General features: G+C 70.7%; 205 protein-coding genes, 2 tRNA genes and 2 pseudogenes (1 of these 209 only partly in view). 98 read left to right on the forward strand and 111 right to left on the reverse strand.

The window, feature by feature from the left end; translation table 11 throughout:
- The first annotated feature begins 75 nt into the window (after window positions 1–75).
- Window positions 76–726, forward strand: coding sequence for an O-methyltransferase (locus OG587_RS00520; protein ID WP_329085770.1), 651 nt, complete (start codon window positions 76–78; stop codon window positions 724–726).
- Window positions 727–901: 175 nt separating this feature from the next.
- Window positions 902–1,126, forward strand: coding sequence for a hypothetical protein (locus tag OG587_RS00525; protein ID WP_329085772.1), 225 nt, complete (start codon window positions 902–904; stop codon window positions 1,124–1,126).
- A gap of 76 nt (window positions 1,127–1,202) precedes the next feature.
- Here OG587_RS00525 and OG587_RS00530 read toward each other — a convergent pair whose 3' ends face one another.
- Entirely contained in the window at window positions 1,203–2,702 is a 1,500-nt protein-coding gene (locus OG587_RS00530) for a leucyl aminopeptidase family protein (protein ID WP_329085775.1), read from the reverse strand.
- Between the two features lie 193 nt (window positions 2,703–2,895).
- Window positions 2,896–3,063, reverse strand: a complete 168-nt coding sequence (locus OG587_RS00535; protein WP_084195322.1) for a DUF3117 domain-containing protein — start codon at window positions 3,061–3,063, stop codon at window positions 2,896–2,898.
- Window positions 3,064–3,252: 189 nt separating this feature from the next.
- On the opposite strand from OG587_RS00535, the gene OG587_RS00540 reads away from it, so the two are divergent.
- Window positions 3,253–4,035: a PaaX family transcriptional regulator gene (locus OG587_RS00540; RefSeq protein WP_329085778.1), complete on the forward strand. Its 783-nt coding sequence runs from the start codon at window positions 3,253–3,255 to the stop codon at window positions 4,033–4,035.
- A gap of 222 nt (window positions 4,036–4,257) precedes the next feature.
- Window positions 4,258–4,973: pseudogene (locus tag OG587_RS00545) on the forward strand (enoyl-CoA hydratase-related protein).
- A 148-nt stretch (window positions 4,974–5,121) separates the two neighbouring features.
- Here the strand turns inward: OG587_RS00545 and OG587_RS00550 are convergent.
- Both OG587_RS00550 and OG587_RS00555 read right to left on the reverse strand, forming a co-directional pair.
- On the reverse strand, window positions 5,122–5,670 hold the full coding sequence (locus OG587_RS00550; RefSeq protein WP_329085780.1) for a DNA-3-methyladenine glycosylase I: 549 nt from the start codon (window positions 5,668–5,670) through the stop codon (window positions 5,122–5,124).
- Window positions 5,671–5,732: 62 nt separating this feature from the next.
- Window positions 5,733–6,614 carry a hypothetical protein gene (locus tag OG587_RS00555; protein WP_329085782.1) on the reverse strand — a complete coding sequence of 294 codons (882 nt, stop codon included), beginning with the start codon at window positions 6,612–6,614 and terminating at the stop codon, window positions 5,733–5,735.
- Between the two features lie 290 nt (window positions 6,615–6,904).
- Between OG587_RS00555 and OG587_RS00560 the strand changes: the two genes are divergently transcribed.
- The gene (locus OG587_RS00560) at window positions 6,905–7,321 is read left to right on the forward strand and encodes a hypothetical protein (RefSeq protein WP_329085783.1); all 417 of its coding nucleotides are present in this window, start codon (window positions 6,905–6,907) and stop codon (window positions 7,319–7,321) included.
- Here OG587_RS00560 and OG587_RS00565 read toward each other — a convergent pair.
- The 4 genes from OG587_RS00565 to OG587_RS00580 all read right to left on the reverse strand — a co-directional run bounded on the left by OG587_RS00565 (window position 7,298) and on the right by OG587_RS00580 (window position 11,059).
- A complete protein-coding gene (locus OG587_RS00565) occupies window positions 7,298–7,885 on the reverse strand; it encodes a TIGR00730 family Rossman fold protein (RefSeq protein WP_329085784.1) in 588 nt (195 codons plus the stop codon). The genes OG587_RS00560 and OG587_RS00565 overlap by 24 nt on opposite strands.
- A gap of 9 nt (window positions 7,886–7,894) precedes the next feature.
- Window positions 7,895–8,689, reverse strand: a complete 795-nt coding sequence (locus OG587_RS00570) for a TIGR00730 family Rossman fold protein (RefSeq protein WP_329085785.1) — start codon at window positions 8,687–8,689, stop codon at window positions 7,895–7,897.
- Between the two features lie 246 nt (window positions 8,690–8,935).
- Window positions 8,936–9,997, reverse strand: a complete 1,062-nt coding sequence (gene dapE, locus OG587_RS00575) for a succinyl-diaminopimelate desuccinylase (RefSeq protein ID WP_329085786.1) — start codon at window positions 9,995–9,997, stop codon at window positions 8,936–8,938.
- Between the two features lie 207 nt (window positions 9,998–10,204).
- Window positions 10,205–11,059 (reverse strand): 2,3,4,5-tetrahydropyridine-2,6-dicarboxylate N-succinyltransferase, encoded by an 855-nt coding sequence (locus OG587_RS00580; RefSeq protein ID WP_329085788.1) that lies wholly within the window; start codon window positions 11,057–11,059, stop codon window positions 10,205–10,207.
- A 114-nt stretch (window positions 11,060–11,173) separates the two neighbouring features.
- Here OG587_RS00580 and OG587_RS00585 point away from each other — a divergent pair, with 114 nt between their 5' ends.
- The gene (locus OG587_RS00585) at window positions 11,174–11,953 is read left to right on the forward strand and encodes a hypothetical protein (protein ID WP_329085789.1); all 780 of its coding nucleotides are present in this window, start codon (window positions 11,174–11,176) and stop codon (window positions 11,951–11,953) included.
- Here the strand turns inward: OG587_RS00585 and OG587_RS00590 are convergent.
- The 3 genes from OG587_RS00590 to fdxA form a co-directional block, all read right to left on the reverse strand.
- Entirely contained in the window at window positions 11,950–12,627 is a 678-nt protein-coding gene (locus OG587_RS00590) for a DUF4178 domain-containing protein (RefSeq protein ID WP_329085790.1), read from the reverse strand. The two genes, OG587_RS00585 and OG587_RS00590, sit on opposite strands and share 4 nt — an antisense overlap.
- An 11-nt stretch (window positions 12,628–12,638) precedes the next feature.
- On the reverse strand, window positions 12,639–13,718 hold the full coding sequence (gene dapC / locus OG587_RS00595) for a succinyldiaminopimelate transaminase (protein WP_329085791.1): 1,080 nt from the start codon (window positions 13,716–13,718) through the stop codon (window positions 12,639–12,641).
- 143 nt (window positions 13,719–13,861) lie between these two features.
- Window positions 13,862–14,188 carry a ferredoxin gene (fdxA, locus tag OG587_RS00600; protein ID WP_329085792.1) on the reverse strand — a complete coding sequence of 109 codons (327 nt, stop codon included), beginning with the start codon at window positions 14,186–14,188 and terminating at the stop codon, window positions 13,862–13,864.
- 160 nt (window positions 14,189–14,348) lie between these two features.
- Here fdxA and OG587_RS00605 point away from each other — a divergent pair, with 160 nt between their 5' ends.
- From OG587_RS00605 to OG587_RS00660, 12 genes are all read left to right on the forward strand, one after another.
- Window positions 14,349–14,534, forward strand: a complete 186-nt coding sequence (locus OG587_RS00605; protein ID WP_329085793.1) for a putative acetyltransferase — start codon at window positions 14,349–14,351, stop codon at window positions 14,532–14,534.
- Between the two features lie 152 nt (window positions 14,535–14,686).
- The gene (locus tag OG587_RS00610; protein ID WP_329085794.1) at window positions 14,687–15,748 is read left to right on the forward strand and encodes an ABC transporter substrate-binding protein; all 1,062 of its coding nucleotides are present in this window, start codon (window positions 14,687–14,689) and stop codon (window positions 15,746–15,748) included.
- Between the two features lie 128 nt (window positions 15,749–15,876).
- Window positions 15,877–16,629, forward strand: a complete 753-nt coding sequence (locus OG587_RS00615; protein ID WP_329085795.1) for a class I SAM-dependent methyltransferase — start codon at window positions 15,877–15,879, stop codon at window positions 16,627–16,629.
- Window positions 16,630–16,740: 111 nt separating this feature from the next.
- Entirely contained in the window at window positions 16,741–19,302 is a 2,562-nt protein-coding gene (locus OG587_RS00620) for a hypothetical protein (RefSeq protein WP_329085796.1), read from the forward strand.
- 3 nt (window positions 19,303–19,305) lie between these two features.
- Window positions 19,306–21,363 (forward strand): UvrD-helicase domain-containing protein, encoded by a 2,058-nt coding sequence (locus OG587_RS00625; RefSeq protein ID WP_329085797.1) that lies wholly within the window; start codon window positions 19,306–19,308, stop codon window positions 21,361–21,363.
- A 49-nt stretch (window positions 21,364–21,412) separates the two neighbouring features.
- Window positions 21,413–23,254, forward strand: a complete 1,842-nt coding sequence (locus OG587_RS00630) for a sigma factor-like helix-turn-helix DNA-binding protein (RefSeq protein ID WP_329085798.1) — start codon at window positions 21,413–21,415, stop codon at window positions 23,252–23,254.
- A 212-nt stretch (window positions 23,255–23,466) separates the two neighbouring features.
- A complete protein-coding gene (gene cysS / locus OG587_RS00635; RefSeq protein ID WP_329085800.1) occupies window positions 23,467–24,855 on the forward strand; it encodes a cysteine--tRNA ligase in 1,389 nt (462 codons plus the stop codon).
- A gap of 326 nt (window positions 24,856–25,181) precedes the next feature.
- Complete coding sequence (locus OG587_RS00640; RefSeq protein WP_329085803.1) at window positions 25,182–26,339, forward strand: glycosyltransferase 87 family protein; 1,158 nt, start codon at window positions 25,182–25,184, stop codon at window positions 26,337–26,339.
- A gap of 215 nt (window positions 26,340–26,554) precedes the next feature.
- The gene (locus OG587_RS00645; RefSeq protein WP_329085805.1) at window positions 26,555–27,031 is read left to right on the forward strand and encodes a GNAT family N-acetyltransferase; all 477 of its coding nucleotides are present in this window, start codon (window positions 26,555–26,557) and stop codon (window positions 27,029–27,031) included.
- A 94-nt stretch (window positions 27,032–27,125) separates the two neighbouring features.
- Window positions 27,126–27,710, forward strand: coding sequence for a GNAT family N-acetyltransferase (locus OG587_RS00650; RefSeq protein WP_329085807.1), 585 nt, complete (start codon window positions 27,126–27,128; stop codon window positions 27,708–27,710).
- Between the two features lie 1,036 nt (window positions 27,711–28,746).
- Window positions 28,747–29,298 carry an RNA polymerase sigma factor gene (locus OG587_RS00655; RefSeq protein WP_329085808.1) on the forward strand — a complete coding sequence of 184 codons (552 nt, stop codon included), beginning with the start codon at window positions 28,747–28,749 and terminating at the stop codon, window positions 29,296–29,298.
- On the forward strand, window positions 29,295–29,906 hold the full coding sequence (locus OG587_RS00660; protein WP_329085809.1) for a hypothetical protein: 612 nt from the start codon (window positions 29,295–29,297) through the stop codon (window positions 29,904–29,906). Before OG587_RS00655 ends, OG587_RS00660 begins: the two co-directional genes overlap by 4 nt.
- A gap of 527 nt (window positions 29,907–30,433) precedes the next feature.
- Here OG587_RS00660 and OG587_RS00665 read toward each other — a convergent pair.
- The 5 genes from OG587_RS00665 to OG587_RS00685 all read right to left on the reverse strand — a co-directional run bounded on the left by OG587_RS00665 (window position 30,434) and on the right by OG587_RS00685 (window position 33,973).
- On the reverse strand, window positions 30,434–31,024 hold the full coding sequence (locus OG587_RS00665; RefSeq protein WP_329085811.1) for a M48 family metalloprotease: 591 nt from the start codon (window positions 31,022–31,024) through the stop codon (window positions 30,434–30,436).
- Window positions 31,025–31,210: 186 nt separating this feature from the next.
- Window positions 31,211–31,666 carry a hypothetical protein gene (locus tag OG587_RS00670; RefSeq protein ID WP_329085813.1) on the reverse strand — a complete coding sequence of 152 codons (456 nt, stop codon included), beginning with the start codon at window positions 31,664–31,666 and terminating at the stop codon, window positions 31,211–31,213.
- Window positions 31,667–32,068: 402 nt separating this feature from the next.
- Window positions 32,069–32,266, reverse strand: a complete 198-nt coding sequence (locus tag OG587_RS00675) for a hypothetical protein (protein ID WP_329085815.1) — start codon at window positions 32,264–32,266, stop codon at window positions 32,069–32,071.
- On the reverse strand, window positions 32,263–32,670 hold the full coding sequence (locus OG587_RS00680; protein ID WP_329085817.1) for a hypothetical protein: 408 nt from the start codon (window positions 32,668–32,670) through the stop codon (window positions 32,263–32,265). Before OG587_RS00680 ends, OG587_RS00675 begins: the two co-directional genes overlap by 4 nt.
- Window positions 32,671–32,770: 100 nt before the next feature.
- Window positions 32,771–33,973, reverse strand: coding sequence for a helix-turn-helix domain-containing protein (locus tag OG587_RS00685; protein ID WP_329085819.1), 1,203 nt, complete (start codon window positions 33,971–33,973; stop codon window positions 32,771–32,773).
- Between the two features lie 110 nt (window positions 33,974–34,083).
- Between OG587_RS00685 and OG587_RS00690 the strand changes: the two genes are divergently transcribed.
- From OG587_RS00690 to OG587_RS00700, 3 genes are all read left to right on the forward strand, one after another.
- Entirely contained in the window at window positions 34,084–34,257 is a 174-nt protein-coding gene (locus OG587_RS00690; RefSeq protein WP_329085820.1) for a hypothetical protein, read from the forward strand.
- Between the two features lie 223 nt (window positions 34,258–34,480).
- Window positions 34,481–35,407: an aldose 1-epimerase family protein gene (locus OG587_RS00695; RefSeq protein WP_329085822.1), complete on the forward strand. Its 927-nt coding sequence runs from the start codon at window positions 34,481–34,483 to the stop codon at window positions 35,405–35,407.
- 155 nt (window positions 35,408–35,562) lie between these two features.
- Window positions 35,563–38,163 carry a penicillin acylase family protein gene (locus tag OG587_RS00700; RefSeq protein WP_329093684.1) on the forward strand — a complete coding sequence of 867 codons (2,601 nt, stop codon included), beginning with the start codon at window positions 35,563–35,565 and terminating at the stop codon, window positions 38,161–38,163.
- Between the two features lie 145 nt (window positions 38,164–38,308).
- Here the strand turns inward: OG587_RS00700 and OG587_RS00705 are convergent, their stop codons facing one another.
- From OG587_RS00705 to mshB, 4 genes are all read right to left on the reverse strand, one after another.
- Window positions 38,309–39,589 carry an MBL fold metallo-hydrolase gene (locus OG587_RS00705; protein ID WP_329085824.1) on the reverse strand — a complete coding sequence of 427 codons (1,281 nt, stop codon included), beginning with the start codon at window positions 39,587–39,589 and terminating at the stop codon, window positions 38,309–38,311.
- Window positions 39,590–39,647: 58 nt separating this feature from the next.
- Window positions 39,648–40,082 carry a hypothetical protein gene (locus OG587_RS00710; RefSeq protein WP_329085826.1) on the reverse strand — a complete coding sequence of 145 codons (435 nt, stop codon included), beginning with the start codon at window positions 40,080–40,082 and terminating at the stop codon, window positions 39,648–39,650.
- A 63-nt stretch (window positions 40,083–40,145) separates the two neighbouring features.
- Window positions 40,146–40,814, reverse strand: coding sequence for a DUF6113 family protein (locus OG587_RS00715; protein ID WP_329085828.1), 669 nt, complete (start codon window positions 40,812–40,814; stop codon window positions 40,146–40,148).
- A 32-nt stretch (window positions 40,815–40,846) separates the two neighbouring features.
- Window positions 40,847–41,914: an N-acetyl-1-D-myo-inositol-2-amino-2-deoxy-alpha-D-glucopyranoside deacetylase gene (gene mshB / locus OG587_RS00720; RefSeq protein ID WP_329085830.1), complete on the reverse strand. Its 1,068-nt coding sequence runs from the start codon at window positions 41,912–41,914 to the stop codon at window positions 40,847–40,849.
- A 106-nt stretch (window positions 41,915–42,020) separates the two neighbouring features.
- Between mshB and OG587_RS00725 the strand changes: the two genes are divergently transcribed.
- On the forward strand, window positions 42,021–44,081 hold the full coding sequence (locus tag OG587_RS00725; protein ID WP_329085831.1) for a S9 family peptidase: 2,061 nt from the start codon (window positions 42,021–42,023) through the stop codon (window positions 44,079–44,081).
- Window positions 44,082–44,586: 505 nt separating this feature from the next.
- A complete protein-coding gene (locus OG587_RS00730) occupies window positions 44,587–45,525 on the forward strand; it encodes an SGNH/GDSL hydrolase family protein (RefSeq protein ID WP_329085832.1) in 939 nt (312 codons plus the stop codon).
- Window positions 45,526–45,651: 126 nt separating this feature from the next.
- Here OG587_RS00730 and OG587_RS00735 read toward each other — a convergent pair whose 3' ends face one another.
- Window positions 45,652–46,254, reverse strand: a complete 603-nt coding sequence (locus OG587_RS00735) for a TetR/AcrR family transcriptional regulator (protein WP_329085834.1) — start codon at window positions 46,252–46,254, stop codon at window positions 45,652–45,654.
- Between the two features lie 134 nt (window positions 46,255–46,388).
- Between OG587_RS00735 and abc-f the strand changes: the two genes are divergently transcribed.
- The gene (gene abc-f / locus OG587_RS00740; RefSeq protein ID WP_443075606.1) at window positions 46,389–48,002 is read left to right on the forward strand and encodes a ribosomal protection-like ABC-F family protein; all 1,614 of its coding nucleotides are present in this window, start codon (window positions 46,389–46,391) and stop codon (window positions 48,000–48,002) included.
- 212 nt (window positions 48,003–48,214) lie between these two features.
- Window positions 48,215–49,123, forward strand: coding sequence for a Vgb family protein (locus tag OG587_RS00745; protein ID WP_329085836.1), 909 nt, complete (start codon window positions 48,215–48,217; stop codon window positions 49,121–49,123).
- A 153-nt stretch (window positions 49,124–49,276) separates the two neighbouring features.
- Here the strand turns inward: OG587_RS00745 and OG587_RS00750 are convergent, their stop codons facing one another.
- From OG587_RS00750 to OG587_RS00770, 5 genes are all read right to left on the reverse strand, one after another.
- A complete protein-coding gene (locus OG587_RS00750; RefSeq protein WP_329085837.1) occupies window positions 49,277–49,900 on the reverse strand; it encodes a hypothetical protein in 624 nt (207 codons plus the stop codon).
- 248 nt (window positions 49,901–50,148) lie between these two features.
- Window positions 50,149–50,703: a hypothetical protein gene (locus OG587_RS00755; RefSeq protein ID WP_329085840.1), complete on the reverse strand. Its 555-nt coding sequence runs from the start codon at window positions 50,701–50,703 to the stop codon at window positions 50,149–50,151.
- A gap of 71 nt (window positions 50,704–50,774) precedes the next feature.
- Entirely contained in the window at window positions 50,775–51,386 is a 612-nt protein-coding gene (locus OG587_RS00760; RefSeq protein WP_329085841.1) for an RNA polymerase sigma factor, read from the reverse strand.
- A 568-nt stretch (window positions 51,387–51,954) separates the two neighbouring features.
- The gene (locus OG587_RS00765; RefSeq protein WP_329085843.1) at window positions 51,955–53,700 is read right to left on the reverse strand and encodes an ABC transporter ATP-binding protein; all 1,746 of its coding nucleotides are present in this window, start codon (window positions 53,698–53,700) and stop codon (window positions 51,955–51,957) included.
- On the reverse strand, window positions 53,697–55,388 hold the full coding sequence (locus OG587_RS00770; RefSeq protein WP_329085844.1) for an ABC transporter ATP-binding protein: 1,692 nt from the start codon (window positions 55,386–55,388) through the stop codon (window positions 53,697–53,699). Before OG587_RS00770 ends, OG587_RS00765 begins: the two co-directional genes overlap by 4 nt.
- A 113-nt stretch (window positions 55,389–55,501) precedes the next feature.
- On the opposite strand from OG587_RS00770, the gene OG587_RS00775 reads away from it, so the two are divergent.
- Together OG587_RS00775 and OG587_RS00780 are read left to right on the forward strand one after the other, a co-directional pair.
- A complete protein-coding gene (locus tag OG587_RS00775) occupies window positions 55,502–55,735 on the forward strand; it encodes an RNA polymerase subunit sigma-70 (protein ID WP_329085846.1) in 234 nt (77 codons plus the stop codon).
- Window positions 55,736–55,737: 2 nt separating this feature from the next.
- Entirely contained in the window at window positions 55,738–56,298 is a 561-nt protein-coding gene (locus OG587_RS00780) for a Clp protease N-terminal domain-containing protein (RefSeq protein ID WP_329085848.1), read from the forward strand.
- A 115-nt stretch (window positions 56,299–56,413) separates the two neighbouring features.
- Here the strand turns inward: OG587_RS00780 and OG587_RS00785 are convergent, their stop codons facing one another.
- The 5 genes from OG587_RS00785 to OG587_RS00805 form a co-directional block, all read right to left on the reverse strand.
- Window positions 56,414–57,115 (reverse strand): formylglycine-generating enzyme family protein, encoded by a 702-nt coding sequence (locus OG587_RS00785; protein WP_329085849.1) that lies wholly within the window; start codon window positions 57,113–57,115, stop codon window positions 56,414–56,416.
- Window positions 57,116–57,443: 328 nt separating this feature from the next.
- The gene (locus OG587_RS00790; protein WP_329085851.1) at window positions 57,444–58,181 is read right to left on the reverse strand and encodes a succinate dehydrogenase/fumarate reductase iron-sulfur subunit; all 738 of its coding nucleotides are present in this window, start codon (window positions 58,179–58,181) and stop codon (window positions 57,444–57,446) included.
- Window positions 58,178–60,106 carry a fumarate reductase/succinate dehydrogenase flavoprotein subunit gene (locus OG587_RS00795; RefSeq protein WP_329085852.1) on the reverse strand — a complete coding sequence of 643 codons (1,929 nt, stop codon included), beginning with the start codon at window positions 60,104–60,106 and terminating at the stop codon, window positions 58,178–58,180. The genes OG587_RS00790 and OG587_RS00795 overlap by 4 nt, the downstream gene beginning before the upstream one ends.
- Window positions 60,107–60,113: 7 nt before the next feature.
- Window positions 60,114–60,281: a hypothetical protein gene (locus OG587_RS00800; RefSeq protein ID WP_329085853.1), complete on the reverse strand. Its 168-nt coding sequence runs from the start codon at window positions 60,279–60,281 to the stop codon at window positions 60,114–60,116.
- Between the two features lie 12 nt (window positions 60,282–60,293).
- The gene (locus OG587_RS00805) at window positions 60,294–61,055 is read right to left on the reverse strand and encodes a succinate dehydrogenase cytochrome b subunit (protein ID WP_329085854.1); all 762 of its coding nucleotides are present in this window, start codon (window positions 61,053–61,055) and stop codon (window positions 60,294–60,296) included.
- 410 nt (window positions 61,056–61,465) lie between these two features.
- Between OG587_RS00805 and OG587_RS00810 the strand changes: the two genes are divergently transcribed.
- The 7 genes from OG587_RS00810 (at window position 61,466) to OG587_RS00840 (ending at window position 69,753) form a co-directional block, all read left to right on the forward strand.
- Entirely contained in the window at window positions 61,466–62,398 is a 933-nt protein-coding gene (locus tag OG587_RS00810) for a LysR family transcriptional regulator (RefSeq protein WP_329085855.1), read from the forward strand.
- 262 nt (window positions 62,399–62,660) lie between these two features.
- Window positions 62,661–63,815, forward strand: coding sequence for a PP2C family protein-serine/threonine phosphatase (locus tag OG587_RS00815; protein WP_329085856.1), 1,155 nt, complete (start codon window positions 62,661–62,663; stop codon window positions 63,813–63,815).
- Window positions 63,816–63,889: 74 nt separating this feature from the next.
- A complete protein-coding gene (locus OG587_RS00820; protein ID WP_329085858.1) occupies window positions 63,890–65,509 on the forward strand; it encodes a sensor histidine kinase in 1,620 nt (539 codons plus the stop codon).
- Window positions 65,506–65,955: a response regulator gene (locus OG587_RS00825; RefSeq protein ID WP_329085859.1), complete on the forward strand. Its 450-nt coding sequence runs from the start codon at window positions 65,506–65,508 to the stop codon at window positions 65,953–65,955. The genes OG587_RS00820 and OG587_RS00825 overlap by 4 nt, the downstream gene beginning before the upstream one ends.
- A gap of 331 nt (window positions 65,956–66,286) precedes the next feature.
- Window positions 66,287–67,072, forward strand: a complete 786-nt coding sequence (locus tag OG587_RS00830) for a hypothetical protein (protein WP_329085862.1) — start codon at window positions 66,287–66,289, stop codon at window positions 67,070–67,072.
- A 9-nt stretch (window positions 67,073–67,081) separates the two neighbouring features.
- Window positions 67,082–68,989, forward strand: a complete 1,908-nt coding sequence (locus tag OG587_RS00835; protein ID WP_329085864.1) for a fumarate reductase/succinate dehydrogenase flavoprotein subunit — start codon at window positions 67,082–67,084, stop codon at window positions 68,987–68,989.
- A gap of 2 nt (window positions 68,990–68,991) precedes the next feature.
- The gene (locus OG587_RS00840) at window positions 68,992–69,753 is read left to right on the forward strand and encodes a succinate dehydrogenase/fumarate reductase iron-sulfur subunit (protein ID WP_329085866.1); all 762 of its coding nucleotides are present in this window, start codon (window positions 68,992–68,994) and stop codon (window positions 69,751–69,753) included.
- A gap of 329 nt (window positions 69,754–70,082) precedes the next feature.
- On the opposite strand, the gene OG587_RS00845 is transcribed toward OG587_RS00840, so the two are convergent.
- The 14 genes from OG587_RS00845 to ychF form a co-directional block, all read right to left on the reverse strand.
- The gene (locus OG587_RS00845; protein WP_329085868.1) at window positions 70,083–70,523 is read right to left on the reverse strand and encodes a MarR family transcriptional regulator; all 441 of its coding nucleotides are present in this window, start codon (window positions 70,521–70,523) and stop codon (window positions 70,083–70,085) included.
- A 353-nt stretch (window positions 70,524–70,876) separates the two neighbouring features.
- Complete coding sequence (locus OG587_RS00850; RefSeq protein WP_329085869.1) at window positions 70,877–72,349, reverse strand: hypothetical protein; 1,473 nt, start codon at window positions 72,347–72,349, stop codon at window positions 70,877–70,879.
- Window positions 72,350–72,467: 118 nt separating this feature from the next.
- Window positions 72,468–74,318 (reverse strand): hypothetical protein, encoded by a 1,851-nt coding sequence (locus tag OG587_RS00855; RefSeq protein WP_329085871.1) that lies wholly within the window; start codon window positions 74,316–74,318, stop codon window positions 72,468–72,470.
- Window positions 74,319–74,425: 107 nt separating this feature from the next.
- The gene (locus OG587_RS00860) at window positions 74,426–74,839 is read right to left on the reverse strand and encodes a (deoxy)nucleoside triphosphate pyrophosphohydrolase (protein ID WP_329085873.1); all 414 of its coding nucleotides are present in this window, start codon (window positions 74,837–74,839) and stop codon (window positions 74,426–74,428) included.
- A gap of 14 nt (window positions 74,840–74,853) precedes the next feature.
- Window positions 74,854–75,951: a C40 family peptidase gene (locus tag OG587_RS00865; RefSeq protein WP_329085875.1), complete on the reverse strand. Its 1,098-nt coding sequence runs from the start codon at window positions 75,949–75,951 to the stop codon at window positions 74,854–74,856.
- Between the two features lie 154 nt (window positions 75,952–76,105).
- A complete protein-coding gene (locus OG587_RS00870; RefSeq protein WP_329085877.1) occupies window positions 76,106–76,792 on the reverse strand; it encodes a hypothetical protein in 687 nt (228 codons plus the stop codon).
- A gap of 2 nt (window positions 76,793–76,794) precedes the next feature.
- Complete coding sequence (locus OG587_RS00875; protein ID WP_329085879.1) at window positions 76,795–79,278, reverse strand: type IV secretion system protein; 2,484 nt, start codon at window positions 79,276–79,278, stop codon at window positions 76,795–76,797.
- Window positions 79,275–81,767: an ATP-binding protein gene (locus OG587_RS00880; protein ID WP_329085880.1), complete on the reverse strand. Its 2,493-nt coding sequence runs from the start codon at window positions 81,765–81,767 to the stop codon at window positions 79,275–79,277. Before OG587_RS00880 ends, OG587_RS00875 begins: the two co-directional genes overlap by 4 nt.
- A complete protein-coding gene (locus tag OG587_RS00885; protein WP_329085881.1) occupies window positions 81,764–82,066 on the reverse strand; it encodes a hypothetical protein in 303 nt (100 codons plus the stop codon). Before OG587_RS00885 ends, OG587_RS00880 begins: the two co-directional genes overlap by 4 nt.
- Before the next feature lie 23 nt (window positions 82,067–82,089).
- On the reverse strand, window positions 82,090–84,759 hold the full coding sequence (locus OG587_RS00890; RefSeq protein ID WP_329085882.1) for a TcpE family conjugal transfer membrane protein: 2,670 nt from the start codon (window positions 84,757–84,759) through the stop codon (window positions 82,090–82,092).
- A 47-nt stretch (window positions 84,760–84,806) separates the two neighbouring features.
- Window positions 84,807–85,082, reverse strand: a complete 276-nt coding sequence (locus OG587_RS00895) for a hypothetical protein (protein WP_329093688.1) — start codon at window positions 85,080–85,082, stop codon at window positions 84,807–84,809.
- A gap of 151 nt (window positions 85,083–85,233) precedes the next feature.
- Window positions 85,234–86,262: a conjugal transfer protein gene (locus OG587_RS00900; RefSeq protein ID WP_329085883.1), complete on the reverse strand. Its 1,029-nt coding sequence runs from the start codon at window positions 86,260–86,262 to the stop codon at window positions 85,234–85,236.
- Window positions 86,263–86,732: 470 nt separating this feature from the next.
- Window positions 86,733–87,731 carry an ABC transporter substrate-binding protein gene (locus OG587_RS00905; protein WP_329085885.1) on the reverse strand — a complete coding sequence of 333 codons (999 nt, stop codon included), beginning with the start codon at window positions 87,729–87,731 and terminating at the stop codon, window positions 86,733–86,735.
- Window positions 87,732–88,170: 439 nt separating this feature from the next.
- The gene (ychF, locus tag OG587_RS00910) at window positions 88,171–89,259 is read right to left on the reverse strand and encodes a redox-regulated ATPase YchF (RefSeq protein WP_329085887.1); all 1,089 of its coding nucleotides are present in this window, start codon (window positions 89,257–89,259) and stop codon (window positions 88,171–88,173) included.
- Between the two features lie 151 nt (window positions 89,260–89,410).
- Here ychF and OG587_RS00915 point away from each other — a divergent pair, with 151 nt between their 5' ends.
- Both OG587_RS00915 and OG587_RS00920 read left to right on the forward strand, forming a co-directional pair.
- On the forward strand, window positions 89,411–90,715 hold the full coding sequence (locus tag OG587_RS00915) for a DNA recombination protein RmuC (protein WP_329093689.1): 1,305 nt from the start codon (window positions 89,411–89,413) through the stop codon (window positions 90,713–90,715).
- A gap of 148 nt (window positions 90,716–90,863) precedes the next feature.
- On the forward strand, window positions 90,864–91,391 hold the full coding sequence (locus OG587_RS00920; RefSeq protein ID WP_329085888.1) for a DUF6542 domain-containing protein: 528 nt from the start codon (window positions 90,864–90,866) through the stop codon (window positions 91,389–91,391).
- Between the two features lie 222 nt (window positions 91,392–91,613).
- On the opposite strand, the gene OG587_RS00925 is transcribed toward OG587_RS00920, so the two are convergent.
- Window positions 91,614–92,582 carry a 4-hydroxy-3-methylbut-2-enyl diphosphate reductase gene (locus tag OG587_RS00925; RefSeq protein WP_329085890.1) on the reverse strand — a complete coding sequence of 323 codons (969 nt, stop codon included), beginning with the start codon at window positions 92,580–92,582 and terminating at the stop codon, window positions 91,614–91,616.
- 112 nt (window positions 92,583–92,694) lie between these two features.
- Between OG587_RS00925 and OG587_RS00930 the strand changes: the two genes are divergently transcribed.
- Together OG587_RS00930 and xseA are read left to right on the forward strand one after the other, a co-directional pair.
- A complete protein-coding gene (locus tag OG587_RS00930; protein WP_329085892.1) occupies window positions 92,695–94,482 on the forward strand; it encodes a hypothetical protein in 1,788 nt (595 codons plus the stop codon).
- 27 nt (window positions 94,483–94,509) lie between these two features.
- On the forward strand, window positions 94,510–95,718 hold the full coding sequence (xseA, locus tag OG587_RS00935; protein ID WP_329085893.1) for an exodeoxyribonuclease VII large subunit: 1,209 nt from the start codon (window positions 94,510–94,512) through the stop codon (window positions 95,716–95,718).
- Here the strand turns inward: xseA and OG587_RS00940 are convergent.
- Window positions 95,696–96,166, reverse strand: coding sequence for a GNAT family N-acetyltransferase (locus OG587_RS00940; protein WP_329085894.1), 471 nt, complete (start codon window positions 96,164–96,166; stop codon window positions 95,696–95,698). The two genes, xseA and OG587_RS00940, sit on opposite strands and share 23 nt — an antisense overlap.
- 392 nt (window positions 96,167–96,558) lie before the next feature.
- Between OG587_RS00940 and OG587_RS00945 the strand changes: the two genes are divergently transcribed.
- Window positions 96,559–96,789: an exodeoxyribonuclease VII small subunit gene (locus OG587_RS00945; protein WP_329085896.1), complete on the forward strand. Its 231-nt coding sequence runs from the start codon at window positions 96,559–96,561 to the stop codon at window positions 96,787–96,789.
- Window positions 96,790–97,125: 336 nt separating this feature from the next.
- Here the strand turns inward: OG587_RS00945 and OG587_RS00950 are convergent, their stop codons facing one another.
- Window positions 97,126–97,659 carry a DUF4245 domain-containing protein gene (locus OG587_RS00950; protein WP_329085899.1) on the reverse strand — a complete coding sequence of 178 codons (534 nt, stop codon included), beginning with the start codon at window positions 97,657–97,659 and terminating at the stop codon, window positions 97,126–97,128.
- A gap of 38 nt (window positions 97,660–97,697) precedes the next feature.
- Window positions 97,698–98,303 (reverse strand): TetR/AcrR family transcriptional regulator, encoded by a 606-nt coding sequence (locus OG587_RS00955; protein ID WP_329085901.1) that lies wholly within the window; start codon window positions 98,301–98,303, stop codon window positions 97,698–97,700.
- An 82-nt stretch (window positions 98,304–98,385) separates the two neighbouring features.
- On the opposite strand from OG587_RS00955, the gene glpX reads away from it, so the two are divergent.
- Window positions 98,386–99,420, forward strand: a complete 1,035-nt coding sequence (glpX, locus tag OG587_RS00960; RefSeq protein ID WP_329085902.1) for a class II fructose-bisphosphatase — start codon at window positions 98,386–98,388, stop codon at window positions 99,418–99,420.
- Between the two features lie 229 nt (window positions 99,421–99,649).
- On the opposite strand, the gene OG587_RS00965 is transcribed toward glpX, so the two are convergent.
- Window positions 99,650–100,252 (reverse strand): DUF1707 SHOCT-like domain-containing protein, encoded by a 603-nt coding sequence (locus OG587_RS00965; protein ID WP_329085903.1) that lies wholly within the window; start codon window positions 100,250–100,252, stop codon window positions 99,650–99,652.
- Between the two features lie 313 nt (window positions 100,253–100,565).
- On the opposite strand from OG587_RS00965, the gene OG587_RS00970 reads away from it, so the two are divergent.
- The 4 genes from OG587_RS00970 (at window position 100,566) to OG587_RS00985 (ending at window position 103,696) form a co-directional block, all read left to right on the forward strand.
- Window positions 100,566–100,928, forward strand: a complete 363-nt coding sequence (locus OG587_RS00970; RefSeq protein WP_329085904.1) for a YbaB/EbfC family nucleoid-associated protein — start codon at window positions 100,566–100,568, stop codon at window positions 100,926–100,928.
- A gap of 85 nt (window positions 100,929–101,013) precedes the next feature.
- Entirely contained in the window at window positions 101,014–101,886 is an 873-nt protein-coding gene (locus OG587_RS00975; RefSeq protein WP_329085907.1) for a WXG100-like domain-containing protein, read from the forward strand.
- A gap of 22 nt (window positions 101,887–101,908) precedes the next feature.
- Window positions 101,909–102,376, forward strand: coding sequence for a hypothetical protein (locus tag OG587_RS00980; RefSeq protein ID WP_329085908.1), 468 nt, complete (start codon window positions 101,909–101,911; stop codon window positions 102,374–102,376).
- Window positions 102,377–102,529: 153 nt separating this feature from the next.
- Complete coding sequence (locus tag OG587_RS00985; RefSeq protein WP_329085910.1) at window positions 102,530–103,696, forward strand: MFS transporter; 1,167 nt, start codon at window positions 102,530–102,532, stop codon at window positions 103,694–103,696.
- 13 nt (window positions 103,697–103,709) lie between these two features.
- Here the strand turns inward: OG587_RS00985 and iolD are convergent, their stop codons facing one another.
- The 8 genes from iolD to pdxR all read right to left on the reverse strand — a co-directional run bounded on the left by iolD (window position 103,710) and on the right by pdxR (window position 112,008).
- Window positions 103,710–105,554: a 3D-(3,5/4)-trihydroxycyclohexane-1,2-dione acylhydrolase (decyclizing) gene (gene iolD / locus OG587_RS00990; protein WP_329085912.1), complete on the reverse strand. Its 1,845-nt coding sequence runs from the start codon at window positions 105,552–105,554 to the stop codon at window positions 103,710–103,712.
- A 1-nt stretch (window position 105,555) separates the two neighbouring features.
- Window positions 105,556–106,395, reverse strand: a complete 840-nt coding sequence (iolB, locus tag OG587_RS00995; RefSeq protein ID WP_329085913.1) for a 5-deoxy-glucuronate isomerase — start codon at window positions 106,393–106,395, stop codon at window positions 105,556–105,558.
- The gene (locus tag OG587_RS01000) at window positions 106,392–106,517 is read right to left on the reverse strand and encodes a hypothetical protein (protein ID WP_329085914.1); all 126 of its coding nucleotides are present in this window, start codon (window positions 106,515–106,517) and stop codon (window positions 106,392–106,394) included. The genes iolB and OG587_RS01000 overlap by 4 nt, the downstream gene beginning before the upstream one ends.
- Complete coding sequence (locus tag OG587_RS01005; protein WP_329085915.1) at window positions 106,514–107,395, reverse strand: Cgl0159 family (beta/alpha)8-fold protein; 882 nt, start codon at window positions 107,393–107,395, stop codon at window positions 106,514–106,516. The genes OG587_RS01000 and OG587_RS01005 overlap by 4 nt, the downstream gene beginning before the upstream one ends.
- A complete protein-coding gene (iolC, locus tag OG587_RS01010) occupies window positions 107,392–108,357 on the reverse strand; it encodes a 5-dehydro-2-deoxygluconokinase (RefSeq protein ID WP_329085917.1) in 966 nt (321 codons plus the stop codon). The genes OG587_RS01005 and iolC overlap by 4 nt, the downstream gene beginning before the upstream one ends.
- Window positions 108,354–109,343, reverse strand: a complete 990-nt coding sequence (locus tag OG587_RS01015) for a TIM barrel protein (RefSeq protein WP_329085919.1) — start codon at window positions 109,341–109,343, stop codon at window positions 108,354–108,356. The genes iolC and OG587_RS01015 overlap by 4 nt, the downstream gene beginning before the upstream one ends.
- 14 nt (window positions 109,344–109,357) lie before the next feature.
- The gene (locus OG587_RS01020; RefSeq protein ID WP_329085920.1) at window positions 109,358–110,335 is read right to left on the reverse strand and encodes a Gfo/Idh/MocA family protein; all 978 of its coding nucleotides are present in this window, start codon (window positions 110,333–110,335) and stop codon (window positions 109,358–109,360) included.
- A 155-nt stretch (window positions 110,336–110,490) separates the two neighbouring features.
- Window positions 110,491–112,008 (reverse strand): MocR-like pyridoxine biosynthesis transcription factor PdxR, encoded by a 1,518-nt coding sequence (gene pdxR / locus OG587_RS01025; protein WP_329085922.1) that lies wholly within the window; start codon window positions 112,006–112,008, stop codon window positions 110,491–110,493.
- Between the two features lie 67 nt (window positions 112,009–112,075).
- On the opposite strand from pdxR, the gene OG587_RS01030 reads away from it, so the two are divergent.
- A complete protein-coding gene (locus OG587_RS01030; RefSeq protein ID WP_329085924.1) occupies window positions 112,076–113,050 on the forward strand; it encodes a DMT family transporter in 975 nt (324 codons plus the stop codon).
- Here the strand turns inward: OG587_RS01030 and OG587_RS01035 are convergent.
- Window positions 112,956–113,321: a hypothetical protein gene (locus OG587_RS01035; protein ID WP_329085926.1), complete on the reverse strand. Its 366-nt coding sequence runs from the start codon at window positions 113,319–113,321 to the stop codon at window positions 112,956–112,958. The genes OG587_RS01030 and OG587_RS01035 overlap by 95 nt on opposite strands.
- A 229-nt stretch (window positions 113,322–113,550) precedes the next feature.
- Here OG587_RS01035 and OG587_RS01040 point away from each other — a divergent pair, with 229 nt between their 5' ends.
- Window positions 113,551–115,224, forward strand: a complete 1,674-nt coding sequence (locus OG587_RS01040) for a fumarate hydratase (RefSeq protein ID WP_329085928.1) — start codon at window positions 113,551–113,553, stop codon at window positions 115,222–115,224.
- Window positions 115,225–115,454: 230 nt separating this feature from the next.
- Here OG587_RS01040 and OG587_RS01045 read toward each other — a convergent pair whose 3' ends face one another.
- Window positions 115,455–115,706, reverse strand: a complete 252-nt coding sequence (locus OG587_RS01045; protein WP_329085930.1) for a hypothetical protein — start codon at window positions 115,704–115,706, stop codon at window positions 115,455–115,457.
- 172 nt (window positions 115,707–115,878) lie between these two features.
- A complete protein-coding gene (locus OG587_RS01050; protein ID WP_329085932.1) occupies window positions 115,879–116,412 on the reverse strand; it encodes a GNAT family N-acetyltransferase in 534 nt (177 codons plus the stop codon).
- Window positions 116,413–116,562: 150 nt separating this feature from the next.
- Here OG587_RS01050 and OG587_RS01055 point away from each other — a divergent pair, with 150 nt between their 5' ends.
- The 10 genes from OG587_RS01055 to OG587_RS01100 all read left to right on the forward strand — a co-directional run bounded on the left by OG587_RS01055 (window position 116,563) and on the right by OG587_RS01100 (window position 129,204).
- Entirely contained in the window at window positions 116,563–117,171 is a 609-nt protein-coding gene (locus tag OG587_RS01055; RefSeq protein ID WP_329085934.1) for a superoxide dismutase, read from the forward strand.
- A gap of 138 nt (window positions 117,172–117,309) precedes the next feature.
- Window positions 117,310–118,425 carry a serine/threonine-protein kinase gene (locus OG587_RS01060; protein WP_386263077.1) on the forward strand — a complete coding sequence of 372 codons (1,116 nt, stop codon included), beginning with the start codon at window positions 117,310–117,312 and terminating at the stop codon, window positions 118,423–118,425.
- A gap of 35 nt (window positions 118,426–118,460) precedes the next feature.
- On the forward strand, window positions 118,461–120,224 hold the full coding sequence (locus OG587_RS01065; protein ID WP_329085937.1) for a protein kinase domain-containing protein: 1,764 nt from the start codon (window positions 118,461–118,463) through the stop codon (window positions 120,222–120,224).
- A 65-nt stretch (window positions 120,225–120,289) separates the two neighbouring features.
- A complete protein-coding gene (locus OG587_RS01070) occupies window positions 120,290–121,681 on the forward strand; it encodes a class II fumarate hydratase (protein WP_329085939.1) in 1,392 nt (463 codons plus the stop codon).
- A gap of 124 nt (window positions 121,682–121,805) precedes the next feature.
- Window positions 121,806–122,192 carry a tautomerase family protein gene (locus OG587_RS01075; RefSeq protein ID WP_329085941.1) on the forward strand — a complete coding sequence of 129 codons (387 nt, stop codon included), beginning with the start codon at window positions 121,806–121,808 and terminating at the stop codon, window positions 122,190–122,192.
- Between the two features lie 220 nt (window positions 122,193–122,412).
- A complete protein-coding gene (locus OG587_RS01080) occupies window positions 122,413–123,159 on the forward strand; it encodes a 3-hydroxybutyrate dehydrogenase (protein ID WP_329085943.1) in 747 nt (248 codons plus the stop codon).
- A gap of 37 nt (window positions 123,160–123,196) precedes the next feature.
- Window positions 123,197–125,233 (forward strand): helix-turn-helix domain-containing protein, encoded by a 2,037-nt coding sequence (locus OG587_RS01085; RefSeq protein ID WP_329085945.1) that lies wholly within the window; start codon window positions 123,197–123,199, stop codon window positions 125,231–125,233.
- A 151-nt stretch (window positions 125,234–125,384) separates the two neighbouring features.
- Window positions 125,385–126,704 (forward strand): MFS transporter, encoded by a 1,320-nt coding sequence (locus OG587_RS01090; RefSeq protein ID WP_329085947.1) that lies wholly within the window; start codon window positions 125,385–125,387, stop codon window positions 126,702–126,704.
- 20 nt (window positions 126,705–126,724) lie between these two features.
- Window positions 126,725–127,750, forward strand: coding sequence for an alpha/beta fold hydrolase (locus tag OG587_RS01095; protein ID WP_329085949.1), 1,026 nt, complete (start codon window positions 126,725–126,727; stop codon window positions 127,748–127,750).
- 2 nt (window positions 127,751–127,752) lie between these two features.
- A complete protein-coding gene (locus OG587_RS01100) occupies window positions 127,753–129,204 on the forward strand; it encodes a tannase/feruloyl esterase family alpha/beta hydrolase (RefSeq protein ID WP_329085950.1) in 1,452 nt (483 codons plus the stop codon).
- A gap of 99 nt (window positions 129,205–129,303) precedes the next feature.
- Here OG587_RS01100 and OG587_RS01105 read toward each other — a convergent pair whose 3' ends face one another.
- Window positions 129,304–131,280 (reverse strand): glycosyltransferase family 2 protein, encoded by a 1,977-nt coding sequence (locus OG587_RS01105; protein WP_329085952.1) that lies wholly within the window; start codon window positions 131,278–131,280, stop codon window positions 129,304–129,306.
- A 60-nt stretch (window positions 131,281–131,340) separates the two neighbouring features.
- A complete protein-coding gene (locus OG587_RS01110; protein WP_329085954.1) occupies window positions 131,341–132,084 on the reverse strand; it encodes a lytic transglycosylase domain-containing protein in 744 nt (247 codons plus the stop codon).
- Window positions 132,085–132,387: 303 nt separating this feature from the next.
- Here OG587_RS01110 and OG587_RS01115 point away from each other — a divergent pair, with 303 nt between their 5' ends.
- The 3 genes from OG587_RS01115 to OG587_RS01125 are packed head-to-tail and all read left to right on the forward strand — an operon-like array spanning window position 132,388 to window position 135,214.
- On the forward strand, window positions 132,388–133,062 hold the full coding sequence (locus tag OG587_RS01115) for a response regulator transcription factor (RefSeq protein ID WP_329085956.1): 675 nt from the start codon (window positions 132,388–132,390) through the stop codon (window positions 133,060–133,062).
- A 29-nt stretch (window positions 133,063–133,091) separates the two neighbouring features.
- Window positions 133,092–134,489 (forward strand): HAMP domain-containing sensor histidine kinase, encoded by a 1,398-nt coding sequence (locus OG587_RS01120; RefSeq protein WP_329085957.1) that lies wholly within the window; start codon window positions 133,092–133,094, stop codon window positions 134,487–134,489.
- Window positions 134,486–135,214: a hypothetical protein gene (locus OG587_RS01125; protein WP_329085959.1), complete on the forward strand. Its 729-nt coding sequence runs from the start codon at window positions 134,486–134,488 to the stop codon at window positions 135,212–135,214. The genes OG587_RS01120 and OG587_RS01125 overlap by 4 nt, the downstream gene beginning before the upstream one ends.
- A gap of 270 nt (window positions 135,215–135,484) precedes the next feature.
- On the opposite strand, the gene OG587_RS01130 is transcribed toward OG587_RS01125, so the two are convergent.
- The 4 genes from OG587_RS01130 to OG587_RS01145 form a co-directional block, all read right to left on the reverse strand.
- Window positions 135,485–136,828 carry a PhoH family protein gene (locus tag OG587_RS01130; RefSeq protein WP_329085961.1) on the reverse strand — a complete coding sequence of 448 codons (1,344 nt, stop codon included), beginning with the start codon at window positions 136,826–136,828 and terminating at the stop codon, window positions 135,485–135,487.
- 221 nt (window positions 136,829–137,049) lie between these two features.
- On the reverse strand, window positions 137,050–137,817 hold the full coding sequence (locus tag OG587_RS01135) for an isoprenyl transferase (protein WP_329085962.1): 768 nt from the start codon (window positions 137,815–137,817) through the stop codon (window positions 137,050–137,052).
- Between the two features lie 79 nt (window positions 137,818–137,896).
- Window positions 137,897–138,373 (reverse strand): hypothetical protein, encoded by a 477-nt coding sequence (locus tag OG587_RS01140; RefSeq protein WP_329085963.1) that lies wholly within the window; start codon window positions 138,371–138,373, stop codon window positions 137,897–137,899.
- A 174-nt stretch (window positions 138,374–138,547) separates the two neighbouring features.
- Entirely contained in the window at window positions 138,548–139,324 is a 777-nt protein-coding gene (locus OG587_RS01145) for a TIGR04222 domain-containing membrane protein (RefSeq protein WP_329085965.1), read from the reverse strand.
- Window positions 139,325–139,337: 13 nt separating this feature from the next.
- Between OG587_RS01145 and OG587_RS47020 the strand changes: the two are divergent.
- Window positions 139,338–139,562 (forward strand): annotated as a pseudogene (locus OG587_RS47020) (hypothetical protein); the annotation flags it as partial.
- Between the two features lie 20 nt (window positions 139,563–139,582).
- Here OG587_RS47020 and OG587_RS01150 read toward each other — a convergent pair.
- The 5 genes from OG587_RS01150 to OG587_RS01170 form a co-directional block, all read right to left on the reverse strand.
- A complete protein-coding gene (locus tag OG587_RS01150) occupies window positions 139,583–139,966 on the reverse strand; it encodes a hypothetical protein (protein WP_329085967.1) in 384 nt (127 codons plus the stop codon).
- Window positions 139,959–140,774, reverse strand: a complete 816-nt coding sequence (locus tag OG587_RS01155) for a DUF692 domain-containing protein (protein ID WP_329085969.1) — start codon at window positions 140,772–140,774, stop codon at window positions 139,959–139,961. The genes OG587_RS01150 and OG587_RS01155 overlap by 8 nt, the downstream gene beginning before the upstream one ends.
- Before the next feature lie 128 nt (window positions 140,775–140,902).
- On the reverse strand, window positions 140,903–141,874 hold the full coding sequence (locus OG587_RS01160) for a TIGR04222 domain-containing membrane protein (protein WP_329085970.1): 972 nt from the start codon (window positions 141,872–141,874) through the stop codon (window positions 140,903–140,905).
- 373 nt (window positions 141,875–142,247) lie between these two features.
- Entirely contained in the window at window positions 142,248–144,047 is a 1,800-nt protein-coding gene (locus tag OG587_RS01165; protein ID WP_329085972.1) for a phosphoenolpyruvate carboxykinase (GTP), read from the reverse strand.
- A gap of 291 nt (window positions 144,048–144,338) precedes the next feature.
- Window positions 144,339–144,866 (reverse strand): hypothetical protein, encoded by a 528-nt coding sequence (locus OG587_RS01170; RefSeq protein ID WP_329085973.1) that lies wholly within the window; start codon window positions 144,864–144,866, stop codon window positions 144,339–144,341.
- Window positions 144,867–145,089: 223 nt separating this feature from the next.
- Between OG587_RS01170 and OG587_RS01175 the strand changes: the two genes are divergently transcribed.
- Window positions 145,090–145,758: an acyl-CoA-like ligand-binding transcription factor gene (locus OG587_RS01175; protein ID WP_329085975.1), complete on the forward strand. Its 669-nt coding sequence runs from the start codon at window positions 145,090–145,092 to the stop codon at window positions 145,756–145,758.
- A 189-nt stretch (window positions 145,759–145,947) separates the two neighbouring features.
- On the opposite strand, the gene OG587_RS01180 is transcribed toward OG587_RS01175, so the two are convergent.
- The 3 genes from OG587_RS01180 to OG587_RS01190 form a co-directional block, all read right to left on the reverse strand.
- Entirely contained in the window at window positions 145,948–147,246 is a 1,299-nt protein-coding gene (locus OG587_RS01180; protein ID WP_329085977.1) for a C40 family peptidase, read from the reverse strand.
- Between the two features lie 198 nt (window positions 147,247–147,444).
- Window positions 147,445–147,945: a transcription elongation factor GreA gene (greA, locus tag OG587_RS01185; protein WP_329085979.1), complete on the reverse strand. Its 501-nt coding sequence runs from the start codon at window positions 147,943–147,945 to the stop codon at window positions 147,445–147,447.
- Between the two features lie 107 nt (window positions 147,946–148,052).
- Window positions 148,053–148,481, reverse strand: coding sequence for a DUF4307 domain-containing protein (locus OG587_RS01190; RefSeq protein WP_329085982.1), 429 nt, complete (start codon window positions 148,479–148,481; stop codon window positions 148,053–148,055).
- A 223-nt stretch (window positions 148,482–148,704) separates the two neighbouring features.
- Between OG587_RS01190 and mca the strand changes: the two genes are divergently transcribed.
- The 3 genes from mca to OG587_RS01205 all read left to right on the forward strand — a co-directional run bounded on the left by mca (window position 148,705) and on the right by OG587_RS01205 (window position 150,298).
- On the forward strand, window positions 148,705–149,601 hold the full coding sequence (mca, locus tag OG587_RS01195) for a mycothiol conjugate amidase Mca (protein ID WP_329085984.1): 897 nt from the start codon (window positions 148,705–148,707) through the stop codon (window positions 149,599–149,601).
- 34 nt (window positions 149,602–149,635) lie between these two features.
- Complete coding sequence (locus OG587_RS01200) at window positions 149,636–149,836, forward strand: hypothetical protein (RefSeq protein ID WP_329085986.1); 201 nt, start codon at window positions 149,636–149,638, stop codon at window positions 149,834–149,836.
- A gap of 78 nt (window positions 149,837–149,914) precedes the next feature.
- Entirely contained in the window at window positions 149,915–150,298 is a 384-nt protein-coding gene (locus tag OG587_RS01205) for a GNAT family N-acetyltransferase (RefSeq protein ID WP_329093690.1), read from the forward strand.
- Window positions 150,299–150,377: 79 nt separating this feature from the next.
- Here the strand turns inward: OG587_RS01205 and OG587_RS01210 are convergent, their stop codons facing one another.
- Complete coding sequence (locus tag OG587_RS01210) at window positions 150,378–151,538, reverse strand: hypothetical protein (RefSeq protein ID WP_329085988.1); 1,161 nt, start codon at window positions 151,536–151,538, stop codon at window positions 150,378–150,380.
- 290 nt (window positions 151,539–151,828) lie between these two features.
- Between OG587_RS01210 and OG587_RS01215 the strand changes: the two genes are divergently transcribed.
- Window positions 151,829–153,910, forward strand: a complete 2,082-nt coding sequence (locus OG587_RS01215; RefSeq protein WP_329085991.1) for a thioredoxin domain-containing protein — start codon at window positions 151,829–151,831, stop codon at window positions 153,908–153,910.
- A 56-nt stretch (window positions 153,911–153,966) separates the two neighbouring features.
- On the opposite strand, the gene OG587_RS01220 is transcribed toward OG587_RS01215, so the two are convergent.
- Window positions 153,967–156,150, reverse strand: coding sequence for a transglycosylase domain-containing protein (locus OG587_RS01220; RefSeq protein ID WP_329085992.1), 2,184 nt, complete (start codon window positions 156,148–156,150; stop codon window positions 153,967–153,969).
- Window positions 156,151–156,252: 102 nt separating this feature from the next.
- On the reverse strand, window positions 156,253–156,732 hold the full coding sequence (locus tag OG587_RS01225) for an Lrp/AsnC family transcriptional regulator (protein ID WP_329093692.1): 480 nt from the start codon (window positions 156,730–156,732) through the stop codon (window positions 156,253–156,255).
- Between the two features lie 102 nt (window positions 156,733–156,834).
- On the opposite strand from OG587_RS01225, the gene hppD reads away from it, so the two are divergent.
- The 3 genes from hppD to OG587_RS01240 all read left to right on the forward strand — a co-directional run bounded on the left by hppD (window position 156,835) and on the right by OG587_RS01240 (window position 160,316).
- On the forward strand, window positions 156,835–157,944 hold the full coding sequence (hppD, locus tag OG587_RS01230) for a 4-hydroxyphenylpyruvate dioxygenase (RefSeq protein ID WP_329085994.1): 1,110 nt from the start codon (window positions 156,835–156,837) through the stop codon (window positions 157,942–157,944).
- A gap of 74 nt (window positions 157,945–158,018) precedes the next feature.
- Entirely contained in the window at window positions 158,019–158,744 is a 726-nt protein-coding gene (locus OG587_RS01235; protein WP_329085996.1) for an RDD family protein, read from the forward strand.
- Between the two features lie 72 nt (window positions 158,745–158,816).
- Entirely contained in the window at window positions 158,817–160,316 is a 1,500-nt protein-coding gene (locus OG587_RS01240) for a M1 family metallopeptidase (protein ID WP_329085998.1), read from the forward strand.
- Window positions 160,317–160,484: 168 nt separating this feature from the next.
- On the opposite strand, the gene ilvA is transcribed toward OG587_RS01240, so the two are convergent.
- A complete protein-coding gene (gene ilvA, locus OG587_RS01245) occupies window positions 160,485–161,693 on the reverse strand; it encodes a threonine ammonia-lyase (protein WP_329086000.1) in 1,209 nt (402 codons plus the stop codon).
- Window positions 161,694–161,815: 122 nt separating this feature from the next.
- On the opposite strand from ilvA, the gene OG587_RS01250 reads away from it, so the two are divergent.
- The 6 genes from OG587_RS01250 (at window position 161,816) to OG587_RS01275 (ending at window position 165,827) form a co-directional block, all read left to right on the forward strand.
- The gene (locus OG587_RS01250) at window positions 161,816–162,157 is read left to right on the forward strand and encodes a PadR family transcriptional regulator (RefSeq protein ID WP_329086002.1); all 342 of its coding nucleotides are present in this window, start codon (window positions 161,816–161,818) and stop codon (window positions 162,155–162,157) included.
- Complete coding sequence (locus OG587_RS01255) at window positions 162,154–163,077, forward strand: hypothetical protein (RefSeq protein WP_329086004.1); 924 nt, start codon at window positions 162,154–162,156, stop codon at window positions 163,075–163,077. Before OG587_RS01250 ends, OG587_RS01255 begins: the two co-directional genes overlap by 4 nt.
- A gap of 131 nt (window positions 163,078–163,208) precedes the next feature.
- Window positions 163,209–164,099: a hypothetical protein gene (locus tag OG587_RS01260; RefSeq protein WP_329086006.1), complete on the forward strand. Its 891-nt coding sequence runs from the start codon at window positions 163,209–163,211 to the stop codon at window positions 164,097–164,099.
- A gap of 53 nt (window positions 164,100–164,152) precedes the next feature.
- Window positions 164,153–165,037, forward strand: a complete 885-nt coding sequence (locus tag OG587_RS01265; protein WP_329086007.1) for a hypothetical protein — start codon at window positions 164,153–164,155, stop codon at window positions 165,035–165,037.
- Window positions 165,038–165,263: 226 nt separating this feature from the next.
- Window positions 165,264–165,542, forward strand: coding sequence for a hypothetical protein (locus tag OG587_RS01270; protein WP_329086009.1), 279 nt, complete (start codon window positions 165,264–165,266; stop codon window positions 165,540–165,542).
- Window positions 165,543–165,629: 87 nt separating this feature from the next.
- Window positions 165,630–165,827, forward strand: a complete 198-nt coding sequence (locus OG587_RS01275) for a hypothetical protein (protein ID WP_329086010.1) — start codon at window positions 165,630–165,632, stop codon at window positions 165,825–165,827.
- Between the two features lie 22 nt (window positions 165,828–165,849).
- On the opposite strand, the gene OG587_RS01280 is transcribed toward OG587_RS01275, so the two are convergent.
- Entirely contained in the window at window positions 165,850–167,031 is a 1,182-nt protein-coding gene (locus tag OG587_RS01280) for an FIST signal transduction protein (RefSeq protein ID WP_329093694.1), read from the reverse strand.
- Between the two features lie 349 nt (window positions 167,032–167,380).
- Between OG587_RS01280 and OG587_RS01285 the strand changes: the two genes are divergently transcribed.
- Window positions 167,381–168,778 (forward strand): sigma 54-interacting transcriptional regulator, encoded by a 1,398-nt coding sequence (locus OG587_RS01285; protein WP_329086013.1) that lies wholly within the window; start codon window positions 167,381–167,383, stop codon window positions 168,776–168,778.
- A 9-nt stretch (window positions 168,779–168,787) separates the two neighbouring features.
- The gene (locus tag OG587_RS01290) at window positions 168,788–170,734 is read left to right on the forward strand and encodes a vWA domain-containing protein (RefSeq protein ID WP_329086015.1); all 1,947 of its coding nucleotides are present in this window, start codon (window positions 168,788–168,790) and stop codon (window positions 170,732–170,734) included.
- 20 nt (window positions 170,735–170,754) lie between these two features.
- Here the strand turns inward: OG587_RS01290 and OG587_RS01295 are convergent, their stop codons facing one another.
- Window positions 170,755–171,177, reverse strand: a complete 423-nt coding sequence (locus OG587_RS01295; RefSeq protein WP_329086017.1) for a DUF6292 family protein — start codon at window positions 171,175–171,177, stop codon at window positions 170,755–170,757.
- Window positions 171,178–171,577: 400 nt separating this feature from the next.
- Between OG587_RS01295 and OG587_RS01300 the strand changes: the two genes are divergently transcribed.
- Window positions 171,578–171,901: a hypothetical protein gene (locus tag OG587_RS01300; protein ID WP_329086019.1), complete on the forward strand. Its 324-nt coding sequence runs from the start codon at window positions 171,578–171,580 to the stop codon at window positions 171,899–171,901.
- Between the two features lie 51 nt (window positions 171,902–171,952).
- A complete protein-coding gene (locus OG587_RS01305) occupies window positions 171,953–172,378 on the forward strand; it encodes a hypothetical protein (RefSeq protein ID WP_329086021.1) in 426 nt (141 codons plus the stop codon).
- 163 nt (window positions 172,379–172,541) lie between these two features.
- Here the strand turns inward: OG587_RS01305 and OG587_RS01310 are convergent, their stop codons facing one another.
- Window positions 172,542–173,681 carry a cystathionine gamma-synthase gene (locus OG587_RS01310; RefSeq protein ID WP_329086022.1) on the reverse strand — a complete coding sequence of 380 codons (1,140 nt, stop codon included), beginning with the start codon at window positions 173,679–173,681 and terminating at the stop codon, window positions 172,542–172,544.
- A 461-nt stretch (window positions 173,682–174,142) separates the two neighbouring features.
- On the opposite strand from OG587_RS01310, the gene OG587_RS01315 reads away from it, so the two are divergent.
- Window positions 174,143–175,432, forward strand: a complete 1,290-nt coding sequence (locus tag OG587_RS01315) for a sensor histidine kinase (protein ID WP_329086024.1) — start codon at window positions 174,143–174,145, stop codon at window positions 175,430–175,432.
- Window positions 175,433–175,625: 193 nt separating this feature from the next.
- On the opposite strand, the gene OG587_RS01320 is transcribed toward OG587_RS01315, so the two are convergent.
- Window positions 175,626–176,996 (reverse strand): cystathionine beta-synthase, encoded by a 1,371-nt coding sequence (locus OG587_RS01320; protein ID WP_329086026.1) that lies wholly within the window; start codon window positions 176,994–176,996, stop codon window positions 175,626–175,628.
- Window positions 176,997–177,130: 134 nt separating this feature from the next.
- Here OG587_RS01320 and OG587_RS01325 point away from each other — a divergent pair, with 134 nt between their 5' ends.
- From OG587_RS01325 to OG587_RS01335, 3 genes are all read left to right on the forward strand, one after another.
- Entirely contained in the window at window positions 177,131–178,105 is a 975-nt protein-coding gene (locus tag OG587_RS01325; protein ID WP_329086028.1) for an SGNH/GDSL hydrolase family protein, read from the forward strand.
- 59 nt (window positions 178,106–178,164) lie between these two features.
- Window positions 178,165–179,508, forward strand: coding sequence for an outer membrane protein assembly factor BamB family protein (locus OG587_RS01330; protein ID WP_329086030.1), 1,344 nt, complete (start codon window positions 178,165–178,167; stop codon window positions 179,506–179,508).
- Between the two features lie 145 nt (window positions 179,509–179,653).
- A complete protein-coding gene (locus OG587_RS01335; RefSeq protein ID WP_329086032.1) occupies window positions 179,654–180,874 on the forward strand; it encodes an acetyl-CoA C-acetyltransferase in 1,221 nt (406 codons plus the stop codon).
- A gap of 60 nt (window positions 180,875–180,934) precedes the next feature.
- On the opposite strand, the gene OG587_RS01340 is transcribed toward OG587_RS01335, so the two are convergent.
- The 15 genes from OG587_RS01340 to mfd all read right to left on the reverse strand — a co-directional run bounded on the left by OG587_RS01340 (window position 180,935) and on the right by mfd (window position 196,946).
- The gene (locus tag OG587_RS01340; protein ID WP_329086034.1) at window positions 180,935–181,345 is read right to left on the reverse strand and encodes a PPOX class F420-dependent oxidoreductase; all 411 of its coding nucleotides are present in this window, start codon (window positions 181,343–181,345) and stop codon (window positions 180,935–180,937) included.
- Between the two features lie 71 nt (window positions 181,346–181,416).
- A complete protein-coding gene (locus OG587_RS01345) occupies window positions 181,417–181,644 on the reverse strand; it encodes a DUF4287 domain-containing protein (protein ID WP_329093696.1) in 228 nt (75 codons plus the stop codon).
- A 186-nt stretch (window positions 181,645–181,830) separates the two neighbouring features.
- Window positions 181,831–182,616, reverse strand: coding sequence for a Bax inhibitor-1/YccA family protein (locus OG587_RS01350; RefSeq protein WP_329086036.1), 786 nt, complete (start codon window positions 182,614–182,616; stop codon window positions 181,831–181,833).
- 147 nt (window positions 182,617–182,763) lie between these two features.
- Window positions 182,764–183,147: a winged helix-turn-helix transcriptional regulator gene (locus OG587_RS01355; RefSeq protein ID WP_329086038.1), complete on the reverse strand. Its 384-nt coding sequence runs from the start codon at window positions 183,145–183,147 to the stop codon at window positions 182,764–182,766.
- Between the two features lie 537 nt (window positions 183,148–183,684).
- Window positions 183,685–183,757: transfer RNA gene (locus OG587_RS01360), tRNA-Leu, on the reverse strand.
- Between the two features lie 202 nt (window positions 183,758–183,959).
- Window positions 183,960–185,276 carry an NAD(P)/FAD-dependent oxidoreductase gene (locus tag OG587_RS01365; RefSeq protein WP_329086040.1) on the reverse strand — a complete coding sequence of 439 codons (1,317 nt, stop codon included), beginning with the start codon at window positions 185,274–185,276 and terminating at the stop codon, window positions 183,960–183,962.
- A 170-nt stretch (window positions 185,277–185,446) separates the two neighbouring features.
- Complete coding sequence (locus OG587_RS01370; protein WP_329086043.1) at window positions 185,447–186,247, reverse strand: uracil-DNA glycosylase; 801 nt, start codon at window positions 186,245–186,247, stop codon at window positions 185,447–185,449.
- 329 nt (window positions 186,248–186,576) lie between these two features.
- Window positions 186,577–187,752 carry a hypothetical protein gene (locus tag OG587_RS01375; RefSeq protein ID WP_329086045.1) on the reverse strand — a complete coding sequence of 392 codons (1,176 nt, stop codon included), beginning with the start codon at window positions 187,750–187,752 and terminating at the stop codon, window positions 186,577–186,579.
- Between the two features lie 168 nt (window positions 187,753–187,920).
- Complete coding sequence (locus tag OG587_RS01380) at window positions 187,921–188,880, reverse strand: Ppx/GppA phosphatase family protein (protein WP_329086047.1); 960 nt, start codon at window positions 188,878–188,880, stop codon at window positions 187,921–187,923.
- On the reverse strand, window positions 188,877–189,425 hold the full coding sequence (locus tag OG587_RS01385) for a DUF501 domain-containing protein (protein WP_329086049.1): 549 nt from the start codon (window positions 189,423–189,425) through the stop codon (window positions 188,877–188,879). Before OG587_RS01385 ends, OG587_RS01380 begins: the two co-directional genes overlap by 4 nt.
- 40 nt (window positions 189,426–189,465) lie before the next feature.
- Window positions 189,466–189,876: an FtsB family cell division protein gene (locus OG587_RS01390; protein WP_329086051.1), complete on the reverse strand. Its 411-nt coding sequence runs from the start codon at window positions 189,874–189,876 to the stop codon at window positions 189,466–189,468.
- A gap of 253 nt (window positions 189,877–190,129) precedes the next feature.
- Window positions 190,130–191,407, reverse strand: a complete 1,278-nt coding sequence (gene eno / locus OG587_RS01395) for a phosphopyruvate hydratase (protein WP_329086053.1) — start codon at window positions 191,405–191,407, stop codon at window positions 190,130–190,132.
- Between the two features lie 343 nt (window positions 191,408–191,750).
- On the reverse strand, window positions 191,751–192,695 hold the full coding sequence (locus OG587_RS01400) for a MazG family protein (RefSeq protein ID WP_329086055.1): 945 nt from the start codon (window positions 192,693–192,695) through the stop codon (window positions 191,751–191,753).
- Between the two features lie 9 nt (window positions 192,696–192,704).
- Window positions 192,705–193,349, reverse strand: coding sequence for a SurA N-terminal domain-containing protein (locus OG587_RS01405; RefSeq protein ID WP_329086056.1), 645 nt, complete (start codon window positions 193,347–193,349; stop codon window positions 192,705–192,707).
- Window positions 193,350–193,376: 27 nt separating this feature from the next.
- Window positions 193,377–196,946, reverse strand: a complete 3,570-nt coding sequence (mfd, locus tag OG587_RS01410) for a transcription-repair coupling factor (RefSeq protein WP_329086057.1) — start codon at window positions 196,944–196,946, stop codon at window positions 193,377–193,379.
- A gap of 153 nt (window positions 196,947–197,099) precedes the next feature.
- Between mfd and OG587_RS01415 the strand changes: the two genes are divergently transcribed.
- Both OG587_RS01415 and cysC read left to right on the forward strand, forming a co-directional pair.
- The gene (locus tag OG587_RS01415; RefSeq protein ID WP_329086058.1) at window positions 197,100–197,828 is read left to right on the forward strand and encodes a class I SAM-dependent methyltransferase; all 729 of its coding nucleotides are present in this window, start codon (window positions 197,100–197,102) and stop codon (window positions 197,826–197,828) included.
- Between the two features lie 120 nt (window positions 197,829–197,948).
- A complete protein-coding gene (gene cysC, locus OG587_RS01420) occupies window positions 197,949–199,178 on the forward strand; it encodes an adenylyl-sulfate kinase (protein WP_329086059.1) in 1,230 nt (409 codons plus the stop codon).
- Between the two features lie 245 nt (window positions 199,179–199,423).
- Here the strand turns inward: cysC and OG587_RS01425 are convergent, their stop codons facing one another.
- A complete protein-coding gene (locus OG587_RS01425; protein WP_329086061.1) occupies window positions 199,424–200,584 on the reverse strand; it encodes a glycoside hydrolase family 26 protein in 1,161 nt (386 codons plus the stop codon).
- 319 nt (window positions 200,585–200,903) lie between these two features.
- Between OG587_RS01425 and OG587_RS01430 the strand changes: the two genes are divergently transcribed.
- The 6 genes from OG587_RS01430 to OG587_RS01455 all read left to right on the forward strand — a co-directional run bounded on the left by OG587_RS01430 (window position 200,904) and on the right by OG587_RS01455 (window position 208,217).
- Window positions 200,904–202,484: a YveK family protein gene (locus OG587_RS01430; protein ID WP_329086063.1), complete on the forward strand. Its 1,581-nt coding sequence runs from the start codon at window positions 200,904–200,906 to the stop codon at window positions 202,482–202,484.
- Window positions 202,481–203,773, forward strand: coding sequence for a hypothetical protein (locus OG587_RS01435; protein ID WP_329086066.1), 1,293 nt, complete (start codon window positions 202,481–202,483; stop codon window positions 203,771–203,773). Before OG587_RS01430 ends, OG587_RS01435 begins: the two co-directional genes overlap by 4 nt.
- On the forward strand, window positions 203,770–204,888 hold the full coding sequence (locus tag OG587_RS01440) for a hypothetical protein (RefSeq protein WP_329086068.1): 1,119 nt from the start codon (window positions 203,770–203,772) through the stop codon (window positions 204,886–204,888). Before OG587_RS01435 ends, OG587_RS01440 begins: the two co-directional genes overlap by 4 nt.
- Before the next feature lie 5 nt (window positions 204,889–204,893).
- The gene (locus OG587_RS01445) at window positions 204,894–205,751 is read left to right on the forward strand and encodes a sulfotransferase family protein (RefSeq protein ID WP_329093698.1); all 858 of its coding nucleotides are present in this window, start codon (window positions 204,894–204,896) and stop codon (window positions 205,749–205,751) included.
- Window positions 205,739–207,037, forward strand: coding sequence for a lipopolysaccharide biosynthesis protein (locus OG587_RS01450; RefSeq protein ID WP_329086069.1), 1,299 nt, complete (start codon window positions 205,739–205,741; stop codon window positions 207,035–207,037). Before OG587_RS01445 ends, OG587_RS01450 begins: the two co-directional genes overlap by 13 nt.
- A gap of 220 nt (window positions 207,038–207,257) precedes the next feature.
- Window positions 207,258–208,217, forward strand: coding sequence for a sulfotransferase (locus OG587_RS01455; protein WP_329086070.1), 960 nt, complete (start codon window positions 207,258–207,260; stop codon window positions 208,215–208,217).
- Between the two features lie 58 nt (window positions 208,218–208,275).
- Here the strand turns inward: OG587_RS01455 and OG587_RS01460 are convergent, their stop codons facing one another.
- The 7 genes from OG587_RS01460 to OG587_RS01490 form a co-directional block, all read right to left on the reverse strand.
- Window positions 208,276–209,637, reverse strand: coding sequence for a WecB/TagA/CpsF family glycosyltransferase (locus OG587_RS01460; RefSeq protein WP_329086072.1), 1,362 nt, complete (start codon window positions 209,635–209,637; stop codon window positions 208,276–208,278).
- On the reverse strand, window positions 209,637–210,578 hold the full coding sequence (locus OG587_RS01465; protein WP_329086073.1) for a glycosyltransferase family 2 protein: 942 nt from the start codon (window positions 210,576–210,578) through the stop codon (window positions 209,637–209,639). Before OG587_RS01465 ends, OG587_RS01460 begins: the two co-directional genes overlap by 1 nt.
- Window positions 210,575–211,507, reverse strand: coding sequence for a sulfotransferase (locus OG587_RS01470; protein ID WP_329086076.1), 933 nt, complete (start codon window positions 211,505–211,507; stop codon window positions 210,575–210,577). The genes OG587_RS01465 and OG587_RS01470 overlap by 4 nt, the downstream gene beginning before the upstream one ends.
- Window positions 211,508–211,973: 466 nt before the next feature.
- Window positions 211,974–213,236, reverse strand: coding sequence for a sulfate adenylyltransferase subunit CysN (cysN, locus tag OG587_RS01475; protein ID WP_329086078.1), 1,263 nt, complete (start codon window positions 213,234–213,236; stop codon window positions 211,974–211,976).
- Window positions 213,237–213,339: 103 nt separating this feature from the next.
- Entirely contained in the window at window positions 213,340–214,254 is a 915-nt protein-coding gene (gene cysD, locus OG587_RS01480) for a sulfate adenylyltransferase subunit CysD (RefSeq protein WP_329086080.1), read from the reverse strand.
- 19 nt (window positions 214,255–214,273) lie between these two features.
- Complete coding sequence (locus tag OG587_RS01485; protein WP_329086082.1) at window positions 214,274–215,041, reverse strand: 3'(2'),5'-bisphosphate nucleotidase CysQ; 768 nt, start codon at window positions 215,039–215,041, stop codon at window positions 214,274–214,276.
- A complete protein-coding gene (locus OG587_RS01490; protein ID WP_443075607.1) occupies window positions 215,041–216,426 on the reverse strand; it encodes a sugar transferase in 1,386 nt (461 codons plus the stop codon). Before OG587_RS01490 ends, OG587_RS01485 begins: the two co-directional genes overlap by 1 nt.
- A 240-nt stretch (window positions 216,427–216,666) precedes the next feature.
- On the opposite strand from OG587_RS01490, the gene OG587_RS01495 reads away from it, so the two are divergent.
- Complete coding sequence (locus OG587_RS01495) at window positions 216,667–217,143, forward strand: exonuclease (RefSeq protein ID WP_329086084.1); 477 nt, start codon at window positions 216,667–216,669, stop codon at window positions 217,141–217,143.
- 66 nt (window positions 217,144–217,209) lie between these two features.
- On the opposite strand, the gene pth is transcribed toward OG587_RS01495, so the two are convergent.
- The 5 genes from pth to OG587_RS01520 all read right to left on the reverse strand — a co-directional run bounded on the left by pth (window position 217,210) and on the right by OG587_RS01520 (window position 221,506).
- Complete coding sequence (gene pth, locus OG587_RS01500; RefSeq protein WP_329086086.1) at window positions 217,210–217,815, reverse strand: aminoacyl-tRNA hydrolase; 606 nt, start codon at window positions 217,813–217,815, stop codon at window positions 217,210–217,212.
- Between the two features lie 61 nt (window positions 217,816–217,876).
- Window positions 217,877–218,470: a 50S ribosomal protein L25/general stress protein Ctc gene (locus OG587_RS01505; protein ID WP_329086087.1), complete on the reverse strand. Its 594-nt coding sequence runs from the start codon at window positions 218,468–218,470 to the stop codon at window positions 217,877–217,879.
- A gap of 292 nt (window positions 218,471–218,762) precedes the next feature.
- Entirely contained in the window at window positions 218,763–219,740 is a 978-nt protein-coding gene (locus OG587_RS01510) for a ribose-phosphate diphosphokinase (RefSeq protein WP_329086089.1), read from the reverse strand.
- 76 nt (window positions 219,741–219,816) lie between these two features.
- Window positions 219,817–221,268 (reverse strand): bifunctional UDP-N-acetylglucosamine diphosphorylase/glucosamine-1-phosphate N-acetyltransferase GlmU, encoded by a 1,452-nt coding sequence (glmU, locus tag OG587_RS01515; RefSeq protein ID WP_329086091.1) that lies wholly within the window; start codon window positions 221,266–221,268, stop codon window positions 219,817–219,819.
- 163 nt (window positions 221,269–221,431) lie between these two features.
- Window positions 221,432–221,506 (reverse strand) — tRNA-Gln (locus OG587_RS01520).
- A gap of 336 nt (window positions 221,507–221,842) precedes the next feature.
- Between OG587_RS01520 and OG587_RS01525 the strand changes: the two genes are divergently transcribed.
- From OG587_RS01525 to OG587_RS01555, 7 genes are all read left to right on the forward strand, one after another.
- Window positions 221,843–222,784 carry an acyl-CoA desaturase gene (locus OG587_RS01525; protein ID WP_329086093.1) on the forward strand — a complete coding sequence of 314 codons (942 nt, stop codon included), beginning with the start codon at window positions 221,843–221,845 and terminating at the stop codon, window positions 222,782–222,784.
- A gap of 50 nt (window positions 222,785–222,834) precedes the next feature.
- Window positions 222,835–223,983, forward strand: coding sequence for a TetR/AcrR family transcriptional regulator (locus OG587_RS01530; protein ID WP_329086094.1), 1,149 nt, complete (start codon window positions 222,835–222,837; stop codon window positions 223,981–223,983).
- Between the two features lie 62 nt (window positions 223,984–224,045).
- Complete coding sequence (locus OG587_RS01535; protein ID WP_329086097.1) at window positions 224,046–226,109, forward strand: RNA degradosome polyphosphate kinase; 2,064 nt, start codon at window positions 224,046–224,048, stop codon at window positions 226,107–226,109.
- Window positions 226,102–226,980, forward strand: a complete 879-nt coding sequence (locus tag OG587_RS01540) for an NUDIX hydrolase (RefSeq protein WP_329086099.1) — start codon at window positions 226,102–226,104, stop codon at window positions 226,978–226,980. Before OG587_RS01535 ends, OG587_RS01540 begins: the two co-directional genes overlap by 8 nt.
- Before the next feature lie 1,055 nt (window positions 226,981–228,035).
- Window positions 228,036–228,263 carry a hypothetical protein gene (locus tag OG587_RS01545; RefSeq protein WP_329086100.1) on the forward strand — a complete coding sequence of 76 codons (228 nt, stop codon included), beginning with the start codon at window positions 228,036–228,038 and terminating at the stop codon, window positions 228,261–228,263.
- Window positions 228,264–228,399: 136 nt separating this feature from the next.
- Window positions 228,400–229,152 (forward strand): HalD/BesD family halogenase, encoded by a 753-nt coding sequence (locus tag OG587_RS01550; RefSeq protein ID WP_329086101.1) that lies wholly within the window; start codon window positions 228,400–228,402, stop codon window positions 229,150–229,152.
- Window positions 229,153–229,222: 70 nt separating this feature from the next.
- Window positions 229,223–229,496, forward strand: the 5' portion of a protein-coding gene (locus OG587_RS01555) for a hypothetical protein (protein WP_329086103.1). Its footprint extends 167 nt past the window's final position; only the first 274 of its 441 coding nucleotides appear in the window; the start codon lies at window positions 229,223–229,225; its stop codon lies beyond the right edge, outside the window.

Raw genomic sequence — 229,496 nt, forward strand, 5'->3', positions numbered from 1 at the left:
GATCGGGCCTGCCTCCCTTAGGCTGCGACCCAGCGCCTATATGACTGTGTACGGAGAAAGCGGGAGGAGAGGCCGATGGCAGAGACGCCGACAAGTCCGTTGGAGGCCACTCTGGCCTATGCCGACGAGTTCCACCGGGAGGACGACATCCTGCGGGCCGCGCGCATGCGCGGCGCGGAGGTGGGGGCGCCCCCGATCCTGCCCGGCGGCGGCGCCGCTCTCTGCTTCCTCGCCACCGCCATCAACGCCCGCGCCGTCGTGGAGATCGGCACCGGCTGCGGCGTGTCGGGGCTGTGGCTGCTCCGCGGCATGCGCCAGGACGGCACGCTCACCAGCGTGGACGTGGAACCCGAGCACCAGCGGCTGGCCAGGCAGAGCTTCGCCCAGGCCGGATTCTCCGGCGGCCGGATCCGCCTGATCACCGGCCGTGCCCTCGACGTGCTCCCCCGCCTCTCCGACGGCGGCTACGACCTGGTCTTCTGTGACGGCGCCATGCACGAGTACGCCGACTACCTGGACGAGTCCGTCCGGCTGCTGCGGGTCGGCGGCATCGTCGTCTTCGACAACGCCCTCTGGGGCAACAGGGTGGCCGACCCCGTGCAGCGGGACCCCGACACGGTCGCCATCAGGGAGCTGGGCAAGCTGGTCCGCTCCGACGAGCGGCTCCGCCCGCTGATGATGCCCCTGGGGGACGGCATCCTGGCGGCCGTCAAGCTCGCCGACTGACACCGCCCGCGACACGCCCCAGGATTGGGCAATGCCGTTCACACGGGTCCGGAAAGCGATCACCAGGATCCCGAAAGACGCGGGTCAACCCCCTGCGGGCCGGAAACGATGCCGGTAAGGCCATAGCGCTACAACGCGGGCCTTTTCCATGATCATCGATATACAGGGGTGCACCATGACGGTTGCCGCCAAGCTGGACAAACTGCTCGACAAGGACTACGAGGGAGTCGACCTCCACGCGCTTCCCAACGCGCCGGTCAGCGCGCTCTCCGGGGTCAGCGAGAGCGACGCCCAGGATCTGGCCAAGGCGTTCGGTATCAAGACCATCGGCGACCTCGGCCGCAACAAGCACTTCCGGGCTGCGGAGGCCATCGTCAGCCTCTCCGAGGCGAGCAGGTAGGAAGCGCCGGGCGGCGGCGCCCGCGCACCGGGCAGGCGCCAGGCTCGCGAGCCTGGCGCCGGTCAGCGCCTTCTGGTCACCGTCTCTTGGTCACCCCGTCGTTGAGCCCCGACAGCCATTCGAGCAGCAGGCGCACGCCGTACCCGGTGGCCCCCTTGCTGAGGATGCCCTCGTCGGCACCGCTGCGGCCGACACCCGCGATGTCCAGGTGCGCCCACGGCCGTCCGCCGGTGAACTCGCGCAGGAACAGCGCCGCGATGACGGAACCGGCGCCGTAGGTCGATCCGGCCTCGATGTTGGTCAGGTCGGCCACGGACGATTCGAGCGCGGGAACGTAGTCGTCGATCAGCGGCATCCGCCAGAGCCGCTCCCCGCTGGTCGCCCCCGCTCCGACCAGCTCGCCGGCCAGCTCGTCGTCGGAGGCGAAGACCCCGCCGAGATCCTTGCCCAGGGCGATGCCGATCGCCCCGGTCAGCGTGGCGATGTCGACCATGACGTCCGGGTCCAGCTCCGCGTCGGCGTAGGCCAGCGCGTCGGCCAGGACCAGACGGCCCTCGGCGTCGGTGTTGAGCACCTCCACCGTCCGGCCGCCGTACTGCGTGATCACGTCGGAGGGGCGCTGGGCCGTGCCGGAGAAGGAGTTCTCGGCGGCGGCGACGAGGCCGGTGACCCGCACCCGCACGCCGAGCGCGGCCAGCGCGCCCAGGACCGCGATGACGACGGCTCCGCCGGCCATGTCGGTCTTCATGAACACCATGTTGCTCGTCGGCTTGAGCGACAGGCCGCCGGTGTCGTACATGATGCCCTTGCCGACCAGGACCACGTGGCCGGTCGCGTCCTCGGGCTCGTAGGAGAGCTGGATCAGCCGGGGCGGGCTCACCGACCCCTGGCCGACGGCGAGGATGCCGCCGAAGCCGCCGGACCGCAGCTCCCGCTCGTCCCACACCCTCACCGCGACGCCCCGCTCGGCGGCGCGCTCGGCGAGCCAGGCGGGGGACTTCACCGAGGAGGGGGTGTTGGTCAGGTCCCTGGCGAGCGCCACGGCCCCGGCGATCACCTCGGCCCCGGCGACCTCCGCCTCGACCCCGTCGCCGACGAACTCGAGCGTCACCGGGGAGGACTTCGCCTCGCCGGCCCTGAAGGTGTACGTGGCCAGCAGGGCACCCTCCACGAACGCGGCCACCGGCCCGTCCGGGAGCACGATCCTGATGGCGTCCCTGCCCTTGCCGCGCCGCGCCACCGCCGCGCCCGCCTTGCGCAGGGCGGCCGCCGAGCCGTCGCCGACCCCGTAGAGGAGCACCCGGCCGACGGCGTCGCCGTTCGCGACGGGAACCTCGACGATCTCGCCCGCCTCGCCCTTGGCCTTGTGGTGGGCGAGCAGCGCCGCCGCGGGCACCGGCAGCTCGATCTCGGGCGCGAGGTCCGCCGCGAAGGGGACGGCCAGCAACTCGGCGTCACCGGGGAGCGCGGTCCCGGCCCCCTCCCCGGTGGCGGGCTCCGCACCCCCGGGGGACGCGGCGGACAGCCCCCGCGCGTAGGGAACGCGAGGCAGGAGCAGATGGGGGGAGATGGGCATAGGGGTAACTCCTAGTCATCAGGCGTGGAGAAGAACACCGGGGAGAACACCGCGGCCCTGGCGCGAGCCGCCGTGAGGCGGTCCGACGGCCAGGGCCGTGTTCATCGTCGGTCTCGCGGGCCGTCGCAGGTGTCATGCTCCCCGAGCAAGCTCAAATAGGGCCCGGCTCCACCACTTCTGGTTTAGATCGGGATCAACCGACGATTTTCTTCAGTTCCTCACCGAGGGCGCTTGCCTCGTCCGCCGAGAGCTCGACGACAAGGCGGCCGCCACCCTCCAGGGGAACCCGCATGACGATCCCCCTGCCTTCCTTGACGACCTCCAGCGGACCATCACCGGTCCTCGGCTTCATAGCCGCCATGCGTGTATCCCTTCCTGCTTCGGGCTCCGGATCTCCGACTGACCCGAGGGTGGCCGACGCATTCACGTCTTCTGTGATGTCCTATTATCCCGCCTCCGCACGGAGAATGGGAACGATCAGTCTTAGCGTCGGCTCATCCGGCGATCAAGACCGTTGTCCGAGACCCCTCAGACGGCCAAACTTGTCCTCGTGAACGCCCGCGCCGCTCTCTTCGATCTGTACGGGGACCACCTCAGGTCCCGAGGCGGTCGCGCGTCCGTGGCCGCCCTCGTCCGTCTCCTCGCCCCGCTGGACATCGCGGCCCCCGCCGTGCGCACCGCCGTATCGCGGATGGTGCGGCAGGGCTGGCTCGCGCCCGCCCGGCTGCCCAGGGGCCCCGGCTACGAGGTCACCCCCAAGTGCGTGCACCGCCTCGACGAGGCCGCACTGAGAATTTACCGAGTCGGGACGATCACATGGAACGGCCGGTGGCACATCCTCGTGGTGGAACCCGTGCGCGAGCGCTCCAGGCGGGAGCGCCTGCGCTCCGATCTGGCCTTCATCGGGTACGCGCCCCTGTCGGAGACGACCTGGATCGGGCCGCGGCCCTCCCCCGAGCTGGACGCGATCTTCGACGGCGAGGGCCTCGCCGCCGACCGGTTCGACGCGGTGCTCGACGGTGACCCCGCCGCGCTGGTCGCCAGGACCTGGGATCTGGACGGCATCGGGGCCGCCTACGAGGAGTGGATGGCCCAGGCGATGGACCTGGTCGGCGCGCTGCCCGACAACGCGAGCGGCGACCAGGTGTTCGCCACCCGGAGCAGGCTGCTGCACGGCTGGCGCAACTTCCTGTTCCGCGATCCCGGGCTCCCCGCGGAGCTCCTGCCGCGGGGCTGGCCGGGGGAGAAGGCCAGGATCTACTTCGAGCGCGAGGCCGGACGGCTGCTCCCGGCCGCCGCCGCCTTCGTCGACCGCCACCTTGGCGAGGCGTAGCGGAAGCCGCCGTCCGTGAGAGCCGCCACGAAGGTCACCGTGAAGATCGGCGCAGAAGCCGCCGTGAAAGTCGCGGTGAAGGTCACCGTGAACAGAACGAGGCCCCGGAGCCGTTGGCGGAGCCGTGCGGGCAGGGGCTTCCGGAAGGAGCACCCGTTGAACGACGTCCTCTACTCCGTCGACGATGCCGTCGCCACCATCGTCCTCAACCGGCCGGAGGCGATGAACTCGCTGACGGTCCGGGCGAAGACCGCCCTGCTGGAGGCGCTGACCTCGGCGGCGCAGGCGTCCTCCGTGCGGGCGGTGCTCCTTCCGGGTCGGGGAGGGCGTTCTGCGCCGGCCAGGACCTGACAGAGCACGCCGCGAACCTGGAGGCGGGCCGGGGGCTGGACGAGACCGTACGCGCGCACTACAACCCGATCGTCCGGACGATCACCGAGATGGGCAAGCCTGTCGTCGCGGCGGTGAACGGCGCCGCCGCGGGCGCGGGCGCCTCCCTGGCCTTCGCGTGCGACCTGCGGATCGCCGCGGAGAGGGCCAGATTCGCGATGGCCTTCTCGGGGATCGCCCTGGCCCCCGACTCGGGCGCCTCCTGGACCCTCCAGCGTCTGGTCGGCACGGCCCGCGCGGCCGAGCTCCTGCTGCTCGGCGAGCCCTTCGGCGCGGATCGCGCCCTCGAACTCGGGATCGTCTCCCAGGTCGTCCCCGCCGACGAGCTGGACACCGCCGCCCGCGCCCTGGCCGTACGGCTGGCGCGGGGTCCCACGAGCGCCTACGCGGCGACCAAGCGCGCCCTGCGGTTCGCCGCGACCAGTTCCCTGGCCGAGGCGCTGGAGCTGGAAGCCGACCTCCAGAACGCCTGCGCCAAGACCGGCGATCATCTGAACGCGACCCGCGCCTTCCTCGCCAAGGAGCGCCCCGTCTTCGAGGGCCGCTGACTTCGAGGGCCGCGGATTTCCAGAGCCACCGACTTCGAGGGCCTCCGACTTCGAGGATCACGGGACGCGGGGACCGTGGAACGCGGGAATCACCCGCTTCCGGGGCCGCCGGCGGCTTCGGGAGGCCGCTCGCGGAAGGGGAGGGACGTCAGGCCCCGCGTGCCCAGCAGTCGGCCAGGTGATCGTTGACCAGGCCGATGGCCTGCATCAGCGCGTAGGCGGTGGTCGGGCCGATGAAACGGAAGCCATGCGCCTTGAGTTCCTTGGCCAGGGCTTTGGAACCGGCGGTCTGGGCGGGCACGTCCGCCAGGGTCTTCGGGACGGGCGCGCCGGGGTCCGCGTGCTTCCAGACGAGGTCGGACAGGCCGACGCCGAGCGCGGCCCGTGCGTTGGCGATCGTCGCCTCGATCTTGGCCCGGTTGCGGACGATGCCCGCGTCGCCGAGCAGGCGGGCGACGTCCTCGTCGCCGAACGCGGCCACGGCCGGGATGGAGAACCCCGCGAAGGCAGCGCGGAAGTTCTCCCGCTTGCGCAGGATGGTGATCCACGACAGGCCGGACTGGAACGACTCCAGCGCGATCCGCTCGAACACCCGGTCGTCACCGGTGACCGGACGGCCCCACTCCTCGTCGTGGTAGGCGACGTAGTCGGGGGCCGAGGTCGCCCAGCCGCAGCGCACGAGCTCCACGGATTCCACGGGCTCTGTGGGCTCCACGGGCTCTGTGGGTTCCGTGGGGGCCACGGCCCGCGAGGTCTCGGTCACCGGGGGTCCTCGGTCTCCCGCCGCTCCCCCGTACGGAGGCCGACGGAACCGGGAGACGACTCCTTCGAGTCCGAAGCCCCGGACGAGGAGGGCTGGGAGGACGAATCCGGCACCTGGGACGGCTCGGACGGCCTGGCGAACCGCGACACGCCGGGCGGCTCGGACGCCTCAGCGGCCTGGGTAAGCTCCTCCGGCTCGGAGGACTCGGCGGAGGCGGAGGACTCGGCGGAGGCGGAGGACTCGGCGGAGGCGGAGGACTCGGCGGAGGAGTCTGCAGGCTCGGCGGAGGCGGAGGACTTGGCAGGCTCGGCAGGCTCGGAGGAGTCGGCGGGCTTGGCGAACTCAGAGAAGTCGGCGGGCTTGGCGGGCTCGGCCTGCGACCCGCTGGAGAGCTCCTCGCGCGCCCCCGACCCGTCCTCGCCGGAGGACCCGGGCGGCGTCTCGCGCCCGGTGCGTGAAACGACCGACGACCCGCCGGACAGCTCCTCGGACGCCCCGAACCCGTCCCCGCCGGGAAGCTCGTACGGTGCCTCGGGCCCGCGCGTAGGGGTGCCGGGGTTGAGCTCGTGGCGGGCCTGGAGCCTGCCGGCGAGCAGCTCCGACACCCGCTGCTCCAGCACGGCGATCCTGGTGTCGCGCTCGCTCAGGGCCCCGGCGACCCGGTTCAGCGTCTCGTCCACGCTCTGCGTGTTGTATCCGACGAGGCTCACCGGGAGCTGAAGGGCCATGAAGTCGACCGCGCCGAGCTGACCCGCCTGGGGCAGGTTCAGCGGGGGCACGTCGGGGGCGAACTCACTCAGCTCACCTCCCCGGCCCATGGCGACCACCGTGACACCGGCGATAACGGCTACGGCAGCGAGAGCTAATACGACCAGCACATACGAATCGTGCCACATCTGTGCTGACCTAGGATCGGATCATGACGTCCTCCCCGGCCTGAAGGCCGGGAATCCCAGCGCCCGGCCTCAGGCCGGGTCCGTCGGATCGCGGTTCATCGGCCGGGTAGCCTCGAAGCCTCCCCGCGCGGACACCGCGCACCCCGCCGCGTTCGGAGAAACATGTCCCATCTGGTCATCGCGGAACACCCCGCCCCCACCGGGCCGGCCTCACGCGCCGGGAGACGTCTTTCTCCCGCTCCGGAGGATTGGGCGTCCGCCCTGGATGTCCGGTGACGGCCTTCGTCGTGCTCCGCCCCGGTGATCGGGGCGAACCCGGATGGGTCGAGGCCCGTTCGGTCGGGGAGGTCGAGGAACTCGTCCGTGCCGGGCACACCGTGGTCGTCACCCCCGCCCGGCTGGCCGCCGTCACCTCCCCCGTCCCGCTCACCGCGCCGGCCGGGGAGGCCGAAAACCCCGAAAACCCCGGGGACACCGGGGACACCGGGGACACCGGGGACACCGGGGACACCGCCGCGAGAGAGCGGGACGCCGAGGCCGCGGAGCTCACCGCGGCCTCGATCTGCGCCTGGGCCGGTGCCCGCGTCTTCCGTACGGACCGCACCGAACAGGTGCGGCTCGCGGTCGAGATGACGGACTCCCTCGCCGGGCGGCGCCCGCCCGCGCTAACCCGCCGTGGCCTCGCCTAGTTCCTCCGCGCTCGGCTCCAGGTGCCTGGTCGACTTCTCCAGCAGCCGGAACGCCTCGTCGACCGTGGTGGTCCAGGAGATGGCGTCGAAGACGTTCGGACGGGTGAAGCCCGCCTCGTCCATGCCCTCGACCAGTTCCCGCAGCGGCGCGTAGATCCCCCAGGGGTCGAGGACCACCAGCGGCTTGTCGTGCAGGCCCAGCGTGCGGGACGTCCAGATCTCGAACAGCTCCTCCAGCGTCCCGATGCCGCCGGGCAGCACCAGGAAGGCGTCGGAGCGGGCGTCCATCACGCCCTTGCGCTCGCGCATGTCGGTGGTGACCACCAGCTCGTCGGCCTCTTCGTCCGCGAGCTCGATGTCCACCAGCGACTGGGGGATCACCCCGATGGTGCGGGCGCCGCCCGCGCGGGCCGCGCGGGCCACGGCTCCCATGCAGGAGACCCTGGCCCCACCGCTCACCAGGCCGTGCCCGCGCCTGGCGAGCTCGGTGCCGACCTGCTCCGCCAGTTCCGGATACTTCTTGTCGATCTTCTGACTCGATGCGAGGAATACACAAATGAACACGCACTGACCCTATTCGGCATCGCCGACCGTGGTCATGACCGCCTTCCGCTCGCCTTCCAGTTGACCGCCCCTCTTGTTGTCGGCCTCCGTGATGATCCGGACCGCCTCGTCCACGTCGTCGGTGACGTGAATGAGATCCACATCCGCCGGAGAGATCTTGCCCGTCCCCACGAGGGTGTTCTTGATCCAGTCGATCAGGCCGCCCCAGAACTCCGTCCCCATCAGCACCACGGGGAAAGAGGTGACCTTCTGGGTCTGGACCAGGGTGAGCGCCTCGAAGAGCTCGTCCATGGTGCCGAAACCGCCGGGCAGCGTGACGAATCCGCAGGAGTACTTCACGAACATGGTCTTGCGGACGAAGAAGTAGCGGAACTCGATGCCGAGGTCGACGTACTCGTTCATGCTCTGCTCGAAGGGCAGCTCGATGCCCAGGCCCACCGAGATGCCGTCCGCCTCCACGGCCCCTTTGTTGGCGGCCTCCATGCAGCCGGGGCCGCCACCGGTGATCACGGCGTAGCCCGCCTCGGACAGCTTCCGGCCCAGCTGGATCCCCATCTCGTACTCGGGGCTGTCCACGGGGGTGCGCGCGGATCCGAAGACGGTCACCGCCTGGGGCAGTTCGGCGAGCTGGCCGAAGCCCTCCACGAACTCGGCCTGGATGCGCAGCACCCGCCACGGATCCATGTGCAGCCAGTCGGCCGGACCCCTTCGATCAAGAAGCCGCTGGTCGTGGGTGGAGTCGGAGACGAGATCGCCGCGAACCACGGCGGCTCCCTGGCGACGTTCCGGACGTGTTTTCTTCATGCGGGTCACCGTAGCGCCGTCCCATAAAAATCTTGAAAAATCTCTACGAAAACATGGAACCGGACTTTGAACAGTGCGCGTCTAACTGCCGAGGGTGCTGCTCGGGACTGAAAGTGGCTTTCCCCGCCAAATGGCCGGCGAGGAAAGCCACTTTCATTTGTGCCCCGCCCCTCCCGCCCCTCCCGCCCCTCCCGGCTCTCGCGCGTCGAGGCCCGCGCCCGCCGCGAACAGGCACACCGGCCTCTTTCAGGACAGCCAGCCGAGCATTCCGCGCTCGCAGTCGGCGATCTTCTTCAACGAGACGAACTCGTCCTTCTGGTGCGCCAGATTCGGATCGCCGGGACCGTAGTTGACCGCGGGCACGCCCAGGCCGGAGAAGAGCGAGACGTCGGTCCAGCCGAGCTTGGCCCGCGGCGTGCCGCCGACGGCGTGGACGAAGGCCAGCGCCGTCGGATGGGTCAGGCCGGGCCGCGCGGCGGGGGCGGCGTCGGTGAAGCGGACCTCGTACCCCTCGAACACCTCGCTCACATGGGCGCGCGCGTCGTCCAGCGACAGGTCGGGGGCGAAGCGGTAGTTCACGGTCACCACGCACTCGTCCGGGATCACGTTGCCCGCGACGCCGCCGCCGATGCCCACCGCGTTCAGGCCCTCGTGGTACTCCAGCCCGTCCACGACGGGAAGCCTGGCCTCGTAGGCGTTCAGGATCGCGAGCACCGGCTGGGCGGCGTGGATGGCGTTGACCCCGAACCAGGACCTGGCACTGTGCGACCGCTTGCCCCGGATGACGACCTGGGCCCGGAGCGTGCCCTGACAGCCGCCCTCGATCACGCCGTCGGTGGGCTCCATGAGCACCGCGAAGTCCCCGGCGAGCCAGTCGGGATGCCTGCGGCTGAGCCGGAGCAGGCCGTTGCGCTCGGACTCGATCTCCTCGCAGTCGTAGAAGACGTAGGTCACGTCCCTGCTGGGCTCGGAAAGAGCGGCCGCCAGTTTCAGGGCGACCGCGACACCGGCCTTCATGTCCGAGGTGCCGCAGCCGTACAGCCGATCGCCCTCGACCCGGCTGGGCAGGTTGCCGACGACGGGGACGGTGTCGAGGTGTCCGGCGATCACCACCCGCTCGCCGCGGCCCAGGCGGGTGCGGGCCACGATCGACTCGCCGTCGCGCTCGACGGCCAGGTGCCGGAGCGGACGCAGTGCCTCCTCCACGGCGTCGGCCAGGGCCTTCTCGCCGCCGCTGACCGACTCGACGTCCACGATCCGGGCGGTGAGCTCCCCGACATCCTGTGTGAGGTCCAGACGCGTACTCATGCCCGCGACCCTAGTGCCCGCACGGGATCCGGCCGAGTCCGGCCTCGCGAGAAACCCGCCCGTTATGTGCTTAATTCGACCGATCTAGACCCGTCCATCCTCAGGAGAATCCAACGATCCCGGCCCTGCCGTACCTTCGCCGAGTCCGACCGGCCCCGGCCCCGGCCGCACACTCGCGGGATTCGATCGGTCCGGCCACCGACGCCCCTATCCGTGCAGGATCCGGTCGAGTTCGGCCCTGCCGGGCCTGTGGCCCTCCGCCAGGCGCTCGAGCACCAGGACGCAGCTCAGGCCGAAGGCGCCGCCGGGAAACTCGCGCCGGTGGGTGCCTCCGGTCGCCACGCACCAGCCGGGGACGCGCCCGCGGTCCAGTTCCTCGCCCGTCCGCGCGTCGACGACCGGGGTCGAGGCCGACAGGATCGTCCCGGCGGCGATCACGGCGCCCCGGCCCACGCGGGCCCCGTCGGTGATCACGGCCCGGCCGCCGATCAGCGCGCCGTCCTCGACGATCGCGGGCACCGCCCGGGGCGGCTCCCCAATGGCGCGGGAGTCCTCCGCGCCGTCCCGGCCGCCGGTCTCCCCGACGCCCGCTCCCCCGGACAGGTGGACGTTCCTGCCGATCTGGGCGCACGAGCCGATCGAGGCCCACGTGCCCACCGTGCTGCCCTCGTCCACGTGGGCTCCGATGTCGACGAACGAGGGCATCAACACGACGCCCGGCGCCAGGTAGGAGCCCCAGCGGGCGATCGCCCCCGGCACGACGCGTACCCCCTCGACGGAGGTCTTCAGCGGGACCCGGTCGTGATGGTGGAAGTCGCCCACCTGGGACCTGGCCGCGCCGAGCACCCGGAACGCGAGCATGACGGCCCGCCGGGCGCGCTCGTCCACGACCACCTCGCCGGTACGGGAGACCTCGGCCACCCGGGCCTTGCCGCTGTCGAGCATGTCCACCGCGCTCACGACGACGGCGCGCGCCTCGGTGTCGGCGGGACTCAACTCGGCCCTGCGCCACCACAGCTCGTCGACGGCCGCGGGCAGCGGGCTGGCATCGCTCTGGATCATGGCCCGGAGCCTACGTTCACGACGTTCCGCCAACCCGCGCAATCGCTGGGGACCTGTAGGTTCTTGACCGTGCCAGGGCGCTTCTCAAAAGGGGTTATCGCGATCATCGCGATCGTGACCGTGCTCGCGGTGGCCATCACCGTGGGTCTCTTCAGCTTGCTCAGGAGGGTGGCACCGCTGGTCGACCTCGGCGAGGGATGCAAGATCACGACACCGGAGGGCTCGCTGGACCTGGACATCGAACAGGCGAAGGTGGCGGCGGTCATCGCGGCCGTGGCGGCCCGCAGGAAACTGCCCGAGCGGGCCGTGGTGATCGCCTACGCCACCGGCATCCAGGAGTCCAAGCTGGAGAACCTGAGGGGCGGCGACCGCGACTCGGTCGGCGTGTTCCAGCAGCGCCCCTCCCAGGGGTGGGGCAGGCCCGAGCAGCTCATCGACCCCGTCTACGCCTCGGGGAAGTTCTTCACCGCGCTGGTGAAGGTGAAGAACTACCGGAAACTGCCGCTCCACGAGGCGGCCCAGGAGGTGCAGCGCTCGGCCGACGGGACGGCGTACGCCCAGCACGAGGACGACGGGAAGATCCTCGCCGCGGCGTTCACCGGGCGCGTGCCCAAGGCGGTGCACTGCTGGTTTCCCGCCCCGACAGGCAAGACCCCTCTCCCCGACGCGCGCGGGGCGGAGCGCAGGCTCGCCAGGGCGCTCGGACCGGGCGACACCTTCGAGGCACCCTCGCGCAGGCGCGGCTGGCTGGTGGCGGCCTGGTCGATCGCCCACGCCAAGACGTTCGGGCTCGCCAGGATCCGCTACGACGGCCAGTCGTGGGTGGCCGCGAAAAGTCACGACGGCTGGAAGGCCGACCCGAAATCCTCCGTCAAGAAGGTCGAGTTGTCCTAGCCGCCCTTCTTCTTCTCGATCCTGATCGTCCCGGGGGCCAGGGACTGGGCGTGGGAGGCGCTCCAGCGCTTGCCCTGGAGGCGTTCGAAGCTGAGCAGGCGGCCGTCGGCGGCCCGGTAGTCGGCGAAGTCGAGCAGGCCCCGCTCGGGCATCGAGGTGACGCCCTCCCCGCGGAAGGCCGCGGTGCCCCGGTCGACGGGGAAGAAGTCGACCCCCTCGACGCTCAGCGTGGCCTTGGCGGGGATCATGCCCTCCGTGGGCACCGGCGTCCACAGCAGCACCTCCAGGTGCGGCGGATCACCGGCGGCCAGGCCGGCGCGCATCTGGATCGACAGCCACTGGTAGCGGCGGGTGCCGTCGTCGAGGAGGTATTCGGTCCACTGGCTGCCCTGCCACGACAGGTACAGGGCGCCGAGGACCCTGCTGCGGACCCCCCGGCACTCGATCGTGTCGCCGACCTTGATCGTGCGAGGGTCGGGGTAGTCGATGCCGACATGGCCCGTGGACGGTTGGGCCGGCGGCTGCGCGGCCTCAACCGAGGGGAGGGGGGTCTCGCCGGAACGCTCGGACTCGCCGGCCTCCGTGTCCTGACGCGTCGTCGCGAAGAACGCGACGAACAGCAGGACGAGCGTGGCCACACTCAGTCCGAGTATCACGGCGACCTCGGGGGTCATGCCGCGCGATCCTACTGGAGGCGGCGCACCGCCGCACCGACGCGTTCGTCGCCGGCCGTCATGGCGATCCTGATGTGCCGGTCGCCCGCGGTCCCGTAGAAGTCACCGGGCGCCACCAGGATTCCCCTGTCGGCCAGCGCGCGGACCTGGTCCCAGCAGCCCGCCCCGTTGGACGCCCACAGGTACAGGCCCGCGGTGGAGTGCTCGATCTTCCAGCCGGCCGCCTCCAGGGCGGGACGGAGCGCCGCGCGGCGGGCGGCGTAGCGGGCCCGCTGCTCGTCGGCGTGCTCGTCGTCGTCCAGGGCGACGGCCATCGCCGCCTGGACCGGCGCGGGCATGATCATGCCGGCGTGCTTGCGTATCTCCAGCAGCCGCTTGACCAGCACGGGGTCGCCCGCGACGAATCCAGCACGGTAACCGGCCAGGTTGGAGCGCTTGGACAGCGAGTGCACCGCGAGCAGGCCCTCGTGCGAGCCGCCGCAGACGTCCGGGTGCAGGATCGAGACCGGCCGCTCCTCCCAGCCCAGCTCGATGTAGCACTCGTCGGAGGCCACGACCGCGCCGTGCTCGCGCGCCCACGAGACGACCTTGCGCAGGTGCTCGGCGGGCAGCACCCTACCGGTCGGGTTGGACGGGGAGTTCACCCAGACCAGCGGCACCCGCTCGGGCCCGAGCCCGAGCAGCCCGTCGGTGGCGTACGGCTCGGCGCCCGCGATGCGCGCTCCCACGTCGTAGGTGGGGTAGGCCAGCTCGGGGAGGATCACCCGCTGCCCGGGGCCGACGCCGAGCAGCGTCGGCAGCCAGGCCACGAACTCCTTGGAACCGATCAGCGGCAGCACGTTCGCCTGGTCGAGGATCACGCCGTGCCTGCGCCGCAGCCACCCGGCGGCGGCCGAGCGGAGGCGCTCGGTGCCGTACGTCAGCGGGTATCCGGGACTGTCCGAGGCGTCCGCGAGAGCCTGCCGCACGACGGCGGGCACCGGGTCGACGGGCGTGCCCACCGAAAGGTCGACGATCCCGTCGGGGTGCGACGCCGCGAGCTCCTTCAGCGGCGTGAGCCGGTCCCACGGGAAGTCCGGCAGACCGTTCATCGGGGCCTCACCGAAACACTCGGGGCCTGCGACCGGTCGGAAATGGCGTTCATGGTGATCAGCCGTCGTCCTTCACTGGAACGGGTCTGCCGATGACGATGCGAGGGGACGGCCGTCGTGACCGTCCCCTCCGGCACCGGCTCCTAGTGGCTCTCGGCCTGCGGGGGCAGGACCGCGACGACCGGGTGGTCCTTCTCGATCTTGCCGACCTTGGAGGCGCCGCCGGGCGATCCCAGGTCCTCGAAGAAGTCCACGTTCGCCTTGTAGAAGTCCTTCCACTGCTCGGGAAGGTCGTCCTCGTAGAAGATGGCCTCTACCGGACAGACCGGTTCGCACGCGCCGCAGTCGACGCATTCGTCGGGGTGGATGTAGAGCATCCGCTCACCCTCGTAGATGCAATCGACGGGGCACTCCTCGATGCACGCCTTGTCCAGGACGTCCACGCAAGGCTGCGCGATGACGTAGGTCACCTCGGGCTCCTTCTTCTTTACGCACCTAGGCACGACTTCGACCGCGAGTTGCTAAGCCCTAGTATTGCCGTGCCCGCCATGTGTCTGAAACGGGAGGGGGCAAAAGCCGGTGGTCTTTGGTTTCAGCGCTCGCCTGAACATCACCATAACCCCTTCCGACGTGGGCAAAAGAGTCACCACTCGGAGAAGGGTTCCCGAGGGATTCCGCGACGCGGTGGGTGAGCTGGAGTTCTGGCGGGACGGCGTGCTCGGTGTGCGCAGGCGAAACGGCACCCTGGTCGAGATCGACGAGGAGACGCTCGCCGCGGCGAAGGTCGTCCCGGAGTCCCCGCGCCCGCGCGCGTGAATCCGTTAAGAGCCCCGCACCCGCGTGGACGACCCCTGAACGGGCTTTGGGCGCCCGCCGGGTAAGCGACTCGCCAAGACACGTGTAAGCCGTTCGTTAAGAAGGGTCGCGCCTGCTCGACCAGACGAATCGCAGCGGAGAGTATTCCGTTCGTGACCGTACGTACCAGCGCCGCAGCCGCCGTGATCCTCACGGCCACGATCGCCGGATGTGGCGCCCCGGCTCCTCAGAACGTCCAATTTCCGCCCCTCAACCCGCAGGCGGCCTCCCTGAAGGAGGGCTTCTCGACGATGGAGCGCCTCGTCGAGGCCGCCAGGAAGGAGGGGGCACTCACGGTGATCGCGCTACCGCGCGACTGGGTGAACTACGGCGAGATCATCGACACCTTCTCCGAGGAATACGGGATCAAGGTCCACCAGCTGGAGCCCGACGCCAGCAGCGCCAGGGAGATCGCGGCCGCGGCCGCGCTCAAACCGGACGTGTTCGACCTGAGCATGGACGTCGCCGCCGCCAAGGCCACCCTCTTCGCCCCGTACAGGGTCCAGGGCTGGCAGGACATCCCCGACCGCCTGAAGGACCACAGGGGCTTCTGGTACGCCGGATACGGCGGCTACATGTCCATCGGCTACGACCCGAGCAAGGTCACGGCCCCCGTGTCCTTCTCCGACCTGCTCAAGCCGCGCCACAGCGTCTCGCTGCCCGGCGATCCCCGAGAGGTGTCCGCGGCCTTCAACGGGGTGATGGCCGTCTCCCTCAGGGGCGGCGAGGCGAGGGCCGAGCGGGGCGTGGAGTTCTTCCACCGCCTCAAGAACGCCGGCAACCTCGCGGCCACCCCCAAGGCGGCCTCGGTCCTCGTCGACTGGGACTACCACAACGCCGAGCGGGCCGCCGTGGACAAGACGTGGAAGGTCACGATTCCCGGCGACGCGGTGCTCGGCGCCTACTACGTCCAGGCCATCAACAGGCAGGCCCCGCACCCGGCCGCGGCCCGGCTCTGGCAGGAGTTCCTGTTCTCCGACAAGGGACAGAACCTGTTCCTGAAGGGATATGCCCGGCCCGTCAGGATGGAGGCCCTCCAGATGCGCGGCACCCTCGACCACGAGCTGGCCGCGAAGCTCCCCGCCACCAGCGCGAGGCCCGTGATCCTCTCCATCCCGGAGATCGACAGGGCCAGGGCCTACCTCCAGCGGGAGTGGGCCAAGAAGGTGAGATGAGCCTGAGGCTGCCGAGACTGATATGTCGCGACTTCCCAGAGGCTCTAAAGTGTCTGGAGAGTACCGATAAGAGGCCTCGCGTCTCAGAATGTGAGCTGATCGTCTTGCGATACGACACCCCGAGCTTGATGAGGTGGAACGCTCGCGCCTATGACAGCAGCTTTGGGTACGTTTCAGCACACGGCGCCCCCCTGGTCGAGCTTCTCGACCCGCAGCCGGGGGAGCGCATCGTGGATCTCGGCTGTGGCACCGGGGTGCTGACGGCCGAGATCACCTCCCGGGGCGCCCGCGTCCTGGGGATCGACGGATCGCAGGCGATGATCGAGAAGGCCCTGGCGCAGCATCCGGGGCTGGACTTCATCGTCGGCGACGGCCGCAACTTCACGGTCGCCCAGCCGTGCGACGCGGTCTTCTCCAACGCCGCCCTGCACTGGATGGGCCAGGAGCCGGACGCGGTGATCACCAGCGTCCGCGAGGCCCTCACGCCGGGCGGGCGGTTCGTGGCCGAGATGGGCGGCGCGGGCAACTGCGCCGCTCTGACGGCGGCACTGTCCACCGCCTGGCGGGAGTACGGGCTGCCCGAGCCCGGCCTGCCCTGGTACTTTCCCACCCCCGCCGAATACGCCACGCGGCTGGAGAAGGGCGGCTTCACCGTCCGCCTGCTGGAATACTTCGACCGGCCGACCCCGCTCGACGAGTGCCCCGGCGGGGCGGCCGACTGGGTGCGGATGTTCGCGGGTTCGCTGCTCAAGGAGGTGCCCGCGGAGATGGTCGACCCACTGCTCCGCCGGGTGAACGAGCTGGCCGCCCCCGCCCTACGGCGGGAGACCGGCTGGATGGCCGACTACGTGAGACTGCGGTTCGCGGCCGTACGCCGCTGAATCGCCCCAATGCGCCGGGGCGATTTGCCAGACTATGGTCTGTTCCATGAGTCTCGTTCCCCGGCCACATGGAGTGACTCGGGCGGCTTGAGGGGCTGGTGAAGGGAACGGATGAACTTCTGTCTGAGTGACCTCGTGCCGCCGCTGCGCTGGAGCGACGCGGCCACGATCCCACTTCTGCGCGAACAGCCCGACCTACCGGACGCTTGGTGGCGAAGCCTGCCGATGGCCCGCGTGCTCGCCGTGCTGGGCCCGGAGAGGCTCGCCGACATCCTCGCCTCGGTCGCCCTGAACCACTGGCCGGCCGCCGCCGTGGGTGACGTGCTTCCCGCCCTGCACGTCCTGGACCCGGACGACGCGGACGAGCCCTACACGGCCATCGCCCTCGACCGCGCCGGGTCCTGGCCGGCCCTTCTCTCGCTGACCGGCCACGACCTGCGCGACCAGCCGTTCATCCAGCCGGTCCCCCTGCTGCACGCGCTCTTCACCGCGGTCTTCACCCGCCTGGCGGCCCCCGCTCCCGCCCACTCGGTCCCGCCGCCGGCGCACGCGGCCGAGGCCTCCCGGGCACCCGCGTCCTCCCCCGAGCCGGTGGCCTCCCTCGTGCCCGTCGCGAGCGGATCCACCGCGAGCGAGTCCGCCGCCGGGGACCTCCCGGTGCCGGACGCCCCGCCCGCCGTGGCGGACCTCCACGCCGGGGACGCTCCCGGGCCGGAGCCCGAGGCCCTCGCGGAGCCGGTGGTTCTGCCGAAGCGCAAGGCCCTGCGGGAACGCGACGCCGTACCGGTGCCCGACGCCCGTCGCGCGACGGACGGCGGTTCCGAGGAGCCCCCCGGATCGCTCTTCCAGCCCGCCTCGGCGAGGAAGAACCGGCCGGCGAGCTCCTCCGCGCGGGAAGTGCGGGAAGTGCGGGAAGTGCGGGAAGACAGGCTCGCGACCACCCCCGAGAAGGCGGACGCCGCCGGATCCGGCCACCGGGACATCCCGGTGGCGGGGGTTCGCGCCGAGGGCGCGCCCGGCCTCCTCCCCCGGCCGGTGCCGTGGACCGATCAGGCGGAGCCCGCCGAGGCCGAACCCGCCTCCGAGGCCGGTCACGCGGGAGCGGAAGACGTCCCCAAGGCCGGACCCGCCGGAGCAGGGGCCGTCCAGGAAGCCGGAGCGGAGCCTGCCCTCGAGGCCGGACCCGCCGAGGCCCTCCCAGGAGCCGGGGCGGAGCCGGTCGAGGCCGGACCCGCGATCTCGGAAGCCGGACCCGCCGAGGCGGAACCCGTCTTCGAGGCAGGGCCCGGCGAGGCGGAACCCGCCGACGAGGCAGGACCCGTGGAAGCCGGAGCCGAGCCCGTCGCCAACCCCCGGGACGACTCCGGAGACGACCGCGGGCACGACCCCGCACCCGCACCCGCCGACGCCCCCGAGCCGGTCGCGGAGAGCGACGAGGACGACGAGGCCGACGAGGCCGACGAGGCCGGGCCGCCGGTGCCGAAGAGCCTGCACTCGCTGGTGGACGGCGTCTTCGCCAACGTGGAGGACAAGCGCTGGGCGGTGGCGCAGAACAGGCTGTTCAGCGACGCCCCCGCGACCGTGGAGGCGCTGGCCAAGCTCTTCGCGGTGTCCCCGGAGGTCATCCGCGACCTCGAGACCGACCTGCGCCGGGAGCTCGCCGAATGGCTCTCCTCCGACGAGGCCGCCCCGTACCGGGAGCACCTGGAGGAGATGAAGGGGATCCTCGGCAAGGCCGCGCCGAGGGAGCGGCTGGTCGACGCGGCCGAATGGCACACCCGGGAACTGCACTCCCTCGACGTACCGGCCTGGCAGTTCGTGCTGGCCACCCTCCCCGGCTACCACCTGGTCGACGAGTGGCTGGTGGAGGGCGACATCACCGAGCTGCGCCACCGCACCCGCGACATGATCAGCGGCGCCAAGCCGCCGCTCACCATCAACAAGGCCCTCGACATGGTCTCCTCGCTGGGCATCCATCCCGAGGTGTCCAAGGAGTGGCTGGAGAACGTCCCGCAGCTGCGCATCCTCGGCGCGGGCGAGCGGCCTCCCCAGCGCTCGAACGGCGCCCCGGCCCTGACCGCGGAGAAGCCCGCCGACGGGGTCGGCGGGCCGCAGAACGGCGGGGAGGCCGGACAGGAACCGAAGAAGGCCCCGTTCCGCCCGCTGAAGGACGTCTCGCTGACCAGGCGCTGCTTCCGGCAGCCCGACGGCCGCTGGTGGCTGAGGATCGACGTCACCGGGGAACACCTCGGGGGCGCCGAGTGCCCGCTGCCCAGCGGGTTCGCCGCCTACCTCGGGATGTCGCCCGGTGACGGCCGCACGGTCAGCAGCGCGGTCGGGGAGCTGGTCCTCAGCTGGCACGACAGGCCCGTGCTGGAGTCGCTCATGACGCTCCTGGAGGACGTGGGCGCCAAGGAGGGCAGCCACCTGTTCCTGACCCTGTCGGACGAGGGGGTCCTGCGGGCCAGGCACCTGCCGGCCGCGGGCGAGGAGGTGGAGATCACGGCGCGGGCGCTGCGGCTGGTCGGCTACACCGCGACGGGCGGCACCGCTGAGCAGGCCAGGCGGGTCATCGCCACCCGGGTCGGCATGACGGGACCCGTGGGCACCCCCGAGCTCCTCACCCGGCTGCGGGAACGCGGGGACCGCGATCTCCTGTCTCTGTTGGCCTGATTCATGCCCCGCCTCGCCATCTCCCCGGACTTCCCCGTCGAACTCGGCGCCCTGGCCCAGCCGGTGCGCCGGGACGTCGTGGTCTCGGCGCGCAGGTTCCTGCAGAACGTGGCGGGCGCTCCGCACCCCGAGCGGGTCAGGGGGGCGCGGGACCCCCGGGTGGCCACCCTGAGGCTGGCCGACCGGCACCGGGGCGTCGTGGTCAAGCAGCGGGACGTCTACTGGCTGCTGACCGTGCTGCCGGACGCGGAGGCGTGGGCGTACGCGCAGCGCTACCGGTTCGGCGTCAACACGGCGCTGGGCGTGGTCGAGATGTGGGACGCCGAGGCGCTGGACCGGGTGCGGCCCGCGGTGCGCCGGGCGGCCGAGGCGTCCGCGACGCGGCTGTTCTCCGACATCTGCGACAGCGACCTGGCCGAGCTGGGGGTCGACGGCCGCTTCCTGCCGCTGATCAGGCAGATCACCGACCAGCTCACCCTGGAGGCGCTCGAACCGCTGCTGCCCCCGACGCAGTACGAGCCGCTGGCTGCGCTCGCCAGGGGCGATTCGATGGCCGGGGCCTGGCGGGAGCTGGAGAACTGCCGCGCCGTCACCGCGGACCCCGAGCCGATCAATCCCGAGGACTTCGGCGCCGCGCTCCTGCGCAGCCCGGACCGCGCCGTCTTCACCGACGACCCGCGCGAGCTGAACCGCGTGCTCGACGCGCCCGGCTGGTGCGTGTTCCTGCACCCGCCGCAGCACCGGCTGGCGTACTGGGAGTCCTACCAGCAGCCGACGCTGGTCACCGGCGGCGCGGGCACCGGAAAGACGCTCGTCGCCCTGCACCGGGCCGCCTTCCTGGCCAGGCGCGCGAGCGGGCAGATCCTGCTCGTCACCTTCTCCCAGGGGCTGAGCGCCGAGCTCGCGACCAGGCTCGACCAGCTGATCGAGGACGAGGTGATCCGCAAGCGGATCGAGGTCGGCAACGTGGACCGGCTGGCCCACCGCATCGTCGCCGAGGCCGAGGGGCGCCCGCCCTCGCTGGTCGGCGCCGCCGAGCTGACCGCGCTCTGGGAGGAGACCGAGACCGGCCACAGCCCGGCGTTCCTGCTGCGCGAGTGGGAGCAGGTGGTCCTGGCGCAGAACCTGCGGACCATGGACGAGTATCTGGACGCCCCCCGCCCCGGCCGCAGCGTCGAACTGGCGGGCGAGGAGCGCACCTCCGTGTGGAAGGCCATCGAGCACGTCACCGAGCAGCTGCGGGATCGCGGCAAGCGGACCCTGCTGCAGCTCGCCTCCGAGGCGTCGGTGCTGCTCGGCCAGACGACGGGGGACCTGCTGGAGGAGATCGAGCCGGCGCGGGAGCCGTACCGGCACATCGTGGTGGATGAGGCGCAGGACCTGCACCCCGCGCAGTGGCGGCTGCTGCGGGCGGCGGTGCCGCACGCCCGCGACGACATGTTCATCGTGGGCGACCCGCACCAGCGCATCTTCGACACGCGGGTGACGCTCGGCGCCGTGGGGATCGACGCGATCCAGCAGCGCCTGCAGGTGTCGTACCGGCTTCCACGGGAGATCCTGTCCTGGGGGGTCCGGTTACGCGGGGGTGGCCCCGCCGACGGGCTCGTCAAGGGTGTGCAGGAGCTTTACGGCTTCAGGGGCACCCGGCACGGGCTCCGGCCGATGGTCCGCGCCTACGATTCACCACAGGATGAGCTGACGGGTCTGGTGGCACAGGTGGGACAGTGGGTGAATGAGGGTGTGACGCCCGAGGAGATAGCGGTGGCCGCCAGGACCGCCGGCCTCGTGCGTGACGCGCGGGCCGCTCTGCGTGATCTGGGGGTACGGGTGACGACACTGCACGGTATGAAGGGGCTGGAGTTCCGGCGGGTCGCGGTGATCGGCGTGGGCGACGGGATCGTGCCCGACCCCGACTCCCTGACCCCGGTCGGCGAGGATCCGGCGGCCAGGGCACACGATCTCCAACGGGAGCGCGGCCTGCTCTACGTGGCCTGCACCCGGGCCAGGGAACTCCTCTACGTTTCTCATTACGGACGGGCAAGTCCCTTCCTTCCTACCTGACCACATAGTCTGAACTGCGGATATATTCCCCTTTGCCGGTTGGACCTCAATGAACCTCAGCCTGAGCGACATCGCGCCACCCTTGCGCTGGACCTCTCCCGGCCAGGTAGCGCCGATCGCGACCGACCCCCGCCTCCCCGAGGCGTGGTGGCAGGCGCTTCCGCTCGACACTGCCTGCTCGACCATCGGGACGTCCGAGGTCGCCGGTCGCCTGACCGACCTCGCCCTGGCGTGCTGGGGTCACCTGATGCTCGGTGACGTCCTCCCCGTGCTCAGGTTCGCCGACCCCGCCGCGAGCGTCCGCACGCCCGAGGGGCTCGGCCGCGAGGTGGTGCACAAGCTGTTCACCGGGGTGCTGGAGCGGCTGCTCGAACCGGTCACCGAGGAGAGCGTCGCCAGCGTCCGTCCCTCCCGGCCCGACCGGCCGCTGCCTGAGCTGATCGACGAGGTCTTCGCCACGCTGGACGAGCGGCAGCGGGCCATCGCCAGGGACCGGCTGTACGCCTCCCAGCGGGCCACGCTCGACGACCTGGCCCAGCGGTTCTCGGTCACCAGGGAGCGCATCCGGCAGATCGAGCGCGACCTGCGCGACCACGTCGAGGCCTGGCTCGCCAAGGAGGACGCGGCGCCGCTGATCGCCCACGTGTCGTGGCTGCGGGGCCGGTTGGGCTCCGCCGTGCCCGCCGACGACCTGGCCGCCGCCGTGCCGTGGCACCGCACCGACCTGACCACGCTGGGCATCCCCTCCTGGCGGTTCGTACGGACCCTGCTGACCGGCTACGAGCAGGTGGACGGCTGGCTGGTCGCCGGAGGGGCGGACGAGCTGAGGGAGAAGACCCGGCAGCTGTTCACCGACGGGCCGCGCCCGCTGGACGAGGCCGTGACGCTGGCCAGCCAGCTCGGCATCCGCGAGGACGTGGCCGAGCGCTGGCTCATCGCGGTGCCCCAGCTGCGGGTGCTGGAGAACCACGTGGTCCCCTGGCCCCGCAGCGTCAACGACAAGGCCGAGGCCGTGCTCGCGGTGGCGGGCGGCCCGCTGACGCCCGAGGAGATCCAGGAGCGCATCGGCGAGGACTACAGCCTCGTCGGCATCCGCAACCAGCTCACCGCCGACGACCGGTTCCTGCGGGTCGACCGGAACAAGTACGGGCTGTCGCGCTGGGGCGGCGAGCAGTATCTGGGCATCCGAGAGATGATCGTCCGGGAGATCGAGCGGTCCAACGGCGAGGCGTCGGTCAACACGATCGTCACCAACCTCACCGGGCGCTACGACGTGAGCGAGAGCTCGGTCCGCGCGTACGCGGGCGGGCCCGGCTTCGAGCGTACGCAGCGCGGGTGGATCAGGGTGGCCGGAGCCGAGCAGGCCGACTACCAGCCGCGCCGGGACGTCTCGGAGACCCGGCGCTGCTTCCGCAGCCGCGACGGGCGCTGGTGGCACCGGGTGGACGTCAACGCCGAGCACCTGCGCGGCTCGGGCTCCCCGCTGCCGACCGGCTTCGCCGCGCACCTGGGCATGGCCCCCGGCGGCCAGCTGACCGCCGCCACCCCCTCGGGCGACGTGGTGATCAGCTGGCACAACCAGCCGACCATGGGCTCCATCCGTCCCGTCCTGATCGCCGCCAACGCCTCCGAGGGCGACCACGTCTTCCTGACGGTCTCCGACGGCGGCGAGCTGCTGACCCGCTACCTGCCCGCGGCCTCGCCGACCCTGCCCGCCCTGAACCGGGGGCTGCACCTGATCGGCTACACGGCGCCGGTGGCGTCGGAGGCCGAGGGCATCCGCCTGATCGGCGCCCGCATCGGGCTGCCCGACGGCTGCACCCGCGAAGAGGTGATCGCCCGCCTGCGCGACCGGGGCGACCGCGAGATCCTCGCCTTCCTCGAAGGCTGACCTTCCTCGAAGGCCGGCCCGGGGGTGGACCGGCTCGAAGGCCGGCCCGGGGGTGACTCGGGGCCTGCTCGGGGGCTGGAGGGCGCCGCGCCGAGGGTGCCCCGCTTCGCCCACGCGGGCTCGGGCGCCTTCGGCCGCGTCCGGGCCTGGCCGGTCGTGCGTGTGTGGGCCCGTACCCTGTGGAACCGGAATCGATTGCGTAGGCTCGGCACATGCTGAGCCTGTATGACACGCGGAATCGCCGGGTCGAGCGGATCGTTCCCGAGGGGACCCGCTCCCTGCGGATGTACACCTGCGGCCCGACCGTCTACAGGTCGGCCCACGTGGGCAACCTCCGCTCGTACCTGCTGTCGGACCTGATCAGACGGGTCAGCGAGCGGCAGCGCGTCCGGGTGGTGGTCTGCCGCAACATCACCGACGTCGGGCACCTGGTGGACGACACCGAGATCGACCCCTCGGGCGAGGACAAGATCCTGGCCCAGGCCAGGGCCGAGGGGCGGAGCGCCCTGGAGATCTCGCGGTTCTACGAGGACGCCTTCGTGGCGGACACCTCCGCGCTGAACATCCGCCCGCCCGAGCACTCGCCCCGGGCGAGCGAGACGATCGACCTGATGGTCGAGATGATCGCCAAGCTGATCGAGAAGGGGCACGCGTACGCGGTGCCCGACGGGTCGGTCTTCTTCGACGCGGCCTCCTTCCCGACGTACGGGGAGATCTCCGGCAACCGGCTCGACCACCTGAGGCCCGGCCACCGGATCGAGGCCGTCGACCCGCGCAAGCGGTTCCACGCCGACTGGGCGCTGTGGAAGCCCTCGAACCAGGAGCTGACCTGGGAGACCCCGTGGGGCCGCGGCTTCCCCGGCTGGCACATCGAGTGCTCGGCCATGTCGCTGAAATTCCTCGGCGAGCACATCGACGTGCACACCGGCGGGATCGACCTGCGCTTCCCGCACCACGACGACGAGCGCGCCCAGTCAGACGCCACCGCCGGGCACGAGGTGGTGCGGCACTGGGTCCACGGCGAGCACCTGCTCTTCGACGGGCGCAAGATGTCGAAGTCCACCGGCAACGTGGTCCTGCTCAAGGACGTGGCGGACGCGGGCCTCGACCCGCTGGCCGTGCGGCTGGCGCTGCTGGAGCACCGCCACCGCCAGCAGATGAACCTCACCTGGGACACCCTCCGGGCCGCCGACAAGACCCTGCGGCGCTGGCGCGGCCAGGTGGCCGAGTGGTCGGAGTCGCCGAGCGGCCCGATGCCCGCCGACCGGGTCTCCCGGATCGAGGCCGCCTTCGACGACGACCTCGACACCCCGCTGGCGCTGCGGCTCCTGCGCGAGCTGGAGCGCGACGGCTCGATCTCCCCCGGTTCCCGGTTCGAGGCGTTCCTGCACCTCGACCAGATCCTCGCCCTGGACCTCTCCCTCGACATCGGCAGGTCGGTCAGGCCGAAGCCCCTGCCCGGGGGCGCCGCCGAGCTGCTGGAGCGCCGCTCACGGGCCCGCGACGCCAAGGACTGGGCCGCCTCCGACCACCTCCGCGACGAGCTGGCCGCCCTCGGCGTGAAGGTCGTCGACACCCCGGAGGGCCAGACCTGGTCCTGACGGCAGGAGCACGCACGCCCGCCATGCCACCCAGCTGACGCGGACCCCGATGGTGCCGGCCACCACCGAGCACACCCGCTGACAGACGATCGACACGCATGATCCCCGCCTGCCACCGGGAAGGAGACGCTCCCACCTGATCGCACCAGAGCCCTGACCGGCAAACGGTCGGCGCAGGTAGGGCACGACAAGCTTTGGACAAGCCGGCGTGGCTAGCGTGCACCGTAGCCAAGTCGGGAGTTGCCGTGTCCTCTTCGGTGTCAGCCGGTCCGCGCATTCGTCTGGGCAAGAGAGATGGCGGCTCTTTCCAAATAGCATGCGGATTATTGATCGCGTTGGGTGGCGCACTGACAGCCCTTGCCTTCAACGTGATCCATGCGGAGGGCTGGGTCGATCTGGAGGTTTACCGGGAAGGCGGAGCGGCGGTACTGCAGCGTACTTCCATCTACGACCTGAGCGTAGGTAAATATTCGCTGCAGTTCACCTATTCGCCGTTCGCGGCAATGCTGTTCACACCTCTCGCCTTGGTTGACATGGAGGTTGCCGTCGCCCTCTGGGTGCTGATCTCCATACTCGCCCTTGAGGTGGTGATATGGATTATCGTCGGCCGTACCGCGGTGAGGCACCGTAGTCGCCGGGCAACTCACACGTTGTTGGTCGTTATCGCGATACTTCCCTTGTACCCAGTAATGACAACGCTCTGGAACGGGCAAATAGGTATTATTCTGCTACTGGCGATAGTTGTAGACCTGACGCATGGCAAAGAAAAGTGGCGTGGCATAGTAACGGGCATTGCCGCAGGCATCAAGCTCACCCCGCTGATATTCATCCCCTATCTCCTCATCACGCGTCGCTTCCGGGCCGCCCTGATGGTCGGCCTTGGTTTTCTCGGCACGGTGATCCTCGGATTTCTGCTGCTGCCGGCCGATTCACGTGACTACTGGGGTGGTACGTTTTTCGACACGCAACGGGTGGTCACCGCGCCGGAAACGGTTTTTTTCAATCAATCGATTCGCGGCATGCTTTTGCTCATGCCCGGCTCCTGGCCCACCATGCCCCTCTGGCTCGCCCTGTGCGCGCTGGTCGGCACGGGTGGACTTTTGGTCGCCGCATGGACCGCGAAGAAGGCGGGCGAGCTTGCCGGAATCACCGCCTGCGCCATCGTGGGGCTGCTTGTCTCACCCGTTTCCTGGCCGCACCACTGGGTCTGGTGCATACCGCTCCTGGTGCTCTGGGCATATCGCGCTCAGCGCGTGGACGCCACGCTTGAGAAGGTGGGCGTGGGGTTCCTGTGGTTCATCTTTCTACTGCCTGGATATATCACCCTGGCGACACTTCTAATATATCCGTCCCACGCCGGAATGTGGCTGACGTTGCTGATGGGCAGTTATGTACTCAGCGGATTGTCGACACTGCTGGTGCTCGCGGTTCATCTTGGCCGGAGCGATTGGCGGCAAAGAAAACGCGGTTCAGGCGACGACTAGCGGCCTTCGATGGTCAGGGTCATATGGCCAGACCTCGGCGTGAGCCGGCAGCCGGTCGTCGCGAAACGGTGGCCGCCGGGCCCTGGCTTCCAAGGGTGCGGGCGGGGCGACGAGGCCGGCCAGACCCTGAGGTCCCCGAGGCCGCACCCGGGGCCGGGAGGGACGAAAACAGCAGATCACTCGTAATGTCGGTCGCGACCGATAGCGTCCTGATCATGAGTGAGATCGCCGTTGCCGTACGACCCGGCACGATCGCGGATCTGGACGGCATCGTCGCCTGCAGTTCCGCGCTGTTCGCCGAGGACGCCGGGGCCCGTGACCCCGCCCTGAACGTGAACTGGCCCGCGGAGCACGGGCGGGCCCGCTTCGTGGACGCGCTGAGCGACCCGGACCGCCTGGTGATGGTCGCCGAGAGCGGCGGCCGGATCGTCGGCCACCTGACCGGTGCCCTGTCCGGGCCCACCGCGATGCGGCCGGTCACCGTGGCGACTCTGGGCAGCATGTACGTCGAGCCGTCCCACCGTGGCCGGAAGGTCGGGGCCAGGCTGGTGGAGGAGTTCAGGCAGTGGGCCCGCCACCGCGGCGCCCGGTACGCCGGGGTGACCGCCTACGCGAGCAACGAGGCCGCCGTCCGCTTCTACCGGACCAACGGCTTCGCCGTGCAGTCCACGGTCCTGGAGACGGTGCTTTAGAACTCCTAACAGAATGATCAGGAGATGGTGCAGCGGATCTCCCCTGAGATATTCGGTGGCCTGGGGAGTACAGAAGCGATCACAATCATCGGGTATGGAACCCACCGTGATCGCCGCCGAGCGACTGCTTCTGCGCCCTCTCGACAACGCTGATGAGGATGTGGTCTTTGCCGCCTGCCAGGATCCGGAGATCCAGCGATGGACCGGTATACCGAGTCCCTATGAACGGCGGCATGCCGCCTTCTACCTTGGTGAGCTGGTGCCCGCGGGGTGGCGGGACGACACGATGTACCACTTCGCTGTCGAGGCTCGGACGAGCGGGACTTTCCTGGGATCGGTCAACGTCCACCGGCACGCCGATGTCTGGGCAGTGGGTTATTGGACAGTGGCCGAGCATCGGGGCGGCGGATATGCGCTCGAAGCCGTTCTGGCCTTGGCGCGGTGGACCTTCAGCGTGTTGAGGGCCCCGCGTCTGGAATGGCGTGCTGAGCCGGGCAATCTCGCGTCCTGGGCGGTGGCGCGCAAGGCCGGCTTCGCTCTGGAAGGCACCCTGCGCGCTGCTCATGTCAACGGCGACACCGCCAAGGACGTCTGGATCTCCTCCCTTCTCCCTCAAGACCTGGGCCTGCCCTCGCCGATCTCCTACCAGCCGGCGCAAGCGGAGCTGCCCGCGAGCTGAACCGCCGAATCGCATGGTGTCGCGCTAGCATTCAGACTCTTGTACAAGGTGGCGCGGCCAGCTCCATTATCCAAGATCTCATAGAGCCCTGGAACTTCATGCTTATCCAGCATCTCGGGCAACCACCATTCCGCAGGTCGGCGATCACCAGGCATGAGGTCTGACATGACTCACCTCCGGGTCGTCTGTACTGACCAGTTAGGGGTGACGAGTCGAGGAGCGCACCCTGCTTCGGCTAATGCAGAGCGACACTCTACGACGCTCGGGCTACTGGTGGTACAGGGCAGACCGGTAAATCAACAGCCAGGACCAGTCAGGGGCGATCGACGGTCCGGGACTTCGTGCCTCAGCCCGGCCCACCAGATAGCGTTGCTGGTCACATTTCATCCTGGCGGCATGGTGGAGATGCCGAGGATTGCCGAAAGCCCAGTAACAGAGTCGGATCCCAAGATCCGGAGCATGCGCGGAACGTCCGATTTCAAAGAGGATGCGGCAGCACCCGAAGCGCCAGGTCAGAGCATCGTGAGGGGCAAGAAGCGCCATCCACTTTTAATCCGCAGTCTGTTCCTCGTCATCAGCTGGAAGGGAGATTAGGCCGTGCCACTCGCGTGCCAGTAAGGCCGGGGAACAAGGGGGAATCACGGGGACTCACGGACAGGGCGGAATCACTCCTGAACTGGGCATCAGCAGGTCACAGAGCAGGCGAGCCGAAGTCTTCCAAACTGGTGGTCAGGGGTTCGATTCCCCTTCTACATGCACCTACGGCCTTTCGCCGGCCACGGCCCTCGGAGCCGGGGATGTACCCCGGCTTGGGTGGTCTCCGCTTGATGGGCGACTGGTGAGCGCCCCATGGGCATCGGAGTAGCCGGTGACTGGTGAGTCTGCTCTCCACTCGATGACCATGCGCTTCGACCTGGGATAACGTGTGCCGCTCCCTCTTCGGTTGGGCCGGAGGAGCGGAGAGTCGTCGCCCCCTTGTAACCCTTTGGATGGTTCTGACCAAACAGGGGTGTTAATCGACGAAGGGAGCACGCCGGTGCGTCGCAAACAGGCGGAGATCGCCACAGATCACGTGGCGTTCGAAGCCTTCTACCGGCGGCACGTCGATGCGGTCACCCGCTTCCTCGCTCGGCGCGTCGACGACCCGCACACGGTCGCCGACCTGGTGGCCGAGGTGTTCATGGCGGTGCTTGACTCCGCTCACACCTATCGGGCCGGGTTGGGGACCGAGATCGCGTGGCTGTACGGCGTGGCACGCAACACGCTCTCGGCCGAGCGGCGCCGGGTGTTCAAGGAGTCGCGGCTGACGAGCCGGGTGAGCGGGCGGCGGCCCTTGGACACCGACGACGTCGCCAGGCTCGAAGAGCGCATCGATGCGGAGCGGCCCGCCAGGCGGGTTTTCATGGCCATGGCTGACCTGCCAGAGGGGGAGCGCGCCGTACTGGAACTGGTCGTCCTCGACCAGCTCACGGTCACCGAGGTGGCGATGGTGCTTGGCATCCGGCCGGGGACCGCCAAGGTGCGGTTGCACCGCGCTCGCCGCACGTTGCAGGGACTGCCCTTCGTCATGGAAGGAACACCAGGATGAGTTTTGAGGAGCAGATACTGATGGAACTGAAGGCCGAAATCACCGCGCGCGCCGAACGACGTCGTCGCACCGGCCGCCGCCTGTTCACGGGGGCGGCGGTGGCCGGGCTGGCCGCGGCGGCGGCAATCGCGGTGCCGCTGCTGACCGGGTCGGAGCAGTCCGCGTACGCGGTGATCAAGAACGCCGACGGCACGATCAACGTCAAGCTCAACGAGTTCAGGGACGCCGACAAGCTGGAACAGGATCTGACAAGGATGGGGGTGCCCGCAGACATCACCTACCTCAAGCCTGGCAAGTCATGCAAGGGGGAAAGGGGCGAGATCGTCGGGGGCGGCTCCCCGAAGGAGTGGAAGGACTCCGCGTCCGACAAGGCTGCTCGCCTGCTTCTCACGGGGCTGGAGATCAATCCCCGGTACGTCGGGAAGGGGCAGACCTTGGTGATGGCGTTCAGCGAGAAGAAGGACCAGACCTCTGAGTCGAAGAAGCCGGAGGTGAAGTGGCAGTTCTCCGCATATGTTGTCAATGGCCAGGTCAAGCCATGCGTCGTCGTCGCAGACCCGCTCTGGAACGACGTCGACGGCCCCGGCCAGCCCCCCGCAGGAAATTGATCTTCGTAGGGAGCGGATCCGCCCGTCAAGGTGAGACCACCCGAAGGTGATCTATCAGGGGTCCCGTTCGATCAGCTTGATCGGGCGGGATCCCGCCACCTTCTCTCCTGCCAACGGCGCCACCGCCCCTGAGCTGAGAAATCTCCGCCCCGTCCCTTCTGGGGCGCGTCGTGCAATATGCGGGCAATGATCTTGGGATGAGAGGCGTATGGCGAAGCTGGGCCGCGGGTAGCAGACTGTGCCGCCGCAGGACCGGTCACGAGCTGTAAAACGTCGGCACTCTGGTTCTGGGAGCCAATGGGCCGTACAACCCTGGACTGAGCTGGACTGATACGAACAGGCGGATTGTTCGCGACCTGCGCGGTGAACGGATCTGAACGTCCCTGGAGATCGTTCGGAAATCTACGGATCAGAAGGTTGGGGTTTCGAGTACCTCCGGCCGCACACATGCAAGAAGGCCCTGCGGGATGATCCCGCAGGGCCTTCGTCGGTTAAATCGTGCGGATCATCTGCCTCGCGATGCGTCGTCATGAGCGGACTGGCCGGGCGCGCAGACGCTGCTCAATCGTGGGATGAGTCCGCGGCGCCCAATGCTGGCGGATGGCATTTCGCGCTCCTCCACCCCCATGTTGCAGATGCAGCATGGCCCGCACTGGGGCGGTGCCCACCAGATCGACTGCGAACCGATCGGACGCGTACACCCGGCGACGAAAGATCCACAGTACGGCCTGGTAGGCCAACAGCAGGCCGGCGCCGACAGGGAGCAACACCGGCAGCATCGTGAACTCGATCAGTCCCCATACGGCTATCACCGCGGCCGCTACCGGCAAGATGTGCTGAGCGGCCCCCAAGACGTACACCTCAAGACCAACGTGTCCCAGCGCGATGTAGCCGAGTTGGTGGGCGACCAGGCCGGCCAGCGCATCCTGTGGCCACTGTTCGGCTGTGGTCCGGTCGACGATGAGTGTCGCGGTTGGGCGAGGCCAGGCCCACTTGACGTCGATCGTCGCCGCCACATGCAGGTCACCGACAGCGACGGGCAGGCGGGGATCAAGATCTGCGCGCGCTGTGAGAGCGCGCATCAGTATGTGCAGCCGATCAACGGTGTCTGTGTCCATTGCCTCCGCCTACGACGAAAGATCAGCATACGAGCCGCCGCCATCGATCGGTCACGCTGAACGACGTACAGCAGCTTGTACGGCAACACCGCCTTGCACGATCACATGCCACCGGACCGTATCTACCGCCTGAGCAGGCCGGGACGTCGCTGACGAGGCGACCGCCCTTGCCCAAGGATCTGGTGGTCAGGTGTCGTACGAGCCGTCCCAGGGTTCGTAGAAGCCGAGGGTGTCCGGGTAGAGCTCGGCGTGTTCGGCGCCTTCGAAGGTCTCGATGACGAGACCGAAGAGCACGCCGTCAACCTCGTGGCGGAAGGGCCGGATGGCGACGTCGCCGTAGCGAAGGCTGGGGAGGGCATTGAGCCACTGCTTCAGCCGCTCCTGCGCCGCGTCGACGGCGGCCCTGTAGTTGTCGTCGGTCCCGGTGTGCTCGATGCGGGAGTCGAGGTGGTGGCCGGCGGCGTCGAAGGTGTGCAGGACGGCGTGCCAGCGTTTGTGCGCCTGCCAGTCGTCGGTGTGCGTGTAGCCCTCGGGGAAGGCCGCGACGACGGAGCCGAGGAACTGGCCGCCCTCCCAGTGGCCGATGGTGTCGGTGCGGTAGTCAGGCTCGTAGCTGATGGGGATGATCTCGGGGACTGCCATGGGCGGGAGAGTAGCGATCGGGTCCGACAGAGCCTCTGCGCTGCGCGTGACCTTGCTAACGGAAGTGCTAACACCGTCCCTGGACGCGAGTGGACATCTACAGAAGACGATCAAGCGTAAGACGGGTCTGAGCAGGGCTTTCTGACACCTGTGGACGCTGGTGGACGTTCTCGAACTGGCTACGGATCAGAAGGTTGGGGTTTCGAGTACCTCCGGCCGCACAGCGGGGCCCCGATCAGCGGAAACGTTGATCGGGCCCGCAGGGCAGACGGCCCAGTGCACTGCCGTCTACGGGGAGTTCATGACGGCGGCCCCGGGCCCTCCGATCCGAGACCGCCGCCGTTTCCGTTCCAGCCTCCCGACGGAGGCCTTCCGCCGGAGATGGTGAGCCGGGACGGAAGATCAGTAGCGTCTGAGGAACTCGCCGCGGAGATGCCGGTAGTAGTGGTCGAGCCGGGCGTCGAAGTCAGCCCAGCGCGCCATCTCGGCCACGCTGCCACATTCTTCGAGCGCCTCTTGGCGCTGGCGCGCCAGCTCCTCGGGGTCCACGCCGCGCTTCAGCGCCGCGCTGTGCATCCGCTCCAGGTCCTCAGGGGTCACAGCATCCACGCCCTCGCCCGCCCGGCCTGCTCTACGGCGTCGAGTTGCTGGCACAGACCGCAAGGGTCAGGCGCGTGCAGGGTGGGGGTGCAGAAGCATGCCGAGATGCGACACGGGTTCGTCGCGTACCAGTTTTCGACGGTCCACCAGATGCGCCAGGGTGGGAATGCTCGGCCGAGGTAAAGCGCGAGGGCGCGGGCCTGGTCGTCGGTCAGCAGGAGCGGTGAGTGCTTCTCCCGCAACCTCGCGCACAGCGCGGCCACACTCTCAGCGTGCAGGACGATCGCGCCGTTGACGACCCGCCACTGATCGCCAACGCGATCGAACTGGAAGTTCGGGAACTCGCGGCGGGCGTGGGCGAGTACGCGATCCATGACGTCGTCGCGCTCAAGAGCTTTGGTCATCGCTCGCTCCGGGTGTCCGGTTGCCTGGCTGGCCAAAACCGTAGGACGACATCACCGTGCGCAACCGAACAGGCGCGGACGAACTTAGAGTTCGTGTCCCCTACATGTCGATCTTGTGCCGTTCGGCCAGATAGCGAACCTCCGGCGCCCACGACGGTCTCGCCCGCCGTGCCAAGGAACGCACCATGTCCCGCAGGAGCCCCTTATGGTCGAGTTCCTCGGGGCACTCGCGTTCGATCCGCAGCAGGTGAACCAGACTCGCCGCGTCGTCGCCCAGATCCTCACACGCACGAGCGACCTGGCACAGATGCGAGACCCGCCGCTCGACCGATACCACCCGGCTGAGGTCGATTTCGTCGGCAAGCCGGATCGCCGCCTCTGGCTGCCGCATCTCGCACTCCACGCTGACCATGTGGATCGCGACGTTCATCGGTCCGAAGAACAGCCCCGTCATCGGTTGCTGCTCGTTGACGCGCCGCGCCAGGGTGTGGGCCGGCCCGCGCAGCAGCTCGCGGGCGCCGTCATCGTCGCCGGCGCGAGTCATCGCGATCGAGGCCAGCAGATGCAGACCGCCGAACACGCTGAGGTGCCGGTCGTCGCCGTCGACGAGGGCGGGCTGGAGGCGTTCCATGCCGTGCCGGGCGACGTCGTAAGCGATGTCGTGCATGTCGTCCGACAGCATGCCCTGGCCGAGATTCCAGTGCGCCCACGCGATCATCAGCGCGTCCTCGCTCTCCTCGGCCATCCGCATCGCGCGGTCGGCGGCGAGGTGTGCCAGGTCCACGCGGCTGAGGTGCTTGAGCACACCTCGCGCCAGGATGTACATGTCCGCTACCACCTTGCACGCTGCCCGCCGCGCCTCCCCCTCCGAGACGTTGAGCAACAGCCCTTCGGCATCACTGATCAGCGCGGGGAGAGCCCGCATCAGGATGGAGTACTTGTTGGGCGAGCTGAACCAGGCATCGCGGGCAGCGGCGACGCGTTCGGCCACTTGATCGACGTCGGGGGGCTCGATGTCGGCGGCCAACGTCCGGTAGGTGAACATCGCCCGCTCGATGTCGGCGACCTGGGGGCGACCGGGCTCGTGCGAGTCGCGGGGGCTCTCGCCGAGAAGTACGGCGGTGCGCACCCCGAGGGCAGCGGAGATTTGCCGTAGCAGCGGCAGGGAGGGGGTGCGTTTTCCCTGCTCGATCAGCTCGATGTGCCGGGTCGTACAACCGGCTTGGGTTGCCAGGCCGATGGTGCTCATGCCCTGGCGTTCACGTTGATGCTTGATCATATGGCCCGTGGTAACGTCCCGCATAAGGCCCTGCCGCCTCTCCTGTGATGTCGCAATCTCAGGCTACGGCGCAGGGCTTTCATCATGTGCGGACCGAGCTCCCGGGCTTGCCACATTGAGCCCATTCCAGCCTGATGGCGCAAGTCGTGGCGGTGACCGCGACCAGAGAGAACGTGATCGAGATGACGCTCGCTTTCAGCCGTCGCCGCAGGCGTGCACGTGGCATGTCCGACGTCATCTCGGCCCCTCGTTTCCGTCGTCTTCACGATTCCACGGGATTCGGTACCGGCATTTTTCGCAACGGCTGATCAGCCAGCGTCTTCTACCGCCTCCCAAGACGATTCCCTGATCAGTCAGGGGATTCCCGTCTTTTCTGGCCGGTCGGACCTTCGTTAAGCGTCACGTGTAGGGATTTTTTTCTGACTTCCGCCTGGATCCGAACCGGGCCGCCCTCGCTCTCCCTTGGCGGAGGCAGCCCGCGCGGCGCGGTGGTGAATGGGGTGTTGGAGGCAATAGGTGTTGAATTGCCGGGTGACAAACATCGCGCCCACCGGGGCCCAGCACACCATCGCGGCCGGCGGTTTCCAGGCCGTCATCACCGAGCTCGGAGCCGGTCTCAGGAGCCTCACCCTGGACGGCCGCCCGCTCGTCGTCGACTTCCCCGAGGACCGGTCCCCGCTCGGCGGGGCGGGGCTGCCGCTGCTCCCCTGGCCGAACAGGGTCGAGGACGGCCGCTACACGTTCGACGGCGAGGACCGGCAGCTCGCGCTGAGCGAGCCCAAGACCGGCAACGCGATCCACGGCTTCTCCCGGTCGTTCCCCTGGCGGGTCCTCTCCCACGACGACGCCTCGATCCGGCTGGGGCTGCGGTTGTTCCCCCAGCTCGGCTACCCGCACGTCCTCGACCTCTCCATCCGGTACGCGCTGGGCGCCGCCGGCCTGGAGATCGAGGTGGCCGCGGAGAACGTCGGCGCCACCGACGCGCCGTACGGCTTCGGAGCCCACCCCTACCTGTCCCTCGGCGCCCTTGGTGCCCCCGGTGCCCTTGACGACGCCCTCCTGGAACTGCCCGCCGCCCAGTGGATCGCGGTGAACGACCGGAAGATCCCCACCGGCCGCCACGACGTCGAGGGCACCGAGTACGACTTCCGGATCGCCCGGCCGATCGGCGGGACGGAGCTCGACACCGCGTTCACCGGCCTGGAGCGCGGCGCCGACGGGCGGGTGCGGGTCACGCTGGCCGCCCCGGACGGGACCGGGGTCGAGCTGTGGGCGGGCGAGGGGATCGAGTGGCTCCAGCTCTACACCGGCGACACCCTGCCGGAGGGCCACCGCCGCCAGGGGCTCGCGGTGGAGCCGATGACCTGCCCGCCGAACGCCTTCCGCACCGGCGAGGACGTCATCCGGCTGGCCCCCGGCGACCGGGCCGTCCACCACTGGGGGATCGGCCCGATCTGACCGCCGCTGTGGGCGTCGACCAGGCCGGTCGGCTGCGGAAAGTCTCATGCGTGCATCGTCACGATGACCCCAGCGCCGACACCACGGGGGTGGTGCCACACTTGCGGGAGCGTGTCGCCTAGGAGGTTTTTGTGAGGTTCCGCCCGTACGCCTGGATGCCCCGCCCGTTCACGTGGCTGGCGCGGGTGCTCACCGTTTTTCTGGTGCTCGGGCTGCTGCTCGCCGGGGCGGGGGTATGGAGCGTGCGGGCGTCCTTTCCGCAGCTCGAAGGCGAGCTCAAGGTGGACGACTTGAAGGGAAAAGTCACCGTATATCGCGATAAGACGGGTATCCCGCACATCTACGCTGACTCCCCCGATGACCTGTTCCTCGCCCAGGGCTACGTCCACGCCCAGGACCGCTTCTTCGAGATGGACTTCCGCCGCCACGTGACCGCCGGGCGGCTCTCGGAGATGTTCGGCTCGGCGACGCTGACCGAGGACAGGGTCATCAGGACCATGGGCTGGCGGCAGGTGGCCGAGAAGGAACTGCCCCTGCTCGGCGAGCAGACCCGGCGCTACCTGAACGCCTACGCCGACGGGGTGAACGCCTGGATGAGGCGGAACGACGGCTTCGCCGACAGGAGCCTGGAGTACGTGCTGCTGCGGGCGACCAGCCCGGACTACCGGCCCGAACCGTGGACCCCGGCCGACTCGCTGGCCTGGCTCAAGGCGATGGCCTGGGACCTGCGCTCCAACATGTCCGACGAGATCGGCCGGGCGCTCGCGGCGAGCAAGCTGCCGCGCGGCCGGGTGGAGCAGCTCTGGCCCGGCTACCCGTACGACACCAACCAGCCGATCGTCACCCGGGGATCGGTCGGCGAGCGCGGGTTCGACCAGGACGTGGAGCCGAAGAGGGTCGACACGGAGCCGTCCGGGGTGTCGCCGGTCACCGGGGCGCCGACCAGGGCGGCCAAGGTCGACACGGAACCGTCCGCGATCGCGCCGGTCACCGGGGCGCTGACCCGGGCGGCCGAGGCCATGCGCGCGGTGCCGAGCCTGATGGGCGATCCGGCGGGCGGCAACGGCATCGGCTCGAACTCCTGGGTGGTCGGCGGCGAGCACACCAAGTCGGGCAAACCGCTGCTCTCCAACGACCCCCACCTGGGGCCGGGCATGCCCTCGGTCTGGTACCAGACCGGGCTGCACTGCCGCGTCAAGAGCCCCGAGTGCCCGTTCGACGTCACCGGGTTCACCTTCTCCGGCGTGCCCGGGGTGGTCATCGGCCGCAACGACAAGATCGCCTGGGGCTTCACCAACCTGGGTCCCGACGTCGCCGACCTCTATCTGGAGCGGATCAAGGATGATTCGTACCTGTTCATGGGCGAGTGGAAGCCGCTGACCACCAGGACCGAGACGATCAAGGTGGCCGGGGGCGCCGACGTACGGCTCAAGGTGCGCGACACCATGCACGGGCCGATCATCTCCGACGTCATGGAGAACGCGAAGGACACGCTGCCGGGCATGGAGGCGACCCTCAAGGAGCAGGCCGACGCGGTCGCGCTCAAGTGGACGGCCCTGGAGCCCGGCGGGACCGCTGACGCGATCTTCGCGCTGAACACCGCGCAGGACTGGCAGCAGTTCAGGACGGCGGCGAGCAAATTCGAGGTGCCCGCGCAGAACCTGGTCTACGCCGACACCGCGGGCAACATCGGCTACCAGGCCCCCGGGCGGATCCCGGTGCGGACCCGTGGCGACGGCGCCTGGCCGGTGCCCGGCTGGACCGGCGACTACGCCTGGCAGTCGACGATCCCCTTCAACGAGCTGCCCAGCCTCTACAACCCGCCGGACGGTTACATCGTGACCGCCAACAACGCGGTCATCGACCCCAGCCGCTACCCGTACACCCTCACCAGGGACTGGGCGTACGGATACCGCTCCCAGCGCATCCTGGAGCGCCTCCGCGAGGCGCTGAAGGACGACGGCAAGGTGGACGCGGCGGCGATGAGCGCGCTGCAGCAGGACAGCGACAACGGCTTCGCCGAGTTCCTGGTGCCCAGGCTGCTGGACGTCGAGATGGCCGGGCCCGCCAAGGACGCCCGCGAGCTGCTGCGCGGCTGGGACCACGCGCAGGGCGCGGAGTCGGGGCCCTCGATGTACTTCAACGCCGTCTGGCGGCACCTGCTCATCGAGACCTTCAACGACGATCTCCCCGAGGGTGCCCGGCCCCAGGGTGGCGACCGCTGGTTCGAGGTCGTCCGGGTCATGCTCGACAAACCGGACGAGGCATTCTGGAACGACACGACCACCCCGCGCGCCGAGACCCGCGACGACATGCTGCGGCGGGCGATGGCGAGGGCCTACGACGAGCTGAACGGCCTGCTCGGCCCGGACGTCAAGAGCTGGCGCTGGGGTGACCTGCACTCCCTGGAGCTCGTCCACCAGACCTTCGGCACCTCGGGAATCGGCCCGATCGAGTGGCTGTTCAACCGGGGCCCGTTCCCGGTGGCCGGCGGCGACGACGCGGTCAACGCCGCCGGGTGGGACGTGCAGGACGGTTACGCGGTGAGCTGGCTGCCCTCCATGCGGATGGTGGTGGACCTGGCGGACCCGGACAAGTCCCAATGGATCAACCTGACCGGCGCCTCCGGTCACGCGTTCCACGACAACTACTGGGACCAGGCGCCGCTGTGGGCGCGCGGCGAGACCGTCCCCATGCTCGCCCGCCAGGACTCCATCGAGAAGGCGGCCACCCACACCCTGACGCTCAGCCCCTGAGAACGCGGGCGCCCTTTCCGGGCCGTTGGTCCGTCCGGGGCCGCCTCCGGGCCGCGAGGCGAGCCTCCGCGGCCCGGATCCCCGTGCCGGCCTCCCGAGCCGTCGTCAGAACGCCAAAGCGTCAAGGCACCAGAACGTCAAACCGTCAGGGCGCCAGGACGCGGGACTCGCCGACGGCCAGGTCCCACAGGTCGGCGCGGTCCCGCCCGGCCTCCGCCCAGGCCACCCTGGCCTCCTCCACCGGCGCGAGGAGCGACTCGCCGGACAGGACGAACGTGCCCCAGTGCATGGTCGCCATCCGGCGTGCCCCCACGTCCTGGCACGCCCGCACGGCCTGCGCGGGATCGACATGCGCGGCCTTCATGAACCAGCGGGGCTCGAACGCCCCCACCGGCATCAGGGCCAGGTCGATGCCGCCCGGGTAGCGGGCCCCGATCTGGGCGAAGCGCTCGCCGTACGCGGTGTCCCCGGCGAAGTAGATCGTCTGGTCGTCGGAGGCGATCACCCAGCCGCCCCAGAGGGTCTTGCAGGTGTCCCAGATCGACCGGCGGCTCCAGTGGTGGGCGGGGACGAAGTCGAAGCGGACACCGCCCACCCAGGTGCTCTCCCACCAGTCGAGCTCGGTGACGTCGCGGAACCCGCGCCGGGTGAACCAGGACCTGAGCCCCGCCGGTACGAGGACGGGCGTGCCGCGCGGCAACCGCCGTACGGTCCGCGCGTCCAGGTGGTCGTAGTGGTTGTGGCTGATCACCACGGCGTCGATCCTGGGCAGGTCCGCCCACGCGACGCCGGGCGGGGTGAGCCGGGGCCGGCGAATGCCGGCGATCTTCCTCGCCCAGACCGGATCCGTGAGGATGGTCAGCCCGCCGATCTGCACCACGTACGTCGCGTGTCCCACCCAGGTGACGACCGCCTCGGTCCCCGTCGTCCTGGGGAGCCCGTCCCGATGGACCGGGATGCGGTCCGCGTCCCCGACACCGGGCCGGAACGTGCCGTGCCAGGCGACCGCCAGCAGCTCCTGGAACGTCGGGAGCGGCGAGGTCAGCCGATCCCTGAAGCCACCCGGCCATGACCGTCTCGGCAGGGGCGCCGGCCGCCTCGGTCGCGGCGCGGGCCGTGCGGGAGGCGCGGTTCGTACGGGTGTCGCAGAGCCCGAGGGTGTCACGGCTCCTTCGGGGAAGTCCGTTCCCGTGGAGGGGGCGGAGAGCACGGAAGGGCTGGATGCCGCCTCGGCCATCGCCGTCCGCCGCGTGGAGGGGTGATCCCGCACCGCCCGGCCGGCGGTCCGGCCCAGCTGCCGGAGAGCGCGCGCCGGTCTCGTGGCGAAGCGGGCCGACCACCCGGAACGCCGTGGGGGCTCCTCGACGAGGCCGTCGGGTTCCGTGGACACGTGGGAGGCGGTTGCCGGGTGGGACGTCTGTGACATGGGCGGCACCCTTCCGTCATCGACAGCTCACCCCTTGTAGATCCCCCCACAGAGCGATTCATTCCTTTTGCGGGGATCTAGTGTGAAACCACCACGGAGATCTGCGGGCGTAGTTGCCGTCCTCCAGGTTCGCCAGCCGCTCGAAAAGGTTCCACGAGCCATGGTGGCCGCAGATCACCACGGAGACGACCACCGCGACGAGGTAAAGCGGGAGCATCGGCAGGCCCACGCAGCACATGTACTGGGAGGCGTGCCGGTCCTCGTGCCTGAGCAGGGCACCGGTGAGGAAGCCCTCCGGGTGCTTGGTCAACACCACGTTGCCCACGGTGAACGCCGAGGCGATCGGGAACCGGAAGCGGTACCCGTACGCCAGGAGCAGCCCGTCGGGCCCGGCGGTCACCCGGGCGCGGCCGAGGCGTGCCAGGAGCAGCCCCAGCGGTGTGGACAGGTTGACGTAGTTGAGCGTCCGCCGTACCCGATGCAACCGCCGCATACCAGGATTGTGCGTCATCCTGATGGCCGGCGGTAGCGGCTCTCGGGGGGTGTGGCGAGGTCGTCAGTGAGCGGCCGGGCCCGGTGGTACGGGCGGGGCCTGAGAGTCGGGTGGGGCCCAGCCGGACGGGGCCTGATCCGGTCCGCTCCAGCCGGACGGGGCCTGATCCGGTCCGCTCCGGCCGGACCGGAGCCGGTCCTGTGAGTTCTGGCCGGACTCCTGGTCAGACTGGACCTGGGCGAGCGGGCCGGGCGACGCGGGCGGAGGCTGGGACCCGAACGGTACGGGCGATGCCTGCGAGCCGGACGCCACCGGCGAGGATTCCGGGCCGGAGCGGTATCCGTGCGGGGTGAGCAGCCACGACCCGCCCACGGCGGCCGACGGCGAGAGCAGGACCCCCACCGCGACCGCCGTCAGCCCACCGTAGAAGTAGAGGTAACCGGACAGGTCGTTGGCGATGACCAGGTCGCCCTCCGGCCGTCCGGAGATCCAGATCACGGTGACCAGCGCCCAGCCCGCCGTGAACGCCAGGGCGGCCGTCTTGCCGCGCGTCATCCGGCCCACCCCGTAGGTGATCGCGAACAGCAGGGCGAGGCAGCCGACGGCGGAGACCGGGACGGGCCTGACGTACCAGGAGTGCTGGAACCCGCCGAGGACGCCCAGCAGGAGCCCGAGCAGGAAGAGCACGGCGTTGGCCGCCACGGCGACAACCGTCTCCGAGGGTTCGCGCACAGCTGGGACCTGCTCCATCACAAGCACCGAGGCTAGTGGATCCCGGCGAAGAGGTCGTCCTCACGGTCGTACGGCTCGCCGAGCCCTCCCACTTCGATCGGCGCTCCGGGACCCGCGGGACCCGGCACGCCGGAGCGCAGGATGAAGTGCTCGACCCCGAGAACCTCCTGGCCGACGTTGTTGGACAGGGCGAACCAGGGCGGGTTCACGCTGATCTGGGTGGCGTGCGCCCGCATCGCCGCGATCTTCCGGCCGACGTGGGCGCGGGCGTCGATCTCGGTGGTGACCTCCTTGTCCGCGCAGCCGAACGGCATGTCGTCGACCGGCTCGACGAGAAAGGGGGCGCCACTCTCGCGCATCGCCTCCTCGGTCCTGTACAGCACGGATCTTGGGGCGGCGGTGTGGTAGAACTTGGCGACCCGCCACGGCCCGCTCTCACCGGACACCCCGCCGGACGCCTCTCCGCGCACTCCGCCGAACGTGAACGTCTCGCCAGACACCTCGCCGGGCACGGAAGCGGCCCCGGAGCGGGACGCGGAAGCCGAGGAGGACCGGGGAGACCGGGAGGCCACGGAACCGGAGACCACCCCGGATCCCGGCGTGAACTCCGGGTCGGCGGCCAGCTTGACGGCCCGCCAGGCGACGCGGTGGGCCTGGATGTGATCGGGGTGGCCGTAGAAACCGTTCTCGTCGTAGGTGACGAGCACCTGGGGCCGCACCTCGCGGATGATCCTCGCGAGCTCGCCCGCCGCCTCGTCCAGGTCGGCCTGCCAGAAGGCGTTCTCCCGGTGGTTGGAGGCGACGCCCATCATGCCGGAGTCCCTCCAGCGGCCGGGGCCCCCTAGGAACCGGTGGTCGGTGACGCCGAGCGCCGCGCAGGCCGCGGCGAGCTCCCCGATGCGATGCTCGCCCAGGGTGTCGTCGCGATCGGCGGCCAGGTGGGCCAGCTCCGGGGGGATGACCTCGCCCTCCTCCCCCAGGGTGCAGGTCACCAGCGTGACGTGCGCGCCCTCGGCGGCGTACCTGGCCATGGTGGCTCCGCTGCCGATCGTCTCGTCGTCCGGGTGGGCGTGCACGAGCATCAGGCGCCGATCAGTCATGCGTCCGAGGGTATCGATGCCGGGCATCGTGCAGAACCTCTGGATTCCCTGTCCGTCGGCCCCCGGAAAACAAGACACTCGATGCGGAACTGGCAAGATGGCTCGTATGAGTGAGAGCTTCCCTCGCCTGCACGCCAGAACCCGTCGATTCACCCTCGGAGTGCCGCGCGGCTTCACGATCGCCCCGGGCGGTGACCGCGTCGTCTTCCTCCGGACCAAGGGCGGCTTCGACCCGGTCACCTGCCTGTGGGAGTACGACGTCCTCAGCGGCACGGAACGGCTGATCGCCGACCCGCGCGCCCTGGCGGCCGACGAGGAGAACCTGCCGCCCGAGGAGCGGGCGCGCCGCGAGCGGAGCCGGGAACAGGCCGGGGGCATCGTCGGGTACAGCACCGACGCCGCGGTGACCGTCGCGGCGTTCGCGCTCTCCGGCGGTCTCTACGTCGTCGACCTCAAGACCAGGCACGTACGGCGGCTGAAGACCTCCGGAGCGGTGATCGACCCCCGGATGTCCCCCAGCGGCGTCCACGTCGGCTACGTGACCGGCGGCGCGTTCCACATCCAGGACCTGGAGGACGAGGTCGACCACGCGCTGGCCCGCCCCGAGTCCCCGGAGGTGACGTACGGCCTGGCCGAGTTCGTCGCCGCCGAGGAGATGGACCGCATGCGGGGCTACTGGTGGTCGCCGTCCGGCGACGCGATCCTGGTCGAGCGGGCCGACGACGCGCCGGTGCAGCGGTGGCACATCGCCGACCCGGCCAATCCGGCCCGCCCGGCCACCGAGCAGCGCTATCCCTCCGCCGGTACGGCCAACGCCGGGGTCGAGCTCTTCGTCCTCACCCTCGACGGAGCCCGGGTCGCCGTACCCTTCGACGACGAATACCTGGTCAACGCCGTCTGGGACGCCCACGGCCTGTCGATCGTCACCATGACGCGCGACCAGCGGACCATGCGGCTGCTCGACGTCGACCCGGCCACCGGCACCTCCACGGTCGTGCGCGAGGACACCGACCCCGCCTGGGTCGACATCGTCACCGGCGTCCCGGGCCACCTGTCCGACGGCAGCCTCGTCTGGGCCGCCACCGCCGAGGGCGGCCACCGCCTGATCGTCGGCGACTCCCCCGTCACGCCGCCCACCCTCCAGGTCCGCGAGATCCTCGACGTCGACGGCGAGACCGTGCTCTTCCGGGCGAGCGGGGAGCCCACCGAGATCGCCGTCTGGGCCTACCGGAGGGGCCAGATCACCCTTGTCAGCCCGGCCGAGGGCGGCGTCTACAGCGGCCACACCGCGGGCGGCACCCTGGTGATCACCGGTCAGACCCTCGACAGCGAGGGTTCGGTCACCCGCGTCCTGCACAACGGCACGCCCCGCGGCCACATCACCTCCCACGCCGAGCGTCCCGGCCTGGACCTGCGGGTCTCCCTGATCAGGGCGGGCGAGCGGGACCTGGCCACCGCCGTGCTCCTGCCCACCGGGCACGTGCCCGGCTCGGCGAAGTTGCCGGTCCTCATGGACCCGTACGGCGGACCGCACGCCCAGCGCGTGCTGGCCGCGGCCGGAGCGCACCTGACCAGCCAGTGGTTCGCCGACCAGGGCTTCGCGGTGGTCGTGGCCGACGGCCGCGGCACCCCGGGCCGCGGCCCCGAGTTCGAGCGGGCCGTCCTGCACGACCTGGCCACCCCGATCCTGGAGGACCAGGTCGACGCCCTGCACGGCGCCGCCGCGCGGTTCCCCGACGACCTGGACCTGTCGCGGGTCGGCATCCGGGGCTGGTCGTTCGGCGGCTACCTCGCCGCCCTGGCCGTGCTCCGCCGCCCCGACGTGTTCCACGCGGCCATCGCCGGGGCTCCGGTGACCGACTGGCGCCTGTACGACACCTGCTACACCGAGCGCTACCTCGGCCACCCGGACGAGGGCCACTACGATTCCTCGTCCCTGTTCGCCGACGCCGAGAAGCTGGACCGTCCCCTCCTGCTGATCCACGGCCTGGCCGACGACAACGTGGTCGCCGCGCACACCCTGCGTCTGTCCTCCGCCCTGCTGGCCGGGGGCCGCCCGCACAACGTGCTGCCGCTGTCGGGGGTCACCCACATGACCCCGCAGGAGATCGTGGCGGAGAACCTGCTGCTGCTCCAGGTCGACTTCCTGAAGAAGGCCCTGTCCTGAGTCCTTTCCGGGAAGGCCCTGTCCCGGGGCCTTCCCGGAAAGGACCCTGTCTCGAGCCGGAGACGAGCCTCCGGTAACCGCCACCGTCACCGTCCCGAACCGGCGGTAAGCCGCCGGTCACCGTCACCGTCACCGTCACCGTCCTGAGCCGGGGACGAGCCGCCGGGAATCGGACGCGGCGACGCAGGAAGTTGGACCCGGCGGCACGGGAGACATGCTCTTCGTGCCTGACGAGTACAGGGAAGCCCATGTTTAGGACGTCTCCTCCGGCTATTACGGACAGCCCGCTATACCAGATCTATCTTCTGTCAAGGTTTCCGTGGCACGACGACCGTAATATCGGTGCCCGAACCATTGCGATTGGTCCGTAAAACCGGCGGCATTCCCTGTCTTCCAGACCATGGACGCCCCGGCACGAATTCGCGGTTCACAGGGGGAAGTGCCACGGGGCGGGTAATCCTTTTCACCGTGGCCTTCATCGTCTTCACGGGAGGGTCAACCACTGATGATGGTCACTCGCACAAGAATCGTCGCGGGCCTTGCGGGCCTCGCCATGGCCGTCGGGATGACGGCGGGCACGGCGGCCCCCGCCGCCGCGGCCGGTGTCACACCGTCCTTCGACGTGGTGGCGTTGGGCGACTCCTACGGATCCGGCACGGGGGCCGGAGACTACGAGCCCGGCACCGAGCAGACGTGTTATCGCAGCCGCAATTCCTCCTCCACGATTCTCGTCGAGCAGCTCCGGCTGCGAGGCACGAATGTGAGGTTCACCAACGTCATGTGCAGCGGAGCGGCCATCCAGGATCTGCGGCAGCCGTTCAAGGGGGAGCCTGCGCAACTCGACGCGCTCCGCCGGGACACCGATCTGGTGACGCTGAACATCGGCGGCAACGACATCGGCTTCGCCGGATACGGCGGCGTGTGCGTCCAGGCCGACTGCACCGGCGCGCCCACCACGGCGATCCTCGACCGCATGCCCGCCCTGAAGCGCACCCTGAGTAGCCTCCTCACCGAGATCAAGCGCCGCAGTCCCCGCGCCCAGATCGTCATGACCGGGTACGGCAGGGCGGTCACCAGCGGCCAGAACGCCACCGGCGTACAGCTCGACCCGATCTGCGACGCCGGTGTGTTCAGCGCCGAGGAGCGCCTGGCGGGGGCGAAGGTCTCCGGCGCGCTGGACGCGGCCCTGTCCCGGACCGCGCGGGCCGCCAGGGCACGCGGGGTCGACGTCCGGTTCGTCAGCCCGCACCGGAGTTCGACCACCCTGCACCCCGAGTTCGCCGGGCACTCGCTCTGCGAGTCCGCAACCCCGTTCTACCGGGGATTCGACGCCCTCGCCCCCGGCCAGGAGGGCGGGGTCGCGGTGCTGCACCTCGGCCGACAGGGCCATGCCGCCCTCGCCGCCCTCATCCAGCGCAAGGTCCCGATCCTCGCCGCGCGCTGACCCGCGTAGCCCTTGGAGGCCCCTCCCGATCGAGGACGTTCCTGAAGCCTCCTCCTGACCGGGGACGTTCACCCGGCTGACGCTCGCCTCCGAAAGATCCACAGAGCACGCCTGTGGGGCCCCGGTTCACCGGGGCCGGAACACCCCGGCACGCGCCGCCGCCAGAGCCGCGGCGGCGGCGCGGTCGGCGACCTTCTCGTCCACCGGCTCACCGCTGACGAACAACCGGTAGTACAGCGGCGCGACGGCGGTGCGGACCAGGTCGGCGGCGTCGACGTCCTCGGGCAGCTCACCGCGTTCCACCGCCCGGGTGACGAGGACCGCCGACTGCTCGTGGCGGGCGGCGAAGAACGCGTGCAACGCCTTGGCGACGACCGGATCTCGCGCGGAGGCCCTGATGAACGCGGTCGACACCGGGCCCGTCTCGGGGTCGGCGAAACCGGCCAGCACCAGGCGGGTGAGCTCACGCAGGTCCCCCTCGATCGTGCCGGTGTCGGGAACCGGCCACGGTTCGGCCCCGGCCAGGTCGAGCGCGTCGGCGGCGAGCCCCTCCACGCTGCCCCAGCGCCGGTAGACCGTGGTCTTGTGCACCCCGGAGCGCAGCGCGACGCCCTCCACGGTCATCCGGTCGTACCCCTTCTCCGCCAGCTCGGCGAGGGTGGCCTCGCGTACGACCTCGCGTACCCGCGCGGTACGCCCACCGGGCCGTACGGTCCCGCTCCGCGTCACGATCACCTCCGGTTGCGTGGGTTGCGGCACATCAGGCATACTCCAGCTTAATACAACTCAGTAGTGTTAAGACGAAGACCTAAGGAGCGCAGCAGACGTGGACCTTTCACCCGGCATCGCGATGACCTGTCCACATCCTGTTCCGGAGGCCCGTCCTGTCCACTCAGCTCACCCTTCGCGGGGTTTCCAAGACGTACGGCGAACGACCGCTTCTTGACCACGTCTCCTTCACCGTCAGGCCGGGCGAGCGCGCCGGGATCGTCGGGGAGAACGGCTCGGGCAAGTCGACCCTGCTGCGACTGATCTCCGGAGTCGAGACCCCGGACGACGGCGAGATCACCGTCTCCGCCGACGGCGGGATCGGTTACCTCGGCCAGAGCCTCGACCTGCCCGCCGACCAGACCGTCCAGCACGCCGTCGACGCCGCGCTCGCGGAGTTGCGTGCCATGGAGCGGCGGATGCGGGTCCTGGAGGACGACCTCACCGAGGACCGGCTGGCCGAGTACGGCGACCTGCTGAGCGCGTACGAGGCGCGCGGCGGCTACGAGGCGGACGCCCGCGTGGACAAGGCCCTGCACGGCCTCGGGCTCGGGCACGTCGAGCGCGACCGCCCGCTGGGCACCCTGTCCGGCGGCGAGCAGGCCCGGCTCGGCCTGGCCTGCCTGCTGGCGGCCTCCCCCGAGGTCCTCCTGCTCGACGAGCCGACCAACCACCTCGACGACTCCTCGACGACCTGGCTGGAAGAGCGGCTGCGCGCCCACCGGGGCACGGTGGTCGCCGTCTCCCACGACCGCCTCTTCCTCGACCGGGTGGCCACCGCGATCCTGGAGGTCGAGGGCGGCGGGGTGACCCGGTTCGGCGGCGGCTACACCGGGTTCCTGGCCGAGCAGGCGGCGGCCCGGCGGCGGTGGGAGCAGGCCTACGCCGACTGGCGCGAGGAGATCAGGCGGGTGGAGACCTTCGCGGCGACCACCGCGCACCGCGTCGCGCCCGGCCGCCCCATGAAGGACGGCAACAAACTGGCCTACGACCGCGACGCGGGCCGGGTGCAGAGCTCGGTCGCCGGCCGGATCCGCCAGGCACAGGAGCGCCTGCGCCGGCTCCTGGAGGACCGGGTACCCAGGCCGCCGGAGCCCCTGCGGTTCGAAGGGCTCTTCAGAAGCGGCGCGACCGAAGGCCCGGTCGCCGAGCTGGACGCCGTACGGGTGGGAGACCGGCTCATCGTCGACTCCTTCGGCGTCGAGCCGGGACAGCGGCTGCTGATCCACGGCCCCAACGGCGCGGGCAAGTCGACCTTCCTGCGCGTTCTCGCCGGTGACCTCCAACCCGACGGCGGGACCGTACTGCACCGGGGAGGGATCGGCTACCTGCCGCAGGAGTCACCCCCGTCCCGGCCGGGACGGACCGTCCTCGACACGTTCGCCGAGGGCCGGCCGGGCTATCCGGACGAGCACCGCACGCGACTGCTGTCGATGGGCCTGTTCAAGCCCGGCGACCTGCGGACCCCGGCCGGGGCACTGTCGGTCGGCCAGCAGCGGCGGCTCGCCCTGGCCAGGCTGCTGACCTGCGAGGCCGACCTGCTGCTGCTCGACGAGCCGACCAACCATCTCTCGCTCACCCTCGTTGAGGAGCTGGAGGAGGCCCTCGCCGCCTATCGGGGTGCCCTCGTCGTGGTCTCCCACGACCGGGCGCTGCGCGGCCGGTTCACCGGCACCGAGATCGAGATGCGCGACGGCCGCCTCGTCTGACGTCGGCCACCCCACTCACCAAGCCCGTCACGGACACGCGCCGATCCACTCGCCGAGCCCGTCACGGACTCACGCGAACCCACCTGTCATGTCCGTCGCGAACACTCGTGCCCCCACTCGCCGAGTCCGTCACGAACACTCCCTGACCCACCTGTCATGCCCGTCACAGAAGACCCCGGTCCTTGAGATCGAACCGAAGGAGAACCCGTCCCATGCCACGCGACCTGACCGTATCGATCGAGGAGCTTCCCGTGTCCGGCCCCGACGCCGGGCCGTACGGGATCACCACCGGCCCCGACGGGGCGCTGTGGTTCACGATGGTCCATCACGGCCGGATCGGCCGGATGACCCCCGACGGGGAACTCAGCTCCCACCAACTCGACCCGGCCTCGTGCGGGCCGACGGTCATCACCACCGGCCCCGATGGCGCCCTGTGGTTCACCGAGTACCAGAGCCACCGGATCGGCCGGATCACCACGACCGGGGAGATCCGCTCGTTCCCGCTGCCGGCGCCGGATGCCGGGCCGTTCGGAATCGCGGCGGGAGCCGACGGCGCCCTGTGGTTCACCGAGACCGGCGCCGACCGGATCGGCCGGATCACCACCGAAGGAGCGGTCACCGAGTTCTCCCTCCCGGTCACCGGGGCGTTCCCGTCCGCGATCGCCGCCGGCCCCGACGGCGGGCTGTGGTTCACGATGAACCAGGCGAACGCGATCGGCCGGATCGGCCTGGGCGGCGACGTCACGGTTCATCCGCTGCCGACCGCCGGCGCGGCCCCCGTGGGCATCACCGGCGGCCCGGACGGCGCGATGTGGTTCGTCGAGATCGGCGCGGGCCAGATCGGGCGGATCGAACCGGGCGGGCGGATCGACGAGTTCCCGCTCCCCGATCGCGCGGCGCGCCCCCACGCCATCGTCGCCGACCCGCACGGCGACCACTGGTTCACCGAGTGGGGGGCCAACCGCATCGGGCGGATCACCCCTGACGGCCGGATCGACGAACACGAGTTGCCGACCCCGGCATCGGAGCCGCACGGCATCGCGGCCGGACCAGACGGCACCCTGTGGGCCGCCCTCGAAACAGGCGCCCTGGCCCGGCTCACCATCTCGGCCCCGCGGTGAGACACCTGGACATGGATCAAGGTTTCAGCAGCCGTGACCCGACTGGAACACCCTTGACGAACGCCTAGCCGTACTACTGACCCGCACGTTTGATCACGGCAAGCGAGCCGGGGCCATCTGACGGGTGCCTCAGCGGCTTCGCTCCGGCCGTGGCTAGCTGGGGAACGGGACCAGTGCGAAAACAGCCACGAGGAAAAGGGCGACAGGCACGATGACCACGAATACCGTCACCAGGACGAATTTGAGCAGCATCGCCCGGTGGGCCACCCAGAACCCGGCACCCGCGGCTACCAGGAACACAGCGAAGGTCAACGCCATGGCGACCAAGACGCCGACGTGGTTCTGAAGGCTCGGGTCGAGGACCCAGTCTTCCGGCGGATTCCCCGCCCCGGGGAATCCCGACAGATCACGCAGGAGAGGCGTCGCCGTCCATGACGCCACCGCCAACTCGGTCACCCCCAGCCCCGAACCGGCAAGCAGTGCCGCGACAAGGCCGGCCCGACGCGTCTTGTGCGTGCTCCACCGTGCGACCAGCAGACCGGCGAGCAGCGCGCACACATGCCCGACCGCGCTACCGGAGGTATAGGCCAGGACAGCCTCGTTACGCCACTCCTCGACGTACTGTCCCGGCGATTGCGGGTCAGTCACCAAGGCATTGCCCAACTGGAGGTTAGGGGCGACCAGCAGAGCGGCCGCGCTGGCGGTTACCGCCAGCAGGAACACGTAGATGGCGATATGGCGGCTCTTGCCCTTTGTGAATAGCGCAAGATGCGACATGTCACCATCATGCGCGATATCAGGATCTCGTGAGCCAGATCGCGCGCGGAGGCGCAGCGAGTCGAGAGCACGCCGAAGCGACGCCGACGATGATCAGGGCGACTTTGTGCGGGGGAACCGCGCGTCCCAGGAGGTTGCGTTGACTTCCTGAGTCTAAGCCCGCTTACTTCGCCATTGGTCCGAAACTCCATCGGGTGGTCAGCCCGCAGCTCACAGCTTCAAGATCGTGATTACGCGGAGGAGCGGGATCAGCCGCCGATTCCGCCCTCGGGACCGGTTTCCCTCCTGAGACCGCCGGAGACGATCTGACAGGGCGCCACCGGGCCGGTCGCGACCTGGATTCTGCCACCGACCATCAGGCCGTGCCCGTCGTCCTGATACCACAGGCTGTAGACCAGGGTCTGGCCGGGCTTGATCTGCTCCGGATGCAGCCTCCAGAACGCGGCCTCACCCTCGGGGGGCGATTCGCTGGTGAACAGCTTCGGATTGTCGGGCGCGTATTCGGCTCGGGGTTCCTTGCACTCCTTGCCGATCGGCAGGAAGAGCACCACCGATTCCACGCCGAAGTTACGCAACTTGCCTTCGATCACCTCGGGATGTTTGTAGTCCCGGGGGTAGATCCTGATCGAGCCGTCGGGCTCGCGTTCGACCGCGTTCGCCGCGACGCCGCCCTGCCCCGACAGCACCGGGATGCCCACCGCCAGCAAAAGAGCGACCCCCGTGGCGACGATGGCCAGGCTTAACCACCGGCGCTCGCGGAGGAAGCGCACGAACGGGTGCGACCTATCCTGGTTGACTTCCATGATCAGGTGAGTCCTTCGAAGCGAGTGATGGGCGGCGGGAAGGTCACGCTCTGGCGGGATTCTGTAGTTGGTCACAGTTCCTCCCTCTTCCGAAGCGCCGCATGGCGCTCACTTCGTCTGTGTCCTGACTCGGGTTCGAGTTCCGCTCCTGAGAGCTTTTTCATTCGGGTCCGAGCGCGGGAAAGCCGGGATCGTACGGTTCCCACGGGGATGTTCAGCGCCACGGCCGCATCCTCGTAACTCAGCTCGGACCAGACGCACAACGTCAAAACTTCCTGGTCGGCGCGCGGTAGCCGATTCAATGCCGCCAGGATTTCGCGCATCTGCTGTTCGTCGTCGATCCGCCCTGTGACTTCCTCCGCCGGATCGATGACCGAGTTCAGGGGCGGGAGCCGGCTGATGGCCGCCTGGTGGCGGCGCAGCGACCGCGACCGGTTACGCAAGGCGTTGTTGGCCACCCCGAGCAGCCAAGGCAGCAGAGAATCACTGCTGATCCGCACCTGGCGGCGGCGTCGCCACGCCTCCAGGAACACCGCCGAGGTCAGGTCTTCGGCGGCCGACCAGTCCGCAGTGCGCCGAAAGCAGTGGTTGTAGACGCTGCGGGCATGCCGGTCGAACAAGGTCCCGAAAGCCCCACCGTCGCCGCTGGCCGCGCGCGACCACAACTCGAGATCTGTATCCACACCCGGCCTATGTCCGTATATCCAAGAGAGTTCCCGAGGGGTCCTTCACCATCGCATAACTTTGCAGGGAGTCCAGCAGTATTTGCTGGTCAGCTACTATGGCGCGCCTTACCCGGCCTTGGCCGCAGAGGATCGCGCCGCCCGTCCTGTTCTCGGCAACTCAAGATCAAGTCCTTTCGACCTCAGGCTCCCGCTTACGTTTCGGGTTCAGAGGGCGGCAGCCAGCCGCATAGGCTACGCCCACAAGACGGCTGTCCGGAATCTCCATGGCCCCTCAGGTGCGCGGCGCGACTGCGGAGCCGAGGTCATTGGCGAACCGGCGTGTGGTGAGGTTGATGGTCTCCTGCGGGTGATCGGCGAAGAGTTCGAAGTGCGTCTGCGGGATCTCGGCCACCTCAAGCTGCTCGACCGAGCCGAGGGCGCGGCGTGCGGCCGGTGCCGGGGTGATGGCGTCGTCAGTCGCGAGAATCGCGTGTACGGGGGCGGTAACGGCCGCGAGGTCGCCGGTGGGGTGGTAGTTGGCGAGGTTCCACAGGGAGGCGGGGGTGACTTCGTTGCTGTTCTGCTCTCACCTGGACGTGCCGTGCCAGCTGCTCCACAGCGCCGCGTACGAGCCCCCCGCCGCGACCAGTTCCTCGTGGGAGCCGAGTTCGCTGATGCGGCCGTCCTCGACCACCGCGACGCGGTCGGCGTCGTGGGCCGTGTAGAGGCGGTGGGCGATGGCGATGACCGTACGGCCGTCGAGGACGGCGGCCAGTGAGCGTTCCAGGTGGCGGGCGGCGCGGGGGTCGATCAGCGAGGTGGCCTCGTCGAGGACGAGGGTGTGCGGGTCGGCCAGGACCAGCCGGGCCAGGGCCAGCTGCTGCGCCTGGGCTGCGGGGATGGCCTCGCCGCCGGAGCCGACGGCCGTGTCGAGACCCTCGGGCAGGGCCTCGACCCACTCCCAGGCGTTGACGGCCTCCAGCACCTCACGGACCCGGGCGTCGTCGGCGTCGGGCCGGGCGATCAGCACGTTGTCGCGTACGGTGCCCCGGAAGATGTGGTGCTCCTGGGTCACCAGGGCGACATGGCCGCGCAGGTCGTCCAGGGGGAGCTCGACCAGCGGGACGCCGCCGACCGCGACGGAGCCGGTGCGGGGGCCGTGGATGCCCGCGAGCAGGCGACCCAGCGTGGACTTGCCGGCCCCGGACGGACCGACCATGGCCAGCCGCTCCCCCGGTCTCACCGTCAGGTCGATGCCGTGCAGCACGTCGTGGCCCTCGCGGTAGGCGTAGCGGACGTCGTCGGCCTTCAGCTCGCTGCCCTCGGGGGCGCCGGAACCGGCCTCGCGGTCGTCGGGCACCTCGGCGACGCCCAGCAGGCGGGCCATGGAGGCGCCGCCGACCTGGAGCTCGTCGATCCACATGAGCAGCCGGTCGAGCGGGTCGATGAGCTGCTGGACGTACAGTGTGGCGGCGGTGACCTGCTCCAGCGTGACCCAGTCCTGGGTGTAGAAGAGGCCGCCGATGACCAGCGTCGCCACGATCGGGATCACGTAGCCGAGCTCGACCGAGGGGAACCAGACCGTGCGCAGCCCCAGCGTGTAGCTCTCGGCCGCCCACGACTCGGTGATGTCGGCGTCGGTACGGCGGTGGCGCCGCTCCTGCAGGCCCAGGGCCTCCACGGCGCGGGCGCCGTTGACCGTCTCGGCCAGGCCGTCGGTCATGTCGGCGTACGCCGCGCTCTCTCGCAGGTATCCGTCCCTGGCGCGCTTGAGATACCAGCGGGTGGAGATCCACAGGATGGGGACGGCCAGCAGCGAGGGCAGCGCGAGCAGCGGCCCGACCACGACGAGCGCGCCAACGGTGATCACGCAGGTGACCAGCGCGATCAGCGTCTCGGGCACGGCGTGCCGCACGGTGCGCGACAGCGAGTCGACGTCGCGCGAGGTCCGCGAGATCAGGTCACCGGATCCGGCGCGCTCGACCGTGGACAGCGGCAGGCCGAGCACCCGCTCGACGAACTCCTCGCGCAGCTCGGCGAGGACCTTCTCCCCGAGCCTGGAGGAGGCGTAGACGGCGAACCTGACGAGCACCGCCTGGGCGACCACGAAGCCGCCGATGGCCAGTGACACCTGGGTGACGTCGACCCCGGAGCCGTTGTGGACGCCCTGGACGAGGCCGCCGAGCAGCCACGGCACCGCGAGGCCCGCGACGGCGGCCAGGGCGTGCAGGACCAGGGCCACGGTCAGGTCGCGGGGGTACTTCAGGGTGAGCCTTCGGGCGTACGCACGGACCTGCGCCTGGTCGGCGACGGGCAGGATCTGCCTGCTCATGACTCTTCCCCTCGGGTGACGACGGCGGTGTAACCCGGGTGGGCGGCCAGGAGCTCCCGGTGCGTGCCCTGGGCGCGCACGACGCCTCCCTCGACGTAGATGACGTGGTCGGTGCGGTCGAGCACCAGCGGGCTGGTCGTGCAGACCAGCGTGGTCTTGCCGGCGCGGGCCTTGGCGAGCCGGTCGGCGATGCGCGCCTCGCTGTGGGCGTCGACCGCGCTGGTGGGCTCGATGAGGATGAGCACCTCCGGGTCGACGGTGAGCGCCCTGGCGAGTCGGAGCCGCTGCTGCTGGCCGCCGGAGAACTCCCGGCCCGCCTCGGCGACGCGCCCGTCGAGACCGCCGGGCAGCGCCTCGACGATGTCCTCGGCGCACGCGGCCCGCAGCGCATGGTCGAGCTCCTCGGCCGTGGCCCGGCCGGTGACGTCGAGCTCGTTTCTGAGCACCCCGGCGAACAGCTTGGCGTCGTTGTCGGCGACGAGGATCCGGCGGCGCACCTCGGAGATCGGCAGGGTCGCGAGCGCCACGTCGCCGAAGTCGACGTCGCCCTCGCTGTAGCGGCCGAGCCGGTCGGCGATGGTCGCGGCCTCCTCGGGAACGGCCGCCGCGACGGCGGTGAGCATGCCGGGGCGCACGGCGACCCCGGAGGCCACGTCGCGCAGCAGGCCGCCCTCGGAGCGGCCGGTGCCGCCCTCCACCTCCGGCTCCAGCGAGAGGATGCGCACCACCCTGCGGGCGGCGACGTGCCCCTTGGTCAGCTTGTCCGCGGCCTCGGTGAGGGTGCGCACGGGGGCGATCAGGAAGGCGGCGTAGCCGTAGAAGGCGACGAGCTGACCGGCGCTGATCTCGCCGCGCATCGCGAAGGTCGCGCCGAGCCAGGTCACCACGGTGATCAGCAGCCCAGGCAGCAGGACCTGCGCGCCCTCCAGCATCGACTCGACGGAGGCCACCCGCACGCCCGCCCGCCGCACCCGCTGGGACTCGGTGCCGTAGCGGTCGGCGAAGACCCGCTCGCCGCCGATGCCGCGCAGCACCCGCAGGCCGGCGACGATGTCGGCGGCGCGGGTGGAGAGGTCGCCCTGCAGGTCGCGGTGGGCGTTCTGGCGGCGGTGCAGCGGCTTGAGCAGGGGGGCGACGGCGACCGCCATGAGGGGCAGGCCCACCAGCACCACCAGGCCGAGCGGCGGTGAGCTGCCCATCAGGATGACGGTCACGACGGCGATGGCGACGACCGCGCCGCTGCCCCGGATCAGGATGTCGATCGCGTTGCCGATGTGGGCGATGTCGGAGTTGCCGACGCTGACGACCTCGCCGGTGGACATGCGCTTGGGCAGGGTCGCACCCAGCCGGGTCGACTGCCTGGCGGTGACCTGCACGGTCCGGTAGGCGGCGGCCAGCCAGTTGTAGACGGCCAGCCGGTGGCGCAGGATGCCGGTGACGGCCTGCGCGATCCCCAGGGCGAGCACCACCCCGCCCCAGGTGGTCAGGGACGACAGGTCCCTGGCAGTGATGGCGTCGATCCCCCTGCCCATGGCGTACGGCACGAGCGCCATCGCGAGCCACCACAGGGTGGCGTAGACGATGCCGAGGAGCAGCGGGCCCCTTTGCGTGTGGGCCACCCACCGCAGGTATCTGATCGGACTGCGGGCATCGGGAACGCCGGGGTTGGCGGTGGGTAAGGAGCGCATCTCCCTTCAAGGGTTACAAACTCCCCCCTGACCAGGCAAACCATTTTCGACCCCGGGCGTGTCGCCGTCAATTGGAGTTGACAAGCGGCTCACGTCAACCTAAATTGACACCCATGAGTGATACGGCGCAGCTGGCATCCGACGCCGGTAGCCGCGATCCGGCCGTGGGCCTGCGGGCCGTGCGGGCACTGCGAACGCTGGTCGACCGGCTGGAGGCCCTCCAGGTGGAGAACGCACGGGAGCAGGGCTGGTCCTGGCAGGAGATCGCGCACTGTCTGGAAGTGACCCGGCAGGCGGTGCACAAGAAGTACGCGGGCGGCCGAGGTTTGCTGAGACGGGAGAGATAGCGATGTTCGAACGGTTCCACCACGAGGCCCGCCAGGCGGTGACCCTCGCCCAGGAGAACGCCCGCAAACTGCGGCACGACATCATCGGCACCGAGCACATCCTGCTCGGCCTGCTCGACCAGCCGGAAAGCCTCTCGGCGCGGGTGCTGGGCCGTCACGGCCTCGACCACGCCGGCGCCTACCGGTCGGTCGTCCGCCTCACCCCGTCGAAGCCTGGCGACGCCCTCGACGCCGAGGCGCTGGAGTCGATCGGCATCGACCTGTCGGCCATCAGGGAGAAGGTGGAGGCGGCCTTCGGGCCCGGCGCCCTGGACCGCAGGCCCGGCATCGAGCGCCGGGGCCGCGTGCTCGGCGGCCTCCACATCCGCTTCAGCCCCCGGGCGAAGAAGACCCTGGAGCTGTCCCTGCGCGAGGCCATCAACCTCAAGCACAACTACATCGGCGACGGGCACATCCTGCTGGGCATCCTGCGCGAGGGCGAGGGGCTGGGCAGCAAGGTCCTGGCCGACGCGGGCCTCGACTTCACGAGCCTGCGGCAGGAGATCGTCGTCGAGCTGGGCTAGCCGCACCGAACCGAGGGGCCGGGTACGGGTTCGGGCGTGCCGGGGCATCGGTGCCGTCAGGGCCGTCCGGTGGCGGAGCCGGTGCCGTCGAGCCCGGTCTGGGGCGTCTCCCCGCTCACCGCGATCGGGCGAGCCGGAACCCGAGGTCGTCGACGCGGAAGGTCGGGTGGCTCTTGCGGCGGCACGACGCCCGGCATCCTCGGGGAAGGTCGTACGCGCCTCCGCCGCGGAACACGCGGTACGGGCCGTAGACGCCGGGATCGTAGAGATCCCAGCACCACTCCCACACGTTGCCGATCATGTCGTGCAGGCCCCACGCGTTCGGCGCCCTGGTCGCGACGTCGTGCACCTCGCCGCCGGAGTTCCCGCCGTACCAGGCGATCTCGTCCAGCTCTCCGTAGCAAACGCCGGAGGTCCCGGCCCTGCACGCGTACTCCCACTCCGCCTCGGACGGGAGGCGATAGCCGCCGGCCTCCCAGTCGCAGACCACGTCCTGCCCGTCGCGGTCGTCGCCCATCGAGTAGCAGGGGTCGAGCCCCGCCGCCTCGGAGAGCAGGTTGCAGAACCGGACGGCCTCTTGCCAGGAGACCTCGGTCACCGGCGTCCTGGGCCCCGCCGGACTCGCGGGCGTTTCACCCCCCTCGCCCCGAACGGCGCGGTACAGCTCGCGGGTCACGGGATGCGACGCCAGCAGGAAGGCCCCGACCTCGACCTTCCAGATCGCCTTCGTCCCCTCGTCCCGCAGGAAGATCTTCCCGGCGGGAATCTCGATCATGCGCTCGGCGATCTCCTGGGGCGGCGTCGGTTCGGGACTCATCACGGGCTCTCCTGGGCGATCGGTTCGTGTCGACGACACGCGGACTCCGCGTGTCGTCCCGGCGGGATCGAGGCCAGCGATCGGTCCGCGATCGGCTCGCGGTCGGTCCCCGGTCACCCCGGCGGGATCGAGGTCCGCGGTCGGTCCGCGATCGGCCCGGCCGGCACCGGACCGGCACATCGCGGACGATCGACGGTAACGGCCCGGCGCGGGACGTGTGTCGCGTCAACCGTCCGGAAGGTCAACCGCCAACCGGAGAGTACCGACGATCCGGGACGGGAAAAGCGAGAGCCGCCCCGACGGCCGGGGCGGCTCCGTCTTCGGGAACCTACTTCGCGGCCCGCAGGTAGTCGTGGTTCATCTGGGCGATCGTGTCCAGCGGGATGCCCTTGGGGCAGACCGCCGTGCACTCGCCGGTGTTGGTACAGCCGCCGAAGCCCTCGGCGTCCATCTGCTCGACCATGGCCTTGGCGCGGGAGTCGCGCTCGGGCTGGCCCTGCGGCAGCAGGCCCAGGTGGGTGATCTTGGCGGCGGTGAAGAGGGAGGCCGAGCCGTTCGGGCAGGCGGCGACACAGGCGCCGCAGCCGATGCAGGTGGCCGCGTCGAACGCCGCGTCGGCGTCGACCTTCTTCACCGGGACGCTGTGCGCGTCGGGGGCCGATCCCGCCGGGACGGAGACGAAGCCGCCCGCCTGGATGATCCGGTCGAACGCCGAGCGGTCCACGACCAGGTCCTTCACCACCGGGAAGGGCGCGGCGCGCCACGGCTCGATGGTGATGACCGCGTTGTCCTCGAAGTGCCGCATGTGCAGCTGGCAGGTGGTGGTGGCCACCTGCTCGCCGTGCGCGACACCGTTGATGACCATGCCGCACATGCCGCAGATGCCCTCGCGGCAGTCGTGGTCGAAGGCGACCGGGTCGTCGCCCTCCAGGATGAGCCGCTCGTTGAGGACGTCGAGCATCTCCAGGAAGGACATGTCCGGCGACACGTCCTCGACCCGGTAGGTGACCATGCGGCCCTTGTCCTCGGGACCCCTCTGCCGCCAGACCTTGAGTGTCAGGTTCACTTGTAACTCCGCTGGCTCATCTTGACGTACTCGTAGTCGAGATCTTCCTTGTGCAGGATCGGGCCCTGCTCCCCGTACTCCCAGGCGGCGACGTAGGCGAAGTGCTCGTCGTCGCGCAGGGCCTCGCCGTCGGCGTCCTGCGACTCGGCGCGGAAGTGGCCGCCACACGACTCGGTGCGGTGCAGCGCGTCAACGCACATCAGCTCGGCCAGGTCGAAGAAGTCGGCCACCCGCCCGGCCCGCTCCAGCGCCTGGTTGAGCTCCCCGGCCTCGCCGGAGACCTTCACGTTCCTCCAGAACTCCTCGCGCAGCTCGGGGATCCGCTCCAGGGCCTTGCGCAGCGACTCCTCGGTGCGCTCCATCCCGCAGTAGTCCCACATGAGCTTGCCCAGCTCGCGGTGGTAGGAGTCGGCGGTGCGGTCCCCGTCGTTCGACAGCAGCCTGGCGATCCTCTCGCGTACGGCGACCTCCGCCTCGGCCACGGCCTCCTCGTCGACGTCCCCGTACGGGCCGTTCGCGAGGTAGTCGCCGATCGTGGTCGGCAGCACGAAGTAGCCGTCGGCCAGGCCCTGCATCAGCGCGGACGCGCCGAGGCGGTTGGCTCCGTGGTCGGAGAAGTTGGCCTCGCCGATCACGAACAGGCCCGGGATCGTGGACTGCAGGTCGTAGTCCACCCACAGGCCGCCCATCGTGTAGTGGACGGCCGGGTAGATGCGCATCGGCTGGGCGTAGGGGTCCTCGCCGGTGATGCGCTCGTACATCTCGAAGAGGTTGCCGTACTTCTTCTCCACCGCGTCTCGGCCCAGGCGGCGGATCGCGTCGGCGAAGTCGAGGTAGACGCCCAGGCCGCCGGGGCCGACGCCGCGGCCCTCGTCGCAGACGTTCTTGGCGGCGCGGGAGGCGATGTCGCGCGGGACCAGGTTGCCGAACGCCGGGTAGATGCGCTCCAGGTAGTAGTCGCGCTCCTCCTCGGGGATCTCCGAGGCCGGACGGGTGTCGCCCCGCTCCAGCGGCACCCACACGCGGCCGTCGTTGCGCAGCGACTCCGACATCAGGGTCAGCTTCGACTGGTAGTCGCCGCTGACCGGAATGCAGGTCGGGTGGATCTGGGTGTAGCAGGGGTTGGCGAACATCGCGCCGCGCCGGTGCGCCCGCCAGATCGCGGTGGTGTTGCAGCCCTTGGCGTTGGTCGACAGGAAGAACACATTGCCGTACCCGCCGCTGGCCAGCACGACCGCGTCGGCCAGGTGCCGCTCGATCTCGCCGGTGACCATGTCGCGGACGATGACGCCGCGCGCCCGGCCATCGGAGACGATCAGGTCGAGCATCTCGTGGCGGGTGTGCATCTCGACGGTTCCGGCCGCGATCTGCCGCTCCAGCGCCTGGTACGCGCCGAGCAGGAGCTGCTGGCCCGTCTGGCCCCTGGCGTAGAAGGTGCGGGAGACCTGCGCGCCGCCGAAGGAGCGGGTGTCGAGCAGGCCGCCGTACTCGCGGGCGAACGGCACGCCCTGGGCCACGGCCTGGTCGATGATGTTCACGCTGACCTGGGCGAGCCGGTAGACGTTGGACTCGCGGGCGCGGAAGTCGCCGCCCTTGACCGTGTCGTAGAACAACCGGTAGATCGAGTCGCCGTCGCCCCGGTAGTTCTTGGCCGCGTTGATGCCGCCCTGGGCCGCGATGGAGTGCGCGCGGCGGGGCGTGTCCTGGTAGCAGAAGGACTTGACGTTGTAGCCCAGCTCGCCGAGGGTCGCGGCGGCCGAGCCGCCCGCCAGCCCCGTGCCCACGACGATGACGTTGAGCTTGCGCTTGTTGGCCGGGTTGACCAGCTTGGCGCCGAACTTGCGCTTCTCCCAGCGGTCCTCGATCGGGCCGTCGGGGGCCTTGGTGTCGCGGATCGGCTCGCCCTCTGTGTACCTCGTGGTCATGACCCGCTCACCGCTCCTCGCTCACCACGCGGAAGATCCGCCCCTTGTTCGCCACGCGGAAGATCCGTCCCTTGTTCACCGCGCGGAAGATCCGCTTCTCGCCCGCCGTGCGGGAGGCCCGCTCCTTGTTCGCCGTACGGGAGACCCGCTCCTCGTACGCCACCGCGCTCGTCACGCCGGGTCCCGCTCACTTGATCACTCCGACCGCGACCGCGACCGGGACCGCGAGGAAGCCGACGACCAGCAGGGCCGACAGCCCCGTGGCGGCGGCCCTCAGCGGGCGGTAGCTGCGACGGCTCGCCAGGCCGAGCGTCTGGAAGGCGCTCCACAGACCGTGGCGCAGGTGCAGGCCGACCATGACGACCGCGAGCACGTAGAACAGGGTGACCCACCAGCGGGACGGCGCGAAGCCCTCGACCAGTCGCTCGTACGGGGTGGAGCCGGCCCCCGCCGGGTTCACCGCGCCGAACGTCAGGTCGAGCAGGTGGTAGACCACGAACAGCACGATGACGACGCCGCCGTAGCGCATGGTGTGGACCGCGTAGCCGCCCGCCCGGGACCTGCGCCTGGCCGCGTACCTGACCGGACGGGCCTTGCGCGCCCGCCTGGCCAGGGAGATCGCCGCCCACATGTGCAGTCCGACCGCGACGACCAGCCCGATCTCGACGACGGTCAGCAGGACGCGGTGCGGGAGGATCGGCTCGCCCATGGTCCGCAGGAAGGCCGCGTAGGAGTTGAAGGACTCCGCGCCGAAGAAGCTCTTGAGGTTCCCGGCCATGTGGCCGACAAGGAAGAGCACCATCACGGCACCCGTGACGGCCATCACGGCCTTCTTGCCGTTGGAGGAGCTCAGGAAGCCGCCCCGCCTGGGCCGCGTCGGCTTCGCGGGGGCGTCCGCCGGGGGTTTCACCGGCGCGGTGGCGGATCCGCGCTCAATCGTGGCAGTCACGTCTGTCACGCTAAGTAGGAGGATTTACCGCCGTCCAAGTCATCATGGATGTGGTTTCCATAGCCTGTGGCTATTAGCTGTGCGTCCCTGCCGCTTCCTGGAACGCGCCGCCCGCGCGGTGCGAGCAATCTCACAGCTCCCCGGCCGCGATCTCCCATCGTCTCCCACGTCACCACCGGTCCCGGATCCGAGACCGGAAGGCCCGTGCGCTATACGTCCGCGCGCTCAAAACCCCATCCACGCTCAAGACCCCATCCGTCCGCGTGCGCAAGGCTCTACGCATCCGCGCGTTCAGGGCTCCGGGAGCTCAGGAGCCCGACGCCCACGACTTCACCCGTGCGAGGGACTCGTACGGGTGAAGTCGTGGGCGGATGAGGCCGGACACCGGGGACCCCCTACCCTTGGGAAACGTGCAGCTCCAGCAACTCGCCTACTTCGTGGCGGTCGCCGAGGCCCGGCACTTCACCCAGGCCGCCGAGGGGATGCGCGTCGCCCAGCCCTCGCTGAGCAAGCAGATCAAGGCCCTGGAGACCGAGCTCGGCGCGCCGCTGTTCAGCCGCGCCCGGGGAAACGTCACGCTGACCCCGGCGGGCGAGGCGCTGCTGCCGCTGGCCCGCAGGATGCTGGCCGACGCCGAGACCGCCAGGAGCGAGGTCGGCGAGCTGGCGGGCCTGCGCCGCGGCCGGGTCAGGCTGGGCGCGACCCCCTCGCTCTGCGCCGGGCTGCTCGCCGACGCGCTGGCCAGGTTCCATCACGCCTACCCCGGCATCGAGCTGTTCGTGGAGGAGGGCGGCTCCCGCGACCTGGTCCGCACCCTCGCCCGCGGCCAGCTCGACCTGGCGCTGATCATCATGCCGTTGCACAGCGACGACCCGGCCCTCGTCACCGAGGAGATCCTGCGGGAGAACCTCGTCGTCGCCTCCCCCTCGAACGATCACACCCGCAGGCCGTACGTGCGCATCGAGGAGCTGCGGCGGCGGCCGATGGTGATGTTCAGGCGCGGGTACGACCTGCGGGAGGCCACGCTCAGCGCCTGCAGGCAGGCCGGGTTCGAGCCCAGGTTCGCGGTGGAGGGCGGCGAGATGGACGCCGTGCTGCGCTTCGTGGAGGCCGGGCTGGGGATCGCGCTGGTTCCCTCGATGGTGCTGGACGGCCGCCCCGGACTGGCGGGGACGCCGCTCGCGCCTCCCGGACTGCGCCGCACCATAGCCATCGCGCACCGCAAGGACGTCGAGCCCACCCGCGCCGCCCAGGCCTTCCGCACGACCCTGCTCCTCTTCCTCACCGAGGCCGCCCGCGACGGCAGCCTTCCCCAGGGACTCGATCTGATCACCGAGGGGTGATTCCCCCTGGCGGATCCGCTCCGGGAACCGCCGCGGCGGCACGCGGCGCGGGTGCTCGTTCGCATGGCGGCCGGGGGTTCGCAGCGGGTGCCCGACGGGCATCTGGCAGGCCCCTGACGGGCACTGTGGCGCGTTCCCGACGTGCGGCGGGCACGATATCGGTCGCGTGGACCAGGGCGACTGATCAACACCCTCTAAGTCCCGGTGTCACACTATTCTACGTAGCGTCGACAGGTTCTCCCGATCCAACGAAGAGGCGTCAGTGACCGCCCCCGCCAATGAAACGCTCACGCTTCTCCTCATCGAGGACGACGCCGGCGACGCCTTCCTCGTGGAGGAGCTGCTCAGCGAGGCGGACAACCCACCCAAGATCATTTGGGTGCGCAGCATGGCCGAGAGCCGGGAGCGTCTCACCGAGGACGTGCGGTGCGTGCTCGTCGACCTCTCCCTGCCCGACGCGACCGGCCTTGAGGCACTGGAGCAGGTGCTGTCGATGGCGCCGCACGCCGCCGTGCTCGTGCTGACCGGTCTGAACGACACCCACGTCGGCGTGGAGGCCGTCGCCGCCGGCGCCCAGGACTTCCTGGTCAAGCAGGATGTGGAGGCCCGCCTGCTGGCGCGGGCGATCCGCTACTCCATAGAGCGCAAGCGCGCCGACCTGGCCCAGCGCAAGCTGGTCGAGGCCGAGCTGCTCACCAAGGAGAACTCCCGCCTCGAACGGGGGTTGCTGCCGGTCCCGCTGCTGACCCCGGGGGTCCTGGACCACCAGGCCCGCTACCTGCCGGGACGCAGGCGTGCCCTTCTCGCCGGTGACTTCTGGGACACCGTGCAGAGCCCCGACGGCGCCGTCCACGTGGTGGTCGGCGACGTGTGCGGGCACGGCCCCGACGAGGCCGCGCTGGGAGTCGCGCTCAGGATCGCCTGGCGGACCCTGGTCCTGGCCGGGCACACCGGCAACGAGCTGCTCGGCACCCTGGAGTCGGTGCTCCGCCTGGAGCGCAAGTCCGCGGAGATCTTCACCACCCTGTGCATCGTCACGATCGACCCCACGCTCAGCACGGCGCGGATGCACGTGGTCGGCCACCCGCCGCCGCTGCTGATCCGCGACGGTGTGATCGGCGTGGTGCCCGGCACCCCCTCGGGCCCCCCGCTGGGGATCTTCCAGGACGTCCGCTGGTCGGCGATCGACGTGCCGCTCGGCGACGACTGGTCGCTGCTGCTCTACACCGACGGCCTGATCGAGGCCACCGTGGGCGGCGGGCCCGACCTGCTCGGCACCGAGGGCCTCCTCAGACTCGTCCAGGAGCAGGGCGGGATCGAGCTCGACCGCCTCATCGAACGCGTCATCGAGCTGAACCGCGACGCGCTCAGCGACGACCTCGCGACCGTGCTCATCTCCCGGAACGGGAAACGATGACCGGCCGTTCCGACCGTTCGAGCCCTCAGCCCCTGCCCGAATTCACCCCCTCGAAGGGGGTCGGGAACCTTCCGGTGGGCCGCTGGTTCACGTTCGCCGGGGTGGGCATCGCGCTGGTCTTCATGATCTCGGCCGTCGTCACGATCAAGTCGATCGAGGAGACGCGAGAGGCCAGGGAGACGCTCGTCGACGTCATCGACCCGGCGGCGCTGCGCCTCCTGGAGATCTCCAACGCGATGACCTCGCAGGAGAGCTCGGTGCGGGCGTACGGCAGGACCAACGAGGACGTCTCCCTGCGGGACTACCGGAACGCGATCGCCGCGGAGAAGACCTCGCTGGACACGCTTACCACGCTGCTCCCCCGGATACCGGAACGGCAGGCGGTCAGTGCCGAGGTGGCCGCGCTGAAGGCCGCGGGAGAGGCCTGGCGGCGCGACTACGCCGAGACGGTCATCGCCACCGTACCGACCCTGAAGACCGAGGCCTCCCGGCAGAACGCCACCATCAACGCCACTCGGTTCAACCAGGTCCGCCAGTCCCTCACGGGGCTCCAGAGCCACCTGAACCGGCTGCACGAGCTCGGCGTCGTGCGGCTCGACCTCGGCTGGCAGGCCCTCTACGCCGCGCTCATCGGGGTGGCCCTGGCACTGGTCGTGGCCGCGGTCGCCGCGGTGCTCATCGTGCGGTACGCGGTGCTCCGCCCGCTGGCGGAGCTGAACGAGCAGGTCCGCGCGGTCGCCCAGGGGGATTTCGACCACAAGCTCAAGGTCGAGCACCCGGCCGAGCTGTCCGAGCTGTCGGGCCACGTCGACGCGATGCGCCGCCGCATCCTCGCCGAGTGGCGCCGGTCCTCGGAGACGCAGCGCAAGCTGGAGGACCAGACGGCGGAGCTGAAGCGCTCCAACGGCGAGCTCGAGCAGTTCGCCTACGTGGCCAGTCACGACCTTCAGGAGCCGCTGCGCAAGGTGGCCAGCTTCACCCAGATGCTGGAGCAGCGCTACGGCGACCAGCTCGACGAGCGCGCCAAGCAGTACATCGCCTTCTCCGTCGACGGCGCCAAGCGCATGCAGATGCTGATCAACGACCTGCTCGACTTCTCCCGGGTCGGCAGGATGGGCGGCGAGCGCACCAGGATCGACGCCACCGTGCCGTTCAGGGCCGCGCTGAACAACCTCGGCGCGACCATCGAGGACAGCGGGGCGACGGTCACCCACGACGAGCTTCCCGAGGTGTACGGCAACCGGGCGCAGCTGACCCAGCTCTTCCAGAACCTCGTCGGCAACGCGATCAAGTTCCACTCGCAGGACCCGCCGGTGATCCACATCGGGGTGCGGCGCGACGGGGACATGTGGGAGTTCTCCTGCACCGACAACGGCATCGGTATCGAGAGCAAATACACTGACCGCATCTTCCTGATTTTCCAGCGCCTGCACGGGCGGGACGTGTACGCGGGCACGGGCATCGGGCTGGCGCTCTGCAAGAAGATCGTCGAATACCACGGTGGCCGCATCTGGGTCGACACCGGAGACGGCGAGAGCACCGGGACCGCCGGAGCCGCCGAGAACGCCGGAACCGCCGAGAACACTGAGAACGCAGAGAACACCGCGATCACCGAGAACAGCGCGAACGTCGAGAGAGCCGCCACGCCAGGCACGACCTTCCGCTGGACCCTTCCCACAGGAGACCTGGAATGAATGACCTGCGCTGGATCGACGTGCTCCTGGTCGAGGACGACCCGGGCGACGTCCTGCTGACGCGGGAGGCGTTCGAGCTCAACAAGGTCCGCAACAAGCTGCACGTGGTCAACGACGGCGAGCAGGCCATGTCCTTCCTGCGCAAGGAGGGCGACTACGCCGACGCGCCCAGGCCCGACCTGATCCTGCTGGACCTCAACCTGCCCCGCAAGGACGGCCGGGAGGTGCTCCAGGACATCAAGGCCGACGAGAAGCTCCGCGGGATCCCGGTGGTCGTGCTGACCACGTCGGAGTCCGAGGAGGACATCCTGCGCAGCTACAACCTGCACGCCAACGCCTACGTCTCCAAGCCGGTCGACTTCGACCAGTTCATCAGCGTGGTCCGGCGGATCGACGACTTCTTCGTGACCGTCGTCAAGCTGCCCAACTCCGGCCAGCACTACTGAGTGCCCGCCGGGGTCGCCGTCGGGGGCGAGATCAGGGGTTGCTCATTCGCCGCACCCGTGTCCACAACCTCCTGAGACCTCCCTGTGATCGTCCACCCCGTGAGACGTCGCAGGCGGGAGGCCCTTGGCAGCCGAACGTGACAGGAATCACACCGGGTCGGTGAAATTGTGAGAGACCCCTTACACATAACCCCTAGGCTCCGTCGTAACGTATCCCCCACCAACATGCGCGCGCACGTGTGAGCCGGCGCGACCATGGCCAGCGCGCGGCACAACTGAAACAACCCGGACCCCTGGGCGAGCGGGGTCCGCGGGAGGTGGAGAGGTCTCGATGACCCAGACAACGGCCGAGAGCCCGGCCAGAAGGCAACGTGCGCAGATCAAGGAGCGCACCCTGCGAACCGACCAGTGGTGGCGCTATCCGCTGGTCACTTTCATCATTTTCACGGCATTCCTCGTCTACGCCACGTGGGCGATCTTTGATACAAGCTACTTCGTGTCGCCGTACCACGCGCCGTTCGCGTCGCCCTGTCTGGCGACGAGCTGTCCGCCGGACGCGCGACTGTTCGGCTTCGCCCCATTCGGCGACTGGTACACCCTGCCTCCCGGTCTGCTGATCCTCGGCCTTCCCGCGGGGTTCCGCTTCACCTGTTACTACTACCGCAAGGCCTACTACCGGGGGTTCTGGCTCTCGCCCCCGGCCTGCGGGGTGAACGAGCCGCACAAGAAGTACTCCGGCGAGTCGCGGTTCCCGCTGATCCTGCAGAACGTCCACCGCTACTTCTTCTACACGGCGATCGTCGTCGGCCTCATCCTGGCGTACGACGCGGTGAAGGCTCTGATCGAGAACCCGGCGGGTCTGGGCACGTGGATCCTGATCGCCAACGCGGTCCTGATCAACCTGTACACGCTGTCGTGCCACTCCTGCCGGCACATCACGGCCGGGCGCCTGAACCACTTCTCCAAGCACCCGATCCGCTACCGGGCGTGGGGCTTCGTCTCCAAGCTCAACGCCAGGCACTCGCAGCTCGCGCTGATCTCCATGTTCTCCGTCATGGGCGCCGACCTGTACGTGCGCCTGGTCGCCAAGGGCATCATCGCCTTCTCGTTCGCATAAGGATCACCTGTGGAAATCGAGCGTCACGAATACGACGTCGTCGTCATCGGCGCCGGCGGTGCGGGTCTGCGGGCGGCCATCGAAGCCCGCCAGCAGGGCAAGCGGACGGCGATCGTCTGCAAGTCGCTGTTCGGCAAGGCGCACACGGTCATGGCCGAGGGCGGCGCGGCCGCCGCCATGGGCAACGTCAACAGCGACGACAACTGGATGGTGCACTTCCGCGACACCATGCGCGGCGGCAAGTTCCTCAACAACTGGAGGATGGCCGAGCTGCACGCCAAGGAGGCCCCCGACCGGGTCTGGGAGCTGGAGGCGTGGGGCGCGCTGTTCGACCGCACCAAGGACGGCAAGATCAGCCAGCGCAACTTCGGCGGGCACGAGTACCCGCGGCTGGCCCACGTCGGCGACCGCACGGGCCTGGAGCTGATCCGCACCCTGCAGCAGCGGGTGGTCGCGCTCCAGCAGGAGGACGAGAGGCTCCACGGCGACGCCGAGGCGTACATCAAGGTCTTCCAGGAGTGCACGGTCACCCGCCTGCTCAAGGAGACGGGTCCCGGCGGGAGCGGCGCGATCTCCGGGGCCTTCGGCTACTGGCGGGAGAACGGCAGGCTCGTCCTGTTCGACGCCCCCGCGATCGTGCTGGCCACCGGCGGCATCGGCAAGTCGTACGTGGTCACGTCCAACTCGTGGGAGTACACCGGTGACGGCCACGCGCTGGCCCTGCTGGCCGGCGCGAAGCTGATCAACATGGAGTTCATCCAGTTCCATCCCACCGGGATGGTCTGGCCGCCCTCGGTCAGGGGCATCCTCGTCACCGAGTCCGTCCGCGGTGACGGCGGGGTGCTGAGAAACTCCGAGGGCAAGCGCTTCATGTTCGACTACATCCCCGACGTGTTCAAGGACAAGTACGCCACCACCGAGGAGGAGGGCGACCGCTGGTACACCGACCAGGCCAACAACCGCCGCCCTCCGGAGCTGCTCCCCCGCGACGAGGTCGCGCGGGCCATCAACTCCGAGGTGAAGGCGGGCCGTGGATCGCCCCAGGGCGGCGTCTACCTCGACGTCTCCACCCGCCTCCCGGCCGCGGAGATCATCAAGCGGCTGCCGTCGATGCACCACCAGTTCAAGGAGCTGGCGGACGTCGACATCACCAAGGAGGCCATGCAGGTCGGCCCGACGTGCCACTACATCATGGGCGGCGTCGAGGTCGACGCCGACACCGGCGCGGCGGGCGTGCCCGGCCTGTTCGCGGCCGGTGAGGTCTCCGGCGGCATGCACGGCTCCAACCGGCTGGGCGGCAACTCGCTGTCCGACCTGCTGGTGTTCGGCCGCCGCGCGGGGGCGGGCGCGGCCTCGTACGTGGACGGCCTGGCGGCCCGGCCGAAGATCTCCGAGGAGGTCGTGGCCGAGGCGAGCGCGGAGGCGCTGGCCCCGCTGGAGCGCGCGGGCGAGAACCCGTACGAGGTCCACCACGAGCTGCAGCGGACGATGAACGAGCTGGTCGGCATCATCCGCAAGGCCGAGGAGGTCTCCGAGGCGATGGAGGCGGTGGAGAAGCTCAAGGAGCGGGCCCAGGGCGTCGGCGCGGCCGGCAGCCGCATCTACAACCCGGGCTGGCACCTCGCCCTCGACCTGCGCAACATGCTCCTGGTCTCGGAGTGCGTGGCGAAGGCGGCCCTGCTGCGCCAGGAGAGCCGCGGCGGCCACACGCGCGACGACTTCCCCGGCATGTCGCCCGAGTGGCGGACCAAGATCCTGATCTGTGGCCTCACCCCGGACGGCTCCGGCGTCACGGTGGAGGAGCAGGTGCAGCCTTCGATGCGGGACGACCTCATCGCACTGTTCGACCGTGACGAGCTGAAGAAGTACATCACCGAGGAAGAGCTGGCCGCCTTTGACGCGCTGGCCAAGGAGTAACCATGAGTTACAAGGCGAAGTTCCGCGTCTGGCGGGGCGAGGGCGGCGAGGGCAAGCTTGAGGACTTCACGGTCGAGGTGAACGAGGGCGAGGTCGTCCTCGACATCATCCACAGGCTCCAGGCGACCCAGGTCCCCGATCTGGCCGTCCGCTGGAACTGCAAGGCCGGCAAGTGCGGCTCGTGCTCGATGGAGATCAACGGCAAGCCGAAGCTCGGGTGCATGACCCGGATGTCCACCTTCACCGAGGAGGAGACGATCACCGTGACGCCCATGCGGACGTTCCCGGTGATCAAGGACCTCGTCACGGACGTGTCGTTCAACTACCAGAAGGCCAGGGAGATCCCGTCCTTCACCCCTCCGGCCAACGTGAAGCCGGGCGAGTTCCGCATGCAGCAGATCGACGTCGAGCGGTCCCAGGAGTTCCGCAAGTGCATCGAGTGCTTCATGTGCAACAACGTCTGTCACGTCATCCGTGACCACGAGGAGAACAAGACCAACTTCGCCGGTCCGCGCTTCCTGATGCGGATCGCCGAGCTGGACATGCACCCGTACGACGTGGCCGACCGCAAGGACTCCGCCCAGGAGGAGCACGGTCTCGGCTACTGCAACATCACCAAGTGCTGCACCGAGGTCTGCCCCGAGCACATCAAGATCACTGACAACGCGCTGATTCCCATGAAGGAGCGCGTCGTCGACCGGAAGTACGACCCGCTGGTCTGGCTGGGCAACAAGATCTTCAAGCGTTCCAGCTCGAAGACCTGACCCTTCCCGCGTTCCACGACGGCGCCGTCCACGGGCTCTCCCGGGGCGGCGCCGCCGCGTTTCCGCCTCTCCGTGCGGGCTCCCGCCGGAAGGCCGCACGGCGAGGCTGGGCGAGGGCCGGGGTCCACATGGAAAGGCAAGGCGAAGACCGAGGTCCGCACGGCAAGGCAAGGCGGAGGCCGGGGTCCGCGCGGAGAGGCAAGGCGAAGGCCGAGGCCCGCACGGAGAAGCGGGGCGAGGGCTGAGGTTCGCACGAAGAGGCAAGGCGAAGGCCGAGGTCCGCACGGCGAGGCGGGGCGAAGGCCCGGGAGTATGGCGGGTCACCGGTTTCAGTCCCGCCACAGCCGCTGGGCCTGCCTCCGCATGACGTCGTTGGCGCGGACGGCGAAGTCATGGATGATCGTCAGCTCCGCGTCGCTGTAGCTCCCGGCGAGATCGGCGTAGGCCCGGTTGACGTCCGCCTGGATCTCCTGCAGCGCGCGGTAGGGGCCCTCGCGTACCAGCTCGACGAGGACGCGGCGCCGGTCGGCGCCGTCCCGGCCGCGGCGCACGTATCCCGCTCTCTGCAGACGGTCCACGACCGCGGTGATGGCGCCACCACGCGTCAGCCCTATCCGCACGGCGAGGTCGTGGGGGGTCAGCGGGCCCTCCCTGTCGAGGACGGCCAGGCAGTTGAGGTCGGTCACGTTGATCCCGGCCCGGCCGGCCACGCCGACGTGGAACAGCGCCGACCGCATCGCCGTCAGGCGCCCCTGATCGGACACGGCCATGATCATCTCTTCGCGGCCTTCCGACTCCGTTGACACGGCGGTTCTCTCTTTCCAGTCTCTCTAAAATAGAGAGACTCTAAATCAGAGAGTCTCTATTTTAGTCTACAAAGAGTAGTTCGATCCTTCGGGAAGAAGGCGTGCCCGCCTCCCCTGCCCGAAGCGGCCCACCCCTATCACGCCGACGATGGATCACCCTCGGCATCGTCCTGAGCGCGGCCTCGCGGGCCGGTTCGGCGCGGCGACCGCGACGACACCCTTGGTGCGTCGTCGGTGTCCCCCGCCCTGACCGCGCTGCTTCCCGCACCGTCCACGACCAGGCCGTGGACGCCGTGGCTCGCGCCCGGACGGTCGGGTCAGGTGGAGCGGCGGAAGAGGCCGCGCTTCTTCTTGCCGCCGTCCTTGCCGCCGTCCTTGCCGCCGTCCTTGCCGGTGTCCTTGTCGGAGGGCTGGCCGGGGAGCGGATAGACCGCCGTCGGGGTCGGCTCGGCGGGAAGCCCCTCGCCCCCGGCCGGCCGGCCGTCGGGACCGTTCTGCGACTCGGGCCCGAAGGTCATGGCCTCGCGCTCCGGCCCGCTGTCGCCCCGCGATTCCCGGCCGGGCGGAGTGGAGTCGTCCTGGAGGGTCCGGTCCGGTGAAGGGCCCTGGCCGGGGGCGTCACCGGGAGCGGTGGGACCGAACGACCGGAAGTCGTCTCTCGGGCCGTCGAACCCCGTACCGCCCCGAGGGGGCTCCTGCGGGAACGGCGCCCCGGGGAACTCCGGCGCCCCCTGCGGGAGGCGCTCCTCGCGGGAGTCGGGGCCGGACTGCGAGGTGCCCTGGAACGTGGCCGCCGAGCCGTCCTGGAGCGTCGGGCCGTCCTGGAGCGTCGGGCCGTAGGGCGACTGTCCGGCCTGCGGGTCGTACGGGTCACCGTGACCGGCGACCGGCTGCTGCTGCTCGTAGCCCGCGGGCATGTACGCCGTCGTCTGGTCGTACCCCTGGGGGTACTGCTCGGGGGTGTAGCCCTCCGGGTAGACCGGGGCGTACATCTGCATGGGCACGAAGCTGATGATCGGCGCGTAGGCCGTACCGCCCTGGTAGGGGCCAGGGGCGTAACCGGGTCCGGCGCCGTAGCCGGGACCGCCGGGGTAGGCCATCGGGTCCATCGGATCGCGGCCCATCGCACGCGGACCGGCCCGGCGGATGGCCGCGGCGTGGGCCAGGCGGCGCAGCCTGCCCTCGAAGATCAGGACCGCGAACAGCACCAGCAACACCAGGATCAGCGCCGGGACGCCGAGCTGGCGGCTCAGCGTGGCCCCGTCGAACTCGGAACCCGCGTTGCGGATCTCGTACACGGAGGTGCCGGCGGCGCTCTCGTCGAGCGTGGCGGTGTCGGACGGCGTGGGCGTGACGGTGGGCAGCTGGCTAGGCCCGGGGGTGGTCGGCGGGAACTGGGGGTCGTTGCTCTCCGGCGTGCCGGTCTCGGCGGGCGGGACCACCGGGGTCGTCTCCTGGACCGGCGGCGGCGCGACCGCCGTCTCCTGCGGGGGCGGGGGCGGAGCCGTCGTCTTCGTGGCCTTGGGGGGCTTCGGCGACGCCGGGACGGTGACCGTGGTGGTCACGGTCTTCTGCGGCACGGCGGTCTCCTCGGAGCCGCCCTGGGGATCCTCGGTGACCGTGACGGTGACGATCGGCGTGGGCTCCTCGCAGGGGCCCGCGGGATCGACGTCACAGCCCTCGATCTGCGACGGCTCGACGACCATCGTCCTGATGGTCGCGCCGGCCGCGGAGGGTCCGGTGAGCGGCACCAGGGCGAGCAGGACGGCGCCGCTGAGTCCCACGGACATCACAACGGCGGAGACAGCTGCCCTGCGCCGTGCTCGCGTCACCGGTGCCCTCCGCGCAATCAACCCATGAACACGTCAAAGAAATACTAGTTGGGCAAAAGTAACAGTAAACCGCGTTTTACAAAACGTGTCGCGACCGGCGGCGGCGCTGGATCCTCCTCTGCAGCCACAGGAGGCCGAGCAGCGCTCCCACCGCCGCCCCCACCGCGGGGAGACCCGTCACCCCTGTCAGCGGACTTGACTCGGCGACCGGCCGGACCTGGCCGTTCGGGCCGTCGAGGTCCTGCGGGAGTGGCGCTCCCTGCGGGCGCGGGTCCTGCGGAAGGGGGACCTGCGCGGCGGGGAGGGGACCCGCCTGCGGCAGCTGGAGACCGTTCACGAGACCGGGCATCTGGCCCGCCCCCGCCATGCCCATCGAGATCGGCGGCGTCATGCCCCCCGGCGCCTGCGGCCCGCCCGGCTGCGCGCCCGGCATCTGCGGCCCGCCCGGCTGCTGCACCGTTCCCGGGTGGCCGGGAGCCATGGGGCCGCCCATCGGCCCGCCCGGACCCTGCTGCGGCACGCCGGGCTGCCCGGCCGTTCCCGGCGGTCCCGCCATCCCCGGATAACCCTGGGGCATCGGCTGCCCTCCCGGGTAGCCCTGGGGCATCGGCTGCCCCGCACCCTGGAGCCCCGCACCGGGCCTGCCGGCCATGCCCTGGCCGGGCACGGCGGGTTGCCCGGCGGCGGGCCACTGGCCACCCCCCGGATAGCCGGGAACCATCGGCCCGACCACCGGCGGGCGCGCTCCGGGCCGACCGGCCGTCTTCTGCCCGATTCCGGGATGAACGGGACCCATCTGCTGGAGCCCCGGCTGGCCGGGTACCGGCTGCGGCACCCCGGGCAGCCCGGTCACCGGCCGGCCGGGACCCGTCTGCCGGAGAGCCTGCCGGTTCGCCCCCTGCCCGCGCGCACCGGACCGGCCGGCCGCGTGCCGTTGCCCGTGCGCCTTCCGACCGGCTGCCTTGCGACCTGTCTGGGAGCCCATGGCCGAGTGATTCCTACCGTTCTGTCCCTGAAGCGTGGGGGCCGCGGGCACCTCCGCCGGCGGTACGGCGGCCTGTCCCTGGCCGGGCACATCCGTACCGGCCTCCGGCTCGGCGCCCGGGGCCGCGGCGCCGTCCGGAAGCCGCGTTCCCTGCGGCGGAAGGCCGGGAGCGACCGGACCCGCCGGAACCCCGGCGGCACCGTTCGCACCCGCCTCGCCCGGTTTCGGAGCCGGGAGGACGAACGACTTCCCGGCGAGATCGAGAAGGAACGCCGACATGCGCTGCTCGGCCCTCTGCGCCTCCGAGACACCGGGTGCGACCAAAGGGACCCCTCCGGTCTCCTCGACCGCCTGGGGAACACTGAGGACCATGCTGGCGGCACCTGGCGCCCCCGCTCCGGGGCGGGTCTCGGCGGACCTGGCCTCCCTCGCGGCGCGGGCGTGCTCCAGCGTATCCAGTCCCCCGGCGACACCCCCGCCCCGCATCACCGCGTCCGAGCTCTTGATCGTGCTCTGGGCCTGCTGCCTCACCAGCTTGCCGTCGGGGCCGTTCATCCGGGCCAGGGCGGACACCGTGATGTCCTGCGGGCGATCCGGCACGGCGAGCAGCACGTCGACGGTGCCGCCCTCGGCGGGCAGGGCGCCGACCATGCACACCCCCACCCCCTTGGGGAGAGGCGCCGACGACCTGGTCTCCTCGGAGCACTCGATGCCCCTGAGCGCCTCGGCGGGGGTCGTCAGGACCGCCAGCCGCGCGTCGGTGCCCGGTCCCCGCAGCCGGATGCGGTAGCGGATCACCTGGTCGACGCGGCTCCCCCGCGCCCATGTGCCGGGGTCGGCGACGGCGGCCAGGTCGAGGGGCAGCGGGGCCGGCTCGTCCATCTGGACGGCGTACACCCCCGAGGCTCCAAGGACGAGCACCCCCGCTCCGACCGCCGACACGAACCCAGCACCACGCCACCATACGGTCACCGCATATCTCCGTTCCCCGGGTACGGACACGCGACATCGCCACGTCCAGTAGCAGTTATGTCACGCTGCGGAGTGGATCAATCCTTATTGAACCGACCTTGCCCATCGTTGAGACGACCTTGTACCGCCCGGACGATTGGAAGGTCCGCGGGGAGCCACGCCACGTCGTAGAGCTCGTCCTCGGTCAGCCAGCGCAGATCCAGATGCTCCCTCGCCTCGGGCTTGCCCTCGGCGACCACCGCGAGCCAGACCCGGAGGACGTAGCCGCCGGCGAGCGCCCAGTCTCCGCCGACGCGCTCGCCCACCTCGATCAGCACGCCGAGCTCCTCCTGGCACTCCCTGACCAGTGCCGCGTGCTCGTCCTCCCCGGGATCGACCTTCCCCCCGGGCAGTTCCCACCCTCCGGCCAGCTCGGGAGGGTCGGCACGCTGAGCGGCGAGCAATCTCCCGTCGCCGTCGACGATGGCGGCGCCCACAACGACCTTTTCCATGGCTCCCGATTCTGTCAGCCCTGCTCCCGCGACTTGAGTTGCGCGAGGACCTGGGGGTGTTGCAGCGGCCGGGTGAATCCCACGATCCCGGTGCGCTCCCGATAGGTGGTGACCTTGATCGGCCCGCACAGCCGGCATCTCGCCTCGACCATCTTGCCCGGAGAGACCACCATTCCCACGTGCCCGGGACGGTCTGGGCCGGTTCCTGGACCGGAGTTGAAGAAGACGAGGTCTCCCGCCTGCTCCTCCCCCTCGGAAACCTCCACGCCGAACGGCCACTGGCCGAACGTGGTGCGCGGGATGGTGAGGCCGACGCTCCGGTAGGCCATGTAGATGATCCCCGAGCAGTCGTAGCCCGCCGGACCCGTACCGCCCCAGATGTAGGGCTTGCCGCGCTGGGCCAGCGCGTACTCGAGGATCGCGGCCACCGTGCTCGTCGGCGCCGCCTCCAGCATGGGCTCGTCGCAGCTGTCGTCCGCCTCGGGCGGGACGGTGACCTCGCCGTCCTTGGCGTACTTCCCGGCGATCTCCATGACCTGGTCGACGTACCACCAGGCACGGTTGTAGACGAACAGCGAACGTCGCACGTCCTCCGGCGCGCCGTTCCGCTTCAGCATCTTCGCCGCGCCTAGGATGGCGTCCGCCGGGTTGTACACGTCGGCCCAGCCGTCTCCGTCGCCGTCGGAGGCGTAGCCGTTGAACGTGGACGGGATCTTGATCTTGGCCTTGCCGCCCCACGTGCTGATGAGAAACTGCATCGGCCCGGCGGCGCCCGCGTAGTTGGTGCCGCTCCGCACGCCGGGAAGCGTGGAACGGCCGTGGTTGGTCTCGCGCTTGCCGACCCCGGCGAGCACGTTCCACTGCACGCCGACCTTCCGGCCGTGCTCGCGGTACAGCTTCAGATACTCCTCGGGGATGTCGGACGTCGCGGTCTCCGACTGGTCCTCCACCGACTGCGCGGTGTCCCCGCACTCGGGCTGCGCCTCCCCGGTGATCGACGGGAAGGTGGGGAAGCCGCTGATCATCATCATCGGCGCCATGATCAGCGTGATCAGGCAGAGCGCGGCGACCCCGAGGATCAGCGCGAGGCGGAGGTTTTTGTTGTTCCTCATCCGCCCCCGCCGCCCGTCCCGTACCGGGCCCCGGCGCCCATCCCGTCCCGCCGGGACGCGATCCCGCCGCCCGGCTCGTCACGGCCGTACGCGATCCCGGCACACCGGTACGGGGCCCCGCCCGTTCGCTCTCGTCCGTACGTGATCTCGGCGCTCATCCGGTCTCGCCGGTCTCGCCGGTCGCACCGGTCTCGGAGAGCTGGTCGTCCCCCTCCTGGCCGGAGTCCGCGGGCTGGAGATCGTGGACCCGCCATTCGGCGCCGACCTGGATGAGCGTGACGGCGTACTCCGCGGTCCTCTCGTTCACCCCGCTCCTGGCCGTGACGTTCTGGGTGCCGACGACCACGAAGACCACCGAGGCACTGTCGATCTGCCGGATCTCCTTCACCCGCGCCGCCCCGACCGAGACGATCTCGTCGGCCCTGTTCGCCTCGACGGTGCCCGGCGAGGTGACGGTCCGCAGCAGCGCCCCGGAGAACTCCGCCGTGACGTACCCCTTGAGGCGGTCGCCGTAGACCGCCGGGTCCTCGTCGTAGCTGAACGTGCCGTACTCGGCGGTGAAACGCTGCGCGTAGTCGGCGGCGGCGGCCAGCTCCTGCTTGGTCATCGGCAGGTAGGAGTAGACGTCGAAGGGCGCGTTGCTGGCCGTCGCCGCCGGGCGCGCCGGCTCCGCGGCCGGCTCCTGCCCGGACGCCACGGTACGGGTGACGCCCGCCGGCTCCGCCGGGGTCTCCGGTCCCTCTCCGGCGTCCGGCCACATGGTCAGGTAGACGCCGACGGCGGCGAGTATCACGACCAGCACCGCGAAGACGGCTCCCCGCCGGCTGCCTCCCTCGATCATTGTCAGTCCTTGCCGCGGTTGGACGGGCGCAGCCAGAACGGCGGCGGCTCACCGGCCTCCCCGCCGCGCTCCGCCCGCCTGGTGATCCAGAGCGGGGGCGCCTCGGACGACCTGCCTCCGGAGTCACGGTTGCGCGAACCACCGGAGCTCCGGGAGGAGCCGCCGAAGATGCTCCCGCCGGAACCACCGGAACCACCGGAACCGCCGGAACCCGAGGAGCCGCGGGAGGACCCGCCGTTACGCGATCCCGAGCCGGAGCCGCCTCGCGAGGAGCCGGAGCCCGAGGAGCCCCGGGAGGATCCACCGCCGCCGAAGATGCTCCCGCCGGAACGACCGCCACCGCCCGAGGAGCCGGAGGAACCCGAGGAACCGGACGACCTGCCCGGCGAGGGTGCCGAGGGCCGGACCGCCGGGGAACCGGACGACCTGCCCGCCGAGGAGGACCCGCCACCCGAGGAGGACCGGCCGCCCGAGCCTCCCTGCGGGGCCCAGCCGCCGGAACGGCCGCCGAACCAGCCGCCGGAACCGCCCGACCCGCCCGAGCCGCGCCCGGAGGAGCCTGCGGCCCGGGTGGGGGGCGCGCCGCCTCCCGTACCGGCTCCGGAGAGGTTGAGCGGCGGCGCCGCGCCGGGGCGGGCCGCGGTGACCGGCCTGCCGGTGCCCTTGCGCCGCCCCGCCGCCTGGGAGTCGGTGTCGAGCGGCGCCGGTTGGGCGCCGGTCGGGACCCGGGTGCCCGACGGTGTGGCCGGCGTGGCACCGCCGTCCTCGCCGCGGACCCTGCCCTGGGCGACCGCGGCCGCCGCCGCGCCGACGGAGGCTCCGCCGGCCATCGCGGCCGCCTGCAGCATCGGCTCGGCCTTGCGCATGCCCCACCGGCCCACCCTGGCCGCCGCGACCGGCGGCAGCGCGGACGCCGCCCGCTGCAGGGTCGGCGCGGTCGCCGCGTCGCCGAGCATCCGGGTGGTGAGCGTGTGCCCGTCCATGGACGAGAACAGGTGCTGGAACGGCCGCCGGTAGAAGAACACCGCGATCGTCAGGATCGCCATGAACATGACCTGCATGCCCCACGGCATCGCCGTGGAGATGATCAGGGCGTAGCCGTAGACGAGCACGCCGAGGACGAGGGCGAGCACGGCCTGTCTGAGCAGGGTGCCTATCAGCATCTCCACCCAGCGCATGGCGATGATCCGCCCGGATCCCGGATGGACGCCGATCAGCAGGAAGACCGGCGCGAGGATGAGCAGCAGCAGGAACCCGACCTTGAGCACCAGCAGCGAGACCGCCACCAGGAAGATCAGCAGCCCCGCGACCACCGCGGCCATGAGGGCGCCGATCGCGACCCCCAGGCGGCTCGTCCAGTCCTTGCCCTGGAAGAGGGGGAAGACCGGCGTGTTCTGCAGCTTGTCGGCGACCTCCGTCTCGTATCTCGCCTGGTGGGAGTTCGCCTCCGGCATCTGCTCGGACTTCATCTCGGCCGCGTCGATCGTCTGGATCTCCAGCAGCTTGGCGCCGAACACCTTGATGATGGGGGCGTTGGCGTCGGCCGTGCCGAACTGGCCCATCAGCCACGGCTTGCAGACCAGGGTGGACCAGAGCGCGTCGGAGTTCTGCTCGACGCCCGGCACGCCGCTCTGGCCGTACCCGCCGCCCTGGACCTGCGGGTTGGCCTCTCCCTTCGCGGGCAGGCAGGAGGTGCCGCCCGCGCCGGGCAGCCCGGAGAAGGCGGAGTTGACCACCTCGCCGGTCTTGTCGGTGACGACCTTGCCCAGACCCGTGAGGTCGCCGGGGCGGCTGAAGAACCAGACCGCCACCGTGACCGCGAGGACCATCCAGATGACACCCTCGGCGGTGGTGGTGGCGCGCTTGCGGATCAGCCCGTACCAGGCCAGCCAGATGGCGCCGAGGATCACCAGCGGCCGCAGGTACGGCCAGTACATGGCGTCGGCCAGGCGGACCACCATGTCGTCGACGACGTTCTTGATCGATTCCAGCGGCCCCTCGGTGGCCGCCGCCTGGTAGGTCGTGATGGTCAGCCGGTCCAGCGCCTTGGCCCACAGGAAGACCGTGTTGGCCATCGCGTTGCCCATCACCGCGGCGATGTCGTCGCAGCCGAGCATGTGGGTGTGCCAGAACTGGCCGCTCATGCCGTACGTCGCGTAGTTGCCCTGCGTCGCCGGGGGCTGCGCCGCAGGGGCGCCCGGCTGGGCGGGGTCGGGAAGCGGCGGCTGGATCAGGCCGTCCACGCCTCCGGCGACCATGTCCGGGGACAGGTCGGGAGACATGTCGCAGGGAGCCGCGGCGACTGCCGTGGACGTGTCGCCGGGGAACGCGAGCGGCAGCGCGAGGAAGGCGGCCAGCACCACCAGCCCGATGGCGATCCGCCTGCCCAGCCGTCCCCTGCGGGAACCCCTCTCGCGAGAACCCTTCGGCCCGTTGCGGGACCGTCTCTCGCGAAAGCCCTCGAATCCCTTACGGGAGACCTTCATGACCGCACCTCCAGCGCCGCAGCCCCCGGCCTACCGACTCTGTCGCCCCCAGGAAGATCATGCACTTTCTCGTCGGGTTTGTCGTGGGTCGGATTCGTGTCCAGCCAGCGCAGCAGCTCATCCGAGATCAGGTCCACCCCTATACGGCCCGCGCGACCGTCCAGATCCCGGAAGACGCATTCGCCGTTGCCGAGCGAACGCAGCACCGCCTTGTGCTCCTCGGAGGGTTCGACCCCGAGCAGCGCCATCACGTGCTCCACCTCGACCCGTTCCGTGGAGCGGAACGCGAAGACCGACGACAGGCAGTTCGTCACCTGCTCGCTCAGCAGGTCTCCGGCGTTCTGCGAGACCAGGACCAGCGCCGTGTTGCGGGAGCGGCCCATCCGGCTGACCTCGGGCACCAGTTTGGCCCCCTCGGGGGTGGAGGTGATCGCCCACGCCTCGTCCAGGAAGATCGCCTTGGGCGTCCGCCGGTCCAGGCCGTTCATCAGACCTCGCGCGAACTGCGCGACGAGGTAGAGCAGCGCCACCGACAGCCTCTGCTCGTACGAGTAGTCGTCGCGGCCGGTGGAGGCGTCGGGCAGCGTCAGGCCGCCCAGGGTGAAGACCGTGGTCCAGCCCTCGGTGTCGATCTGGTCGCCGCCCGAGGGGTCGAAGCAGAGCCTGGCCAGATGCATGTCCGACATGGAGCGGAGCACCGCGCCCAGGTTCTTGGAGGCGGCGTCCTCGGTCTGCTCCAGGAAGTCGACGACCTTGCCCAGCGACGGGTCCTCGGCGTTGGACACCGCGGCGACCGCCTGGATCATCGCCGACTCGCGTTCCTCCGACATGCGAGGCAGCAGCAGACGCAGGGTCTCGGTGGCCATCGTCTTCTTGGCCGCCAGGTCGTCGCCGAACGAGAACGGGTCCAGCAGGCCGGGAGCCGCCGAACCGAGGGGGATGATCCGCGCCTTCCTGCCCCGCTTCTGCAGCAGCTGCACCAGCGACTCGGCGTCGCCCTTGGGGTCGATGACCGCGACCGTCACCCCGCGCAGCGCCATCTGGTAGATCATCAGCAGCGCCAGCGTGGTCTTGCCGCCGCCGGGCTCGCCGGTGATGGCGATGGCCGTCGGCCGGTTGCGCGTCGCCGCCACCAGCGGGTCGAAGTGCACGATGCTGCGGGCCCGGCCCAGGGTCTCCCCGACGTACGGGCCCATCCAGCCCGAGCCGCTCTCGTCCGTCCGGTCGCCCAGGTCGACGGTGGCGGTGGCCATGCCGCCCGCGATGGTGCGCAGCGGCTGGCGCTGCGCGTAGGCGTTGACCCGGACCCGTTCGCCCGGCAGCGTCTCGCAGAACAGCGAGAACTGGTCGCCGGTGGAGTTGACGATGTCGATGCCCATGTCGCGGTAGTGCTCCACGACCGCCTCGACCCGCTGCACGCAGATCTCCTCGGTCGGGGCCGACACGATCAGGCGGTGCCAGCCGTACACGAACGGCAGGCGCTCCTTGGTGATGCCGTGCTCCAGCATCCTGGCCGCGTCGATCTGCTCGGCCAGGGCCAGCGGCGCCTCCGCGCCCGCCTCGCGGATGTGGATGTCCATGTCACGGGCGTGGGCGAGCTTGCGCGCCACGTCCTTGCTCGCCTTGACGGGCGGGATCAGCCGCATCCTCGAACTGATCTCCACGGGGAAGGGCAGCTGGTCGGCGAAGTGCATCCAGGGCTCGCCGTCGGGGAAGGGCATGAGGTCGGGGAAGCGGGCGAAGGACATGTGCGCCACGTAGGAGTCGCCCTGCGGCTGCTCGATCCTCAGCAGCGCCCTGCCGTTGTGGATCTGCCCCTCGACGAGGGACTCGATCTCCCCCTGCCCCCACCGGCGCTTGGGGCTGGCCGAGGCCGGAGGGTCGCCGAGGGACCCGGTCGTGGCGTGCTGGAACAGCCAGGCGAGCTCGACGGAGGTGGCGTGCCTGGCGTACAGCGCGCTGGCCGACAGCGCCCTGCCCAGTCGCTCCGCCTGCTCGGACCACTTGGCGATCTCCGCCTTGGGGACGTGGTCGTCCTCGATGCCCAGGGCCTTCTCGCTGCGCTGGTAGAAGCCGAAGAGCTGCGAGAGGACCCCGGTGCCCAGCTGCCGCCCGCGCGTGCCGAGCCGCACGCCGAGGTAGACCTCCTTGGTCCAGAAGTCCTTGGCCCAGACGTGGCGGTACATGTCCTCCAGGTAGTCGCGCCAGCCCGGCCCCTCGTCGGAGGTGGCGTTCAGCGCCATCGCCCACTCGGCGGCGGGGTAGGTGCGGTGCGCCACCCGCAGGTGGACCTCGGCGTCGGGCATGCGGATGGCGGCCAGCGCGATCGTGATGTTGGTGGCCAGCGCCTCCCGCTCCTCGGGGGTGATGAACTCGTAGCTCACGGTGGGAAGCCTGAAGTAGGCCCAGACCGACGAGTCGGTCAGCAGGATCCGATCGTCGAAGTATCGGACGGCCAGGCGGCTGCGCGCCCGGGAGGCGCGGCTCACGGCCCCTCCCCTCCCGGGTCCGGGGCCGTCGACACCCCGGCCACCGCTCGCACGGCCCCGTTCGCGCGGCCTCCGGACCCCTCGCCGGCCCGGATCCCACGACACCCGCTCACTCGAACCTCGCCCGGCCCGCCCTCGCGAACCCGCCCAGGACGGACCGCACCGACCCGGTCCAGCCCGCTACTGTCCAGCCCGCTCACCCGAACCTCGTACGACCCGTTCACCCGCGCCCGGTGCGACCCGCTCGCCCGGACCCCGGCCTGCCCGATCACCACCTGCACCTCGTCTCGCCCGCTCACCACGTCTCCTCGCGCCCGGGGGATCACTGGGCTAACTCCTCCTCGCTGGGTCGACCCGCCTGAACCGTTCCGAAGCCCGCCACGACGACACCGGCCAGGGCGAGGTACGCCCGGCGGCCCGATGCCCTCAGATGGGACGGTTCCACCCGATCGGCCCTGCCGGGGGCCAGCGCGTCCTCCCAGGGAACCCGGACGATCGCCCGGCACCTGCCCCGCGCGACCGCCTCCGCCTGCTCCACGTCGGCCATGCTGCGGCGGCTCACCCCGTTGACCACCATGACCGCCCGGTGGCGCAGGTCGGCGCAGCCGTGCCCGTCGAGCCACTCGTAGGTCATGGCCACCGCGTCCGGCCCGTCCTCGCTGGCCGGGACGACGAGAACGAGCTGGTCGGCGTAGGGGAGGACCCTCGCGGCCAGAGCCGCCGCCGGGTCCATGACGATCATCTTGTAGTGCCGGTCGAGCATGTCCATCGTCTGGCCGAGCCGCCGGTCGGAGAAGAGCGTGCGGTCGGACAGGCGCTGCTCGGCACCGGCGTCGCTGTCTCCGGCGAGGACCTCCAGCCCCGAGGCGCAGCGGCTGGTGTAGGCGCGCATGCCGAGATATCCCTGGACGTTGTCGAGTCCCGAGAGCAGCGAGGTCAGGGTCTCGGGCGACTCTCCCTGGATCCGGCTGGACAGGGCGTGGGAGCCGGTGCTGGCGTCGACCGCGAGAATCCGGTCCTCCCGGTAGCGGGCGAGGGTGTGGCCGAGCATGAGCGCGGTCGTGGTCTGCCCGGCGCCGCCGGTGCATCCCAGGACCACCACACGGCGGCTGCCGCTGAACACCGCCCTGGCCCGCGCCTCGTCGATCTCCGAGCCGTCCGTACGGCCACCGCCGCCGGGTCCGATCACCACCTGGGCCAGCCGCCGCCAGCCGCCCGAGGAATCGCGGCCGACCACCGACTCCACCCGGCGGACCCTGGTCTCGGCCTCGCCGCGCGAGGAACCACCCACCGGCACCGCCGGGGTGACCGGATCCGCCGTGGCCGATCCCGACGGGACCGCGCGGATCGACATGCCGCCTCCCTGGACGCCGGTACCCGCCGGGCCGCCGGGACCGCCCTGCGCGCCCGCGGGCCTCTCCGGCGGCCACGCCTGCGACCTGTCGACCGGCCGCCCGATCGGTGCGGGCTGCCCCTTGCGGTGCTGGCGCCGCGCGCTCTCCTCGTCCGGTCCGTCCTGCCTGTCCTGCCTGTCCTGTCTGTCCTGTCTGTCCTGTCTGTCCTGTCTGTCCTGTCTGTCCTGCGGGAGCTCGGCCGCCTCCGCGGCGCGGTGCCCGATCGGCGCCGGTCCGACGAACCTCGGCACGAAGGAGGGAACAGCCGGGACGGAGGGCCTCTGGGCGGGGTCGGGCACGACGGCCGACCTCTTCTGGGCGGGGTCGGGCACGACCGCCGGCCCCTTCTGGGCGGAGTCGGGCACCGCACGGGCCGGGGCGGGTGTCTCCACCCGCGGCGCCTCGGGGGCCGAGGGCGTCGGCACGGCCGGGGCCTCGGGCCGCTGCCGGCCGGGAGACTTCGAGGTGGGGGCGACGGTCTCGGCAGACGCGGCGGGCGCGATCACCTCCGGGGGCGCGACCGGTGCGGGAGGCGCGTCCGGTACGGCCGGGGCCGTGGCGGCGCGCTGGGCCTCGGCGGAGGCCGCGAGCCTGCGCAGGCGCCGCAGCGCCTCGGTGCCGATGGGAGCGGGCGGAGCCGCGGTCGCGCCGGACGCCGCCGGGGCCTCGTCCCTCGAATCGTCCGCGTTCTCCGTAACGGCGGATCCGGTCGCCGGAGCGCGATCGGCCTGGACCTCGGACCGCCCGGGGGATCCGGGAGAACGGTCGGCGGGCGGTCGCGAGGCCGAGCCCAGGACCGGCGTACCCGGCGCGGACCCGGCGGATCCGGCCGCCTCGGCGAACGCGACAGGCTCGGCCACCGGGGTCACGACGGGCAGCGGCGCGGGGGGCGCCAGGGGCACGGAAGGCACAGGAAGAACGGCGGGAACGGTGACCGGGGGCGTCTCGACGGCCCAGGGGGCCTCGACGGCCCGAGACGTCTCAACGGCCCGGGGTGCTTCGACGGCCCGAGAGGTCTCGACTGCCGGGGTCTGGCCGAGGGCCGGGGCGGCGCCCTGACGAGGGGCGTGGACCTCGGCCCAGGCGACGCGCTCGCGGGCCACCGGAGCGGTCGCGGCGGCCGCCGCCGCGGCGGCCACGGCGGGACGCACCTCGCGCGAGCGGACGGCGGCTCGCCTGGCCTGGGCGTGCCTGGCCCTGCGCGACGCCTTGACCCGGACGGCCGCCTGCGGCGCGGCCCGCCAGACCCGGCCGTTCAGCGTGACCTCGGCGGGCTCGGAGAGGGGGGCCATCCGGCACCAGGTGCGCGGCTCTCCCACGTAGCGCACCTGCGACTGGAGCAGCTCGGTGAGCCTCTTGCTCTCGATCACCGGCCGGGTGGAGAGCCAGGTGACGATACCGGGCGGCACCAGGTAGAGCACGTGCCAGGGGGCGGCGAAGGGCAGACCGAGCAGGTAGAGCAGCAGCGACCACGGGGCCAGCACTCCCACGAACCCACCGATCCAGACAATCGGGAGCGGCATCGGCAGCCGTAGGTCGTACAGCTTGTAGAGCCGCTTCTCAATCCTCCAGATATTGGTGTACGTGGGCAGATCCACGTGATCCTCCTCTCCGCCTCTCCTTGTTTGACCGTTCGAACCCGGTCTCAACCCCCCGAGATGCCCAGCGCGCCCGCGATCGCCTTGGCAGTCACCTCGATGATGTTCGGAACGTAGAAGATCACGCCGATGGCGATCGCCAGGATGATGAACTGGACGAATCTGGTGATCTCACGGGTGAAGAGGAAGAAGAGGGCCACCACCGAGACGATGACCAGGAAGAGCGGTGCGAAGAAGCTGCGGAGGAAGTCGGCCAGGCCCTCGGTGTTGACGCCTGCCGGAGGAGCTGTGGGCTGAGCGAGCTCTATGGCGCTCAGCAGCATGGTCTTGAGAATCACTTCTTGTCCTCCGTACTCACGATCGTGCCCGCCGGGCGGCGACGGGTCCGCGGCGCGTAAGCGCGGGAACCCGGACCGACGGCTCATCGATCAGGGGGGTTCTGCTCACCGTGGACCGGCACCATTCGATCATGCGTTACCCCGCCACAGATCGGTATGCGCCGCGGATGTCCTTGACGAACCACTTGTCACCTTGTTTGACCATGGTGAGCAAGTAGGACTGTTCCAGCTTGCCTTCCGCCTGGCCGGGATCGGCTGGTTCCGGATCGGTGGACGGCGTCGCCTTCGACGGCACTCCCCACGTGACCGTCGCGGTCACCTCGCGGGTGGTTCCCCCGCCGAGGGGCACGGCGAGGTCCTTGAGCTGCAGGAGGGTGAACGCGCCCCCGAACCCCTGCAGGGTGACCCCGGCGTCGGCGTACTGCTGCAGCGCGGTGGTGTCACCCGCGTACGCCCTGAAGAAGTCCTCCAGCGTGGTGCGCAGTTCCTGCTCCGCGGCGCGGTCGCGCTCGGGCGCGCCCTTGGGCGGCAGGTCGGCCGCCCTCGGCGCGGGCAGGATGCCCGGACGCCCGGCGACGACGAACCTCTCCGCGGCCCGGTCGCGGTAGACGGGCACCGACAGGAGCTGGCGGCGGTTCTCCGACTGGTAGGCGACGGTGACGACGGCGTTGTCGGTGTCGACGACCTCGATCCCGTACGGTTGCACCGCTCCAGCGTTCATCTTGCCGAAACCGTCCCAGCCGAACTGCGCCTCGGCGCCCTCAGGCAGGTAGGGGGCGAGTCTCGACTCCCTCTCCGAGGGGCGGGCGCCGTCGAAGTTCAGGTAGACCTCGGCGAACTGGGCCGCGAAGGCTGAGGCCTGGACCGTGGGGAAGCCGTTCCCCGAGGCGGGCACCACGTTCGAAGGGGCGTTCTGCTGGGTGAAGCGCTCGAAGGGCGCGCGGACCCCGTTCACGACGATGACGACGATGAGCGCCCAGAGCACGGCACGGCCGGTCCACACCAGCCAGCGGCCACCCCCACCGGACCAGCGTCCGCGCGACGCGCCCCGCCCGCGCGCCGGAGCGCGATCGAGGTCGGAATCGTCGGGGAAGTCCGGGTATGCCGACAGCTCAGGGTCGCCAGCGATCCGGGGATCACGCTGGACCGTCGACCTTCGAGCCATCACGCCTCCGCTCGCGTCAATCCTCGGCCGGTGCGGTGTCGTATTGCTGCCGATCCCGTTGGCCATGGTGACGCACTTACTCTAGCCGCCCAGCCGATTCTTCCAGGAAAGCCACGCCTATGCTGCAGGCATCGTGATGACTGAGCAAACCGGGTCTGGAACCTCGGCGAGGCCGCCGATACCGCCGATGACCGGTGAAAAGCGCATTACCCCTGGCCAGCGCGTGGGCTGATTACTCAAACGCCACCCATTGCTAACTAGACAGCCCCCGGACTGTCGCGACCTGCGCATTTAACACAAAATACGTCACCTAGGGTCACACCCTCCGAAATATCCTCGTCCACTCTCCTCGACCAGCCAGGTCGTCCCCTCGGAGGTCTCCCCCGCCCGAAGGAAACGGCGAACCGGGTAGGTCAGCCGAACACCAGGATCCCCCGCCCGCGGACGAGCCGATCGCCGCGGATTGAACCTCAGACCGCCGCGGGCCCGTCGGAGTCCCACCTGATGAGCGTCGGCTGGTGGCCGAGTTGCATGCCGGTGTGGGGGTCGATCTTGAAGGCGCCGAACAGCGTGGTCGTCTCCAATGACGCGGCGGCCGACCACAGGGCGTCGCGTCCCGTGCCGCCGGCCGCCGTCGCGCAGTGGGTCGCGATGATCGCGGCTGCCACCGCCTGAACGGCTGGATAGTCGGGGAGCACCCCGGCGCGGTCTTGGTAGGCGGCGAGGAAGTCAGGTTCGCCGATGCCCACTTCGGCCGGGTCTCCGGTGCCGGGGAACCACTGTCCGACCCCGTAGATGTCGCGGGGGTCGTCGAGCGCCCGACCGAACTCGCGGACGCCCGCCGCCACCGCGCACACCGTCCGCGGTGGCGCAGGCAGTGATCTGGCCCGCCTGATCGTCTCGATGTCCTCTTCGAAGGCACCCGCGCAGAGGAGGCCCCAACCGCCTCCGGCTGTCTGCGGCAGGTCATCCCCGGGGCCGAGCCGGACCGTGTCGATGCCGAGGGAACGCGCGATCACCTCGGCACCGGCGGCCACCTGCCGGCCGAAACCGCCCTTGCCGCAGACGATCCGTACGGGGAGCGCCTCGGTGCCGGCCAGATGCCGCAGGAACGGCTCCGCGTATCGGCTGGTGGGCGTGAGCACCGAGATGACGTGTCCGGGGTTGGCCGCCTCGACATCGTCACCTGACCCGCCGTGGTTCCAGATCAGGCGGCCAAGCTCGGCGGCGAGGTCACCGGCCCCGCGCATCAGCTGGGTCGAGTACGGGCCGAGCAGGATGTCGCAGCGATCCGACAGGCCGCGGAGCGATGCCCGCAGGACCGCGGGGTCGCTTTGGTCGTCCTGGATCACCAGGTCCAGCGCGCTGTTCGAGGCGTGCCAGACCTCCAAGCCGAGCTGGGCCTGCTTGCCGAAGCGGGCGTGCTTGCCGGAGAGGGACAGGCAGGCGCCGACGGTGAGTGTCGTCACCGCATCCTCACCTCGTATCGAAACTCGTGGCCGTCTGCGGCCACGATCGGCTCTTGGACCTCGGGCAGGCCGTCGACGAGGAACGTCCTGCGGCGTACGACAACCTGGATGTCCTCGTCAAGTTCCAGGCGATGGGCGATCTCGGCGGGCGGATCCAGACCATGTCGTCGCGTCCGAACTCCCGTGAGCGGTGGTGCGTGACCAGGGGCCGCTCGCGGGGCCAGGCGCGACCGGACGACGCCCCGGGCCTGGCGTCGTCGAACGCCGGTCGCGGCGGTGCCCCCGCTTTCGGAGGGAGGCGGGGGCGCCGTCCACTTGGGCCGTTCAGGCCGGCGGGGGCGCCACCATCCCCGGCCAGGTCCCATCACGCTTCCCGGATGCCCTGGTCCCGGAATGCCGCGAAGCTCGACGCCCTGCTACATCGCTCGTGGTCAACGCGCTAAACGTTGAAGCGGAACTCCACCACGTCGCCGTCGCGCATGACGTAGTCCTTGCCCTCGATGCGGGCCTTGCCCGCCTGGCGGGCGGAGGCGATGGAGCCGGTCTCCAGGAGCTCGTCGAAGGAGACGATCTCGGCCTTGATGAAGCCGCGCTGGAAGTCGGTGTGGATGACCCCGGCCGCCTCGGGGGCGGTGGCGCCCTTGCGGATCGTCCAGGCCCTGGTCTCCTTGGGCCCGGCGGTCAGGTAGGTCTGCAGGCCCAGGGTCTCGAAGCCGACCCTGGCCAGCTGGGTCAGGCCCGACTCCTCCTGGCCGACGGACTGCAGGAGCTCCAGCGCCTCGGCGTCGTCGAGCTCGACGAGCTCGGACTCGATCTTCGCGTCGAGGAAGACGGCCTCGGCCGGTGCGACGAGCGCCGACAGCTGTGCCCGAAGCTTCTCGTCCACCAGCTCGTCGGCGTCGAGGTTGAAGACGTACAGGAACGGCTTGGCCGTCAGCAGGTGCAGCTCGCGCAGGTCCTTCGGGTCGATGCCCGCGCCCTTGGCCCCGGCGTACAGGGTGGTGCCGCCGTCGAGGAGCTTGAACGCCGCCTCCGCCGCGTCGAGCGCGGCCTTGCGGTCCTTGTTGGTCCTGGCCTCCTTCTGGAGGCGGGGGATCGCCTTCTCCAGGGTTTGCAGGTCGGCGAGGATCAGCTCGGTGTTGATCGTCTCGATGTCGCGGCCGGGGGCGACGCCGCCGTCCACGTGGGTCACGTCGGGGTCGTTGAAGACCCGGATGACCTGGCAGATCGCGTCGGTGTCACGGATGTTGGCGAGGAACTGGTTACCTCGCCCCTGTCCCTCCGAGGCGCCGCGGACCAGGCCGGCGATGTCGACGAACTCGACCTTCGCCGGCAGGATCTTCGCGGACCCGAAGATCTCGGCCAGCTTCTCAAGACGCGGGTCGGGAACGCCGACGATGCCCACGTTGGGCTCGATGGTGGCGAACGGATAGTTCGCCGCCAGGGCGTTGGCGGTCTTCGTCAGCGCGTTGAAAAGCGTTGACTTGCCGACGTTGGGCAATCCGACGATGCCGATGCTCAGGCTCACGTGAGCCGAGTTTACGCGGAATGACCCACTGCTACCCGCCACGGACAGGTCACAGGTGGGAGTCACGGGGACGGACGGGGCCGGTTCCGGTCCGGGAGCGTGTCGGCGCGCCAGGAGTGGCCGGGCCTGGAATCATGCCGGGGTGGATGTCATGGCTCTCTCCTTCCAGCTCGCGGTGGGCCTCGCCGCGGGACTCGCGATCGGGTTCCTGCTGGGCCGGGCGCGTGCCGCCTCGGGAGCCGTGGACGTCACAGCGCGCCTGGCCGACGCCGAGGCCCGCGCGAAGATCGCCGAAGAGAAGGTCGTCTACATCGAGGGACAGCTCTCCGAACGCTTCCAGGCCCTGTCGAGCCGAGCACTCGACGTCAACAACCTGCGGTTCCTGGAGCTGGCGGAGACGAGGCTGGCCGCCAACCGGGCCGAGGCCGTCGGCGAGCTGGAGCAGCGCAAGCAGGCCGTCGAGCACCTGATCGAGCCGCTGAAGGACACTCTCGCCCGCGTCGAGACACAGCTGCGCGACACCCAGACGGGCCAGCGGGCCGCCCACGCCGAGCTGGCCAAGCACATCGACGTCGTCCGCGAGAGCAACGAACAGCTCCGCGCCCAGACGAGCTCGCTGGTACGGGCCCTGCAGCGGCCCGAGGCCAGGGGCCGGTGGGGAGAGCTCCAGCTCCGCAGGGTCGCCGAGATCGCCGGTATGCAGCGGTTCTGCGACTTCGACGAGCAGGTGAGCGTCACCACTCCGGACGGCGTCCTGCGCCCCGACATGATCGTGCGGCTGGCCGGCGGCAAGAACATCGTGGTCGACTCCAAGGTCTCGCTCGCCGCCTACCTGGAGGCCGCCGAGTCGGCCGATCCCGACCACCAGTCGGCCCGGCTCGACGCCCACGCCCGGCACGTGCGCGACCACGTCGACCGGCTGGCCTCGAAGCCCTACTGGCAGGCGTTCAGCCCGGCGCCGGAGTTCATGATCCTGTTCATCCCCGGCGAGGCGTTCCTCGCCCCCGCGCTGGAACGCGACCCCGCCCTGCTGGAGTACGCCATGCGGCGGCGGGTCCACATCGCCACGCCGACCACGCTGATCACCATGCTCCGCACCGCGCAGTACGCCTGGCAGCAGGCCGCGCTGAGCGAGAACGCACGAGCGATCTTCGAGGTCGGCAAGGAGCTGTACGAGCGGCTGAGCAGCATGGGGCGCAACGTCGACGCCCTGGGCCGCTCGCTGAGTCGGGCCGTGGAGTCGTACAACAGGACGGTCGGCTCGCTGGAGACCCGGGTGCTGGTGAGCGCCCGCAAGCTGAACGATCTGGGACTGGTCGAGACGGACCTGGACACCCCGCAGGCGGTCGAGGACCTGCCGCGCGCCCTGACCTCACCGGAACTACTCACGCAAGAGGAGCCAAGCTCGCCTCCCGTATCCCGCCTGAACGGTAGGTTGGCCAACGACCTGCCCTAGAAACTGTTCCCCGAAGGCTCAGGCGGCCGGACACTGGAGACGGTGGGATCGACCGCGCGGGGGCCCGCGAGGTTCCGCGAGGGCAAGGGTCAAGGGGGCAAGTGGTGGACGAGCGAGGCGGCGTGCAGCAGGCCGGCGGGGTGATCGCATGAGTGAGCTTGACCGGGCCGCGGGCATCCGGCTGACCGTCCGGGGCGCGCTGGCCTTCGTACTGGCGTCCACGCTGGTGGGCAGCGTGCTGCAGGCGCTGCTGGGGGTGGCGGCGCTGACCGGGGCGGCGTTCGTGGCCGGTTGTGTGGCCGCCGCGTCGCTCGTGAACCGCCGGGACCTGCTCTCGCTGGTGGTGTCCCCGCCCCTGGTCTTCTTCGTGACCACCGCGTTCATCGAGGCGGTCCGATCCCTGTTCGCGGCCACGCCCGTGCAGGCTTTCGGCCTGGGCATGTACACCGCGCTGTCGCAGGGAGCCCCGTGGCTGTTCGGCGGCTCGTTCCTGGTGCTGGTCATCGCCTGGCGCCGTGGCCTGACCCGCTGCGTCCGCGAGCTGCGCGAGGAGCTCAAGGCGTCCAGGGCCTCGGTGCCCCGGCCCAGGAGTGGCGGCGACGGCACCGCCTTCGCCCCCGAGCCCGAGGGATACTTCGAGCCCAAGGTGTACGGCACCCCGCGCGAGGGGCAGTGACGGCCGGGCGCGAGACCCCACCCGTGGCGGGATCCCTCGGGGGCCCTCGGAGGTTCCTCAGGTGAGGGGATCTCCTGAGGGAGGCATCCGATGATGAGGCCCCTTGGGTGAGGGGACCTCCCTCGGGTGAGGGGGATCTCCTGAGGGAGGCGCCTGACGGCGGCGTCCCTCAGGAGAGGGACCTTCTGAAAGAGGCGCTCGGTCGGAGCGGCGTGATCAGGATCAGACCGTGGCGCGCAGGTCCCTGCGCAGCTCGTGCGGGAGCGCGAAGCGCACGCTCTCGTGGACGGACTCGACCTCTTCGACGTCCGCGAAACCGTTGCGCGCGAGGCGGGCCAGGACCTCGGCGACGAGCTCTTCGGGCACCGAGGCGCCGCTCGTCACGCCGACCGTGGTGACGCCCTCGAACCAGGCGTCGTCAATGAGCGAGGCGTCGTCGACCAGGTATGAGGCGTCGGCCCCGTGGTCGAGGGCGACCTCGACCAGCCGCTTGGAGTTGGAGGAGTTCTCCGAGCCGACGACGATGACCAGCTGGGCCTGGGCGGCGATCTCCTTGACCGCGACCTGGCGGTTCTGGGTGGCGTAGCAGATGTCGTCGCTCGGGGGGTCGATCAGGTTGGGGAAGCGCTCCTTGAGCCGGGAGACCGTCTCGGTCGTCTCGTCCACCGACAGCGTGGTCTGCGACAGCCAGACGAGCCGCTCGGGGTCCTTGACCCGCACGGTGTCGATCGAGTGCAGGCCGTCGACGAGCTGGACGTGGTCGGGCGCCTCGCCCGCGGTGCCCTCGACCTCCTCGTGGCCCTCGTGGCCGATGAGGAGGATGTCGTAGTCCTGGGAGGCGAAGCGCTTGGCCTCGTTGTGCACCTTGGTCACCAGGGGGCAGGTGGCGTCGATCGTCTTGAGGCTGCGCCGGGCGGCCTCCTGGTGGACCGCCGGGGAGACCCCGTGGGCGGAGAAGACGACGATGGCGCCCTCGGGCACCTGCTCGGTCTCCTCGACGAAGATCGCCCCGCGCTGCTCCAGCGTCCTGACCACGTGAGTGTTGTGGACGATCTGCTTACGTACGTAGATCGGAGCGCCGTACTGCTCCAGTGCCTTCTCCACGGCCTGGACCGCACGATCAACCCCCGCGCAGTAACCACGGGGCTTCGCCACTAGCACGCGTCGGGTCGCGGGGGTGTCTGAAGTCATGCTCTTATGCTACGTGGACACGCCCGCGAGACAGCCCATACGTCCCACAAGCTCATGCGGCACAAGTCTTGCCACACTAGCCTTCTCGATACAGACCTCCCAGGGAGACGACATGTCAGTCCCCGACATGATTCGCAATGTCACACAAAAGGCAAAAGACCTGCCGATGCACATGTTGCAGAGCGCGCTGAGCGGGGTCGGCCAGGCCCTGCTCCTCGGCGACCGCGTCCGGAGCAGGTTCAAGGGCACCTCCGGCCAGGGCGAGGCCACCGACGAGCCCGTCGGGACGGTCGGCGACCAGACCGCGAAGACCGGCGAGGAGACCACGGACCAGGCGGGGAAGCCCACCCGCCGCGAGCCCGTCATCTTCGCGCCGCGCCCGGGACAGGCCGCGAGCAGGCCCGCCGCCGAGAACAACGGGGCCAGGACCGCTCCCGAGCCGGTCATCTTCAGCCCCGCCAAGCCCGACGCCGCGGCCCCCTCCGCTCCCGAGACCAAGGCTCCCGAGACCAAGGCTCCTGAGGTCAAGGCTCCTGAGGTCAAGGCCGAGGCCGTCGACACCCCTGCCACCGCCGGAACCACCGAGGCGCCCGCCGCCCCGGAGTCCGGGACCGCCACGACGAAGCCCGCCAAGACCGTCGCCACGGAGACCCCTGCCGCCACCGAGGTGAAGGCCACAGAGGCCCCGGTCACCACGGAAACCCCGGTCACCACGGAGGCCCCGGCCGCCGCCGAGGTGAAGGCCACGGAAGCTCCGGTCACCACGGAAACCCCGGCCGCCGCCGAGCCCGCCAAGACCGCTGAGACCGTCGAGCCCGCTGAGACCGCCAAGAGCGCCGGACCTGCCGAGCCTGCCGAGCCTGCCGAGCCTGCCGAGGCCAAGGTCGCGGAGACCCCCGTCGCCGACGTCCCGGCCGCGGAGCCCGAGGCCGCCAAGAGCGTCACCCCGGAGGCCACAGCCACCGAGACCGCCCCGGTCGAGGTTCCCGCCGCCGAGGTCGCCGAGGTCAAGGCCCCCGCCACCAGGAAGCCCAGGGCCACCAAGGCCAAGACTCCCGTCGCGAAGCCCGAGACCGCAGAGCCCCAGGCCGTGGAGCCCCAGGCCGTGGAGCCCCAGGCCGTGGAGCCCCAGGCCGTGGAGCCCCAGGCCGTGGAGCCCCAGGCCGTGGAGGCGAGCGCGGTCGCCGAGGCCCCCGCCAGGAAGCCCAGGGCCACCCGGGCCAAGGCCAAGGCTCCGGTCACCGAGGCCACTGAGGTCACCGTGCCCGAGGCCGTGGAGTCCGAGGCCATCGCACCCGAGGTGGTCAAGGCCGCCCCGAAGGCCCGGGCGACCAGGACCCGCAAGACCACCAAGGCCGCCCCGGCGGAGGTCGCGGCCGGAAACGCCGGGAACGCCGGGAACACGGAGAACGGCAAGAGCACGGAGAGCGGCGCCCTGACGAGCGCCACGGCGAGTGCCACGGTGAGCAGCCCGGCGAGTGCCACGGCGGAGGCCGAGGCTCCCGCGGCGGTGAAGGTCGAGGTCACGAAGGTCGACACCGCGAAGCCCGAGACCTCGGACGCCGCGGTGATCGAGGTGACGGAGACCAGGGCAGCGGCCCCCGAGGCGGCCGACGCGGCCGGGCCCTCCCCGGAGACGACCACCGCGACGACCACCACGGCGACCGAGCCCTCCACCGTGACGACCGCCGCGACCACCACCACGGCGACGGCCGCCACACCCGCCGAGCCCCTGCCGGGCTACGCGGGGCTGACGGTCGCGTCCCTGCGGGCGCGGATGCGCGGCAGGACCGCCGCGCAGATCCAGGAACTGATCGCCTACGAGCGGGCCACCTCCGACCGCGAGGCCGTCGTGCGGATGTACGAGAACCGCCTGGCCAAGCTGGAGACCGCGGAATAGTCACGCCCGGCGCGTAGGCTCCCGGCCATGAGCTCGAAGACCACCCCTGAGCAGCCCCTCCCGGTTCGCACGGTGTTGCAGATGGTCGGCGGCTGGATCGGCAAGCTCGGCACCGTCTGGGTCGAGGGGCAGATCACCGAGTTGACCGCCCGCGGCGGCACGGTGTTCCTGACGTTGCGCGACCCGGTGGCCAACGTGTCGGCCCGGGTCACCTGCCCGCGCGGCGTGTACGAGGCGACCCTCCCCCGGCCGGTCGACGGCGCCAGGATCGTGGCCCATCTGAAACCCGACTTCTGGGTCAACAAAGGTTCCTTCGCGTTCACCGCGCTGGAGTTGCGGCCGGTCGGGGTCGGCGAGTTGCTGGCGCGGCTGGAGCGGCTGCGCCAGTTGCTCGCGTCCGAGGGGCTCTTCGGTGTCGACAGGAAGCGGCGGCTGCCGTTCCTGCCGGGCACGGTCGGGCTGATCTGCGGTCGCGACTCGGCCGCCGAACGCGACGTGCTGGAGAACTCGCGGCGCCGCTGGCCCGCCGTGCGGTTCAAGGTCGAGCCGGTGGCCGTGCAGGGGCCGTACGCGGTCGGTGAGGTCACCGAGGCGCTGCGCAAGTTCGACGCGGACGGCGAGGTCGACGTCATCGTGGTCGCGCGGGGCGGCGGGTCGATGGAGGACCTGCTGCCCTTCTCGGACGAGGCCCTCGTCCGGGCGGTGGCGGCGTGCCGCACGCCCGTGGTCAGCGCGATCGGCCACGAGCAGGACAATCCGCTGCTCGACCTGGTCGCCGACGTGCGCGCGTCCACGCCGACGGACGCCGCGAAGAAGGTCGTACCGGACGTCGGCGAGCAGATGACGCTGATCCGCCAGCTCCGCGACCGGGGCCGCAGGGTGGCGGGCGGCTGGCTCGACCGCGAGACGGCCTGGCTGGCGGCGGCCCGCTCCCGGCCCGCCCTCGCCGACCCGGTGCGCGAGGTCGAACGCAGGGCCGAGCAGGCCGAGCAGCTCAGGGACCGGGCGAGACGCTCCCTCACCGCCTCCCTGGACCGCGCCCAGGATTCGCTGGAACACCTGCGCGCCCGCCTGGTCTCGCTGTCTCCCGCCGCCACGCTGGAGCGCGGCTACGCGATCGTGCAGCGTCCCTCGGGCGACGTCGTACGGCTCGCGAGCGAGGTCTCCCCCGGTGACGAGCTGACGGTGCGTTTCCCCGACGACCGGGTGACGGTCAGGAGCGAGACCGCCACGTGAGCGAGGGATAGCCGTCGTCGACGAAGCCGAACTCCCGGTAGAGGGGTTCGGCGTCGGAGGTCGCGTGCAGGTCGACCCTGCGGACCCCGCTGCCGCGGTACCACTCCAGGAGGGCCCCTATGATCGCCCGGCCGTGACCCCGGCGCCGGTGCCGGGGGTCGGTGGTCATGCCCTGGACGTAGCCGTAGCGGCCGTCGGGGAGGGAGGGGCCGGGAAAGCGCTGGAAGATGAGGCCGATCCCGCAGGCCGCCAGGCCCGCGCCGGTGGCGTCCACCACGTAGACGGCCGTGTCGGAGCTGCCCAGCCGCTCTTCAAGGCTCTCCGCGTAGGCCCCCTGCCACTCTTCTTCGATCGGGTAGCTGCCGTCCTGGGCCATCCGGTCGGCCAGAATCTCACGGAGACGCACCAGCTCGGGGATGTCCTCCGGGGTCGCCTCACGAACGCTCATCCGGGCATTGTGCCAGCTGTACGCCCCGATGAAGCGGCCGGGGGAGGCACGCCGTGGATCACGCCGTCGCGGATGCGCGGTGTGCCGGTGGCGAACCACCGGCGGTGATGTGCCGGTGCCGGACCATGGACGGCGGTGTGCCGGTGCCGGAACCACAGGCGGTGCCGGAACCACAGGCGGTGCCGGAACCACAGGCGGTGCCGGAACCGGGGACGGGGACGGAACCGCGGACGGAACCGCGGACGGAACCGCGGACGGTACGGCGAGGCGAGGCGTCGCCGGGCGGCCGTCACCGGTGAGGCCGTGCCGGGACAGGGCCGGGACCGCGCCGGAGCCGCGCCGGGTGGGCGTCACGGCTGAAGATCCCCGGGACACGACCTAAGGTGGGGTGCGTGGCCGATGAGAAGACACCGTCGTACGAGCAGGCGCGCGAGGAGCTGACCGAGGTGGTCCGCAGCCTTGAGGCGGGCGGGCTCACGCTGGAACAGTCGATCGAGCTCTGGGAGCGCGGCGAGAAGCTGGCCGCGGTCTGCGAGGAGTGGCTCCAGGGGGCCAGGGTGAAGCTCGCGGCGGCCATGGCGCAGCGGCGGCAACCCGACCCTGCCGGAGACGCCCCCTTCTGAGCGGCCCGGCCCAGGCACTCCGGGTCGGCGCCATCCCGCGATCGACCCCCTGACCCCCTGACCCCCTGACCCCCTGACCGCCGGACGGGCGGACAGGCGGACAGGCCGGGCGCGGTCAAGACCGGGACGTGCCTTGCGCGCCGCACGGGGAGGCGTCATCCCACCCGAGGCCCGAACAGGCGCACGGGAAAGCGGGCACCCACCCGAGGCACGAACGGGCGCACGGGCGGCACTCACCCGAAGCCCGAACGGGCGCACGGGGAAAACGGCACCCGCCCGAAGCACGAACGGCTGGCGGGAAGGCGGCACCCCACCTCGAGGCCCGAACGGCGGACGTCAGGAGGTGTTTTTCGGCTGCTGCTTGAGGGACCCGGCCAGGGTGGACAGCTCGTCCCACGGGGCGGTGCCGGTGACGACGATCGTGACGTCCGGCAGGAAGCGTACGAGGGAACGCTGGTCCTTGTCCTCGCGGAGGCGCTGCTCCCAGGTCACGCCGTTGATCTGGACGGTGCCGGTGACCGTGGAGGTGTTGGAGAGCCGGTTGGCGAACTCGGCCGCGGGCTTCTCGTCGCTCTGGGCGAGCATCGCGTGGAAGCGCTTGGCGGTGGCGAAGCCGAGCCTCCAGGTCGTGACGCCGTTGGCGTTCGTGTTCCTGGAGCTGTTCGGGACCCATCCGGCGGCGACGGGCTCGGGCGCCCACAGCTGAAAGGGCGCCGTACGGCGCAGGTCGGCGAGGGCGATCGAGTAGTCGACCCTGGGGATGTGCTCGGTCCTGCTCTGCGGCGTGATCAGCAGGAACAGGCCGACAGCGCCCAGACAGACCGCCATCGCGACCACATAGCCGTAGAAGCCCTGAGTGAACCTTTGCACGACTGTCGACACTATCCGTTCGGGAGGGCGGTCCGTCCTCAGGGGCGGCGGATCTGGGCGATGATGGTCAGCACGTCCTCGGCGAGAGCCCGTGAGGCGTCCTCGTCGTCGGACAGGGCGACCTCGGAGACCGCGGCGGCGAGCGCGCCGGTGAGGACCACGACCAGTGCTCCCTCGTCGCCCTCGAACAGGGCGGCGTTGCGCTTGGCCCACTGCCGGAGCCGGTCGCGCATGATGACCTCGAACCCCGGCGGCCCGTCTCCGCGCAGGAACAGCGCGGAGATCTCCCGCTCGGCCAGGCAGCCCTCCAGGTAGGCGCGGGCCCCGGCGATGAACAGCCGCATCGGGTCGCCCTCACCCTCCGCCCTGGCATCCTGGACCGCCTGCTTGGTCCGCTGGGTCTGACGGGTCTGGAACTCCTCGAAAAGCGTGAGGTAAAGGTCGGCTTTGCCGGAAAAATGATGGTAAAGACTTCCGACACTGGCTCCCGCGCGGGCGACCACGTCGGTGACCCCGGTTTCGGCGAAACCGCTCGTGACGAAGATCTCCCTCGCGGCGGACAGGAGCGCGACGCGCGTGGCGGCACCTCGTTCGGAGGTCCGCGCACCCACGCCTTTCACCAGTCGTTCCGTGTCGCTGCTCATGGTGGGCACATTATCCTCCGCCGACCGGTCAGAGGGGGGCCAACTACGATCGTTGCATTAACCACGAGAGGGGTTTCCCACCATGTCCGATGAGACGTCCGTTCCCGACGCCCTCGCCGCGGGAGAGCACGCACCCGATCGCAACCTCGCTCTGGAACTGGTCCGGGTCACGGAGGCGGCCGCGATGGCCGGTGCCCGCTGGGTCGGGCGAGGTGACAAGAACGGCGCCGACGGCGCCGCGGTGAACGCCATGCGCCAGCTGATCAACACGGTGTCCATGAGCGGCGTGGTGGTGATCGGCGAGGGCGAGAAGGACAACGCGCCGATGCTCTACAACGGCGAGCACGTGGGCGACGGCAGCGGCGCGGCGTGTGACGTGGCCGTGGACCCGATCGACGGCACCCGGCTCACCGCGCTCGGCATGCCCAACGGCATCTCGGTGATCGCGGTCAGCGAGCGCGGCTCGATGTACGACCCGTCGGCCGTCTTCTACATGGACAAGCTGGTCACCGGCCCCGAGGCCGCCTCGTCGGTCGACATCAACGCGCCGGTGGCCGACAACATCGCCGCGGTGGCCCGCGCCAAGGGCGGCGTGCCGTCGGACGTGACCGTGGTCGTCCTCGACCGGCCCCGCCACGAAAAGATCATCCGGGAGATCCGGGAGGCCGGCGCCCGGATCAGGCTCATCACCGACGGCGACGTGGCCGGTGCGATCATGGCGGCCCGGGTGGGCACCGGCGTCGACCTGATGCTCGGCATCGGCGGCACCCCGGAGGGCATCATCGCCGCGTGCGCGCTCAAGTGCCTGGGCGGCGTCATCCAGGGCAGGCTCTGGCCGCAGGACGACGCCGAGCGCCGCCGGGCGCTGGACGCGGGCCTCGACCTCGACGCCACGCTGAGCACCGACGACCTGGTCAGGTCCGACGACGTGTTCTTCGCGGCCACCGGGATCACCGACGGCGAGCTGATGCAGGGCGTCCGCTACCGCGCGGGGGCGGCCATCACCAACTCCCTGGTCATGCGCGGCCGTTCGGGGACGATACGGAAGATCGAGAGCGAGCACCAGCTCTGGAAGCTGCGGGCCTACAGCGCGATCAACTTCGACAGCGCCAGCTGAGAGACGGACGCCGGAGCCGGGCGCCCTCAGCCGAGGAGCACCCCCGGCGAGGAGCACCCCCGGCGAGGGGCCCTCGGCGAGGGGCCCTCGGCGAAGAGCTCTCGGTGAAGGGCCCTCGGCGAAGAGCTCTCGGTGAAGGGCTCTCGGTGAAGAGCTCTCGGTGAAGGGCTCCTGACGAAGGAGCGACGGCGGCACGGAAACAGCGCCGGCCGCCGACCCGGGAACGGTGTCAGCGGCGGAACCAGGAGCGGCGGGGACGCTTGGGAGACTTGGCCACGATGCTCCCAAGCGTGACGAGGCCGGTGATCTCGATGACCGGCCCGTCGGGCGAGGCCGGAACCTGGTTCTTCTTGCCCCCCATGAACGCCGAGGCGGGCATCTCGATCCGCACGCCCTCCGGGACGATCAAGGTGAGGGTGCCGCCCATCACGGTGACGTGCAGGGTGACGTGGCTGGACTGGAGCAGCGCGTCGCGCAGGTCGAGTTTGACGTTGGCGCAGATCGCGGTGGCCGTGAACCGGGTCGGCACGACCCAGCGGCCGGAGCGCTCCTCGGAGCCGAAGAACGCCGCCACCGGGCGGACGTCGGTGCGGAGTGGCTGTTCCTCGGGCGGGAGCAGGTCCGCGGTGAGCGCGGAGAGCTCCCCGAGCGTACGGGCGCCGTAGAGCGCGTCGGTGCGCTCGTCGTGCTCCGCGTGGTCGAGGCGCCCGTCGGCGAGCGCGTCACCCAGCGCGGCGGCCACGCGTTCACGGTCGGCGTCGCCCGCCCGTAGGTCGGCGGGACCGGGCTCACGGTGGTGACGGCGGTTCGCGGGCGGGCTGGGACTCTCCACCCCTTGACCCTAATCCCTGCGGGGCCGTCAGGAGCGTCTCCGGCCGACCGGTGAACCGCGCCCCGGCCGCCTGACACGGCAGGCATCCGGTAAGCCGATGCGGATCGTCCAGATCCCTGACCGGAAAACCCAGTATTCCTATCGGTTGAGTTGCTATGTGCCATCTCTGTGATCTACGTTGGTCGGGCGACAGCCGGGGGCGCCTCGTCGCTCGGGCGGCGGGACAGGCCCCTGGCGACCGGCCGACCCGCCACATCGCGGGTGACCGCCGGATCACCCCAGGCACTCGACCACCCCGACGTCCAGGAGCGCTGTGAGATCACCCATCGAAATGCTCGGCGGCAGTGGCGACGAGGAGCTCAACAGGCTGCTGGAGCAGTTCCGCCAAGAGGTCACGGGGCTTGAGGAACTTCAGGAACATATCTCCGAGGTCCGCGGTCGAGGCGAGGCGGCGCAGGGACGCGTCACCGCCGAGGCGTCGCTGACGGGCGCGCTCATCAGCCTCACGATCGACCCTCGCGCCATGCGGCTCGGCTCGGGCGAATTGGCCGAGGCCATCCTCCAGGCGGCCGACGGGGCGGCCCGCGACGCCGGGGAACGGGCGAGAGAACTGGTGAATCCCTTCGTCGCCGACACCCTGCTCGAAACCGTCCTGCCGCCCCAGGGCAGGCGGTGAGCGTGGTACGGCCTTCCTGCCCGGGTGACCGGCCACAGGGCGTCTTCCGTTGAACATCAGTCCTGGACGTATCTCAATCTACGGCTTGGGCACGCTGGGCCTCGCGGCGTTCGTCTTCAAGATGCTCGCGGTCGACTATCCGGACGGCGATCCGGACGGTGCCCGCCAGGCCGCCAAGGTCTGGGCACGGCTCGCCGAGCGCATCGAGCAGAGCCCGCACAACACCTACCCGTCCGCCGAGGCGGTGTGGAAGAAGAACGAGGGCGAGGGCGTGGAGGCGTTCAAGAAAGCCATGACCTCCAAGCTCTACACAGAGCCCGCGGCGGCGAGTTTTCCCGGACGGCTCGCCCTCCTCTGCAGGCGGAACAGCGAGGCGTGTGCGGAGTACGCCGAGATCATCGAGACGGCGCAGCACGCGTACCGCACGGCGGCGTGGGCGAACTTCGCCAGCTTCGTCTTCATCACCACCTTTCCCTGGCAGAACGCGGCGGCCGGCCATCTGACGAAGATCCTCATCCGGCGGGCGGAGGCGACAATCTTCGCCAAGCTGATCGCACACGCCGTCGCGAGGACCGTGCTGACCAAACTCACCGTGGCCACGCTCGGCAGCGTGTCCTTCGCCGTGGGGGACGTGGCCACGGTGGCCGGTGTTCGCGCCCTGCGGGGCGAGGACCCGGGTTCGTTCAAAGAGAACGCGGTGCAGGCGCTGAAGGAGTTCACCGCCTCGATGGCCTTCTACGGCGTGTCCGAAGCGGCCACCCCGGTAGTCAACGCGATGACCAAGAACGCCGAGGTGCAGGGCTTCCTGGGCAGGATCGCCGGGGGCTCGTTCGGCTACGGCCCCACGTACGACCTCCTGAACGGGGAGAGAGGCGGGGAACTCGCCCCCACCTGGGAGCAGACCCTGGGCAGGGCTCTTCTCTATTTCACGATGGCCCACAAAAAACCAACGGATTGACCTGTCGAGGGTGATGCCAGATATGTCCCTACCCGACCCGGCGGACCCCACGGCCGCGCCCTCCGGCGGTTCCCGCTCGTACGACGTCACGGGCGTGACGCCTCGCCCGTCCCTGGAGATCGTCCCGGCCCACCTCCGGTCCGCCGCGGACGCCTTCGACACCGAGAGGATCGAACTCTCCGACGCCGTCAGGCAGGCGGCCACGGAGCTGAACGCCATCGGGAACTTCTGGGGCAGCGGCGAGGAGGCGACGAAGTTCTTCAAGGGGGTGGGCGGCGGCACGGGGTACGAGGCCGTCTCCAGCCAGGCCATACAGGGCACGGACGTGCTGCTGAAGGCCCACGAGGACATCCCCGCGCTCATCCTCCTGATGGTCCACACGGTCGAGACCGCCGACTGGGACAGCATCGCCGCGATCCTCTCCGCCCTTCCCGCCCCCGACACGAGCCTGCCGGTGTGGGGAGAGTCGAACGACGCCGACGACTCATAGAGACCGTTCTCGAATGTCCCGGACGGCGGATACGCGAAACCGGCCGGGACCTCTCACGTCCCGGGCGGAACACCGCAGGCCATTGACCGCCGGGTACGGCGCCCCTAGCCTGACGGGAACTTGAATCCCCCTCATGTTCCCCCGGAGGTCGTCATGCCGACCCCACGTGACAGGCAGGCGCGGGTGGCGACCTGGGCCGCGTTCTTCGTCCAGGGAATCTGTTTCGCCACCCTGCTCACCCACGTGATCGACCTCCAGCACAGGTTCGGGCTGAGCGACGGCGACCTCACCCTGGTCCTGCTGCTCGTGCCGGTGATCGCCGGGGTCGGCAGCGCCGTCGCGGGGCTCCTGGCGAGCCGGTACGGCAGCGCCCCGGTCCTGCGGATCTCCCAGGTCGGCGTCTGCGCCGCCGTGGTCCTGTCGGGCTGGAACGACCAGCTCGCCGGGCTGTACGCGCTCAGCGCCGTGTTCGGCCTGTTCGTCGGCGCGGTGGACGCGGCGATGAACATGCAGGCGGTCGCGGTCGAGCGCCGGTACGGCATGAGCGTGCTGACCGGCTTCCACGCCGTGTGGAGCGTCGGCTCGATGCTGGGCGCCGGGTTCAACTCCGCCTTCAGCGCGCTCGGCGTGGAACTGGGCTGGTCCTTCTCCGTCCCGGTGCTGATCGGCGCGGTGATCTCGACGGTCATGCTTCCCCGCCTCTACGGGCGGGACGAGGAGAGGTCCGGTGAGCGTGCCGCGCACGCGGCGCCCCGGGTGCCGTGGCGGCCGATCGTCCCGCTCTGCCTGGCGATGGCGTTCCTGTACGTCGGCGACGCGGCGGTCTCCAACTACAGCACGGTCTACATGGAGAAGGCGCTGGCGGCGGGCGGCTGGCTGGTGCCGTTCGCCTACCTCGTCTACCAGGCGACCATGCTCCTGGCGCGGGTCCCCGGCGACCTCGCCGTCCGCAGGTACGGACCGGCGCCGGTGGTCCGGGTGGGCGCGGTGATCGCGGCGGTGGGCACGCTGGGAGTCGTCGTCGCGCCCGGCGTCGCGGTGGCCGTCGTGTCGTTCGGCCTGATCGGCATCGGCCTGTCCGTCATCGCCCCGCAGTCGTTCTCGGCCGCGGGCCGGCTGGGTGCCGGGGCGGAGACCGCGATCGCGCGGGTCAACATGTTCAACTACGTCGGCTTCCTCGTCGGCGCGGCCGTGGTCGGGACGCTCAACGACACGGTGAGCGTCCGGGTGGCGTTCGTGCCCGCCGCCGTCCTGGTGGCCCTGATCGTGTTCCTCGCCCGGGGCTTCCAGCCGGACCCGGAACCCGCCGCGCGACGGTAGCCGCGCGAGGACCTCACAGGTAGGGGCGCTGGTCCCGCTTGGCCTGCTCGTAGGCGGCGCGGGCCCGCCGCACCTCCGGCAGCCCCGACACCTCCGCCACCGGCACGTCCCACCAGGCCGTGGTCTCGGGACCGGGACCCGGCACCGTCTCGACGTACACCACGGTGGTGCCGACGGCCTCCCTCGCCTTGGTGAGCGCCACCCGCAGCGACTCGGGGCCGTCGGCGCGGATCACGTCGGCGCCCAGGCTGGCCGCGTTGGCGGCGAGGTCGACCGGGAGGAGGGCGCCGTCCAGCGCGCCCCCGGCCCCGCGCATCCGGTAGGCGGTGCCGAGGCGTCCCGCCCCGACCGACTCCGACAGGCCGCCGATGGAGGCGAAGCCCCGGTTGTCGACCAGCACCACGACGAGCTTGACGCCCTCCTGCACGGCGGTGGCGATCTCCTGGGCCATCATCAGGTAGGACCCGTCGCCGACCAGTACGAACACCTCGCGTTCCGGCGCGGCCAGCTTCACCCCGAGCCCTCCGGCGATCTCGTAGCCCATGCAGGAGTAGCCGTACTCGACGTGGTAGGACTTCGGGTCGCTCGCGCGCCACAGCTTGTGCAGGTCCCCGGGCATCGACCCGGCCGCGTTGACCACCACGTCCGAGGGCCGAGCCACCTCGTTGAGCATGCCGAGCACCACCGGCTGGGTCAGCGCGTCCCCGGTCGTGAGCAGGGAGACCTGCTCCTGCCAGTCGTGGGTCAGGCGCGTCGCCCTGGCGGTCCAGCCGGGGTCGGCGCTCCACCCTCCGAGGTCCAGGGCGCGCAGCGCCTCGCGGGCGTCGGCGACGAGCGTCTCGCCGGAGTGCTTGGCGGCGTCGAAGGCCGCGACGTTGACGTTGAGGAACGCGGCCTCGCCGAACAGGGTGCGGGAGGCGGTGGTGAAGTCGGTGTAGCGGGTGCCGACCCCGATGACCAGGTCGGCGTCGCGGGCCAGGTCGTTGGCGGCGGCGGTGCCGGTGTGCCCGATCGCGCCGACCGCGCAGGGGTGGTCGTACGGCAGCGTCCCCTTGCCCGCCTGGGTCTCCCCCACCGGGACGCCGTGCTCGGCGGCGAAGGTGGCCAGCGTCTCCCACGCCTCGCTGTAGACCACCCCGCCCCCCGCCACGATCAGCGGCCGCCGCGACCGCCTGACCAGCTCCGCCGCCCGCGCCAGCGCGGCGGGTTCGGGGACGGGCCGCGCCACGTGCCACACCCGGCGGGCGAACAGCTCCTCGGGCCAGTCGTACGCCTCCGCCTGCACGTCCTGCGGCAGCGCCAGGGTGACCGCGCCCGTCTCGGCCGGGTCGGCCAGCACCCGCATCGCGGCCGGAAGGGCCGCGAGAAGCTGCTCGGGCCGGTTGATCCTGTCGAAGAACCGGGAGACGGGGCGCAGCGCGTCGTTCACGGTCACGTCGGGGAAGCGGGGGTCCTCCAGCTGCTGCAGGACCGGGTCGGCGGCGCGGGTGGCGAAGACGTCGCCGGGCAGCAGCAGCACCGGGATCCGGTTGATCGTGGCCAGCGCCGCCCCGGTGACCATGTTGGTGGCGCCGGGGCCGATCGAGCTGGTGCAGGCGAAGGTGGACAGCCGGTTGCGGGCCCGCGCGTAGCCGACGGCGGTGTGCACCATGGCCTGCTCGTTGCGCGCCAGGTAGTACGGCAGGTCGCCGTCCGTTCCCGCGCCCCGCTCGGCCAGGGCCTGCCCGATCCCGGCGACGTTGCCGTGGCCGAAGATGCCCAGGCATCCGGCCACCAGCCGGTGTTCCACGCCGTCGCGCTCCGACCACTGGTTCGCGAGGAACCGCAGGAGCGCCTGTGCCACGGTGAGTCTCGTCATTTCACTGCGCCTCACGGGGCCTCACAGGGCCTTTCGTCATCGGAACTCTCGGGTCGACCGGCTGCTCCGCCCACGAGGCGCGGATCCAGGCATGCCGGGGGTCGTCGCAGAAGGCCATCGACCGTTCGGGCGCGGGCCCGGCCAGCACGTTCAGGTAGTAGAGGTCGTAGCCGGGGGCCGCCATCGACGGGCCGTGGTAGCCGCTGGGGACGAGCACCACGTCACCGCCCGCCACCTCGGCCAGCACCTCGTGGGTGCCGTACACCCGCTGGTAGCCGGGGCCGCCCTCGAAGTAGTAGATCTCCTCCAGCACGGCCTCGCGCTCGGAGGCCGTGTCGTGCTTGTGCGGCGGGTACGACGACCAGTTCCCGCCGGGGGTGAGCACCTCCACCGCGACGAGTTTGTCGCAGTCGAAGGCGTCGGGGGCGCAGAAGTTGTTCACCTGGCGGCTGGCCGACCCCGTCCCGCGCACCTCGACGGGGACCGCGTGCGCGGGACCGTACCGTACCGGGAAACGCCTGGTCGCGCGGGCGGCGGGGAGGGCGAAGCGGCCCTCGCCGGTGATCCGCGCGGTCGTGCCGACGGGCAGGTACGCGAAGTCGGTGACCGCGTGGAAGACCGAGGTCCTGCCGTTCAGCGCGAGCCGCACCCCGTCGCACTCGACCACGCACGCGCCCGACAGCGGCAGGACCAGCATCTCCTCGCCGCCGGTGTCGAACTCCACGCCCTCGCCGGACAGGCAGAGCACGCGGAGCCCCGCGTACGTCCACCCGGCCGCCTCCGGGGTGATCGACAGCGCCCACGGCGCCCGCGCGGTGCTTCCCGCGGGAACGAAGCTCATGGCCACTCCTCCCCGATGCCGCCCCGGCCAGGTCTCCCGTTGACGTTCTCACCGGCGTCGTCACGGCCGGGGCTCCCGTCCGCGTCCCCGCCGATGCCGCTCCGGCCAGGTCTCCCGTTCATGACACCTCCAGCATCGCCGCGGCGGTGTCGACGGCCGCGGCCACATCGTCGTCGGAGGGATACAGCAACGCGCGGCCCACCACCAGGCCCCGCACGCCGGGAAGCCGCAAAGCCTCGCGCCACGCCGCGTAGGTGAGCTCCGGCGCGCCGCCCGGATCGCCCCCCAGCAGCAGCGTCGGCAGTGTGGTGGCCCGCGTCACCCGTGCCATGTCGTCCACGACCGGGATCTTCAGCCAGGTGCGCGCGGAGGTCGCGCCGAGCGCCTGGGCGACGTGCATGGACCGGATGACCCCCTCGGGTGACAGGTCGTGGACGACCGTGCCGCCCGCCCGCCGGGACCAGAACGGCTCGACCATCGCGACCAGGTCGTGCGAGGCCAGCTCGGTGACGGCCCGGCCGCACGATTCCAGGGTGAGGGCGGTGGCCGGGTCGTCCACGCCGATCCGGCAGAGCATCTTGCCGCCGTCCAGGCCGGTCCGGACGATCGAGGAGGTGTCGTAGGCGGTGAAGCGGTCGTCGAACTCGAAGGCCGCCCCGTGCAGGCCGCCCCGGTTCATCGACCCGATCACGATCTTGTCCTCCAGCGCGCCGAGCAGCAGGAGGTCCTCGACGACGTCGGGGGTGCCGAGCAGCCCGTCCACGCCGGGCCTGGCCAGCGCCACGCACAGGCGTTCCAGGAGCTCGACGCGGCTCTCCATCGCCCCGGGGCGGCTTCCGACGCCGACGACGCCCCTGGCCGTGTGGTCGGCGGCGATGATCAGAAGCCGGTCGCGCTCCTCCAGCGGCCTCCCGCGCCGCCGCGCCGCCGCCGCCTCCGCGATCCGGCCGGGAAACCGTGCCCGCGTGTCGAGGAGCATCCGGTGCTCTCGCTCGTTCATGTGCCTCCCACCCCTGCCCGGCCGCCACCGGTCGCGCCGAGCACGTCCATCACCTCGTCGAGCCGTGGCATGGCCGGGGCGCAGGCCAGCCGTCCGGCGACGATGGCCCCGGCCGCGTTGGCGAACCGCAGCGTGGCCTCGAGCGGCCAGCATTCGAGGAGACCGTGGCAGAGGGCGCCGCCGAAGGCGTCTCCCGCGCCGAGGCCGTTGACCACCTCCACCGGCACCGGCGGCACCTCCACCGTCTCGGCCGCGGTCATGCCGAGCACCCCCTCCGGGCCCCGCTTCACGATCGCGAGCTCGGCGCCCGCCTCCAGCAGCGCCCCGGCGGCCTCGTACGGCTCGCGGGTGCCGGTCGCCACCTCGACCTCGTCCAGGTTCCCCACCGCCACCGTGACGTGGCGCAGGGCCTCGCGCACCTGCTCGCGGGCCTCCTCCGCGCCGGACCAGAACATCGGGCGGTAGTCGAGGTCCAGCACGGTGTGCGGCACGCGCCCCCTGGCCCGCCAGGCCGCGAGGTGCGCGCTCCTGGAGGGCTCCTGGGACAGCCCGGTGACGGTCGCCCAGAAGAGCCTCGCTCCCGCGACGGCCTCCAGGTCCAGCTCCTCGGGGAGGATCTCCAGGTCGGGGGCCTTGGGGAAGCGGTAGAAGTAGAGGGGGAAGTCGTCCGGCGGCCGGATCTCGCAGAACGTCACCGGGGTGGGCAGGTGCGCGACCGGGGTGACGAAGCTGTCGTCGACCCCGTACTCGCGCAGCGCGTCGTGCACGAAGAGCCCGAACGGGTCGTCCCCGGTCCTGGTGATCACCGAGCTGAAGTGGCCCAGCCGGGCGGCGGCCACGGCCACGTTGGTGGGACTGCCGCCCAGATACTTGCCGAAGGTCTCGACCTCGCGCAGCGACACCCCCACCTGCAGCGGGTAGATGTCGACCCCGGCCCGGCCCATGGTCAGGACCTCGATCATGCGCGTCCCCCGCCGGGAGACGCCCCGTCGCTCCCGGCGGTGAGCCTCCCCAGGTACGCCAGGCTCTCGCGGACGTTCTCCTTGGGGTCGCCGGGAGCGCCGGGACCGTTGGAGGCACCAGGAGCGTCGGAAACGCCGGGACCGTTGGGAGCGCCCTCGGCGGGGCCCAGCACGACGTCCTGCTCCAGGACGTACCAGCCGTCGTACCCGGCCGCCGTCAGGCCGCCGACGATGGCGGGGAGGTCCACGTCACCCCGGCCCAGCGGGCGATAGAGGCCGTCCTTCACGGCCCGGGTGTAGGTCAGCTCGCCCGCCCTCACCCGCCCGGCCATCGCGGCGTCCACGTCCTTGAGGTGGACGTGCGCGATCCGCCCCGCGGCGCGGGAGACCAGCTCGGCGGGGTCGGTGCCGCCCGCGAGGAGGTGACCGGTGTCGAGGCAGAGCGGCACCGGGCTGCCGTCAAGCACCCGCTGGACCTCCTCGCGGTTCTCCACCACGGTGCCGAGGTGCGGGTGCAGGGTGACGGTCCTGCCGAACTCCTTGGCGTTCTTGAGGATCCGGCGCAGGTTGCCCATCAGGGTCTTCCAGGCGGCGGCGTCCAGCTCCGGCCTGGCGTCGTAGCTCTCGCCGCCGGTGGAGGCGGCCAGCACGACCACGTCCACCTCGCCGTCCATGAAGGCGCGCATCGCGGCCCGGACGACCGGGAGCGGGTCGTGGTCGGCCTCGTGCAGGACGACGGGAACGAACCCGCCCACCGCCCGCAGCCCGTACTCCGCGAGCAGGGAGCGGCAGCGCGCCGGCGAGGGCGGCAGGAACCCGGAGGGACCGAGCTCGGTGGCCGTCAGACCCAGCTCCCTCATCTCGGCGAGCACCCGGGAACGATCCAGCTGCCGCCCCCAGCCGGGGACCTCGCAGACACCCCAGGAGATGGGCGCGCCGGCCGTTCTCAGCGGAGTGCCTCCGTCGGCGGAGCCGGACTCTCTCACAGGGTCGCCTCTTCTCACACGATCACCTCCGTGACGCGCACCGGGCGCCCCTCGCGCCGGGAGAGCTCCGCGGCCTCGGCGAGGTAGAGCGCCGCGAGGGCGTCCTCAACAGTGCAGGGACTCTCCGTCTCCCCCCGTGCCGCGCCGAGAAACGCGCCCAGCTCGGCGACGTAGGCGGACTCGAACCTGGCCGCGAAGTCGGGCCAGGGCTCGCCCGGCGGCTGCAGGCCCTCGGTGCTGATCAGCGGCGCGCGCGGGTCGAGGCCGACCGCCCAGGTCCCCTGGGTGCCCGCCAGCTCCATCCGCACGTCGTACCCGGCGCCGTTGTAGCGCGACCCCTGCAAGGTGACGAGCGTGCCGTCGTCCATGGTGAGCAGCGCGGCGCTGGTGTCGACGTCCCCCGCCTCGGCGAAGAACGCCTCGCCCCGGTTGGAACCGGTCGCGTAGACGGTGACGGCCTCCCTGCCGGTGACCCAGCGCAGGATGTCGAAGTCGTGGATGTGGCAGTCGCGGTAGATGCCGCCCGACATCGGGATGTATCCGGGGTCGGGCGGCCGGGGGTCGGCGGTGAGCATGTGCACCCGGTGCAGCGTGCCCAGCTCGCCGGCGGCCAGCGCCTTCCTCGCGGCGGCGTAACCGGCGTCGAAGCGCCGCTGGAAGCCGATGTGCACGACCGTGCCGCTCCGCCTGACCGCGTCGAGCACGCGCAGGGTGTCCGGTACGCCGGGCGCCACCGGTTTCTCGCAGAACACCGGCACCCCCTTGGCGCAGGCGCGCATCAGCAGCTCGGCGTGGGTCGCCGTGGGGGTGGCGACCACCACCGCGTCGCTGTCGAACGCGTCTCCCACCCGGGCTCCCAGCCTGGCTGCCACCTCCGCCGCCCGCCCGCCGTCCGCGTCGCTCACCACCAGCTCGTCGACCCCGGGATGCGCCGCCAGGGTCGCGGCGTGGAACGCCCCGATCCTGCCGAGTCCCAGTAGCCCAACACGCATCGTGCCTCCGGAGAAGAAAGCGGTCGATCTCCAGTTCTAGGCGACGAGTCAGAAGCCGTCAAGAATTTGTCAGGACATATGGACGATCCTCCCGTCCGGACAGCACATCCCATGGAGGGCGTATCCGCAGGTGGGAGGGGGTCTCGTGGGGCGCGTCAGCGGCGCAGGGCGTCGGCGAGGGCGCGGATCGTCGCGTCGGCGCGGCGAACGGGCAGGCGGGCGAAGCCCATCACCAGCGCGGGCGGCCCCGGGGCGTGCCGCATCGGGCCCACCGGCTCGACCGCCAGCCCGCAGTCCTGGGCCGTCTCCGCCACCGCCGCCTCGTCCCAGCCGTACGGCAGCTCGGCGAGCAGGTGGAGCCCGGCGGAAACGCCCCGCACGGTGATCTCGGGAAGGTGCTCGCCGAGGGCGAGCGCGAAGGCGTCGCGGCGGGCGCGGTACTCCCGGCGCATCCTCCTCAGGTGCCGGTCGTAGCCGCCGGTCGCGACGAAGTCGGCCAGGACGTACTGCTCCAGGACGGGCGACCCCAGGTCCAGCTCGCCGCGGGCCAGCCGCAGCGACTCGGCGATCTCGGGCGGGGCGGCCACCCAGCCCAGGCGGAGCCCGGGGGCCAGGGACTTGCTGACACTCCCGATCAGGATCACCCGGTCGGCGGCGAGCCCCTGCAGGCAGCCCACCGGGTCGCGGTCGAAGCGGAACTCCGCGTCGTAGTCGTCCTCCAGGATCGCCGCGCCGGTCGCGGCGGCCCACTCGATCAGCTCGGCGCGGCGGCGGGGCGAGAGCACGACCCCCGTCGGGTACTGGTGCGCGGGGGTGAGCAGCACCGCGCGCACCCCGGTCGCGGCCAGGGCCCCGACGTCGACGCCCTCGCCGTCCACGGGGACGGCGACCAGGTCGGCGCCCGCGGCGTGCAGCAGCGGGAGCTGGCGTCCCCCCGCCGGATCCTCCACCGCCAGCCGGATCCGGCCGGGGGGCGGCGCCGGGCGCGCGGCCCCCCGGAGGAACCAGCCGAGGTCGTGGGGCGACCGGGTCCGGGGAAGCCTTCCCGCGAGCGCCTGGATCGTGAGGCTGATCCCCTGGGCCACCCCGCCCACGATCACCAGGTTGTCCGGGCTCACATCGGCCGCCCTCACCCTCCCGAGATAGGCGGCCAGTTCCTCGCGCAGCACCGGGACCCCGCCGGGATCGCCGTAGTCCAGGGCCTCCGCGGGCAGCGCGGCGAGCGTCCTCCTCATCGAGGCCAGCCATCGCTCCCTGGGGAACGCCCCCAGGTCGGGCGCGGTGGATCGGCGCCCGTGGTACGGCTCGCGGTCTCCTTTCGCGGCAGGTGCGGCGCGATCTCCTTTCCCGGCAGGTGCGGCGCGCGACGGCCCTTCCGGCGCCGGGGAGGGACCGTCGGGGAGAGCGGGCAGGGCGGCGGTGCGGCTCGCCGCCGGGGCCACGGTGGTTCCCGCCCCGATCCGGGAGAGCAGGAAGCCCTCGGCGACGAGCTGCTCGTACGCCTCGACCACCACGCCGCGGGAGAGCCCGAGATCTTTGGCCAGCTCGCGGCTGGCGGGCAGCCTGGCCCCGGCCGCCAGCCGCCCGCGCCGTACCGCCTCGCGGAGCTCGCGGGCGATCTGGGCGGCGACGCCGCCCGCCGCCCGGTCGACGACGAGGTGCAGATCGGCCAATTGGTCCTCTGTTCCGCTGCCACATTGGACCCGACAGGGGTGCCATTGGCTTCCTAGCATTCCGCACATGAACGTGGACGTCAGCACCACCCCCCACCCCGCGGCACGCCCCTCCGCCCGGCCGGAGTCGCGCGGCCTGGTCGAGGCCGCGACGGCGATGTTCCTGGTGGGCACCCTGGCGGGGGTCTCCGGGGTGATCGGCGACTACCCGGTCTACGGCGGCCAGGCCCTGCGCTACCTGTCGGCGGCCATGATCCTGCTCGCCGTCGCCCGGCTCGCGGGGCTGCGGTTCGTCCGGCTGACCCTCCGCGAGACGGCACTGCTGGCGACGCTGTCTCTGACGGGGCTGGTGATCTTCAACGTGTGCGTGATCGAGGCCACCCGGCACGGCGGCCCGGCCCTGGTCGGGACCGTCCTCGGCACCGTGCCGCTGGCGCTGGCCCTGTTCGGCGGGCGCCCCTCGCCCCGGCTGCTCGGGGCGGCGGCGGTGGTCGTCGCCGGGGCGACGGTGGCCACCGGGCTGGGCAGCGGCGACCTGACCGGGCTGCTCTGGTCGCTGGGCGCGCTGGGCTGCGAGGTCTGCTTCTCCATGCTGGCCATCCCGCTGCTGCCGAAGCTGGGCGCGGTGCGCGTCTCGGCGTACTCGGTGACGCTGGCCGTGCCGATGCTGGCGGTCGCCGGGCTGTTCGCGGACGGCGCCGCGATGGTCCGCGTGCCGACGGTCCCCGAGCTCGCGGGCCTGGGCTACCAGTCGCTGATCGTGACGACCGTGGCGTTCTTCCTCTGGTACGACGCCCTGCCCCGGCTCGGCCCGGGAACCGCGGGGCTGTTCGCCGGGCTGATCCCGGTCGGCGCCATCGCCACCGGCGCGGTCCTCGGTCTCGGCGCGCCCTCGGTGCCCGACCTGCTCGGCGCCGCGCTCGTGGTCGGCGGCATCGTCATCGGCCTCAGCTCCGCGGGCTCACCCGCTGCGGGGGCAGGTCGGCCGGCTGGGGCGGGACGACCCGCGGCCGGGGGATCTCGATCCGCTGGGGCAGGCTGACCCACCGCACGGGCTCACCGGGCCGCCGCGGGGGCAGGGGCACCTGCGAGGGCAGGCTCGCCCGCCCGGAGGCGACGCCGACGCGCTGCCGGGGGACGGTGAGCGGGGGCTCCGGCCAGCTCACCGGCCACTCCGGGGTACGCCCACCGGCCTCCTTGATGCTCGTCAGCGTGATGGCTATCAGTGACACGGTGAGGCCGGCCACCACGAAGACGGCCACGATCACCAGCAGGACGACGTTTCCGGCCATGACGGCGCTTCCGATGTTCATGCTGTCTCCCAGCTTCCGCCCGACGCTCGGCCCGGCTTCCTCCAGCTTCCCCCCGTCTCTTCGGACAGATATGCATAAAAGACGCATAAGACACCAATAGTTGTCCCAAATTTGTGACTTTCATCTCATATATCCGTCTCCACGCGTGCGGCCCGACCGCGAGGATCGAGCGTGAACGCGAGGCCGTACCCTCTAGGGAAAACAGCGCCCGCACGGAGGATCGACGACGATGCCCGAGTTCGACTACACCGACCTGCTTCCCATGGGACCGGACGAGACGGAGTACCGTCTGATCACCGCCGAGGGGGTACGGGTCGTCGAGGCCGCGGGACGCAGATTCCTGGAGGTCGAGCCCGAGGCGCTGCGACTTCTCACCGAGAACGCGATCCACGACATCTCCCACTACCTGCGGTCCTCCCACCTCGCCCAGCTTCGCAAGATCATCGACGATCCGGAGTCGAGCGGGAACGACCGCTTCGTCGCCCTCGACCTGCTGAAGAACGCCTCGATCTCGGCGGGCGGCGTGCTCCCGATGTGCCAGGACACCGGCACCGCGATCGTGATGGGCAAGCGCGGGCGCCACGTGCTCACCGACGGAGCCGACGCCGAGCACATCTCCCGCGGGGTCTACGACGCCTACACCCGGCTGAACCTGCGCTACTCCCAGATGGCCCCGATCACCATGTGGGAGGAGAAGAACACCGGCTCCAACCTCCCCGCGCAGATCGAGCTCTACGCCGAGGACCCGGGCGGCCACCCCGACGAGTACAAGCTGCTGTTCATGGCCAAGGGCGGCGGCAGCGCCAACAAGTCGTTCCTCTACCAGGAGACGAAGGCGGTGCTCAACGAGAAGCGGATGCTCCAGTTCCTGGAGGAGAAGATCCGCTCGCTCGGCACCGCCGCCTGCCCGCCGTACCACCTGGCGATCGTCGTCGGCGGCACATCCGCCGAGTTCGCCCTGAAGACCGCCAAGTACGCCAGCGCCCGCTACCTGGACTCCGTCCCCACCTCCGGCTCCCCCTCCGGCCACGGCTTCCGCGACACCGAGCTGGAGGCCAAGGTCTTCGAGCTCACCCAGAAGCTCGGCATCGGCGCCCAGTTCGGCGGCAAGTACTTCTGCCACGACGTCCGCGTCATCCGCCTCCCCCGCCACGGCGCCTCCTGCCCCGTCGCCATCGCGGTCTCCTGCAGCGCCGACCGCCAGGCACTGGCGAAGATCACCCCTGAGGGCGTCTTCCTGGAGCGGCTGGAGACCGACCCCGCGAGGTTCCTGCCGGAGACCACGGACGACCACCTCTCGGACGACGTCGTCAAGATCGACCTCAACCGCCCGATGCTGGAGATCCTCGCCGAGCTGACCAGATACCCGGTCAAGACCCGCCTGTCGCTGACCGGGCCGCTCGTGGTCGCCCGCGACATCGCCCACGCCAAGATCGGCGAGCTCCTGGACGCGGGCGGCGAGATGCCGGAGTACCTCAAGAACCACGCGGTCTACTACGCCGGACCCGCCAAGACCCCCGAGGGCTACGCCTCGGGCTCCTTCGGCCCCACCACCGCCGGGCGGATGGACTCCTACGTCGAACGCTTCCAGGCGGCCGGAGGCTCCAAGGTCATGCTCGCCAAGGGCAACCGCTCCAAGCAGGTCACCGACGCGTGCAAGGCCCACGGCGGCTTCTACCTCGGCTCCATCGGCGGCCCCGCCGCCCGCCTCGCCCAGGACTGCATCAGGAAGGTCGAGGTCCTCGAATACCCCGAGCTGGGCATGGAGGCCGTCTGGAAGATCGAGGTCGAGGACTTCCCCGCGTTCATCGTGGTGGACGACAAGGGCGAGGACTTCTTCGACCAGCGGCGGTCGGACGGCGGGGCCACCTTCGTGGGCATCCCGACCCGCCCCGCCAGGTAGCCCTCCACGGGATCTCACACCGGCCCTGGACATGACGGTGACATGACGGTGCCCCTTGCCCCGAGGACACCTCGGGACAAGGGGCACCGTCGCGTTCGGCGCACGACATCTCCGGTTGTGCCGGACTCGCAGCGGGTTTCACGACCACATCGCGAATGAGCCCGGCGTCAGGAGTGTCGAGGCGCGTCCCGGTCCACGGACACCGCCGGGGAGACCGGGTCAGCCGATCGCTACTGCAGAATCCAGAGCTCGTACTTCCCCCAGTACAACGTGCAGTGATAGGTGCCCCACAGCTTGCCGCTGGCATGGCACTGCTTCGCACCGGCGGTCGTGCCCGGGTAGCTCCTGACGTACGTCCACTCCGCGGCGTTCGTGGCCGCACTCGCCGGAGCGGCACTCGCCGGAGCGGCAAAAGCTCCGCCCCCGACAACCACCGCCGCGGCGACGGCGAAAGCCCCGATACCCCTCTTAAGCGAAGACATGATCCTCCATCGGTCGATGCATCACCAACAAGATCATTTACTACCATGACGCGGGGTGGAAAATAAGACTTTCCGGAAATGCCATCTTCCCGACGCACGTCTTTACACGTTCGGACAGCGGGGAGACACCTGCGGCGGGCGCCGCGGCGTCGCCCGGCGCCGACGCGGGGACTCAGGCCGCGAAGTCCTCCGGCGAGAGATAGACACGGAAGGCGCGGAAGGATTCGCGCGGTACGTCGAACTCGCACAGCCTGGACCAGCCGAGGCGCTCGTAGAGGCGCACGGCGGAGGCGGCCGCGGGTGAGGTGACCAGCCAGGAGGGGCCCGCGTCCGCGACGATCCGGCGGACGAGCGCCTCGCCGAGCCCCCGGCCGGTGAAGCGCGGGGCGACCGCGAGCTCGTGGACCTCGAAGCGGGTCCCCAGGACCGACGTGTCGCCACCGAGGGCGTCCGCGATGGGGCGGTAGAGGCGGTCGGAGGGCCACGGGTCGGGGGTCGTGAATCCGCAGGTGAAACCGGCGGGCTCGCCGTCGACGTGGGCGGTCAGGCAGCGGAAGCCCGGACTGCCCGCCTGCGACGGCAGGCGCCCGACGAACGCGTCGATCCGGTCGGGGGTCTCGTGCCACGGCGGCGGCGTGAACGCCGCCGCGTAGATCGATCCCAACACCGCGGCATTTGGCTCCGCGTCGTCGAACACCGGTGGCACGAGACCTCCTGGACCAAACTGACGTACGCCATCATGCTGCAGCTGCAACCCATTCGCAATAGCTGAAGACCTAGGTCGCAAGACTGATGCAGGTGCGAGAGACTTGCAATAGTGTCCAGAGAAAAGGTGATCAACAAGGAGGTAGCCCGCATGGGTGAGTACACCCTTCCTGACATGCCCTACGACTACGCGGCCCTGGAGCCCGCGATCACCGGGGAGATCCTGGAACTGCACCACTCCAAGCACCACGCCGCCTACGTCAAGGGCGCCAACGACACCCTGGAACGGCTGGCCGAGGCGCGCGACAAGGGCGAGTTCGGCGGGCTGGTCGGGCTGGAGAAGACCTTCGCCTTCAACCTGTCCGGGCACGTGCTGCACTCGATCTTCTGGGAGAACCTCTCCCCGGACGGCGGCGACCGCCCCGACGGCGAACTGGCCGCGGCCATCGACGAGCACTTCGGCTCCTTCGAGGCGTTCCAGAGGCAGCTCACCACCGCCACCGCCGGAGTGCAGGGCTCCGGCTGGGGCATCCTGGCCTGGGAGCCGCTGGGCCGCCGCCTGGTCGTCGAGCAGGTCTACGACCATCACGGCAATGTCGGGATGAACTCCACCCCGCTGCTGGTATTCGACGCCTGGGAACACGCTTATTACCTCCAATATCGCAACGTACGACCCGACTACGTGGAGAAGCTGTGGACCTTGGTCAACTGGGCGGATGTCACGCATCGTTTCTCAACAGTTACGAGCGCGAAAATCTGACCCAAGTTGGCAAGAAGATTCGGCCCGGTCTCTACTGGTCGCATTACGCAAATCGGTAAGCTGCACCACATGCGTGCGCCGCCCGGATACCTTCTCGCAGCGCGCTACCGGCTGTCAGAACCGGTTGGGCGCGGTGGCATGGGCACTGTCTGGCGGGCACACGACGAGTTGCTCAACCGTGAGGTGGCCGTCAAGGAGGTCCGCCTCCCTCTGGTCCTCGACGAGGAGCTCCGCGCCGAGCTGTGCGCCAGGACCGAGCGCGAGGGGCGCGCGACCGCGATGGTCGCCCACCCCTCCGTCATCACCGTCTTCGACGTCGTCACCGAGGACGAGCGCCCCTGGATCGTGATGGAGCTGCTCCGCGCCAGATCGCTGGAGCAGCTCCTCCAGGACCACGGCCCGCTGCCGCCGCGCCAGGTGGCGGAGATCGGCCGGCAGGTCCTGGGGGCGCTGCGCGCCGTGCACGCCAAGGGGATCCTGCACCGCGACGTGAAGCCGAGCAACGTCCTGGTGACCGACGACCGGGCCGTGCTCACCGACTTCGGCCTGGCCGCGCTCGAAGGCGACGTGTCGATCACCCAGGCGGGCATCGTGCTGGGTTCCGCCGGGTACATCGCCCCCGAGCGCGTGCTGGGGGCCAAGGCCAGCCCGGCCGGCGACCTGTGGTCGCTCGGCGCGACCCTCTACACCGCCGTCGAGGGCCGGGGCCTGCACGGGCGCCGTACGGCCGCGGCCGCGCTCGCCGCGCTGACCAGTGGCGAGCCGATCCCCATGGAGCGGGCCGGACCGCTGACGCCGGTGCTGCGCGGCCTCCTCACGATCGCCCCGAACTCCCGGCTCGACGCGGGACGGGCCTCGATGATGCTCGCCCGGGTGGCGGCCGGCGGGATGGTCGAGGAGTCCTTCTCCAGGCCCCCCGGGCGACCCGACGGCAGGCCGACCGCGAGCGGGTCCGACGGGGCGTCGGCTCCGCCGTTCAGCCGCCGCTCGCAGCACCGCGGGACGCACCGGGTCGGCTCCGCACCGCCGCCGGCACCGCGGCCCTCGTCGCCGGGGACACCCCCGCCGCCGTCGGGGCCCGCTTCGGGGCCGACACCCCAGCTTCGCGCGCACCGGCGTCCCGGCGAGGGCGTCCACCGGAAACCTGCAGACATTTCGCCTACCTATCGCCCAATTGTCCGTTTTATGACACCCTTCATAAGGTTGGTCCTCCCGCGTCTTCTCTGGCCGAGGGAACTCCGTAAGCGCGGGTAAAGCGCTTCTCAAGGTGGAATGGCTATCTTCTTCTCATGCCGGAACAGCAGACGCGTGTGCTCGCGGACCGTTACGAGCTGATCGCGCCGCTCGGCCGAGGCACGATGGGCACCGTTTGGAAAGCCCACGACCGTTCCCTCGGCCGTGAGGTCGCGATCAAGGAGATCCGTCAGGAACCCGGCCTCAGCGAGGCGCAGCGCGCCGAACTTCGGGAACGGATGATCCGCGAGGGTCGTACGGCCGCCCGCATCAGCCACCCCTCGGTGGCCACCGTCCACGACGCCATCGTCGAGGACGGCAGCCCCTGGATCATCATGGAGCTCGTGCAGGCGCGTTCCCTGGAGCAGGTGATCGAGGAGGAGGGTCCCCTTCCACCCCGCCTCGTCGCCGAGATCGGGGCCGATCTGCTGGGGGCGCTCCGCGCGGCCCACGCCCAGGGGGTCCTGCACCGCGACGTCAAACCCGGCAACGTGCTGATCACCGAGAGCGGCCGGGTGGTCCTCACCGACTTCGGCATCGCCAAGGCGGAGGGCGACACGAGCCTCACCAAGACCGGCATGGTGATCGGCTCCCCCGGATACACCGCGCCCGAGCGGGCCCGCGGCGAGCACACCGGGCCCGAGTCGGACCTGTGGTCCCTCGGCGCCACGCTGTACTTCGCGGTCGAGGGCCGCCCTGCCTACGAGCGGGCCTCGGTGGCGGAGACCCTGGCCGCGCTGATGAGCGAGCAGGTCGACCCGCCGACCCAGGCGGGACCGCTCCGCCCGGTGCTCGAACAGTTGCTGGAGAAGGACCACACGACGCGGCTGACGGCCGCCCAGGCGGGCGCGCTGCTCCGGGCGGTGGCCGACACCCCCTCGCACCTCGCGGAGTCCCTCCCCCCGGCTCCGGCGCCCGCAGCGGCCCCTCCCGTACCGTCCCCCTCGGCCTCCGAGACGCCCTTCACGGAGAACACCGGGAAGGACACCGGGGAGGACACCGACAGGGAACCCGAGCCCGAGGAGCCCGACGCCCCCGAGGACGGCGCCGGTGGTTTCGACGCCGACCGCACCATGGTGGTCATCCGTCCCAAGGACGGCCTGCGCATCCCCGGCGGTACGCCGGCCGCCGAGCCCTCCGCCCCCGGCCGCCCGACGACCTCGCCCTACCCGGACCGCCCGCCCTTCGCGGAGCCCGGCAGGCCGGTCGCGGGACGGCAGAACCCTCCCGGTCTCGGAACCCCCGTCGCGCGGGGACCCGCGACCCCCGGCGCCTTCGGAAGGCCGGGGGCGTTCGGGCCCGGCGCCTCCGAGGAGCCGGACGACGAGCCGACGGCCTTCGGAGAGCCGGGAAACGCGTCGGCGGCCACGCCGCCCCACGGGTTCCCGGTGAGCGGCAGACCCGATCTCTCCGCCACCCCGCCCCACGGCTTCCCGCCGGTCGATCCGGAGTTCGGAACGCCCGGCCCGGGACGCCCGGGGTCCGAGGCACCCCCTCCGCTGAGGCTCCTCCCCGGCAGCCGGCCCGTCGCCGGTAACCGGTCTCCCGGCGTCGGCGGCCCGTCCGGCCAGGCGGGGCCGGTGTCCCCGCAGCCCTGGCGTCCGCCGGGTCCCGAGGCGTCCGACGGCGCCTACCGCTCCCCCGGCCTGGGCACCGACCTGTTCGCGATCGCGGGCCAGAACGCCCAGCCCGACCCCGGTCGTCCCGGGCCGAGGAAGCCGCCGTCGCAGAAGACCCGGATCGGTGTCCTCATCCTCATGAGCGTGGCGGCGCTCGCCCTCGTGGTGATCATGATCCTGTCGGTGGCCGCCTTCTTCTGAGGACGACCCGCGAGGAGAACCCGTACCCGCCGTTTGATTCCCTCCTCAGGACGCAGACTGGGTTCATGAGCGAGTATCGGATCGAGCATGACTCGATGGGCGAGGTACGGGTTCCCGCGGGGGCGAAGTGGCGGGCGCAGACCCAGCGGGCGGTGGAGAACTTCCCCGTCTCCGGGCGCGGGCTGGAGGTCCCGCACATCGCGGCACTCGGCCTGATCAAGGCACTCGCCGCCGAGGTCAACGCGGAGCTGGGGGTGCTCGACAAGGAGCTGGCCGAGGCGATCGCCGAGGCCGCCACCGACGTCGCGGAGAACGAGTGGGACGGCGAGTTCCCCGTCGACGTCTTCCAGACCGGCTCCGGCACCTCCTCCAACATGAACGCCAACGAGGTGATCGCCACCCTCGCCGAGGAGCGGCTCGGCCGCCCCGTCCACCCGAACGACCACGTGAACGCCTCGCAGTCGTCCAACGACGTGTTCCCCACCTCCATCCACGTCGCCGCCACGACCGAGGTCTCGTACCACCTGATCCCCTCGCTGCGGCACCTGGCCACCGCGCTGCGGGACAAGTCGCTGGAGTTCGACGGCGTGGTCAAGGCCGGGCGCACCCACCTGATGGACGCCACCCCGGTCACGCTGGGACAGGAGTTCGGCGGGTACGCCACGCAGATCGACAACGCCATCGGGCGGGTGCGGAGCACGCTCCCGCGCCTCGCCCAGCTGCCCCTGGGCGGTACGGCGGTCGGCACCGGCGTCAACACCCCTCCCGGCTTCGCGGCCAAGGTCATCGAGAGGCTGCGCGAGGCCACCGGACTGCCGTTCTCCGAGGCTCCCGACCACTTCGAGGCCCAGGGCGCCCGGGATGCCGTCGTCGAGCTCTCCGGGCAGCTCCGCACGGTCGCGATCTCGCTCAACAAGATCGCCAACGATCTGCGCTGGATGGGGTCGGGTCCCCGGGCGGGACTGGGCGAGATCAACCTGCCCGACCTGCAGCCCGGGTCGTCGATCATGCCGGGCAAGGTCAATCCGGTCGTCCCCGAGGCGGTGACCATGGTCGCCGCCCAGGTCATCGGGAACGACGCGGCCATCGCCTTCTCGGGCGCCTCCGGCACGTTCGAGCTCAACGTGATGCTCCCGGTCATCGCGCGCAACATCCTGGAGTCCGTACGGCTGCTCGCCAACGCCTCCCGGCTGCTGGCCGACCGGTGCGTGCACGGCATCACCGCCAACGCCGACCGCATGCGCGAGTACGCGGAGTCGTCGCCGTCGATCGTCACGCCGCTCAACCCGTACATCGGGTACGAGGAGGCCGCGAAGATAGCGAAGCAGGCCCTGGCGGAGCGCAAGACCATCCGCGAGGTCGTCATCGAGCGCGGCCACGTCGCCAACGGAACCCTCACCGAGGAACGGCTCGACGAGTTGCTCGACGTCCTGTCCATGACCCGGCCGCCCTCATAACGCCGGCCGGGGACCTCGCCCCGGCCGCCCCGTGGACCGGTGACCTGGTCGGCGGACCCGGCCGCCGCTCGTGGACCGGCGCCCCGGTCGGCGTCATAGATCGGTTGCCTGGGAGACTCGGGGCATGACCCAGATCAAGTTCTACGGCCGCAGGGACGTGTGGTCCGACCGGCGTCAGGAGATCTCCGACACCGTTCACGGCTGCCTGGTGGACGTCTGGCGGCTTCCCGAGGACAAGCGGTTCCACCGGTTCCTGCTGCTGGACGCCGAGGACATGGTCTGCCCGCAGCGGAGCGAGCGGTATCTCATCGTGGAGATCGCCTGTTTCAGCGGCCGGTCGGACGAGGCCAAGCGCTCGCTGATCCGTGCCCTGTTCACCAGGACCGGGGACGCGCTCGGCCTTCCCGCCGAGGACCTGGAAATCGTGATCATGGAGTCCCCCAAGGTCAACTGGGGCATCCGCGGCCTCCCCGGCGACGAGCTCACGCTCATGTACCCGGTCACCATCTGAGAGCCACGCGGCTGAGAGCAACGCGGCCCCCGTCGCCGCGCTCCCGATGGCGACCGGCTGCGGGCGTCCGTACGCCGGAACGCGCGAAGGCGCTTCCGGGAAGGGGCGAGAAGGCACGGCCGCGCCCCGCCGGAGCGGAGGCTCGCCACATAAGCATGGAACGGAGTGTGGGGGCGGGCGACATGGGCCGGGATTCGGGTCATTGCCTAGATTCGGCAGCATGATTGACCTAGCGGGTCGGCGAGCCGTGGTGACCGGGGCGGGCAGCGGGATCGGGCGCGCCTGCGCGCACCGGCTGGCCGCGGCCGGGGCACACGTGCTGGTGGTCGACATCGACGCCGAGGCGGCGGCGAAGGTCGCCGCGGAGATCTCGGGAACACCCGTCGTCGCGGACCTGTCGGAACCCGACTTCGTACGGGCGATCCCGCCCGGCACGGACATCGTGGTGAACAACGCCGGGTTCCAGCACGTCGCCCCGATCGAGGAGTTCCCCCCCGAGGTGTTCTCCAAGATCCTCAAAGTGATGGTCGAGGCGCCCTTCCTGCTGGTCAGGGAGGTCCTGCCGGGGATGTACGAACGCGGTTGGGGCCGGATCGTCAACATCTCCTCGGTTCACGGGCTCCGCGCCTCGCCCTACAAGGCGGCGTACGTCACCGCCAAGCACGCCCTCGAAGGGCTGTCCAAGACGATCGCCCTGGAGGGCGCCCCGCACGGCGTCACCTCCAACTGCGTGAGCCCCGCCTACGTCCGCACCCCCCTGGTGGAGAACCAGATCGGCGCCCAGGCCGGAACTCACGGCATCGGCAGGGACGAGGTGGTCGAGCAGATCATGCTCGCCCCCGCCGCCGTCAAACGGCTGATCGAGCCCGAGGAGGTCGCCGAACTCGTCGCCTACCTCTGCGGCCCGCACGGCTCCTTCATCACCGGCACCTCCCTCCCCATAGACGGCGGCTGGACCGCCCGCTGAACCCGGTGGGGACACGTGGCGTCGCCATGAACGGAGAATGGTTGGTATGAGCGCACGGGTCTTTCTCGAACTGCTGGCCAGGGAGGCTTCGGCGGTCGAGTTCGAGGGGCCCGTTCTCGCGGCGAGGAGCGGTGGGACCGACGCGGAGACGCTGGCGGAGCTGGAGGAGGCCAAGCTCGCCGCGTTGAAGGTGCGGGCGTTGCTGCGGCGCAGGGCGAAGCGTGAGGCGGAGCTGTCGGCGCTGTTCGACACGGCCGGCGACCTGGCCGGGCTCCGGGATCTGGACGCCGTCCTGGAGGCCATCGTGCACCGGGCCAGGCAGCTGCTCGGCACCGACGCCGCCTACATGACGCTGCACGACCCCGAGCGGGGCGACACCTGGATGCGGGTGACCGACGGCTCGGTGTCGGCGAAGTTCCGCGCGCTGCGGCTGGCCATGGGCGCGGGGCTCGGCGGGCTGGTGGCCCAGACCGCCACCCCGTACTCGACCGCCGACTATTTCGCCGACGAGCGCTTCCGGCACAAGACCGACATCGACGACGCGGTGCTCGAGGAGGGGCTGGTCGCCATCCTCGGCGTACCGCTCAAGCTGGGCGCGCGGGTGATCGGGGTGCTGTTCGCGGCCAACCGGAGCGTGCGGCCCTTCACCCAGGACGAGGTCGTGCTGCTGGGCTCGCTGGCCGCGCACGCGGCGGTGGCGATCGACAACGCCCGGCTGCTGCAGGAGACCAGGAACGCGCTCGAGGAGCTCAGCGAGGCCAACCGGCAGGTGAACGCGCACAGCCAGGCCGTGGAGCGCGCCGCGCTCGCGCACGACCGGATGACCGGCCTGGTGCTGCGCGGCGGCGGGGTCGAGGACGTGGCCGCGGTGGTGACGGAGGTGCTCGGCGGCTCGCTCACGGTGCTCGACGACGCCGGACGTCCGATCGCCGGGGACGCGCGCGTGCTGGAGGAGGCCGCGTTCGACCAGGCGACGTCCGGATCCGGGACGGCCTCGGGAACCGGCGCGGGGACAGGTTCGGCCACCGGCCCGGTGACCGGCCCGGGGAGAGGCCCGGGAAGAGATCCGGGGACAGGCCCAAGATCGGGCTCGAAGCCGGGCGCCAGGCGAGGGACGCGGACGGCCGCGGACGTGATCGCGGACGCCGCGCGGTCGTCGAGGGCGCTGGGGCGCACCGTACGGCAGGGAGACCTGCTGGTCGCGTCGGTGGACGTGGGCGCGGAGCCGCTGTGCACGCTGGTGCTGCGCAACGGCGGCCAGGTGTCCGACGCCGACCAGCGCATCCTGGAGCGGGCCGCGCTGGTCACCGCGTTGCTGCTGCTGTTCAGGCGTACGGTGGCCGAGGCGGAGGGCCGGGTCAGGGGCGAGCTGCTCGACGACCTGATCTCGCGGCCCGCCCTCGACGGCCTGGCCGACCGCGCCCGGCGGGTCGGGGTGAACCTGGACCACGACCACGTGGTGGTCGTGGTCCGCCACGGCGGCGGGCGGGACCGGGCCGCGTTCTGGGCGTCCTCCCAGGCGACGTTGCACCGCGGGCTCGCCGCGCAGCGCGGCGACGAGGTGGTCCTGCTGCTCCCCGGGGACCGGCCGGGCCCCCTGGCCAAGCGGGTGGCGGCGGAGCTGAGCGCCTCGCTCGGCCACCCGGCCACGGCGGGCGCCGGAGGGCCCGTACGCGGCACCGCGGAGGTGGCCGCCGCGCACCGGGAGGCACAGCGCTGCGCCGACGCCCTGGTGGCCCTGGGGAGGGCCGGTGAGGGCGCCGGCGCCAGGGAGCTGGGCTTCGTCGGGCTGCTGGTCGGCGAGGGGCGCGACATCGGGGCGTTCCTCGCCTCGGCGCTCGGCCCGGTGATCGACTACGACGCCCGCAGGGGCACCGCGCTGGTGCAGACGCTCACCGCGTACTTCGGCATGGGCGGCTCGCTGTCGCGGACGAGCGAGGCCCTGCACATCCACGTCAACACGGTCACCCAGCGCCTGGACCGGATCGGCCAGCTCCTCGGCGACGACTGGCAGGCCCCCGACCGGGCCCTGGAGATCCAGCTCGCCCTGCGCCTGCACCGCCTCAGCGGCTGACCCCGCCGCGCCGATCGGCCTCGTGAGGAGCGGCCTCACGCGTCCACATAGGGCGCCTGTCGGCTATGGCGGTCGTACCCATAGGAGTGACGCCGGTCACTACGTACGGTAGCCGAAATCCCCCCAACAGCGACTCCCCCTGGTGAGTGAGATGGCAGAGAAAACCCGTACCCCCATCGGAAAGATCGTCGGTGCCAGTCTGATCGGCACCACGATCGAGTGGTATGACTTCTTCCTGTACGGTTCCGCCGCCGCACTGGTCTTCCCGCAGCTGTTCTTCCCCGAGTCGGAGCCGCTGACGGGCACCCTGCTGGCGTTCCTGACCTACGCGGTGGGCTTCGTGGCCCGCCCGCTGGGCGCGCTGGTCTTCGGGCACTTCGGCGACCGGATCGGCCGCAAGAAGCTGCTGGTGGTCAGTCTGCTGCTGATGGGCGGGGCTACCTTCCTGATCGGCTGCCTGCCGACCCACGCGGCGATCGGGATGGCGGCACCGCTGCTGCTGACCCTGCTCCGGCTCGTCCAGGGCTTCGCCCTCGGCGGCGAGTGGGGCGGCGCGGTGCTGATCGTCTCCGAGCACGGCGACGCCGCGCGCCGCGGCTTCTGGGCCTCCTGGCCGCAGGCGGGCGCCCCCGGCGGCAACCTGCTGGCCACCGCCGTGCTGGCCGTGCTGGCCGCGGTCCAGACGGAGGAGGCGTTCGTGAGCTGGGGCTGGCGGATCCCGTTCCTGCTGTCCGGCGTACTGGTGCTGGTCGGCATGTGGATCCGGCTCTCCATCAGCGAGTCGCCGGTCTTCCAGCAGGCGGTCGCCAACGCCAAGCCCTCGACGTCCCTGCCGATCGTGGAGGTCTTCAGGTACCACTGGCGCGACGTCCTCATCGCGATCGGCGCCCGCTTCGCGGAGAACGTCTCCTACTACGTGATCACCGCGTTCGTACTGGTCTACGCGACGGCGCAGGCGGGGCTGGCGAAGCCCGTCGTGCTCAACGCGGTGCTGATCGGGTCGGCCATCCACTTCGTCTCGATCCCGATGTGGGGGGCGCTCTCCGACCGGCTCGGCCGCCGCCCCGTCTACCTGCTCGGCGCCGCCGGGGTGGGCCTGTGGTCCTTCGCGTTCTTCCCGCTGATCGACACCAAGAACTTCGCCGCCGTCACCCTGGCGGTGACCGTCGGGCTGATCCTGCACGGCGCGATGTACGGCCCGCAGGCCGCGTTCTTCTCCGAGCTGTTCGCCACGAGGATGCGGTACTCGGGTGTCTCGATCGGCTCGCAGCTCGCCTCGATCGTGGCGGGCGCCCTGGCCCCGCTGATCGCGGTCGCCCTGCTGGACACCTACAAGTCGTCGTTCCCGATCATGCTGTACGTGGCCGGAGCCGCCGTGCTCACCCTGATCACCGTGTATCTCTCGCGCGAGACCAGGGGACGCGACCTCGTCACCATCGGCACCCGCGACGAGGCCCCGACCACCCGCTGAACGGTACGGAGAAACATCTGATGCGCATCGAGAACCGGCCGGTGCCCACCGGCCGGATCACCCAGAACGTCCTGTCGGTCGCGGGGAACGACACGGAGAGCGGCGAGGCGGTGCTGTTCGTCCACGGGAACGTGTCGAGCTCCGCCTTCTGGCGGGACACGCTGCTCGCCCTGGCGGAGGCGGGCCACCGGCCGCTCGCCGTGGACCTGCGGGGTTTCGGCGACACCGAGCCCGCCCCGGTCGACGCCACCCGCGGCCTGCGGGACTACTCCGACGACGTGCTCGCCCTCCTCGACGCCCTCGGGCTGGACGGCGTGCACCTGGTCGGCTGGAGCATGGGCGGCGGGGTCGTGCTGCAGGCGCTGCGCGACCGGCCGTCCGCCGTGCGGAGCGTGACCCTGGTCAACCCGATCTCCCCGTACGGCTTCGGCGGCACGCACGGCGCCGACGGCGTGCTGAACCACCCCGACGGCACGGGCGGCGGGGCCGGGGGCGCCAACCCCGACTTCGTGAAGCTGCTCGCGGCCGGGGACACCTCCGACGACTCCCCGCTCTCGCCGAGAAACGTGATGCGGACCACGTACGTGAAGCCCGGCACGGTGATCGAGGACGAGGACGCCCTGGTCGCGTCGATGCTGTCCACGAGGGTCGGCGAGGACCACTACCCGGGTGACGCGGCGACGTCGGAGGAGTGGCCGGGGGTCCGTCCCGGTACGCGGGGCGTGCTCAACTCGTTCGCCCCGACGCACTTCCGGCTCGACGACCTGCACGCGATCGACCCGAAGCCGCCGGTCCTGTGGATCAGGGGCGAGGCCGACGTGATCGTCTCCGACACCTCGCTGTTCGACCTGGCCCACCTGGGCGCTTTGGGGGTCGTCCCCGGCTCGCCGGGCACCCCGGCGCAGCCGATGGTCACCCAGACCCGCGCCGTCCTGGAGCGGTACGGCCCGTACACCGAGGTCGTCCTGGACTGCGGGCACAGCCCGCACATCGAGCGGCCCGCCGAGTTCCGCACCGCCCTCTCCGACCACCTGAAGCGGAGCTGAAGATGCGCAGTATTGATGGCGACGCTTCGCGTCGCGGTTCGGCCGCTCTTACCCGGCTCCTTCCCTCGTCACTCATCCGCTTCGCTCCTTCGCTCCTCAGTCCAGTCCCCGGCGCGACCTCACGGATTACCAAAATCGCCACCGTCGGTCTCGCCGCCCTGGTGGTCCTGGCCGGGGCGCCCGCGGCGAGCGCGGGGACCGCGCCGGCGCACTGCGCCCGGCTGGACCGGGTGGCGGTGCCGGGGGCCGAGCGCCAGGTGAAAGCCTGTCTGGACGACCTCACGACGGCGGGCACGACCGTCTCCGGGCACACCGACCCGGCCGACTGGGCGGGCCTGCACCCGGCGGGGGCGGTCAACCCGAAGGGCGTGCCAGGCATCCAGGTCGACGGCTACTTCCCCGACACCTCGACCTCCAACACGACGCACGGCTGGAACCACGACTCGCAGTTCGTCCTGCGGCTGCCCGACAACTGGAACGGCGGGCTGGTCGTCACCGGCACCCCGGGCAACCGGGAGCAGTACGCCAACGACTTCACCATCTCCGACTGGGCGCTGGCCAAGGGCTACGCCTACGCGGTGACGGACAAGGGCAACGTCGGCGTCACCTTCTACAAGGACGGCCGCAAGCCCGGTGACGCGGTCGCCGAGTGGAACGACCGGGTCACGCAGGTCGCGATCGCGGCCAAGGCCGTCGTCGCCCAGCGCTACGGCAGGCTTCCCAAGCGGACCTACGCCGCGGGTATCTCCAACGGCGGGTACCTGGTCCGCTGGCAGCTGGAGAACCGGGCCTGGCTCTACGACGGCGGGATCGACTGGGAGGGCACGCTCTGGCGGGTCAAGGGCGACAACCTGGTCAACTACCTGCCCCCGGCGCTGCGGGCCTACCCGGCGGGTGACACCCAGGCGATGTACGACGCGGGATTCGCCCGCGGCTCGGAGTTCCTGTGGCCGTTCCACTACCAGTACTACTGGGACCTGACCCAGCGCCTCTACCGTGAGGAACTCGACCCCTCCTTCGACGGCGACACCGAGGCGGGCACCCCCTTCTGCTCCTCGGGCACCCCGGCCTGCGACGCCGACTACGACTACGACGCGCGCGAGCCGTACGCGGCGGTGAAGAAGATCGGGCTCACCGGCCGGATCGGCAAGCCGCTGATCACGATCCACGGCACCCTGGACACGCTGCTGCCGATCTCCCGCTCCGGCGACGTCTACGCGGACATGGTCGGCGAGCACCGGCCGTTCCGCTACTACCGGATCACCGACGGCACCCACGTGGACAGCCTCTACGCCTCCTACCCCGACAAACTTCGCCCGTTGCTGCCGTGCTTCCGCAGCGCGTTCGAGACCCTGGAGGGCTGGGTGGAGCGCAGGCAGAGCCCGCCGCCGAGCGCGACCCTGCCCAGGCCCTCGACCGGCGACCTGCCCAACGAGTGCCGGCTGGGCGTGTGACGACATCCGCCCGGCGCCACACCGCCCCGAAGGGCCGTGCGGCGCCGGGCGGATGTCGGTTGACGCCGGGCGGGGTGTCCGGTCGAGGCCGGGTGGCTGTCAGTTGAGCATGTAGCGCCGCTGGACGGTCCTGGTCACCCGGACCGCGTTCCTGACCAGCGGTATCCGCAGCGCGATTCGCTTCAGCAGCGGGTACCAGGGCTCAGGGGGCTGAACGGCGGCGGCCCTGTGGATCTCCACCCGGCCGCCGCGGTTCATCTCCACCTTGAAGCGCAGCCCGGTCTCCTTGCCCTCCACCCGCAGGAACGGCGCCCAGACGCCCGGCGCGAGGAACCCCTCCCGGTACACCAGCCGGGTCGGGATCTTGGCGATCAGCCGCCCGGCCAGTTCCCCGGGGACACCGGGCTCGACCAGCGCGGGGGCGGCGACCTCGCGTTCCCTGCCCGTGGTCTGGCGGAACACCAGCTCCGCGGGCGGCCCCCCGCTCGGCGGCACGTACGGCACCGGCACGACGACGAAGACGTGCTTGCGCTGCCTGATGACCGTCGTACCCGGTGAGACCAGGACGATCGACTCGGGGAACGAGCGCGGTTCCACGCAGATCCCCAGCTCGCCCCTGTCGGACCACCAGGGGACGGTGAGCCGCCTGGAGCAGTCGGCGACCATCCCGGTGCAGTTCAGCGGCGACCCGGTCACCCGGGTACGTGCCTGCTGCGCCCCTCCGTACATGCGCACGTGTATCTCCCACAGTCCGGGCGGCAGCGGTCCGTCCATGGCCGCCGAGTCGACGTCCAGCCGGGCCGTGCCCGTGACCTGGAGCCTGACCCCGTTGCGGTGACGGCAGCGGACCATCGAGCACTTCGAGGGCAGGAAGTGGATGGCCCCGGTCTCCTCGTGCCTGACGTAGACCTCGAACCGCGCCCTGGCGGCGGCCTGGCTGACGTCGGCCATCTCGGGCGGCAGGCGGAACCCGTCGAGGGGTACCGGGGGATCCCAGAGCAGGCCGTCGTCCCCGTAGGGGACGAAGCGCATCGGGGTGCCGTCGGCCTGCATGATCTCCGCGGTGAGCCCCAGGATGAGGGCGCCGTCGTCCCAGCTGAGGTCGTCGAGGTCGGCCTGGAGGCGGACGCCGCGCATGGCTCCGGCCAGTACGACGAGCTGGTCGAGCCTGCCCGCGCGGAGCAGCGCGGCGCGGGCCCGCAGCGGGACGGGCAGCAGGAGGTCGAGGCGCGGGGGGAAGCGCTGGACGACCAGCTCGCGCAGGGTCGTGAAGGTGGCCGCCCGGTCCGTGGAGGAGGTGGCGAACCTGCTCCCGCCGAGCCGTCGCAGCACCGCGGTGCGGAACCACTGGGCGTACATCCGGTCGCGCCGGCGGCCCTCGGGGACCTCGTCGTCGATGATGTCGAGCAGCTCGCGCAGCTCCGCGGCCCAGACGTAGGGGTCCTCCGGCGGGTCGGGCCGCTCGGTGACGTGGCAGCAGACCTCGTCGGCCATCACGACGATGTTCCCGGCCCGCAGGTAGGCGCGGAGCGCGAAGGTCTGCTCGGCCAGGCACCCGCCGGGATCGGGGAAGTTCAGCGCCTCGGCGTCGAGGAAGGCCCTGCGGAAGAGCTTGTGCGGTGTGAGCTGCGTGAGCAGCCGGTCCCTGACGATGTCGGCGTTCTCGCGGTCGGCGTCGAAGACCGCGGCGGGCGGCCTCTGGTCGCCGGCCAGCCGCCCGAGGAGGACGTCGGCCTTGGTCTCCACGGCCCGCAGGTACATCCGCTCCAGAGCGTCCCTTTCCAGGCGGTCGGCCTGGTCCAGCATGTAGACGTACTCGCCCCTGGCGACCATGAGGGCGACGTTGCGGCCGCGCATCGGCGAGCCGGTCCGCTCGAGATGGAGCACCCTGACGTTCGACCGCACCGCCGACAGGGTGTCGAGGCGCTGCTGGATTCCGTCGTCGGAGCCGTCGTCGGCGAAGATGACCTCGTAGTCCTCGGAGGCCATCGACTGTTCCAGCACCGACCGGATGCAGGCGTCGGCGCCATCACCGGGGTTGTGCACCGGCACCACCACGCTGACCTTCACGTCCATGCGGCCAAGGGTGCGGCGCGCGGCGCCGGGAGACGGTCAGACTTGCCGACTCCTGGTCTCTCAGTACCAGCCTTTGGCCTGGGAATGGGCCCAGGCACCGCAGGGCGAGCCGTAGCGGCCCTTGATGTAGCTGAGCCCCCACTCGATCTGGGTGGCCGCGTTGGTCTGCCAGTCGCCTCCCGCGCTGGCCATCTTGTGGCCGGGGAGGGACTGGGGGATGCCGTAGGCGCCGCTGGAGGTGTTCATGGCGCGCTCGTTCCAGCCGCTCTCCTTCATCCAGAGCTTCTCCAGGCAGCCCCACTCGCCGCCCTGGCCCCTGGACTCCAGCATCTCCTTGCCCAGCGCCCTGTTGCCGGTCGGGTTGGAGGTGCCCGGGGGGAGTTGCTGCGGGTTGAAGCCGCCACCGCCCGGCGCCTCGTCAACGATCTTGACCTGGTTGAGGGCCTTGCGGTTGTCGCGCTCGGCGGCGATCTTGTCGGCCTTGAGCGCCTGGGCGGCCTGGGCCTTCAGCATGTCGGACTTGAGGTCGGAGCCGAACGGGTCGGAGCCGAGCATCTGCGCCATCTCGTCCAGGGTGAGCGGCTCCCGCTTCGGCGCCGAGGCGTTCTGGACGGCGGTGTAGGCGGTGAAGGCGCCTCCACCCACCAGGACCACGAGCGCGGCACCCAGGATCAGTGCGCGCTTGGAGGTCATGCCGCGTTTCGAACTGGGACCGTCGAGGGCCTTCCCCTTGGCCGCTCTGCGGTTCGTACGGCGGCCGCGGGGCGCCGAGCGCTCCTTCAGTTGCTGTGATCCTGGACTCACGACCTATGAGCTTGCCGTGGGGAGGGGGGTGGTCCGCAACCGGAACGGGAGAGTTGGTCTGCGCTCGACCGGAACCACAGGGGTTTCTCACGACCTAACCGCCAGGCCACGAGCACTTTCCGGGCAACAAAAACTTGGGAGTGATTTTGCTCACATTTTGCCATACGGGACCACTTCGACCATCTTGATGATCATGAAACTGCCCGAATCGTGGTCTGACCACCTCGTTCAGGTACTGTTTGCCTTATGTCTGGGTTTCGTGACCCGGCAGATCCATCCGAGCCTTGGGAGAATGATTACCCGGTGGCAGGCATCCTCCTCGTCGAAGACGACCCCTCGGTCCGGACCGGGCTGGAGCTAGCGCTCACCCGGCAGGGCCACTCCGTCACCGCGTACGCCAGCGGCGAGGAGGCCCTTGAGCACATCAAGTCCCGCCGCCCCGAGATCGCCATCCTGGACGTCATGCTGCCCGGCATCGACGGCGTGGAGGTGTGCCGCCGCATCCGCAGGCTCGACCAGCTGCCGGTGATCCTCCTCACCGCCAGGGGCGACGACCTCGACGTGGTCGTGGGACTGGAGGCCGGGGCCGACGACTACGTGGTCAAACCGGTCGAGCCCCGCGTGCTGGACGCCCGCATCCGCGCCGTCCTGCGCCGGGTGGAGTCGGTCGCCTCCGACCGCATCACCTTCGGCGACCTGGTCATCGACCGGGGCGCGCTCAAGGTGGCGCTGGGGGGCCGCGAGGTCCACCTCACCCCCACCGAGCTGCGGCTCCTGCTCGAACTCGTCCGCCACCCCGGCCAGGTGCTCAACCGCAGATACCTGCTGCGGGCCGTCTGGGACCACACCCACGTCGCCGACTCCCGGCTGGTCGACGCCTGCGTCCAGCGGGTCCGCGCCAAGATCGAGGCGGTCCCCGCCGAGCCCGAGTTCATCCACACGGTGCGGGGATTCGGCTACCGGTTCAGCCCACCGTGAAACGAACGTTCCCTCCCTCGACGAAGCGGATGTACACCGGACTGCGCGGGCGCCTGGTGATCACTTTCACCCTGATCGCCGTCACCGCCTCCGCGGTCGTCGCGGGAATCGGCTACGAGTTCGTCAAGAGCCGCATGATCGGGCGCGCCGAGCAGGTGGCCGTGAGCAACGTCCGCGACATCCTGGAGGGCAGCAGGGTGCCCGTCGGCGCGCTCTGGCCCGGAGACGGCCCGCCGACCGACGAGGAGATCAGCGCGCTGCAGAAAAGCCTGCGCCCCCAGGGCGGCAAGGTGGTGGTCCGCTACGAGGACTACCCCTACCCCGACGGCGACTTCGACACCAAGGACGTCCCAGGCGACCTCGCCGCCAGGGCCACCCAGCGGATGGTCGCCAAGCGCATGACCATCGGCGGCGACATGTGGCTGCTCATCGGCACCCCCGTCTGGCGGATCGAGCCCATACACACCGCCCAGCCCACCGGGATGACCGTCTTCGTGTTCGCCCCCCTCATCGAGGAGGAGCGGCTGCTGAGCGGCCTGCGGCAGCCGCTCGCCGTCGCCGGGGTCGCCATGCTGATCATCGCACTGTCCCTGGGCCTGGTGTCGGCCCGGCAGCTCCTGCTGCCGGTCAGGCGGCTCGGCTCGGCGGCCCGCGCGCTCGGCGCCGGCCACCTGGACACCCGCCTGCCCGTACACGGCCAGGACGAGCTCGCCGAGCTCACCGCCACGTTCAACGACACCGCCGCCGCCCTGGAGCGGAGCGTCACCGAGCTGCGCGCGCTGGAGGCGATGTCCCGCCGCTTCGTGGCCGACGTCTCGCACGAACTGAGGACCCCCCTGACCGCGATGACCGCGGTCACCGACATGCTCTCCGAGGAGGCCGATCGGCTCCCCCCCGAGCCCGCGGCGGCCGTACGGCTGGTACTGCGCGAGATCGCGCGGCTGCGGACCCTGATCGAGCAGCTCATCGAGGCGAGCCGGTTCGACTCGGGCACGGCGACGCTGAACGTGGACACCGTGAACATCGTGGACGTGGTCTGCGACTGCCTGGAGATGCGCGGCTGGTCGGACCGGGTACGGGTGAACGTCCCTGAGGGACTGGCCTTCTCCGTCGACCCCAGGCGCTTCGACGTCATCGTGGCCAACCTGGTGGGCAACGCCCTGCGCCACGGTGAGCTCCCGGTGATGGTGACCGCCCGCAGCACCCCGAACGGCCTGGAGGTGAAGGTGCGCGACCACGGCAAGGGCATCCCGGCGAAGGATCTGCCCTTCGTGTTCAACCGTTTCTACAAGGCCGGCGCCCGGGGCGACGGCAGCGGGCTCGGCCTGTCCATCGCGCGGGCCAACGCCCAGCTGCACGGGGGCACGATCTCGGTCCGCGCGCAGCGGCCCGGAACCCTCTTCACGGTCTGGCTCCCCCCGGCATGAGACGGCCCACCCGCCCGTACGCCCTGACCGCCCTCGGCACGGAACGGCCCACCCGCTCCCGCGCCCTGACCGCCCTCGGCACGGAACGGCCCACCCGCCCGTACGCCCCGAGCGTCCTCGGCACGGGACGGCCCGCCCGCTCCCCGAGCGTCCTCGGTGCGGGACGGCTCGCCGGCGCGAGGTGGTTCGCCTGCCTGCTCGCCGCCGCCCTGGCGCTCTGCGGATGCGGTATCTCCCCCACCGACGTCCAGGACTACGGCCGCCCGCCGGTGATCAGCTACAGCCCCACGTGGGTGACGGTCTATCTGCTCCGCGACAACCGGCTGGAGCCCGTCAAGATCCCGGTGGTCTCCGACTCGGCCAAGAACATCATCGACACCCTGTTCCGGGCCGGCAAGCAGCCGCCGAAGGCGGGGCTGACCAGCGCGCTCAACGACTTCAGCCACTACGACACCAAGACGACCCGCTACTCCGACAACACCGACCAGCGCAACGAGCCGGACGACAACCTGGGCTACCGGCTGAACGTGATCATCACCGGCGAGGGCAAGGTCTCCAAGGAGGCCCTCGCCCAGATCACCTGCACCATCCGGCAGAACAAGCAGGAGAGCATCTGGAGCGTCGAGGTCACCCGGCTCTTCCCGGGCACCCCGGAGACGATGGGCGACCGGGGCTGCTTCGAGTACCGCAATCTCGCGGCACCCGGCGTGCGGCTACCGCCCTGAGGGACCCCGCGCCGCGGGCGCACGGCCGGAATCGCGGACGTCCGGCGCGTGACCGTCGTGAGAGACGTGAGAGGCCCCGGGCCGTACGCCGTCAATCGCGGACGTCCGGCGCGTGACCGCCCTGAGAGACGTGAGGGCCCCCGGGCCGTAAGCCGTCGGCATCCGACGCGCCGGCCGCCGCGTGGGACCCGGAGCCGGAACGCGCGGAGCGCGGTCGCGGGCCCGTACGGCACCCGCGACCGCGCTCCGGCAGTGGCGTCGAGACGCCCGTCACATCGTGATGTCCTCCAGCATCTCGGTGACCAGCGCCGCGATCGGCGAGCGCTCCGAGCGGGTCAGGGTGACGTGCGCGAACAGCGGATGCCCCTTGAGCTTCTCCACCACCGCCACGACACCGTCATGGCGGCCCACCCGCAGGTTGTCGCGCTGGGCGATGTCGTGGGTGAGGACCACCCGGGAGTTTGCGCCGATCCGGCTCAGCACGGTGAGCAGCACCCCGCGCTCCAGCGACTGCGCCTCGTCCACGATGACGAAGGCGTCGTGGAGCGACCGGCCGCGGATGTGGGTGAGCGGGAGCACCTCCAGCATGCCCCGGTCCATGACCTCCTCGATCACCTCGGGCGTGGTGACCGCGCCCAGGGTGTCGTAGACCGCCTGCGCCCACGGGCCCATCTTCTCGTTCTCGGAACCGGGCAGGTAGCCCAGCTCCTGGCCGCCCACGGCGTACAGGGGACGGAAGACGATGACCTTGCGGTGCTGGCGGCGCTCCAGGACCGCTTCCAGGCCCGCGCAGAGGGCGAGCGCGGACTTGCCGGTGCCCGCCCGTCCGCCCAGCGAGACGATGCCGACCTCGGGGTCCATCAGGAGGTCGAGCGCGATCCGCTGCTCGGCCGAGCGGCCGTGCAGGCCGAACACCTCCCGGTCGCCGCGCACCAGGCGCACCGACTTGTCGGGCAACACCCGGCCCAGCGCGGAACCCTTGCTGGACAGCAGGCGCAGGCCCGTGTGGGTGGGCAGGTCACGGGCGTCGAACAGGTCGGTCGTACCGTGGTCGAAGAGGGCCTCGACGTCCTCCGAGGTCACCTGGAGTTCGTCCATGCCGGTCCAGCCGGACTCCACCACGAGTTCGGCGCGGTACTCGTCCGCGGCGAGCCCGATGGAGGCGGCCTTCACCCGCATCGGCAGATCCTTGGAGACCAGCACCACGTCCTTGCCCTCCGCGGCGAGGGTCTTCGCCACGGTCAGGATGCGGGTGTCGTTGTCGCCGAGCCGGAACCCGACGGGCAGGATGGACGGGTCACTGTGGTTGAGCTCGACCCGGATGGTGCCCTCGCCGATCGGCATGGGCTCGTCCAGACGTCCGTGTGTCACCCGGAGTTCGTCGAGGGACCTTAGCGCCTTTCGCGCGAAGTATCCGAGCTCTGGATGATGGCGTTTGCCCTCCAACTCGGTGATGACGACGATCGGGAGGACGACCTCATGCTCGGCGAAACGGCTCATCGCCGTTGGATCCGCCAGGAGCACCGAGGTGTCCAGGACGTACGTGCGCCGCTGAACTGCCGGCGACGTGGGTGAGGACGAAGGGTTTGCCACGCGTTCTCCCCCGGGCGCCATGGACGGCGCCCTGCCATGAGCTGGGATGCGGACCGGCCCCGGGCCCGCTCACGAGAACGTCGAGCAGGAACCGTTGACCGGCCCTCCTCAGCAGGTCGTGACGCAAAGGCGGACCCTCTCCGGCGTAGGCGAGCTGTGCTCTCCTACTTCTTACGGTACGTCCTGAATGCCCGAGTTCCAACTGCTTAAGACTGACCGAAAGGGGTCGTTCATGTGGAGTTTCAGGAACCGTACCTGCGGTGTCGCGCGGCGTAGGAGCGGAGAGCCCGCAAGAAGTCGACCCTGCGGAAGTCAGGCCAGTAGGCCTCGCAGAAGTAGAATTCGGAGTGAGCGCTCTGCCAGAGCAGGAAGCCGGAGAGCCGCTGCTCTCCCGATGTCCGGATGACCAGATCCGGGTCGGGCTGGCCGCGCGTGTAGAGATGCTCCGCGATGTGCTCGACATCGAGGACCTCGACAAGGTCCTCGATACTCGCGCCCTTGCTCGCGTGCTCCTGGAGAAGGGAGCGCACCGCATCAGCGATCTCACGCCTTCCTCCATACCCAACTGCAACGTTCACAATCAAACCGGGACGATGTGATGTCGCTTCTTTTGCGTTTTTGAGGACACGGGCCGTGTGATCGGGCAGCAGATCGAGCGCCCCCATGGGCTTGATGTGCCATCCGTCGGCCACGAGCTCCTGGACCACGTCCTCGATGATCTTCATCAGGAGATCCAGCTCGTCCTTGGAGCGGTTGATGTTGTCGCTCGACAGCAGCCACACGGTGACGACCTCGACACCGGCCTCGCGGCACCAGCCGAGCAGCTCCGAGATCTTGTCCGCGCCCTTGCGGTGCCCGCGGCTCACGTCGTCGATGCCCATCGAGCGCGCCCAGCGCCGGTTGCCGTCGACGATCACGCCGACGTGCCGGGGAGCCATCTCCTTCTGACGGGACAGCTTCGCCTCAAGCCGGCGTTCGTACAACCGGTAGACGAGATCGCGCACGCCCATTGAAGCCCCTCCCTCAGCACCTGCCACGAATGGGCACTGACAGGCAATTATCGCCGCCCCGCGGACCCCTCGGCCCCCTCTACAGGGATCTGGCGGGCTTGCCCGGCTTGTGGGACCCCAGGCAGTCCTCGGCCTCCGTGACGAGTGCCTCCACGAAAACGCCCAGCTCAGAGGATGTCAGAACGGCGCGCATACCCACCCCGCCGCCACCCCAGGCCTCCAGGAACGCCCTTCTGGTGAGCCGCCACTCTCCGCCGGGCCCTCGCCGCCCGGGGACCCAGACCGGGATGGTCCGCAGCTGGCAGCGGAGTTCGCCCCCGCCGACGATCCCGTTCCTGGCTCGGTAACGAAAGGCGAACAGTTCCGCGTCGTCGGGAAAGCGGTCGTCGGGGTCGGGCCACCGGGCCTCGTGGCCCGCACGCGCCTCGGCGACCCCCCGTGCCAGCCGGGTGAGGAACCAGCCGCACCGCTCGCCCACCGTGCCGTACAGCGCGCCGTCGCGATGGAGCTGCAGGGTGATCTCGTACGGCGTGCCGACACTGTCACGGCACGCCACCGGCGTAACGGTCAGATAAGAACCATCAAGACAACGCAGTCCCCCCACCTCAGAGAGGGTATCCCCGCCCCAGTCCGCCAAAACATGATCAACGCCATCCATGTCCCCGCCAGCCGGGCGGGATCGCGCGTCGCGCACGTCCGCGAGGCGATGCCGCCCGGCCGGGCGGGAGCCTCAGGAACTGCCGCCGCAGCCGCCCCCACCCCCGCAGCTGGAACCGGAGCCTGAGTCGGAGCCGGAGCCGCAACCGCCCCCGCCCCCGTAGAAACCGCCCGCCGAGGCACCGGAGGCGCCGGAACGGGAGACGCGGCGGCGTGGCGCGCGAGACGGCGGCGGGCCGCTCATCGACAGGGTGGCCGCCAGCCGCCCGTCCTCCAGCTGCTTCAGGCCGTGCAGGGCAACGCCCAGGATGTTCAGCTCGTCACCGTCGACGCGGCCACCGGCGCGGGGTGGCAGGGCCCTGTCCTCGCGGTGGCGCAGGCGGTAGTGGGCCAGGGCGGTCTTCCCGGCGCGGTTGGGGTGGGTGGGGTCGGCCCGGCCGGAACCGGGCGCGTCGATCAGTGCCAGGTCCCTCAGCCGCGCGATCAGCATGGTCACCGCGGGCCCCCGGGACACCACGTTCCTGATCTCCCAGACCGGCACGCCGCCTCCCTTCCCCCTGAGCCGGTCGAGGATCTCGGTCTGCACCGGCTGGGTGAGCACCCCGACCTGGCCGGACACCTGGGTCAGCCGCCCGCCACGCCGTGCCCGGACCGCCCCGCCCGCCGTCAGCGAGGCCAGCGCGGTGTCGACCACCCGGAACCGGCCACCCGCGAGCAGCGCCAGCTCGTACGGCGTCAGCTCGGGCCCCTCGTAGACACGCGAGTGGTGCGCGGCAAGACGCAGCGCGATCAGCACCGCCACCACCAGAAGCGCGAAACCCACCACGATGACGATCTGTACGGTCTGCATGACGGCCTCCGGGATGACGTCCCTGCGTGAGGTTCACTATCCAGTGGACGAACGGGGAGGACAGGAAGTTTCAGCAACGCCCGGTCCGGCACGCTCGATTCGGCGGCGCCCGGTCCGGCAGGCCGCTTCGGCGGCGTCCGATTTGGCGGCGCCTGGTTCAGCGTGCCGATTCGGCGGGGCCCGGTTCGGCGGCGCCCGGTTCGGCAGGGCCCAGTTCGACGGCGCCCGGTTCGACGGCGCCCGGTTCGACGTGCCGATTCAGCGGCGCCTGCCGAAGAGCGACCATCGGCGGGGCGCGGGGCCGGGCTCGGAAGCGGGCGCGGTGGAGGACTCCTCCGGCAGCCGTCCCGCCGCGCGAAGGCGCTCGGCGAAGTCACGGGCGTCGGCGTGCGAGCCGCCCTGCGGCTTGGGGCGGCCTCGCGCGTACGCGTCGAACTCGCCGGCGAAGCCGTCACCGAGCAGCGCGGCCAGGTCGGGCCGCAGCCTGGCCACCGTCCTGCGCCGCTTGGAGATCAGGCCGGCCTCCTGGATCCGCAGCCGCTCCCGGTCGAACCCCCGCGGCGCCTCCTCCCCGGCCACCAGGGCCGCCACCAGGGCCGTCTGAGCCCTGGCCAGCGCCTCGCGCGCCGCGTCGTCAGACACGGGCCATCGCGCCGCGGATCCGGTCGAGCTCCCCTTCCAGGGCGCCGTCGCTGGGATAGTCGTCGTCCCATTCGAGCAGCACACCGGGCGGGTCGACCCGGGCGCACAGCTCGGAGAGGATGTCCAGCACGTCCTGCGGGACGTGGGCGGTGTGGGTGTCGTGCCACAGCCCCTGGTGGGAGTGGCCCCCGGCGACGTGGACGTAGGCCAGCTCGGACAGCGGGAGGCCGTCCAGCGCGGCGGTGGCCGACAGGCCCAGGTTGACCTGGTTCGTGTAGAGGTTCGCCACGTCGATCAGGAGCCCGACGCCGGTCATCTCCACCAACTCGCCGAGGAAGGCGGCCTCGGTCATCTCGTCCTCAGGCCAGCCGAACAGGGCCGCGACGTTCTCCAGGGCCAGCGGCACGGGAAGCGCCTCCTGTGCCCGCCGCACGTTCTCGGCGACGACGGAGAGCGCGGCCCGGGTACGCGGGACGGGGAGCAGGTGCCCGGCCTCCATCCCGCCCGCCCGTACGAAGGCGAGATGCTCGCTGACCAGCGGCGCGTCCAGGGCGTGAGCGCAGGCCGCCAGGTGCGCCAGCCGCCGCGGGTCGGGAGACTCGGCGCCGCCGATGCCCAGCCCGACACCGTGCGGGATCACCGGCACCCCGCGGGCGCGGAGCACCCGCAGCGACTCGGGGAGCCGGGCGGGGTTCACGTTCTCGGCGATGACCTCGACGAAGTCGACCCCGGGCAGCCGTTCCACGGTCAGGTCGATCTCAGGGCGCCAGCCGATGCCCACGCCCAGCGCCGGAGGCTCAGCCGCCATCGGAAACACCCCCGCTCCGGCCCGCGGGCAGCCCGGCCACCACTGCGTCTCCGGCGTCTCCGGTGGCTGGGGCGGTTGAGGCGACTGCGGCGGTTGGGGCGGCCGTCACCGCCGTGGCCGGGTTCCGCTCACCCACCGCAACCGCCACCGCCGCACCCGCCACCGCAGCTGGACCCACCGCCGTCACTCGATCCGCCGCCGTCACCCGATCCGCCGCCGTCACCCGATCCGCCGAAGTCGCCGCCACCACCGAAGGAGGAGCCGTCACCCGAGCTCGAGCCGCCACCGCAGGCGCCCGTGGCGCAGCTGCTCGAACCGCCCGCGGTCTGGCGCTGGAGCTCCTCCTCCAGGCCGGGCTCGTTGAGCTCGCTCAGGCCGTACAGGGCGACGGGAATGCCGACGGCGAAGGCCAGGTCGGGTGTGAGGGGCCGGGCGCCCCGAGCGTAGGTCCCGCGGGCGGAGGCGAGCACCTGGTGGCCGGCGTTGCTCAGGACGTCGCGCAGGGCCCGCCTCTGCCGCGCGTAGGTGGAGAAACCGCCGATCACCGAGAACATGCCCACCAGCAGCGCGAAGGTGCCCAATCCCCCGGTCGCCCCGGCGAGCAGGATGCCCGCCACGACGACCACCTCGACGATCGAGGCGATCTGGAGCCGGCTCAGCAGCGCCTGCGCGTGGTCGAGCGCGCCCTCGGGCACGAGCAGACCGAGCCCCAGCAGCCGGTAGCGCAGACCGTCGACGCTCTGCCCATCGGCCACCGCGCGGCGGACCTCGCCCACGGGGGCCGAGCCTCCGCGCAGGTGAAGCGCCTCCATGACGGCGTACTCGATTGGATCGGGAGACGGCTTGGCCCCGGCGACCAGGCTGGCCTGGCCGCCTCGCGAGACCCGGATCGCCCCGGCCCTGGCCAGCAGGCCGAGCGCGGTGTTGATCACGCGGCGCGGCCCTCCGGAGAGATAGGCGAGCTCGTACGGATTTGGTGGCCCGCCGTAGTGGCCGACCATGGCCGAGCGGACCCGGCGGTGCTCGCGGCGCACCGCGAGGGCCGTGGAGAGGATGACCAGGGCGACGACACAGGCGATGACGAACAGCGAGAACTCCATGTCCGCCTCCTCGGGGGGAAAGGTGGGCCACAGGAGCGGCGTCCCGTGTACCCAGGTAGACGCGCACAGCCTGGCAGAAGTTTCGCCCGACTTCGACGGCGACTCGGTGAGATGTCGGTCACCAGGTGAAACGTGGGTCAGTGTCCCAGGCGCGGCTGGGGCGGCGACCCCGGCCGTGTCGTTCCCGCCCCCTGGACGGCCCGGGGAGACACGGATTCTGGACGGCAGCGGTCGTCCGACCGGGCAGCGGCGTCCGATCAGCCCGAGGCGCCCAGCCCGGACTCGGCCGGGCGGGCGCCCGCCCAAGCGCTCAGCGCGTACGGGCGCCTCGGAGCCCCTTCAGCCCCCCGACCCGCTCAGCCCAGACCCCACTTCAGCCCAGGCGGGCGACGAGGGCCTCGTGCTCCTCCCAGAGCTCTCCGGGCAGGTGGTCGCCGAAGGTCTTGAAGAAGGCGGGCATGAGCGACGCCTCCTGCCTCCAGACCTCCTTGTCGACGCTCAGCAGCGTCCGCATGTCCTCGCCGGAGACGTCGAGGCCCTCGGTGTCGAGCTTGGCGGGGAGCAGACCGATGGGGGTCCGTACCGCCTCCGCCTGGCCGTTGAGGCGGTCGACGATCCACTTGAGCACGCGGGTGTTCTCTCCGAAGCCGGGCCAGATGAACCTGCCCTCGTCGTCCTTGCGGAACCAGTTCACGTAGTAGACGCGCGGCAGCCGGGCGTTCTCCCGCCGGCCGATCTTGAGCCAGTGGGCGAAGTAGTCGCCCATGTTGTAACCGCAGAAGGGCAGCATCGCGAACGGGTCGCGGCGCAGCTCGCCGACCTTGCCCTCGGCGGCGGCGGTCTTCTCCGAGGCGATGTTGGCCCCCAGGAAGACGCCGTGCCGCCAGCTGAACGACTCCGTCACCAGGGGAACCGCGCTGGCGCGGCGCCCGCCGAACAGGATCGCGGAGATCGGCACGCCCTGGGGGTCCTGCCACTCGGGGGCGATCGTCGGGCACTGCGCGGCCGGGACCGTGAAGCGGGCGTTGGGGTGCGCGGCGGGCTCGCCGGAGTCCGGCGTCCAGTCGCGGCCCTTCCAGTCGGTCAGGTGCGCCGGGGGCCGGTCGGTGAGGCCCTCCCACCACACGTCGCCGTCGTCGGTGAGGGCGACGTTGGTGAAGATGCTGTTGCCCCAGAGCGTCCTGATCGCGTTGGCGTTGGTGGACTCACCGGTTCCGGGGGCGACGCCGAAGAAACCCGCCTCGGGGTTGATCGCGCGCAGCCGCCCGTCGTCGCCGAAGCGCATCCAGGCGATGTCGTCGCCGATCGTCTCGACCTTCCATCCGGGGAGGGTCGGCTGGAGCATGGCGAGGTTCGTCTTCCCGCAGGCGCTCGGGAAGGCCGCCGCGACGTAGCGCGTCTCCCCCGAGGGCGGGGTGATCTTGAGAATGAGCATGTGCTCGGCCAGCCAGCCCTCGTCGCGGGCCATCGTGCCGGCGATGCGCAGGGCGTAGCACTTCTTGCCGAGCAGGGCGTTGCCGCCGTACCCGGAGCCGTAGGACCAGATCTCGCGGGTCTCGGGGAAGTGGCTGATGTACTTGGTGGGGTTGCACGGCCAGGGCACGTCGTCCTGGCCCGGCTCCAGCGGGGCGCCGACCGAGTGGACGGCCTTGACGTAGCCGCCGCGCTCCTCGATGAGCCGCAGGGCGTCGTCGCCCATCCGGGTCATGACGCGCATGGACACGACCACGTACGGCGAGTCGGTGATCTCCACGCCGAGCTGGGAGATCTCACCGCCCAGGGGGCCCATGCAGAACGGCACCACGTACATCGTCCGGCCGCGCATGCTGCCCTTGAAGATCTCGCCGAAGGTACGGCGCATCTCGGCGGGGGCGACCCAGTTGTTGGTCGGCCCCGCGTCCTCCTCGCGCTCGGAACAGATGTAGGTCCGGTCCTCGACCCTGGCGACGTCGCCGGGGTCGGAGGCGGCGTGGAAGCTGTTCTGCCGCTTGGCCAGGCGCGTGAACGTGCCCTGCTCGACCAGCAGGTTCGTCAGGCGGGTCCATTCGGCCTCGGAGCCGTCGCACCATTCGATCCGGTCCGGCTGAGTCAGTTCGGCGATCTCGTTGACCCACCCGGCGAGCTCCTCGTGGCTGGTCGGGCTGACGGCGGTGACATCTACGGTAACGGACACTACTGGGGCTCCTTTACACTTCTCGGGGCCAAAGCATCATTGACGACCGGACCGCGCCCAATCCAATTGGCATAGACCAGTGAATTCACACGATCGCGCGTCATGACGCTCCACGCCCGACGCCTCCGGCCACGTATGCCCTGGCAGAAGACGCGAGGTTTTAAAACCCCTACCCAGAAGAAGTGACTCTAAAAAGAGCCGTTCCAGCAGTGGTATAGGCCAATCAGAAAGGTCTAAACCAATCGGCTGACAGGTTCAGACCAATTTCCTGACCATTTCCGCTGCCCAGGATCAGGAATTCACGTCCGGACCCGCCGACCGGACGCGGTCGACGTGCTGGAGCGCGTCCCGCAGATCCGCCAGCCAGGTGTCGGTGTGGTTGCCCACCAGACGCACGCACCAGGCGAGCGCGTCGCTGCGACTGCGGGCCACCCCGGCGGCCACGAGGGTGTCGAGAACCTGACGCTCCGACTGCTTGAGCCGGGTCATGACGGGCACCGAGAGTGTGGTGAACATCACTGTCTCGTCGCCGACGGCGACCCCCCAGGAGACCTTCCTGCGGAAGCGGTGCTCGGCCTCCAGCGCGATCTCGACGCGCCGCTCCCTCGTCTCCTCGCGGAAACGCAGGATGCCCCCCTCCACGGCGGCGGAGCGCTCCACCTCCGAGACGTCGTCGCCGAGGGCTGGAGCCCGGAGCCTGCCGACCACCGCGATCTCCTCGCGGTCGAGCACGATCTCCACCCCGCCCTCGAACCACTCCCCGGGCAGCCTCCCCGCGAACCAGCCGCGCAGCTTTTCCACTGCTTCATCGTTTTCCATGTAATTTAGATTACAACGCTTCGCCGAGCGAAGCCAGCGTCGCGCACAAACCGACCGGGAACCCGGGGGAGACGGGCCGGGAGCGTGTCCGCGCCGGCGACGAGGACGGATTCGACCGTCCCGCGTCTCACCGCCGGAGGCGGACTCGGCCGGGCGCCGCCGAAGAGAGGCGTCCGCGTTCGCGACGGCGCCCGCGGGGCCTGCCAGACGGGAGAATCGGCGCATGAGCTCACCTCCGCGACCCGAAGGACCGCCCTCTGAAGAACAGCCCCCCGAAGGACCGCCCCCAGAGGGGCCGCGCCCTGAAGGACTGCGCGAGCGCAAGAAGGCGAAGACCCGCTGGGCGATCCAGGAGCACGCGCTGCGCCTGTTCGCCGAACAGGGCTACGAGGCGACGACCGTCGAGCAGATCGCCGAGGCCGCGGAGGTGTCACCGAGCACGTTCTTCCGCTACTTCCCCGCCAAGGAGGACGTGGTCGTGCGGAACGAGTACGACGCGCTGATCGTCTCCGCCCTCCGCGGGATCGCCCCGGGCGCGGCGCCCGTCGACGCGTTCCGGCAGGCCGTACGGGCCGCGTTCGAGGACTTCGGCCCCGGGGACCTCGCGTGGGCCTCCGCCAGGGCCCGGCTCATCCTCTCCGTGCCCGCGCTGCGGGCCAGGCAGCTCCAGGCCGCCGCCGGGACGCACGCGGTGATGTGCGCGGAGATCGCCTCCCGCACCGGCCGCGACCCCCGCGACCTCGACGTGGAGACCTTCGCCGCCGCGGTGATCGGCGTCATGATCCCCGCCGTCGGCCGCTGGGCCGCGAACCCCTCGGAGAACCTGCCCGATCTCCTGGACGCCGCCCTCACCCAGCTCGCCGCGGGCCTCCCGCTCACCGGGACACCGTAGCCCGCTGGAACGCGGACGACCCGGCGAGCACCGCGAAGCCCTGCGGAGCGCGGACGACCCCGGCCGGGCGCCATGGCGCCCGCTGGAACACGGACAAACCGGCAAGCACCGCGAAAAGCCCGGCGGAGCGCGGACTACCCGGCCGAGCACCGCGAAAAGCCCGGCGGAACCCGTGAGAACGGACGCGGGCTAGCGGACCCTGGCGGCGACCTCCGGGCTGATCCGCACGGCCCCGGCGAAGTTGCGGGTGGTGACGGGGACGAGCTTGACCACGTCGCCGGTCCTGGGGGCGTGCAGCATCTTGCCGTCCCCCCAGTAAATGGCCACGTGCGAGACGTAGCCGGGGTTGGTGGGGTCGTGCCGCCAGAACAGCAGGTCGCCGGGCTGCGCCTGGGCGAGCGGGATCTGGGGGCCGGAGACGAACTGCTGGTGCGTCACCCGGGGCACCTTGATCCCCGCCTGCTGGTACGCCCACTGGACCAGGCCGGAGCAGTCGAAGCTGTTCGGGCCCTCGGCGCCCCACACGTACGGGCGGCCGAGCTTGCCGATCGCGGCGGTGAGGGCGGTCGTGACCTGGGAGGCGCTCATGAAGGAGCTCGCGGACCAGGTCGTGGTCCCGTCAGTGGTCCCGCCGGTCCCGCCGGTCCCGCCTGCGGTCTTGGTGGGGGCCGTCAGCACCGGGTTGATCACCGCGACCTGAGCCCCCTTGGGCAGGGCGCGCAGGAGGGTGAGGCGCAGCTTCGCGGAGTCGGTCTTCGGCGCGCTCACCACGAGCGCGTTGTTCTCCGGGATGCCCAGCGCGCGGGCGGTCGGCCGGGAGACCACCGCGTCGATGGCGCCCATGCCCATCGTGGCGTAGGCGCCGACGCGCAGGTTGCGCCCGGCGGTGGTGAAGGTCTTGCCCAGCGGCATGCCTCCGTCGTTGCCCAGGACGAAGGAGACGGCGACCTCCCCCGCCGAGACGTTCCGCCAGAGCCTGTCGGATCGCGCGGTCGGCTTGGGGGTGTACGCGCGGAACGTCGAGGGGTTCACCCCGAGCGTCTGCACCGGCTTGCCGTCCAGGACCACCTCGGCGGCGTCGGCGCGCTCCACCGCCCGTACCCCGGAGAGCTGGGCGACCTTGGCGACCACGGTCGCGCTGAGCGGCCTGTTCGCGACGACGAACAGGTGTGGCTGCCGCATCGAGGTGAGCGGCGCCACCGGTTCGGGCGCGCTCCCGCCCGCCTCGCCCTGGGCGGGCTTCGCCACCTGGGTCGGCACGGTGGCGACGGACTTGCGCATCGTGACCGTCTCCGGATCGGCCTCCGGCATCTGGGTGAAGATCACCAGGCCGGTGGCCAGCGCGCAGACGAGCAGAACGGCCACGATCGGCACGGCCCGCCTCATCAGGCGGGCGGTGCGGTAGCTGTAGCGGAGCCGGGGGCGGTAGGCGAGGTCCTGCCGTGCCTCCCGGATCAGGTCGGAGACACGTGGCCGCCGCTTGAACACGACATCTCCCCTTCCCCACGGACTCCAGTCCTACGAGGGTGCCGTAGACCGCTCCCCGATGCACGCGAACCCACTGAAAAGCGCCCTATCTGCAATGCGGCGCAAGACTTGCGAAATCCTGCCAAATCCTCTGACACACGGCAATCCGCCGGGACGCCCGTCCCGGCGGATCAGCGAATCGATCGGAGTATGGGGAGATCAGTTGCCGACGTACGGCACGGCCTCAAGGATCTCGACCGTGTTGGAACGGCCGTTCGGCATCGTGTAGGTCGCCTTCTCGCCGATCTTCTTGCCGTTGATCGCCGCGCCGAGCGGCGACTTGGGCGAGTAGACGTCGATCGGAGCGCCGCTCTCCTCGCGGGAGGCCAGCAGGAAGGCGACCTCCTCGTCATCCCCCTCGAAGCGGACGGTGACGGTCATTCCAGGACCGACCACGCCTTCGGTGCGGGGCGCCTCACCGACCTTGGCGGTGTCCAGGATCTGGTGGAGGTGGAAGATACGGGCCTCCATCTTGCCCTGCTCGTCCTTGGCGGCGTGGTAGCCGCCGTTCTCCTTCAGGTCACCCTCTTCGCGCGCGTCCTCGATCTTCTTGGCGATGTCGACGCGTCCGGGCCCCGAGAGATGCTCGTACTCAGCCTTCAGGCGGTCGTACGCCTCCTGAGTGAGCCAGGTGACGCTCTCGATGCGGGAGTCGGCCACGGGATCTCCTTGCTTCCTCTAGGGGGCTTCGTGCTTCGGGGGTTGCGGTCGGTCGAATTTCGAAAGGCTAACAAGTTAACCCCTCAACCGCCTCCCCAAATGTCTCACTATACGAGATAGCAGTACTGGACATGGCCCGAAGTGGCCGGAGCACTGGTCTCTAGCCGTTCGGTAAGCCGAACATACCCCTCACCAGCCGGAATATTGACCTCCTTGCTGCCGACCTCGACGTGGCTGACGTCGGTGGCCCGCACCCGGCAGAGCGCCGCGCGATCGGATGGTTTGTACACCTCGAAGGTGATCTGCAGAGAATCGCCGCGAGTGGCGTCGAACGCGATGACCTGGTCGATCACTTCCGTGTCGCCCTTCGCCGCCCACATCACGTAACCCCATCCCCCCGCGCACACGGCGCAGAGGATCGCGATCACGGCGTGCACGACGAAGCGCCCCCTGCGCTCCGGGCGGTCGGGAAAGTCGCCCGGGGTGCCGAGGACGGGACCGTCCTGACGGCCCTTCTCGGCTTCGCTGGTGGCCATGACGGAATCTCCCTGCACTACCTCGGTGTTATCCGAGACAATTGTCCCCTGCGGGGGCCTCGCCCTCGCGACCGCCCAAGAGAAACTAACCTCTCCCTAGAGTGACGTAAGCCGAGGGCGCGCGGGACACCCCGTCGAGCGGAGCGGAACATCCGGCCAGGCAGGCCGTCCGCGAGGCGACCGACGATCCGAAGCGCGACCGACATAAGGAGACACCGAGCCCGTGAGTGCACCGCTCAGGCTGATGGCCGTTCACGCTCATCCCGACGACGAGTCGAGCAAGGGCGCCGCCACCATGGCGCGCTACGTGGCGGAGGGTGTGGACGTACTGGTCTGTACGCTCACCGGAGGCGAGCGCGGGTCGATCCTGAACCCCAAGATGGATCGCCCGGAGATTCTCGAGAACATCGGCGAGGTCCGGCGCCTGGAGATGGAGCGCGCCCGCGAGATCCTCGGCGTGCGGCAGCGCTTCATGGGGTTCGTCGACTCCGGCCTGCCCGAGGACGAGAGCGAGCCGCTGCCCGAGGGCTGCTTCGCCCTGCAGCCGCTGGAGATCGCCTCGGAGCCGCTGGTGGCGGCCGTCCGCGAGTTCAGGCCGCACGTGATCCTGACCTACGACGACGACGGCGGCTACCCGCACCCCGACCACATCATGACCAACCGCGTCTCGGTCGAGGCCTTCGAGGCGGCCGGCGACCCCGACCGCTACCCGGGCACCGGCGAGCCCTGGCAGCCCCTGAAGCTCTACTACCAGATGGGCTTCACCAAGGACCGGTTCGAGGCGCTGCACGAGGCGATGAACGCCCGCGGCATCGGCTCCCCGTACGCCGAGTGGATCTCCCGCTGGGAGGACCGCCCGCAGAAGTGGCCGGTGACCACCCGGATCCCCTGCGGCGACTACTTCGAGCTCCGCGACGAGGCGCTGCTCGCGCACGCCACGCAGGTCGACCCGGACGGCTTCTGGTTCGTCTGCCCGCGCGACCTGCAGCGCGAGGTCTGGCCGACCGAGGACTACCACCTGGCCCGATCGCTCGTGGACGTCGAGCTTCCCGAGGACGACCTGTTCACGGGCGTCCACACGGAGGTCCCCGCGGACACGGTCTCGCACGCCTGCCACTGACGCGACCGTGGGGTGGCGGTGGCAAACTTGACATGTGATTGCATTTGACCCCGTCACCAAGGGTGACGTCAGCCCGGGCCTCCTGGGTTTCCTCGTCGTGGCCGCCATGGGGTTCGCCCTCTACATCCTGGTCAAGTCGATGAGGAAGCAGATCTCCAGGATCGAGGTCCCCTCGGAGGCCGAGCTGAGGGAGCGGAACGGTACCAACACCACCACGACGCCGACCGCTCCCTGACCCCACCGGCCTCGCGCACTCCCCCCGGCCCGCCCGGGGTGGTCTGCCCATGTCGCCGGACCCACGGCCCGACCGGCTATCGCGCGACACGCGCGGGAGACGGAACCGGCCGGGCCGAAACCCCGAGAACGAGCGAGGACGAGCATGGCCGACGACATCGAGGTCTCCGACAACCCCGGGGCCTCCCGCTTCGAGATCCTGCTGAACGGCGAGGTCGCCGGGTTCGCCGCGTACCGCCTGCGCGCCGAGAAGATCATTTTCACCCACACCGAGATCCTCCCCGAGCACGAGGGCAAGGGCCTGGGCGGCAGGCTGGCCTCCGCGGCCCTCGACGCGAGCCGCTCGTCCGGCCGCTCGGTCGTGCCGCTCTGCCCGTTCGTCGCCCGCTACATCCGACGCCACCCCGAATACAAGGATCTGGTGCCCGAGGGCTACCTCGACCTCCTCGACGAGGAGGCCTGACCCCGCGGCTCCCGCCGGAGCCGCGCGGGAGGCCCGCAGGAGGGCCTGAAGGCTCCCCTGAGCCGTACCGGAGCGCCCGTCAGTCGCCGAGGGTGTCGGTCGAGGACCAGGCCCGCTCCAGCGCCTTGGGCAGCCCCCATCGGCCCAGCGAGGTGAGCACCTCGGTCCTGTCGACGATCCCGAGGCACGCCCAGAGCGGGGTGACCGAGCTGAAGAGCGTCTCGGCCGCCTCCAGGTCCTCCGGCTCGTCCAGATCGACGTCGATGTCCTCCGACTCGGCGATGAGCCTGGCGATCCGCTCGGGCGACGCCAGCACCCCGGGGCCGCGCCTGGCCAGGGCGGCGACCACGGCCAGCCAGTCGGCGTGGTGGATCGCGCACAGGGCGGCCAGCACCGAGTCCTCGTGGCTGAGCTCCCCGTCCAGGTCGGAGAAGATCTCCATCCGGTCCTCCTCGTCGGGCAGGTCGGAGATCGGTCCCGCGATGCCCGCCGTGACGGTCAGCCAGAGCTCCTCGTCGTCGGCCGGCAGCGGCTCCCCCTCGTACCCGGCGCAGGCCCGCAGCACGTTGCCGGGATAGCCGGGCCTGCCCAGCACCTCGCGCAGCCGGGTGGCCGCGGCCCGCAGCTCCCTGACGGGCCGCTCGGGGGCGGGCAGCTCGGCCAGGATGCGCCGCAGCTCGCCCAGGGCGAACGCCTCCTCCTCGTCCCAGGCGGCGAACAGCTCCTCGTCCTGCTCGTCGGAGACCGCGGTCCCCGGCACCCGCCCGTCGGGCAGCGGGCCGGTGAGCCAGCGCTCCTGGAGGTCCGCGTACGCCTCCCTGGCCCCCTCGTCACCCCGGGCGAGCGCGTCCGGGTCGACCTCCCCCGCGGCGACCCGCTCCTCCAGGTAGGCGACCAGCCCTCGGAACATCTCCTCGCCGACCGGCCCCCGCTCGTCCTCCTCCGGCCAGACGAAGAAGCTCGGGGTGAGCAGGAGCGGCTCGGTGCCCGTGGACTCCATCCAGCGCTGCACGTCCCCCACGGTCGCGGCGCCGGACTCGATCGCGCCGAGCGTCGCCTTGGCGGAGTCCCAGAAGGGCGCCGACAGCGGGTTGCCCGCCGCCAGCATCGCCCGCCTCAGATCGGGCAGCGCCACCAGGGCCACCCCGGACGGCACGGCGAGCAACGCGCGGGCAACATCACGCCGGGTCAGCTCGGAGGCCGCCCTTCCGGCGTGCACACAGACGAAGTCGAGATCCACGCCCAGTGAGCCTACGCCCGAAGCGCGGCGAACACACCTTCCCGCCCGGTGTCACCTCCCGCACCTGAGACAACGGGGGTCGTCCGAAACCGGCACCGCCCGCCGCCGGCGCTCAGGGAAGGGGACGGGGGAGAGCGGACGCGGTCGCCGGGGCGGGCGCCGCCCGCGCTCGCGGCCTCGCCCCTCACCCGGTTTAGTGTGAGAGGGATCGTGTGGGAAGAACCGCGACGCGCGACCTCCGCGCACCTCACGAGGAGAACGCACGCACCGCGTACGCAGGAAAGGTCTTGATGAACCGCTTGAAGGACGCGACGAGCCCCTATCTGCTGCAGCACGCGGACAATCCCGTCGACTGGTTCGAATGGGGCGAGGAGGCGTTCGCCGAGGCCGCCCGGCGGAACGTCCCGCTGCTGATCAGCGTCGGCTACTCCGCGTGCCACTGGTGCCACGTGATGGCCCACGAGTCCTTCGAGGACCGGGCCACGGCCGCGCTGATGAACGAGCACTTCGTCAACGTGAAGGTCGACCGTGAGGAGCGGCCGGACGTCGACGCGGTGTACATGGCGGCCACCCAGGCCATGACCGGTCAGGGCGGGTGGCCGATGACGGTCTTCGCCACCCCGGAGGGCCACCCCTTCTACACCGGCACCTACTTCCCCAGGCAGCAGTTCCAGCGGCTGCTCGCCGGGGTGTCGAACACCTGGGCCGGCGAGCGGGAGGCCGTACTGGAGCAGGGCTCGAAGATCGTGGAGGCGCTGAACGAGCGGTCGGCGCTGCCGTCCGGGCCGCTGCCCACCCCGGACACGCTCACGCGGGCCGTGCACAGCCTGGCCGAGTCCTTCGACCCGGTCCGCGGCGGCTTCGGCGGGGCGCCCAAGTTCCCGCCGTCGATGGCCCTGGAGTTCCTGCTGCGCTACGGCGCGGCGGCCACGGAGGGTGCGGAGGGTGCGGAGGGTGCGGAGCGGCGGGCGACCGCCGCCGCGGCGACGTCCATGGCCGGGCGGACGCTGGAGGCCATGGCCCGGGGCGGCATCTACGACCAGCTCGCCGGAGGGTTCGCCCGCTACAGCGTGGACGCCGACTGGGTGGTCCCGCACTTCGAGAAGATGCTCTACGACAACGCCCTGCTCCTGCGGGTCTACGCGCACTGGTGGCGCTCCACCGGCTCCGCCCTGGGCAGGCGGGTGGCGCTGGAGACGGCCGACTGGCTGCTGGCCGAGATGCGCACCCCGGAGGGGGGCTTCGCCTCCGCCCTGGACGCCGACAGCGAGGGCGTGGAGGGCAAGTTCTACGCCTGGACCCGCGAGGAGCTCCGCGAGGTCCTCGGCGAGGAGGACGGGCTCTGGGCGATCGAGCTGTTCGAGGTGACCGGGACGTTCGAGCACGGCACCTCGGTGCTGCAGCTCCTCGCCGACCCCGATCCCGGCGAGGCCGAGCGGTTCGCCCGGGTGCGCTCCGCGCTGCTGGCCGCGCGGGCCCGCCGGGTGCGGCCGGGACGGGACGACAAGGTGGTGGCCGCCTGGAACGGCCTGGCCGTCGCCGCCCTCGCGGAGACCGGCGCCCTGTTCGAGCGGCCGGACCTCGTCGAGGCGGCGCGCGAGGCGGCCGTGCTGGTCGACGAGCTCCACCTGGACGGCGACCGGCTGCTGCGCACCTCCCGCGACGGCAGGCCCGGCACCAACGCCGGGGTCCTGGAGGACTACGGCGACCTCGCCGAAGGCCTGCTCGCCCTGTACGGGGTGACCGGGGAGGTCCGCTGGTTCCGGCGGGCCGAGGTGCTGCTCGACACCGTCCTGGAGCGGTTCTCCGACGGCTCCGGCGGGTTCTACGACACCGCCGACGACGCCGAGCCGCTCTTCCAGCGCCCACGGGACGCGACCGACAACGCCACCCCGTCCGGCCAGTTCGCCGCCGCGGGCGCGCTGCTCTCGTACGCCGCGCTGACCGGCTCGGCCCGGCACCGCGAGGCGGCCGAGGCGGCCCTGGGCACGGTCACCGTGCTGGCCGACAGGCACGCGCGGTTCGCCGGGTGGGGGCTGGCCGCGGCCCAGGCGGCGGTGTCCGGTCCGATCGAGGTCGCGGTCGTGGGCCCGGCGGGCGATCCGGCGACGGCCGCCCTGCACAGGACCGCCCTGCTGTCACCCCTGCCGGGCCTGGTCCTGGCGCTCGGCGAGCCCGGCCCCGCCACCGGCTCCGATGCGGGCTCCGGCCCAGGTTCCGGCTCCGGCTCCGGCTCCGGGGAGGTTCCGCTCCTGGCCGGCCGGGGTCTGGTGGGCGGCGAGCCCGCGGCCTACGTGTGCCGCGGCTTCACCTGCAGGATGCCCGTCACCACCCCCGCGGCCCTGCGCGCCGAACTGGCGGGCGAGGCGTAACGGACGGGGTCGCCGAGCCGGTCACCGCCGCCCGCGTGACCGCGCCCGTCCCCCCGTCAGTTGCCCTGAACGGGGTCGCCAAGCCGGTGGCCCAGGCCGTCGACACCGAGGTCGCCACCGCCCCTGTCGCTCCTGTCGCCCGCGCCGCCATCACCACCGCGCCCGCCGGGATCCTCCTCCTGGGGTGGCCCGGGGGTGTCGTCGGGACCGCCCGGTCCCCCGTCGGCGTCCTCGGGGGCCGCGGTCTGGTCGGGACCCGGGGTCTCCTGGCCGGGGGTGGCGCTCTGGTCGGGACCGGGGGTGGCCGGCTCGTCGGGGCCGGGCGTGGCCGTTTCCTGGCCGTCGCCCTGCTCGTCGCCGGAGCTGTAGTCGTACGGGGAGTAGCCGTAGTTGGACGGCTCCTTGAACTCCTTGACCGGCTTGCCCTCCATCGCCTCGACCATGAAGGCCCGCCAGATCTGCGCGGGGTAGGAACCGCCGTACAGGGCGCTGCCGTTCACCGTCACCGGCTTGTTGTCGTCGCGGAACATGTCGACCGCCACGGCCAGCTGCGGGGTGAACCCGGCGAACCACACGGCTGCGGACTCGTCGGTGGTGCCCGTCTTGCCCGCCACGGGACGGTCGTAGAGGCGGGCACCGGAGCCGGTGCCCGCCTCGACGACCTGGCTCAGCGCATAGGTGGCGTCGATGGCGGCCTGCTCGCCGAAGGCGCGCCTCCCCTTGGTGGAGCTCTTGACGACCTCGCCCTCGGCGTCGGTGACCAAGCGGATCACGTGGGCCTCGCGGTGGACGCCCTCGGCGGCGAAGGCGGCGAAGCCGGAGGCGTTCTGGACGGCGCTCACCGAGGCCACGCCGAGCGGGAGCGTGGCGGCGCCCCGGTGCGGGTCGAGCTGCTTGCCGGGGATCCCGACCTCCTCGGCGACCTTGACGACCTTGTTCAGGCCGACCTTCTGGCCGAGGTCGACGAACGCGGTGTTCACCGAGCTCTGGGTGGCCTTGACGAGGTTGACCTCGCCGTAGGAGTAGTCGCCCGAGTTGGGGATGTCGGCGGAGGCGATCCGCAGCGGGGAGTTGCCGTCGACCCTGGTATCGAGGCCGAAGCCGTTGTCCAGGGCCGCGGCCAGCGTGTAGGCCTTGAACGTCGATCCGGCCTGCACCTTGGCCGAGAAGGAGTTGTCGAACTTGTTGGCGGTGTAGCTGCGGCCGCCGTAGAAGGCCACCACCTCACCGGTGGCGGGGTCGACGGCGGCGAGCCCGGTGCGGACCTTCTTGGGGGTGTCGTCCGGCAGGACCGAGGTGACGGCGCGCTCGGCGGCGGCCATCAGGTTCTTGTCGAAGGTCGAGACGATCTTCAGTCCGCCCTGGTTGATGACCTCGTCGGTGTAGCCCCTGCTCTTGAGCTCGGCCGTCACCTGGTCGAGCATGTAGCCCTCCTGCCCCGTGAGGGCGAAGATCGCCTTGGGCTTGCGGAGGCTGGGGAAGGTCACCGTGGCGGCCTGCTGGGAGGTGATGGCCCCGGTGTCCACCATCCCGTCGATCACCGACCGCCAGCGGTCCCTGGCCGCGGAGAGGTCGGGGCCTCGCGGGTCGGCGAACCTGGAGGGCTGCTGGATCACCGCGGCGAGGTAGGCGCCCTCGGCGAGGCTCAGCTTGCTCACGTCCTTGCCGAAGTAGGCTCCGGCCGCCGCCTGGACCCCGTCGGCGCCCCGGCCGAAGTAGATCGTGTTGAGATACTGCTCCAGCACCCAGTCCTTCGACTTCGACTGGTCCACCTTCAAGGAGATCATGACCTCCTTGAGTTTCCGGATTATGGAACGTTCCTGGCTGAGGCCGCTGTAGTAGTTGCGGACCATCTGCTGGGTGATCGTGGAGCCGCCCTGCAGCTGCTGGCCGCTGACCGTGGACCACATGGCGCGGAAGGTGCCGGAGAGGGAGACGCCCTGGTCCTCGTAGAAGGAGCGGTTCTCCGCCGCGATGACCGCGTTGCGCAGGCTCAGCGGCACCTTGTCGAGGGCCACGCTCTTGCGGTTGACACCCTGTCTGGCCAGCACGGTCTTGCCGTCACGGTAGTAGATCACCGAACCCTGCGCGGTGGCCCTCGGCTGCGTGCTGTCGGGAATGGGGGTGATCGCCCACACCACCCCGAGCAGGCCGATCGCCGAGATGATCCCGACGCCGAAGACGATGAGTGTGATCCTCAGGAACTTCCTCCTGAGACTGCTCGTCCCGCCCTTTAACACGCGTGACCCCCCGATAGGACCCGCCGCTGACCCCCGACGGTTGCGGACCGTTAAGGGTAAACGATGGATAACGGTGTCTGGCCCCTGCTTGGCATGGTACGGCTAGCCCTTCCCCTTGCGCGGGACATCGGCCACCAAAGGCAGAACACGGTATGGCACAGGGGTGTCCAAGGCGATCACCGACGAGGTTCTGACCACGCCCCGGACGTCAACGATCAGGTCAATTACCCGCTGCAGGTCGGCATTGCTGCGCGCCACCACCCGGCAGTGCATGTCGTCGCCGCCGGTGATGGTGTGCACCTCCAGCACCTCGGGGATGGCGGCGAGCTGGTCGGCGACCGGATCGTACCCGCTGACCTGGCGGATCTGCAGGGTCACGAACGCGGTCACGTCGTAGCCGAGCGCCGCCGGGTCGACGTCGGGGCCGAACCCGGTGACCACCCCCCGGGAGGTCAGCCGGTCGAGGCGCGCCTGCACGGTCCCCCTGGCCACCCCGAGCCGCCGCGAGCACTCCAGCACCCCGAGCCGGGGCTCCGCCGCCAGCAGGGCGATGAGCCGGGCGTCGAGCTGGTCGATCGTCATGATGTACAGATACTCCGCGATGATCGGTGAGTAGGTGTGCATGTTGTGCAGTCTTTGAAGACACTGTTGCACAAACAGCCCAGAAAAACAGACAGTATTCGCATGAGCGACATCTTTCCTGTGAACGGTATGGACTGCGTGGTCTTCGCGGTGGGCAACGCCAAGCAGGCCGCCCACTACTACTCCAGCGCGTTCGGCATGCGGCTCGTGGCCTACCGGGGCCCGGAGAACGGCAGCCGGGACGAGGTGGCGTACGTCCTCACCTCGGGCTCCGCCAGGTTCGAGTTCCGGGGAGCGGTGCGCCCCGGCACCGGGGTCGCCCGCCACGTGGCCGAGCACGGCGACGGCGTGATCGACCTCGCCATCGAGGTCCCCGACGTGGAGGCCGCCTACGCCCACGCGCTCGCCCGGGGCGCGCGGGGGCTGGCGGAGCCGCACGTCATGGAGGACGACCACGGCAAGGTGGTGACGGCGGCGATCGCGACCTACGGCGAGACCCGGCACACCCTGGTCGACAGGTCCAACTACAGCGGCCCGTACCTGCCCGGCTACATCGCGGCGAAGCCCCTGGTGGCGGCCCCCGACGTACGCAACGGCCGGCTGTTCCAGGCCGTCGACCACTGCGTCGGCAACGTGGAGCTCGGCAAGATGGACGAGTGGGTGGAGTTCTACAGGCGGGTCATGGGCTTCACCAACATGGCGGAGTTCGTCGGCGACGACATCGCCACCGAGTACTCGGCGCTGATGTCCAAGGTGGTCGCGGACGGCACCCGCAAGGTGAAGTTCCCGCTCAACGAGCCGGCGATCTCCAAGAAGAAGTCGCAGATCGACGAGTACCTGGAGTTCTACGGCGGCCCCGGCGTGCAGCACATCGCGCTGGCCACCAACGACATCCTCAGCACCGTCGACCACATGCGCGAGGCCGGTGTGAGCTTCCTGGACACCCCCGCCTCCTACTACGACGACCCCGAGCTGCGCGCCCGCATCGGCGAGGTCCGCGCGCCGATCGAGGAGCTGAAGAAGCGCGGGATCCTGGTCGACAGGGACGAGGACGGCTACCTGCTGCAGATCTTCACCAAGCCGGTGCAGGACCGTCCGACGGTGTTCTTCGAGCTGATCGAGCGGCACGGCTCGCTCGGTTTCGGCAAGGGCAACTTCAAGGCGCTCTTCGAGGCGATCGAGCGCGAGCAGGACCTGCGGGGCAACCTGTGACCGAGGACCGGCTCGGGGGCAACCCATAACCGCCCTTGGCTTTGCGGTGGCGGCCTTGTGGTGATCACCCTTGAATGGGATCAGCAGCGCCACCGCCGGACGACCGGGGATCGGACCCGTGGTCCGATCCCGCACCGCCCGGACCGGGCTGCGAAGGTCCGGGCCCCGGCCCCGGCCACGCACCTGACCCCGGCCCCGATCCCCGGCCCGGCCACGGACCGAGCCCCGGTCCCGGCCATGAGCCTGCCCCCGGCCCGGGTCACGGGCCGGGCCACTGGCCGGGTCACAGGCCAGGTCATGGGCCGGGCCACGGCCCCGTCTTCGGTCACGCGCCCGCGGGGGAGCCGCCGGGCGGTTTTCCCTGGCCGGGCGGCATAAGGCTGGGCGGGCGCTGGCGCCGCCTCTTCGCCGGAATCCTCGACCTTCTCGTCGTCGGACTCATCTCCTCGCCCTTCACCTACCGGACCGTCACCACCGTCACGGGCGCGGAGAGTGGTCTATCGGTGCAGGTACCCTACGCGGAGACTCTCCTGGTGGCGGTCATCGGCTTCCTGTACTACTGGCTGCTGACCGCCTTCTGGAACGGTCAGACGCTCGGCAAGAAGATCTTCCGGTTGCGCGTGGCGGACATCAGCGGCAAGAAGGCCGGTGTCGGGCAGGTCGCGCTCCGTGAACTGGTCACGTGGCTGATGTACTCCACCTGCTGCCTGGGCTGGATAGATGTGGCTTTCATCCTTTTCCATCCACGCAAGCAGGCCGTACACGACATCGCGGCCAGGACGCTTGTCATAGACGCCTGATCGGCGCAGGTCAGTCGCGTAGTGTGCCATTTCACGGGCTCGGCCGTCCGGCCGGGAAAGGGGCTTTAACGTATGGCGTCCAAACGGCTGGCCACCACGGCGACCGCCGCTCTTCTCAGCACGCTCGGGACCGTCGGCACGGTCGCCTGCTCGACGTCGAGCGGGGAGAGCGTCCCCGCGGTGAGCTCCGTGAAGCCGGACACCTCCACCGTGAGCCCCTTGAAGCCGGTCGCCTCAGCCTCCGACGTCGTCGCCGGTCACGGAGCCGTACCCGGCGCCCCGGGGATCGGTGACTCCGACTTCCCCACCGACGGCAACGGCGGCTACGACGTCGGCCACTACGGGCTCACGCTGAGCTACGACCCGCCCTCCAAGCACCTGTCGGGAGTGACCCGGATCGAGGCGCGGGCCACCCAGGACCTGGCGAGCTTCAACCTCGACCTCTCCGGCTTCACCGTCAGCCGGATCACCGTGGACGGCAGGCCCGCGAAATTCGACAGGGCCGGGACCGAGCTCAACGTCACCCCGGCCGCGTCCATCCCGAACGCCGCCGCGTTCAGTGTCGAGGTCGCGTACGCCGGCGAGCCCAAACCGGTCCGGGGCTCCTCCAACCTGGGCACGTACGGCTTCATCCCGACCCGGGACGGCGCGTTCGTCACCTGCCAGCCCAACGGCGCCAAGACCTGGTTCCCCGGCAACGACCACCCCTCGGACAAGGCGAGCTACGACTTCGAGGTCACCGTGCCCGCCGGGCTGACCGCCCTGGCCAACGGCGAGCTCGTCGGCACGCCGAAGACGGCCGGGGGCAGGACGACCTTCCGGTGGCGGGAGAGCCATCCGATGGCCAGCTACCTCGCCACCATGACGCTGGGCAAGTTCGAGATGCTCCAGGGCAGGACCCCTGGAGGTCTGAAGAACCTGGCGGCCGTCGACCCGAGGTTCCGCGGCTCGCTGCAGAAGCTGTACGACGTGTCGGGAAGGGTCACCGACTACTGGAGCACGATCTTCGGCCCCTACCCCTTCTCCTCCACCGGAGGCGTGGTCGACGACTTCCCCGCCGGTTACGCGCTGGAGAACCAGACCAAGCCCATGTACGGCGGGTTCGCCCCCGGCGACGACATCATCGCCCACGAGCTGGCCCACCAGTGGTTCGGTGACAGCCTCAGCATCACGCGGTGGAAGGACCTGTGGCTCAACGAGGGCTTCGCGACCTACGCCGAGTGGCTCTGGTCGGAGCACGAGGGTCAGGCCACCGCCGAGCAGCTCTTCCGCAGGCAGTACGGCGCCGGGGCCGACGACCCCATCTGGAGCTACCCTCCCGGTCGGGCCAAGCCGGACGACCTGTTCAACAACTCCGTCTACACCCGGGGCGGCATGACGCTCCACGCGCTCAGGCAGCGGATCGGCGACCCGGCGTTCTTCAGGCTCCTGAAGGAGTGGAACGCCACACACAGGTACGGAAGCGTCACGACCCCGGAGTTCGTCGCGATGGCCGAGAAGATCTCCGGCAAGAAGCTCGGAGCCCTCTTCGACGCCTGGCTGTTCACCGCGAAGAAGCCGACCACCTGGTAGGAAGGCCATCCGGGTAGGAAGGCCGTCCGTCCACCGCCGTGACCGGGCCCGACGACCCGGCGGCGCACCTCCCGCCACCACGGCGGCTCCTCACTCCCCGCCGACTCCCCCCATCGGCTCCTTCGGCGGCTCACCCGGTCGACTCCCCCCGTCGGATGACCCGTCGGCTCACGCGACGATGATCTTGTATCCCTCGACGCGCAGGGAGCCCAGCACCTCCTCGGAGTGCACCGGCCCCTTGGTCTCCAGCTGCAGCTGGACCTCGACCTCCCCAGGGTGCATGCCCAGCCGCTCGTGCACGATGTCGAGCACGTTCGCGCCGAGTTCCGCCAGCCGCGACAGCAGCGCCGCCAGCGCGCCCGGCCGGTCGGAGAGCGGGACCCGCAGGGTGAGATAGCGCCCGGCGGCGGCCAGACCGTGCCGGAGGACCTTGGCCAGCAGCAGCGGGTCGATGTTGCCCCCGGAGAGCACGGCCACCACCGGCGGCTCGAAGACCTGCGGGTGGGCCAGGATCGCGGCCACCCCGGCCACGCCCGCGGGCTCGACGACCTGCTTGGCTCGTTCGAGGCAGAGCACCAATGCCTGGGAGATCTGGCTCTCGGTGACGGTGACGACGCTGTCGACCAGATAGTGGATCAGCTCGAAGGGCAGCTCGCCCGGACGGCCCACCGCGATGCCGTCGGCCATCGTCGAGGCGGGCCTGACCTCCACCGGATGCCCGGCGGACAGCGAAGCCGGGTAGGCGGCGGCCCGCTCGGCCTGGACCCCGACGATCCGCATGCCCGGCCTCAGCGACTTGGCCGCGAGCGCCACCCCGGCCGCCAGCCCACCCCCGCCCAGCGACATCACGATCGTGCCGACCTCGGGCAGCTGGTCCACGATCTCCAGCCCGATCGTGCCCTGCCCGGCGATGACGTCGGGATGGTCGAAGGGGTGGATGAACACGGCCCCGGTCCGGTCCGCGTGCTCCCTCGCCCGCTCCAGCGCGACGTCCACGGTGTCACCCGCGAAGAGCACCTCGGCGCCGTACGACCGGGTCGCGGCCACCTTGGGCAGCGGCGCCCCCCGCGGCATGTAGACCGTCGCCCTGGTCCCGACCAGCCCCGACGCGAGCGCGACCCCCTGCGCGTGGTTGCCCGCGCTCGCCGCGACCACCCCGCGCCGCCGCTCCTCCTCGCTCAGCCCGGCGATCCTGACATACGCCCCCCGGATCTTGAACGAGCCCGAGCGCTGCAGGTGTTCGCACTTGAGGTGGACGGGCCCGCCGATGATCTCGGAGAGCACGTGGGAGTGGATCAGCGGGGTGCGCAGCGCGACGTCCGCCAGCAGCTCACGCGCGGCGACCACGTCGTCGTAGGTCACCTGGGGGTCCGACATGCGGATCATCGTACGGCGCGCGCGCCCACGGTCCCGCCCTGGGTGCGCGACCACCCGGCGGAGCGGGCTTTCCGTACGTCACGCATTGACCATACTTCGCGAGACGAAGTATGGTCCTCCGCATGGCTAAAGGATCATCCACAGTCAGCGAGCCCAGCTATTTCATCCTCGCCTCGCTGCTCGACGGCCCGCTGCACGGGCACGCCATCATCAAACAGACCCTGGAGCTGTCGGAGAACCGGGTGAGGCTGCCGGTCGGCACGCTCTACGGCGCGCTCGACCGGCTCGCCGCCAACGGACTGATCGCGGTCGACCGGGAGGAGGTCGTCGAGGGGCGGCCGAGAAGATACTTCGTCCTCACCGACCAGGGCCGCACCCTGGTCGGCGCCGAGGCCCTGCGAATGCAGCAGGCCGCCTCGGTGGTGACGGCGCGGATCCTCCGTCCGGGATCGGCGTTCTCATGACCGTCGCCGCCACGGACCACCGCACCCGTGCGGAAATCCTGGAACGGCGGTACCGGTGGCTGCTGCGGGCCTACCCCCGCGCCTACCGGAAAGGGCATGGGGGCGAGCTCGTCGCGATACTGCTCGCCACCGCCGAGCCGGGACGGACCGCGCCCTCGGCCCGCGAGTCCCTCGCCCTGGTCATCGGCGGGCTGCGGACGCGGATGATCGGCACCACGGAACGGCCCGGCTGGGCCGACGGGCTCCATCTGGGGATCCTGGCGGTCTCCGTCGCCCAGCTGGCCATGCTGGTGCCGTACACGACGACCATCCCCCTGTGGGTGGGACTGTCGGCACTCGCCGTGATCCTGATCACGCTCGGCCGGGTGCGGGCCGCCCTGCCGGTGGTGACGCTGGTCGCGGTCAAGGTCTGCTCGATCACGCTGGGCCGCACCTGGCTGGACCTGACGGTGTTGCCGGTCGATCCGGACCCGTTCTGGAGCGGCGGGGCGCTCTACGGGGGCGGCGGCCCGGTGGCGCCGATGGTGGGCTACGCGCTGGTCGTGCTGGGCCTGCTGGTGCTGGCCACCCGCGCACCCCGGGTCGGCAGACGCTCCTGGCTCTGGCTTCCGGCGGCCCCGCTGCTCGCCGGGGCGGACCCGGCGGGCCTCGACCTCTCCGAGGGCGCCGGTCCGCACATCGCGGTCAGGATCGGGCTGGAGGTCGGAGCCCTCCTGCTCGCCGTCTGGGCGGGCCATGTGGCCCGCGACCCGCGGTGGGCCGTAGCCTCCGCGATCTATCTGATCCCGGTGTGCGCCGTCTACGCCGAGAACCTGGGCGCGCACGGAGAGAAGGACCTGGCCCACCTGGCGCTGCTCATCCTGCTGACCGGCCTCGCCACCGCCGCGCCCCACCACGCGAGGCGGTACGCCCCACTCTGACCGGGCCGTCCGGCGTGGATCAGGCTGATCACCTTTGACAGAGCCACCCCCGCGAGAGGGCTCCGGACCTTCCCCTCCTCCGCGGGCGCCACCGCCCCGCGGCCATCCCCGCACGCCGAAAGAGGCCAACGATGACACGAGTTCTCACGACCATGCCCGCGGCCGGTCTCCTCCTGCTGCTGCTCTCCGGCTGCGCCGCGGCGGGAGCGCAGAGCACGCAGCCGGCACCCACCGGCGGCCCGCAGGACAGGCGCCATCTGATGGAGACGATGCGCACCGACTGTATGGAGCGGAAGGGCTTCAAGTACGTCCAGAACATCCCCGAACCCCGGAAGATCTCCGCCGACGAGGAGCTGAGATCGGCAGGGGACTACCGGGCGATGATGAAATATCGCGAGAAGTACGGCTTCGGAAGGTTCGCCGACTACATCTATCCCGACGATCCCGAGCTACGTGCCGGAAGCATGAGAAAGCTGATGGCCAGCTCACGCGTGCAGGCGGACATGAGGCTCCAGGGGTCGATGTCCGAGACCCAGCGCGCGCAGTGGGCGGTCGCGAACGACACCTGCTACTCAGAAACGATCAAGGAGCTAACCGGCAGGACGTTCACCGACGAGCATGCCCTGCGGCTGCGGATGGACGAGATCTCCACACGGCTCAGATCAAGCGAGATCGACGGCGACCCAGAGCTCGTCCGGCTCGCCCGCGACTACGGCTCCTGCCTGCGGGACAGGGGCGTCCGGGTCTTCTCCCTCAAGCCGACCGAGATCGAGATGAGCGCCCAGTCGCATTTCGTGGTCGGGCTCGAAGCCGTCGCCCAACGCGACGACAGCATCAGGGCCGGGGTCTACATCCCGGCCTTCTCCGCCGAGGAGGCCGCGCCCTATCTCGCGAGGGAGGTGCAGGCCGCGATCGAGGACCTGGAGTGCGGCAGGGACTTCTACGCCGCCCACCGCCCGAAGGACGACGAGGTCTCGGAGAAGGTCCTGCGAGAGCTGGGCGTGAGCAAGGAACTCCTGTGAGGACCTCAACCACTACCCGGCCGCGTTTCCGATCACGGAAAAGGATCCCGACCATGCCACGAGCAACCACGAGCGTGTCCGTGTCCGTGGCCGTTCTCACCCTGGCCGTACTGACCGGATGCGGCGAGGCTCCGACCGGCGGCGCGCTCGCCGCCGGATCCGCGGCCTCGACCTCCGAGCCGCAGGACAAGCGCCGCCTGATGGAGGCGACGCGTGTCGACTGCATGAAGCGCAAAGGCTTCAAATACACGGCGGACGTGCCCGCACCCAGGGTGCCCGTACCGGAAAAAATTCAGGAGCAGACCGGCGAGTACCAGAAGATAAAGCTTTATCGGCACAAATATGGCTTCGGGGTATTCGCGCGCCACCTCTACCCCCAGCTCTACAACGAGCACGGGCTCGACAACCCCAACCAGCCGGTTCTCAGATCCCTGTCGCAGACCCAGCGAGCAGCGTGGGACGCGGCGGACGCGGCCTGCTACGGGACCGCCTTCTCAACACTCACCGGCAAAAAGGCGACCTCGCTGTCCGACGCCTTCACCCAGATCAACAGAAGGTCCGAGCAGCTCGAAGACGATGCCCTCAACGGGGACGCCCAGCTCGTCGAGCTCGCGCGCTCCTTCGGCGAATGCCTCAGCGCCAGAGGCCACAAGATAACCTCGCTCAAACCGACTCAGATCTCCCAGAACGGCCGCCTCAGGTTCGAGGCCGAGTCGGCGAGACTGGGGGCCGCGCAGAACCCGGATACCCGAGGCGCCGACTCCTTTATCCCGCAGCTGACACCCGACCAGGCCGAGCCGTATCTGAAGCGGGAGATCAGTGCGGCGATCGAGGACCTGGAGTGTGGCCGGGACTTCTACGCCCGCTACAACCCCAGGTCCCGGGAGATCAGAGAGAAGGTCGACCAGGAGTTCGGGGTGAAGGACGGGCTGCTGTGACAAGTCTTCTGGTCGGCACCTGAACAAGTCAGCTGTCCACCGCTTCCCGCCCGATTCCACCCGACGGGCATGCCGGGGTGTGAGATCACTCTCTGGCGCGGATCACGTCTTGGAGTTCCGTACGGAACCGGTGGAAGTCCTTCGATGGGCCGGGCGATGATCTCCTAGTCCGGCCCCGGTCCCACGGAGTCGGCCGTACCGAGATCCAATAGAAGGAGACGACCCGATGAGCAGTTATCGCGGGTGGCGTGAAAGCGGCCACCTGGAGCGGGCGATCGAAACCGCGGGCGGGCCGGAGCGGTTCGAGGCGGAGGTCCGGCACTTGGGGGACGAGAACCGGATTCGGCGTCTCACCGAGATCACTGAGACGCGTATCGAGGGCCGGCTCAACCATCAGTATTATGAAAATTGCCTGCCAGGGTATTACTGGCATAGTCGTGAGGCAATCGGTGACGATCCCTCCCGAGCTCTACGAGCGGGGAATCAGAGTCATCCGACCGCGTGACCTCTCCGGCCGATACTCACAGCCCTCCAAGGAGGTCGGTTCGCGCCACGTGACCTCGCCGATCTCGCGGAGCTGGCGGACCGGGGAATGATCGACGCTGAAGCGATCGCGCTGGCGCGGCGTGTCATCGGATGGGCCCCGTCACTCCGTATGTTCTCCTCCGTTCCTTCCGGCACGGCGAGCTCGTGGGAGGTTGATCTCGCCCACCAGCTCGCGGCCCTGCCCGATCCGGACGACTGCCTGGGACGAGTGAGAACCGCGCTCGCCCAAGCTCTTCGCGACTGAACGCCACTGGTCTCCGCAGTCGTCACGAGCCGTCGGCCGGAGCGCGTGAGGAGAAGACCAGGACCGAGGCGGTGAAGCCGTGGACGTGGTTGTGGCCGCCCACCGGGCCCACCTCTCCGGCGGCGAAGAACCCGGCCACCCCGATGGGGCCCAGGGTCTCGCGGACGGCGACGGCGTCGTGGTCGGCGCTGCCGAACATGGCCGAGCCCCGGCCGTTGCAGGAGAACAGCAGGGCGCCGTCCACCCGGCCGAACTCCTCGCGGTGCGCGTCCAGCAGTTCGTACAGGTCCTCGTCGGCGGTGGCGGCGTCGCGGACCTGGAAGCGGACGGTGCGGCCGATCTCGACGACGTCGCCGATGGCCACGGCCTCCCGCTCTGGGTCGATGCCGAGCACGCCCCGGATCAGGAAGTCGCCGCGCTCGTGCTTCTCGGCGTACTCGTCCATGGCGATGCCGATCTGCAGGCCCGAGGCGACCAGGTCGCGGTCGTCCTCGTCCAGGGCGCTGACGATCTCCTCCAGCCGCGCCAGGGCGGGCTGCCCGGCGAGTTCGAGCAGGAGGTTGTCCTCGACGGAGGTGACGGCCATCGTCGGGCCGATCGGGCGGCAGCCCTGGCTGACCACGGTGCTGACGTTGAGGGCACCGCTGAGCAGCACCCCGACGGCTCCCTCGGTGTGGATCTCCCCGTTGACGAACAGCCGGACCGCGCCGCGGCCCTGGATCGCGTTGGCCAGGCCGCCGATCAGGGGAAGGTTCCCCATGACCTCCTCGGAGCGCTCGACGAAGCCGTCGGTGGGGAAGCTGTAGGGGTCGGCGAGCAGGATGGCCGCGTGGTCGTCGGGGGCGCGGTCGGGCAGGCCGACCACGACGAAGCGGTCGCCGGTCCTCAGCGTGTCGAGCGCGAAGGTCGTCAGCCGGGCCCCGCCGAGGGAGGCGGCCCAGGCGCTCACCGCGGGGGTGACCTCGACCCCCTGCCCGTCGCCGATGACCCCGGTGGCGCTGCACCCGACGACGGCGGCGCCGGGGGCCATGCTCATCGCGCGCAGCCCGGCGCGGGAGACGTCGTCGGGATCGTCCCCGCAGATGAAGAAGCAGAGCAGGTCGGCCGGTCCGGACAGGCCGGACAGGGCTTGGCGCACCGCGGCCTCGGCCGCGGAGACCAGATCGGACCCCACCGCGAGGCCGTCGGCGAAACGGCTCGTCATCAGCGCCACTCGTCTCGCCTCTCCTTCTTGTCCCTTGCCCGGTGGCTCGCCGGGGAGCGTCCGAAGCTCGCCCTGAAGCCCTGAAGTCTGTCGTGAACTGCCGTGAACTGCCGTGAACCGAGGCCGTGAGGCCCGTCAGCGCCGCGAAACCGCGGGCGCCGGAGATCCCACGTGGCGGCCCCTTCCGAGATCGCCCCGGCTCCCCGATCCGGGAGCCGCCCGATGCCTTGTCTTGGAGCGATTCTCCCCACTGCCGAGACAAGCACTCGTGTTGACCGCCCGCAATAGTCAAGATCCGAAAGAGGGATGAGAGTGCCGGATCGGGCGTTGTGGACGTAGGCTCGACCCCGTGCCTCAAATCCCAGAGCCACGTACTCTGCGCGAGCTTCGCGCGAGCGGCCATATTCACCGTACGGTAAAGGCCGAGATCCGTGAGAATCTCCTGACCCGCCTGCGGGCGGGGGAGCCGCGGTTCCCCGGCATCGTGGGCTTCGACGACACCGTCCTGCCATACCTGGAGCGAGCGCTGCTCGCCGGGCACGACCTGGTCCTGCTCGGTGAGCGGGGTCAGGGCAAGACCCGGCTGATCCGCACCGTGACCGGGCTCCTCGACGAGTGGACCCCCGTCGTCGAGGGCTGTGAGATCAACGACCATCCCTACGAACCCTCGTGCGTCCGCTGCCGCCGCCTGGCCGGCGAGGCGGGCGAGGAGCTGCCGATCTCCTGGAAGCACCGGGACGAGCGGTACGGCGAGAAGCTCGCCACCCCCGACACCTCCGTCGGCGACCTGATCGGCGACATCGACCCGATCAAGATCGCCGAGGGGCGCACGCTCGGCGACCCGGAGACCGTCCACTACGGCCTGGTCCCCAGGAGCAACCGCGGGGTGTTCTCCGTCAACGAGCTGCCCGACCTGGCCGAGCGCATCCAGGTCTCGCTGCTCAACGTGCTGGAGGAGCGCGACATCCAGGTCAGGGGCTACAACCTGCGCCTGCCCCTGGACATACTGCTGATCGCCAGCGCCAACCCCGAGGACTACACCAACCGCGGCCGGATCATCACCCCGCTGAAGGACCGCTTCGGCGCCGAGATCCGCACCCACTACCCGCTGTCGATCGAGACCGAGCTGGTCCTGATCCGTCAGGAGGCCGCGCTCGACCAGGTGGGCGCCGACCTGCCCGACCACCTGATCGAGGTGATCGCCCGCTTCACCCGGCTGGTCCGCGAGTCCACCGCGGTGGACGCGCGCTCGGGCGTCTCGGCCCGCTTCTCCATCGCCGCCGCCGAGACCGCGGCGGCCTCCGCCGTACGGCGGGCGGCGCTGACCGGCGAGGACCACGCGGTGGCCAGGGTCGCCGACCTGCCGGGAATCGTGCACACGCTGCGCGGCAAGGTGGAGTTCGAGGTCAGCGAGGAGGGCCGGGAGACCGAGGTGCTCTCGCACCTGCTGCGCAGGGCGGTGGCCGAGACGTTCCGCGGCACGATCGGCGGCACCGACCTGAACCCGCTGCTGGAGAGGTTCTCCGAGGGCGTCCAGGTCGAGTCGGGGGTGGCGGTCCCCGCGGCCGAGCTGCTGCGCAGGATCGGCCCCGTTCCGGGGCTGGCAAGGATCATGTCCCAGCTCGGCATCGGCGACGAGTCCCCCGGGCACGCCGCCGCCGCGCTGGAATTCGCCATGGAGGGCCTTTACCTCCTGCGCCGGCTGTCCAAGGACGAGGTGGACGGCACGACGGTTTACCGCACCTGAGGTGTCTGCATGAGCTATCGCTATGGCGAATACCGGGACGGGCCCGACCCGCTCGCCCCGCCGTACGACGTCCGTTCGGCGCTGGACCGGATGGGCGACGCGATCCTGTCCGGCTCCAATCCCGCGCACGCCCTGCGCGACCTGCTCAAGGAGGGCCTGCCGGGCGCGCGGGACCGTCGTGGCCTTGAGGATCTTCTCCGCGAGGTGCGGCGGCGCCGCCGCGAGGTGCGCGAGCGCGGCCGTCTCGACGGCACGCTGGAGCGGGCCAGGGCGCTGCTGGACAAGGCGATCGGCCAGGAGCGGGCCGAGCTGTTCCCCGACCCCTCGGACGAGGCCAGGCTGCGCGAGGCGGAGCTGGCCGCCCTCCCCGACGACACCGCGAGCGCCATCCGGGAGCTGGGCACCTATCAGTGGCGCTCGGCCGCCGCCCAGCGGACCTTCGAGGAGCTGCGCGACCTGCTGCGCAGGGAGGTGCTCGACAGCCAGTTCCGCGGCATGCGGCAGTCTCTGGCCAACCCCGACCCGGCCGCCATGGAGCGGGTCAGGGAGATGATGTCCGATCTGAACGACATGCTCGACCGGGATTCCCGGGGTGAGCACACCCAAGCCGACTTCGAGCAGTTCATGTCGAAATATGGGGACATGTTCCCGGAGTCGCCGCGGAACCTGGAGGAGCTGGTCGACACCCTGGCCCGGCGGGCCGCGGCCACCCAGCGCCTGCTGGCCTCCCTGACCCCGGCCCAGCGTGAGGAGCTCGACCAGCTGATCGAGCAGACCCTCCGGCAGGCCGGGCTGGACGAGCAGATGCGCCGCCTGGGCGAGTCCCTCTACGCCCGCCGCCCCGACCTGGCCTGGAACACCCCGGAGCGACTGAGCGGCGATGAGCCGATGGGAATGTCCGACGCCGTGGGCGCCCTGGACGAGCTCGCCGACCTGACCCAGCTGGAGGCCGCGCTCCGCCAGGACTACCCCGGCGCCCGGATGGACGACATCGACGAGGCGGCGATCCGGCGCGCCCTGGGCCGGTCGGCCGTCGACGACCTGGAGGCGCTCAAGCAGGTCGAGCGCGAGCTGGAGCAGCAGGGCTACCTCCTCCGCCGGCGCGGCAAGCTGGAGCTCACCCCCAAGGCCGTACGGCGCCTGGGGGAGACCGCGCTGCGCCGCGTCTTCGCCTCCCTGGAGAGCGGGCGCCGCGGCGACCACGACCAGGTGGACGCGGGCTCGGCCGGTGAGCTCACCGGCTCCTCACGGCCCTGGCGGTTCGGCGACGAGCAGCCGATCGACGTGGTCCGTACGGTGATCAACGGGGTCCGGCGCGCCGGGATCGGCGGCGCGGTGACCCTGTCCGTCGACGACTTCGAGGTGGCCGAGACCGAGCGGCGCACGGCGGCCGCGGTGTGCCTGCTGGTCGACCTCTCCTACTCGATGGCGCTGCGCGGCACCTGGGCCGCCGCCAAGCAGACGGCGATGGCGCTGCAGGCGCTGGTGGCCTCGAAGTTCCCCCAGGACTCGGTGCAGATCATCGGCTTCTCCAACTACGCCCGGGTGCTGCAGCCCGACGAGCTGGCGGGCCTGGAGTGGGACATGGTCCAGGGGACGAACCTGCACCACGCCCTGCTGATCGCCGGACGCCACCTGGACCGCCACCCCGACTTCGAGCCGGTCGTGCTCGTGGTCACCGACGGTGAGCCCACCGCCCACCTGCGGCGCAACGGCTCGGCGGCCTTCGAGTGGCCGCCGACCCAGGAGACGCTGGAGCTGACCCTCGCCGAGGTCGACAAGATGACCCGGCGCAGGGCGACGCTCAACGTCTTCATGCTGGCCGACGACGAGCGCCTGAAGGAGTTCGTGAACGAGGTCGGGCGGCGCAACGGCGGCCGGGTCTTCTCCCCCGGCGCCGACCGCCTGGGAGAGTACGTCGTGAGCGACTTCCTGCGGGCCCGCCGCACCCGCTGAGTCTGAGCCCCCTGCGGGCCTCAGGCGCCGACGTAGGCGACGTAGCCGTCGAGCGCCAGATCGAAGCCGTCGCGATAGTGGCGGTAGGAGCGGTAGCAGGGCCGCCACGCCGTGCTGTTGCCGACGCCCGCGCGGGCGTCGGCGATCGCGGAGGGGACCCGCTCCGGGGAGGGCAGGAGGCCGCCGCCCAGATAGCGGTCGTCGGTGAGAACCGTGGGGGTGGCGGGGTCGCCGCTCGCGTAGCGGCCACGGCGCCAGCCGCTCTCCTCGTCCCAGACGAGCGCGTCACCGCCGGTCAGGCGGATGGTGACGGTGCGCGGGTCGCAGGGGCCCTGCCACCAGCTCTCGACCTGGTCACCCAGCGCCCCGACGACGAGGCCGACGTAGTGGCACGGCTGGTCCCGCCACTCCTCGGTATACGGCTCAACATGTTTGACACCCACGGGGGCACTCCCTTGTGCCGTCTTACTCTGTTCGATGGAACGCCCACCCGGCACGACCACGGCTTCACCGCCGCCGGTCTCATCACACGGGAACGAGCTCGCCCACGATCCTACTAACCTCCCGGGCGTGCTCTGAGCGGAATGCGAAGATCGACAATCTCGTACGGTCGATATCGCCCCTTGCCCAAACCGTGACCCCTCCGTAACAACCGTGTTGAAACAAGACCCGTCTACCCAGTAAAGGAAAAACACGTTCCCGAAGGGAGAGGAAGTGAGCCCGATGCTCGCGGGAATTCTCGTGGCGCTGATGCTCATCGTCTGCGTCTGTTTCGAGTTGTGCATGATGCCGCACACCCGCGACAGGCACGACACCGTCGAAGGCGAGTGAGCCGACCCTGTCTTGAACGGCGGCGACATCCGGGAAATGCTTGTTCCCCACGCCCCGGAGGGCTCCATGTGGATAATGGCCACGACAGTCGGCGCGATCGTCGTCGCGGGCTTTCTGATCGTCCTTGTGGCCGTCGTGATCAGCATTCACGTCGAGGACGGGCGTTTCACGATCACCGGTGACGCGCCCGGCAGGGCCACCGCGAGAACGCGCAGGCTGCTCGGGCTGAAGGTCGACCACAGCACCTGCAGGAAAGCGAAGGATCCGGAGCACGCCTGCCCGCTGTGCCGGAATGTCCTTCAAACGATCATTAAGGAAGACCCCGCCGGCGAGTGACACCGCGCGAGCCGTACCCAGACGAGATCATCGGATACTAATGTCTGGCGCATGACAGACCTGCTGCTCTGGCTGCACATCGGTTTTGCGATCTTCGCCCTGGGGCCGATCACCGCCGCCACGATGTCCACTCCCAGATTCATCCGCGCCAAGAACGTCGACGTCCTGCGCTATCTGCACAAGACCACGCGCATCTATGGTTTCGCGTCCGTCGGGGTCTTCCTGTTCGGGCTGTTGCTGGGCCGCGAATTCCTCGGAAAGCCGTATCTGTCGGTATCCATGACGCTTTTCATCGTCGCGGCGGTGCTGCTGGTCATGGTGGACCGGGACCAGAGCACCGCCATCCGGGTTCTCACCAGCGAGAGCCCGGACGACGACGCCAAGGTGCAGGTCGGCCGGATCGCCGCGCTCTCCGGCGTGATCGTGCTGATCTGGGTGGTCATCCTGGCGCTGATGGTCTGGGGCAACCCGACCTGAGCCGCCCGGCGGCCCGGCCTGACTCCGTCGTGCCCCGCGTGAACCCACCGCACCCGGCCGAACCCGACGCGGCCCGTCTGAACCCATGGCGGCCCGGACACGCTCGTGGCGACGGCCCGCCCGGAGCCCGCGTTCCCCTCCCCGCGCCTCCCTGTGCCCGCTCCTACCCCAGCGCCTGGGTGAGGTCGGCCAGCAGGTCGTCGATCGACTCGATGCCGACCGACAGGCGTACCAGGTCGCCGGGAACCTCCAGCGGCGAGCCCGCCACGGAGGCGTGGGTCATCCGGCCGGGGTGCTCGATCAGCGACTCCACGCCGCCGAGCGACTCGCCCAGGGTGAACAGCTTGGTCCTGTTGCACAGCTCGACGGCCTCGGCCTCCCCTCCGGCCATCCGGAAGGAGACCATCCCCCCGAAACGCCTCATCTGCTTGGCCGCCACCTCGTGGCCCGGGTGGTCGGCCAGGCCCGGATAGAGCACCGAGGTCACCCGCGGATGGGCGAGCAGCAGGTCCACCACCCGCTCGGCGTTCTCGCAGTGGCGGTCCATCCGCACCCCGAGCGTCTTGAGGCCGCGCAGTGTCAGCCAGGCGTCGAACGGCCCGGCCACCGCGCCCATCGCGTTCTGGTGGTAGGCGAGCTCCTCGCCCACTCCGGCGTCCCGCGCGACGAGCGCGCCGCCGACCACGTCGGAGTGGCCGCCCACGTACTTGGTGGTGGAGTGCACGACGATGTCCGCACCCAGTGCCAGCGGCTGCTGCAGGTACGGGGAGGCGAAGGTGTTGTCCACCACCAGCAGCGCGCCGCACTCGGTCGCGATCTGGGCCAGGGCCGCGATGTCCGCGATGCCGAGCAGCGGGTTGGTGGGCGTCTCCACCCAGATCATCTTGGTCTTCTGGGTCACGGCGGCCAGCACCGCCGTCAGGTCGCCCAGCGGCACCGGGTCGTAGTGCAGCCCCCAGCGCTCGTGGACCTTCGCGAACAGACGGTAGGTGCCGCCGTAGGCGTCGTTCGGGATGATCACGTGGTCACCCGGCTTGCAGATCGCGCGGAGCACCGTGTCCTCGGCCGCCAGGCCGGAGGCGAAGGCCAGGCCACGGCTGCCGCCCTCGACGGCGGCCATGGCCTCCTCCAGCGCTCTTCTGGTCGGGTTGGCCGACCGGCTGTACTCGTATCCGGCGCGCAACCCGCCCACGCCGTCCTGCTTGTAGGTGGACACCGCGTAGATCGGCGGCACCACGGCCCCGGTGTAGGGGTCGGGCTCCTGACCTGCGTGGATGGCCAACGTCTCGAATCCATGGTTCATGGGGCCAACGCTACTCTTGACGTGCTCTTCGGCATAAATGCCGAGGATTCAGCCCGTGTCACTCGCGCGACACCTCTGTGGCTTCCTGCTTCATCGACCTGAGCCATCGAGATGGTCTTATCGGGTCTCCACAGGCTTTCGAGTCCTCACGAACTCCGTTCCCGCACACCCGGCGGTACCTGACCCGAGCAACGTACCAGGCACCAATCCGCCGTGGCGGCGGATCGGCGCCTGTCCCGCCATGCGAGAGGATTCACTTCACCTCCGGCGTGAACATCGGAGCACTGTGGACGAATCCGGTAGCACGATCCCGATGACGGTCATCTCTTTCCCCCTTCGACCTTTCAAGGATCGGCGACGGGTTCCCGGCGCCGCCTCCGCTGAAGGACCGGTTCTCCCGGGAACGGTTCGGCCGAACGGCCGATATGACATATCCCCCCCGAGGCTTAGGCTCGGGGACCGTGGGAGAGACGAACCGGCTGATCTACTGGGTCAAACGACTCAGCGAGATCGCGTTGATCGGCTGGCTCCTCCTGCTCCTGCTGATCGACGTGGTGTCGGCGACGAGCGGCCTCAACCCGGCGATACTGCTGAGCCCCGTGTGCGGTCTGGTGGGCGTCGTGGCGGTGGTGCGACGCCGTCGCTGGCGGGTCCGCGGATTCGTCACCCTGCTGACGGTCTCGTTCCTGTCCTCCCTGCTCATCGGGATCACCAAGGGCGACGGCAGTCCCGGCGCGGCCGAGATCGGGTCGCTGCTGGTCCTCACCGTCGGCGGGCTGCGCGCGATCGAGCCGGTGCGGCGGGCCGCGCTGTTCTCCCTGGCGGCGATGGTCGTGCTCGAGGCCTCCGCCACTCGCCTGAACTCCACCGGCCCGGAGCCGGCGATGGCCGTCGGCTTCCTGCTCTTCGTCTGCTGGTCCTTCGCCGCCGGTATCGGCGCCTACCTCCGCTTCCAGCTGGAGCGCCGCAGGGAGGCCGTCGACACGGTACGGCGGTCCGAGCGCCTGGAGCTGGCCAGGGAGCTGCACGACCTGGTCGCCCACCACATCACCGGGATCGTGGTGCAGGCTCAGGCCGCCAAGGTCGTCGCCGAGCAGAAGCCCGAGGCCGTGGTCCCCTCCCTGGAGGCGATCGCCAACGCCGGGGCCGACGCGCTGACCTCGATGCGCCGCCTGGTCAGCGTGCTGCGCGCGGAGGACGAGGCCGCCCGCTCACCGGGCAGCACGCTCATGGACATGCGCACGATGGTCGAGCGCTTCTCCGCCGCGGGCCCCCGGGTCACCTTCGACATCGGCCAGGGCATCGCCGACGGCACCGTGGCCCCGGAGGTGATGACCACCCTGCACCGGGTCCTCCAGGAGTCGCTGACCAACGTCCGCAGGCACGCCCCCGGCACCGGCTGGGTCGAGGCGGACCTGAAGCTCACCGACGGCTCCGACCTGCGTGCCTGGGCCGAGAGCGTACGCGCGAGGACGAGAAACGGCCAGGACCCGCGGGGCCGGCGTACCGCCTACGCCTCCGCGGGCCCCCCGGCCGGCGACGGCGTCTCCGGAGGCACCTCGGCCACCGGAGGCGCCGTACGGCTGCGGGTGCGCAACTACGGCTCGACGGCCGACGCCAGGATCTCCCGCCTCGGTGGCGGGTTCGGCCTGGTGGGCATGGCCGAGCGCGTCGAGGCTCTCGGCGGACGTCTCATGGCCGGGCTTACCCCCTCCGGGGCCTGGGAGGTGATGGCGGAGTTTCCGCTCTGAGCCCCGCGATCTCCCTGCCCTCTCCGCGCCCCCTCCGTCCTTGAAGACCCCTGAAGACCCTTGAAGACGCGGCCCCTCCGTCCCCGAAGACGCGGTTCGAAAGGCGCGGCCCCGGAGACCCGGTCACGGGGACCTTCGGATCTCCGGGGCCGGAGAAGGCGGAGAACCCGGCGGGAAGCCGGGCTGGTGGCTGCTAGTGGCTGGCGAGAAAGGCCAGCAGGTCCTGACGGGTGATCAGGCCGACGGGCTTGCCGTCGTCGAGGACGACCGCGGCGTCGGCCTTCTCCAGCGCCTCGACGGCGATGGAGACCGGCTCCCCCGCGCCGATCGTCGGCAGCGGCTGCGACATGTGGTCGGCCAGCGGGTCGGTCGGCCGCACCCGGCCCCGGTAGAGGGCGTCGAGCAGGTCGCGCTCCAGGATCGAGCCGACCACCTCGGCGGCCATGACCGGCGGCTCCTCCTTCATCACCGGAAGCTGCGACACCCCGTACTCGCGCATGATCGAGATGGCCGTGTCGACCGACTCGTGCGGGTGGGTGTGCACGAACTCCGGCATGCCGGACCTCTTCTGGGTCAGCACGTCCTTGACCAGGCCCTCCTCGCTGGAGGTGGTCAGGAAGCCGTAGTCGGCCATCCACTCGTCGTTGAAGATCTTCGACAGGTAGCCCCGGCCGCCGTCGGGCAGCAGCACCACGATCACGTCGTCAGGCCCGGCCCGCTCGGCCACCCGCAGCGCCGCGACCGTCGCCATGCCGCAGGAGCCGCCCACCAGCAGCGCCTCCTCGCGGGCCAGGCGGCGGGTCATGTTGAAGGAGTCCTTGTCGGAGATCGCGATGACCTCGTCGCAGATCGTGGTGTCGTAGTTGGCCGGCCAGATGTCCTCGCCGACGCCCTCCACCAGGTACGGCCGCCCGGTGCCGCCGGAGTAGACCGAGCCCTCGGGGTCGGCCCCGATGACCCTGACCCGGCCGCCGGAGACGTCCTTGAGGTAGCGGCCGGTGCCGCTGATCGTGCCCCCGGTGCCCACGCCCGCCACGAAGTGGGTGATCCTGCCCTCGGTCTGGTCCCAGATCTCCGGGCCCGTGGAGTGGTAGTGGCTCTCGGTGTTGCGCGGGTTGGAGTACTGGTCCGGCTTCCAGGCGTTCGGCGTCTCCCTGGCCAGCCGGTCGGAGACCGAGTAGTAGGAGTCGGGGTGGTCGGGAGAGACCGCCGTCGGGCAGACCACGACCTCGGCACCGTAGGCGCGCAGGACCGAGATCTTGTCCTGGGCCACCTTGTCGGGCACCACGAACAGGCAACGATATCCCCGCTGCTGGGCCACGATGGCCAGGCCGATCCCGGTGTTACCCGAGGTGGGCTCCACGATCGTGCCCCCCGGCCGCAGCTCCCCCGACTGCTCGGCGGCGTCGATCATCCGGACCGCGATGCGGTCCTTCACCGACCCTCCGGGGTTGAAATACTCCACCTTCGCCAGCACCTGGGCGGAAATTCCCTCCGTCACCTTGTGCAGTCGGACGAGAGGGGTGTTGCCCATCAGCTCGACGAGCGAGTCATGTACGCGCACCGGGATATCACCTCGAAATACCAAAGCTCGGTCAGCTTGTTGTTGTGATCGCCGTGATCCCATTGGGGGTGGCGGGGACTCGGCTGTGTTACCAAAGGCAACGCTACCGCCCCGTACGGAGGGAGCGACGCCACGTGATCTGGACACCGGGTACGGCGAGAGTCGCCCGCCGCGTCGCCGCGGCGGCCGCGCTGGGCGGAGGGGGCCTCACCGCGCTCGGCGCGGCGACCTACGGCCTGCTGCTGGCCGAGGCCCTGGTGGCCCGCCGCGCCGTCGGCCGCCCGCACGGCATGGAGGGTCCGCCGTCGGACGGGGTGTACGGGGCCTTCGGCGGCGAGCCCGTCAGGATGGTCATGCTCGGCGACTCCACCTCCGTCGGCCTGGGCACCTCCGACCCCGCGGAGACGCCCGCCGTACTGATCGCCGGCGGGCTGGCCGTGATCGCCGAGCGGCCGGTGCGGCTGACCGTGGCGGGCAGGTCGGGAGCGACCTCCGCGGAGCTGGGCGAGCAGGTGGACGAGGCGCTGAGGGCCCGGCCCGAGATCGCGGTCATCTTCATCGGGGCCAACGACGTCACCTCGCAGAGCAGGCCGGCCCACGCCGTACGGCACCTGCAGAAGGCGGTCAGGCGGCTGCGGGAGGCGGGGGCGGAGGTGGTCGTGGGCACCTGCCCCGACCTGGGCACGGTCCGGCCGATCGCGCAGCCGCTGCGCTGGGTGACGCGGCGGTGGAGCCGCCAGCTGGCCGCCGCGCAGACCGTCGCCGTGGTCGAGGCGGGCGGGCGGACGGTGGCCTTCGCCGACCTGCTGGGACCGGAGTTCGACGCCAACCCCGCGGAGATGTTCGGCCTTGATCATTATCACCCATCTGCTCAAGGTTATCTCCAGATTGCTTACGCGGTGCTACCTTCCGTATGCAGTGCGTTGGAACTCTGGCCCGAGCCCCGGGCCCGGCGCGCTGAGTCGATCTACCTCGCGGCGGCCAAGGCCGCGGAGGAGCCCGGCGCCGAGGTCTCCGCGACCCGTGTCGCCGGACGAGCGACCGGACCTCACGGACGGTGGGTGACCATGCTCGGCCGAAGGCCGTGGATGCGGCCCAACGACGCCTGAACACGGTCACCCTCCGCTGCGAAGCCGTAACGCCTCGCCCGCATTGGAGTGGAATACCCGTGATCCGGCCCCTCGCGAAACCGGCCCTGGTGCTCGCCGGAGCTTTGACCCTGGGCGGCTGCTCCGGCACTGAAGCGGCCACCCCTGACCATCCCACCTGGCACAACACCGAGGTGAACGCGGTCAGCCGCACCACCACCGCCGGTGGCGTCGCCACGACGACCTCCATGAAACCCGACGGCACGCTGGAGACGGTGGCCCTCGACCTCGCCACGGGCAGGAGGCTGTGGGCCCATCCCTCGACCATGGCGGGCCGCCTGCCGGGGATGGGGGTGCCCGCCCCCGCGATCGTCGAGACCTCCGCGGGGCAGGCCGTCGCGGTGACGATCGACCCCGCCAGGCGGGGCCGCTGGAAGGCCACGCTCGTCGGCCTGGACGCCAGGACCGGGGAGCGCAGGTGGAGCCGCCCGGTGCACTCCACCTTCGGCCCGCAGCGGTGCGGGGCGTTCGTGTGCGTGTCCGAGAACACCGCGCTGGCGAGCGCCCGCGTCGTCGTCCTCGATCCGGCCACCGGCAAGGCCATGTGGAAGATCCCCGGCATCGCCGAGGCCGAGTGGTCCGACGCCTCGCGCGTGGTGTTCCTCCGCCTGGCCCGGCATCCCGTCCTGGAGGCGCACGACCTGAAGACCGGCAAGGTCGTCTGGCGTCTCCCCGTCGAACAGCCCCTCGGCTCCGGGGTGGACCTGTCGGGAGGCTGGGCCTTCGGCGCGACGGCGGGAAACCTCGTCGGATACGTCGCCCCCTACACCAACCCGAAGACGAGCAAGGTGTCCGCCTTCGGGCTGTTCTCCGTCAGGCTGGCCGACGGCACGGTCAACTGGATGCGCCCGTCGGTGGTCCGCGTCTACCCCAGCGGCAGCCCCGGCTTCGCGCCGGTGGTCCGCCCGGTCGACCAGGAGGGCCGGTACGGCGGGTTCGCCCGGCTGGAGGCCGGCAGCGGCCGGGTGCTCGGCCAGATCTCCGCCGAGCAGGTTCCCGAGCAGGGCTGGTGGCTGGCCTTCCCGTCCCGTATGGAGAAGGTCGGCTTCCTGCGGCACGACAAGCCGGGCAACGTCTTCGACCTGCCCACCGGTCGCAACGCCGACGTCAAGGACGAGCGCGCCTGGTCCTTCTGCGTGACCGATCCCAAGCCGCTCGCGCTCAAGGGCCAGAACCCCGGCTTCTACTCGGTGGCCTCGCTGTGCGAGTACAGGCTGGCCGACGGCAAGCGGGTGTCCGGTTCCCGCGTCCCGCCCCTCTGGTTCACCGGCAGCCAGAACGGCTGGCGGATGTGGCGCGACGAGAAGGGCGGCCTCCACGGGATCAGGGACGGCGACGGCACCTCCCCCGGCATGTACGGCTGACATCCGGAGCCCCGTCCCGTCCCCGGCGGGACGGGGCCCTGCGCGTCCCGTACAAAGTTCTGTTACCACGCCCCCTGGACGTGGCTTCGGGCATACCGCGCGGTACGCTCCGCTGGAGGAGTAGACACGAACCCAGGAGAGCCACATGCCCGAGGCAGTCATCGTCGCGACCGCGCGCTCGCCCATCGGACGCGCCTTCAAGGGGTCCCTCAAGGACATCCGCCCCGACGACCTGACCGTACAGATCATCCAGGCCGCGCTTGCCAAGGTCCCCCAGCTCGACCCGACCACGATCGACGACCTCATGCTGGGCTGCGGCCTGCCGGGCGGCGAGCAGGGCTTCAACATGGGCCGGGTGGTCGCCACCCTGCTCGGCCTGGACGGCGTGCCGGGCACCACCGTGACCCGCTACTGCTCGTCCTCGCTGCAGACCACCCGGATGGCCCTGCACGCGATCCGGGCCGGTGAGGGTGACGTGTTCGTCTCCGCGGGCGTGGAGTGCGTCTCCCGCTTCGCCAAGGGCAGTTCCGACTCGCTGCCCGACACGATGAACCCGCTGTTCGGCGACGCCCACGCCCGCTCGCTCGGTGCCGCCGAGGGCGGCAAGGGGGTCTGGCACGACCCGCGCGAGGACGGCCAGGTGCCCGACGTCTACGTGGCGATGGGCCAGACGGCGGAGAACCTCGCCGGGCTGAAGGGCGTCTCCCGGCAGGAGCAGGACGAGTTCGGCGTCCGCTCCCAGAACCTGGCGGAGAAGGCCATCGCCAACGGCTTCTGGGAGAGGGACATCACCCCGGTGACCCTCCCCGACGGGACCGTGGTGAGCAGGGACGACGGTCCCCGCGCGGGGACCACCTACGAGGCGGTCTCCCAGCTCAAGCCGGTCTTCCGGCCCGACGGTACGGTCACCGCGGGCAACTGCTGCCCGCTGAACGACGGCGCCGCCGCCGTGATCGTGATGAGCGACGTCAGAGCCGCCGAGCTCGGCATCACCCCGCTCGCCCGGATCGTCTCCACCGGGGTGACCGGCCTGTCCCCCGAGATCATGGGCCTGGGCCCGGTCGAGGCCTCGAAGCAGGCCCTGGCCAGGGCGGGCATGGCCATCGGCGACGTGGACCTCGTCGAGATCAACGAGGCGTTCGCCGCCCAGGTCATCCCGTCCTACCAGGACCTCGGGATCGACATCGACCGGCTCAACGTCAACGGCGGCGCCATCGCGGTCGGCCACCCCTTCGGGATGACCGGTGCCCGCATCACCTCCACGCTGATCAACAGCCTCGCCTTCCACGACAGGTCGATCGGCCTGGAGACCATGTGCGTCGGCGGGGGGCAGGGCATGGCGATGGTCCTGGAGCGCCTCAGCTGAACCCGGCCGGGCACCCGTGCCCCGGGTGCCCGGCCGCGGTATCCCCGCGCCGGAGGCCGGTCAGCCGTGCACGTCGGGGCCGGCGCGGGTGATCGCGACCCTCAGGATCACCCTCCGCTCCCGCTCCATGGCGGCCCGGTAGTCGTCCCAGTCGGGGTGCTCGCCGGAGATGTCGCGGTAGTAGCCGACCAGGAGATCCATCGCCTCGGGCAGGGAAACGATCTCCGCGACCCCGTCGATCTGGATCCACCCGCCGAAGAAGGCGTCGGTCGTCACGCAGAGTGAGACCTGCGGATTCCTGCGGAGATTGCGCACCTTCGCCGCGGTCTCCCGGGTGCTGACGATCGCGTTCCCCTCCGCGTCGAGCCCCACGACGACCGGGGAGAGCTGCGGGCGGCCGTCGGCGTGCGAGGTCAGCATGATCGCGCGGTGGTTGGCGCGGATGAATTCGCGTGCCTTGTCGTGATCCATGACCCCATCATGGCCCGCACATCAAAGCCCGCACCACTGGGGGCGGCGCGGGCTTCGCGGAGATAGGCGACTTACAGGTAACGGGTACGGCGGTGCCGCTCGTGCTCGTGCACAATGGCGGCGGCGTAGCCGTGAGTCAGCCCGTGCTCATCGGCGAGCCAGGTGGCACGCTCATCACAGCGAAGGAACGACGGGCCGTTGTCGATTGCTTGGAACCACTCTGGGAGTGCGCGTCCCGTGATGTCCGGGACCCTTGCGATCAGCTTGCTCTGCGTCTCCAGTGAGTGGTTCAACGACATGGGCACCTCCACGGATAGGCTCCTTTGCTCGACAGTGCATCACGAAAGCCCAGATAGCAAGCCCCGAGATGCTCTCTTCCGTCGCGGTTCGTCTATCCCCCGTTGCCTCCCGTTCACTCACGTGTACGCCCAGAAAAACGGGAGGCCCCGCCGGAACGAATCCGGCGGGGCCTCCCGGCGCTGTCGTCAGTCGCTACTGGAGAAGTAGCTCAGCAGGCGCAGGATCTCCAGGTAGATCCAGACCAGGGTGACGGTCAGGCCGAAGGCCATCAGCCACGAGTACTTCTCCGGGGCGCCGTTCTTCACCCCGCGCTCGACCTCGTCGAAGTCGAGGAGCAGGAAGAAGCAGCCGATGAGGATCGCGGCGATGCTGAACACGTAGGCCAGCACGCCGCCGGAACGGATGCCGATGCCGTCCTCGATGAAGAAACCGGCGACCAGGTTGATGAGCGCGAGGCCCATCAGGCCCAGGGCGGCGGCCACGACGAACTTGGTGAACTTCGGCGTCACGCGGATGATCCGCAGGGAGTAAACGGTCAGCATGGCGGCGAAGGCCAGAGCCGTACCGACCACCGCCTGGAAGACGATGCCGCTGTACAGATCGTTGTAGATGTGGCTGATCACACCGACGGCGACACCGTAGGCGACCGAGTAGCCGAGGATCAGCACGGGGTTGGTGCTGGACTTGAACGAGATGACCAGGGCGAGGATCAGACCGACGATGACACCGGCGATCGCCGCGACCATGCCGAGGTTGAGCACCCAGGCGACCGCCGCCGAGACGACAAGCGTGCCAAGCGTGATGAAACCACGCACAACCACGTCGTCAATCGTCATCGTCCGCTGTGCGGGCGGCGCGTATGACGGCGTGTTGTACATGCCCTGAAGCTGGTCAGGGGTCGGGGTCGGCACGCCCCAGCCTTGCTGCTGGCCCTTGGCCTGCCGACTGAATACGGGGTTCTTGCTCTCCATCGCTGCCTCCACGCTGCGACCTACGCGATCAGCGTATTAGATCGGTTGTCACACGGCCGTATCGTGCTGATATCTATGTTGTCCAAGTGACCGTACGGCTACCGCCGATATTGCCAACGAACGGGTGGCTCCGCCGGTTCCCGGGTCTCACATCTGTTTCGCCGATCGCTCGTCGAAAAGCCGCTGCGACGCCTCGACCTCGTCGAGGTTGCGGCGCGCCCACTCGCAGATGCCGGTCACGGCCACCGACAGGTCGCGCCCCATCCGGGTGAGCACGTACTCCACCCTGGGCGGCGAGGTCGGGTAGACGTTGCGCTCGACGATGCCGTCGCGCTCCAGGGCCCGCAGCGTCCGGGTCAGCATGCGCTGGTTGATCCCCTCGATCCGCGCCTTGAGCCGGGAGAACCGCTGGGCCCCGTGCCCCAGTGCCGCGATCACCAGCAGGGACCACTTGTCCCCGATGTGACCGATCACCTGCCGGGCGATCCCGTTCGCCCGGAGCACGGGCTCCAGGTTCGCCTCGTCCCTCATGGTTACTATTTTATACCGGAGATCCATCGAATCCCAGAGGGCGAGACAAATCGTTCCGTGACCACATTCGCACTGGTCACGGAACGATTGCCGGTGCGACGCGATTGGGGAGGACCGGCCGCGGCGCGTTGTCTCGCAGTCACCCAGTCCGCGATGAAAGAGCTGTGGCCGACGGATTCCCCGAAGGAATTCTTACCGTCCATATCGCTAAGTTACGGCCAGGTCTTTCGGGAGGGGAGGTGCGGCGGGACGTCCACCCCGGATCGCCGAGCGGGCGGGGCACCGTGTCGCCGCGGTCGCCGCGCCCCCTCCGTCCACGCGAAGTGCGCCGGAGGGCGGGGAAGCCCCGCCCGGCGGCGAATCCCGAACGCACCCGAGAAGGCTCATCACATTTAGGTAACCCCGAAAGTTCCGCGGGCGCATTTGGGATGGACAGCCGTGACCGTTCGGCGCCGGCCGCGGACGGCCGGATAACGCAGAAAGGCCCATGACCGCGTTTTCACTGGTCACGGGCCTTGCTCGGCAGGTCATCATGAGTGCCCCCGGAGGGATTCGAACCCTCACTCGAACCCTTTTAAGGGGTTTGCCTCTGCCATTGGGCTACGGGGGCGCCGTAATCATACGTAACGGACCACTCATGCGTAACTGCTCAAGGCAACCGTCGCATCACTTCCGTTGAGAATCCATGGATCGCCCCCTCTTCGGGGAACCCGGTCAAGGAATAGCACACCGCCGGGAACGGCGAACCCGGAGGTGGGCCTCGTCGCCCGCCCCCGGGTTCGGGAGTTCGGTTCGCCTCCGGGTCCGGACGTTCAGTTCCCCGCCGCGGCGCGGAACTCCGTACGCGGTTCCTCGATCTCTCCGAGAGAGACGGTCTCGCGCTTGAAGAAGAGCGCCAGGGTCCAGTCGGCCGTCACGCGGACCTTGCGGTTGACGGTGGGCACCCGCGACAGGTGGTAGGTGCGGTGCATGAACCACGCGGCGAGCCCGCGGAGCTTGATCCCGTAGACGTTGGCGACGCCCTTGTGAAGGCCGAGCCCGGCGACGGAGCCGACGTACCTGTGCCGGTAGTCGGCGAGTTCCCGTCCGTGCAGGCTCCGGGTGATGTTGTCCGCGAGGACCTTGGCCTGCCGTACGGCGTGCTGCGCGTTGGGGGCGCAGTACTCGCCGGGGTTGGTCAGGTCGGGCACCCCGGCCACGTCTCCGGCCGAGTAGGCGTCCTCGACTCCGACCACGGTCAGGCGGGGGGACGTCTTGATCCGGCCGCGCTCGTCGAGGGGCAGGTCTCCGGCGTTCACGACCGGGCTGGGCTTCACCCCGGCGGTCCAGACGATGGTGGCGGCCTCGAACTCGTCGCCGTCGGAGAGCTTGACCCGGCCGCCCACGCAGGACTCGAGGCGGGTGTTCATCTTGACCTCGATGCCGCGCTCACGCAGCTGCTCGGCGGTCCACGCGCCCATCTCGGGGCCGACCTCGGGGAGGATGCGGTCGGTGGCCTCGACGAGGATCCAGCGCATGTCCGCGCGGGAGATGTTCCGGTAGTAGCGGGTGGCGTCGACCGCCATGTCCTCCAGCTCGGCGAGTGCCTCGACGCCCGCGAAGCCTCCGCCGACCACGACGAACGTCAGAGCGCGCCTGCGCAGGGTCTCGTCCTCGTCGCTCTCGGCCCGGTCGAGGAGCTCCAGCACCCGGTTGCGCAGCGCGATCGCCTCGCCGACCGTCTTGAAACCGATCGCGGAGTCGGCCAGGCCGGGAATGGGGAGCGTACGGGAGATCGATCCGGCGGCCATGACCACGATGTCGTAGTCGATCTCGTGCGGCGTCCCGACGTTGGGCGCGAAGGTGACGGACTTGGCCGCGTGGTTGACCTTGGAGACCTTGCCGTTGAGGATCGTCGCCTTCGAGAGCACGCGGCGGAGCGGGACGACCACGTGCCGGGGCGAGAGGTTTCCCGCGGCGGCCTCGGGGAGGAAGGGCTGGTAGGTCATGTGGGATTCGGGGGTCAGGACGGTGATGCGCACGCTTCCTTCGCGGAGTTCCTTGCGGAGGGTGTGCTGCAGGCGCAGCACGGTGTAGAGGCCGACGTAGCCTCCACCGACGACCACGATGTGCTTGGAGTTGCGGTTCACTTCGACGCCATCCTTAGTTTCATAGCTTGTGAAACCTTTCACAAGCATACGCTCGCGCCCCCGATCACGCCAGTCGCCCATCTGGCAATCTGGCCAGAATTTCCGAAGATGGCGATAAACACCCACTCTTGCCAGCAGAATTTCCGACAATATTCTCTTTGTGATCGAGTTCACAAGGCACGAAGCGCGTTCGCCCTGGTGAAGAGATCGTCGAGCATCCGCGCGGTCACCCGGCCGGTGAAGGTGTTCTGCTGGCTGGGGTGATAGCAGCCGAGAAGACGCGCGGAACTTCCCTGAGGAGAGGTGATCTCCACCTCGGCGCCGTGCCCGAAGGGCGGTCTCGGCCGCGGCAGGGCGTACCCGGCGTCCTTCAGCGCGGGCCAGATCGCCTGCCAGGCGAACCCTCCCAGCGCGACGACCACCCGTACGTCCGCCGAGACCAGGGCCACCTCGCGGGACAGCCAGGGGAAACAGGCGGCCCGCTCGGCGGGCTCGGGCTTGTTGGCGGGCGGGGCGCACCGGACCGCCGCCACCATCCGCGCGCCGACGAGCCGCTGGCCGTCATCCGCGCGGAGGCTGGTCTCCTGTACGGCCAGGCCCGTCCGGTACAGCGAAGCGAACAGCCAGTCGCCGCTGCGGTCTCCGGTGAAGATCCTCCCGGTCCTGTTGCCGCCGTGCGCCGCCGGGGCCAGCCCGACGATGAGGACCTCGGGCCTCTCGTCGCCCCACCCGGCGATGGGCCTGCCCCAGTACGTCTCCTCGGCGAACGCCCGCCTTTTGACCGTCGCCACCTCCTCGCGCCACTCCACCAGGCGCGGGCAGGCCCGGCAGACCGACTGCGCGGCCGTGAGCTCCGCGAGGGTACGGCTCTCCCTCGCGAGTTCCCGTACTTCGGCGGGGTCGTGGGCGACGGGGGTGCCGGGCCGGGCGGGATCACCGGGCCAGCCGGATCCGGGAGGAACGTAGGTCATGCCCTCGATGGTGCCCGACGCGGGAGACCGCGAGGTCCACACCCCGCCACCCGCCCCGCGACGGTCCGCGGAAGGCGGGCCTCCGGGACGCGAACCCGGGGACACGAGCTTCGGGGACGCGAACCCGCGGAACGCGGGCCTCGGGGACGCGAACCCCGGAGGGCGGGCGCGGGGGCGGAGAACGGATGCGGGAAATCGGAGCGCGGGCCTGGGAAAAGCGGGTCCGGGAAGGCGAAAGGCGACGCCCGCTGGGTGCGGGCGCCGCCTGTCTCACTCGGGACGCGGCCCGGCGTCAGCCGCCGGGCGCGCTACCTTGACCTACCGTGCCCTCAGGGGATGGGGGTCGCGGTGGGGGTGGGGGTGGGGGTCGGAGTGGGGGTGGGAGTAGGCGTGGGGGTCGGGGTCGGGGTCGGGGTGGGGGTCGGCGTCGGGGCGGGCTTGCAGAAGACCTTGCCCACCACGGTGCCGGTGGTCGAGCCACCGTAGATCTCGATCGCGCGCCTGGACTCGCCGGAGGCCGAGGTGGTCCAGCTGTCGGACACGCTCTGACGCTGCGAGCCGTGACCGCTGAAGTGGGCGTACTTCCAGTCGCCCGCCACACCGTTGGTCAGCCAGCGGTACTTCACGGTGGTACGACCGCTCGCGCTGATCGTGCCGGTGAACGTACGGGTCGTCGGGCAGGTGCCGCTGTAGACGGACGGGCCGTCGACGGACGCCCAGACCTTCGGCGCCTCGTCCTTGCAGCGGATCTTGAAGTAGGCGCGGTTGGAGGAGGCCTCCAGCGAGCCGACGATCTGCAGCGAGGCCCAGCCCCTGAAGTCGTCACGGGGCTTGATCACGTGGAAGACCTTGCGCGAGCCGTTGACGCGGACGGCGTCACGCTCGACGACGCGGCCGTTGACGACCCAGCGGTAGTGCACCCAGCGGTTACCGGGGACGTTGATGCGACCGATCAGGGCAGCCTTGCAGTTGCCCTCGTCGACCCACACCTCGGCGCTGGCGCGGGGGGTGTTGATCTCGTGGTCGTCCTCGTTGGAACCACAGGAGACCGAGAAGTAGCCCTTCGAGGAGGTGGCGCCGCGCGGGGCCACGACCTGGACGGCCTGCCACCCCTTGACGTCACCCTTGAAGGTGGCCTTCTCCTTGACCGTGAAGCTCTTGACGCCCTTGCCGCGGAAGGTGAAGGACTTCACCTTGCTCTTGGAGCCGTCTCCGCGCAGCCACCGGTAGGCGACCGTGGTCTTGCTCTTGACGGCCTTCACCTTGATCTTCGAGGAGAAGGTCACGTTGACAGGGCACTCACCCGCGTACTTCGCGGGCGACGCCTTGGGGGTGCCGGCAGAGACGGCGGGCCTCGGCTTGGCGGCGGCCGAGGCCACCTTCCCCGCCTGGCTCGACCCACTGGCCGCCGCTGCGGGCGTGGCCAGCATTCCTACTGCCATGGTCGCCAGCATGGCCGCGCTGGCTCCTGCTGCGGCTAGCTTTCTGGCTAGTCCGGACTTCATGAGGGGATGCTCCGTTCGTTGGGAAGCAAAATCGCTCAGGAGACGGTTGCCGCCCCGACAACAGCTGTGCCGGGCCCCACGGCAAAGCCTCACTAAAGCTTCTTTACCTAACCATAAACGAGAAGCTTTCCTCAATACTCCCTAAACAGGCGAATTGTCTAGGTCTTGTTACGAATCGGCGATCGACCACGCGATGCCGTCGAGGATGTCGTGCTCACTGGCGACCACATCGCCGAAGCCGTAGCGGGTCACTATCCGGTCCAGGATGAGCGCGCCCGCCCCGATCACGTCGACCCTGCCGGGATGCATGACGGGAATCGCCGCCCGCCGTTCAACGGTCATTCCAAGCAGGCGTTCGGCGATGTCATGCACCTGACCTGCTGCAATTCGCGAATGGTGGATTTTCTTCGGATCGTATTCCGTCAGCTCAAGCGCTATTCCGGCGACGGTGGTGACGGATCCCGCGAGCCCGACCATCGTCAGCGCCCGCTCCACGGGCACCTCGGCCGCGACCCGGTCGAGCGCGTCGTCGATGTCGGCGGTCATCGCCGCGATCGCCTCCGCCGACGGAGGGTCGCCCGCGTCGCGCAGGTGACGCTCGGTCAGCCGGACACACCCGATGTCGACCGACAGCGCGGCCTCCACGTGCGTCGAGCCGAGCACGAACTCGGTCGAGCCGCCGCCGATGTCGACCACGAGGTACGGGGGGCGGGTGCCGTCGGGGGCGGGCAGGCCCGTCTCGTACGAGAACCGCACCAGATCGCGGGTGGCCCCGGAGAACGACAGCTCCGCCTCCTCCGCACCGGTGATCACCTCGGGCTCCACGCCGAAGATGTCGCGTACGCCGTCCACGAAGTCCTGCCGGTTGGCGGCGTCTCTCGTCGCGCTGGTGGCGACCACGCGGACCGAGGAGGCCCCGTGCCCGTCGATGAGCCCGGCGTAGCCGCGCATGGCGGTGAACGTGCGCTCCAGGGCCTCCGGCGCCAGCCTGCCGGTCTTGTCGACCCCCTGGCCCAGCCGGACAATCTCCATGCGGCGTTCCAGGTCGATCAGCCTGTCCCTGCCGACGTCGGCGACGAGCAGGCGGACGGAGTTGGTGCCACAGTCGATCGCGGCGACGCGGATCACTCGGTCTCCTTCGTGGTCGGTGCCACGGCCTGGGCACACGGTGCTGTGGGCTGGGCGACGCAGGGCCCGGCGGACCACCAGTCGCCGAGCGCGTCGAGGGCCTCGCGGCCGAAGGGGTTGCCGCCGGGGACCGCGAGCTCGTGCCCGACCAGGGCGTGCAGGCACTTCACCCGGGTGGGCATGCCCCCGGTGCTCTGCATGTCGCGGGGCAGCGGCTCCAGGCCGTCCTCGGCGGCCACCCTGTCGCGGCGCGCCACGTAGTCGTCGTGGGCGGCCCGGTAGGCCTCGGCCAGCTCCGGATCGTCGGCGAGCCTGGCCTGCATGTCCCGCATCATCCCCGAGGTCTCCAGCGTGCCGATGGCCGAGGCGGCCCTGGGGCACGTGAGGTAGAACAGGGTCGGGAAGGGCGATCCGTCGGGCAGCCTCGGGGCGGTCTCGACGACGTCGGGAAGCCCGCACGGGCAGCGGTGCGCCACCCCCCGCAGTCCTCGCGGCGTCCGGCCGAGCTGTCGCTCCACCGCCGCCACGTCGCGGTCATCAACCATTCGTGACACCCCCTGAAAGACGACAACCAGGGTATCGGCGTCACCCGGTGGCCTTGGCCGCCTTCTGCCCCCCGCCGCTGTCGGCGGCCTTGACCGAGTCCCACAGCGTCTCGTACCACGGCGGCCTGGCGACGGCCTTCCGCTCACCGGTCGTGCCCCTGCCCGACGAGGGCGACTCCCCCATGACGACGTAGCACTTCTGCCCGGGATCGCAGTAGAAAAGCCGCTCCCTGCCCTGCCGCTTGATGAAGCCGGGGTCAAGGAGCTGCTTGGAGCGGTCGTCCAGGGCTTTGATCGCGGCGATCTCCCTGGCCTTCTCCTGCTCCAGCTGGGCGATCTGGCGACGCTGGGCGACGTACTCCCTGACGGGGTAGGCGAGGCTCATGGCGATCGCGCACACCACGATCGCGAGCACCGCGGCCCGTCCCGTCAGCTGCGGCCGTGCCGCCATGCGCCCTCCTCCGTCTCCACGCTCTCGTGGCGTCGTCCACCGTGCCCCGCACGATGGTCGCGACACCGGCGGGGGCCGATCTCTCCGCGTCGGTCCGGCATCGATCTCCGGCGCCGGTCCTCGCCGGCCCCTCCGCCGCTCTCCTCATCCCGGTCTCCTCGATCGGGACCGGGGCGGGGAGATCGGCGTTCGCCCGCGGTTGTGGCTCGCGGTGTGGCTCGCGCCCGGATCGGACGCGAGCCGCCAGACGAAACTACCGCCGGAAGCGCGGGAAGGCGGCGCGACCCGCGTAACGGGCCGCGTCGTCCAGAAGCTCCTCGATGCGGAGCAACTGGTTGTACTTGGCCACCCGGTCGGAGCGGGCCGGGGCACCGGTCTTGATCTGGCCGCAGTTGGTGGCCACGGCGAGGTCGGCGATCGTGGTGTCCTCGGTCTCGCCGGAGCGGTGGCTCATCATGCAGCGGTAGCCGCTGCGGTGGGCCAGGTCCACGGCGTCGAGGGTCTCGGTCAGGGTGCCGATCTGGTTGACCTTGACCAGCAGCGCGTTGGCGGTGCCCTCGGCGATGCCGCGGGCCAGGCGCTCGGGGTTGGTCACGAACAGGTCGTCGCCGACCAGCTGGACCTTGTCGCCCAGGGCGCGGGTGATGGCGTTCCAGCCCTCCCAGTCGCTCTCGTCCAGCGGGTCCTCGATGGAGACCAGCGGGTAGTTGGCGACCAGGTCCTCGTAGAAGGAGATCAGCTCGGCGGAGGACAGGCCCTTGCCGTCGATGGTGTAGACGCCGTCCGAGTGGAACTCGGAGGCGGCCACGTCGAGGGCGAGCCCGATGTCCTCACCCGCGACGTATCCGGCCTTCTCGATGGCGACCAGGATCAGGTCGAGCGCGTCGCGGTTGGAGGGCAGGCTCGGCGCGAAACCGCCCTCGTCGCCGAGGCCGGTGGCGTAGCCCTTCTCCTTCAGCACGGCCTTGAGGGCGTGGTAGACCTCGGTGCCCATCCGCACGGCCTCGCGGAACGTCTCCGCCCCGATCGGGGCGATCATGAACTCCTGGATGTCGACGTTGCTGTCGGCGTGCGCGCCGCCGTTCAGGATGTTCATCATCGGCACCGGCAGCACGTGCGCGTTCGGCCCGCCGAGGTAGCGGAAGAGCGGCAGCTCGGCGCTCTCCGCGGCGGCCTTGGCCACCGCGAGCGAGACGCCCAGGATCGCGTTGGCGCCCAGGCGTTCCTTGTTGGGCGTGCTGTCCAGGTCGATCATGACCTGGTCGATGCTGCGCTGCTCGGCGGCGTCGAACCCGAGGATCTCGTCGGCGATCTCGTCGGTCACACCGAGAACGGCCTTCTCCACACCCTTGCCGCCGTAGCGCTCGTCGCCGTCACGCAGCTCGACGGCCTCGAACTGGCCGGTGGACGCGCCGCTGGGAACCGCGGCGCGCCCCTGGCTGCCGTCGTCCAGGAGGATGTCGACCTCAACCGTCGGGTTGCCCCGGGAGTCAAGGATCTCTCGGGCGGTAACGCCCTCGATGGAAGCCACGAAGCGCTCCTAAAGTCGCAGGACAGTTTGCCTCAGAAGCCTACCGATACCTACTGACGGGTACGGCGGCCGGGACGCTTCCGGATGATGTCCGTAGGGGCCCAGGGACGGGCTGGGAGGTGACCGGACACCAAGCGGCGGCCGGGGTCCGGGAGATGGTCGGGGTCCGGGAGGTGGTCGGGGGCCGGGAGGTGGCCGGGGGCCGGAGGGCGGGGTCCGGGAGGTGGCCGGGGGCCGGGAGGTGGCCGGGGGCCGGAGGGCGGGGTGGCCGGGCCGCGCGTCGTCCCGAATCGGGAGGATGCCCCGACGCGCCACCGCGGCCGCCGGGCTCGGAGGCCCGCCCTCAGAGCCGCTGGGCTCGGACCTGGTCGCGGTAGGCGCGGGCGACGGCGCGCAGCTCGGCCTCCGGGTCGAGACCGGTCGCCTGCGCCTGCCGTACGAGCTCGAAGAGCCTGGCGCCAAGGCCGTCGGCGGGAACCCCCTCGGGGAGGGCGGCGGGGGCTCCGGCGCGCTCGGCGCGGCGCAGGAGCTGCGCGACGAGGGAGAGCGCGGGCTGGCCCATCGGGACGCCGTCGACGGCCGAACCCGGGTCGCCGCCGTTCTTGGCCGCGCGCTCGGCGGCCTTGATGGTCTCCCAGTTGGCGCTGACCTCGCCCGCGCCCTCCACCCGGGTGTCGGCGAAGACGTGCGGGTGACGGCGGACGAGCTTGGCGACGATGCCCTCGGCCACGTCGTCGACGTCGAACCCGTCGGGCCGCTCACCGGCGACCCGCGCGTGGAAGGCCACCTGCAGGAGCAGGTCGCCCAGCTCCTCGCGCAGCGCCGCGTGATCGCCCTCCTCGATGGTCTCCAGCACCTCGTAGGCCTCCTCGATGAGGTACGGGGCCAGGGACTCGTGGGTCTGGCGGGCGTCCCAGGGGCACTCGACCCGGAGCCGGTCCATCACCGAGACCAGGTCGAGCAGCCGCGCGCCCGGCAGGTCGTACGAGCCCGGCACGACCTCGATCACCGGCGGCTCTTCGAGCGCCACGGCGGCGTAGCCGATGGAGCGCATCAGCGCCTCGTCGGCCTCCAGCCACACGACGGTCGCCGACCCGGCCTCGCGGACCAGCGCGGCCGGATCGGGGACGACCACCTCGACCTCGACCCCGGCCTCCGCCAGGTAGGGCAGGTGCGGGTGGTCCGCGGACCCGGTACGTACCGGGCCCTCCTCAAGGACCTGCCACGCGCGGCGGCTGAGCAGCCCCGGGGCGACCCGGGGCGAGGTGGTGACGACGATCAGCGGCATGCCCGGAGGCTACTGCTGCGGCGGCGCGGGCGGCGCGTCGGCGGGGCCGGGAGCGGCGGGGGCGCCGAAACGGCCGGCGTCGACGAAGACGCTCGGCTGCTGCTCGCTCCGTTCCTCGTTCAGCTTGCCGTACCGGGGGTTCCAGGTGATCGGCAGGGCCTGCAGGTCCTTGATCGCCTGCGCCTGACCGCGCTGGATGGCGGCCTCGTCCGTGCCGCCGCCGTACTTGGCGATGAGCTTGCTGATCATCACCTGCGACTTCATGAACTCGCGCGCGTTCGAGGGCGCCACGGCCTGCTGGAGCATCTGCTGCTCGAACTTCTCCTGGCCGCCCTGGCCCGCGATCACCTGGTCGATCTCACCCTCGGTGACCGTGATGCCCTTGCTCGCCGCGACCTGCGCGTGCTGCTTGGCGTTGGCCATCTGGAAGAGCACGAGCTGCGGGATGCTGTCCTGGAACTGCAGCTGGGAGGCGGAGACGTTGGCCTTGGCCAGCGCCGCCTCGTACTCGCGCACGTTCCTGTCCAGCTCACCGGAGCTGATGCGCTCCCCGCCCACGACGGCGGCGGCACCGGCCTGGTTCGGAGAGCAGGCGGTCAGCGCGACACCGGCGGCGGCGACCGCCAGGATGACGCGAATTCGAGTCGACTTCACATGCGTTCCCTTCACGACAAACGTCGCTTACTCTACCCGCACGGTTTCGAGGAACATCGCCTCGACGAGATCACCGCACCACTTGAGCAGGTCCAGGTCGCGCAGCGGCTGGCCACCGAGGGGTCTGGTCTTGGGCACCGGCACCAGCAACGTACCGGCCGCCTGCTTCAGCAGTGCCTTCGGGTAGAGCCTTTGCAGCCTGACCTGCTGGGAGTCTTTCAGGTCCACCGGCGCGAACTTGATGTTCTGCCCCTGCAGGGTGACGTCGGTGAGCCCGGCGCGGCGGGCGCGGACGCGGAAGCGGGCGACCTCCAGCAGGTTCTCCACCTGCTGGGGCGGCCGTCCGTACCGGTCGACGAGCTCGTCGCGCACCGCGCCGATGTCGGAGTCGGAGCCGATCGCGGCGATCCGCTTGTACGCCTCCAGGCGCAGCCGCTCGGAGGTGACGTAGTCGTGCGGGATGTGGGCGTTGATCGGCAGCTCGACCTTGACGTCGGGCCGTTCGTCCTCCCGGTAGGTGCCCGCCAGCTTGGCCTTCTGCTCCTGCACGGCCTCGGCCATCATGCGCACGTACAGGTCGAAGCCGACGCCCGCGATGAAGCCCGACTGCTCGGCGCCCAGGATGTTGCCCGCGCCGCGGATCTCCAGGTCCTTCATCGCCACGTACATGCCCGCGCCCATCTCGGTGTGCTGGGAGATGGTGGCCAGGCGCTCGTGGGCGGTCTCGGTGAGCGGCTTCTCCGGCGGGTACAGGAAGTAGGCGTAACCGCGCTCGCGGCCCCGGCCGACCCGGCCGCGCAGCTGGTGGAGCTGGGACAGGCCGTAGTTGTCGGCCCGGTCGACGATCAGGGTGTTGGCGTTGGGCACGTCCAGGCCGGACTCGACGATCGTGGTGCAGACGAGCACGTCGAAGTCGCGCTCCCAGAAGCCCACCATGATCCTCTCCAGCTGGTGCTCCTGCATCTGGCCGTGCGCGACGGCGATCCTGGCCTCGGGCACGAGCTCGCGCAGCATGGCCGAGACCTTGTTGATGCTGGCCACGCGGTTGTGGACGAAGAAGACCTGGCCGTCGCGCATCAGCTCGCGCCGGATCGCGGCGCCGATCTGCTTCTCGTCGTACGGGCCGACGAAGGTGAGGATCGGGTGGCGCTCCTCCGGCGGGGTGAGGATCGTGGACATCTCCCTGATGCCGGTGAGGCCCATCTCCAGCGTGCGGGGGATCGGGGTGGCCGACATGGCCAGCACGTCGACCTGGGTGCGCAGGTGCTTCATCGCCTCCTTGTGCTCGACGCCGAACCGCTGCTCCTCGTCGATGATGATCAGGCCGAGCTGCTTGAACCTGACCTCGGGCGAGAACAGCCGGTGCGTGCCGATCACGATGTCGACCGAGCCCTCCCGCATGCCCTCCATGGTCGCCTTGACCTCGCCGTCGCTCTGGAAGCGCGACAGCGGCCTGACGTTCAGCGGGAACCCGGAGAACCGCTCGACGAAGGTCGACATGTGCTGCTGCACCAGCAGCGTGGTCGGCACCAGGACCGCCACCTGCTTGCCGTCCTGCACCGCCTTGAACGCCGCCCGCACCGCGATCTCCGTCTTGCCGTAGCCCACGTCGCCGCAGATCAGCCGGTCCATCGGGATCGGGCGCTCCATGTCGCGCTTGACCTCGTCGATCGCCTCCAGCTGGTCGCCCGTCTCGGCGTACGGGAAGGCGTCCTCCATCTCCCGCTGCCAGGGGCTGTCGGGCGCGAAGGCGTGTCCCGGCGAGGCCATCCGGGCGGAGTACAGGCGGATCAGCTCTCCGGCGATCTCCTTGACCGCCTTCTTGGCCTTGGTCTTGGCCTTGGCCCAGTCGGCGCCGCCCATCCGGTTGAGCGTGGGCGCCTCGCCGCCGACGTAGCGGGTGACCTCGTCGAGCTGGTCGGTCGGCACGTAGAGGCGGTCGCCCTTGGCGTACTCGATCACCAGGTACTCGCGGGTGGCGCCCTGCACGGTCCGCTGCACCATCTCGACGTAGCGGCCCACGCCGTGCTGCTCGTGCACGACGTGGTCGCCGACCTTGAGCTGGAGCGGGTCGACCATGTTGCGGCGCCGGGAGGGCAGCCGCCGCATGTCCTTGGTCGACGCCTTCTGGCCGACCAGGTCGAGGTGGGTCAGCACGGCCAGCGCCGGGGTGACGAACCCGTGCTCGACCAGGCCCGTGGTGACGTGGACGACCTTCCTGTCGGGCACGGTGTCGAGGCCCGGCTCCAGGCGCGCGGGCAGGTCGACGCCCTTGAGCAGCTCGACCATGCGCTCGGCGGGGCCGTGCCCCTCGCTCAGCAGGACGACGACCCGGTCGGAGTCGAGCCATCCCTTGATGTCGGACAGCGCCCGCTGGGTGTCGCCCCGGTAGGACTCCACCTCGCGCGCCCTCAGCGCCTGCCCGCCACCCGGTCCCCCGGTGACCGGGGAGGTCGAGTCGTCGGCGCCGTCGGTGTCGGCTCCGAACGGCGCGAGCGACCACCAGGGCCGGCCGAGCCTTCGCGCGTGGTCGCGGATCTCCTCCAGCCCGCGGAAGGCCGCCGCGCCCAGGTCGATCGGCGCCTCGCCGCCGGACGCCGCGTTGATCCAGGACGCCTCCAGGAACTCCTGACTGGTCCGCACCAGCTCGTCGGCGCGCCCGCGGATGCGCTCCGGGTCGCACACGAAGATCGCCGACTGTTCCGGCAGGTGATCGATGAGCAGGTCCATCTCCCCGGCGAGCACCGGCGCGAACGCCTCCATGCCCTCCATCGGCACGCCCTCGGCCAGCTGCTCCAGGATCTCGCTCAGCGAGGGATGCGCCTCGGCGAGCTCCCTCGCCCTCTCCCTGACGTCGGCGGTCAGCAGCAGCTCCCGGCAGGGGGCGGCGAACAGCCCGTCCTCGGCCACCTCCAGCGAGCGCTGGTCGGCGACCTTGAACCAGCGGATCTCCTCGACGGTGTCGCCCCAGAACTCCAGCCGGAGCGGGTGCTCCTCCGTGGGCGGGAAGACGTCGAGCAGGCCACCCCTGACCGCGACCTCGCCGCGCTTCTCCACCATGTCGACCCGGTGGTAGCCGTTCTCCACGAGGCTGTGGACGACGGCGGCGAGATCGGCGTCCTCCCCGGCGCGCAGTCGCACCGGCCGCAGGTCGCCCAGCCCCCGTACGATCGGCTGGAGCAGCGCCCTGATCGGCGCGACGACCACGTGCAGCGGCCCCGCCGAGTGGTCGCCCTCGACCGGGTGGGCCAGCCTGCGCAGCACCGCCAGGCGCTGCCCCACGGTGTCGCTGCGCGGCGACAGGCGCTCGTGCGGGAGCGTCTCCCAGGCGGGGAAGACCGCGACGGTGCTCTCGTCCAGAAGGCTGGTGAGGGCCGAGGCGAGATCCTCGGCCTCGCGTCCGGTGGCGGTCACCGCGAGGACGGTCCTGGCCGCCCCCTTGGCGCCCTCCCTGGCCAGCGCCGCCACCGCGAAGGGGCGCAGCGCCGGCGGCGCGACCAGCGACACGTCGGACGAGTCGCCCCCGCGCACGTCCCGAAGAAGGGAAGCCAGCTCAGGCTCCCCGGCGACAAGGTCCAGAAGTCCGGAAAGACTCATCAGATTCGCCCACAGCCCCACGACGGCAACACGACAGCCCCGGGCCGGGAAGACACGGGGGGTACCCGCTCAAGGCTACTTGCCTGGGCGCCCGCTCTCGCAAAGAGTGGTAAATGCGCGACGAATCGTGCTGAGTTGACTACTCTCGGTTACATGTCAGAGGTGAGGTCGGTCGTCGATCGAGACGACCTGTTGAGTCAGCGGATCAGGGAGCAGTGGAGCAGCCAGCTCGGCCGGCGGCTCGACATCCTGATCGCCGGGTGCGGATGGCCTGAACCGCTTGATCTGGCGCAGACGGAGTCCAGGGTCATCGGGATCGACGAGGACCTGCCCGTGTTGCGCACGAGCACGTCCGCCCGCAAGGACCTGGACTCCTGGGCGCTGGGCGACCTGCGCTCCGTGCCGGTGCCCCCGCGGGCTTTCGACATCGTCTACGTGCCGTTCCTGCTGGAGCGGATCGAGCACGCCGAGCTGGTGCTCGACCGGCTGCTCACCGGGCTGCGCCCCGGCGGGCTGCTGCTGGTCAGGATGCGTGACCGGGCTTCGGCGTACGGGGCGTGCGACCGGCTGACGCCGTCGAGGCTGCGGCGGCTGATGTGGCCCAGGTTCGCCCCGGCGGGGACCGTGGGCCCGCTGCCCGTCGTCTACGAGCAGATCGCCTCGCGCGAGGGGATGCACTCCTTCTGCCTGGTGCGCGGGCTGATGGTGACCGAGGACATCTCCGCCGCCAGTGGTCCCGCGCTCCGCGGACCTCTCGGTAAGCTTGCCCGCGCCGCCTGCTCGGTGGTGGAGGCCCTCTCCAGGGGGAGCCGGCCCGCGTCTCACGACGAGATAACTTTGGTGATCCGCAAGCCCCAGAGTCACTTCGCCCGGTTGATCTGAGATCCACCGGACCGAGGCACCTGGGATTCACCGGACGGCTGGATCCCAGGTTCGCCGGACAGGGACGCCCATCGTGAGCGGGCGGGACAGGGAAGTCCGACGATCACGATGGTGGAGCAGATGACGGCGCCTTTCGAGTGGACCCCAGACGCCCGCGAGCTGGCCGACCTTGAGCTGCTGCTCTCCGGCGCCTTCAGGCCGCTGACGGGCTTCCTGAGCTCGGCCGACGCGCACTCCGTGGACGAGCGCGGCACGCTCGCCGACGGCACGCCGTGGCCCGCGCCGGTCACCCTCACCCTGCCGGACGACCACCCGGCCGCCCCTGGCGACCGGATCACCCTGCGCGACCCCGAGGGCGCGGCACTGGCCGTGCTGACCGTCACCGGGCGCGAGAACGGCTTCGTCGCCGGACCGGTCGAGGCCCTCGACGCCCCCGAGCACGGACCGTTCGCCCGGCTCCGCCTCACCCCGGAGCGGGTCCGCAAGGAGTTGCACGGGCGGGAGTCGGTCCTGGCCGTCACCATGCGCGGGCCGCTGGGCGACCTCGGCGAGATCGTGGCGACCGCGCAGGAACTGGAGGCGTCGATCCTGCTGCTCCCGCTGGCGTACGGCGAGGGCGGGCCCGCGGTGGTCCGCGCCGCGCTCAAGGCCCGCGACGGGCTGCCCGAGGGCACGCTCGTGGCGGTGGTGCCGCTGGCGCCCAGGGAGCCCGCCATCGACCTGGAGCTGCGCGAGCGCGTGGCCGAGGCCTACGGCGCGACCGAGCACCTGGCGGGCCCCGAGCCCGTGACGCTCCCCGGCCCCCCGCACCGGCGGGGGCTGGTGGTCTTCTTCACCGGCCTGTCCGGCTCGGGCAAGTCGACCGTCGCCCGGGGGCTGCGCGACGCGCTGCTGGAGCGCGGCAGCCGCACGGTGACCTACCTCGACGGCGACGTGGTCCGCCACCTGCTGTCGGCCGGGCTCACCTTCTCCAAGAAGGACCGCGACCTCAACATCCGCCGCATCGGCTTCGTCGCCGCCGAGGCCGCCAGGCACGGCGGCCTGGCGATCTGCGCGCCCATCGCGCCCTACGCCGCCACCCGCGAGGAGGTACGCGCGATGGTCGAGGCCGTCGGCGCCGACTTCCTGCTGGTCCACGTCTCCACCCCCCTGGAGGAGTGCGAGCGCCGCGACCGCAAGGGGCTCTACGCCAAGGCCCGCGCGGGGCTCATCCCCGAGTTCACCGGCATCTCCGACCCGTACGAGGAGCCGGACGACGCCGACCTGGAGATCGACACCACCGGCATCAGCGTGGACCGGGCGGTGCACCAGGTGCTCGACCCGCTGATCCAGGGCGGCTGGATCCGATGATCCGGGTCCGGCGGGCCGGGGCCGACGTCCTGGGCCCGCCGGGTCGGGGGTGACGACCTGGATCCGATGGCCTGGATACGCCGGGTCGGGAGTGACGACCTGGATCCGACGACCTGGACACGCCGGGTCGGATCCGATGACACGGCGCCGCCACTCACCGACCCTCGCCTTTCCCTGCCGCCGTACGGGACTTCGGCCCGTACGGCGGCGGGATCCGGTGGCCGTACCCGGCGGTGTGGCGGGGGTCAGCCGGCGGGGACGGCGGCGTTGAGGCGCGGGTCGCGGGCGAGCTCGCCGAAGGCCCTCCGGCCGCCGGGTGTGGTGTCGAACCGGGTGTCGCCCCGGGGGGCGCGCGGCGAGTCGAAGTAGACCAGGGCCTTGATCTGCGGGTATTCGCCGATCTCCCGGCGCACCGAGGCGAAGAACGACTCCTTGAACCCGGGCCGGTCGTGACGCTCGAAGACGCCCCACTCGGCGAGCATGACGGGTTTCTCCGGGAAGCGTTCCCCCATCCAGCGGTAGAACCCCGGCCACCGGGGGAACTCGGGGCGGGTCTTGTTGACCAGCCCGTCGAAGCTGTGGACCCTGTGGTCGACGTAGGGGTCCATCGCCACCCAGTCGACCACGTCGTCCCCGGGGTAGAGCTTCTCGAACCAGGGTTCGGACGCCCAGTTGGGCGCGCCCATGTAGGTCATCACCGTGACCGCGTTGGTCACGCCCCCGTGCCGCAGGCGCGTCACCACGTGGCGGAACATGGCGGCGTAGTCGGCCGCCGTCATCCCCTTGCCGCGGGCCTCCCGCACGTCGTTCTCCGGCTCGTGGTGAATGGTGAGGAAGAACTTCTCGGGGAAGGTCCTCACGATGTGGGCGGCGAGCCGGTCGATCCGCCCGTCCAGCGCCCCGCGGGCGATCTGCTCCCAGGTGTGGTCGAGGGACGGTTTCCAGTTGATCAGCAGGAGCCTGCGGCCGTCCGGGTCGCGGGCGATGGCGCGCTCCGCGGGGGTCGGGAAGAGCTCGTCGCCCCGGTGGTAGACGTGCATGATGTCGGCCGGCCGGTTCATGCGCTTCTCGGCCCTCTCCAGGGCCCGCCCGGGAGGCCGTCCCGTGAAGATCTCCGGCGCGACGCCCCACCAGGCGCCGCAGGAGGGCACGAGCCTGGCGCTGACCTCGCAGGCCGCCCGGGACGGCTCGGCGGACGGGCCCGGCGGGCCCGGAACTCCCGGCGCGTCCGCGCCCTCCCCCGCGCCGGTGGCCCCCGCGGCGTCCAGGGGTTTCCCGGCGTCGGCGGCGCTCGGGGCGCCCGCGGCGTTCGAGGCCCGGCCGCCCCCGCTCAGCCCCGCGACCCCCAGTGCGAGGGTGCCCAGCCCCAGCGCCAGGACGAGGCCGGAACCGGCGATTCTGACCACGCGCGGAATTACGTCTATAGCGGCATTTGTCCGATGCACCGGTTCCTCACAGCTGTCGCGCGTACGCATTCTCGGGCCGTCTTCGGCCGTCACGGGGAAACACCTTCCCATCGCCCGGACGTGCCTCGTCCCTGACTTTGCCGGTCCGTGCCGTAGCCCCGGAGCGGACGGCAGGAAATATCGGATAAACGGTTGTTATCTCCCTGTGATTAGCAGGACCAACGCGAAGAAAATCTTGTGTATTGGTTCGGGGAAATGGAAACCCGACCTATAGTTCCTAGGGTTCACAGCGCCTGTTCGCCGGAGAGGCACCCGACCCATGAGCCCGTCACCGGATGCCCCCGTCCGCCGCGGAGGCGAGGACCTGGCGGACTACGCGTCGCTTCTCCGCCGCCGGTGGCCGATCGTCCTCTCCCTGCTCCTCGCCGGGGCCGGTTGCGGCGTCGCCCTGCTGTGGCTCACCCCGCCCTCCTACACCGCCTCCGGGCAGGTCCTGGTGACCGCGACCGGCGCGCAGGAGCAGACCAACCAGGTCACCAGCCGTCAGCGCGAACCGCTCAACCTCGACACCGAGGCCCAGGTGGCCCGGTCCGCGGTGGTCGCGGCGAAGGCCCGCCGGCTGTTCGGCGGCCTTTCCTGTCCCGCGGAGGTCTCGGTGCCGCCCAACACCTCGGTCCTGGAGATCTCCTGCAGCGCCGCCGACCCGAAGGTGGCGGCCTCGGGAGCGAGCGCCTACGCCCTCGCCTACCTGGCCCAGCGCCGCGAGTCCTCCACCCAGACGCTCGCGGCCCAGCTCAGGGCCGTGCTGGTCAAGCTGAGGCAGACCAACGCAGGTCTCACCAAGGTCGCCACCACGCTTCCCGGTCTGGGCAGGGGCACCACCGAGCGGGCCCTCGCCCTCCAGCGGCAGAACGTCCTCGCCCGCCAGGTTCACAGCCTCACCGCCAGGTACGACGCCCTCAAGACCGTCGCCGTCACCCCCGGCTCCGTGATCAGCCAGGCGGTGGCGCCGGCCGAGCCCACCACCCCCCGCCCGCCCCTCTACCTGGGCAGCGGCCTCATGGCGGGGCTGCTCTGCGGGGTCGGGGCCGCCTGGGTCCGCGACCGCCTCGACACCGCACTGCGGACCACCGCCGACCTCAGCCGCCTGACCGGTCTCGACGCCGTCAACGGCGTCGAGACGCACGGCCTGGCGGGCGCGGTGCTCGTGGTCGCCGTGCCCGGCACCTCCTCGCGCGAGGTGAAGGACACCGTACGGGCACTGAACGATCGGGGGGTTCCCGTGGTCGGCGCGTTCGTCATCGGCGACGACGTTCCAGCGTTCCCCGCGTTCCCCGCCACGCGAGGACCGCACGCCGCGCAGGGTCCGCAGGTCTCGCAGGGTCCGCAGGTCTCCCACGCCACACAGGGGCCCCACGCCACGCAGGGGCCGCAGGGCTCGCAGGTGCCCCACGTCCCGCGTGTCCCGCAGGTCTCGCCCGCGCCGCGGCCCGGCGGAGCGCGGGACCGCGAGGGCACCCCGAGGAGGGCCGGACGGCCTCTGGCAGGCCTGGCGGGCGGTCCGACCGCACCGGAGCCGCCCGGCGAGAGCCCGAAGGCGCCCGCCCGGCCGGGAGCGTACCGGGACGGAGCGAACGGGGCGAACGGGGACAGAGCGCAAGGAGCGGCCGGGAACGGAGCGCGCGGGGCGAACGGGAACGGAGAAGGCGCGTCGAACGGGGACGGAGCGCGCGAAGCGGCCGGGGACGGAGCTCGCAGGGCGGACAGGGACGGAGCTCGCGAAGCGGCCGGGGCACACGGATCGGCCGGGGCGTCGGAGGCGCTGCTCGCGCCCGGGGCGTACGGGAACGTTCCAATCGCCCGGCAGGCGGCGGGCGGGCGGAGGGGACGCAGGCTGTGAGGGGTCCGCGTACGGCCGCCTGGCCGATCGCCGCGCTCCTGGTGGGATACCCGGTCTGGTGGGCGCTCGGTTTCGGAGGCCTGTCCGTGATCGTGGTGGCCCCGGCGATGGCGCTGGTCCTGTGGCGGAGACGGCCGATCAGGGCGCCGCGCGGCTTCGGGCTCTGGCTGCTGCTCCTGGCGGGTTACCTGATCAGCGCGCTCATGCTCGGCGAGATGCCTCCCGGCACCTACGGCGAGTTCGGCGCCGGGCGGCTCATCGGCTACCTGATGCGCCTGTGCCTCTACGTCTCACTGTTGATCATGGTGCTCTACCTGGGCAACCTGACGGAGGAGGAGCTGCCGCAGCTCACCCTGGTGCGCATGCTCGGCGCGCTGTTCCTCACGACCGTCGCGGGCGGCCTGCTGGGCGTGTTCGCCCCGCGCGCCGCGTTCACCTCGCCGGTCGAGATGGTCCTCCCCGGCTGGATCAGTGGCAACCCCTTCGTCCACAACCTGATCCACCCCACCGCGGCCCAGGTGCAGAGGGTCCTCGGCCACGCCTCGCCGCGCCCAGAGGCGCCGTTCGAGTGGGCCAACGCCTGGGGCGGCAACCTCTCGGTGCTGCTCATCTGGTTCGTGGTCGGCTGGTGGGTGTACGGCGGGCCGCGCAGGCGCCTGGCCGTGATCCCGCTGGTCGCGCTGGCCGCGATCCCCGTCGTCTACTCACTCAACCGCGGCCTGTGGATCGGGCTCGGCGTCGCCGCCGCGTACGTGCTGCTGCGCCTGGGCACGCGAGCCCGCGTCGCGGCCTGCACGGCCCTGGCCGCCGGGGCGCTGGCGTTCACCCTCAGCCCGCTGCAGGCGATGGTGGCCCAGCGGCTCGACAGCCCGCACAGCAACGACATCCGCGCCTTCACCGTCTCGGCGACCGTCGCCGCCGCGAGCACCGCGCCGCTCATCGGATACGGCAACACCCGCAACGCCACGGGCAACCACCGGACGATCACCACCGGCAAGAGCGGCTGGTGCCCCACCTGCGGCCATCCGCCGCTGGGCGGGGACGGCCAGCTCTGGCACCTGATGATCACTCAGGGTTTCACCGGGGCCGCGCTCTACGTGGCCTTCTTCGCCGGGGCCGTCCGCCGCCACTGGCGTGACCGGAGCCCGATCGGCATGGCGGGGGTCCTCGTGATGATCCTCACCCTCCTCTACATGTTCGTCTACGACGGGCTGGTCACCCCGCTCAGCCTGTATCTCATCTCGTTCGCGCTGCTCTGGAGGAATTCGATGGCGAGCACGGCCGCATGAACGACGCCCGCGCCCGTCTGCGCTACCTGGACCAGACCCTCGACCTGCTGTTCCCGGGGCCCGGCGACCCGAGCCCGTACACTCTGCTCCCGCACCGGCTGCTTCCCCGCAGGCTGGTCCCCCGCGCGTGGTGGCACCCCGGCGGGCGGGTCACGGTGCCGTCCGGGCGGGACGGCATCGAGAGCCACCTGAGCGAGGTGTTCGGCACCCCCGTCCGCGTCACGCTGCGGGTGCGCCCGGCCCGGCGGGCCAACCGCAAGCCGATCCTGGAGGCGCGCGCCGCCGACGGGCCGATCGCCTTCGTGAAGATCGGCGACACCGACCTGACCCGGGAGCTCGTCGCCCACGAGGCGCGCACGCTCAGCCTGCTCGCCGCCGTGCCGCTGAAGACCGTCGTCCCGCCCGCCGTGCTGCACCACGGATCCTGGCGCGGCCTGTCCGTGCTGGCGCTCACCCCGCTTCCCGTGCGGCGGGGACGGATACCCGGCGACGTCCTCACCGACGCGATCGCCGAGATCGCCCGCATTCCCGGGGACCACCTCCCGGATCGCGCTCCCCTCGGCGACCCTGCCAAAGGAAACCCGGCCCGAGGAAACCCGGCTCCGGGGGACCCGCTTCCCGGAGACCCCGCCCGTGTCGGCCAGGCCCCCGGAAACCTCGCCCCTGCCGGCCAGGCCCCCGGAGACGCCTGCACCGGGCAGTTCCCCGAAGACGCCTCCGCGAGCCGGGGCCCCGAAGAGCCACCCGGAGATCGGGGGTTCTCCTGGCACGGTGACCTGACGCCGTGGAACATCTCGCGCGGGCCCGACGGGCGGCTGCTGGTCTGGGACTGGGAGCGGTTCGGCACCGGGGTCCCGCTGGGTTTCGACGCCGTCCACCACTTCTTCCAGCGGGCCCTGCGCCGCGACGACCCGGCCATCGCGGCGAGGGCCTGCGTGGCGGGGGCCCTGCGGATCCTGGCCCCGTTCGGGCTCTCGGCCGCCGAGTCCCGGCTGACCGCGCTCCGCTACCTGATCGCCCTCGCCGACCGCCACGCGGCCGACGGCCACGCGCCCCTCGGACCGCCGGAGCTCTGGCTCACCCCTCTCGCCGACTCCCAGGAGATCCTGCTGTGAAGGCTGTGAAGCCCGCGCTGAAGCGTTCGGTCCACGCGGCGTCGTGGGCCATGGGGCGCCTCACCTCCGGAAGCCGGGTGCTGCCCTCCTTCCTCATCATCGGGGCGCAGCGCTGCGGCACCACCTCCCTGTACCGCGTCCTGTCCCAGCACCCGCTCGCCCTGAAACCCGTCCTACGCAAGGGCGTCCACTACTTCGACACGGCGTACGACCGGGGCCTTTCCTGGTACCGGGCGCACTTCCCGCTGCGGATGTCGGCCTCCCGGCTGGCCCACCGGTACGGCTGCCGGCCCCAGGCCTTCGAGTCGTCGCCCTACTACCTGTTCCACCCGCTGGCCGGTCCCAGGATCGCCCGCGACCTGCCGGGTGCCAAGCTGATCGTGCTGGTCCGCGATCCCGTCGAGCGGGCCTTCTCCGCGCACGCCCACGAGCTGGCCAGGGGCTTCGAGACGGAGCGGTCCTTCGCCAGGGCGGTGAGGCTGGAGGAGGAGCGGCTCGCCGGGGCGGCCGAGGCCCTGTGCGCCGCCCCGCACTCGACGAGCCTGGCCCACCGCCACCACGCCTACCTCGCCAGGGGCCGCTACGCCGAGCAGCTCGCCCGGCTGGAGCCGCTGGTCGGCCGCGACCGACTGCTCGTCGTCGACAGCGGCCGGTTCTTCGCCGAACCCGATCTCGTCCACGACCGCGTGCTGGCGTTCCTCGGGCTGCCACACCTCGGCGACCCGGTGTTCGAGCGGCACAACACCCGGACCAGGCCCGGCCCCATGTCCCGCAAGCTCCGTCGCGAGCTGACGGCCTACTTCGAGGAGCAGGACACCCTGCTGACCTCGTGGCTGGGCGCGGAGCCGTCGTGGCGCCGCTGACCCCCACCCGCCTGGCGGGCCTGACCGGGGCCGCGCGGGGCGGGGTCGCGGGGCTGGCGGGAGCGGGTACGGGGGCCGTCGCGCAGTTCCTGACGGTCGTGCTGGTCACCAGGGAGGTGGGGCAGGAGACGGCCGGCCTCTTCTTCTCGGCGACCGCCCTGTGCCTGGCGGTCGCCGCGGTCCTGCGACTGGACGCCGGGAACGGGCTGGTCTACTTCATCGCCAGGTCCCGGTCCTTCGACTACCGCTGCACCTCCGGCTACGTCCGCGCGGCGCTCGTCCCGGTCGCGTCGCTCTCGCTGGCGGCCGGTGCGGCGGTCATCCTCACCACCTCCGACCCGGTGCCGCGGATGCTGGCGGTGGCCCTGCCCGCGGTGGCGTGCTCGGGCGTCGTGGTGAGCGCGACCCGCGGGTTCGGCTCGATGCGGCCGACCGTGCTGCTGGACGGGGTGCTGCAGCCGGTGGCCCAGTTGCTCCTGGTCGGGGCGGTGGTGCTCGCGGGCCGTGATTCCGTGCCGCTGCTCGCCGCGGCCTGGGCGCTGCCGTACCTGCCGGTGTTGCTGCTCGCCTCGATCTGGCTGCGCCGGCGGCTGCCCCGGACCCCCTACCTGCCGGGCACCGCGCACGACCTGTGGCGTCACACCTGGCCCCGGTCGCTGGCGGCCGGGATCCAGGCGGTGTTCCAACGGCTGGACGTCGTGATCGTGGCGCTGCTGGCCGGGCCGGCCGAGGCGGCCGTCTACACCGCCGCCACCCGCTTCAAGATCGTGGGTCAGCTGGCCGGTCAGGGGCTGGCGCAGGCCACGCAACCGAGGCTGGTACGAGCCCTGGCCGAGGGCGACCTGCCGCGCGCCCGGGAGCTGTACCAGTCGGCCACCCTCTGGCTGGTCCTGCTGACCTGGCCGATCTGGCTGGGGTACGCCGCGCTCGCGCCGTGGCTGCTCGGCGCCGTCTTCGGGGACGGCTACCGCGGCGGCGCGCCGGTGGCGTTCGTGCTGGCCGCCACGATGATGCTCGCCACGGCGTGCGGGATGGCCGACGTGGTGCTGACCTCCGCCGGGCACACCGGCTCCAGCCTCGCCAACCTGGTCGCCGCCGTCGCGACGGCGGTGGCGCTGGACCTGCTGCTGATCCCCTCGATGGGCTCGCTCGGCGCCGCCCTCGGCTGGGCGGGGGGCACGGTGGTCAAGAACCTGCTGCCGCTCTGGCACATCCACCGCCGGTACGGTCTGCGGCCCTTCGGCGCGCACAGCCTGGCCGCCCTGAACGCGCGGCGGGCGCCATGACCTCGCGGTCTTCCCCTCCTCGGCCTAGACGCGTGGCAAGCAGTCCTCTTCCTGGCCACCCTGGACGGACGGCGGGCACCGTGACCGCGCGGTCTTTCCCTCCTCGCCCTGGCCACCCCGGACACGTGACGGGCGCCGTGAACGCACGGCCCGACCATTCCGGGCGCCATGGCCACGCGCGGCCAGGCCCTCCCGGGAACCCGGACGGGTGGCGAGCGCCGTGAGACCCGTACTGGTCACCGGGCTGCCCAGGACCGGGACGAGCTGGACGGGCAGGATGCTCGCGGCGAGCGGGGAGCTGGTCTACGTCAACGAGCCGCTCAACCCCGAGCACCCGCCGGGCCGCTCCCCGGGTGTCCTCGACGCCGTGGTCGGCCACCGCTTCCAGTACATCTGCCCGGACAACGAGCGGGCCTGGCTGCCCGCCTTCACCCGCACGGTCGCGCTGCGCTACGGGTTCCTGGCGGAGCTGCGCCGCAACCGGTCGCCGTACGACCTGGCGAGAATGGTCCGGTACGGCACCGCGTTCACGCTGGGACGGCTGGGCGGGCGCCGGGCGCTGCTGGACGACCCGTTCGCGCTGTTCTCCGCCGGGTGGTTCGCCGACCGGCTGGGCTGCCGGGTGATCGTCCTGCTGCGCGATCCGGTGGCGTTCGTCGGCAGCTGGCAGCGGCTCGGCTGGACGGTCTACTTCCACGAGCTGCTCGAACAGCCGCTGCTGATGCGCGACCAGCCCCACCTGGAGGCGTTGCGCCCGCTGATCGGTTCCCAGGACCGCGTCGCCAAGGCCGTGGCGCTGTGGCGGGCGGCCGGAATCACCGCCGCCGACCTGGCCGACCGGTACCCGGGGATCATGCTGGCCCGCTACGAGGACCTGGCCCGCGACCCCCGGACCGGCTTTCGCCGCCTGTACGAGTGGGCGGGCCTGACCTGGTCGGCCCGTGCCGAGGAGCGCGTCCGCCGCGCGTGCACGGCTGCGTCGGACGCGGTCACGTCGGATCCGGTCGCCTCCGGCGCGACCGCGTCAGGCGGGGGCGCCGGCGGCTTCACCTGGAGCGGCCTGTCCCGCACGGCCTACCGGCCGATGGACTCGCGCCGCGCCCTCGCCGAGGCCGCTGCCCGGCTGAGCCCGCAGGAGGCCCTCCGGGTCAGGGAGCTGGCCTCCGCGGAACACCACTGACGACCGCCCTGGAAACACCGCGAAGGCACGGGCACCGGCGCTTCGGGGCTTCGGGGCTTCAGGAGAAGAGGCCGCGTACGAGGGAGACCGTGAGGAGCCTGAGCGCGTACGGCAGGTCGTCGACCAGGTAGCGGCGGGCGAGCCTGCCCGGCTCCCGCGTCAACCGGAAGATCCACTCCAGGCCACCGCGGCGCATCCACGCCGGTGCCCGCCGGACGGTGCCCGCGGCGAAGGCGATCGCCGAGCCGCAGCCGACGAACCAGGTGCCCGGCAGGTCCCGGCGGAGCGAGGCGATGAGCCGCTCCTGCCTGGGGAAGCCGAGCCCGACGAAGACCAGCCGGGGAGCGGCGGCGATCACGGCGTCGCGCACCCGGGCGTAGCTCTCGGGATCGTCCTCGAACCCGTACGGCGGGGTGCCGACCCCGGCGATCACCAGCTTCGGATGGCGGTCCACCAGCTCGCGGGCCGCCTGCGCGGCCGTGCCCCGGGGGCCGCCCAGCAGGTACACGGGATGGCGGTAGAAGGCGGCGGCCTCCGACAGGGACCAGATCAGGTCGGCGCCGGTGACCCGGCCGGGGAGGGGGGTGCCGAGCAGTCTCGCCGCCCACACCAGCGGCATGCCGTCCGCCACCGCGAGGTCGGCGCGCTCGACGAACCGGCGGGCCCGGGGATCGCGGGCGACGGTCCGGCTGATGTCGACGTTCGGGGTGACGAGGTGGCCGCCCTCACCGCGCTTCAGAGCGGCGACCACGTGATCGACGACCTCGCTCTCGGTCATCGGGTCGATCGCGACCCCCGCCACGTGCACGCGCCTGCGCAGACGCCTGCGGGTGGCCTTGTCGGGCCGGGGCCTCCGGCGGGGGACGGCGGGGGGCGCCACCCGCCCGACGACCGGCGTTCCGGCCTGCCCTGCGACGGCGGGCAGGCCGGGCGCCGGATCGTGACCGGTGGCGGACCGGTGGTCGGCGCGGGGCGGGATCGGTGTCACGGCGTCACGGACGGCCGGGGCCACGGCCCGCCCCGCCGTGAACGACATGACGGGCGAGTCGTAACGCGTGATCACCGACGGGCGCTCGACGACCCGCCTCAGTGCGAACGGGACGACTGACGAGTCGTGGCGCGTGACCACCGGCGGGCGCTCGACGACCCGCCCCGGTGCGGAAGGAACGACCGGCGGGCCGTGGCGACCGGTCGCGCGCGGGCGCTCGACGGCCTGGCCCGCCGCGGACGGAGTGAGCGGCAGCCCGTGACGGGGGAACACCGGCGGGCGCTCGGCGGCCTTCCCCGGCAGGAGCGGGGCGACCGCCAGGCCGTAGCGCGCGAGCGTCGGCGCACGCTCGGCGCCCTGGCCCGTCGTGAACGGAACGATCTGGGCACCGTGGCGGAGGATCACCCGCGGATGCTCGGTGATGGGCGCCATCAGATGCCGTGCCCTCGATGGTGCAGGACGCTGAGCAGGGTCCGCGCGGGGACCAGGCCGATCGCCACCGCGAGCGCGATGGGCGCGCGGGGCTCGCCGTGGCGGGCGGTGAACGCCCGCCAGGCCCAGCGGCCCGCCTCCCTCCGCTGGCCGAGGGCCGCGTGGTGGAAGGCGAGCTGACCGTAGACCCGCGCCGCGCCGCGCGGATCCACGGCCAGATCAGGGTGCCGGGCGAGCATCCACTGCAGCCCGGCGATCCGGTCGGCCCAGCGGGCCACGTACGAGGAGCCGCCCCAGCGCACCCGGACCAGGGGCCGGTCGACGTGCACGATGGGGTGCTGGGCGGCGGCGCGCAGCGCCAGGTCCCAGTCCTCGTTCTGGCCCCTGGGGGCGCTCTCGTCCGCCCAGAGCCCGCCGCGCCGGAACAGGAACGTCGAGGAGTGCACCATCACCATCCGCGAGCGCACCAGGTGGCGGTAGGTGACCCGGCTGGTCCCGGCCAGCCGGGAGATCCGGCGCGATCCGTACTCGACCTCGATGGCACAGCTGGAGAAGCGCGCGTCAGGCTCCGCCTCCAGCGCGGCGACCTGAGCCTCGATCTTGCCGGGTAGCCACTGGTCGTCGTCGTCGCAGAAGGCGACCATGTCGGTGCCGAGCGCCGCGATGCCGGTGTTGCGGGCACCGGGCAGGCCGGGGGTGAGCCGGTTGGCCATCACCCGCACGCCGCGCGAGGGCGCCCCGTACCGGCCGGGTGTCAGTGCCCGGCTGGCCAGGAGGTCGGCCACCTGGTCGGCGACCCAGGCCGGATCGCCGCCGTCCACGACGACGACGACCTCGACGGGGCCGGGGTGGTCCTGGCCGAGCACGGCGAGCGTGGCCGTGCGCAGCTGGTCCGGCCGGTGTCCCCGGGTGGGGATGACGACACCCACCGATGCGTTCACGCGAGTCTCCTGTAATAGCCGTACTTGATCATGAGGGGCCAGGTCAGCGCGGTGACCAGGCGCGACTGCCGGGACGACGCGACGGCGCGCCAGCTGTCGTCCCTGGTCAGCTCCGTGCGGCCGACCGTGAAACGCATCGGGTTGCCCGAGGCCGTGTGCGCCGTCGAGAATTCCGCCCAGTTGCCCGAGAGGAAGTCGAGGCGGCATGGAAGGCCGATCCTGGCGACCACGCGCCTGAGCGTGTCGGCGGGGGCGTCGAGCAGGTCCTCGTAGCGGACCCGGGTGACCGGGACGCCCCTGCGGGCGAGGAGTTCGAGGCTGAGGTTCTCGCTCAGCCAGTGCAGCGAGGTGCGGGAGGGCGACCAGTGGGTCATCGGGCGCCCGTCCTCGGGACGCGCGACCCTCCTGCGCCAGGAGTGCGCGACCGCGCGCGGGTCACGGACCACGTGGACGACCTGGACGTCGACTCCGGCCGCCGCGAGGCAGAAGGCCAGCGAGGCGTGCTTGCTGGAGTCGACCACGACCGGGCAGTCGGCGACCTCGCCCGCCGCGTCGTACAGGCCACGGTGGATCGCGACGTACTCGTCCAGCTCGGCGGTGCCGGGTGTCGGCCACCGGCCGGTGCCCGCCTGCTCCTCGGCGAGGAGCCTGGCCAGCGTGGGGATGCGCCGGGTGCGGTCGACGCGGGACCTGAGCGCGATCATCCGGTGGGCCAGGTCCTCGGACCAGCCACCGAACGCGCGCTCACCGACCTTCTCCCAGAAGGGGCACGATCCGAAGGGCTCACCGCACCCGCAGGCCTCGTCCGCGAGCGCGCTCCTGGCCCAGAGGTGGACGACCTCACCGAGCGGCGCGATGCCGGGGACCTCCCCGAGCAGGCGCTCCAGCAGCGTGGTCCCGCTGCGGCCGAGGCCACCCAGAAATACCACCCGAGCAGGTGACGGACTATCAGACACAGGCACGAATCCTTACCCGACGGATACGGAACGTGCCGAGGCTAGCGCGGAGCGTAACGGAGGGGTCAGAGAACGGACAAAGGATCTACCCAGCGGGTGTAACGCCGCCCATCTCCTGAACGGGGAACGGCCGGAACCTCGAAGGCCGGACGAGGGGAAGGGTCCACGGCCACCACGGGCGCGTACGACCCCGGGAACGGCGACCGGAACCCCGGAAGGGCGCCCCGGCATCGCCGGGGCGCCCTTTCCCGGCAAGGACGGCTCGCCGACACCGCGGGCGCCTCCGGCTCGCCAACGTCGCGAGAGCCTCCGGCAAGCGCGGCTCGCCGGCGCCGTGGGGTCGCTCCGGGAACGCGAACCGCCCGCGCCCGCGGGACGGGCCCCTCCCGTCGCGTACGGGGAGGGGGCCACGGCCGCGGGCGCGGGCGGCGGGGCGTGCCTACCTGGCGTCGACGATCATCCCGGCGCCAACGGTGTTGTTGGTGGACTCGTCCACGAGGATGAAGCCGCCGGTGAGGCGGTTGCGGGCGTAGTCGTCCACGAACAGCGGCTGGGTGACGCGGAGCGAGACCCGCCCGATCTCGTTGAGGCTGAGCGACTGGGCCGTCTCGTCCCGGTGCAGGGTGTTGACGTCCAGCCGGTAGTGCAGGTCCTTGACCAGGACACGGGCCGAGCGGGTGGTGTGCTTGATGGTCAGCTTGGTGCGCGGGGCCAGCTTGGCGGTGTCGGCCATCCAGCAGATCATCGCCTCCAGCTCCTGGGAGACGTGCGGCTGGTTGTTCGGGCGGCAGATCATGTCGCCGCGCGAGATGTCGATGTCGTCCTCCAGCCGGAGGGTGACCGACATCGGCGGGAACGCCTCGTCGACCGGCCCGTCGAAGGTGTCGATCGACGCGATGCGCGTGGCCAGGCCGGAGGGCAGGTGCGTGACCTCGTCGCCCGGCTTCAGCACCCCTCCGGCGACCTGGCCCGCGTAGCCGCGGTAGTCGTGGAGGGAGGGGTCGGTGGCCCGCTGCGGGCGAATGACGTACTGCACGGGGAAGCGCACGTCGACCAGGTTGCGGTCGGAGGCGATGTGCACGTGCTCCAGGTGGTGGAGCAGGGAGGACCCGTTGTACCAGGGCGTGTTCTCCGAGCGGGACACCACGTTGTCGCCGTGCAGCGCCGACATCGGGATGAACGTCAGGTCCGGCGCGTTCAGCTTGGAGGCGAAGGCGGTGAACTCCTCGCGGATCTCCTCGAACCGCTCCTGGGAGTAGTCGACCAGGTCCATCTTGTTGACGGCCAGGACCAGGTGCGGCACCCGCAGCAGGGTGGTGAGGAACGCGTGCCGACGCGACTGCTCCAGCACGCCCTTGCGGGCGTCGATCAGGACGATCGCCAGGTCGGCGGTGGAGGCGCCGGTGACCATGTTCCGGGTGTACTGGATGTGCCCGGGGGTGTCGGCGATGATGAACTTGCGCTTGGGAGTGGCGAAGTAGCGATAGGCCACGTCGATCGTGATGCCCTGCTCCCGCTCGGCCCGCAGGCCGTCGGTGAGGAGCGACAGGTCGGTGTACTCGGTGCCGCGGTCGCGGGAGGTGCGCTCGACGGCCTCCAGCTGGTCCTCGAAGATCGCCTTGGAGTCGAAGAGCAGCCGCCCGATGAGGGTCGACTTTCCGTCGTCGACACTTCCCGCCGTGGCGAAGCGAAGAATGTCCATTAGCGCTGCTCTCCAGAGGTCGTACGGCGTGCGCGGCGGGACCGCGCGGGGAGGGGCCCGCGGGGGGCCGGGTGGCACGGGGAGCCGGGGAGACGGATGCTCATCAGAAGTATCCCTCCCGCTTGCGGTCCTCCATGGAGGCCTCTGAGGCGCGATCGTCGGCGCGGGTGGCACCGCGCTCGGTGATCCGGGTGACGGCGATCTCGTCGATGATCGCCTCGACCGTCGCGGCACCCGACTGGACGGCGCCGGTGCAGGTCACGTCACCGACCGTCCGGTAGCGGACCGTCATGTCCAGGAGCGGCTCGTCGTCGTCGCGGGTGATGAACTCGCTGTCGGCCAGCAGCATGCCGTCGCGCTCGAACACCTTGCGGGTGTGGGCGAAGTAGATCGAGGGAATCTCGATCTCCTCGCGCCGGATGTAGTCCCAGATGTCGAGCTCGGTCCAGTTGGACAGCGGGAACACGCGGATGTGCTCGCCCTTGCGGATCCTGGCGTTGTAGAGGTTCCACAGCTCGGGGCGCTGGTTCTTGGGATCCCACTGGCCGAAGTCGTCGCGGAAGGAGAACACGCGCTCCTTGGCACGGGCCTTCTCCTCGTCGCGGCGGGCGCCGCCGAACACCGCGTCGTACTCGTTCTCCTCGATCGCGTCCAGCAGCGTCGTGGTCTGCAGCCGGTTGCGCGAGGCCCTGCGGCCGGTCTCCTCGACGACGCGTCCGGCGTCGATGGAGTCCTGGACGCTGGCGACGACCAGACGGGCGCCCAGCTCCGCGGCGCGGCGGTCGCGGAACTCGATGACCTCGGCGAAGTTGTGCCCGGTGTCGACGTGCATCAGGGGGAAGGGAATCGGCGCCGGCCAGAACGCCTTCTCCGCGATGCGGAGCATGACGATGGAGTCCTTGCCCCCCGAGAAGAGCAGACAGGGACGCTCGAACTCCGCCGCGACCTCGCGCATGATGTGAACAGCCTCTGCCTCGAGGACGTCGAGCTGCGACGTGGTGTAGTCGCGCTGAAGCATCAGACTCTCCTAGCGGGGATTAGCGGTGCAGATCCCGGATTCCAGCGAGCAACGTTGGCGCCAGTCCCGGTAGGGATACAAGAATATCCGGCAGCGAGGGGTCGGGCTGGTTGTAGACCAGCGGCGAGCCGTCGATACGGCTCGCGTGGACCCCGGAGGCGAGGGCCACCGCGACGGGCGCGGCGGAGTCCCACTCGTACTGGCCTCCGGCGTGCACGTAGGCCTCGACCTGGCCGGTGAGCACCGCGGAGATCTTGGCGCCCGCCGAACCGATCGGCACCAGGTCGGCGCCGGCGAGGCGGGCCAGGTTCTGGACGAACTCCGGCGGGCGGGTCCGGCTGACCGCGATCCTCGGCCTGGCGCCCGCCTCCGGGGCGGGCCGCACGGGGGGTTCGAGGGTGGAGAGCGTACGGCCCTGGGCGGGCAGCGCGACGGCTCCGGCCGTCAGCGTGCCGCGCTCCCAGAGCGCCACGTGGACCGCCCAGTCCGTGCGACCCTCCTCGCCGAACTCGCGGGTGCCGTCCAGCGGGTCGACGATCCAGACCCGCTCGGCGCGCAGCCTGCGCGGGTCGAGCCGCTCCTCGCTGGTCGCCTCCTCGGACAGCACGCTGTCAGCCGGGCGCAACCGCGACAGGGCCTCCATCAGGAACACGTGGGAGGCGGCGTCGCCCTCCTTGCGAAGCTCGGACGGGTCGCCGAAGCCCCGCTCCGCGCGCAGCGCCGCCAGCTTCTCGCCGGCCGCCGTCGCCAGCTCCGCGGCGAGTATGTGATCGTCGCGAACGGTCATCAGTATGCTCCAGCTCCTCGCGCGACAGCCGACCAAGTCTTCCACAGGATCTGCAGGTCCAGCATGAGGGACCAGCTCTCCACGTAACGCAGGTCCAACCGTACGGATTCCTCCCAAGAGAGGTCAGAACGGCCACTTACCTGCCAGAGGCCTGTCATACCCGGTTTGACCAATAATCGGCGGCGGACGTCGTCACCGTACCTGGCGACCTCCTCGGGCAGCGGCGGCCGGGGGCCGACCAGGGACATGTGGCCCAGGAGCACGTTGATCAACTGGGGCAGCTCGTCCAGCGAGTGGCGGCGCAGCCGGGCGCCCAGCGGGGTCACCCTCGGATCGTTACGGATCTTGAAGAGCATGCCGGGGCCGTCACTGGACAGGGTGATCTTCCGGCGCTCGGCATCGGCGCGCATCGTCCGGAACTTGTAGATCGTGAACTCGACTCCGTCGCGGCCCACCCTCGTCTGCCGGAAGAACGCGGGACCCGGCCCCGAGGCCCGCACCGCCACCGCCACCCCCGCCAGCAGGGGCAGCAGTGCCGCCAGCAGCAGGCCGGCCCCCACCCGGTCGAACAGGTTCTTGAGCACCTGGCGCAGGCCGGAGATCTCGGGGTGGTCCACGTGCAGCAGCGGCAGCCCCGCCGCCGGGCGGATGGTGATCCGCGGCCCGGCCACCTCCATCAGCGCGGGAGCCACGATCAGGTCGGTGTCGGTCTTCTCCAGCCGCCAGGCCAGCCGCCGCAGTGCCACCCCGTCCATCTCCGGGCAGGCGAGCACGGCCACGGTGTCGGCCGAGACCCGCCCGGCCGCGAGCGCGACGTCGGAGAGGTCACCCATGACCGGCACGCCCTCCACGTCGCCCGTCCCGCCGCGCGGGACGCACGCCGCCACGACCTCCATGCCGTGGTAGCGCTCCCGGCGGAACCTGCGGACCAGCTCGGCGATCGCCGCCCGGTGGCCCACCGCCACGACCCGCCGCATGCACCCGCCCCGCGCCCGCCTGCGGTGCAGGGAACGGCGCAGGCCGTACCGGGTGAGGAGGGTGAGCAGCGTCGTCAGCGGGAGGGCCAGCACCACGTAGCCCCGGGCCACCTCGATCTTGGTGAGGTAGGCGCAGACGGCGAAGGCGGCGGTGAGCATGAAGCCGCACTGGAGGATCCGCTGGAACTCCTCCGAGCCCAGACCGATGAGCCGGGGCTCGTAGGCGCGGTTCAGCGCGACCACGCAGACCCAGACGGCGGGCAGCGCCGCGCTCAGCACGACGTACGGGAAGACGTAGGGGGTAACCTCGCCGAATCGAACGAACAGCGCGAGGGCTCCGGCCAGGGCGGCGCAGGTGGTGTCGGCGGCGACGGCCATCGCGCGGTGCTCCCGCACCCAGCCCGGCATGCGCCGGCGCGCGGCCACGGCTCCGGGCCCGGTCTCCTGTGCGGCCTGGACTGCGGTCACGTCGCGCACGCGCTCCCCCTGCGTAACCGTTCACGGACAGACAGTTATGGAATGCTAGCGGCGGCGGGAGAGGCCCGAAGGTTGAAGACCGAAACGTACATCTCTGTGGATGTCGAGGCTGATGGCCCCATTCCGGGGCCGTATTCGATGGTCAGTCTTGGTATGACCGTGGCCGGGCGGATGACCGGAAAGGTCTTCGAACCGGTGGATCCGCAGACCCTCACGCTCTACGCGGAGCTGCGGCCGATCAGCGACGACCACGTGCCCGAGGCGCTCGCCGTGAGCGGACTGGACCGGGAGACGCTGATCCGCGAGGGCCGCGACCCGGCCGAGGCGATGCGGGAGGCCGCCGCGTGGGTCCGTGAGGTGTGCGGGAACAGCTCGCCGGTACTGGCGGCCTATCCGCTCTCCTACGACTGGATGTGGATTTACTGGTATTTCATGCGCTTCACCGGTGTCTCGCCGTTCGGGCACTCGCGCTGCATCGACCTCAAGACGCTGTACGCGGCCAAGGCGGGCGTGCCGATCGGCTGGGCGACCAAGCGGCAGATGCCCGAGCACCTGCGGTCCCCGCGGCCGCACACCCACAACGCGCTGGACGACGCGATCGAGCAGGCCGAGCTGCTGCAGAACCTGATGGCGTTCGACCCGCGGTGACACCGGGCGGGCCGGTCACCTGGGCGGACCGGTTGCCTGGGCGGATCGGCTGCCTGAACAAACCGGTTACCTGGGCGGGCCTGAGACGTTCAGGTCGCCGGTGTGGAAGGCGTTCTGGGTCGGCTCAAGGCCGACCCTGATCAGCGACTCCACGACGTCGGAGGCGCGGTCGACCAGGAACGCGAGGTCCTTGCGCTCGGCGGTGGCGAAGTCGCGCAGGACGTAGGCCGCGGCGTCCATCCGGCCGGGCGGGCGGCCGATGCCGAACCGCACCCGCAGGTAGTCCTTGGTCGCCAGCGACTTGGTGATCGACTTCAGCCCGTTGTGGCCGTTGTCGCCGCCGCCCAGCTTCGCCCTCAGCGCGCCGTACGGGATGTCCAGCTCGTCGTGGACCACGACCACCCGGGCCGGGTCGACCTTGTAGAAGTCGGCGAGGGCCTTGACCGGCCCGCCGGAGAGGTTCATGAAGGACAGCGGCTTGGCCAGCACGGCGGGGACACCCGCGAGGCGGCCCTCCAGCACCTCCGCCCGCGACCTGTGCGCCTTGAACCGTCCCCCGGCCCGCGCGGCGAGCTCGTCCAGGACCATGAACCCCGCGTTGTGCCGGTTCCCGGCGTACTCCGGCCCGGGGTTTCCCAGGCCCACGACCAACCAGCGGTCCACGATCGGCATCCCTTCACACGCGTCAGGGCGGCCCGATCCCGGGCCGCCCTGACAGATCTAGCAGAGAAAACTACTCGGCGCTCTCGCCGTTGGCGGCCGGAGCGGCCTCTGCGGTCTCGCCCGCAGGCTCGGCGGTCGGGGTCGAGGCGACGATCAGGACCAGCGCCTCCGGGTCGGCGGCGAGGGTCGTGCCCTTGGGCAGCTTCAGGTCGGCGGCGGTGATCTGGGTGCCGACCGCCAGGCCCTCGACGTCGACCTCGATGCCCTCGGGGATGTGGGTGGCCTCGGTCTCGACGGAGATGGAGACGAGCTGCTGGTCGAGGATGCCGTCGGCGACCTCGCCGACCACGGTGACGGGGATGTCGACGGTGACCTTCTCGCCGCGACGGACAAGGATGAGGTCGACGTGCTCCAGGAAGCCCCTGATCGGGTCACGCTGGACGCCCTTGGGCAGGGCCAGCTCGGCCACCGCGCCCTCAAGACGGATCAGCACGTTCGGCGTACGCAGGGCGAGCAGCAGGTCGTGACCCGGCAGGGACAGGTGCTGGGGCTCGGTGCCGTGACCGTAGAGGACGACGGGGACCTTGCTCTCACGACGGATCTTGCGGGCGGCGCCCTTGCCGAACTTGTCACGGAGCTCGGTGGTGATTACCACTTCGGACACGGCTGATCTCCTAGGGATCTTGGGAATCGGAAAGGTGCGTTCCCCCTCACCCGCCCTAGCGGAAGGCGTTACGAACGCACGCAATCCCACAACCCTACCGTGTCAACGGCGACGCGAAACGCGTCGCGGTCCCGGCCGCCCCTCGAAAGGGCCTGGCCACCCCTTGAAAGGGCCCGGTCCGCTCCCCGGAAGGGTCCGGCTCCGCCCCCGGAAATGGACATGGCCGTCCTCCGGGAAGAGGACCTCTTCCCGGGAACTCGTGGCCGACGAGTTCCCGGGGCCGGGCGGAGTGTCAGCTGTCGCCTTCGAAGAGGCTGGTCACCGAACCGTCGCTGAAGACCTCGGTGATCGCGCGGGCGATCAGCGGGGCGATCGACAGCACCGTGAGCTTGTCGAACCGCTTCTCCTCGGGGAGCGGCACCGTGTTGGTGACGATGACCTCGGAGATGCCGGAGTTCTTCAGACGGTCGACCGCGGGGTCGGAGAACACCGCGTGGGTGGCGGCCACGACCACGTTGGTGGCGCCCTGCTCGTACAGCGCGTCGGCCGCCTTGCAGATCGTGCCCGCGGTGTCGATCATGTCGTCGATAAGCACGCAGGTCCGGCCCTTCACCCGGCCGACGACCTCGCTCACCTTCACCTGGTTGGCCACGTCGAGGTCGCGGCGCTTGTGGATGAAGGCCAGCGGGGTGCCCAGCGTGTCGGCCCAGCGCTCCGAGAGCCGCACCCGGCCGGTGTCGGGCGAGACGACCGTGGTCGTGGCCAGGTCGAGCTTGTCCTTGAGGTAGTTGACCAGGATGGGCATGGCGAACAGGTGGTCCACCGGGCCGTCGAAGAAGCCCTGGATCTGGGAGGTGTGCAGGTCGATCGACATCAGCCGGTCGGCCCCGGCCGTCTTGAACATGTCGGCCATCAGGCGGGCGGTGATGGGCTCGCGGCCCCTGCCCTTCTTGTCCTGGCGGGCGTAGCCGTAGAACGGCATGATCACGGTGATCCGCTTGGCGGAGGCCCGCTTGAGGGCGTCCACCATGATCAGCTGTTCCATGATCCACTGGTTGATCGGCCAGGTGTGGCTCTGCATGACGAACGCGTCGCAGCCGCGGACCGACTCCTGGTAACGGGCGTAGATCTCCCCGTTGGCGAAGTCGCGCAGCGTGGTCGGCGCCGCGTCCACCCCGAGGTGGCTCGCCACCTCGTCAGCCAGCTCCGGGTGCGCGCGCCCGGAGAAGAACATCAGGTTCTTCTCGCCGGTCTTCTTGATGCCGCTCACGCCGTCCCCCTCGCCTGACAGCACACCGATGCCCGCGCGACGCCGCCGTGCCCATCGGGCCGCTCGCTTCGCTCACTCACGTCTGGCTCCCCTGCTGTTTCCCGGCCTCGGCGGCCCGTAGCGCCGCCTCCGCCGATCTGGTGCCCGTGCGCCTGCGCACGACCCATCCGTTGATGTTGCGCTGCCGCGCGCGAGCCACCCCGATGGCCCCGGGGGGGACATCGGCGTCGATGACCGAGCCTGCGGCCGTGTACGCGCCGTCGCCGATGGTGACCGGCGCGACGAGCATGGTGTCGCACCCGACGAAGGCACCCTCGCCCACCGTCGTGTGGTGCTTGTTGACCCCGTCGTAGTTGACGAAGATCGCCGAAGCGCCGATGTTGGCACCCGCTCCGATCGTGGCGTCGCCCACGTAGCTCAGGTGGGGCACCTTCGCACCCTCCCCGACCTGCGCGTTCTTCATCTCAACGTACGTCCCCGCCTTGGCCTTTCGCGCCAGGACCGTTCCGGGGCGCAGGTAGGCGTACGGCCCGACCAGGGCCTCGGGGCCTATCACGGCGTCAAGGCAGACGGCGTTGCGCACCAGCGCCCCCTCGCCGACGACCGTGTCGGTCAGGGTGCTGGCGGGGCCGATCTCGGCACCCTCGGCGACCGTCGTGCGGCCGTGCAGCTGGGTTCCCGGGTGGATCACCACGTCCGCCTCGAGGATGACGTCGACGTCGACCCACGTGGCGGCCGGGTCGACCACGGTCACCCCGGCCCGCATGTGGGCCTCCAGCAGGCGCGCGTTGAGCACCTTGCGGGCGAACGCCAGTTGCACGCGGTCGTTGACGCCCTCCACCTCCACGTAGTCGGCCGCGATGTGCGCGCCGACCCGGTGGCCGTCCTCCCGCAGGATCGCGAGGACGTCGGTGAGGTACTCCTCGCCCTGGGCGTTGGAGGCGGACACCCGCTTGACCGCGTCGGCGAGCAGGAGCCCGTCGAAGGCGTAGACGCCGGAGTTCATCTCCTTGATCGCCCGCTGCGCGGGGTCGGCGTCCTTCTCCTCGACGATCCCCAGGACCGCCCCCGAGGCGTCGCGGACGATCCGGCCGTAGCCGTGCGGATCGGGGACCTCGGCCGTCAGCACGGTGACGGCGTTGCCGTCCTCCCCGTGCCGTTCGAGCAGGGCGGCGAGGGTCTCGGTGCGCAGCAGCGGCACGTCGCCGTAGGTCACCAGGACGGTGCCGTCGATGGTGCCGGTCGCCTCCAGGGCGATCCTGACGGCGTGTCCGGTGCCCTTCTGCTCGGCCTGGACGACGGCCCGCGCGTCGGGGTCGGTCCCGGCGAGGTGCGCCTGGACCCGTTCCCGCTCGTGGCCGATGACAACAATGAGCCGCTCGGGTTCGAGACCCCGGGCGGCGGTGAGCACGTGGTCGACCAGGGTGCGGCCGCACAACTTATGGAGGATCTTCGGTGTTCTCGACTTCATCCGGGTGCCCTCGCCTGCGGCGAGGACGATGACGGCTGCCGGGCGCGGCACACTCACGGACGAGGCTCCCTCGGCGTCGCGGCTGAGACATGGCGAAGCGCGGTGACGGATGGCCACCCCCGGGGCGCGGCACCGTCACCTGCTCGACAACGTGAGGATACATTCCCCTTCGGGAGCCCACTCAGCCGACTAGCCGAGCGAATAAAACAAACACAAGGGATGGCTCCGGCACCAGGACTCGAACCTGGACAACAAGGACCAAAACCTTGCGGGCTGCCAATTACCCAATGCCGGATCAGCCGGGCGATCGGAACGGAACCCGCACGCCCGGCACCCCTACGATACAGAGCCCGCGCCGCCGAACGCGCCCCGTTTGGGCACCCGCTTCGGCGACCCGCCCCCGGGCCCGCGCACTCGCGACACGCGCCCGCGCGACCGTACGCGCGCGAGGGGCCCCGTTTAGCAGGTCAGCCCGGGGTAGAACAAGTGATGGACCCGCTACGGCGCGAATCCCGAAGAGTCATGTTCCAGACATTCGGCGCTTAGGTATTCCTAACTTACGATGGCGTAGGTTACGGTTGCGTAGCCGCACATGAGTCCTTGCCTTTTCCGAGCCACCGCGAGGTAGCGCATGACCCTCATCGAAGAGCGCCCTGCTCAGGGGCCCAAACCCGACGTCGACCCCGAGCGGAAAACCCTGCCCGAGATCATCACCTTCGGGGTGGTGGTCGGCGCCCCGCTGATCGCTCTGGTGGCGGCCGTCCCGTTCGCCTGGGGCTGGGGCCTCGGCTGGTCCGACATCGTCATCGCGAGCGTCTTCTACGTGGTCACCGGGCTGGGCGTCACCGTCGGCCTGCACCGCCACTTCACGCACGGTTCGTTCAAGGCCAGGCGCCCGCTGAAGATCGCACTGGGCATCGCGGGCAGCCTCTCGATGGAGATGTCGGTGCTCGACTGGGTGGCCACCCACCGCAAGCACCACAAGTTCTCCGACAAGGAGGGCGACCCGCACTCGCCGTGGCGCTTCGGCACGGGCTTCGTGGCGGTGTCCAAGGGCCTGCTCTGGGCGCACATGGGCTGGCTGTTCGAGGCCGACCGGGCCAACCGCGAGAAGTACGCGCCCGACCTGGTCAAGGACCCGGACATCATCAAGCTGCACAAGCTCTTCCCGGTGCTGGCGATCACCACGATGGTCATGCCCGCCCTGCTGGGCGGCCTGCTGACCTGGTCGTGGTGGGGCATGGCGACCGGCTTCTTCTGGGGCACGCTGGTCCGGATCGGCCTGCTGCACCACGTGACCTGGTCGATCAACTCCATCTGCCACGTCTTCGGCGAGGAGGCCTTCGAGTCGCGCGACAAGTCGCGCAACGTGTGGTGGCTGGCCATCCCCTCCTTCGGCGAGTCCTGGCACAACCTGCACCACTCCGACCCCACCTGCGCCCGGCACGGCGCGCTGAAGGGACAGATCGACCTCAGCGCGGGTGTCATCCGCTGGTTCGAGAAGGCCGGATGGGCCTACGACGTCCGCTGGCCGACGCCCGAGCGCCTGGCCGCCAAGCGCATCACCACCTGACCCGGGGTTCGGGTCCCGTCCAGAAGCAGGGGGACGCCATTATTAGAACTGTGAGCGAACCCCGACGGCGAATGTCAGGTAAGGAACGCCGGGAACAGCTGATCCAGATCAGCAGGACCCTGTTCGCGGAAAAAGGGTTCGACGGCACATCTGTCGAGGAGATCGCGGCGACCGCCAACGTCTCCAAACCGGTGGTCTACGAGCACTTCGGCGGTAAGGAGGGCGTGTACGCGGTCGTCATCGACCGGGAGATGCAGAAGCTGCTGAGCCTGGTGACCGAGGCGCTGTCCGCCTCGCACTCGCTGATCAAACTGGAGCGGGCGGCCCTGGCCCTGCTGGCCTACGTGGAGGAGAACAGCGAGGGGTTCCGCATCCTCGTCCGTGACTCGCACGCCGCCTCGGGGACCGGCACGTTCGCCAGCCTGATCAACGACATCGCCAGCCAGGTCGAGGACGTCATGGTCGACGAGTTCGTCGAGCGGGGCTACGACCCCAAGCTGGCCCCGATGTACGCCCAGATGCTGGTCGGCATGGTGGCGCTGACCGGCCAGTGGTGGCTGGACGTGCGCAGGCCGGCCCGCGAGGAGGTCGCCGCCCACCTGGTCAACCTGGCCTGGAACGGTCTGACCGGCCTGGACCCCAACCCCCGGCTGACCGCCGCCTCGCGTGCCCTGGAGCACCGGCTGGCCCATCCTCAGCAGCGCCCGGCCGAGCCCCACCCGTCCGGCCCGCGGCCACGCGCCGCCGGGTCCGAGCAGAAGCCGGAGCCGAAGCCGAAGCCTGAGCCGCCCTCGGGGGGATCGCCGCCGCGCCCCGAGTTACCGCCGCCCCCGACGGACAAGGAGATCCGGGAGCTGGAGAAGGCTCGCGAGCGGGAGCTGAAGAACCAGGAGAAGCTGCGCGAGCGCGAGCTCAGGGAGCGGGAGAAGGCGCGCGAGCGCGAGCAGCACGAGGCCGAGAAGCTCGCCAGGGACCTGGAGAAGATACGGCTCCGCGAGCAGCGGGAGCTGGAGAAGGTGCGCGAGCGGGAGTATCGGGAGCGGCAGCGGCTGCTGAGGGAGCAGGAGAAGGCCCGCGAGCGGGAGCTGAGGGAGCTGGAGAAGACTCGGCTCAGGGAGACCAAGACCGCCGAGCGCGAAGCCCTCAAGCACGCGAAGCTCGTTGGTGAAGAACGGGAAAAGCTTGAGCCAAGTGAGTAAGCAACAGCGCCCGTTGAGACTAAATTAACGTTCCGTTCAACCAAAGCGGGCATTCTGGTCATATGTCCGCTGAACTCGTTCGCCCAACCCCCGACGGGCTTCCTCTACCCCAGGAGCGCTTCCTCAACCGAGAGGAGAGCTGGCTCCAGTTCAACCAGCGAGTTCTGGAAATGGCGGAGGACCCGTCCCTGCCTCTGCTTGAGCGGGTGCGGTTCCTGGCCATCTTCGCCAGCAACCTCGACGAGTTCTTCCGGGTCCGGGTGGCCGGGCTGAAACGGCGGATGGCCACCGGTCTGCTGCTGCGGACGAAGAGCGGGCTGAAACCCCGTGAGGAGCTGGCCAGGATAGCGGCGATCGCCAACGGCCTCGCGCAGCGGCAGTCGGCCTGCTTCTACGAGCGGATCTGCCCGCAGCTGGGCGCCGAGGGCATCGAGATCGTGCGCTGGGACGACCTGGGCCGCGACGAGCGCACCGAGATGCGCAAGCTCTTCAGGGAGCGGATCAGGCCGGTGCTGACGCCGCTGGCCGTCGACCCCGCCCACCCCTTCCCGTACATCTCGGGCCTGTCCCTGAACCTGGCCGTCACCGTCCGCAACCCCTCGACCGGCAACACGGTCTTCGCCAGGGTGAAGGTGCCCAGCCAGCTCCCTCGCTTCGTCACGGCGTCCAGGAACCGCTTCGTCCCGCTGGAGGACGTGATCGCCGCCCACCTCGGGCAGCTGTTCAAGGGCATGGAGGTCGTCGAGCACCACGTCTTCCGGGTGACCAGGAACGAGGACCTCGACGTCGACGAGGACGTCACCGAGAACCTCATGCAGGCGCTGGAGCGCGAGCTGCTCAAGCGCCGTTTCGGTCCCCCGGTCCGGCTGGAGGTCGAGGACACCATCACGCCCGAGGTGCTCGACCTGCTGGTGGACGAGCTGGGGGTGGCCGAGCACGAGATCTACCGGCTGCCGGGGCCGCTGGACCTGACCGGGCTGCACGCGATCGCCGACCTGGACCGGGGCGAGCTGAGCTTCCGCCCGTTCGTGCCCGCGGAGGTCGTGCACGTCGAGGACGACATCTTCGCGGTGCTGCGCGAGCGGGACGTGCTGCTGCACCACCCGTACGACTCGTTCTCCACGAGCGTGCAGCGGTTCATCGAGCAGGCCGCGGCCGACCCGGCCGTGCTGGCCATCAAGCAGACGCTCTACCGCACCAGCGGCGACTCGCCGATCGTGGACGCGCTGATCGACGCCGCCGAGGCGGGCAAGCAGGTCGTCGTGGTCGTGGAGATCAAGGCCAGGTTCGACGAGCACGCCAACATCACCTGGGCGCGCAAGCTGGAACGGGCCGGATGCCACGTCGTCTACGGCGTCGTGGGCCTGAAGACCCACTGCAAGCTCGCCCTGGTCGTGCGCCAGGAGTCCTCGGGCGAGCTGCGCAGCTACTGCCATATCGGCACGGGGAACTACAACCCCAAGACCGCCAGGCTGTACGAGGACCTCGGCCTGCTCACCGCCGACCGGCTGGTCGGCGAGGACGTCACGGACCTGTTCATCCACCTGACCGGCTACTCCAACCACTCGGCCTACCGGCGGCTGCTGGTCGCCCCGCACTCCCTGCGCGGCGGGCTGCTGGCCAGGATCGAGCGGGAGATCTCCCACCAGGAGGCCGGACGGCCGGCCAGGATCAGGATGAAGACGAACTCCCTGGTCGACGAGCCCATCATCGACGCCCTCTACCGGGCGTCGCGGGCCGGCGTACCGGTGGACCTGTGGGTGCGGGGGGTCTGCACGCTCCGTCCCGGCATCCCCGAGCTGTCGGACAACATCAGGGTCAGGAGCGTGCTGGGCCGGTTCCTCGAACACTCGCGGATCTACGAGTTCGGCCACGGCCGGCGCCCGGAGATCTGGATCGGCAGCGGCGACATGATGCGCCGCAACATCGAGCGCCGGGTGGAGGTGCTGGTCAAGGTCTCCAGCCAGCAGCAGCGCAACTACCTCAGCGCCCTGCTGGACCGGGCCATGGCGGACGAGACCGCGACCTGGTGGCTCAACTCCGACGGCACCTGGACCCGCCACCCCGGTGAGGACCTGCAGACCCATCTCATCGGCACCCGCAGGTGGAGAGCGATCGATGACTGAGCGCGACGCCCGCCCGGACGACATGATCCACGCGGCCGGGGCGGTCGTCTGGCGTGGCTCCCCGGACGCGCCGGAGGTCGCCCTCGTCCACCGGCCCAGGTACGACGACTGGTCGTTCCCCAAGGGGAAGCTGAAGCGCGGCGAGCATCCCGTCGCGGGCGCGCTGCGCGAGGTGGCCGAGGAGACGGGGATCACCGCGGAGTTCGGCCGGTCGCTGCCGTCGAGCCACTACACGAAGGGCGGGCGGCCCAAGCGCGTCGACTACTGGCTGGCCAGGTTGGTCTCCGAGGACCGCCGTACCGACACGCACGAGGTCGACGACGTGGTCTGGCTGCCGGTGGACGAGGCCGCGCGGCGCCTGACCTACGAGTGGGACGCCGGGCTGCTCCGCGCGCTCGGCGAGACGTCGCCGGCGACCACCCCGCTCGTGCTGGTACGGCACGGCCTGGCGGGGAACCGGCAGGACTGGAAGGGCGACGACGACGATCGGCCGCTCGACGGGCGCGGGCGCGGGCAGTCCGAGGTGCTGGCGGACGTGCTGGGCGCCTTCCGCCTCGCGGAGCTGGTCAGCTCCCCCAGCAGGCGGTGCGTGCAGACCCTGGAGCCGTACGCGAAGCGGGCCGGCCTGCCGATCCGGCTCGAATCCGTCCTGTCGGAGAACGGCTACGACTGCCGGGCCTCCCTCCGCCTGGCCACGGAGGCGATGGCCTCGAACCGGCCCGTGGCACTCTGCAGCCACGGCAAGGTCCTGCCCGAGCTGATCGCCGGACTCGACGAACGGGCGGGCGGCACGCGGCTGGCCAAGGGCGCGTTCATGGTGCTGCACCACGCGGGCGGCGACGTCGTGGCCGTGGACGACTACGACGTCTGACGGCACGCTGGAAGCTGAGACGCCGAAGGGCCCGCCCACCCTCAACGAGGATGAGCGGGCCCTTTCGTACGGCGACGTCTCACCCGAAGTAAGCCCCGCACCTTCGCCTGAGACCGCACCATCATCGGATCAGCCGCAACGAGGTCATGGGCCGCCGCGGATCGCCGCGAAGCCATCGCGGCAGGACAACACTCAATCGAGTCCTTCGTGTCAATCTCGCTGGACGTCCCCACGTTGCCAGTGGGCGCCGCGAACGGCGCCAAACCGGATGCCGACATATGTCAAATCCATGAACATCTGACATCCGCACGGTTCACGGCTCCGACCCCTTCTCCGGACCGGGACCGCCGAGCGTCCGTCCCATCCGATAAAGCATGCCGCTTTGGAACGTGCACAACCATATCCGCCGCCACCGCGAATATCCCCGCGAGCAGCGGAAACGATGGTATTCCAACATCCAAACGCATCCGGCCGGTGATGTTTTAGGTCGATATCGCCCAGCTGCTTCCATCCCATACAGAGGGCAGTTTATGACCCCATGGGATTGAATGTCCTATTTGATTCGATGACCGAAAATCTATACTCTCCCCAACTGTCGGAGTTCGGCGGCTTCCGGCGAAAGGGATTTCCACCCAGCAGAAGCTCCCCACCCGGGGAAACATGCGGGGTAATTGGTTGGACAATCTTCTTAACTGACCCGGGGGTCAGAATGCATAATTCTATTCCCGCATGCACAAAAACACCGACGATTCCGTAAGCCCTGCAGCATAGGCCGAACGGCCTCCTCGAAGATTTTCTGGCTCGCCCCGCGAGAACCACGCTCTTATCTTCCGAGAAGGGCACATGAACCATCCTCACATAGCGATCACCGTCGGCGCCGGATTCCTCGGGTCCTATCTGTGTGAACACCTCCTTCTCGCGGGCACCTACACCCGCCTGCAGGGGCGCTACCGGCGGCACGCGGGGAAAACAGGCTGGTCCGCCAGTTCGCCGACCGGGGCAAGGTCTCGGGCTCGCGCGGCGGCGGCATCACGCTCGGCGACCTGCTCCCGATCATGATCCTCTGGCTGTACGGCAGGACCAACCGCAAGGCCGACTTCCGGATCCACACGAACCGGCGGCGCGTCCACGTCCGGCCGCACGCCTCGGAACCGCTGTTCACCGCGCTGCGCCGTACCCGTCCCACGCTCGTGAACGTCGTCCCGCCGGGCACCGCCGGTCTGGTGCCCGACCTCTGCCCCCGGCACGGCACACCTGTGCTGGTCGCCCACGGGGAGACCTGACGTCCCGTCCGGAGCCGGTGATCCGGCCTCGGACGCGACCCGCCAGATAAAGATCGTGAGAGTGCCGGCCCCCTCCGGGAGCCATGCCTTTCGCCGAGAAAACACCGCGAACCCAAAGAAGGGCGCCCAGGACACCATGGCGAACAACGCTCTGAAAGAGCAGACCGACCAGCGTATCCGCGAGCACATCGAGACCCGGTACGCCGACAACAAGGTCGTACGCAAGCTCTCCCAGCACTACCGGCGAGAGGGGTACGTGAAGCTCCAGGGGCTGGTCCCCGACGATCTGTTCCAGGAGGTCTCCAAGGAGGTTCACCGTCTCCTCGACGAGCACGGCCAGCGGATCGACATCCACCTCAAGGAGACCGGCAACTCGCCCCGGTACATGACCACCATCAGCCAGCAGGCGATCGCCAAGGGCAGCGAGCTCATTCCCGCCGTCTACGAGTCGCAAGCCCTGATGGACTTCCTCTCCAGGCTCGCCGCGCAGCCGGTGCTGGAGTGCCCGTGGGACGAGGAGAAGTACATCGCCATCCGCCAGCACAAGAAGGGCGACACCCACGGCTGGCACTGGGGCGACTTCAGCTTCACGGTCATCTGGATCATCGAGGCGCCGGACGCGAAGTACGGCAGCCAGCTCCAGTGCGTACCGCACACCGACTGGGACAAGAACGACCCGCAGGTCGAGGACTACCTGCTGGAGCGCCCGATCAAGACCTACGGGCACGTCACCGGCGACCTCTACTTCCTGCGGTCGGACACGACCCTGCACCGGACGATCCCCCTCAACGCCGACCACACGCGCATCATCCTCAACACGTGCTGGGGAAGTGAGTCGGATCAGAAGAAGGAAGCGACCCACGAGACCATGAACGCGATGTTCGACTGACAAGACCCCTTCGCCGAACATGTCGCTGACGCACATGGCGGCCGCGGCTGCGAGCGCGGAAAGCGCTCGCATGCCGCGGTCCGGTATCACCGCCCCGTTCCAGCGCACCGCCATGCTGCAGATCCTGACCTCGGAGGCCGACGGCGTCCTCAGGGACGTGGTCGGCATGGACGCGCCGCTGCGGATACCCGAGGTGGTGGACGTACAGGTGTTCAAGTCGCCCGGTGACCGGGTGCGCGCCTACAGGCAGGCCGCGCACGAACTCGGCTACCTGATGGTGGTCGCCGACACCGGCGAGTCGCCGAGGCGGGCCCGGGACACGGCGTTGGAAACCCTGCGGGCGG

This window comes from Streptosporangium sp. NBC_01469, assembly GCF_036227305.1.
GTDB lineage: Bacteria > Actinomycetota > Actinomycetes > Streptosporangiales > Streptosporangiaceae > Streptosporangium.

What these genes read in the sequence shown, in the direction of transcription:
- OG587_RS01340 (WP_329086034.1), bottom strand. Translation starts at nt 181,345, where the DNA reads ATGGATCACGACAAGGCACGCGAATTCATCCGCGCCAACCACCGCGCG.
- cysC (WP_329086059.1), top strand. Translation starts at nt 197,949, where the DNA reads ATGACGGCGCCTTTCGAGTGGACCCCAGACGCCCGCGAGCTGGCCGAC.
- OG587_RS00795 (WP_329085852.1), bottom strand. Translation starts at nt 60,106, where the DNA reads ATGACCACGAGGTACACAGAGGGCGAGCCGATCCGCGACACCAAGGCC.
- OG587_RS00865 (WP_329085875.1), bottom strand. Translation starts at nt 75,951, where the DNA reads ATGAGGAACAACAAAAACCTCCGCCTCGCGCTGATCCTCGGGGTCGCC.
- OG587_RS01535 (WP_329086097.1), top strand. Translation starts at nt 224,046, where the DNA reads ATGTCCGCTGAACTCGTTCGCCCAACCCCCGACGGGCTTCCTCTACCC.
- OG587_RS00770 (WP_329085844.1), bottom strand. Translation starts at nt 55,388, where the DNA reads ATGCGCTCCTTACCCACCGCCAACCCCGGCGTTCCCGATGCCCGCAGT.
- OG587_RS01145 (WP_329085965.1), bottom strand. Translation starts at nt 139,324, where the DNA reads ATGCAGACCGTACAGATCGTCATCGTGGTGGGTTTCGCGCTTCTGGTG.
- OG587_RS01280 (WP_329093694.1), bottom strand. Translation starts at nt 167,031, where the DNA reads ATGACGAGCCGTTTCGCCGACGGCCTCGCGGTGGGGTCCGATCTGGTC.
- hppD (WP_329085994.1), top strand. Translation starts at nt 156,835, where the DNA reads ATGAGCGACATCTTTCCTGTGAACGGTATGGACTGCGTGGTCTTCGCG.
- OG587_RS00830 (WP_329085862.1), top strand. Translation starts at nt 66,287, where the DNA reads ATGACCCAGACAACGGCCGAGAGCCCGGCCAGAAGGCAACGTGCGCAG.
- OG587_RS00625 (WP_329085797.1), top strand. Translation starts at nt 19,306, where the DNA reads ATGCCCCGCCTCGCCATCTCCCCGGACTTCCCCGTCGAACTCGGCGCC.
- OG587_RS00525 (WP_329085772.1), top strand. Translation starts at nt 902, where the DNA reads ATGACGGTTGCCGCCAAGCTGGACAAACTGCTCGACAAGGACTACGAG.
- OG587_RS01460 (WP_329086072.1), bottom strand. Translation starts at nt 209,637, where the DNA reads ATGGCGCCCATCACCGAGCATCCGCGGGTGATCCTCCGCCACGGTGCC.
- OG587_RS00725 (WP_329085831.1), top strand. Translation starts at nt 42,021, where the DNA reads ATGAGTGAGAGCTTCCCTCGCCTGCACGCCAGAACCCGTCGATTCACC.
- mfd (WP_329086057.1), bottom strand. Translation starts at nt 196,946, where the DNA reads ATGAGTCTTTCCGGACTTCTGGACCTTGTCGCCGGGGAGCCTGAGCTG.
- OG587_RS00670 (WP_329085813.1), bottom strand. Translation starts at nt 31,666, where the DNA reads ATGGCAGTCCCCGAGATCATCCCCATCAGCTACGAGCCTGACTACCGC.
- OG587_RS00680 (WP_329085817.1), bottom strand. Translation starts at nt 32,670, where the DNA reads ATGACCAAAGCTCTTGAGCGCGACGACGTCATGGATCGCGTACTCGCC.
- OG587_RS00530 (WP_329085775.1), bottom strand. Translation starts at nt 2,702, where the DNA reads ATGCCCATCTCCCCCCATCTGCTCCTGCCTCGCGTTCCCTACGCGCGG.
- iolD (WP_329085912.1), bottom strand. Translation starts at nt 105,554, where the DNA reads ATGACGAGACTCACCGTGGCACAGGCGCTCCTGCGGTTCCTCGCGAAC.
- OG587_RS01345 (WP_329093696.1), bottom strand. Translation starts at nt 181,644, where the DNA reads ATGTCGTTGAACCACTCACTGGAGACGCAGAGCAAGCTGATCGCAAGG.
- dapE (WP_329085786.1), bottom strand. Translation starts at nt 9,997, where the DNA reads ATGAGTACGCGTCTGGACCTCACACAGGATGTCGGGGAGCTCACCGCC.
- OG587_RS01120 (WP_329085957.1), top strand. Translation starts at nt 133,092, where the DNA reads ATGTACACCGGACTGCGCGGGCGCCTGGTGATCACTTTCACCCTGATC.
- OG587_RS00630 (WP_329085798.1), top strand. Translation starts at nt 21,413, where the DNA reads ATGAACCTCAGCCTGAGCGACATCGCGCCACCCTTGCGCTGGACCTCT.
- OG587_RS01275 (WP_329086010.1), top strand. Translation starts at nt 165,630, where the DNA reads ATGATCGACGCTGAAGCGATCGCGCTGGCGCGGCGTGTCATCGGATGG.
- OG587_RS01240 (WP_329085998.1), top strand. Translation starts at nt 158,817, where the DNA reads ATGGCGTCCAAACGGCTGGCCACCACGGCGACCGCCGCTCTTCTCAGC.
- OG587_RS01000 (WP_329085914.1), bottom strand. Translation starts at nt 106,517, where the DNA reads ATGAACGGGAGACCTGGCCGGAGCGGCATCGGCGGGGACGCGGACGGG.
- OG587_RS01350 (WP_329086036.1), bottom strand. Translation starts at nt 182,616, where the DNA reads ATGGAGAGCAAGAACCCCGTATTCAGTCGGCAGGCCAAGGGCCAGCAG.
- OG587_RS00785 (WP_329085849.1), bottom strand. Translation starts at nt 57,115, where the DNA reads ATGAGTCCCGAACCGACGCCGCCCCAGGAGATCGCCGAGCGCATGATC.
- OG587_RS00825 (WP_329085859.1), top strand. Translation starts at nt 65,506, where the DNA reads ATGAATGACCTGCGCTGGATCGACGTGCTCCTGGTCGAGGACGACCCG.
- OG587_RS00875 (WP_329085879.1), bottom strand. Translation starts at nt 79,278, where the DNA reads ATGAAGGTCTCCCGTAAGGGATTCGAGGGCTTTCGCGAGAGACGGTCC.
- OG587_RS00650 (WP_329085807.1), top strand. Translation starts at nt 27,126, where the DNA reads ATGGAACCCACCGTGATCGCCGCCGAGCGACTGCTTCTGCGCCCTCTC.
- OG587_RS01190 (WP_329085982.1), bottom strand. Translation starts at nt 148,481, where the DNA reads ATGGCCACCAGCGAAGCCGAGAAGGGCCGTCAGGACGGTCCCGTCCTC.
- OG587_RS00745 (WP_329085836.1), top strand. Translation starts at nt 48,215, where the DNA reads ATGCCACGCGACCTGACCGTATCGATCGAGGAGCTTCCCGTGTCCGGC.
- OG587_RS00615 (WP_329085795.1), top strand. Translation starts at nt 15,877, where the DNA reads ATGAGGTGGAACGCTCGCGCCTATGACAGCAGCTTTGGGTACGTTTCA.
- OG587_RS00920 (WP_329085888.1), top strand. Translation starts at nt 90,864, where the DNA reads ATGAGTGAGCTTGACCGGGCCGCGGGCATCCGGCTGACCGTCCGGGGC.
- OG587_RS00660 (WP_329085809.1), top strand. Translation starts at nt 29,295, where the DNA reads ATGAGTTTTGAGGAGCAGATACTGATGGAACTGAAGGCCGAAATCACC.
- mshB (WP_329085830.1), bottom strand. Translation starts at nt 41,914, where the DNA reads ATGACTGATCGGCGCCTGATGCTCGTGCACGCCCACCCGGACGACGAG.
- iolC (WP_329085917.1), bottom strand. Translation starts at nt 108,357, where the DNA reads ATGATCGAGGTCCTGACCATGGGCCGGGCCGGGGTCGACATCTACCCG.
- OG587_RS00900 (WP_329085883.1), bottom strand. Translation starts at nt 86,262, where the DNA reads ATGGCTCGAAGGTCGACGGTCCAGCGTGATCCCCGGATCGCTGGCGAC.
- OG587_RS01235 (WP_329085996.1), top strand. Translation starts at nt 158,019, where the DNA reads ATGGGATCAGCAGCGCCACCGCCGGACGACCGGGGATCGGACCCGTGG.
- pth (WP_329086086.1), bottom strand. Translation starts at nt 217,815, where the DNA reads ATGCCGATCGTGGACCGCTGGTTGGTCGTGGGCCTGGGAAACCCCGGG.
- OG587_RS01065 (WP_329085937.1), top strand. Translation starts at nt 118,461, where the DNA reads ATGCCGGAACAGCAGACGCGTGTGCTCGCGGACCGTTACGAGCTGATC.
- OG587_RS01375 (WP_329086045.1), bottom strand. Translation starts at nt 187,752, where the DNA reads ATGAAGTCCGGACTAGCCAGAAAGCTAGCCGCAGCAGGAGCCAGCGCG.
- OG587_RS00685 (WP_329085819.1), bottom strand. Translation starts at nt 33,973, where the DNA reads ATGCGGGACGTTACCACGGGCCATATGATCAAGCATCAACGTGAACGC.
- OG587_RS01215 (WP_329085991.1), top strand. Translation starts at nt 151,829, where the DNA reads ATGAACCGCTTGAAGGACGCGACGAGCCCCTATCTGCTGCAGCACGCG.
- OG587_RS01040 (WP_329085928.1), top strand. Translation starts at nt 113,551, where the DNA reads ATGCCCGAGTTCGACTACACCGACCTGCTTCCCATGGGACCGGACGAG.
- OG587_RS00750 (WP_329085837.1), bottom strand. Translation starts at nt 49,900, where the DNA reads ATGTCGCATCTTGCGCTATTCACAAAGGGCAAGAGCCGCCATATCGCC.
- OG587_RS00775 (WP_329085846.1), top strand. Translation starts at nt 55,502, where the DNA reads ATGAGTGATACGGCGCAGCTGGCATCCGACGCCGGTAGCCGCGATCCG.
- OG587_RS00850 (WP_329085869.1), bottom strand. Translation starts at nt 72,349, where the DNA reads ATGTCCGTGGGACTCAGCGGCGCCGTCCTGCTCGCCCTGGTGCCGCTC.
- OG587_RS00860 (WP_329085873.1), bottom strand. Translation starts at nt 74,839, where the DNA reads ATGGAAAAGGTCGTTGTGGGCGCCGCCATCGTCGACGGCGACGGGAGA.
- OG587_RS00985 (WP_329085910.1), top strand. Translation starts at nt 102,530, where the DNA reads ATGCCGACCCCACGTGACAGGCAGGCGCGGGTGGCGACCTGGGCCGCG.
- OG587_RS00780 (WP_329085848.1), top strand. Translation starts at nt 55,738, where the DNA reads ATGTTCGAACGGTTCCACCACGAGGCCCGCCAGGCGGTGACCCTCGCC.
- OG587_RS01100 (WP_329085950.1), top strand. Translation starts at nt 127,753, where the DNA reads ATGCGCAGTATTGATGGCGACGCTTCGCGTCGCGGTTCGGCCGCTCTT.
- OG587_RS01485 (WP_329086082.1), bottom strand. Translation starts at nt 215,041, where the DNA reads ATGACCGTTCGCGACGATCACATACTCGCCGCGGAGCTGGCGACGGCG.
- OG587_RS01495 (WP_329086084.1), top strand. Translation starts at nt 216,667, where the DNA reads ATGACCGGAAAGGTCTTCGAACCGGTGGATCCGCAGACCCTCACGCTC.
- OG587_RS01070 (WP_329085939.1), top strand. Translation starts at nt 120,290, where the DNA reads ATGAGCGAGTATCGGATCGAGCATGACTCGATGGGCGAGGTACGGGTT.
- OG587_RS01400 (WP_329086055.1), bottom strand. Translation starts at nt 192,695, where the DNA reads ATGCCGCTGATCGTCGTCACCACCTCGCCCCGGGTCGCCCCGGGGCTG.
- OG587_RS01250 (WP_329086002.1), top strand. Translation starts at nt 161,816, where the DNA reads ATGGCTAAAGGATCATCCACAGTCAGCGAGCCCAGCTATTTCATCCTC.
- OG587_RS00700 (WP_329093684.1), top strand. Translation starts at nt 35,563, where the DNA reads ATGCCCCGCCCGTTCACGTGGCTGGCGCGGGTGCTCACCGTTTTTCTG.
- OG587_RS01135 (WP_329085962.1), bottom strand. Translation starts at nt 137,817, where the DNA reads ATGGGCGTGCGCGATCTCGTCTACCGGTTGTACGAACGCCGGCTTGAG.
- OG587_RS00870 (WP_329085877.1), bottom strand. Translation starts at nt 76,792, where the DNA reads ATGATCGAGGGAGGCAGCCGGCGGGGAGCCGTCTTCGCGGTGCTGGTC.
- OG587_RS00520 (WP_329085770.1), top strand. Translation starts at nt 76, where the DNA reads ATGGCAGAGACGCCGACAAGTCCGTTGGAGGCCACTCTGGCCTATGCC.
- OG587_RS01055 (WP_329085934.1), top strand. Translation starts at nt 116,563, where the DNA reads ATGGGTGAGTACACCCTTCCTGACATGCCCTACGACTACGCGGCCCTG.
- OG587_RS01005 (WP_329085915.1), bottom strand. Translation starts at nt 107,395, where the DNA reads ATGAACGAGCGAGAGCACCGGATGCTCCTCGACACGCGGGCACGGTTT.
- OG587_RS00665 (WP_329085811.1), bottom strand. Translation starts at nt 31,024, where the DNA reads ATGGACACAGACACCGTTGATCGGCTGCACATACTGATGCGCGCTCTC.
- OG587_RS01060 (WP_386263077.1), top strand. Translation starts at nt 117,310, where the DNA reads ATGGGCACTGTCTGGCGGGCACACGACGAGTTGCTCAACCGTGAGGTG.
- OG587_RS00535 (WP_084195322.1), bottom strand. Translation starts at nt 3,063, where the DNA reads ATGGCGGCTATGAAGCCGAGGACCGGTGATGGTCCGCTGGAGGTCGTC.
- OG587_RS00765 (WP_329085843.1), bottom strand. Translation starts at nt 53,700, where the DNA reads ATGAGCAGGCAGATCCTGCCCGTCGCCGACCAGGCGCAGGTCCGTGCG.
- OG587_RS01160 (WP_329085970.1), bottom strand. Translation starts at nt 141,874, where the DNA reads ATGGAGTTCTCGCTGTTCGTCATCGCCTGTGTCGTCGCCCTGGTCATC.
- dapC (WP_329085791.1), bottom strand. Translation starts at nt 13,718, where the DNA reads ATGAACGGTCTGCCGGACTTCCCGTGGGACCGGCTCACGCCGCTGAAG.
- OG587_RS00915 (WP_329093689.1), top strand. Translation starts at nt 89,411, where the DNA reads ATGGCTCTCTCCTTCCAGCTCGCGGTGGGCCTCGCCGCGGGACTCGCG.
- OG587_RS01265 (WP_329086007.1), top strand. Translation starts at nt 164,153, where the DNA reads ATGCCACGAGCAACCACGAGCGTGTCCGTGTCCGTGGCCGTTCTCACC.
- OG587_RS01170 (WP_329085973.1), bottom strand. Translation starts at nt 144,866, where the DNA reads ATGGAAAACGATGAAGCAGTGGAAAAGCTGCGCGGCTGGTTCGCGGGG.
- OG587_RS01255 (WP_329086004.1), top strand. Translation starts at nt 162,154, where the DNA reads ATGACCGTCGCCGCCACGGACCACCGCACCCGTGCGGAAATCCTGGAA.
- OG587_RS01030 (WP_329085924.1), top strand. Translation starts at nt 112,076, where the DNA reads ATGAACGTGGACGTCAGCACCACCCCCCACCCCGCGGCACGCCCCTCC.
- OG587_RS01075 (WP_329085941.1), top strand. Translation starts at nt 121,806, where the DNA reads ATGACCCAGATCAAGTTCTACGGCCGCAGGGACGTGTGGTCCGACCGG.
- cysN (WP_329086078.1), bottom strand. Translation starts at nt 213,236, where the DNA reads ATGGACATTCTTCGCTTCGCCACGGCGGGAAGTGTCGACGACGGAAAG.
- OG587_RS00570 (WP_329085785.1), bottom strand. Translation starts at nt 8,689, where the DNA reads ATGAAGAAAACACGTCCGGAACGTCGCCAGGGAGCCGCCGTGGTTCGC.
- OG587_RS01550 (WP_329086101.1), top strand. Translation starts at nt 228,400, where the DNA reads ATGGCGAACAACGCTCTGAAAGAGCAGACCGACCAGCGTATCCGCGAG.
- OG587_RS01440 (WP_329086068.1), top strand. Translation starts at nt 203,770, where the DNA reads ATGAACGACGCCCGCGCCCGTCTGCGCTACCTGGACCAGACCCTCGAC.
- OG587_RS00590 (WP_329085790.1), bottom strand. Translation starts at nt 12,627, where the DNA reads ATGACCCCCGAGGTCGCCGTGATACTCGGACTGAGTGTGGCCACGCTC.
- OG587_RS00645 (WP_329085805.1), top strand. Translation starts at nt 26,555, where the DNA reads ATGAGTGAGATCGCCGTTGCCGTACGACCCGGCACGATCGCGGATCTG.
- OG587_RS01090 (WP_329085947.1), top strand. Translation starts at nt 125,385, where the DNA reads ATGGCAGAGAAAACCCGTACCCCCATCGGAAAGATCGTCGGTGCCAGT.
- OG587_RS01545 (WP_329086100.1), top strand. Translation starts at nt 228,036, where the DNA reads ATGATCCTCTGGCTGTACGGCAGGACCAACCGCAAGGCCGACTTCCGG.
- OG587_RS01525 (WP_329086093.1), top strand. Translation starts at nt 221,843, where the DNA reads ATGACCCTCATCGAAGAGCGCCCTGCTCAGGGGCCCAAACCCGACGTC.
- OG587_RS01105 (WP_329085952.1), bottom strand. Translation starts at nt 131,280, where the DNA reads ATGGACGTGAAGGTCAGCGTGGTGGTGCCGGTGCACAACCCCGGTGAT.
- OG587_RS01355 (WP_329086038.1), bottom strand. Translation starts at nt 183,147, where the DNA reads ATGAGGGACGAGGCGAACCTGGAGCCCGTGCTCCGGGCGAACGGGATC.
- OG587_RS01290 (WP_329086015.1), top strand. Translation starts at nt 168,788, where the DNA reads ATGAGCTATCGCTATGGCGAATACCGGGACGGGCCCGACCCGCTCGCC.
- OG587_RS01095 (WP_329085949.1), top strand. Translation starts at nt 126,725, where the DNA reads ATGCGCATCGAGAACCGGCCGGTGCCCACCGGCCGGATCACCCAGAAC.
- iolB (WP_329085913.1), bottom strand. Translation starts at nt 106,395, where the DNA reads ATGAGCTTCGTTCCCGCGGGAAGCACCGCGCGGGCGCCGTGGGCGCTG.
- OG587_RS01385 (WP_329086049.1), bottom strand. Translation starts at nt 189,425, where the DNA reads ATGGTTGATGACCGCGACGTGGCGGCGGTGGAGCGACAGCTCGGCCGG.
- OG587_RS01080 (WP_329085943.1), top strand. Translation starts at nt 122,413, where the DNA reads ATGATTGACCTAGCGGGTCGGCGAGCCGTGGTGACCGGGGCGGGCAGC.
- OG587_RS01335 (WP_329086032.1), top strand. Translation starts at nt 179,654, where the DNA reads ATGCCCGAGGCAGTCATCGTCGCGACCGCGCGCTCGCCCATCGGACGC.
- OG587_RS01490 (WP_443075607.1), bottom strand. Translation starts at nt 216,426, where the DNA reads ATGCCGGGCTGGGTGCGGGAGCACCGCGCGATGGCCGTCGCCGCCGAC.
- OG587_RS00690 (WP_329085820.1), top strand. Translation starts at nt 34,084, where the DNA reads ATGGCGCAAGTCGTGGCGGTGACCGCGACCAGAGAGAACGTGATCGAG.
- OG587_RS01130 (WP_329085961.1), bottom strand. Translation starts at nt 136,828, where the DNA reads ATGGCGCCCGGGGGAGAACGCGTGGCAAACCCTTCGTCCTCACCCACG.
- OG587_RS00705 (WP_329085824.1), bottom strand. Translation starts at nt 39,589, where the DNA reads ATGTCACAGACGTCCCACCCGGCAACCGCCTCCCACGTGTCCACGGAA.
- OG587_RS01045 (WP_329085930.1), bottom strand. Translation starts at nt 115,706, where the DNA reads ATGTCTTCGCTTAAGAGGGGTATCGGGGCTTTCGCCGTCGCCGCGGCG.
- OG587_RS01430 (WP_329086063.1), top strand. Translation starts at nt 200,904, where the DNA reads ATGAGCCCGTCACCGGATGCCCCCGTCCGCCGCGGAGGCGAGGACCTG.
- OG587_RS01415 (WP_329086058.1), top strand. Translation starts at nt 197,100, where the DNA reads ATGTCAGAGGTGAGGTCGGTCGTCGATCGAGACGACCTGTTGAGTCAG.
- OG587_RS01305 (WP_329086021.1), top strand. Translation starts at nt 171,953, where the DNA reads ATGACAGACCTGCTGCTCTGGCTGCACATCGGTTTTGCGATCTTCGCC.
- OG587_RS00940 (WP_329085894.1), bottom strand. Translation starts at nt 96,166, where the DNA reads ATGAGCGTTCGTGAGGCGACCCCGGAGGACATCCCCGAGCTGGTGCGT.
- OG587_RS00930 (WP_329085892.1), top strand. Translation starts at nt 92,695, where the DNA reads ATGTCAGTCCCCGACATGATTCGCAATGTCACACAAAAGGCAAAAGAC.
- OG587_RS01225 (WP_329093692.1), bottom strand. Translation starts at nt 156,732, where the DNA reads ATGACGATCGACCAGCTCGACGCCCGGCTCATCGCCCTGCTGGCGGCG.
- xseA (WP_329085893.1), top strand. Translation starts at nt 94,510, where the DNA reads ATGAGCTCGAAGACCACCCCTGAGCAGCCCCTCCCGGTTCGCACGGTG.
- OG587_RS01310 (WP_329086022.1), bottom strand. Translation starts at nt 173,681, where the DNA reads ATGAACCATGGATTCGAGACGTTGGCCATCCACGCAGGTCAGGAGCCC.
- OG587_RS01125 (WP_329085959.1), top strand. Translation starts at nt 134,486, where the DNA reads ATGAGACGGCCCACCCGCCCGTACGCCCTGACCGCCCTCGGCACGGAA.
- OG587_RS00730 (WP_329085832.1), top strand. Translation starts at nt 44,587, where the DNA reads ATGATGGTCACTCGCACAAGAATCGTCGCGGGCCTTGCGGGCCTCGCC.
- OG587_RS00580 (WP_329085788.1), bottom strand. Translation starts at nt 11,059, where the DNA reads ATGATCCAGAGCGATGCCAGCCCGCTGCCCGCGGCCGTCGACGAGCTG.
- OG587_RS01175 (WP_329085975.1), top strand. Translation starts at nt 145,090, where the DNA reads ATGAGCTCACCTCCGCGACCCGAAGGACCGCCCTCTGAAGAACAGCCC.
- OG587_RS01540 (WP_329086099.1), top strand. Translation starts at nt 226,102, where the DNA reads ATGACTGAGCGCGACGCCCGCCCGGACGACATGATCCACGCGGCCGGG.
- OG587_RS01020 (WP_329085920.1), bottom strand. Translation starts at nt 110,335, where the DNA reads ATGCGTGTTGGGCTACTGGGACTCGGCAGGATCGGGGCGTTCCACGCC.
- OG587_RS01260 (WP_329086006.1), top strand. Translation starts at nt 163,209, where the DNA reads ATGACACGAGTTCTCACGACCATGCCCGCGGCCGGTCTCCTCCTGCTG.
- cysS (WP_329085800.1), top strand. Translation starts at nt 23,467, where the DNA reads ATGCTGAGCCTGTATGACACGCGGAATCGCCGGGTCGAGCGGATCGTT.
- OG587_RS00840 (WP_329085866.1), top strand. Translation starts at nt 68,992, where the DNA reads ATGAGTTACAAGGCGAAGTTCCGCGTCTGGCGGGGCGAGGGCGGCGAG.
- OG587_RS00925 (WP_329085890.1), bottom strand. Translation starts at nt 92,582, where the DNA reads ATGACTTCAGACACCCCCGCGACCCGACGCGTGCTAGTGGCGAAGCCC.
- OG587_RS00845 (WP_329085868.1), bottom strand. Translation starts at nt 70,523, where the DNA reads ATGGCCGTGTCCGATCAGGGGCGCCTGACGGCGATGCGGTCGGCGCTG.
- OG587_RS01370 (WP_329086043.1), bottom strand. Translation starts at nt 186,247, where the DNA reads ATGACCTACGTTCCTCCCGGATCCGGCTGGCCCGGTGATCCCGCCCGG.
- OG587_RS00710 (WP_329085826.1), bottom strand. Translation starts at nt 40,082, where the DNA reads ATGCGGCGGTTGCATCGGGTACGGCGGACGCTCAACTACGTCAACCTG.
- cysD (WP_329086080.1), bottom strand. Translation starts at nt 214,254, where the DNA reads ATGCTTCAGCGCGACTACACCACGTCGCAGCTCGACGTCCTCGAGGCA.
- OG587_RS00955 (WP_329085901.1), bottom strand. Translation starts at nt 98,303, where the DNA reads ATGAGCAGCGACACGGAACGACTGGTGAAAGGCGTGGGTGCGCGGACC.
- OG587_RS00620 (WP_329085796.1), top strand. Translation starts at nt 16,741, where the DNA reads ATGAACTTCTGTCTGAGTGACCTCGTGCCGCCGCTGCGCTGGAGCGAC.
- OG587_RS00895 (WP_329093688.1), bottom strand. Translation starts at nt 85,082, where the DNA reads ATGCTGCTGAGCGCCATAGAGCTCGCTCAGCCCACAGCTCCTCCGGCA.
- OG587_RS01085 (WP_329085945.1), top strand. Translation starts at nt 123,197, where the DNA reads ATGGTTGGTATGAGCGCACGGGTCTTTCTCGAACTGCTGGCCAGGGAG.
- glpX (WP_329085902.1), top strand. Translation starts at nt 98,386, where the DNA reads ATGTCCGATGAGACGTCCGTTCCCGACGCCCTCGCCGCGGGAGAGCAC.
- OG587_RS00755 (WP_329085840.1), bottom strand. Translation starts at nt 50,703, where the DNA reads ATGGAAGTCAACCAGGATAGGTCGCACCCGTTCGTGCGCTTCCTCCGC.
- OG587_RS01155 (WP_329085969.1), bottom strand. Translation starts at nt 140,774, where the DNA reads ATGGCGGCTGAGCCTCCGGCGCTGGGCGTGGGCATCGGCTGGCGCCCT.
- OG587_RS01035 (WP_329085926.1), bottom strand. Translation starts at nt 113,321, where the DNA reads ATGAACATCGGAAGCGCCGTCATGGCCGGAAACGTCGTCCTGCTGGTG.
- OG587_RS01270 (WP_329086009.1), top strand. Translation starts at nt 165,264, where the DNA reads ATGAGCAGTTATCGCGGGTGGCGTGAAAGCGGCCACCTGGAGCGGGCG.
- OG587_RS01390 (WP_329086051.1), bottom strand. Translation starts at nt 189,876, where the DNA reads ATGGCGGCACGGCCGCAGCTGACGGGACGGGCCGCGGTGCTCGCGATC.
- OG587_RS00980 (WP_329085908.1), top strand. Translation starts at nt 101,909, where the DNA reads ATGTCCCTACCCGACCCGGCGGACCCCACGGCCGCGCCCTCCGGCGGT.
- ilvA (WP_329086000.1), bottom strand. Translation starts at nt 161,693, where the DNA reads ATGTCGGACCCCCAGGTGACCTACGACGACGTGGTCGCCGCGCGTGAG.